A 223,149-nucleotide genomic window follows, 5' to 3' on the forward strand; every position below is an offset into this window, starting at 1 on the left:
ACGTCGGCCTCCCGGTTGGTCAAGTTGGCCAGCTCGCCGGACGTCAAGATGTCCATCTCGATGTCCGGATGCAGCCGCGCGAAATCGGCGAAGTCCGGGACGAGCAGATGTGTTGCAAGGATCGGTGTCAACGTCACCCGCAGGAGCCCGCGCACGCTCTGGTCGCGCCCCAGGACGCGCGTCTCCAACTGGTGCGATGACGCCTCCATCTGCTCCGCGAACTCGAGGACTTCCTCGCCCGCGTCCGTCAGGCGATAGCCCGAGGGCAGCTTTTCGAACATCTGCGCTCCGAGGCGCTCCTCAAGCTGGGCGATGCGGCGCAGCACGGTCGCGTGATTCACGCCGAGGCGCTTGGCGGCGGCCCGCACCGAGCCGCCGCGCGCGGCGGCTAGAAAATAACGAACGTCATCCCAGTCGATCATGGTGCATTCCCGCGCCGCAAGTCCCGCTTCCAAAGCGCCGTCTAGCACTTTGAGCCGTCGTGCGCGCCGTAATCTCAGCGTTCAATCTCCTGTCTGGATCGTTTTCGCACCACGGATGTGCGCGATTCAGCACTCACCGCCTGACTTCGGCGGACCCATTTTGAGGCTCTTGGGGGACCTCTCCCTGCTGCCAAAGACCCAAGATGGCGCAACGAAGGATGCACGATATGACGAGATTGAATGGAAAGACCGCCGTCGTCACAGGCGGCGCCACCGGCATCGGCTTCGCCGCAGCAAAGCGATTTATCGAGGAAGGCGCCTTCGTCTTCATCTTCGGCCGCCGGCAGGAATCGCTCGACACGGCTGTGGCCGAGCTTGGGCCCAGTGCCCGCGCGGTGAAGGGTTCCGTCTCGGATGAAGTCGACCTCGACCGGCTCTACGCTGCGGTGAAGGCCGAGCGCGGAAGCCTCGACATCGTCTTTGCCAATGCCGGGGCGGGAGGCCCCCTGGCGCTCGGCCAGATCACTGCCGAGCACATCGACAAAACCTTCGACACCAACGTGAAGGGTACGATCTTCACTGTCCAAAAGGCTTTGCCACTGATGGGCCCGGGCGGTTCGATCATCCTGACCGGATCGAGCGCCGGCACCACGGGCGCGCCGGGATTCACTGCCTACAGCGCCAGCAAGGCGGCAGTGCGCAATCTCGCGCGGACCTGGGCGGAGGACCTGAAGGGCACCGGCATTCGGGTCAACGTGCTGTCGCCCGGCGCGACGGCGACCGAACTCGCGAAAGAGGCGCTGGGCGCGGAAGGCCAAAAGGCCTTCGCCGCGATGACGCCGCTCCAGCGCATGGCCGATCCGGCGGAAATCGGGGCCGTGGCCGCTTTTCTCGCGTCGTCGGACAGCAGTTTTATGACCGCCAGCGAAGTCGCCGTCGACGGCGGCTTGGCACAACTCTGACCACAGCTCGGTCTCATGCCGGCCCCCACACAACGAAGGATAAACCTATGAAAAAGCTAGAAGGCAAGGTCGCCGTCATCACGGGCGGCAGCAGCGGGATCGGGTTGGCCACAGCCAAGCGCTTCGCGGAAGAAGGCGCGCACGTCGTGATCACCGGGCGGCGAGAGAAAGAGCTGAAGGACGCCGCAGCCTTCATCACGGAAAACGTCACGACGGTCGTGGGCGACGTGTCGCGCCTGGAAGATCTGGACCGGCTCTACGCCATCGTGAAAGAGAAACATGGTCACATCGACATTCTCTTCGCGAACGCGGGCGCGGGGACGATCGCACCGCTCGCGGTCGCTACCGAGGCCCATTTTGACCAGACGTTCGACGTGAACGTGAAGGGGCTGTTCTTCACGGTTCAGAAGGCTCTTCCTCTGTTCAGGGACGGCGGTTCGATCATCCTGACCTCTTCGGTCTCGAACGTGTTGGGGCTGCCAGGGTTCAGCGCCTACGCCGCGAGCAAGGCGGCTGTGCGTAACTTCGCGCGCGCTTGGACACTGGAGCTCAAAGACCGAAAAATCCGTGTGAATTCAATGAGCCCCGGACCAACCGAGACTCCAGCCTTGGAGACAACGACGGGCCTTACCCCTGAGCAAGCCAAGCAAGCGGCCGCCCAGTTTGCCTCACAAATCCCAATGGGTCGCAGAGGCAAGCCAGAGGAAATCGCGGATGCCGTCACGTTCCTCGCCTCCGATGAAAGTTCATACATCACCGGCGTGGATCTCGCCGTCGATGGAGGCATGGCGCAGGTCTGACCCCGGCAATACACAAGATCGGAGAAAATATATGAGTTACGCAATCATCGGCTTCGGCGAAGTCGGCCAGACTCTCGCCAGGGCATTCGCCCGAAGCGGCATCAACGTATCCGTTGCAACCACGCGCGACCCGGAAAGCTTCGCGTCCGAGACGGCCGCGATCGGACCCGAAGTCACCGCCAAGACGCTCGCCGACGCGATCAAGGCGGACGTCATCTTCCTGGCCGTTCGTTTCCAGTCGCACCCGGATGTCGCGAAGGCGCTCCCGTCCTGGGAGGGGAAGATCATCGTCGATGTGACCAACGCCTATGGCGTTCCCGAGCAAGAACTGGGCGGACAGCCTTCCGCCAAGGTCGTCGCGCAGGCTTTCGCCGGCGGCAGGCTGGTTAAGGGCTTCAACCATCTGGTCGCGGCAGTTCTCGACCAGGATCCGGCCGTGCATGGTGGCAGGCGAGTCGTGTTCCTGGCGAGCGACGACGCCGCCGCCGCCGAGGAGATTGCGAAGCTCGCGGGGAATCTCGGCTTCGCGCCGATCAAGCTTGGCGGGCTGTCGGAAGGCGGACTGCTTGTGCAGGCGCACGGGAATAGTTGGGGCCGCCTGATCTTCAAGGACCTGGTCGAGTTCGACTGACGAACACGCGTCTCCGCCGGCCGTGGACATAGCCCACGCGATCGGATCGAGCGCGATCCGATCGCGTCAAAATGGAGAAAATCCGATGAGCATTGAGAAGAACATCCAGACCGTGAAGGACTTCTTCGTCGCGATCGGCAGCGGCGACAGGGAGAGTCTGTTGGCGCTGGTCGCCGAGGACATGGAGTGGATCATTCCGGGCGAAGACTGGCCGCTGGCCGGAACATACCGCGGGCATGCGGGGCTGGCGGAGTTGCTTGAGACGGCATCCAAGTCGATCGAAACGTCCACCGAGCCCCGGGAGTTCGTAGCGCAGGGAGACCGGGTCCTAATCATTGGCTTTGCGAGGGGAAGGATCAAAGCCACGAACAAGACGTTCGAGGACGACTGGATCTTCGCCATCACGGTTCGAGACGGCAAGTTGACCAACATCCGGGAGTATGTCGACACCCAGGCATTGGCGCAGGCCTCCAAGACAGACACGAACCTGACGCCCTCGTCCACCGACAACGGAGCCGCACAACGGGCCTCGTAGGGCCTACGAATACGGTGAAAGCGCGGCGGATCGCCGCCTCATCGCGCGCCAGTCGAATGCCCAACCGCAACGGAGATCACGATGTACGACCAATCCAAGCAATCCGAGTTGATCCGGTTCGCACGCGTCGGTGTGGGCTCTACCGTCATCGACGTCTACCCAGGCGACGGCGACTGGACGCGTCTGTTCTCCGATGTCGTGGGACCCGAAGGTCGGGTCTACAGCTTCGTGCCGGCCGAAGTCGCCCACTTCAAGAACGATCCGGTCGGCCTCATGCGAATGCTTGCGAGGGAGCCGGGCCTGGAGAATGTCGAAGCCGTCTCCGCGGATCTCGTCGCGATGCCGGAAGCCATGCAGCCCGCGGATGTCGTGTGGCTGCACTTGTTCTACCACGATCTTCACACCGCGCTTATCCAGGCCAAGGGCGCGACCGCGGCCGACTTCAATCGAGCCGTCTACGAGCGGCTGAAGCCTGGTGGGTGCTACGTCATCGTTGACCACGCCGCCGCTGCGGGGTCGGGCACGACGAACACCCAGTCGCTGCATCGGATCGATCCCGCGTCCGTCCGCCAGGAGGTCGAGGCGGCCGGCTTCGTGCTGGACGCGGTAAGCACCATGCTCGTGGACGAGGACGATCAACACTCGATCAAGGTGTTCGATCCTTCGATCAAGGGTCAGACCGATCGCTTCGCCTATCGGTTCGTTAAGTCCTGACAGGTCCGGCTCGCATCCTTCAGTAGCCCGGCCTACCAGGCAGCGGCGCGTAACGCCCCCATCTCCTGATCAGGTTTTTGCACGGCCTGCCTCCGTTACGCCCGCGTCTCCGTACCATGGTATCGCACTGCGGGGCGCCTTGCCCATGGGTTGTCAGGTATAAAGTTTATCTTATTGAATTAGCGCCGATATTTTAAATCTCCACTCCCGCTCACGCTAGAGATATGTTACAAAAGGGGTGTAACATATCTCCCCGGTCGCCCCTCTCGATCCTTCCGCATTGCCCTTGAGCGGATCGATTTTCCTCACGCGCGAACGACACGCCGGGGATACTACACAACCGGTGTCCCATATCTCCCCCGCGCCATACTTCTCCTCCCGGCCCCGCGCCCACTCACGGCACGATTCAACCACGCTCCGGCCTCCGCTATTCATCAGCAATGGAGAAGCCGCGCGCCAACCTCAAACCCGCTGATACCCCTCCGTCGCTGCACTCTCGCCACCGCCGATCCGCGCTGCTATCGGCAAGGGAATGACCATCGATGTGACCGACACCATTCCCGACCCCTTCAACGCAATCGTCGACGCGCCCTTCGATAGCGCGCTCTCCGATCGCTATCTCGTCTATGCGCTGTCGACGATCACCGCGCGCTCCTTGCCGGATGTCCGCGACGGGCTGAAGCCGGTGCATCGCCGCCTGTTATGGGCGATGCGGCTGCTCAAGCTCGATCCGAGCCAGGGTTACAAGAAATGCGCGCGCGTCGTCGGCGACGTGATCGGCAAATATCATCCGCATGGCGACCAGTCGGTCTATGACGCGATGGTCCGCCTCGCGCAGAGTTTCGCGATGCGCTACCCGCTGGTCGACGGACAGGGCAATTTCGGCAATATCGACGGCGATAACGCCGCCGCCTATCGCTATACCGAGGCGCGGCTGACTCAGGTCGCGATCGACATGATGGACGGCCTGGACGAGGATGCCGTCGATTACCGCCCGACCTATAATGGCGAGGAGCAGGAGCCTGAGCTCTTTCCCGGCCTGTTCCCCAATCTGCTCGCCAATGGCGCCGCCGGCATCGCGGTCGGCATGGCGACGAGCATCCCGCCGCACAACGCCGCCGAACTGTTCGACGCCGCGATCCTGCTGATCGATCAGCCCGGCGCAACCGACGCGCAGGTGCTGGAACATGTGAAGGGTCCGGATTTCCCGACTGGCGGCCTGGTCGTCGACAGCGCCGCTTCGATCGCCGAATCCTATGCAACCGGGCGCGGCGGTTTCCGCGTTCGCGCGCGCTGGATAATCGAGCGCGAAAAAGGCGGCGGCTGGAACGCGATCATCACCGAGATCCCGTACGGCATCGCCAAGGGCAAGCTGATCGAACAGATCGCCGGCTTGATCAACGACAAGAAACTGCCGATCCTCGCCGATATCCGCGATGAATCCGACAGCGAGATCCGCATCGTCATCGAACCGCGCAGCCGCACGGTCGATCCCGAGATGCTGATGGAAAGCCTGTTCCGGATGAGCGATCTGGAAAATCGCGTCAGCCTCAACCTCAATGTGCTCGATTCGCGCCGCACCCCGCGCGTGATGTCGCTGCGCGAGGCGCTGCAGGGCTGGGTCGAGCATCAGTTCATCGTTCTGCAGCGCCGTACCGCGCATCGGCTGGGCAAGATCGGCGACCGGGTCGAACTGCTCGACGGCTATCTCATCGCCTATCTCAACCTCGACCGGGTGATCGAGATCATCCGCACCGAGGATGAGCCCAAGCCGGTGATGATTGCCGAATTCGGCCTGACCGATCGCCAGGCCGAGGCGATCCTCGACATGCGGCTGCGGCGCTTGCGTAAGCTGGAAGAGATGGAAATCCGCAAGGAGCGCGAGGGACTCGAGGCGGAAAAGACCGGCCTCGAACTGCTGCTCGGCAGCGACGCGCGGCAACGCACCCGGCTGAAGAAGGATATGGGCAAGCTGCGCGAGCGCTATGGCCCCGAGACGTTGCTCGGCAAGCGCCGCACCACCGTCGAAGAGGCCGGGCCGGCGCGCGATATCCCGCTCGAGGCGATGATCGAGCGCGAGCCGATCACCGTGATCATGTCGCAGCGCGGCTGGATCCGCGCGATGAAGGGCCATGCCGACGAAGCGACGATCGCTGCGCAGAAGTTCAAGGAAGGCGATGGTCCGATGTTCGCCTTCCCGGCGCAGACCACCGACAAGATCCTGCTCGCCGCCGAGACCGGGCGCTTCTACACGCTCGCGGCCGACAAGCTGCCCGGTGGGCGAGGCTTCGGCGAACCGGTGCGGCTGATGATCGACCTTGATGGCGAGACCGGCATTGTCGGCCTGTTGCCGGCGAGTGCGGCGGAAAAGCTGATTGTCGCCGCGACCGATGGCCGCGGATTCATCGTCCGCACCGCTGATACGATCGCCGAGACGCGAAAAGGAAAGACGGTTGTCACACCTCGCATCGGCGCGAAGCTGAAAGTCGTCCGGCCGGTGACGCCAGATGCCGATTATGTCGCCGCGATCGGCGACAATCGCCGCTTGCTGGTTTTCCCATTGTCCGAACTGGCCGAGCTGGCACGCGGGCAGGGGGTGCAGTTGCAGCGTTACGGCGACGGCGGCCTGTCCGATGCGATCACCTTCGTGTTCGCTAGCGGGTTGAGCTGGCCGATGGGCGGCGACACTGGTCGCACACGGACCGAGACCGATCTCGCGCCGTGGCGCGCCGCGCGTGGCGCGGCCGGCCGCATGCCGCCGACCGGGTTCCCGCGCGACAATCGCTTTTAATAGCTTTTGGGGCAAGGCGGTGGCGGCACCGCCTTGCTCGAAAGCACCAAAACGCGTGCGTAATTGAGCCAATTTTCAGCGGGCCTTAACGAAATTGGATTAGGCGCTGATCCAATGGCGCTGACAAAGCCTCTAAACCTTTTCAAATTGAAGCAGCCGGACGTCCCGGCGGCGCCGATCACTGTCACCCCCGCGCTGGACATGGCAGCAGCGGCGATAGACCTGTTGCCGATCCCGGCGGCGCTCGTCGCGCATCGCGACGGCAAGTTCCTGCTGCTGACCGTCAATCACCCGTTCCGCCTCGCCGGCCTCGGCACGCACCCGGAACAATCGCCGTTTATCGCGCAAATCGGCGCCCGCCTGCAGGCATTTATCGAAGGGGATAGCCTGCGCGAGGATTTCGCGTGGGAATTCGGCGACACGGTTGATTGCCGCTACTACCGCGTGACCTTGGCGCGCCTCGTGCGCAATGAGGACCGCCGGTGCCTCGTCACACTGGTCGATCACACTTCGGAACTGCGCACCGAACATAATCTGCGCCGTGAGATGATGACCGACAGCCTGACCGGCCTGTCGAATCGCGCGGGTTTCTCCGACCGGCTCGAAGCCCTGATGGCGGACCAGGATCAGCGCGCGCGTTATGCCGTGCTTGTGCTCGATCTCGACCGTTTCAGCCGGGTCAACGCTTGCCTGGGTTCGATGGCAGGCGACGAATTGCTGATCACCGTGGCGCGCCGGCTCAAGGGCGCGCTCAGGGCGCATGACGTGCTCGCGCGTACCGGCGGTGACGAATTTGGCATCCTGCTGACGCTCGAGGAAGGGCCGGCCGACGCCGATCAGGTCGCCCGACGCATTCAGGGCGCACTTGCCACGCCGTTTCGTCTGTCGGATTTCGAAATCCGCGTTTCCTGTTCGATCGGCATCGCGTTCGGTTCGGCCGATGTCGACGATGCCGAGGAACTGATCCGCCACGCACAGTTCGCGGTCAAACGGTCAAAGGTCAGCGGTGGTGCCGAAGCCTATCAGACTCAGGCGTTCGACCTGGCGCGTGAACAGTTCGGCATGGAAACCGCGCTGCGCCGCGCGATCGAAAACGGCCTGATGCGCCTGACGTATCAACCGATCTGCGATCTCGCAACGGGCAAGATCGTCGCCTTCGAATCGCTCGCACGCTGGACCGACGAAGACGGCGTCGAGCATTCGCCCAATGATTTCATCCCCGTCGCCGAAGAATCGGGCCTGATCGTGCCGCTCGGCCGCTGGGCGATCGAGGAAGCGGCGCGGACGCTCGCCGGCTGGGATGCGAGGTCGGGCGGCGATTGCGGCGTGAAGCTCGCGGTCAATCTGTCGGCGATCCAGTTGCAGCGCGATGCCATCGCGCCGGTGGTCGAACGCGCTTTGTCGCTTAACGGCCTGCCCGGATCACGCTTTACGCTGGAACTGACCGAAAGCGCGCTGGTCACTGATCCCGACCGTATCGCGTCGATCATGCACGCGCTCAAAAGCCTGGGCACGACAATCGCGATGGACGATTTCGGCACCGGATATTCCAACCTCGCCTATTTGCAGAAACTGCCGATCGACGTGCTCAAGATCGACCGCAGCTTCATCACCGGCATGCTCGCCGATCGTGACAAGATCGCCATTGTGCGCGCGATTCTCAGCCTGGCCCAGGCGCTCGGCATGAAGACGACCGCAGAGGGGATCGAGACCAACGAACTGGCGCAAACGCTTGCCGCGCTCGGCTGCACCTATGGCCAGGGTTATGTCTATGCCCGCGCGCTCGAGGCCGATGCGGCCTATACCTATCTGGTCGCCAACAACCATTGAGCGACGCTGTCGTCGGCGATCGCCGCCACGCGCGCCGCATCGGGGAAACCTTCCGCGATCCATTGCTCTTCGACACTGCGCAGCAATCGCGCGACATCCGGGCCTTTCCTAACCCCGCGCTCGACCAGCGCACCACCGGTCAGCCGCAGTATCGGGCTGGTCCAGTCGGTCAGTGACGCGGTCTCGGTGACGGGGCGTTCGGACAGCAGCAACCGGTCGATCGCGAGCGCTTGCCCCAATCGATAGGCGATCACCTCGGCCGGTTCGTCGCCTGCGGATTGCGCCGCGCTGATCAGGCGCCGGCGGTCGATCTTGGACAGTTTGAGCCGGGCGCCGACATCCTCCGCCGCCGCCGGATCGCGCGGCAGCAGCGCGCTCAGTCGGCGAATCGCATCGCCGGTAACGCCGGCTGCCGCTTCGCGTTCGGCAAGAACCGCCAAACGCTCGACGCCCTGCGCACCGATCTCGGGCAGGACGGGCAGGAAAATGCCGCGCTCGACAATCAGTTCCACGACCGGCACCGCATGCTGGGCAACTAGCAGCTTGAGCAGTTCCGACGCGATCCGTTCGCGCGACAATGCCATCAGGTCGTTGGCGCGCGTGGCGCATGCCTCCAGACCCGCATGGTCGATCTCGTCACCAAAACGGGCATGGAACCGGAAGAAACGCAGGATGCGTAAATGATCCTCGGCGATGCGCTGCAACGGATCGCCGATGAAGCGCACGCGTTGTGCCGCCAAGTCCTCGCGTCCGCCGAAATAATCGACGATTTCGCCGGTCAATGGGTCGGCGTAGAGCGCGTTGATCGTGAAATCGCGCCGCGCCGCATCCTCGCGCCAATCGTCGGTAAAGGCGACCGTCGCATGCCGCCCGTCGGTCGAAACGTCGCGGCGCAACGTGGTCACCTCGACTGGCGAGCCGCCCGGCAGGATCGCGGTGATCGTGCCGTGCGCCAGCCCGGTCGGCACCGCGCGGATGCCCGCCGCGCGCAAGCGATCGAGTACGTCTTCGGGCGCCAGTGGCGTGGCGAGGTCGATATCCGCGACGTCGATGCCGAGCAAAGTATCGCGCACCGCGCCGCCGACGAATCGGACATGACCCTCGGCCGCGCCGAGCACGTCGCATAGTCTCGCCAGCCCCTCGCGCTCGCGCCATGCAGCGGGTGGCAGAGTCATCCGGTCCATCGCAGCCTGCGCGACAGATTGACGATCATCGCGGCGGTCGCACCCCAGATGCGGCGGCCTTCCCAGTTGATCTCGTAATAATGCCGGTTGCGCCCCTGCCATTCGGTCGTCGCCTCGATATGGTTGGCGCTTTCGAGCAGGAAGCCGAGCGGCACCTCGAATACGTCCGCCACCTCTGCTTTGTTGGGAATGAACGACAGGTCGGGCGGCACCACGCCGATCACCGGCGTGACATCGAAACCGGTGACGGTGCGATAGCGGTCGGCGGTGCCGATTACGGTGACCTGGTCGCGCCGCAGGGCGATTTCCTCTTCCGCCTCGCGCAGCGCGGCGGCGATCGCGTCGGTATCGCCCGAATCGATTCGTCCACCGGGAAAGGCGATCTGTCCGGCATGGCGACGCATCGTGTCAGGCCGTTGAGTCAGGATGACGCCCGGATCGTCCCGGTCGGTCACCGCGACGAGCACCGCCGCCCGCGCCATCGCCGGGCTGGCGTCGAGTTCGGGATCGCGATGATCTCCGGTCAGCAACACGGTGTCGAGCGTGTGTCCGGTTTCCAGCGCAAGGCGCAGCCGTTCGGCAAGCATCATGCTACCGGCTCCAGCGCGAAGAAACTGCCATCACTCCAGATGCCTGGCGGCACATCCTCACCGGCCAGCGCGATCGATGCCAGTTCGTAATAGACTGGCCGCGCGACCAGCGCTTCGAGACCGCCGCGCACGTGCAGATAGGGGCGCGGGCCGTCCTCGCGGTCTTCGAAACGCAGCGGATGATCATGTCCTGCCGTCACCAGGTCACCGGTATTGAGTCGAAAGGCGAGGCGGGCATTGCGCCCTTCGCCCTCTGCTTTCATCTCGACCGCGACGAACGGCGCGTCCTCGACTATAATGTCGAGTTTCTCGACCGGCGTGACGAGTACATATGCGCCATCCGGCTCGCGCCGCAATATGGTCGAGAACAGCCGCACCATCGCCTGTCGTCCGATCGGCGATCCCTGATGGAACCATGTGCCATCGCGCGCGATGCGCATCTCGCTGTCGCCACAATGCGTCGGATTCCAGCGCTCGACCGGGGGCAGCTTATTCTCTTCGGCGAGCCGCGCGATGTCGGTCAGCGACAGCGAAGCGAGATCCGGGACGGGGGGCATCGGCATCAGGCTGCGGTAGGCCAGCCCCGCGCGCCGGTAAAGCGCCGCAGTTCAGTGAAGCATCAGGCATCGACGAGCAGCGGACCCAGCGACCCCGCGCCGATCGGCACATTGGCCCCACGCGCGAGCAGACGTTCGCGTTCGACCGGGCCAGGGACCCGCCAGCCGCCAGTCCGCTCGGCTGAAAATCCGAAAAACCGGCCATAATATTCCGGATCGCCGATCAGCATCAGGCGTTCCGAATCGCCGTGCGCTTCGGCGGTGTCGAGCGCGTGGTGCATCAGCATCCGGCCAATGCCGTCACGCTGCCGCACCGGCTCGACCGCAACCGGCCCGACCATGACCAGTGGCACGACGGCGCCCTCCGCGCTGGTAAAGGCGATCGGCCAGCATTGGATCGTGCCGATCAGCGCGCCATGCTCGATTGCCGCGAAACTCAGCGCGGGCAGGGCGGGCACGCCGTCGCGGATGCGATAGGCGGTTCGGCCGTGCCGGTCGGTGCCGAACGCGCGATCGAGCAATTGCTCCACCGCATCCTCGTTCACATCGGCAATCGGCACGATCTCGATCACGGTCCAGGCTCCCCTTCGCGGTCATTCCCCCGGGCAATATATAGGGGCCGCGCGCTTTAGCTGTGGCGTGGCTGAACGCAAGCGGAATGACATTGGTCGAGCCGCAGGCGGCTTTCGCGGCCCGCGCCATCTGCTATGGCGCGCGCTCAGTCAGTGAAAGGGCCGCGCTTGGACGACCGTCTCAGCCTCGAAGTACATGATCTCGACGTTCAGGTGCTGACGGGAATCTATTCCGAGGAGACGCACCTGCCGCAGCCGCTGCGCATCTCGATCACCGTGGATATCGATTGCCCGGACCGATTCGTCGCCAATTCGCCGCTGCGCGCATCGAAAAACTATATGGATATCAAACACGCCGCGACCACCGCGCTGCCGGAAGGGGTGCACTTCACCCTGATCGAGGGAGTCGCCGATCATATCGTCGACACCCTGTTCCTGCAGGACAAACGCGTGACGAAAGTCGTCGTGAAGATCGTCAAGCTGGCGATCGCCGAAGCCGGCGAATCGATCGGCATCACGCTGACCCGCCACCGACGATGACCGCCGGGCCGGCAACCGGCGATCTGCTCTCCGCTGTCGTCACTCTGCTTGGCGGTATATCCGATTCGGTGCGAATCCTGCCGGCGACCGTCCCGATCGGGGACATGATCGATCAGCTCCGGGGCGCCCGGCCGGAAATGACCCCGGAAATGACTCTTGTCCTCGCCGGGCCGGACCTGACGGCGATCGATCGCGCCATGTTGCTGGCGGCGATGGGTCCTTTGGCGATCGAATTGGCACCGGCGCGGCGAATCGGTGTGCTCGATATCGCCGATGGCGCCGCTGCCGCAGAGATCGCTGCAGCGGCCCGGTTCCTGATCGAGGCGGGATCGACCACCGGTCAGACCCTGCGAATCGAGGCCGTCTCCTAGCGGACCGGCCCCCGGTCGCAAGCGCCGAGCGATTCGATGACGACGCGATAATCCTCCCGCACGATCGCCGCATCGCTCGCCTCGAGCGATGCGAGGCCGGTGTTCGGCAACGCCGGTGGCAATGCGCAGGCCAGCCGATACCAGAGCAATGTGTCGCGCGCCGGCGGCGGGGCGGCCTGTTCGACCACGTCGCTCAACGATACCGACCAGCGCGGCGCTTCACCGGGTCGGCGCGAGATGCTCAGCGACACCGGCCGACTGTCGGCGGTGGTCAGGAATATCTGGGTCTCGCCTTCGCCGGGCAGGTTGCCGGCGGTGTGGAAGGCATTGCCGATCCCGGTGATCGTCGGCGGCGCGTCGGGGGCAATCGTCTCGGTGGTGATTCGCCGGGTCAGCTCGTCGGCGGCCGGCGTCCATGCGCGCTGCCCATCGGGCCGCACAAGCTGGACCTGGCCGGTCGCACCCGGCACGGGGCGAGCGAACAACAGCACCCGGAACTTGCGCAAGGCGGGTAATTTCCCTCGCGAATCGATCGGAACGTCGAGCACATACCCAATACGGGGCGGCAGCGGGGCAGGGCTGCGAATCAGCGCCAGCACATCGGCTTCGACATAAAGGCGCGCAAAACCCTGGGGTACAGTTGTGGCTTCCGGTCCCTTGATTCGCGTCGTGCCGCGGATCACCGCATCGACGACCGCGGGTGCCGCCAGAACGAGGTCGGCATAGGCCGCATAAGGCGGTGGAGGCGCCGGCAGGGGGGCTGCGACGGGCTTGCGCTGCGCCATGGCGGGGTGGGAGATTGCGGCGGCGGCAAGGGCCGCTCCGCAGAGAATTCCGGGAACACGAACCATGCTGTGGCGTTACGCGATCAAGGCCGCCTTATACAGAAATAATTCTGTCGTGTTCCGATTGTACGATTGTTGCGTCCGACAAAGCGTTTGCGTCGTAGTTTACCTCACGATAGAGGTTCGGCTCTGTTTGAGGATACACTAGCCCTTGGCAGGCGGATCGGCGATCGGTTAACGATCGTCCAAGCCGGACTGACCGGGATAGAGGAGTGTCGTTTCTGAATGGCCTACGTTGACCAAAGAATGAGCGGTAGCAAGGTGGTCGCGATCGTTATCGTCGCGCTCATCCATGCCGTAATCGGTTATGCTTTCGTCACCGGACTCGCGTACCAGTACGTGAAGAAGGCGGCTGAAAAGCTCAATACGTTCGACGTCGAGGAGCCACCGCCCCCGCCGCCGGACGAACCGCCGCCCCCGCCGCCTGACACGCCCCTGACGCCGCCGCCGGTCGTATCGCCGCCGCCGATCGTCAATGTGCCGCGTCCTCCTGTTGTGATGCAGACCGTGACTACACCGCCACCGGCAGCGCCGATGGTGCCGATCGCGGCGCCGCCTGCGCCACCGGCGCCACCAGCACCGCCTCGTGTTGCTGTGCCGGTCTCGCCACGCGGTAATCAGGGCGATTGGTTTCCGCAGGATTCTTATCCGCCGGCTGCTCGTCGCGCTGAAGCCGAAGGTCGCGTCAGCGTGTCCGTTACGGTGGATACGCGTGGTCGAGTGTCGTCTTGCCGCGTGACGTCGTCGAGCGGCAATTCGGATCTTGATGACGCCACCTGTCGTCTCGCCACGCGCAATGGCCGGTTCAACCCGGCCAAGGATGCGAATGGGACTCCGATCGAAGCCACGACGTCGATCCGCGCCGTGAAGTGGCAGATCGAGGACCGCTAGATTATACCGACGCCTCCGGTGATCCGGGGGCGTCGATCCAGTTTTCAGTATTTAGACTGTTTGAGAGGGAAGTACCGCAATGTTGACCACCATTTTTGCCGCAGGCGCGGCGCCCGCCGGAAACAACCCGTACGGCTTCTGGGAAGCGCTCCAGCAGGGCGGCGTGATCGCCTGGACCGTGTTCGGAATCCTGGCGTTCATGTCGATCGTCTCGTTCTACATCCTCTTCACCAAGCTGTTCGAACAGCAGAAGATCATGAACCAGGCGAAGCGCGTCCGGGCGAACTTCTGGAACTCGCACTCGCTGCGCGAAGGCGCCGCCAAGCTCGAGAAGAACTCGGCCTATCGCCAGATCGTCGACGACGGTCTCGAAGCGCAGGACCAGCACGGTCAGCTGACCGATCCGGTCGAGGCGCATGACTGGCTGCACGGTTCGCTGGCGCGCTCGGAAGCATCGATCAACTCGAAGCTGGGTGGCGGTCTCGCTTTCCTCGCGACGGTCGGCGCAACCGCACCGTTCATCGGTCTGTTCGGTACGGTTATCGGCATCTACCGCGCACTGATCAAGATTGGTGCCGCTGGTCAGGCTTCGATCGACGCCGTCGCCGGCCCGGTCGGTGAGGCACTGATCATGACCGCGCTTGGTCTGGCCGTGGCCGTCCCTGCCGTGCTCGCATACAACTGGCTGCAGCGCCGTAACAAGTCGATCGCGGAAGACCTTAGCTCCTTCTCGAACGACGTGCTTGGCTTCCTCGCCTCGAATGGCGCGGTTCGCCCGGCATCGTTGGCTCGCAAGGCCGCACCGGCAGCCAAGCCGGCCGCTGCGACGACGGCGGCTCCTGCGCGCTGATAATGATGGATCGGGGCCGCCTCGTGCGGCCCCGGACCTTTGCAGGTGCCCCGCTGGTGTCTGTTGAATGCAAGCCCTGCCGGAAATATCCGGCGGCGCGACTGAATGGATAGGGATAGCCCTCAATGGCAATGAGTGTTGGCGGCGATGGCGCCGTCGAAAAGCCGATGTCGGACATCAACACCACTCCGTTGGTGGACGTGATGCTCGTGCTGCTGATCATCTTCCTGATCGCGATTCCTGTCGCGATCCAGGCGATCAAGCTCAAGCTGCCGTCTGTGAAATATGATCCGACGACGACCAAGCCGGAAAACGTGTCTCTGTCGATCACCACCGACAAGGATGGCCGGTGCGCGGTGTATTGGAACCTCTCGCGGGTAACGCATCAGGAATTGCTCGATAAGGCGGTGACGAAGCTGAAGGCGGAAATCGAACGCCAGGGTGGCGTCGGTAATCCGGACCTCGAGCTTCCCGAGGCGCATATTCGCGGCGATATCAACGTGCCGTACCAGTGCATCGGCGGCGCCATCTATACCATGCAGATGGCCGGCTTCGCGAAGGTAGGCTTCATTTCAGAACCGCCTCCCGGCGGCAATGTCCAGCGCCTGTAACGGCCCGCGAGACTCAGGAGTAATATAGTATGTCAATGAGCGGCGGTTCCGACGACGGTGAACCGATGATGGAAATGAACACGACGCCGTTGATCGACGTCATGCTCGTGCTCCTCATCATGTTCATCATCACGATCCCGATCCAGACCCACGCGGTGAAGGTCGACCTTCCCGTCAACGATCCCAACGCTGTGAATCAGCCGATCGACCCTGAAAAGAACAAGGTCAATATCGATCCGGCTGGCGTGGTTACCTGGAATGGCGCCCCGGTCGATACGGTTACGCTCCAGCAATATCTGGAACAGACCCGCACGATCAATCCGGAGCCTGAGCTCCACTTCCAGCCCGATCCGCAGGCACGTTATGCCAAGGTCGACGAGGTTCTGGCGGTGATCAAGCGCTCCGGCGTGGCCAAGCTCGGCTTCATCGGCAACGAACAATATCGCAACGATTTCTGATCTCTGATCACATCGTTACGCGGAAAAGGGCGGCCCTCGGGTCGCCCTTTTTCGTTTCGGCGCATTCGCCCGGTCTTTTCTTGCATTTGTTTCACTAAAGTGACACAACAGTGTCACAAAAGTGAAACCTTCCGAGAATGGAAGGTCGCGAGGAGACAGAGGATGCGCATCGCTTTCCAGATGATGATCGCCGCGACGGCGTTAGCCGTCCCCGCGCTCGCTCAGGCCGCCGGCGATGACCGTAACGGGTCGGCCGAAATCATCCGTGGTGACTATGTCAGCGCGGAGCGCACGCTGGTTGATCAGCGTCGCCTGTTTCCCGACCATGCGGATCTGACGCTCAACCTGGCTGCGGTCTATCACCATGCCGGGCGCGTGAGTGAGGCGCGCGCATTGTACCGTGATGTGCTGCGGCGTCCGGACGAGGACGTCAATCTGGTGACTGACCGGACATTCTCGGCGCATCAACTGGCGACGATCGCGTTGCAGCGCCTGGAGCGCACACAGCTCAGCGTTCGCTGATTGCCCGCCACGGTCTCGTCAGCGCGACCGTGGAGTGCGCCATAGCTGTATTTGGACCGCTATAGTTTGGGCAGCGTGACCCCGCGCTGGCCCATATATTTGCCCGCACGATCGGCATAGCTCGTCTCGCATGGCTCATTGCCCTGCAGAAACAGGAACTGGCACGCGCCTTCATTGGCATAGATCTTGGCGGGCAGGGGCGTGGTGTTGGAAAACTCCAACGTGACATGTCCTTCCCAGCCGGGTTCGAGTGGCGTCACGTTCACGATGATCCCGCACCGCGCATAGGTCGACTTGCCCAGGCAGATTACGAGTATGTCGCGCGGTACGCGAAAATATTCCACCGTCCGCGCCAGCGCAAAGCTGTTGGGCGGGATGATGCAGACATCGGTCTTGCGATCGACAAAGCTGTTCGCCGCGAAATCCTTCGGATCGACGATCACACTGTCGATGTTGGTGAAGATCTTGAACTCGTCCGACACCCTGGCGTCATAGCCATAGGATGACAGGCCATAGGAGATGCATCCGTCGCGTTTCTGTCCGTCGACGAACGGTTCGATCATTCCGTTTGTAACGGCCTGTTCGCGGATCCAGCGGTCAGACAGAATCGACATGCTCTTGCTCTCCTAATCAACACGCTTTCGCGGGAATGCCGATGCTGAGCAAGGGGCGAAACGACCGGCCGGCGACTCTCTTGAACACGTCATTGTATTAGGGTAGGGGGGTATCCTATGGCTCATCTCACCAAAGATAATGAGGCGCTGACCAACCGCGTCAAACGAATCGCTGGCCAGGTCGAGGCAATCGATCGCGCGCTTGCCAGTTCGGCGAGCTGTGCCAGTATCCTGCATCTCGTCGCGGCAACGCGCGGGGCGATCAACGGTTTGATGGAGGAAATCATCGACGCCTATCTGCGCGAACATGTCGCGAGCCCGGATCTCTCCGACGCGGCACGCAGCCAGGGCGCCGACGAGCTTCTCGCGGCTATCCGACGTTATGCGAAATAAGGCCGGGACGATGGCCGATGCAAAACCGGTGACGGTTTGTCATGCGCCGATTCCACTTGCCGCCAGCCATGACAGCAATGCGCGCCGCACCATGTGGGTCGTTCTGCTCACCGCGGTAACGATGGTCGGGGAAATCGTTGCGGGTTATCTCACCGGGTCGATGGCACTGCTTGCCGACGGTTTTCATATGGCGACGCATGCAGGGGCACTGGGCGTCGCCGCAGCGGCCTATGCCTATGCCAAGCGCCATGCGGCGAGCGGGCGTTACAGCTTCGGCACGGGCAAGGTCGGCGATCTGGCCGGCTTCACTTCGGCATTGCTGCTCGGACTGGTCGCGATCGGCATCGGAGTCGAATCGGTCGTGCGCCTGGCGCATCCGACGCGGGTGGATTTCGGCGATGCCACGCTGGTCGCGGTGCTTGGTCTGCTGGTCAATATCGTCAGCGCCGTGCTGCTTTCCGGCGGGCATGGCCATTCGCATGGGGCGGCGAACGCGGCCCATGATGCCGGCGAGCATGACCACCATGATCATCATCATGCGCATGGCCATGACAATAATATGCGGTCGGCCTATGTGCATGTGCTGGCCGATGCGCTGACCTCGATCTTTGCGATCATCGCATTGCTGGCGGGGCGTTATCTCGGCTGGGTATGGCTCGATCCGGCGATGGGCGTGGTCGGTGCGCTGGTCATCGCGCGTTGGTCCTGGGGTTTGCTCCACGATACGGCAGGCATCCTGCTCGACCGCACCGACGCGCGCCTCGCCGCTCAGCTTCGTGCCGCGATCGAGGCGCCGGGTGATGTGTCGATCCTCGATCTGCATGTCTGGCCGCTCGGTGCGGCGGCGCATGCCGCGATCGTAACCGTCTCGTCCGCCGGCACTGTCCCGGTTGCGACGATCCGTGAGCGTGCTGCGATCGTCGGCGGGATCCGGCACCTCACGATCGAATGCGCGTAAAGCGCGTGCGACCGGATTTATTGCAGGTCGCGTGGCCCGAATGCATGGGGTAGCAGCTCGGACAGGAGGTAGTGTTCGACCGCGTCGCCCTCGGCGCCGCCACACCACACGACAACGTCGCGATCGCCGATTTGGGCTGCTTCGTTGATCACCTGGCGGCATCGCCCACAGGGTCGCACCGGCGTCAGGCCGCGCGCAATGCCAGTGACGTCCATCGCACCGCCGATCACGCCGATCGCCACCACATCTGCCAGCCGGCCCATGCTGCTGACCGTGGCCAAAGCGACCGTCTCGGCGCAGAGCGACAGGCCGTAGCTCGCATTTTCGAAATTCGCGCCGGTCACCACATTGCCATCGGTCAGCAGGACCGCCGCGCCGACACCGAAGCGCGAATAGGGGGCATGGGCGTTGCGCGCCGCGTCGCGTGCCGCCGCGATCAGCTTGTCGCGAGTGTCGTCGTTCAACATCATGGCGCCACCACGTTCCAATGTACCGGTCCCTCGACGCCATCGATGCGCCGCATGTCGCTTGCCTGCCACATGCGCCACGGGCGGGCGGCATAGTCGGGCGGAAAGAAATTCTGCATGCTCCAGATCGGTCGCGGCACCGACGCGGACAGTTGATACGCCGCCTCGACCGGTTGTGCGATCTTGAGCAACACCGGTTTGCGGGTGTGCGATTCGACCATCGTGATGAAGCGCTTCACTTCGCTGACCACGACGTCTCGCGCCGGCCGCGCCGCGCAGTCCTCCGCGAATTCCAGATAGATCGCGGCGGGCAGTGCATCATCGGCATAGGGCACGGTGGTATTGAAATTGTTCGCCTGGTCCGCGGCCAGTTGACAGAAGGACCAGACATGGATCGCACCACGCCTGATGCCGCTGGCATGGGTGTCGCCCCAGTTCGCCGCGAAGCGGTCGTCACGGCCGGTCGCGCCCATGGTCGCGCGCAGATATGCGAAGTCCGCGCCGCTCGCCATCACGGTCGGCCATTGAATCTTGCCCTGCGCCGCACTGACATCGACGCCCTGAAAAACATAATCGGTGTCGGACGGCCGCCAGCTCAATGCGAGCGTCCAGACGACGACACCGGTCAACGCGATGGCGATGACGATCGCACCGGTGCGGCCGATGCGTCGACCCAAAAGGCGCAAGCTCACCATCGTCAGCCCTTGATGTGCAGGACGCAGATCAGCGTGAAGAGCCGGCGGGCGGTGTCGAAATCGATCTCGATCTTGCCCTCCAGCCTTTCCTTCAGCAGCTCGGCCGCTTCATTGTGGATACCGCGCCGCGCCATATCCACGGTCTCGATCTGGGTCGGCGTCGCATTGCGGATTGCCTGATAATAGCTGTCGCAGATCGCGAAATAATCCTTGATCGGCCGGCGAAAGCGACCGAGCGCAAGGATATAGGTTTCGAGATGCGTGTCGTCCTCGGCATTGATCGCGATCGCCAGCCGGCCTTCCTCGACCGCCAGCTCGATTTTGTACGGGCCGGCATAGCCATTGTGATAATCGCGCTGTGGCGCAAAATGATTGCCCTCGATCAGGTCGAAGATTGCGATGCGGCGTTCCTGCTCGATATCCGCCGACCGCCATAATATGGTACGTTCGTCGAGGTTGACGGCGATGATGCGCGGATCGGACATTGCCATCGCCCTATCGGGGATGACGGCGTGGGACAATGCGTGGCGTTGACCCAGGCGGGGACGCCGGCTTGGAATGGGCCACCGCTATCACCGTTATCCACAGTTGCTTTGGCGCAAGTCGCTTGAGAGAAGGGGCAGGGCGTCTATGAGGTCCGATATGGCCACCATCCTTCCACTACCCACGACAACCGAATCGACCGCGCTGCCGCAGAATATCGAGGCCGAGGCGGCGATGCTTGGTGCGATGATGATCGACAACCGGCTGGCCGACGATCTGATCGACAAGCTTGAACCCGACCATTTCTTCGAACCGCTGCATGGCCGCATCTTCGCCGCGATCAAGACCGCGCGCATCAACGACATGCTCGCCACGCCAGTGACGCTGCGGCCGATGTTCGAAGCGGACGAGGGCATGAAGCAGCTGGGCGGCCCGGCCTATCTCGCGCAGCTGACCGGCAGCGGCGCCGGCCTGATCGGCGCGCGCCAGTTCGCGCAGCAGATCTACGACCTCGCCATGCTGCGCACGCTGGTCACGGTCGGACGCGGCCTGGTCGATCGCGCGCTCGACACGTCGGAAGAAGTCAATCCGCGCGGGCAAATCGAACTGGCCGAGGAGGAATTGTTCAAGGTCGCGGCGGACGGCGGCACCGAAAGCCAGATCAAGACCTTCGCCCAGGCGACCACTGCGGCGGTCAAGATGGCGCAGCGCGCGCTTAATTCGGGCGGCAATCTGTCGGGCATCACCACCGGCCTCGATTCGGTCAACGCCAAGATCGGCGGCATGCACCATTCGGATCTGATGATCCTCGCCGGCCGTCCCGGCATGGGCAAGACCGCGCTTGCCACCAATTTCGCCTTCAATGCTGCACAGCGCTACATGCGCGACCGCGCCGACGGGATGGAGCATTCCGCGTCGGTCGGGGCGAAGGTCGCCTTCTTCAGCCTGGAAATGTCGGCCGATCAGCTGGCGACGCGTATCCTGGCCGAACAATCGCGGATCAGTTCCGAAGCGTTGCGCATGGGCAAGATCAGCCGCGTCGAGTTCAACCAGCTCGCCGCCGCCGCCGCCGACCTGGAGAATCTGCCGCTGTTCATCGACGATACCGCCGGTCTGACGATCGGTTCGCTGCACACACGGATGCGGCGTCTGCAGCGGCGCCATAACAATGAGATCGGCTTGGTCGTGGTCGATTACCTCCAGCTGCTGACCGGTTCGGCGCGCGCGTCGAGCGATGGCCGCGTGCAGGAAATTTCCGAAATCAGCCGCGGGTTGAAGACACTCGCCAAGGACATGAACGTGCCGGTGCTGGCGCTCTCGCAGCTCAGCCGGCAGGTCGAGCAGCGCGAGGACAAACGCCCGCAGCTATCGGATCTGCGCGAATCGGGATCGATCGAGCAGGACGCCGACATCGTCATGTTCGTGTACCGCGAGGATTATTACGTCGCCGCGAAGGAGCCGAAACGCCCGGTCGATGGCGACAATGCCAAGATCTTCGAAGACCATGCGCAATGGGCGACCGACATGGAGCGGGTCTATGGCCTGGCCGAATTGATCATCGCCAAACAGCGCCACGGCGCGACCGGCAAGGTGGTGATGAAATTCGAGCCGAGCGTGACCAGGTTCTCGGATTTCGTGGGTGAGGGATATTAGCCTCTAAAGTTCTCAGAAAACCGGCTCTTCGCCTGGTTTTTCAGCGACGTGGATGCCGCATTCGACCTTTTCCCAGCCGCGCCAGCGCCCCGCACGCGGGTCTTCGCCCGGCTGGACCTTGCTGGTGCAGGGCGCGCAGCCGATCGACGGATACCCTTCCGCCTCGAGCGGATGATGCGGCAGCTGATGCTCGTCGAAATAGGCGTTGAGCGCGTCCTTATCCCAATCCGCTAGGGGATTGAGCTTGAGCCGGCCTTCATCCTCCTCGAAGCGCGGCATGGCGATGCGCGTGCCGGCCTGGAAACCCTTGCGCCCCGACACCCAGGCATCGAACGGCGCGAGCGCGCGGCGTAGCGGCTCGACCTTGCGCAGATCGCAACAGCCATCGGGATCGTAGGACCAGCGTAAGCCCGTCTTGTCCTTCGCGGCAAGCAGGCGTGGGTCGGGACGGAAGACGCGCAGATCGGTGAAGCCGAGCTGTTCGGACAGCGTATCGCGATAGGCGAGCGTCTCGCCGAAGATCTTCTGCGTGTTGACGAAGATTACCGGGATATCGCGGTCGATACTCGCGATCAAATGGAGCAGCACCGCGCTCTCGGCGCCGAACGATGATACCGCAGCGACGCGGCCGAGCAACTCGCCGGTGAGCAGTTCCTCGAGCATGGCGCGTGTCGACACGCCGGCGAAGCGCGCGTTCATTGCCGCCGCGTCCGCCTTGGTGAAGGGCGTCACGTCGATCAGGTCGAGTTTGCGCACGGCTTCACCCATGCCGCAGCTTCCATACCGGCACCGCGCCGTCGGCAGCGGTCTGGTAGAATTGCTTGTAACGCGCGAGCGATGCCTGGGCAGTCGCCGCGTCGATCTCCGCCTCGGGTGCGAAGCTGTCGAAGCCGCAGCGGCGCATGTAAAGCAATTGATCGACCAGCACGTCGCCTTGCGCGCGCAGCTCGCCGGTATAGCCGGCCTCGCGCAGGATGCGCGCGGCCGAATAGCCGCGCCCGTCGCGGAAAGACGGGAAGCTGATTTCGACCAGACCGATCTGGCCGAGATGCGGGATCAGCGCGCGGGCGTCATCACCGGCCTCGATGCGCACCGCGGTGGCGTTGGTCTGGCCGAGGAACGCCTCAAGCGTCACGGCGGGTTCGTCGTGTGCGGCGTCGTCGCGGAAGCGGAGGAGATTATCCATAAAGCGCCTCCTTGAACGGATCGAGGCCGACGCGGCGATAGGTGTCGAGGAAGCGTTCGCCATCCTCGCGCGACGCCAGGTAGACATTGGTCACTTTCTCGACCGCATCGACGATGCCGTCTTCGTCAAAACCGGGGCCGGTGATGCGCGCCAGGCTGGCATCCTCCGCGCCCGAGCCGCCGAGCAGCAGCTGGTAATTCTCGGTGCCTTTCTTGTCGACGCCGAGAATGCCGATGTGGCCGGCATGATGATGGCCGCAGGCATTGATGCAGCCGCTGATCTTGAGCTTCAGTTCGCCCAGTTCGCGCTGCCGCCCGAGATCGGCGAAACGCTCCGCGATCTTCTGCGCGATCGGGATCGAGCGGGCATTGGCGAGGCTGCAATAATCCAGACCGGGGCAAGCGATGATGTCGCTGATCAGGTCGAGATTGGCGGGTGCCAGGCCGGCCGCGTCGAGCGCTTGCCACACGGTGTAGAGATCGGCGGTGCGGACATGCGGCAGGACGATGTTCTGCGCATGCGTGACGCGCAGTTCATCGAACGAATAACGCTCGGCGAGATCGGCCATCAGGTCGATCTGGTCGGCGCTGGCGTCGCCCGGAATGCCAGCGGTCGGTTTCAGGCTGATATTGACGATCGCATAGCCCGGCTGCTTGTGCGGCTTGACGTTCTGGTCGAGCCACACCGCGAAGTCGGGATCGCTGCGGTCGGCAGCCACGCCGTCATCCGCAACGAAAGCGGGTGGGGCAAAGAACGCGCTGATACGGTCGAACTCGGCCTGGGGCGGATCGATGCCGAGCGCCTTGACCAGAGCGAACTCTTCCTCGACCTGGCGGCGATATTCGTCGGCGCCGAGTTCGTGGATCAGGATCTTGATCCGCGCCTTGTAGATATTGTCGCGCCGGCCATAGCGATTGTAGACGCGCAGGCACGCCTCGACATAGCTGAGTAGGTCGGCGGCGGTGATGAAGTCCTTGATCTCCGGCGCGACCATCGGCGTGCGGCCCATGCCGCCGCCGACGAACACGCGCCCGCCAAGTTGCCCGTCACGCTCGATCAATTGGATGCCGATATCGTGCAGCCGCATCGCCGCGCGATCTTCATCCGCGGCGATCACCGCGATCTTGAACTTGCGCGGCAGATAGCTGAATTCCGGATGGAACGTGCTCCACTGGCGCAGCAGCTCGGCCCAGACGCGCGGATCGGTGACTTCGTCCGCGGCGGCGCCGGCATATTGGTCGGACGAGATGTTGCGGATGCAATTGCCGCTGGTCTGGATCGCATGCATTTCGACCGTGGCGAGATCGGCGAGGATGTCGGGCGCGTCCTCCAGCTTGATCCAGTTATACTGGATGTTCTGCCGCGTGGTGAAATGGCCGTAACCGCGATCATATTTGCGCGCGATATGACCGAGCATGCGCATCTGGCGCCCGTCGAGCGTGCCATAAGGCACCGCGACGCGCAGCATATAGGCGTGCAGCTGCAGATACAGGCCGTTCATCAGCCGTAGCGGCTTGAACTGGTCCTCAGTGATCTGACCGGCGAGACGGCGCTTCACCTGGTCGCGGAATTCCTCGACGCGGGAATCGACGATCGCCTGATCGTAAGTGTCGTACTTATACATCTCAGATTACCCAGCTTCCCGCCTGCGGATCGGCGGGCTTCAATGTCAGATCGGGGCGCACGGTCGGGCCGAGCGCGCGCACACGGTCCTTGATATGCGCGGGACGGGGCCCCTCGGGCGTGGCGGTCGCGTCGATCACATAAGCGGCGTTGACGCGGCGCGCGCCTTCCTCGGCCCGAGCGATGCTCTCGCCCTGATCGGTGACGTCGGCGGCGTCCTCGACGTGACGCGACCAGCTCTCACCGGTCCACCAGATCACATCGCCGGTCGGCAGGTCGTTTCCAGTCAGCAATTTCATGCAAAGCTTCCTTCGGCGACGCGCGCCCAGCGGCCGAGCTTGTCCTCGGCATCCGAGAGATCGACGACTTCGCCGACGACGATGATCGCCGGGCTGGCGACCTTCTCCCGCTCGACCATCGAGCCGAGATCGGCGAGCAAGGTCCGGATCGCGCGGGCGCCTTTCAGCGTGCCGCGTTCGAGCACCGCGACCGGCATCTCCGGGGCAACGCCGTCGCGCATCAGCTTGTCGGCGATATCGGCGGCGGTCGCGACACCCATATAGATGACCAAAGTGCGGCCCTTGCCGGCGAGCCCCGACCAGTCCTGATCGGCCAGGCCCTTGCACTGGCCGGCAACGAAGCTGACCGCGCTGCTATGGTCGCGGTGCGTGAGCGGCAGCATCGCTTCGGCGGCGCAACCGAGCGCGGCGGAGACGCCGGGAATGACCTCGACCGGCAGGCCGGCGGCGCGAACCGCCTCGACCTCTTCGCCGCCGCGGCCGAAGATGAACGGATCGCCGCCCTTCAGCCGCACGACGATCGCGCCGGTCTTCACATGTGCGATGATCAGTGCATTGATCGCTTCCTGCGGCAAGGTATGGCGCGCGCGGCGCTTGGCGACCGAGATGCGCAGTGCCTGTGGCGGCGCGATGTCGAGCACGCGCGGATCGATCAGCCCGTCATGCACGACGATGTCGGCAGATTTCAGCGCCGCGACGGCGCGCACGGTGAGCAGCCCGGGATCGCCGGGCCCCGCACCGACCAGAATGACGCGCCCGCGCGCGGTGGGATCGAGGAGAGTGGCCATCGCTGTCAGATGGTCGCATGGCCCGCGCATGGCAACCGACGCTTGCTTTTGGCGGGGGTAGGGAAACTTTGCGCCCGCATGAGTGAAGGGGGCACGCCCACGCCTATTTCTTCTTGCGGTCGATCAGCCAGGGCTTGACCAGCCCGGTCGGCCTGGCCGGGCCATCGAGCCGCCGGGCGTTGACCACCGGAACCGATTTGAGCAGCATCTGCCCGCGCATGCCGCCGCCGGTCGCCCGGGCGAGGATGCGCTTGACCGTGTCCATGCCGCCGACGACCCGGCCGAACGCGGCATAACCGGGGAAATCACCCTTTGCGTCGAAACTGGGCAATGCGCCGACGGTGATGAAGAAATTGCCGCCGGCCGAACCGGGTTCGGTGCGCCGCGCCATCGATATGGTGCCGTCGAGGTGCTTGATCCCGGTTTGGTCGGTGCGCTCATGCTTGAACGGCGGCAGGATGCGGCGCGCATCGGTGCGGATGCCGCCCTGGATAAAGCCATATTGCTGCGCGTTGCGGCTGCGCGCCGAACGATAGATCACCGCGCCGTCGAAGCGCCCGTCATCGACATAAGCGAGGAAATTGGCACTGGTCACCGGCGCGCGGCGCGTGTCGAGCGCGAGAATGATCGGCCCCTCGGCGGTGAGCATGCGTACGCGCACGATCCCGGCGGCGGGGCGGGGCGCCTTGTTTGCGGGCTTTGCGAAGACCGATTGAAGGGGGAGCGGGCCGGTGACGAGGAGGGCGGCAAGGGCGAGGGCGATAAAACGGATAAAGCGCATTGGGGTTAGATAGGGGAAGACGCGCGCGCGCCCAAGGGGGTGCGAATTCCCGTCGTTACGGGAGCGGTTACGGGAAGTCGCTTTTTCGAACGGGCCACGGGAATTTACGGGAGTTTCTACGGGAAAATTGGCGGCGCCGCAGGGGAGTTTTGCGGCGTGCTTACGGGAATATCGGGAAAATCCGGGGGTGGAGATCATGGTCTGCTCAATTTGGCGTTTCCTTGTTCCGGTCTGCGCGATTGAACCGATCCGTCGAATGGACCGTTCGCCCGTGACGTGCAGAGCGAGCGCTTAGAGAGCGGGGATGCCAACATCCGGGAGCGATGTTAATCGATGCGTTTGGGGGCAATGCGGGAGGATTGGTGAGATATGGGACACCATAATGTTGCATACCCCAGCGCCGGATGGTTGCAATAAACCTGTTATATATCAATTGCTAAGACATATCGAATGTGATCTGCCTGTGAGTATCGTCGATGTCCGAATCGAACGCGATAAAATGTGCTGTCCGGAATTTTCATCTTGTGCCAGCGCGGAAGTCGGCATCGCGCCGTGGATTGGCCATGGTCGAGCGCGCGCGTTGCTTGACGCTGTCACGTAGTTTGTAATTTTGGAGCATCGGCATGGGGAAATACCGCATGCACAGGATAAGCCGTTCTACCGCAGCGTAGCTGTAATTGTTATGTCGGGCGCAACTTCTTTTTTTTTCGACTATTTGTCTGATCGAGGGATCATTGTCGTTTTGAGGTTGGAAGCTGATTGCATTATCTTCGCCGCTGTCATGCTCTGGGTTCTGATTGCGACTGTAATGACTAAAAGAAAGGTTGGCGATAGATCTCTCTCGGCGAGTTGGCGTCGTTGACAAAGCTTGACCTGAGACCCGCAGGTTGATTCAATGCTCTTTTTGGCGGCGGCGTTGGGTGCGCGGATCGGTGTATCGGACGAATAGTGGGGGCTGATCGGGCGCTTGCCGCTGCTATGCCTAAGAATGAGAAAAGTGGACTGTCACCGTAACTTATTTTAGCTCTACGCCAGCTTATCTCACGAATGACAGATCCGATCGCAGCGATCGAGAGGAGCGTCGGAGGAGGTTGGTGGCCGCTGAAACGAAGAGAGTTAAGGACAATGCCTACTGTGGCAATATTCGGTGGGGAACCATGAAGAGTAGTACCTTGAAAGCGCTGCCGCTTGGGGCCTTACCAGTACTTATCGACCTTGCTAACGACGGCAGACGTCGCGTTACAGCTAGAAATGTCTCTAGGGGCACGCTTACTAGGGGATTTTATGTAGCCACAGCCATTGGAATTATGATAGATCTCGCCGGAGCTACTAATAATATTGCACAATGCGGGCAAGGGCCCCTGGATTAACTGTTGACTGCCACGAGCTAAAGGGTAAGCTCCATGATTGGGAAAAGTATTTTTTCAGATATTTCAACTATAATACTTATTTTTACCATTGTTGCTGCTATTTTTATATATAAATACGGCGATCTTAAAACCAACACTCCGGCAATTAGCTCTCTCTTAATTGCAGCGATGGTTGTTTGCGTCCCGTTTTTGGGATGCCGTATTGCTCTCTGGGGTTGGCGCAAGATTCGTAAAACAGAATAGTGTGCTATTAGATAGCGAGGAAGATCGAGTTACCGCGGTGTCAATTTTGAAGTGCAACACCCCCGTTTTCGGTGGCCAGCCGATGCCGCCGAACGGCGCGCCGGAGCTCGCGCCGTTGGTCGGTTTGTTCCTGTTGACGATGCCGGCGCGGGCATTGGCCCAGAAGCGGTCGTAAAGCGCCGGGGGTGACGGTGACGTGGCGTAGCTGAATTAGCATGGGGTGAAGAAGGAGAGGCGTCAGCTTTGCCCACGGAATACTGCCAGGATATCGGCCTCACACGCCGTTCTTATTCGTCAAAAAAGCAACACGTCGTCAGCACAAGGAACAGCAGCCCGAACGCCTCGGAAGGCAGCGCTTCGATATCCCCATCAAGCGCCGCCAGCACCCGGTCGCGGTCGACAAGTTCCGGATCCAGCACGGGCGACCTCGCCAACATTGTCAGCAGATACTCACGGTTCTCGGCGATCCCCCGCACCGCAACCTCGCGGAAACTCTCCTTCACATAATCCTGCTCGAACACCGGATCGCCCAGCCGGGCGGTCAGGGTCCGGCGCAGCAGCATGCGATCGCGGCGATACTCCCAAGGGAGGCTGGCGACGAAGCGCGCCAGTATCGGGTTGATATAGGGATAGATCGGCCAGATTCCCTGGCGCAGCAGGCGTTGCGAGCGGCCGGCGGCGGAGAGCCAGCTGGTGTCGGCCACCACGCCCTGCGATCCCGGCGCGCCGCCTTTACGGGCCAGTGCGCGGCCGCGTGCGGTGAGATACGGGTGATCCTCCAGCGCGCGGTCGTCGGTGTCGGTGGTTTCGTCGCTATAGACGGCATAGAGTTCATCGCCGCCAAAGCCGCTGGTCAGCGTGTCCACCCCGGCACGGGCAAGCAGGTCGAAAAACGCCTCGAAAATCTCCGGATAGCTTTCGTCCTGCGGCCAGACGCCGAAGCGGTCGCGACGTGCGCTGCGCGGGCCAAACGGGAGGAAGCGGCCCGCTGGCAACACGACATCCTCGAACCCGCCATGTCGGCACAGACGTTCGCGCCGGCCGTGTTGCGCCGCGCCCATCGCGCCGCTGAATTCGGCACCGTAACTGAGCACGCCCGGGCCAAGCACATCGGCGGCGGCAAGCGCGATCAGCGCCGAATCCATGCCGCCGCTGAGTTCGATCGCGGTGCGCTGCGGGTCGATATCGCGCGCGGCGAGCAGTGCCTTCACCGTATCGAACAACAAGGTCTCGGCCGAGGCCTGCTCGGACAGGCTTTGCGCGCCCGGCATGCCCATCGGGGGCGCCATATGCGTGTCGATCGTGTCGCCGCGCGCGGTGAGGGTCGCGCCGGCGATCGAGCGGTACAGGCCCGCGACCATGGTGCGCGGCGTATAGGACATCAGCCCTGCGATCTGCGCCATGGTCGCCGGCCAGTCGATCGGCGCACCCGTGCCCCGCAGCAGCCGGGTGCAATCCCAGTCGATCGTCAGGCGGCCGGCATGGTTACGCAGATAGACCGGGGCCGAATGAATCAGCGAGGTTTCATAGGATACGGCGCCGCGGACGCGGTCGATGGTCAGGATCGACCAGTCGAGCAAGTGCGACCGAATGCTGTTCAGCCGATCGGCAAGCGCCTGGTCATTGCCCGGGCAGACATGGTCGATGCCGTGCGGATCGCCGCGGAACCGTTCCAGGCAGGCAATGGCAATTTTCGTGTCGGTATCGATCACCAGCGCGCGCAGCAGCCGGTGTGCGAATGGGGTAACGCGCGACCCACCCAAAACAACGCTCCCGTCGATGATCTCGACGGGAGCGCGCAAGTGCGAAAAATCGATCCCGGCCGTCAGCATATGGATCGGCCGCGTTGATTGGATCAGCCGGCGCCGCGTCCGCCGAAGACCGCATCCCAAGGCTCGAACGGAGTCTTGCGCGCCACGGTGATGCCTTCTTTCGGCACACCGTTGACGATCGCCTTGTCCAGTGATTCCAATTGATTCTGCAAGGTTTTTGAGTCGACTGCTTTCATTGTCTCTCTCCTCGTTGGATGGATGAGGCTATGGTCCGGCAGGGACTTAGGCAACGAATGTTAGCTCCACTTTGGCAGCATCGCGATGAACCGGCCATGCGGCGCGGCGAACCGGCGTTGTCGACGAAAATGCCAGGCGATGCACGAATTCAGCCACGCAATAGCCGGATCCGGACAGCGTTTGCGCTACCCGTCCCGCAACCCCACCCCAATACTCGCCCGCGCCTGATCCGCTTCGCTACTCACCACCGGATAAGCGCAATAATCCGCCGCATAATAGGCGCTGGGCCGGTGATTGCCCGACCAGCCGATGCCGCCGAACGGGGCGCCGGAACTCGCGCCGTTGGTCGGTTTGTTCCAGTTGACTATGCCGGCGCGGGCATTGGCCCAGAAGCGGTCGTAGAGCGCCGGGTTCTGGCTGATCAGCGAGGCCGACAGGCCGTAGCGCGTGTTGTTCGCCTCGGCGATCGCGTCGTCGAAGGTCTTGGCGCGGATCACCTGCAGGATCGGGCCGAACAATTCGATGTCGGGGCGGTCCTTCATCTCGGTCGTGTCGATCAGGCCGGGGGTGAGGAAGGGGCGGCCCTCGATCAGGCGTTCGGGGTGGCGGATCGGGCGGCCGCCGCGCATCATCAGTTCGAGGAAACTCTCGGTCAGCATGTCGGCGGAATCATTGTCGATCACGCAGCCCATGAACGGGGCGGGGGTCGCATGCGGTTCGCCGACGATCAGCTTGCCAGTCAGCTTGTTCACTTGCTCGACCACCGCGTCATAGACGCGATCGTCGACGATCAGGCGGCGCGCGGCGGTGCAGCGCTGGCCGGCCGTGGTGAAGGCGGACTGCACGATCAGCGCCGCGGTCGAATGAAGGTCGGGCGATTCCCATACGATGATCGGGTTGTTGCCACCCATTTCCAGCGCGAGGATCTTTTCCGGCCGGTTGGCAAAGGCGCGGTTGAGCGCGATGCCGGTGCGCGCGGAACCCGTGAATAACAGGCCGTCGATATCGGGGTGCGCGGCGAGCGCTTTTCCTTCCTCCGGCCCGCCGATCACGACGCGGATGCATCCTTCCGGAACGCCCGCGGCGTGGAAGCAATCGACCAGGAAGGCGCCGCTCGCCGGGGTCTTTTCCGACGGCTTGAACACCACCGCGTTGCCGGCGAGCAGCGCGGGCACGATATGCCCGTTGGGCAAATGCGCGGGGAAATTATACGGGCCGAGCACCGCGAGCACGCCGTGCGGTTTATGGCGCACTGCCATGCGGCTGCCCATCGGCGCATCGATACGGCGCTGCGCGGTGCGTTCGGCATAGGCGCTGATCGAGATATTGACCTTGGCGATGACCGATTCGACCTCGTTGCGCGCTTCCCAGAGCGGCTTGCCGGTCTCACGCGCGATCAGGTCGCCAAAGGCGTCGGCCCTGGCGCGCACGACATTGCCGAAGCGGCGTAGTGCCTCGATCCGGTAGGCGAGCGGCCGTGCGGCCCAGGCAGCCCAGCTGGCGCGGGCCAGCGCGACTTCGGCATCGACATCGCCGATTTCCCGCCGCCACAGGATCGCGCCGGTCGCCGGTTCGGTGGAGATGATTTCGGTGCCCGCCATTATGGGTGCTTTGCCTTAGTTTTTCGGGGGAATCCACTGGGGTGAATGTCCCTCTCCCGATGGGGGAGGGAAGGAGGAGCGAAGCGACGGGAGGGTGAGGGTGTTCTGGGCTTCCGGTCTCGGGTCGCCCTCACCCTCCCACTGCTGCGCAGCGGGCCCCTCCCTCTCCCGATGGGAGAGGGGTTATTCCAGTGCTTCGCCCATGTCCCGGATCGCTACAATTTTGGCTTCGAGCGGTGCCCAATCGTCGCGCTGGTCGATCGCGCTCCAGATCGCCTCGACCTCATCGATCAGCATCGAACAGGGCTGTCCTTGCCAATAAGGATGTGACCGGTCCGATCTTGGTTCGTAACCCGCCAGGATCGCGCGCGCGTCGTCGAACGCCGGACCATAACTCTCCGGCACTTTGCCGCCGAACGCGTCGAAGAAGAACCGGTCGATCGACGCATCCGCGCCGCGCAGGCCGCGCTCGACCGCCTGGACCACCGCGCGGTCGCTTTCCGGGTCGCGCGGGCGCAGACCGAGGCGCCACAGGATCGCGCCGGACACCGCGGGCTGATAGAGTTCGCCAAAGTCGTCGAGCACCGCGATCAGCGGTTCCGCCTCGCTCACCGCGCGGAGCGACACGGCGAGCTGCATCGCGTCCCAATGGATCGCCTCGGGCTGGCGGCCAAAGGCGTAGAGCCCGGCATGATCGAAATAGGCGGCGGTAAAGCCCGGGTCCCAGTTCGGCGCGAACCGCCACGGGCCGTAATCGAAGCTTTCCGCGGTGACGTTGATATTGTCGCTGTTAAGCACGCCGTGCACGAAGCCCGCCGCCATATAGCTCGCGGCGAGTTTCGCGGTACCGCGCACGACATGGGCGAGCAGGCGGACTGCGCCGTCTTCGCCCGGTTCCTCGTTGAAATAATGGCGCAGCACATAGGCGATCAACCGCTGCATATTCTCCGCATCACGGTGGCAAGCCAGGCGCTGAAAAGTGCCGATGCGGATATGGCCATGGCTGAGCCGGACCATCACCGCCGAGCGCGTGGGGGAGGGTTCGTCGCCGCGTTCGAGCGCTTCGCCGGTTTCGATCAGCGAGAAGGTGCGCGATGTCTCGACCCCAAGGGCCTCGAGCATTTCGGTGGCGAGAATCTCGCGCACGCCGCCTTTCAGCGTCAGACGGCCATCGCCGAAGCGGCTCCACGGCGTCTGGCCGCTGCCCTTGGTGGCAAGATCCATCAGCCGGTCGCGATCGTCGCGCAGCTGCGCGAACAGGAAACCGCGGCCGTCGCCGATGTCGGGATTGTACACGCGGAACTGATGGCCGTGATAACGCAAGGCGAGCGGCTGATCGAGGCTGCCCCGAAGCGGCTCGAACCGGCCGAAATGCGCGAGCCATTCGGCATCGTTCAGGCCGTCCAGCCCGACTTGGCGCGCCGCCCGGTCGTTGCGGAAGCGCAATCGCGTCTCCGGGAAGTCCGCCGCCATGACGGGATCGTAAAACGCCTCCCCCAGGTCGAGGATCGCGCGTTCGGGTCGATATGCTTGCGGGGATGCTGCCATGCAGCGATATGGTGGTTCCGAACCGCAGGACGCAACCATGACCGCTTATGAAAATCGATATTGGTGGTCGAATGACGGGATCAGGCTGCATTATCGCGACTACCCTGCACAAGAGGGCCCCGCGCAAGAGGGGGCGGGGCGTGAGGGCCGGCCGCCGATCCTGTGCCTGCCCGGGCTGACGCGCAACGGGCGCGATTACGCCAATCTCGCCGACCATCTGGCCGGTGAATGGCGCGTCATCACCGTCGACCTGCGCGGGCGCGGCGAGAGCGGTTATGCCAAGGATCCGATGACCTATGTCCCGCTGACGTACGTGCAGGATGTGGAGGCGTTGCTCGGCGAGCTGGGCGTCGATCGTTATGTCGCGTTCGGCACATCGCTCGGCGGGATCGTTTCGATGTTGCTCGCGGGCACCGCGCGGGCGCAAATCGCCGGTGTGCTGCTCAACGATGTCGGGCCGGAAATCGATACGGCGGGCCTGTCGCGAATCCGCAACTATGTCGGCAAGTCGCAGACCTGGCCGACCTGGATGCATGCCGCGCGCGCGGTCGCCGACGGCAATGGCGACGTCTATCCCGATTACGATATCGAGGATTGGCTGGCGATGGCCAAGCGGCTCTACCGGCTCAACAGCGCGGGGCGGATCGTACTCGATTACGACATGAAGATCGCCGAACCGTTCCGCGTGCCGGGCAATGAAGCGGGGCCGGACATGTGGCTCGCGCTGAACCAGCTGCAGGGCGTGCCGGCGCTGATCGTGCGCGGCGAACGCTCCGACGTGTTCGCGGCGAAGACCGCGACGCGCATGGCGGAGGTGCTGGCGGGTGCCGAACTGCTCACAATGCCCGGAATCGGCCATGCGCCAACGCTTGACGAGCCCGAAGTGCGGGCGGCGATCGACCGGTTGCTCGGCCGGGTGGCGATGGAACCGGCGCGAGCCTGAACGCTTGTCCTCCCGACACCTACGGGAGAATTGCATGACCGATATCACCGACGCCCATACCGCCGTCACTTCGCTGAAGGACAAGCGGATCATCATTACCGGCGGCACAACCGGGATCGGCCGCGCGATCGCCGTGCTGCTCGCATCGGAAGGCGCGCGCGTGCATATTTGCGGCCGGACGCCCGAACATCTCGATGACGCGCTGAAGCGGATCAATGAGGTCGGTGAAGGGTCGGGTACGGCGATCGACCTGGCCCAGCCCGACAATGTGACGCGTTATTTCGCCGATGCGGTGAGCTGGCTCGGCGGGCTCGATGTCGTGGTGGTCAATGCCGCCATTCCGGCAGCAGCGCTGTCGGAGACGAGCGTGCAGGATCTCCGTTACCAGATCGCGACCGACTTCACCGCCTATCTGCTCAGCGCGCATGCCGCGGTGGATCGGTTCGGCGGGGCGGGCGATATCGTCCTGATCGGATCGATGTCGGCGCATGTTCTCGGGCCGGGATCGACCATCTATGCCGGCATGAAGGCGGGCATCGCCGGGTTCGCGGAGGCATTGCGCCGCGAGCTTGGCGACAAGGATATCCGTGTCAGCCTGATCGAGCCCGGCAAGACCCAGGCCGATTTCCACTATCCCGACATCGACGCCGAGGAGCAGAAGAAGATGGTGCGCGAGGAAACCATGCTGCGCTCGGAGGATATCGCGGTCGCGGTGCATTTCGCGCTAACCCAACCGCGCCGCACCGTGGTGCAGCAGATGGTCGTGGTGCCGAAACGGAGCGAGGGCGAATGAGTTTCGCCCCTCCAATCTTTGACGGCTTGGTCTTCGATCCGCGCGACGTCGATCTGTCGCGCTCGCCGCTGGCGGGCAAGGTCGACGCCGAAACCCATGTGCTTGGCGCGTTCAACCCGGGCATGACGCGGTTGCCCAACGGTAATTTGCTACTGATGGTGCGCGTTGCGGAGGCGTTGCGCACGCCGATCCGCGGCCAGCATATCCACGCCATTCGCTGGGAGGACGAGCGCTACCTGCTCGACCAATGGCCGCTCAATTTCGTCGATACATCCGACCCGCGCAAATTCATGATGCGCGAGGCGGGGTGGAAGGTGATGGCGTTGACCTCGCTGTCCTGGCTGTTGCCGGTCGAGCTGTCGGCCGACGGCACGAAAGTCGTGGGTGTCCATTACGATCGCGCGATTGTGCCGCGCGCGCCGTACCAATGCTATGGCGTGGAGGATGCGCGGATCAGCAAGGTCGGCGACCGCTGGCTGATGACCACCTGTTCGGTCAGCCCGGAACGGCATTCGACCACGCTCTATACCTCGGACAACGCGCTCGACTGGCAACTCGAGGGCATCGTGCTTGATCATCAGAACAAGGACATGCTGATTTTCGAAGGCCTGGTCGGCGGCAAATACTGGGCGCAGACACGGCCGCTTGGCGATCTTTATTTCGCTTACCCGCCGGGTAGCGAATGGCGTGCGGGGCCGTCGATCAATCTCGCCACCTCACCTGATGCGCTACACTGGAAACCGCACGACAAACCCGGCATCCGCCCGCACGCGGCGACCCTGGCGACGGCGCGGATGGGCGGCGGGGCGCCGCCGGTTCTGACCGACAAGGGCTGGCTCAGCCTGTGGCACGGGGTCGAGCCGCTGGGCGTGGTCGGCATTTACCGCACTTATTGGTCGCTGCTCGATCGCGACGATCCCAGCCTGGTGTTGGCCACCAGCCATGGCGCGCTGATCGAACCCAAGGCGATGCTGACCGACCCGATCAAGGATCTGATGTATCTCGACAATGTCGTGTTCACCACCGGGATCGTCGATGCCGGCGATCATTATATCGTGGCGAGCGGCGAGGCTGACCTCGCGTGCCGCATCACGCATGTGGCGAAGGATGTGTTTGCGTGAACACCGGCCGTCACCCCGGACTTGTTCCGGGGTCCACGGTGCCGCGCATGATCGATGGTTGATGATGCGCGGCACGGTGGATGCCGGAACAAGTCCGGCATGACGAAGGGGGCGGGGGCTCTTAACGAACCGCCGCCACACCATTCACTCCTCGCGCTGACCCATCAGCCCCAGCAGCAGCTGGAACAGGTTGATCAGGTTCAGGTACAGCGACAGCGCGCCCATGATCGCCAGCTTGTCGGCGCGCTCACTACCGGCATGGGCGGCATATTCGCCTTTCAAGCGCTGCGTGTCCCACGCGGTCAGGCCGGTGAACACGACCACGCCGACGATCGACACGATCGTCTGCAGCATGCTCGAGCCGATGAAGATATTGACCAGGCTGACGCCGATCACGCCAATCAGGCCGATCATCAGGAAGGTCGAGAAGCGCGACAGGTCCTGCTTGGTGGTATAGCCCCACAGGCTCATGCCCGCGAAGATCGCCGCCGCGGAAAAGAATGCCTGGGCGATGCTTGTGCTGGTGAAGACCAGGAAGATGCTCGCCATCGACACGCCCATCACCGCAGCGAAAGCGAAGAAGGCGGTACGCGCGGTGGACAGGCTCATCTGTTCGATGCGGAACGAAAAGAACATGACGAATGCGAGCGGCGCGAACATCGCCACCCATTTGAGCGGCGTGCCGAAGATCAGCGCCGAAAGCGCTGGCGTCGCTGCGATGCCCAGCGCGACCAGACCGGTCAGCGCAAGGCCGATCGCCATGTTGCGATAGATGCCGAGCATGTAGCGACGCAGGCCCTCATCAAAGGCTGCGTCGTGCCGGACGCCCGCACCATAAGCGGGGAAACGGGTTTCCATGTGTGATTTCCCTTGTCGGATCAAATTGTGTGTCGGATCAGGTTGTTGAAGGCGACCGGCCACGCGCCGCATTGCTTGCCTTGGCGATCTTGGCGGCAAGCTGACGGTGCAGGCGGTCCTTGATCGCGAGGCGCCGCTTCTTGAGCGTGGCGAGCCGCAAAGCGTCGGGCACGCGGCGCGAGACTTCGCCTGCGATCTCGCGATTAAGCGCGCGGTGAGCGGCGATGAGTCGGTCGAGCATGATATTCATAAAGCCTCCATCGAAGTGAATTCGATCGAGCATGCTGCGGTGCCGGCGGGGGGGAAGGCGGGGGAAGCCAGGCCGTTCCAGCACCGAGCATGCTCGATGCGGTCCGACATCACGAGGGCTTTTGAAAGCCCTCGCCAGAGGGGCCCGGTACCGCCCGATCAATCTATGGCATATGAAGGCGCATTCAAGGGCGTCCCCGCCTTCAGCCACATTTCGTTACAAACCGGCCGTCCGTCGCGGTCCGATCGGCGACCAGCCGAGCGTCGTTGCCGCCGCGGCGAGCAGGATCGCGGCGCCGCCGACGACCTGCAGGAAATACAGATTGTGCCCAAATGCGACGACATCGACCATGATCGCGACCAGCGGATAGATGAACGACAGCGCGCCAACCAGATGAGTCGGCAGCTTCTGGATCGCGCCATAGAGCAGGATGAAGGCAAGGCCAGTGTGGATCGCCCCGAGCGAGGCGAGCATGGCCCAGGCCGATGCGCCGCTCGGCGGTGTCGCGAGATGGCTGAGCGGGGCGAGCATCACCGTGCCGACGATCACCTGGACCAGCACGATCAGCATCGGCGGCACCCCGGTCAGCTTCTTCGCGGCAATGGCGGCGAGCGCGTAGAAAAAGGCAGATGCCAGCGCCATGCCGATGCCCAGCAGATAATCGGATCCGTTCTGCGTCAACCCCGGCCTGGCTTGCACCAGCAACAGCACGCCACCAAACGCGACCGCTAGCCAGAGCAGCTTGTTCGCGGTCAGCCGCTCCCCGAACAACAACGCGCCCAAGGCCACCAGCATGAACGGCTGCGTATTATAGACGGTGGTCGCGATCGAGATCGACGAATGCCCATAGGCGCCGAACAGCAACAGCCAGTTCAACACGATCGCGGCGCCGCCGGCCATCGCGATCAGCAATTGCCGCGGCGACAGCGCGTCGCGACGCAGCAATCCGCGCGCGGCGCAAATCGCGGTAAGCGTCACCGCGCCGAACACGCAACGCCAGAACACCACGTCGATCACCGGCTGCCCCGACATGATCACGAACCAGCCGATCGTCCCGGCGATCGTCATGGCGGCGGCCATCTCGATCGTCCCGCGCGTCTGTTCGCTCACTTACGCCTCCATCATCCGTGGCGGCCTTTTTAGCAGGCGAGATGACGTATTGATATGGGTTCTAAAAGGCGTATCCTGGAATTATCCTAAGATAATAACTGATAACCGGATTTTTGCCTAAGGATCGCTTATGCTCGATGATGCGGATCGGAAGATCGTGGAATTGCTCGCGGCCAACGCGCGCATCTCGCTCAAGGATCTCGCGCAACGCGTCGATCTGTCGTCACCCAGCGTGTCGGAGCGCTTGCGCCGGCTCGAGGATCGCGGCGTGATCAGCGCCTACACGGTCGATATCGATCCTTATGCGCTGGGTTACACGCTGCAGGCGATCGTCAGGATCAAACCATTCCCGGGCAAACTCCCCGCAACGCAGCGCCTGATCGAGAAAATCCCGGAATTCATCGAATGCTACAAGGTGACGGGCGACGATTGCTACATCGCCCACGTCTACCTCCGCTCGATCGAGCAACTCGACACGATCCTCGATCGCATCGTCGATTTCGCCGAGACCAGCACCTCGATCGTCAAGGCGACCACCGTGAAACGGCGTTTGCCGCCGCTTTGATTGATGGGGTTTTACGATCCGTTTGGCTTGCGCCACGCGGTGTCGATGTTGCACTTCAAAATTGACACCGCCAAGTCGGTGCGATCGATAAGATGATAGGGGGTGAGATGAGGGCAGCGATTAGTTTATCGTCCACAGAAGCGGACATGAATACAGAGTTTATCTTGGAAATCAGAACGGAAAAGCGCTAAGATAACAAAGATATTAGCTCGCTTGCACCGGAAACCGAAGCCTGATGTAAAAAGTCCAGCAGCCTTTTATTGTCAAATGCGCTCAGAGCATGCTGATGTTTATGAAAATAATGTGAAGAATATATCACCTCATCAACCCATTCGTCAAAGAGTGAAAAATCTACAAATCGTCTAGTATAGTTTAACGATACGTCAAAGCTGACCGGACAATATTCCACCAACGCGCGAAGACAAACAACTGATAGATTTGGCTTTGGATTAAAATCCAGTAGAGTCTTTACTCTCTCTAATAGATTATCCTTACATGGGAAAACCTGAAAATATATATCAATCGCGAGGGTGAGATCGTCAACATCGTCGCTATCTAATATTACCTTTGATAATGCGAGGCGGTCGCGTTCAACGAGCGTATCGCCGGCCTGAAAACGGTCAGAAATAATTAACGACATATTCTGGTGACCGTGCAAATTTTATCTATATTTTCTAAAATCCTACTCACTTTATCCAGTGCTTTACTAGCTGTACTTAACACGTTACCTGCAGGAATTACGGTGACACGTGTAATTACGGCCCGACGCCTTAAGACGCCGGGACGGCGGTGTGGCGAGCCACCGGCCGTCGCCGCGACCAGAACTTCCTCATACCAAATGAAAGGTTCGCTCCGCATTACGGTGGAAGATACTGGTGCGCTGATCATTAGTCAGGTTCGCACCTTCGATGAAGGCGACCGCGTCGCGTGAGTTCTCATATGGGTAGTCGATTGCCCACATGACATTCTCGATTCCAGCGGTTTTGATCACCAGGTCGAGCACATCCGGGGACTCGAAACCGCTGGTGGTCACGACAAAATTGCGGCGAAAATACTCGCTCGGCGCCAGCGACAAGGGTTTCATCCGCCCGTCCTTGGCTCGGCGTGCCGCCATATGATCGAGACGCCACATCCAGAACGGCAGCGCTTCGCCCATGTGGCCGAGGACGATGCGCAGTCGAGGGTAGCGATCCAACACGCCGCTAAGGATCATCCTCACTGCATGCGTTCCGGCCTCGACCCCAAAGCCCCAAATGGAGCCACCCATGCTATAGTCGCGAAAGGGTGCTGCCATGCCGTTCGACGGCGCGCGCGGGTGCAGATAGATCGGGCGGTCCAACGCCTGCGCCGCCTCCAGGATCGGCGAAAATCGCGGGTCGTCCAGATAGAGATTGCCGGTGTGGGAATTGACGATGAACCCGTTCAGCCCCAGCGTTTTTACCGCCCGCTCCATCTCCTTTGTGGCAGACCCGGGATCGTGCGGAGCGAAACAGGCCAGTCCGGCGAAGCGCCGGGGATGGCGCGAGATCGCAGCGGCGAGATGGTCGTTGGTGGCGATCGCCAACGCGCTTGCCGGACCGGGCTCGAACATCTGCACTCCCGGGATGGTAACCGAGAGGATCTGCACATCGACGCCCGCCTGGTCCATGTCGGCGAGGCGCTCCGCATCGAGGTCGAGCAGTTGCCGGCGAAACCGGTCCTGATTGGATCCTGGGCGCGGATTGTCGAAGATCGAGAGAATGCCTGTCGGCACATCGAGGCTCGCTCCCGGGTCCGTACGCGCGATCTCCAGCCAGGCCTTGACGAGCCCCGGTGTCGCGAACGCCTCTTCGGTGGCGATTTTGCGGATCGGCACCTTATGACTCTGGCCGCTCGCCGCACTCAGGCCTGCTACCGCAATCCCTCCGGCGGCAGCGGTCAGAAATCCTCGTCGGCTCGTGCTCATGGTTTGCCTCTGCATCCGTTCTTGCACGTCACCGCTCCCCAGATACCGGGTCTCTCGATCAAGTCGACGTTCTTCCAGCGGGTCGCGTCCATTTTGTCAGGAAAGTCCGACACGCCGCGCGCGCGATCAGCGTAGCCGCTGGGGCTATGGATCGAACACGGCGACGTGGCGGGCCACGCCCGATGATGATGAGCACTACGTCTACGCCATAGCGCTACGCTAGACGGAACGAAGTGCAAATAAATGCCAATACTGCCATCCGGGACGGTGTTTCGTCGAGCGTCTGTTTCCGATGCACGAACGCTCCGGGCCAGATGCAGTTATTGCGGTTAGCGCATCTTCGTGGAAAACATCGGACCGGATGACGACGGTCAAGGAGCATCACTGTGCGCGGACTCTTACACGTCTTGTCGTTTATTGCTGCGATCCTGTCGCTGGCTCTCGCCGGTTCGGCGGCCGCCGGGACTGCGGAATATGAGATCGCTTTCGCCAGTTTCGCGCCGCTCAACGGGGATGTTTTCATCGCCGATTCAGACGGCAGCAATGCCCGCCCGTTTCTTGCGCACCCGGAGGCCGACGCCAATCCCAGCTTTTCGCCTGATGGCAGCTGGATAATCTTCAGTTCGCGTCGCGCCGGTTCGTACGATATTTATCGCGCGCGGCTCGACGGCTCCAGGCTGGAAACGCTGGTCAGGAACCGCGCCTATGACGATCAGGCGGCGCTTTCTCCAGACGGAAAAACGTTGGCATTCGTATCGAGCCGGAGCGGAAATGCCGACATCTGGTTGCTCGACATGCGGACACGGCGGGTCCGGAATCTGACCAACGCGGCGGGGGGCGACTTCCGCCCCGCGTGGTCGCCCGACGGACAATGGATTGCCTTTTCGTCCGATCGTGCGTCGCTCATGCCGCGGCTGCCTGCCCGCGACTTCACCATCCGCCACTCCACCGAAATCCACGTCGTGCGGCCTGACGGCAGCGGCCTGCGGCGGGTGTCGGTAAACGACGCGTTCGCTGGAAGCCCGTCCTGGTCACCGGACGGCACCCGGCTCGCCTTCTACACCGCACCGGTCGCGGAGGTGGCGAAAGTCACCGGGGCCAGGCGGCTCCGGGGAACGACGCAGATCGAGACGCTGGACCTCCCCACGGGACAGCGAACCGTGCTCACGGCAGGCGAGGGCGAGAAATGGTCGCCGCGATGGGTCAGCGAACAGGTGGTAGCCTATGTGTCAGGGGGCCCAGAAGGTGGCGTCGAGCGCGCCGCCGGATCACCGGGCGCGCGCGGGGCCTTCAGCAACCCGTCCTGGTCACCCGACGGCCGGACGATGGTCTTCCACCGGGACGTCGAGAGCGCCTGGCCGCCGAACCGCGCCTGGACCTCGTTAGATTCGCGATTCAGGATAGTTCGAACTGGCATCTTCCCGTCCTATGCACCCGATGGCGACCGACGGGTGAGTAACGACCAGACGGCGGGCATCCTACACAACAGCATTTTGACGATGGCGGCAGACGGCACCGGCGCGACAATTCTGTTCGGGCAGCCCGACCGAAGCGCCCTTGGCCCCGAAGTATCGCGCGACGGCAAACGCATAGCCTTCGGCCTGGGGCAGTTTTTTCAGAACCTGAATGGTCCGGCGCGCGCGGACATCGCGACGATCAACGTCCACGGCGGCGATCTCAGGGTGTTAACGGACGGCCAGGGCAATTACGGATTTCCGAGCTGGTCGCCCGACGGCCGACAAATCGTCTTTCGTAGGGCTGGCGGCGGAGAAAACGCGCTCGAAATCATCGACACTGCCTCGGGCACGCGCCGTTTGCTGCTGAACGGTCCGGCGCATTACAATTTCCCGTCATGGTCACCCACGTCGAACAGGATCGCGTTCACTGCCGATCGCGACGGCGATTACGAAATCTGGACGATCGATGCCGACGGATCGGGATTGAAGCGGCTGACGAGCTCGCCAGGAAACGATGCTCACAACAGCTGGTCGCCTGACAGCAAGTGGATCGCCTTTGCCAGCGCGAGGGGTGGGTTCAAGGACGAAGCGCTGCTGCATCCGGCAAATCCCCAGCCTTATGGCGAGATCTACGTCATGCGGGCCGATGGAAGCGACGTGCATGCCTTGACCGACGACCCGTTTGAGAAGGGGACGCCGGCTTGGCGACCGCTCGGTCGTTCGGCATCGCGCAGACCCTGACCTTCAGGCGACATCCGGGCACGAAGTCGCCGTCACATCGGAGACTGGCAAGTCCTGTCACCGCCAGCCCGCCGTATATACTACGCTTGGTTAGCCTCTGCGGCCTGTGGATAGGGCACGGCGGCATACGGCGGTGTGGCGGAGCGGGAGGGACTCGAATTACCTATTGATCTTCGAGGTGATGTGATCTGAGCACGTCCGCTTTCAGGAATAGTCTAACTTGCCTCAATGAACGACTTTGCATGCATAGCAGTCGAAGCGCACATCGGCATTACGGTGACGTCATCACGGGGATGTCACCGTCATGCCCTGGCCGCCAATCCAGCCTGTCTACTGGCGAACCTTGCAATAGCGATCGACATCCGCCGCCGTCCATTGCTCGCGCGCGGCAAAGGAACACCGTTCCGGAGAGCGCGGCTCCGGGGGAGCGACCGTAACCTTGAAATCGACGTCGGCCGTTGAACAACTCAATTGCAGATTGTTGCGCTTCGGCATTGACGACATGCCGGTCGCGACACCGGTCCCCACCTCAAGCTTCAGTGCGCCGTCCCATGCGAAGGTGAGCTTGAAGGTGACCGGTTTATCATAGGGCACGCGCCCGAGTGTTGTCTTTTCGCCATCGACGGTCAGGGAGACCAGGAAAAAATCGGGGTCCTCCGGATACCATGTCGCGACGATACCGTTGCAATGGCATTCCGAAGCGTCGAGACCGAGGTCGGTAAACGCGACCTTCGCCGTCGGACGCCATTTGCTAAGCCCATTCGCCTTGCGGATCATCATCTCGCCAGTGAACTGCGTCGCGGTCTCGGGCACGCCGATATCGTGGTGGGCGAAGGTCCCCTGCGGCGCGCGGCATTGCCACGACTGCGCATTCGCCGACGAGCAAGAGCTGGAAAGCAGCGCGCACAAAGCGATCAATGGACCGGTTCGCCAAAGCCGCCGCCGGGCGCAACCTGTCGTCAAAGCTGCACTTCCGCTCATTTTGGTTCCTTCCGACGGTATCCGGTCGCGCTACCAGCCTTGAGTAAAGCTCTCGTGAAGGCCCTTCGCGCGGTGCTCTACGACTGAGCCTCGCTGAACACCGCGACCCCGGGCTAACACCGCCTAGCCATCACCCTTTCACTCCGGTGCATTAAGCAGATCCTGCAGACACGCCGTACATCCACATCCCTGTCGCGCCGCAGTCGCCACCGCGCGTCTCTCGGCGTTAATCTTGTCGAGCCGGCGCCCGGCGGCCTCCATCTCTTCGGCCCAATCGTGGTCCGGCTCGTCATCGCCATTCGGCGCAGACCCGATCCTGCCCCAGCCGCGATTGAGCAGCAGCGCTGCGGCGGCCATCCGGGTCGTCTCGCGCGCGGTATTGCTGGCCGCGATTGCGGCGATCGCGTCGAGTGCGACCCGGGTATGCGCGCGCGCCAGATCGGTCAGCGACTGGTTGTCGGCGATGCGCGGTGCGCTGTCGTACAGGGAACTCATGCGTCATCTCCATCAGTCACTGGCCCATCCGCCACTGGCCGGACGATCGATACGCCGCCGCTCAGGCCGGAGAGAATCTCGTCGTCATAGGACCCGATCTGCACATACTCGCCCTTCGTGCTGGAATAGCGCGCGCCGACACCGTCGCGTTCGAGCGTTTCGTACAGCGCGACCTGCTCCTGCTTCTGCGCCGCCTCGGCGTGCTGCACGATCGCGGTAAATTGCCGCTGTGCCATCCGGTTGCCGCCGATCGCCGCTTCGGTCAGCGCGCGGAACACCGCGCGATGCGCCGGCATCTCGATCTCACGGTCACCATCCTTCACCACGACCGGGCGATAGGCCTCCTCCAGAATCACCGCGCGTGTCGGCTGGTCCGACCCGGGTAAGCGGTCGCCTTTGCGGCCGGTCGCGCCGCGAAAGCGCGGACGCCCTGCCGGATTGCCCGACTGCCCCTTTACGAACGGCTTTCCCCAGTGTCGTTTTGGCACAGCGCCAGCGTTCTCTGGACCGCCATTCTCTGGACCATCGCAATTGGTCGCCTGTTCATCGTCTGATTCAAGATCTCGTTTGGTCATGTCACCACTCCGGCCATGGTTGTTCCCATCGCCCCTCGAACAGATTTTTCGGCCGGTTTGAATCGGGCCGCTGCTGTTCCGCTCAAAGTCTCTGCTGTTATTGCCGCTGTTATGCGTGCTGTTCCGTGCTGTTATTCGATAACAGCTTGGCTTTGGCTCAAGCTGTTGAAAACAAGAAGTAATTCTTGCAGCGAGATCCAACTTAACAGCGGCGGAAAAGTAACGGCCGATAAACGGCACATAACAGCATGGCGGACCCCTTGCTCGGGCGAGAGCAGGGAAGGGCGGAAGCACATGACGCGGCCGGATTTCCGCGCTAGTTCGCGGCGCATGCCGGCGCCTGTCAACATCCTCCACCTCCATTCGACCTTCAATTTGGGCGGCAAGGAGGCGCGTGCCGTCCGCTTGATGAATGTGCTTGGCGACCGTGCGCGGCACACCATCGTCTCGGGCATGCCCGATCAGCTCGGTGCGCGCGACGCGATCGCGCGCGGCATAAACTATGAGATCGCACAGAACCCGCCGCCGCTCACCGGACGGCCCTCGGTCGCGCGGTTCGAGGCGATCGCGCGCTATATGCGGCGCTTCGATCTGGTGCTGACCTATAATTGGGGCGCGATCGACGGGGTGATGGCGCGGCGCGTCTTCTCGAAAGGCCTGCCGCCGCTGGTCCATCATGAGGACGGCTTCAATTCCGACGAGGCGAAGGGGCTGAAGCGCGAGCGCAACCTGTATCGCCGCATCGCGCTGCCCGCCGCCTATGCGCTGGTCGTGCCGTCCGAAACATTGCACCGCATCGCGCTCGATGTCTGGAAACAGCCGCAGCAGCGCGTCAACCGTATCGTCAACGGCATCGCCACCGCCGCCTATGCCGGCAAACCTGAGCCCAGGGCGATCCCGGGGCTCAAGCGCAAGCCCGGCGAAGTGATCGTCGGCACGCTCGCGGGGTTGCGCGAAGTGAAGGACTTGCCGGCGCTGGTGCGCGCGGTCGGCGGCTGTTCGTCGCGCATCCGGCTGGTGATCGTCGGCGAAGGGCCGGAACGAGCGACCATTCTAGAGGCGGCGGATCAGATGGGCCTGTCCGGGCAGCTGGTCATGCCCGGCTTCCTGCGCGAACCGCACCGCTATATCGGCTTGTTCGACATCCTCGCTTTGTCGTCGCGCAGCGAACAATTCCCGATCGCGGTGATCGAGGGGATGGCGGCGGGCCTGCCGATCGCAGCGCCGCAGGTCGGCGACATTCACTCAATGGTTTCGACCGAAAATGAACCCTATATCGTCGATTACACCAGCGAGGTCCGCTTGCGCGATTCGATCGAAGCGCTGGCGCGCGATGCCGGGCTGCGCGCGACGATCGGCGCGGCAAATCGCGCAAAGGCGGCCGCGGAGTATGACGAAAGCGTGATGATCTGGCGTTATGTCGGCCTTTATGAGGCCGCAATGGGTCGTCCGGGCGCACTCGCCCCGATCCCTGACTGAGTCGCAATTTTGCTCGCTAACGAGCATCCATTCCGTATATCGCGCGTATGTTAACTTGGAGGTTGTCGTGTTCAAAGGTCTGAAGCCCATCATCTATAACGGCCAGGAGGTCTGGCCGATCGTGGAAGGTGGCAAGGGCGTTGCCGCGACCAACCATGCGTCGGCCGGCGCCTGGGCCGCGGCGGGCGGTATCGGCACGGTTTCGGCGGTCAATGCCGATAGCTACGACCCCGACGGCAAGATCATTCCGCAGATATACACCGCGCTGACCCGGCGCGAGCGCCACGAGGAATTGATCGAATTCGCGATCGAGGGCGCGGTGCAGCAGGTCAAGCGCGCGTACGACATCGCTGGCGGCAAGGGTGCGATCAACATCAATGTGTTGTGGGAAATGGGCGGGGCGCAGCGTATTCTGCACGGCGTGCTCGACCGCACGCGCGGCATGGTCGCAGGCGTCACCTGCGGCGCCGGCATGCCCTACAAGCTGAGCGAGATCGCCGCCTCGTACGAGGTCAGCTATTTGCCGATCATCAGTTCGGGCCGTGCCTTCCGCGCGCTGTGGAAGCGGGCTTATTCCAAGGCATCGGAATGGCTTGCGGCAGTTGTCTATGAGGATCCATGGCTCGCTGGCGGCCATAATGGCCTGTCCAATGCCGAGGATCCGCTTAAGCCACAGGATCCCTATCCGCGCGTGAAAGAATTGCGCGACGTGATGCGCGAAGGCGGGATTTCCTACGAGGTGCCGATCGTCATGGCCGGCGGCGTCTGGTTCCTGCGCGACTGGTCCAACTGGATCGACAATCCCGAACTGGGCAGCATCGCGTTTCAGTTCGGCACGCGGCCGCTGCTGACGCAGGAAAGCCCGATTCCCGAAGGCTGGAAAGCCAAGCTGATGGATATCGAGGAAGGCGAAGTCCTGCTTCACCGTTTTTCGCCGACCGGCTTTTATTCGAGCGCGGTGAAGAACCCGTTCCTGCGCTCGCTCGAGGCGCGATCGGAGCGTCAGATCGCCTTTTCCACGCAAGAGGCGGGCGATCACACGTTCCAGCTCGATGTCGGCGTGAAGGGCAAGAATTTCTGGGTGACGCGCAACGACCTGCTGCGCGCGCGCCAATGGTTTGGCGAAGGCTTCACCGATGCGCTGAAGACCCCGGACAACACGTTGGTGTTCGTGTCGCCGGAGGAAAAGGGCGTAATCCGCAAGGATCAGGCCGATTGCATGGGCTGTCTCAGCCAGTGCGCCTTCTCGTCCTGGTCGGATACCGAGACCAACTCGACCGGCCGCCTCGCCGATCCGCGTTCCTTCTGCATCCAGAAAACGCTGCAGGATATCGCGCATGGCGGACCGATCGAGCAGAATCTGATGTTCGCGGGGCATGGCGCGTATAATTTCAAGAAAGACCCGTTCTATTCGAACGGGTTCGTGCCGACCGTGAAGCAACTCGTCGACCGCATTCTGACCGGCGACTGAGCGCGGTCGATCGCGCGGATAACGGCTATTTTGGCACGACGAGTGCCAAAATAGTGGCGGTTGGGAATGGCGCGGCCAAAGGGACGGTTTCCGGTTCGGTTCGGCATGAGTTGTTTGTGGTCTCATCATCAGGGCAAACAGGGCTCCACACCCTAATCCGTCCTTAACTCTTGCCTCCTAGATTTGCGCCGAACCCGCTTTTTGCGGGCCGGCGGGGAAGGCATTCATGAGGCATGATTCGGTTCGATCGACAGGGGGTATGGCATCAGCCGTGCCATCGATCGCCCGACTCAATCGCCTCTATGACCGCGCCACCTCGCTAGTCGCGCTTGGGGTATGGGAGTGCGATCTGGACACTTCGGCGCTGACCTGGACTAATGGTGTCTATCAGCTGTTCGGCCTGTCGCCGCTGATCGCTCCCGACCGGGCGGCAACCGTCGAGCTTTATCATGAGGAGTCGCGGCGCGAGATGGAGGCGTTGCGCGCCGAGGCGATCGCGACGGGGCGCGGCTTCGTGCTCGATGCCCGCATCCAGACCGTCTCCGGCGTCGAGCGCTGGATGCGCCTGACCGCCGATGTCGAACATGACGACGGCCGGCCACGCTGGCTGTACGGCGCCAAGCAGGACATCACCGAGGATCGTGCGCGGATCGATCGCCTCCGCGACTTGGCCGAACGCGACCCGCTGACCGGCCTCGCCAATCGTGGGATGTTCCAGGCGGCCTTCTACGACTTGTCGGAAACGCTGTTCCGCGCCCGGGGGTTGTCCGCGCTGATCCTGATCGATCTCGATGATTTCAAGCAGGTCAACGACCGGCTCGGTCATTCGGCGGGCGATGAGTGCCTGCGGCAGATCGCGGCGCGGTTGCGGCATCTGTTCGGCGACGCCTTTCTCGTATCGCGGATCGGCGGCGATGAATTCGCCATCCTGCTGAATGCGGCAGTCGACCGCGACGAATTGATGCTGCGCCTGGGTAAGGCGCTCGCGGTGCTGCGTTTTCCCGTGTTCTGGCGTGGCAAACCGGTCGATGTAGGCGCCTCCGCAGGCGCCACATTATTGGCGTGCGAGGACCCGCACGACCCGGTACTGCGTTTCGGCGAAGCGGATGCCGCATTGTATCTCGCCAAGGCCGATGGTCGGGGCACGGCGCGGATCTTTGCGCCCGACCATAGTGTGCAACCCGTTGCAACGTCGGTGGCGGCGGCGGCGGCGCTGCGCTCGCCGCGAGGTTGGGCGAGCACGCCTTCGCTAGGCCTGGTTCGGCAGGTCGGCAGTTAGCTGTTCGTTTGGTGATGATCGACGCGAAAGAGGTTGTATATCGGTTTGCGGCGTAGAATGATCACCCATCGGATCATATCGGTGAAGGTGGCTGCCGGCGTGGTTCATTGGCGCCAACGCAAGGAATGACATGAAGGCAGCTCTGTTCGCTCTGGCGCTTGCCGCGCCATTGGCCCCATTGGCGGCTGGTCAGGCCTCGGCGCCTCAGGTTCTGACACCGTCCAGTAAGTGGACCGTTGAATATGCCGATAGCCTGTGCCTGCTATCGCGAGATTTCGGGAGCGGTGACTCACAGGTAAAGATCGGAATCCGGCCTACGAAACTGGGCAGCTTTACTCAACTCGTCGTCGTGCGCCCTGAAAACGTCGGCAAAGCGGGGCGGGGCGATGCGCAAGTGGTGCTGATGCCGGCCGGTATTCCAGCCAAAGCCACATATACCACCTCTGCGCCGGTCAAGGGCATCGGCCGGGTCACGGTTATCGGCATCAAAAGCGCCGAATTGGCCAATCTCGACTCATCGACTGAAATCGCGATCACATTCGGCAAGGCCGGCACCATTCGCGTCATCCCGAACGGGATCGCAAAGGCGATGGCCGCGCTGCGGACCTGTGAGGATGATTTGCTGACATCATGGGGCGTTGATCCGAAGAAACAGGCCAGCCTGTTGAAGCGCCCCGATGCGATCGGCAGTACTGGCGATTTCTGGCCGACGGACAGCTATCCATCGGAAGCACGGCAGGCCGAGGAGCAGGGGGCCGTGCTTGTCGGATATACCGTGCTCACCAATGGTCGCGTCGCGAACTGTCGCGTCCTTGCGAGCAGCAAGAGCGCGTCGCTCGACAAGGCGACGTGCACGACGGTCATGAAGTTTGGTCGATATCGGCCGGCGATCGGTCCGGACGGAAAACCGACCGAGGCGTTCGAGACAAATCGCGTGACCTGGCTTATTGAATAGCCTCGCCGAAACAGACCGATTATCGCTCGCGCGTGACAACCGCTACAGGGTGATACTGCCGCGGAACATGGCAACGCAGCGTCCGCCAACGCTGGCGCGAACGCCGTCACCGGCGCGCCATGCACGCAGGGCGAGGTGGCTTTCGCGCCCCATTTCGACACCCTGGATCGCATCATATGCAAGGCTTTCTTCATCGCCGAGCGAAAGCCTGAGCGCGGCGAGGGTCGCGTTGGCGCTGCCCGTGGCGGCATCTTCCCAGGTTCCGGCCAGCGGCGCGAACATCCGGGCGCGGATGCCTGCGCCGGCTGGTGTATAGACGAAGATCGATAACCGGCCGTCAAGCTCAGGGAAAGCTGCGGCCAGCCGGCGATAGGCCATGATATCGGGCGCGGTTGTGGCAAGCGCATCCGGCTGTACGGCAACCACAACGAAGTCGACGCCGACACTCGCACGGAGCGGCGGATGGTCGGCGAGCGCGATCTGGTCGGGCTGGAGCGACAAACAGGCGGCGATCGCGTCGACCGGTAGTTCACCCTTTATACCGAGCGGTTGGGGGGCGTCGATCTCGGCACCGACGATCTCGCCGGCTTCCTCGATCAGCCGGATCTCGACCAGACCGGCGACTTCCTCGAAGCGCAACGTGGCTTTCGGCGCGATGCCGAGCCATGCCAGTGCGCAGGCGGTGCCGACATTGGGATGGCCGGCGAAGGGCATTTCCGACGTCCGGTTGAAGATCCGCACCCGCGCAGTGTTGGCGGGATCCTCGGGCGGCAGAACGAAAGTGGTTTCGCTGTAATTGAGCTCGGCCGCGAGCGCCTGCATCGTCGCGCTGTCGAGCCCATCGGCCGTGGGAAAGACCGCAAGCTGATTGCCGCCGAAACGCCGCGACGTGAACACGTCGACTGTCAGATAGTCATAACTGGCCATGGTCAAACTCTTGATTGGTCCGGCAGCCCCTTGGTGGCAAGTCTAGGCCCAGCCTTCCAGCACCTGGTCAGGCGGACGGTGGCCATCGGCCCACATGCGGATATTGGCGATGACCTTGTCGCCGGTCGCGAGCCGGCCTTCATAGGTGGCGGAGCCCATATGCGGCAGCATGACGACATTGGGCAGGGCGAGCAGGCGCGGGTCGATCTCGGGCTCGTGCGCCCAGACATCGAGCCCGGCGCCGGCGAGCCGTCCGGCCTCGAGCGCGTCGACCAGAGCGGCTTCATCGACGATCCCGCCGCGCGCCGCGTTGATCAGGTAAACATGCGGACGCATCAGGCCGATGCGCCGCGCGTCGATCAGGTTCTCGCTCTCCGGGTTGCGCGGGGTGTGGATCGTCAGGATGTCGATCGCGCCGAGCATTTCGTCGATGCTTTCATGCCAGGTCGCCGCCAGTTGCGCCTCGAGTACCGCGGGCAGGCGGTGGCGATTGTGGTAGTGGATCGACAGGCCAAAGGCGCGCGCGCGCGCCGCGACCGCCTGGCCGATGCGGCCCATGCCGATAATGCCGAGCGCCTTGCCGCCGATGCGGTGGCCGAGCATGCCGCCCGGGCTCCAGCCCTTCCATTGCCCCGAACGGACGAGCTTCTCGCCCTCCGCCAGGCGGCGCGGCACCGACAGGATCAGCGCCATCGTCATGTCGGCGGTATCCTCGGTCAGCACGCCGGGCGTGTTGGTGACGATGATGCCGCGCGCGCGCGCCGCCTTGAGGTCGATATGGTTCACGCCCGCGCCATAGTTCGCGATCAGCTTCAGCCGCTCGCCGGCACCGGCGATCAGACCGGCGTCGATTTCGTCCGTGACGGTCGGTACCAGCACGTCGCAATCGGCCATCGCCGCCGCGAGCTGCTCGCGGGTCAGCGCTGTCTCGGTGCGATTGTTCGTCGTGTCGAACAACTGCTCCATCCGATCCATCACGAAGTCGGAGAGTTCGCGGGTGACGACCACCCGGGGATTCGACACTTTGGCGGACGGGCGTCTCATTTCGGGCATGAATCCGGCTTGGCGAACCACTAGCCCTACGTCAACGGTGGTTGAATCGGCGCGTGCGAACAGCGTATGAATCGCAGGCACGATCATTAGGGGCGAGTTTATGCGTATCGGTGCAAGGCTAACGCTAGCGGTTGCGGCGATCGGGCTGGTGGGCGGGCTGACCGTGCCCGCATTCGCACCTGCGCTCGCGGCGCTGGTGCAGAAGAAGACGCCCTATTTCGCCTCGATTTCGGCGGGCAAGGCACGGATGCGCACCGGGCCGGCTCGCACCTATCCCGCCAGCTGGCTTTATCAGCGCGCCGATCTGCCGGTGAAGGTGCTCGATGTCTACGAACGCGGCGCATGGCTCAAGGTCGAGGACCCGTCGGGCACGCAAGGGTGGATGATGGGCACGCTGATCAGCGATACGCGCACTGGCCTGATCATGGGTGAGATCGCGGAGTTGCGCGATTCGCCGCGTTACGGCGGCAAAGTCGTGTGGCGTGCGGCGCCGGGCGTGGTCGGGCGGCTCAGCAAATGCACGCGCGGCTGGTGCCATTTCGACGTGCGCGGGCGCGCCGGCTATGTCGAAATCAGCCATTTATGGGGCGTCGACGCCGGTGAGACGCTGAACTGACGCGATGCGGATCGTCGCGGATGACCTGACCCGTCCGGAGGTCGTTGCGCTGGTCGAATTCCATCTTCGCTCGGCATTCGAGAACAGCCCGCCGGGCAGCGTGTTCGCGCCCGACCTCAGCGGGTTGCGCGATCCGTCGGTGACCCTGTGGACGGCGTGGGACGGCGACGCATTGCTGGGCATGGGCGCGCTGAAGCGCCTCGATAAGGACCATGGCGAGTTGAAGTCGATGCGCACCGCGCCCGCTCATTTGCGGCGCGGCGTGGCGGCGGCGATGCTCGATCATCTGATCGCCGAGGGGCGGGCACGAGGCTATCGGCGGCTGAGCCTGGAGACCGGCAACAATGCGCCGTTCGCGCCGGCGCGGGCGCTGTACGAGCGCGCCGGGTTCGTCGAATGCGGGCCGTTTGCGGATTACAGCGATACGAGTTTCAGCCGCTATTACACGCTGGCTTTGTCACCGGGCGCGGTGCATTCCTGAACCATGACCGACGACATCTACGCCCCCGAATTCGTCAAGGGCGTGTTCGACCGATGCTCCGAACGGTACATCACTTTCAGCTGGTTATGCTCGTTCGGTTTCACCGAGCGCTGGCGGCGGCAATGTGTCGCGGCCATGCCCGAGCCGACCGGCCCGGCCGGTTATGATCTGATGGCCGGAACCGGGGAGGTCTGGCCGCATTTGCTCAAGCGTTTTCCGCAGATCGGGCAGATCACCGCAGTGGATATCTCGTCGGGCATGCATCACCGCGCGATCGATCGCCTGCATCGCCACCGCGCACAGCGCATCGCCTTTATCGAAGACGATGTGTTCGCCAGCAATCTGCCCGATGCGAGCGCCGATTTCGTGATCGCGACATTCGGCCTGAAGACGTTCGACAGGGAACAGCTGGCGCAGTTCGCCCGGCTCGTCGCGCGCGTCCTGAAGCCCGGGGGCAGCTTCGCGATGATCGAGGCGTCCGACCCCAAGGGGTGGCTGCTGCGGCCGCTCTACCTGTTCCATCTCAAGACCGTGCTGCCGCTGATGGAGCGGTTCCTGCTGCGCGGCGCGCAGGATTTCGCGATGATCGGCCGGTACAGCACGAATTTCGGCGATGCCCGCGCCTTTGCCGAGATGCTCCGCTCGGAGCATCTCGACGTGCGCTTCGATCGTTATTTCTTCGGCTGCGCGACGGGCGTCAGCGGGCGCAAACCCGCCTAGCCCGTCGGCGATTTCAGGATCGTCAGAACCCGACGCTGACCGTGCCGAAGACCTGGCGCGGCGGCAGAGGGAAGGCGTTGTAGGTGTTGGTCGGCTGAGCGATGCTCAGGGTCGAGGCGGCGCGCTTGTTGGTGATGTTGGTCACGTTCAGGCTGAGCCCGAGCTTCCTGACCAACGCGCCGTTGCCGACCGGGATCTCCGCGCCGATCCGGCCCGCGAGCGTGAAATAGCTCGGCACCGACAGATCGTTGGTGAAGGTCGCATAGCGCTTGCCGAGATAGTCGCCGACCAGCTGTGCGTCGAACATGCCGTAATTGGCCGAGATCACCGTCTTGTTCAGCCAGTCGGGTGACCCCGGGACCTTCTTGCCGGCGGTCGGCACAACCGTCTTGGCGATGCCGATCGTGTAGTCGTCCTGATAGCGCGAATTGTTGTAGGATAGCGCGTTGTAGATCGAGAAATGGGATCCGAAGCGCAGCGTGCCGGCGATATCGACACCGTCCGTCTTCACATCGCCAACATTGGCCAGCACGGCGGCGCCGCTGGCGATTGACGTGATCACCGTGGTCGGGCTGATCGCCAGCAAACGATTGCTGAAATCGACATGATAATAGCTGATCTGGCCTTCAAAGGCGGTGATCGGACCCCAGTTCAGCGAATGATGGCTGCGCGCGCCGATTTCGTAGGTCCAGCTCGTTTCGGGTTTGATCGTCGCCTTGAAATCGTCGAACACCTGCTGGCTGCCCAGCGCGAACGGCGACAGGCCGCTGGCGGCGCTGGTCTGGAACTGGCGGATATTCTTCTGTGCGTTGACGAAGATCTGGTCGTTGTCGCTCACGTCCCAGATCGCGCCGGCCTGTGGCAGGAACCATTTGCTGGTGTTGAGCCGACCGACCGGCAGTGCGGTCGATCCGGTGAAGGAACCGGGGATCGGCTGCACCGGTACGTCCTGCCGGGCGCGCTGGAAGGTGCTCTTGAAGCCGGCGATGACCGTCACCGCGGGAACGATCTTCCAGCTGTCCTGAATGTGCGTCTGGATTTCGTCGACATGCACTTCACTGCCATATTGGGTGATCTGCGGCGCCGCCAGGTCGCGCGGACGGGTATAGGGTGAGCTGGGATTGTTCACGTCCAGCGCATACCAGCGGCGATAGGCGGACGAGCTTTGACGCTCATACCAGCCGCCCAGCTCGATCTGATGATTGCCCAGTTCGGCGCGAAGTGTGGAGATCAAACCACCGCGGCCGATATGATATTCGGTCGTACGCGTGGCGAGGCCCGAGCCGCCGAATTGTGCCTTGATCTGCGCCGGGGTCAGTGTCGGGAAATATTTCGCGAACAGGCCTGGCAGGCCGGCAACGCTGGTTGGTCCGGCAACCACGCCGACACCATCGTCGTGGTGGAAATAGATCTGGTTCGACCAGGTGATCTTGTCGCTGAGATTCCAGTCATATTTGAGATAACCGAGATAATCGGTGCGCTGCGCGTCGCTGTAGTAATTACGGTAATTATCGAGCGCGGCGGTGTAGGCGGGTGAGGCGAGATAGGCCTGCATCCCGGCGAAATCGGGATAGAAGAACGGGCGGGTATAAGGGACGGTGCCGGGCAATTCGCCCTTGGCGATGTTGATCACCGTGGCGTCCTCGTTCGGCTCGGTCTTGTCCGAATAAGCGAGGTAGATGGTCAGCTTGCCGGCGGCATCGTCATGGACGAACTTGCCATTGCCCTGATAACCGCCCTGTTTACCGTTGAAGTCCCACGCCCGGCCGTCCTGGCGCACGCCGGACAGATAGAGCGAATTGCCATCGCCAAAGGTACCGCTGTCGACGCGCACGAAGGTGCGGAAAGTCGCGTAGCTGCCGATCGTCTGATTGATCGTCGCGCCGCGTTCGGCCTTGGGGTCGCTCGAGAAGGTGTCGATCGTGCCGCCGAGGTTGCTGGTCGATGCGGTGCCGAGATCGCCGGCGCCCGAGGCGAGCGTGACGCGATCGACATTCTCGGAGATGATCGCGCGTTGCGGCGAGAGGCCGTTGTAATTGCCATAGGTCTGATCACCGAGCGGAATGCCATCGAGCGTGTAGCCGAGCTGCGATGCGCTGAATCCATGCACGAACAGCGAGATATTCTGTTCGTTGTTGCCCCAGGGATCGGCGGTCAGGAAGGTGACCCCGGGCAATGTCTGCAATGCTTTCAGCGGGCTGATGCCGGGCAGGATCTTCTGGATTTCCGCGCCGGTGACCTGAGTGATCGAACGGCTGGTGCGGCCGGTGACGATGATGTCGCCGTCAGTCTCGTCCGCCGGCGTGTCGGCTGCGGGTTCTTCGGTCGCGACTGGTTTGGCCGAGGGATCGGCTGGTTTTGCCCATGCGGGCGCCGCCGAAAAGAGCGCGAGCGATGTGGCGCCGCCGAGCAGCCGAAGAACAGATTTGCGCATCATTTTTTCCCACCCGAGTCCGACCAGCCGGACATCCCTGATGGGGCGCGGTTAGGGCCGGCGTGCGACACTCCGCTGACAATGGTGTGACAGATTTTGTTTCGGCGGAAATATTTTGGGGCGCGGGGGTGGGGTGCATTTTGCGCTGTTGTGATGTTGGTCGGTGGTGGAAAGTGATGGTGGGCGGCTCGGCCGTTTTTTGAGCGGCGATCGAAGACAGCTGACGTTCCTTCAGGTGGACAGGTCGGGTGTGGCTACTTACGCAGACATAAGGGCCGGGGGAGTTGGCGCAGCATCATGTCACTCGAGCGGCCACGCCATATCGTGAATGTCTCCGTGCCGACGCTGTTCGCCCAGATTTATTGTGGTCGCGTTCAATGCGAGAGCGAAGCCACGCTCCAGCTCACCTTGGACGCGTCATCACAACCGTGACCGATGTGGAGATCACGACGCCCCGCGAGACGTTCTCGATCGAACTGGAGAAACCGCTTGCCGATCGCGGCGGTAAGCGCGGGCGCATCGACATCTGGTTCCGGCTGACCGACGACGAGGACCGTCAATGGCGCTGCGCGATGGAGTTGAAATTCTTCAAGCGGGCGAACCAGCGCGAGCCGAATAACCGTTATGACGTGTTTAAGGACATATCGCCACTGGAGCGGTGCGGAGACGTGGCCGACCTTGGATTCATGCTCGTGGGCACGGACCACTCCCACTACATCACAAAAGGCGCCTATTCCGCCGACACGGATGAATTCGACCTGCGGCACGGCAAATCCTACACGGCAGGCACGACGACGACCTACCGCACAGTGAAGCCGCATGGCGATCCGATCACCCTTGTGGGAAGCTACGATTTCATCTGGGCCGAGACGAGGAACGCGCTACGCTACCTCCTTCTGGAGGTGAAACTCAGATGACGGAAGATATGGAACCGGACCACACGGGCAAGAAGCCAAATTGGTGGCGTCGCCGGAATTGGTGGAAGATTGGCTTCTTCTTGATGCTCGTGCTGTTCGAGTTCACGCGCGAGATCGCCGTTCTGACCAACGACCCGGAACCGAGGGTAGCCACATCAGCCTACGTCGGCTCGATCCAGGGCTACACTAGCGCCAAGGGCCGCTGGATACGTATCGACGGCGGCGGAAGTTGGTGCCCGGCGCGACGAGCATCACTTGCGACCAGAGCGAAGGGCGCTGCGTCGAGGCGACTGCAACCATGTTCAACGGTTATGTAAGTGAGCCAACGGTGGACACGTTCAACGCTACCTTCGCGCCGGATGCGGTCAGCTATGAGAACGATTATCCGCGATGCGCCCACTACAATGTGCGGATCGACCTCAAGCTGAACAAGGTCTTCGCGGTGCGCGAGCGAAAGCCGAACCTCAAAAACGAGGTGTGCCAGAAGATGGAGCAGCGCATCGAGATGACCCTGGGCGATGGCTACCAGCGGAATGACAATCCGCTGGGCGATCACTTCGTGCCGATGATCCGAGTGATAGCATGGTTTTCTCGGTAGCAATCAGCGGGCGGGAAATGGGGGTGCGACCGCTTGGCGATCCCTCCCGCGGCTCCACCGTATCTCCGTCTCCACATCATCACCACACCACCATAAAGGTAGCAAAAAATCGATAAAACAACGATATGTGTCCGATGCGTGGCCGAGAAATACGAACTCAACACTTGAGTTGGCTGCCTTGTGCTGGGCCGGAGTGTCGGCCCGGCGGTTATGAGGCGATTTAGACGACATCGACGATAACTTAGACGACATCGACGATAACGGTGCGCTGATTGTCCCGGCTGATGATGACGATGTGCCGGTTAAGGCGGTCAAGAAGATCATCCGTCCTGCCGCGAAGGCGACTGCAAGCCCAAGGCGAAGGCCGTATAGACTGGGGTTTCCGGTGGCACCTCACTTAGTTGACCTGCCAGCTCGGGCGTACGGTAGTTTAGTGGCGTGTCACCGGAACCGTTCGTCCCGATCGCCCTGCAGCGTCGGCAACTGGGTGAATATCGGCCGCTGGCCTTGGCACCATAGCACCAAGATTGATGTTGGGAGACCGCTTCGCGGCGGCGTCTCACCTTTGGCGGCCGGCCGTCCTCGTCACCTGCTCTGAACAGCCGCCGCGGCTTTCCGAATCACGTCGATCACGACAGTAGGCTGGGAAAGCATCGGCACATGGCTGCTTGCAACTTCGGTGATGTCAGCCCCCATGCGCTTCGAGACCCAACGCTGCAGATCCGGATGGACCGTGTGGTCTTGCGTGGCCAGCACATACCAGCTCGGTTTCGACTTCCACGCGATATCGTTCTCACCGAGCTTCTGTTGATGGAAGAGGTCGAAGACAGGCGCATAGTGCGTGGCCCAGACAAGCGCCTGCTCGTCCTCGGGGAGATCGCCGGCAAAGAACTCCGTTCCGTTCGGCAGCATCCATGCGCGCCCGTCTGCGACTTCGACCCGCGTGAAAATGTCCGACGGATATTTGTCTAGCTGATACTGAACGGTCTCGCCTGCATCTGGCGCTACGGCCGCGACATAGACCAGGCCGACGACGCGATCGTCTACGCCCGCGGCCGTGATGGTGGCGCCACCATAGGAGTGGCCGACGAGAATGACGCGGCCGCCGACGCGATTGAGGGTGCGCTTTACCGTCGCGACGTCTTCTTCGAACGAATCCAAGCCATATTGAACAGAGATGACTTCGTGACCGTCCGCGTGGAGCGCTGGGATCACCTTGTTGAAGCATGAACCGTCGGCCCAGATGCCGTGGCAGAACACGATGGTCAGCTTGGATGTTGTCGACATTTGCGGTCTCCTTGTTGATCAAACGAGACGTAAATCCGGCTTCCACCGGCGACAAAGACTTTGTACGTTCGACCTATGCTTCAAAAGTATAGCGGTGACCCATGGAACTCCGACATTTGCGCTATTTCGTTGCGGTCGCAGAGGAGGGTAGTCTGCTAACCGCTGCCCAGCGGCGACTGAACACATCACAGCCTTCGCTGAGCCGACAGATACGCGATTTGGAAGCCGAAATCGGTGTGACGTTGCTTGAGCGGCAGGCACGAGGCGTAGTGCTCACCCCTGCTGGACGCGTCTTCCTGGATCATGCCCGGCTCGCACTTCTGCAGGTCGAGGCCGCTGTTGAGGGTGCTCAGCGGGCGGCGCAGCCGAAAAGGCCCGTCCTTTCGATCGGGTTTCTCGTTGGGCTGGAGGTCACCTGGTTGCCCCATCTATTGCGCATCATCCGCGAAGAAGTACCGGATACGGAAGTAACGCTGTGCAGCCTCTCTTCCCCCGAACTCGCGCTAGCGCTGATGCGCGGGAAGCTGGACATGGCCTTCCTCCGCCCAGAAAAACAGAGCCTGGGTCTGACCTTCAAATTGCTTGCGAACGAGCCTTTGATCGCCGTTCTGCCGGCAGGCCATCACTTGGCATCGCGCAAAAAGGTCCGGCCGCAGGACCTTGCCAGCGAGATTTACGTTAGCTCGGCGAGGACGTCTCCCGTATTACAAACCGTGATTGAGGCCTACGCATCGACCGCCGGAATCACGCTGAAGCCACAGTATGAAGGCGAGAACATCTCTTCGGCGATGTCACTGGTCGCGTCTACGGGAGGGATCACCCTAGTTCCGCTATACGCACAGAATATGCTCACGCCGAACGTCGTTGCCAGAGCGCTCGAAGGCGTGCCGCCGACCGTTGAGCTTACGCTGGGATATGCCGACGCTAACTCTTCACCTTTGCTCCTTCGACTTTTGTCCCGCGCGGATGAGTTGATTGAAAGCGTTCAAAATCAGAGCATCATCCGGTACGCTGAAGCCCAGTATTAAATGTCGGCTCGCGAACCGCAGGTTTGCTTTTCACGCTACCAAAAGCTGCAAGTCTGCAGTCGGCCCAGCTCCTGCCGGGCAATGCCGCCTGAACGAACGGCCGGTTTCGGGACGCGCCTAAAGTGCATTGGATGACCGATTGTGGGTCGAGGCGGTCAGCGCGAAATGAAAAACCTCTGGTCGGCATTTAAGCGCCCAGACCCCATCATTCATCGTTGCTCAGCCTGAACCCGAAAGTTGCCGTTATTTGAAGTACCGGGCTGAACGTCTGCCCGTGGAGGTTAGAAAACGGGCCGCTTCCAGACTATTGTCAACCTACGCTAAGCTGGCCTGCTCGTGCGACCCTATGCGGGTCAACGGCGGCGGCGGCAGGTTCGGGGCACCTGTCTCGGGATCAAGGGGGAAGCACGATGAGTCCATTTGAGTTGGTGTTCGCGGTCTACGGCCTGTTGCTGGGTTTGGCGATCGCGGAGGTGCTGGGAGGATTTTCGCGCGCGCTGAAGCTCAAGCGAGGCACGAACGCCGTGCGGATCGGGTGGCTGACGCCGCTGCTCGGCGTACTGGTAATGCTCGATCTGACCAGTTTCTGGCTGCTTGCCTGGGATGCGCGCGAGCAGATCGGCGCGAATTATACTACCTTGGTGTGCGTGCTGGCGATGGTAGGTGTGTATTATCTCGCGGCGACGTTGATCTTTCCGGACGCGCCGGAGGAATGGCCTGATTTCGACGACTGGTACGACAAGCAGAACCGGCTGGTGATCGGCGGGCTGCTGGCGGCAAACGTCGCGAGCTGGATCGGCGTGGTCGTGCTGGACGCGATGCACCCGCTGCCGGAGGTGGCACCAGGCCCAATGAACGCCACTGCGGAGTTGCTTTACATGGTCAGCGGATTCTCGATCCTGGGGCTGTTCATCGCGCTGCTCACGGTGCGCTCGCGGCGCTGGAATGTAGCGATGCTAGTGGCCATTTGCGGTTTTCTGCTGATCTCGGGAGTAACAGAACCATATGTTGTTTGAGGCACGTGAGTCCGTGTCGAACAGGCAAATACAAGCATTCACGGGTGCAGCCTCCAGCTTCCGGCGGAGTTTTCGGTGACGCTCCACTTAATCGACCTGCCCGCCCGGGCGTACGGTAGTTTAGTGGAGTGTCACCGGAGCCCCATAAAACTCTACCGTCTGTAACAATTAATTCTATAGGTGGAATCCTATGAAGAATGATCTCGTTTTTAAGACTGGTCTGGTCAAACGAGCGTTGGGATGGCTTGTTTGTTTAGGCGCTGTGGTCGCGTTAGTGGCAATCATCTACGGTATATTCACGCATCCCGAATCGCAAACACCCTCCGAGCTTTCGTCCGGAGCTGTCATTGGTGTTTTCCTTGTTGGTCTCGCATGGGCCGGGATTGCCATTCAAAACATGCGTTGGAGCATCGAAGGCGAAAACATCATCTACCATGGGCTCTTTAAAAATAGGACGATTCCTCTCTCAAAATTGGCAGGTTTTGGGCAACTTACCGTCATCGTTATGGCGTTCCCCTTCCAACACGTGGATTTCTATGATCGCCAGCTGGCGCACGTCGCTCGCCTGCCGGTAAGTCTCAAGGATTGGCCGAAAGCGGAAGCATGGTTGGCAGCGCGGTTGCGCTACGTCGTCAACGACGGAAGCCACATATTGCCCAAACTGAGGTTCGCCGACACTCCGAAAATATAGTGCCGTTCCGACGAGGACGACATCGCGGTCTGGCCGCACACCGTCCTGCTCACGGCGGTCTGCTGTCGTAGCTTCGATCGCGGCCAGCCGGCATTCGTCGAGCAGGACGCGCGAGGCAGGGCGTTCCTCGATCTCAGCGAGCCGCCGGATAGAAGTCTCCCTCTACCGGACAGCGCAAGTTAAGCGAAATCTCCCAGGTTTTCGGCATCGTCGGGCAATTCATGCTTTTCCGGTTGATCGTTCGGCGCGCCAGTGCCGGGCTCAGTGGACATATCGCCGGGGTCAGGCTCGTTGCCGGGAATTCGTGTCGCGTTCATGGTCTTCTCCTTTACCGTTCCACGGGAACGCACGAACACGCGAAAACGGCAAACGCAAATGCTGCCGCTCTCCTGCGGCCACGAGCCCCATGCGCTAAGTGGGCGTTCCGGAAATAGGCGCGGACGGCCGATCGTGCTCGTCGAAGCGGGGCCGCCACACCATGAATGGATGTCGGAAACTTGGACGCCGAATTTAGCCGGCGTATGACCGCATGTGGGTCCTCGCCGCCGCGAAGCTGCCGCGCTGGCTCCCGCGCATCGTTTTCATTCCGGCGGCGATGGCGGCCTTCAGAGTTGGCGAGTCGCTATTTTTCGATACGATCGGCGTGTCGGGTGACAGCATGGCGGATGGCTTCGCGCTGTTGACCGGCATCGGCTATCTGATACTTGCGCTCGTGATTCACCTCGTCGCTGCCATAGTTCTCGGGGTGATCGACGTCAGGCGTTGGGCGAACGGCAGCTAACCACTTGTCCCAAGCCGTTCCCGGCCATAACGTCGTTCGCCAGAACCGGTCGTAGGAGCGAGGTGAACGGACGTCCGACCTATGGGCCTTTTTTCGGCAAAGATGAGAACAGACCGCCAGCGGCCGTCAGTTCATCAACTCCACGGCCATCGCCGTCGCTTCGCCACCTCCGATGCACAGCGAGGCCATTCCGCGCTTCTGGCCTGAGGTCTGCAGCGCCGACAACAGGGTAGCGAGGATGCGTGCGCCGCTCGCGCCGATCGGGTGGCCGAGCGCGCAAGCGCCGCCGTTCACGTTGAGCTTGTCGTGCGGCAGGCCGAGGTCGCGCATCGCGATCATCGCGACCACGGCGAACGCTTCATTGACCTCGAACAGATCGACCTGATCGGCCGACCAGCCGGCCCGCTCGAGCGCCTTGCGCATCGCGAAAACGGGCGCGGTGGTGAATTGCGATGGGGCATGGGCGTGCGCGGCCTGGCTGACAATCCGGGCGATCGGATCGAGGCCGAGGCGCTCGGCGACGCTGGCGCGGGTCAGCACCAGGGCAGCCGCACCATCGGAGATCGACGAGGCATTGGCGGCGGTGATCGTGCCGTCCTTCGAGAAAGCGGGGCGTAGCGTAGGGATCTTGGACGGGTCGCCCTTTTCCGGCTGTTCGTCGAGCGTGACGGTGACGCTGCCTTTGCGGCCCGACACTTCGACCGGCACGATCTCGCGGTCGAAGCCCCCCGAACGCTGCGCCTTTTGCGCGCGTTCGAGCGATGCGATCGCGAAGTCGTCCTGTTGCGCGCGGGTGAATTGATATTCGGCCGCTGTATCTTCGGCGAAATTGCCCATCAGCTTGCCGGGTTCGTACGCGTCCTCAAGGCCGTCGAGATACATGTGATCCATCAACCGGTCATGACCGATGCGTGCGCCGCCGCGGTGGCGCAGCGAGAGGTATGGCGCGTTGGTCATGCTCTCCATGCCGCCCGCAACGATCAGGTCGGCGGAACCGGCTGCAAGCGCATCGGCGGCGAGCATCGTCGCCATCATGCCACTGCCGCACATCTTGTTGACCGTCGTCGCCTCGATATGATTGGGCAGGCCGGCCTTGAGCGCCGCCTGACGCGCCGGCGCCTGACCGAGGCCGGCGGGCAGGACGCAGCCCATATAGATGCGCTCGATCGCTTCGCCCGACAGGCCGGCGCGCTCGACCGCGCCGCCGACCGCCGCCGCGCCGAGTTCGGTCGCGGTCGCGCCGGACAGCGCGCCCTGGAAACTGCCCATCGGGGTGCGGGCATAGGACAGGATGACGATCGGATCGGCGGACATGAGCGAGACTCCGGATGGTGGAGGTGTTGCGGGCGATCTAGTCGCGGGTGCGACGGTTTACAAATGCGCGGCGGATATTTGGGTGTGCTGGTTGCACTAAACTCCTCCACGTGCCGGGGAGGATCGAGAGGTCAAGTTCAGCGTGACGGTTGGAATGAGGGGCTCTATCGCCATACCCATGGAAGACACACTCACCACCGCGCTCAAATGGTTCGCCTCCGGCAGCGGGGTGATCGCCGCGCTGATGGTGTCGCTCGACTCCGGGCGCCGCGTGACGGGCTGGGGGTTCGTTCTGTTCGTCGCGTCGAGCATCGCCTGGATGTCGGGCGCGGCGCTGACCAATGACTGGGCGCTGGGCACCCAGAACATCGCGCTGTTCGCGATCAACCTGTTCGGTGTTTATCGTTACCTGATCCGCAAGAAGGCCGATGGCTGAGCTTTGGATATGGCCGGTCGCGCTGGGCGTGTTCGGCGCGGTGATCGGAAGCTTCATCGCGACTTTGGTCATTCGCTGGCCGCACGATCGGTCGGTCATGGTCGGGCGGTCGCATTGCGACAGCTGCGATGCGGCGCTTGGGCCGCTCGACCTGATTCCGCTGCTCAGCGCTGCGATCAGCCGGGGCAGATGCCGGCGCTGTGCGGCGCGGATCGATCCACTGCACTGGCAGATCGAGCTGATCGCGCTGGCGATCGGCGCGATTGCCGGGCTGGTGGTAAGCGGGCCGATTGCGCTGGCCGGTGCGGTGTTCGGCTGGTTGTTGCTCGCGCTTGCCGCGCTTGATGTTACCGAGTTCTGGTTGCCCGACCGGCTGACGATCACGCTTGCCTTGACCGGAATTGCCGCAGGAATGCTGGGTGTCGATCCGCCGCTGTTCGATCGACTGATCGGCGGACTTGCCGGTTTCAGTTCACTGTGGCTGATCGGTGCCGCGTATAAGCGCTTTCGTGGACGCGAGGGGCTTGGCGGGGGCGACCCGAAACTGCTCGGCGGGATCGGCTTGTGGCTTGGCTGGCAGATGTTGCCGGCGGTGTTGTTGCTCGCCAGCATGACCGGGTTGGCCATTGCCCTGACGAGTAAGCTGACGGGGCGGGGCGGGGCGCTTGACGATCGCATGCCGTTCGGTGCGCTGCTCGCGATCGCGGCTTACCCGGCATGGCTGTTCCTGCTAGGTTACACGCCATGATATCGATCGCATTGCTCGTCCTGCTTGCGGCGGAAAAGCCCAAACCGGCACCGCCGCCTCCGCCGCCGCCCGCGTCGATCGACGGATTGCCGATCGGCGGCATTCCGCGCCAGGATTTGCCCGCCACCGGATGTGCCGCCTATTTGTGGAGCGGCGGGTCGAGCCGCGCCTTTGTGGCGATGGCGCGGGCCGATGCAGCGTCGGTGCGCCTCTCGATCGACGGCCAGCAAATCGATATGCCGCGTACCGCGCAGCATGGCGATGGGGGGTTCGGCTTTGCCGCGGTGACCGAATATGAGGCGGGCGGCACCAAGGCGGTGCTCGACATGACCATCACGACGCGCGGCGACCTGAAGGACGGCGCGGCGGTGCCCGAAGCGACGCTACGGATTGAGCGGGCGGGCAAGGACAGCATCATTTTGCCCGTGATGGGCTTGATCGGTTGCGTTTAAAGACTGATAAATGGTCAGTCGCGCCGATGACGGCGGGTTGAGGGACAGGATTCCCGGGGAGAGAATGATGTCCGATTTGAAGGCGATCCTGGCTGGCCAGCGTGCGGCGTTCATGGCGGAACTTCCAGTCTCGATCGCCACCCGCAAGGATCGCCTGAAGCGCGCCGCGGCGATGATCGCCGACAATGCGACACGCTTTTGCGACGCGCTGAGCGAGGATTTCGGGCATCGCAGCCGCGAACAATCGATGCTCACCGATATCGCAAGCTCGGTTGCGCCGATCACTCATTCAATCAAGTCGCTCGAAAAATGGGCCAAGCCCGAGCGACGGCCGGTGCAATTCCCGCTCGGCCTGCTCGGCGCCAAAGCGTGGATCGAATATCAGCCCAAGGGCGTGATCGGAATCATCGCGCCGTGGAATTTCCCGGTCAATCTGGTCATGTCGCCGCTCGCCGGGGTGCTCGCGGCGGGCAACCGCGCGATGGTCAAGACGAGCGAGTTCACACCGCGCGTCGCCGCATTGTTCGAAGAGGTGGTCGGTCAGTATTTCGCTCCCGAGGAACTGGCGTTCGTGTCGGGCGGGCCGGAGGTCGGCAAGGCGTTCGCCGAGCTGCCGTTCGACCATCTGATCTTCACCGGCGCGACCGCGATCGGCAAGCATATCCTGCACGCCGCAGCCGATAATCTGGTGCCGGTGACGCTCGAACTCGGCGGCAAATCGCCGGTGATCCTCGGCGCATCGGCGGACCTGAAACAGGCCACCGAGCGGGTCGCTCTGGGCAAGATGCTCAATGCCGGACAAATCTGCCTCGCGCCCGATTATATGCTGGTCCAGGCCGACCAGGAAGCGGCGGTGGTCGAGGGATTGAAGGCGGCGGCATCGGCGATGTATCCGACCGTGCTGGCCAATCCGGACTATACCGCGATTATCAACGACCGGCATTTCCAGCGGCTCAGCGACTTGCTCGACGATGCGCGCGCCAAGGGTGCAACGGTCGAGGCAGTCAACCCGCCGGGCGAGGATTTCGGCGCATCCAACGCGCGGAAGATGCCCTTGCATATCGTCACCAATGTCACCGATGACATGGCGGTGATGCAGGAGGAAATCTTCGGCCCGGTGCTGCCGATCCGGCGGTACGACGGGATCGACGATGCGATCGAGCAGGTGAACCGGCGCGACCGGCCGCTCGGCCTGTATTATTTCGGCGGCGATGCCGGCGAGCGCCGCCGCGTGCTCGACCGGACCATTGCCGGCGGCGTGACGCTCGACGATGTGATCTTCCATATCTCAATGGAAGAACTGCCGTTCGGCGGCATCGGGCCGTCGGGCATGGGCGCGTATCATGGGCGCGACGGCTTCAAGACCTTCAGCCATGCCAAGAGCGTGTACAAACAAGCCAAGCTCGACGTCGCCAAGCTCGCCGGGCTCAAGCCGCCTTATGGCAAGGCGACGATGGCGTCGGTGAAGCGGCAGATGAAGGGATAATCCGGCTGGCCGAGTTGGTTGCCATCACCGTGCGGCGAAGGCGGATCATGCCGATTTGGTCGCGTTTGATGCGCTAACGGAACATAGTCTGCCGAGCGGGCTTTACCGCGCATGTTCGACACGATCCTTGATGCCAGTGACGTTCCCGGAGGCAAATTGGCCCAGGCGCGAATTCAGTTGACCTATTTGTGGCGACATCGCCGTCTTGCCACGCTTCAGGCACCAACGCTGTTCACTGAGCTTGTCCAGCAACGCAAATTATATGAGCGCGACCAGCGCCTGCCGGTGCTGGCGGACAAGGTCGCAGCCAAGACGATCGCCGCCCGGGTGCTGGGTACTGCGTGGGTTGTGCCTACCCTGTGGGCAGGGACGATATTACCCGCCACGCCGGACTGGCAGGGGCCATGCGTGATCAAGTCACGGCACGGCTGCAATCAAACCATCTTCGTGCGTGACGGGCGTCAGGACTGGCCGGCGATCGTCAAGCGATCCGCGGCATGGCTCGAAAAGCCCTATGGCCTGTGGCTCGACGAATGGTTGTATCGCCATATCCCGCGCGGCATTCTGGTCGAGCCGTTTATCGGGGCGGCGGGCGCCCTGCCGGTGGACTATAAATTCTACGTTTTTGGCGGACGGATGGCGTTCGTGCAGGCCCATGTCGATCGCGAGCATGCGCATCGCTGGATCGTGCATGATCGCGACTGGCGTCCGATACGCGGCGGCAGATCCGGTATCCCCAGACCATCGGCACTCGCCGCCATGATCGAGGCCGCCGAAGAGATGGGCCGGGGCTTCGATTTCGTGCGGGTCGATTTCTATCAGCCGGCCGATCAGCCGCTGTTCGGCGAGATGTGCTTCTATCCCGGTTCGGGGCTCGATCCGTTCGATCCGCCGGAACTCGACGCGATGATGGGCAGGTTATGGCTCGCGGCGCGCGACCGGCTCAGCAGCCATCGCGCTGGCGCTCCAGCCAGCGGCGTTCTGCCGATCCCGGTGCCAGCCTGAGCGCCGCGTTATATGCGCGGCGCGCAGCACTCCGGTGGCCGAGCCGGGCGAGCAGATCGGCACGCACCGCATGATAGGGCAGGAATTCGGCAAGGCCGGGCAGGGCGAGCGCATCGACCTCGTCCAGTGCCGCAGCTGCGCCCCGCACCTGCGTGAGCGCAACGGCGCGATTGAGTTGTGTGACGGGATCGTCACGCACGGCGATCAGCGCATCATATATGGTCAGGATTGCGGGCCATGGCGGTGGTAGTGAGAGCGACGCTCGGGCACACCATTCGCCATGTATCAATGAGGCGAGGACGCGCGGCGAAGCGGGAGCGATGGAGAGCGCACGCGCAAGATATGGACGGGCTTCTGCGATTAACGGCGCATCCCATTGCTTCGGATCCTGTTCGTCGAGCGGCACCATCACGCCGTTCGCATCGATGCGCGCCGGGCGCCGTGCTTCAGCAAAGCGTATCGTTGCGGCGAGCGCCAGCACATCGGCGTCGTTGGGAATAAGAGTGGCAAGCGTTGCGGTGACCTGCAGCATTTCCGCAGCATAACCGGCGTGGCGGCCATCGCCGGCGGCGTCCGCGTGAGCCCGGGCATAGGCGATTTCGATCGTGCTCAACACGGCATCGATGTGTGCCGGCCATGCTTCCGGACCCGGCACTTCGAAGCTGATCGCGGCATCGGCGATCTTGCGCTTCGCGCGCACCATCCGCTGTGCGACGGTGGTTTCGCTGGTCAGGAAAGCATGCGCGATTTCGAGCGTCGTCAGGCCGCACACCAGCTTCAACGTCAACGCCGCACGCGCCTCCGGATGGATTGCCGGGTGACAACAGACGAAGATCAGCCGCAGCCGTTCATCGGGGATGATCGCGGCATCGTCCATCAGCAATTCCTCCGCTGTCGGTTCGGGCTCGGGTGGCGGCAGTGCCGCGCCGGCGCGGATCGCGTGGCGGCGCAGCATGTCGAGCGCGACGCGATCGGCAACGCGGTAAAGCCATGCCGCAGCGTCGCGCGGCGCCTCGGCCGACCAGGCGGCGACTGCGCGCGCGCAAGCCTCGGCGAATGCTTCTTCGGCGATATCGAGATCGCGGAACCGGGCCGCGAGCGCGGCGACGATCCGCCCTTTATGGTCGCGGGCGGCCCGGTCCAGCATGTCGATCAATGCACAATCAGCGGGCGCACCTCGATCGCGCCGTCGAGGCGTAGCGGCACCTTCTTTGCGATCTCCAGCGCGGCATCGAGATCGGGCGCCTCGATCACATAATAGCCGCCCAATTGTTCGCGGGTCTCGGCAAAGGGGCCGTCATGGATCACCTGTTTGCCGCCGGTGGTGCGCACGGTCGTCGCGGTGGTCACGGGCTGCAGCCCGGCACCGTCGATCTGCTGGTCGCCGAGCTCGCCGACCAGCGCCATATGCTTGTCGATGATCGCCATCATCTCAGGCGTGTCGGCGTGGTCGCCATACCCGCTTTCATCCTCATAGATCAGCAGCATATATTGCATCGTCATTCTCCCTGGGCCGATCGCAAAGGCGATCGTAGCCTGGAGACGCACGAGGGGGAGCGTATTCGACAGCGCCTGCGAAAATTATTTCGGCAGGCTTTGGGAAAGCCGTCCAGACGGATCATTCCCGCTACCGAGCGCGGGCGTCGTCCACGGCGTCGACGCTCAAGTGCCGCCCACCTGGTCGAAGCCAAGTATTGTCGGCTGCTATTTCCACTCCGGAGACACCTTCAAGTTCTGAGGGATTCCCGAGCGGGGGCGAGGGGCGGCTTCGCAGGAAGCCGCCCCTTTTCGTTTTCAGGCCCGGTCGATCAGGCCGGCCCGGCTTGTCCGTCGCTCATCGTGGCGAACGCTGCCATGTCCATCCACATCGGTTCGAAGACATGGCCGTCGGGATCCTCGAAAGTGCGGCCATACATGAAGCCCATGTCCTGACGTTCGCGGATATCCCTCTTGCCGCCGCCAGCCACTGCGGCCTCGGTGATGGCATCCACTGCCTCACGGCTGTCGCGCGACAGGGCGATCAGCATGGCGGTCGTGCCATGGGAATCCGCGATTGGTTTCCGAGCAAACGTCGCGAAATACTCGTGCGTCAACAATTGGAACGTGATGGTATCGGACCAGACCATCGACGCCGACTTGTCGTCACTGAACTGTTCGTTCTTCGAACAACCGATCGCCTCGTAGAAGCGGGTCGATGCGGCGAGATCCTTCACCGGCAGGTTCACGAAGATCATATTCGGCATTGTAGTTTCTCCTGTGCAATTGTCGGGGTAGGATCGGATCACACGTTTTCCTGCACGATCGTGCCGTTGGCATGGATGCAGACAAGTTCCAGGCGACCGGCGCCGGCATTGACGAAGCGATGCGGAATATCGGCGGGCGCGACGACGATATCGCCCGGATAGCCGCGTACCGTGCCGTCGCCCACAGTCAGATCGGCCTCGCCATGCCTGACGATCCAGGTTTCCGAATAGGGGTGCCGGTGCAGCACCGATCCCTGACCTGGGCCGACATCGACCAGGAAAAACGAGACCGGCGTCCCGAAATCCTGGCCCTCGAACCGAACCGTGCGGCTCTGCTCGGCCTGCGGGTCGCGATGGCGAAGAATTTTGACCATATCGTCGTCCTTCCATCTAGTTGCGCAATATATCTTCCCGAGAAGATATATTGCGCAACTGTCTTCCTGTCAAGATATCTTCCCCGGTCTTGGGGTTTGAGCTATTGAGGGAGAAGGGGATCAGGAGGGTGGGAAGCGGGATGGAACGGGACGACGATCATCGGACGGGCGATCATATCGACCGGTCAAGGCAGCAATGGGCACAGGAGTTGCCCGATCTCGATACCGGGCCGATGGCGATCCTCGGCCGCGCCTATCGATTGTCGAACCTCGTCCGCGCCGGCATCGAGGCGACCTTCGCCGAATTCGGCCTTGATCGCGGCGAATTCGACGTAGTCGCGACGTTGCGCCGGTCCGGGTTGCCTTATCGGCTGACGCCGACGGCGTTATACAGATCGCTGATGATTTCCTCAGGGGGGCTCACCCATCGGCTCGATCGGCTGGAGAAAGCCGGCCTGATCCGGCGCGAGAAATCGCCAGAGGATGGGCGCAGCGTATTGGTGGCCTTGACCGAGGCCGGCATGGGACTCGCCGAAAAGGCGTTTCGAACCGACATGGCGCGAGAAGCCGCGCAGCTGCAGATCCTGGATTCAGCGGAGAGCGAAACCTTGGCGGCCCTGTTGCGCAAGCTGATCGTCGATCTGGAGGACCGCGACGGCGATCCGGTCTAGGGTGCTAGATCAGGCCCGGCTGACGCCTCGATGCGGTATTGAATCGGCTTGAACGAACCGCCGTTTGAAGCCGGGGCGGAGCAGGCGGTGAGGCCGATGATCAGGTCCATTTCAGCGCGCAGCGCGATATGGTCGCCGGCCTTGCTGATCGGCGGCAGGACGCTGAGCCGGCCGGTATTGCCATCGACCGGCACATTCATGAAGCAATTGAACGCGACGGGGATGCGGTCGGGGCCTATGTCATAGGGCGCGAGCGCCTCGGCCAGATTGCCGAAGCAGCCGCGATGCGGCTCCAGGCCCGGATAGAAATGCCTGAACGTGTCGTACGAGCAGGGCGTGAGCAGGAAGTCGTGGCGGCCGACGCTGTCTTCGACGATGTCGAGCATGACGTTCGAGCGGTTTGAATAGAGCTTGTCGCCCTGGGTCAGATAGATGCGCTCGGCGTAGTCGAGCGTGCGGCCGGAGGAGATCACCTCATCCACATCCGCCGCATTGAATGCCAGCAGATCGGCGACCTGTTCTCCGCGCGGATCGATCACGACCAGCGTGTTACCTTTTGCCAGCTTGAATGCGGTGCCACTGCGTTCGGGGATTTCGACGATATCAGCTATTTGCCTTCTCCCGAATAGCTGAACGGACATTGCCACGCATCGCTCACCGCTCGGCCGGAATATTGCCGTGCTTCGCTCGCTTCGCCATGGCGCGAGAGCATCGGGTTGCGCGTGCCGGCCAGCGCTTCGTCGCGGACCATGATCTTTTCGCGCATGCCTTCATACTTGCCCTCGGCGCGCAGGATCTCGAACTGATCGTGCAGGTTGAATACCATGGCGGGGCGCGAAAAGCGGCGCGCCGGGCGGCTGGCATTGGGGTGGAGGCCGACGATGAAGAAAGCCTCGCCGCCAAAGCTCAGCGAGAAATGCGGGTTTTCCGGGTTGGGGCTGACGCGCGGATCATAGTCCTGGCCGCGCCAGACATCCTTATCGGATAGCGATTGCGCGCGCTCCCAAAGCGCGGCCTCGAATTCGGTTTCACTCAACTGGTCAGGACCTTCGAAGACAACGGCGAAGCTGCGGAACAGCGCCGGCGCGTCACGATAAGCTCTGGCGAATTTGATCAGGCCGTCATGAATGCGCAGATCGTCCCAGGCGCTGTCGATGCGGTCGCAGGCGAGCACGTCGAGCGTGCCCTTGGCGAGCGCGGCCTTCGCGCCGACGCAGGGAAAAGCGGCGTCGGAGACATGGTCATGCATCAGCGCCTGGAGTTCTTCCTGCGCGTCGTGCTGCCAATGAAAAAGGGGTGTGGTCGGTGCGGGCATTGGCGATAAGACGCATATCGCACCGGAGTCGTTCCGGAGAATTTGGCTGATACGGATCAAGTCTATCCAGGCAGTTGCGCTTTGGGAAAGCCGGTCCAGACCTGATCATAGTCTTCGTCCAGCGTGCCGGTCTTCAATGCGAAGTCGGTCGCGTGGAAGACCCAGCGGCTTTCGATCATGAACGCCATGGTGCCGTCGATCTTGTGCGGCTTGAGTTCGGCCTCGCTCGCGCCCTTCCAGCTCGCGACATCGGGGCCGTGGCCGCTCATCTGATTATGCAGCGACAGCGCGCCGGGCACGAAGCCGTCGGCCTTGGCGTCATAGGCGCCGTGGATCAGGCCCATCGCCTCGCTCATCACGTTGCGGTGAAACCAGGGCGGACGGAACGTATCTTCGGCGACCATCCAGCGCGGCGGGAAGATGACGAAGTCTGCGTTGGCGGTGCCCGCGACGTCGCTGGGCGAGGTGAGCACGGTGAAGATCGACGGATCGGGATGGTCGAAACTGATGCTGCCGATCGTGTTGAAGCGCGCCAGATCATAGCGCCAGGGCGCGTAATTGCCGTGCCAGGCGACGACGTCGAGCGGTGAGCGGCCAAGCTCTGTGGTCCAGAGTGAGCCGAGGAATTTCTGCACCAGTTCGAATTTGCCTTCGCGATCCTCGAACCACGCGGTGGGGGTTTCGAAGTCGCGTGGGTTGGCGAGACCGTTGGAGCCGATCGGGCCGAGATCGGGCAGGCGGAAAGGTGCCCCATGGTTTTCCGCGATATAGCCGCGCGCCTTGCCGTCGGGGAGTGTCACGCGAAAGCGCACGCCGCGCGGGATCAGTGCGACTTGGCCAGGCGCCACATCGATGCGGCCGAGTTCGGTGAATAAGATGAGCGCGCCCATCTCGGGCAGGATCAGCAATTCGCCATCACCACTGACAAAGGCGCGGTCGATCATGTCCTTCGATGCGGCATAGAGGTGCAGGGCGACGCCGGCCTGAGTCGCCGGACCGTCGCCCGCGACGATCATTGTCGTCAGGCTGTCGAGCCAGTCGGCATCCTCGATCCCGGTCGGCCCCCAGCGCAGACGGTTGGGGGCGAGCGGATCCTTGCTGACACCAGGCGCGAAGCGCTTCGCCCCGGTATAACGAGTAAAGGCGGGGTGTGCGGCGGAGGGGCGCAGACGGTAGAGCCAGGAGCGGCGATTCTCATGGCGTGGTGCGGTGAAGGCGGTGCCGCTGAGTTGTTCGGCATAAAGGCCGAAAGGGGGCCTTTGCGGGGAATTGCGGCCAATGGGCAGGGCGCCGGGGACGGCCTCGGTGGCGAAGTGATTGCCGAAGCCGGTTTGGTATTCAGTCATCGCCGTTCCTTAATTCCCTCTCCCCTTGTGGGAGAGGGAGGGAGCCGCGAAGCGGCGGAAGGGTGAGGGGGAATGTCGCGGGCGTTAACGCACATCACTCCCCCTCATCCGGCCATGCGGGCCACCTTCTCCCACAAGGGGAGAAGGGTTTTAAGCGTCGACTTTCCCCGGCACGACACCGCGGCGGATCTGGTCAAGCTCGATGCTTTCGAACAATGCCTTGAAATTGCCCTCACCGAAACCGTCATTGCCTTTGCGCTGGATGATTTCGAAGAAGATCGGGCCGACCATATTCTCGGTGAAGATCTGCAGCAGCAGACCGCCGCCGGTTTCCGGGGCGCCATCGATCAGGATATCGCGCTTGCGCATTTCCTCGACGTCATGATTGTGGCCGGGCAGGCGCTTGTCGATCAGGTCGAAATAGGTTTGCGGCGCGGTCTGGAACTTGATCCCGTTGGCGCGCAATTTGTCGACCGTGGCGAAGATGTCGTCGGTCGCCAGCGCGAGATGCTGGATGCCTTCGCCCTTATAGTCCTTGATGAATTCCTCGATCTGCGAATGCTCGTCCTGGCTTTCGTTGAGCGGGATGCGGATCTTGTCGTCGGGTGCGGTCATCGCCTTGGAAAACAGGCCGGTCGCCTGACCCTCAATGTCGAAATAGCGGATCTGACGGAAGTTGAAGATCGTCTCGTAATAATTGGCCCAATAATCCATCCGGCCGCGCTGGAGATTGTGCGTCAGATGGTCGAGCGTGTGCAGGCCGACCGCATGATCGTCCGCATTCGTGCCAGGAACGGGCGTGAAATCGGTGTCGTAGATCGTCTCGCCACCATGGCGGTCGACCAGATAGAGGTTCGCGCCGCCAATGCCTTCGATCGCCGGAATGTCGAGCTCGCCAGGACCATGCTCGCCCTTTACCGGACTCGCGCCGCGCTCGATCGCAAGCTTCAGCGCCTGATCCGCATCGGCGACGCGGAACGCCATCGCGTTGGCGGAGGGGCCGTGTGCGTTGCGGAAACCGGCGACCTGGCCGGCTTCGTCCATGTTGAGCAGGAAGTTGATGTCGCCCTGCGCGTAGCGGCGGACATTCTTAGATTTGTGCGTGCCCACATGGGTGAAGCCCATTTTCACGAACAGATCGGCCAGTGCTTCCGGGTTGGGGCTGGTGAATTCGACGAACTCGAAGCCATTCAGGCCCATGGGGTTTTCGGTCGCGGTCATGACGGTATCTCCGTGGCAATCAAATACGGGCAAATGTGGTTACAGATGATACTATATCGGGGTTTGCAGCGCAGGTCCATCGCGATAAGTCATGCTGAACTTGTTTCAGCATCCATGCGCGGCCACTAGCGTCATATATGCGGCGAATTACCGCGCATGGACCCTGAAACAAGTTCAGGGTGACGGATTGGATAAGGCAATGCCGACCCTGCAACTCGACGAATTCCTGCCCTATCGCCTGTCGATCGCTTCGAACCGTGTGTCGTCGGCGATCGCCACCGCATATCAATCGCTGTTCGGGCTCAAGATCCCGGAATGGCGGCTGATCGCGGTGATTGCGGAGGGTGAAGGGATGACGCAGCAGGCGCTTGGCTTCGCCACGCGGATGGACAAGGTGACAGTAAGTCGCGCGGCGATCGCGTTATATGATCGCGGGCTGGTGCAGCGGCGGCCCAATCCGGACGATCAAAGGTCGCATCTGTTGTCGCTGACCCCCGCGGGAAAATCGCTCTACGACAGCGTCGCGCCGAAAGCGCTGGAATTGGAGAAGCAAATCTTTGCCGGGTTTTCCGCACAGGAGATCATCACCTTTCGTGCAATGCTCGACCGGCTTGAAGCCTCAGCCGAAACAGTCGATCCCCAGTAATCACCAATCAGACTTGATGCGCGACCCATCGCTGGCCTAAGCGGCAATGGCTTTCTCCCCGGGCAGTCGCATTCTTCCAAGGAGGCTCAATGCCAAAGATGCTCGATCGTGCCGGCTTGTCGGTTGCCGAACCATTGGTGCGGTTTGTCGAGGGCAGGCTGTTGCTGGGGTTGCAGATCCACGCCAGCGACTGGTGGCGCGGCGTGGCCGATATCTTCGCCGCGCTGACACCCAAGAATCGCGACCTGCTGGCGAAGCGAGAGTCGCTCCAGGCATTGATCGATGCGCGCTATATGGCGGGCGAGCCGGTCGACGAGGCGTTTCTGCGTGGGATCGGTTATCTCGTGCCGGAGCCCGCGCCTTTCACCATCGGCACGACGCATGTCGATGCCGAGGTCGCGACCATGGCGGGGCCACAGCTGGTCGTGCCGATCCTCAACGCGCGCTTCGTGCTTAACGCCGCCAATGCGCGCTGGGGCAGCCTTTATGATGCTTTATACGGCACCGACGCCCTCCCCGGTAGCGCGCGGCCAGGGGGCTATGACGCCGATCGCGGCGCTAATGTGATCGAGCGTGCCAAGGCGTTTCTCGACGAAGCGGTGCCGCTGGCGAACTGGAGTTGGGACAGCGTTGCCTCGCTCAGTGTTGTCGATGGCGTGCTGACCGGGCGGGGATTGCTCACTGGGCAGCTACCGGCGCTCGCCGATCCGTCGGCTTTTGCCGGTTATCGTGGCGATCCGGGCAATCCGACCGCGTTGCTGCTGCGCCACAACGGGCTGCATATCGAAGTGGTGATCGACCGTAATCATCCGATCGGCCGCGATGACCCGGCGGGCATTGCCGATGTCCTGCTTGAATCCGCGCTCACCTCGATCGTCGATCTGGAGGATTCGGTCGCGGCGGTCGATGCCGACGACAAGGTGCTGGCTTATGGCAATTGGCTTGGCCTGATGCGCGGCGACCTGGAGGAGAGTTTCACCAAGGGCGGCCGGAGCGTCACCCGCCGGCTGTCCGATGACCGCGACTATGCCGCTCCCGATGGCGGCAAACTCACCTTGCCGGGCCGTAGCCTGTTGTTCGTGCGCAATGTCGGTCATTTGATGACGACGCCGGCGATCCAGCTCGCCAATGGCAACGAGGCGCCCGAAGGCATTCTTGACGCGATCATGACGAGCACGATTGCGCTCTACGATCTGCGCGGCCTTGGACGATATCGCAACAGCCGCGCGGGGTCGGTCTATATCGTCAAACCGAAAATGCACGGGCCTGAGGAATGCGCCTTCACCGACGCCTTGTTCGATGCGGTCGAGGATTTGCTCAAGCTCGAGCGCTATACGCTCAAGGTCGGGGTGATGGACGAGGAACGCCGCACCTCAGCCAATCTCGCTGCGTGTATCGAGGCGGTGAAGAACCGCATCGTGTTCATCAACACCGGTTTCCTCGATCGTACCGGCGACGAGATGCACACCGCGATGCGCGCCGGGCCGATGATCCCCAAGGCGGAGATGAAGGCAAGCGACTGGATCAAGGCTTATGAGGATCGCAATGTCCGCATCGGCCTGGCGCATGGCCTGAGCGGCAAGGCGCAGATCGGCAAGGGCATGTGGGCGGCGCCCGACCGCATGGCCGACATGATGGCGCAAAAGATCGGCCATCCTTTGTCGGGCGCGAACACCGCCTGGGTGCCGAGCCCGACTGCGGCGACGCTGCATGCGATGCATTACCATCAGGTCGATGTGTTCGCGCGGCAGAAGGAGATTGCAGGCGAGGCTATTCCCGGGCTCGCGCCGTTGCTGACCGTGCCGGTTGCAGCCGGGCGGAACTGGACGCCCGACGAAATCCGCGTCGAGCTCGACAATAATGCGCAGGGGATTCTCGGTTATGTCGTACGTTGGATCGACCAGGGCGTGGGATGTTCCAAGGTGCCCGACATCCATGACATCGGCTTGATGGAGGATCGCGCGACATTGCGGATCAGCTCGCAGCATATCGCCAACTGGCTGCTCCATGGGGTCGCGACGGAAGCGGATGTCGATGCCGCGTTCGCGCGCATGGCAGCTAAGGTCGATGCGCAGAATGCGGACGACGCGCTTTATCGCACGATGTCCGGCAACGAAGCGACGAGCCTTGCCTATCAGGCAGCGCGAGCGCTGGTGTTCGAAGGCGTGAGTCAGCCGAGCGGCTATACCGAACCGCTACTCCACGCCTATCGGGCCAAGGTGAAGGCAAAAGCGGGCGGCTGAAACGGCGCTTTTTCGCAATCGCCGCAATATGTTGGAAACCAAAACGCGAAAAATGCGTTAGGGTAGCGTTGGGGGTGGGACAGCGATCCCCAAAGGGGATCGACGGGTTTTGAACTTGCTGACGTTTTCGCCGGGGTGGCTGGCTTTGAGTGCCGCGCTGTCGGCTCCGCAACAGGTGTCACCCCCTGCAGTGCCGCCGGCTGTCCAGCAGACCGACCCGCAACCGGACGAAACTATCGTCAGTGACCCCGATTTCGAAAAGGCGCTGCCACCGCTCAGCGACGATATCAACGCGCCGCTCGAGGCGATGCCGGCGGCGACGCCGCCTGCTCGGACACTTCCGGATTTGCCGGCGCAAGCACCCGTTGCCGACACCAACACACTCGCGCCGCTCTCGGCCGAGGAACCGGAATTGACCCGGGCGCTGCCGCCGCTGGGTACGTTCGATTCGACTCCGCCGGTCAATATCGCCGACACCGGCGACGACAAGACCGTGGTCATTCGGTACGATACGCAGGTCAACGGCCTCGATGCGCTTGGGCTGACCGGGCAGTTCAATGGGCTGTCGGCGCTGAAAGACGGAGGCGGGAAGGCGGCCAACGCGGCGATGGTTTCCGCGCGGGCGAGGGAAGATGAAGCACTTGCCGTTCGACTGCTGAAGTCGCGCGGTTATTACGACGGCACCGCGATCTCGACGATCGAGAGCGTGCCGAACAGCGGCAACGTCAAGGCGATCATCAGCGCGACGCCGGGCAAGCTTTATTCGCTCGGGTCGATTGCGATCGAGGCAGGGCCAGTGGTGCCGGCCGATCTGCTCACCCGCGAACTCCCCTTGCGCGTCGGCGATCCGATCGAGGCCGATCGTATCCAGGGGGCAGAAGCGAACGTCAGCCTGAAGCTGCCGCAACAGGGCTATCCCTTCGTCACGCTGGGGCAGCGCGACATATTGCTCGACGAAGCAACCTGGACCGGCGCCTACACGTTGCCAGTCGATACGGGACCGCGATCCTCGTTCGGAACTTACACGACCGAGGGCAAGCTCGCTTTCGAGGCCGAGCATGTCGGCGTACTCGCGCGGTTCAAGCCGGGCGAGCTGTATGACAATCGCAAGGTCGACGATTTGCGCGATGCGCTGGTCGCGACCGGGCTGTTCTCGACCGTGTCGGTCGAGCCGGTGCGTACCGGCAAGCCCGGCCCCGACGGCACCGAAGCGGTCGACCTGCTGGTCCGGCAAGAAGCCGGGCCGCCTCGGTCGGTGGCGGCCAGCGCGGGATATTCGACCGGGCAGGGGTTCCGGCTCGAAGGCTCCTTCACGCACCGCGACCTGTGGAAGCCGGAAGGTGCGCTGATCCTGTCGGCGATCGCCGGCACGCAGGAACAGGGATTGGGTGCGACGTTCCGTCGTTCGAACGCGGGCAAGCGCGACCGCACGGTGACGCTGACCGCGTCGGCCAATCACAGCAATTACGATGCGTTCAACGCTTTTACCGGCACGCTGGCGGGACGGATCAGTTATGATTCGACGCCGATCTGGCAAAAGAAGCTCACCTATGCTTACGGCTTCGAGCTGATCGGCACGAATGAGAGCGTGTATGATTTTGCGCGGCTCGAGAAACGGCGCGCGACCTATGGCATCCTGGCCTTGCCGGGGCAGCTGCAGTTCGACACGTCGGATAATCTGCTCAACCCGACCAAAGGGTATCGCCTCAAGCTGAGCCTCAGCCCCGAGACATCCGTGCGCGGCGGCGTGCGGCCTTATGCGCGCATATTGATCGAGGGCAGCATCTATCAGCCGGTGACCGACAGCATCGTATTGGCCGGACGGCTGCGCGCGGGAACGATCCCGGGCATCGACCGCGACGATTTGGCGCCGTCGCGCCGTTATTACGGCGGCGGTGGCGGGTCGGTGCGCGGTTATGGGTATCAACGGCTCGGGCCGTTCGATCCCAACGGCGACCCGGTCGGCGGACGCAGCCTCAACGAATTCTCGCTCGAAGCGCGCTACCGCTTCGGCAATTACGGCATCGTGCCGTTCATCGATGGCGGTAACGCCTATGAAGGCGTCATGCCCAAGGGATCGGATTTGCGGTACGGCGCGGGTATCGGTGGGCGTTTCTACACCAATTTCGGGCCGCTTCGCGTCGATGTCGCGACGCCACTCAACCCCCGTCCGGGTGACGGCAAGGTCGCACTGTATATCTCGATCGGGCAGGCATTCTGATGGCTGACGAAGCCGCAGAAACTGTCATCGTTCGCGGCTCGCTTTGGCAGCGGATCGTCAAATGGATTGCGATTACGCTCGTTGCTCTGATCGTCCTGCTGGGTCTGCTCGTGCTTGGCCTGAACACCAGCCCGGGGCGGCGCTTCATTGCTAACACGCTGGGCAATTACACGCTCGCCTCGGGTCTCAATATCAAGGTCGGTCGGATCGACGGGTCGATCTATGGCGCGATGATCCTGACCGATGTACGCGTGAGCGACGCCAAGGGCGTGTTCCTGACCAGCCCGCGACTCGATGTCGACTGGCGGCCATTTGCCTTCGCGCGCAATCATGTCGATGTGCGGTCGGCGTCGAGCAAGCTGGTCACGCTGCAGCGCAGCCCAGAGCTCAAGCCTGGTGGTGATCCCAATGCGCCATTGCTGCCTGATCTCGACGTGGATATCGGCCGATTGACGATCGACCGGCTCGTGCTGGCCAAGGCGGTCAGCGGCAATCCGCACATCGTCAGCATCGATGGTGTTGCGCATATCGCCGATGCACGGGCGCAACTCACCGCGAACGCGGTCGCGCTCACCGGGCGAGGGATTGCGGGCGGCGACCGGCTTGCGCTCAAACTCGACGCAGTGCCGGCAGAGAACAAGCTCGATCTTGATGCGAAACTGCAGGCACCGGTCGGCGGCGTGGTGGCGAGCATGGCGAAACTCACCGCACCGCTCGATTTCAGCATTGCCGGCGCGGGCAGCTGGAAAGCCTGGACCGGCAAGGCGACTGGCACGCTCGGCGGGCAATCACTCGCCGATCTGGCGCTGCAGGCCAACAACGGCACCTTCAAGATACGCGGCACAGCGCAGCCCGCGCTTTATGTCGCGGGCTCGTCGGCTGAGGCCGCGGCGCAGCCGGGCACCAATGCGAAGCCGGTGCCAACGGCCGACAATCCGATCGCACGGCTGACCGCGCCGATGCTGACCATCGCGCTCGATGCAACGCTGAACCAGCGCCGTGTCGATACGAAACTGACGCTGTCGTCGAATGCGCTTGCCGTGCGAGGGCAGGGGCTGATCGACCTTGCACAGAGCCGCTTCGGCCAGTTCAAGCTCAACGCGCGGCTGCTCACGCCGGGTGCGATCCTGCCCAATCTCAACGGGCGCGATGTGATGGCCGATCTGACGCTCGATGGCGCGTTCGCGACGCCGACGGTCGACTACGCGATCCGTGCGGCGTCGATCGGGTTTGGCGAGACCAGGGTCGATAGCCTGATTGCGACCGGGCTTGCCCGCGTCGATGCCAATCATATCCTGGTGCCGGTCAATGCGCGTGCGCGACGCATCACCGGGCTTAACGCGGCAGCCGGCGGGTTGCTGGACAACGTCGCAATCAACGGCGACCTGGCGATCTCCGGGGCCAGCATCCTGTCCGACAACCTGCGCATCCGCTCGCGCAAGATCGACGCGACCGCGATCATTGCCGCGAACATGGCGACCGGGCGCTATACCGGTGCGCTTAACGGGCGGATCAACGACTATCGCATCGAGAGCATCGGCATCGTCAACCTGACGACCAACGCGAAGCTGGTGACGGTACCGAGCGGTGGCTTCGGCATCACCGGCCGGGTGGTGGCGCGCACCTCGCAGATCTTCAATTCGGGCGCGCGTACTTTCCTCGGCGGCAATGCGGTGGTGCGTGCCGATATCGGTTATGATCCGAACGGCATCATCACCTTCCGCAATCTGCGTCTGAACGCGCCGCAATTCCGCGTGACGAGTGGATCGGGGCGCTATGACCCGTCCGGCGCCTTGCTGGTCAACGCGGACGCTTATTCGACTCAGTATGGCCCCTTGTTCGCGCGTGTCTCGGGTACCGCGACCAAGCCCGTCATGCTGCTCCGTGCGCCACGGCCTGGTGTCGGGATCGGCCTCGCCAATCTTGAGGCGCGGGTGCGCGGCAATGGCGCATCCTATGCGATCGTCGCGACCGGCGGCACGGACTACGGGCCCTTCTCCGCCGATGTGATCGTGCGGCCGGGCAATACGCTCGGCATCGATATCCGTACCGCGCGCTTTGCCGGCATGAACATCAACGGCAAGCTGCAGCAGACCGCAGCCGGCCCGTTCGCGGGTCGTGTACAGTTCGCAGGCTCGGGCATCACCGGCGCGGCGAATTTGGGCGCGGCGGGCAAATATCAGCGCGCCGATATCGCGGCGCGGGCTTATGCGGCGACGATCCCGGGCGCCACCGACTTCACCATCGGTCGCGCGATCGTTGCCGCCAATGTGATCCTGTACGACACGCCATTGGTTAAGGCGGACGTCCAACTTGCAGACCTGCGCTACGGCCCGACCGTGCTATCGTCGGCGCGTGTGAAGATCGACTATCAGAACGGCAGCGGCACGGCGCGCGCCGTCGCGACCGGATCGAACGGCGTCCCTTTCAATATAGCGATCAACTCCCGGCTCAGCCCGAGCTTGTGGCTGGTCGCCGCGCAGGGTCGCGCTAACGGCGTTGGTTTCAAGACCGGTACGCCGGCGCGGATCCAGATCGACAAGGCTGGCACCTATCGTTTGCTGCCGACCCGGATCGATTTCGACAAGGGATCGGCGCGGGTCGCGGGCACTTATGGCAAGGAGCTGACGGTTCAATCGCGGCTCGATGCGCTTGACCTGTCGGTGGTCAATGCGCTGATCCCCAATCTTGGGATCGGCGGAACCGCGACGGGCAGCCTCGATTTCATTCAACCGACATCATCGTCGTTCCCTCAGGCCGATCTGCGCGCGACGATCAAGAATTTCACTCGCTCCAGCCTCGCTGCGGTATCCGAGCCGGTCGATATCGTCATGGCGGGGCATCTGGTGCCCCAGGGCGGCGATTTCCGCGCGCTGATCAAGCGCGGGCCGTCGACGGTCGGCCGGATGGTCGCAACGCTCAATCCATTGCCGCCGGGCAGCGGCACCTGGATCACGCGGCTGCTTGCCGCGCCGCTCGGCGGAGGCATCCGCTACAATGGGCCGGCAGGGGTGCTGTTCTCGCTCGCCGCGCAGCCCGACCAGCAGCTTTCTGGCCCGATTGCGGTTGCCGCCGACTTCTCGGGTCGCGTCCAGTCGCCCAGCCTCAACGGGCTGATCCGAGCCGACAAGCTGACCTATGAGAATGAGACGTACGGCACGCGGCTGTCGAACATGAAGATCGCCGGGCGTTTCACGAACACGCGGCTCGACATCACTCAGCTTCAGGCGACCGCGGGGGACGGAACGGTGTCGGCACAGGGCAGCATCGGTTTCGCCTCCGATGAGGGCTTCCCGATCGACATCCGTGCCAAGCTCAACAATGCGCGGCTGGCACGCAGTGATGCGCTCGGCGCAATCGCGACGGGCGATATCGCGCTGACCAACAGCAAGGCCAATGGCGGCATGATTCGCGGCACGCTGGTCATTCCCGAAGCGCGCTACGAGATCATTCGCCAAGGTCAGGCCGATGTTGCCGAACTCACCGGCGTGCGTCGCAAGAGCGACCTTGTACGGCGACCGACCGATCGCCCGGCGGCGGCACGTGTCGGCTTGTTCAAGCTCGACCTGCGTATTCGTGGTGACAACCGGTTGTTCGTATCGGGCATGGGGCTGGAGTCGGAATGGCGCATGGACCTGCGCGTCGGCGGCACTTCGGCCGCACCGACCGTGTCGGGCCTGGCGAAGGTGGTGCGGGGCACTTATTCCTTTGCCGGCAAGCGCTTCGATCTCGATACCGGCACGATCACCTTTGCAGGTGGGGCGCTGGCTGACCCGCAGATCGCGATCACCGCGAGTACGACGACCAATGGTATCACCGTTTCGATCAATATCTCGGGTACCGGACAGAATCCGCGCATTGCCTTTACGTCGACGCCGTCGCTGCCGCAGGACGAGGTGCTTAGCCGGTTGCTGTTCGGCAGCTCAGTGACCAATTTGTCGGCCACCGAGGCGATCCAGCTTGCCGCGGCGCTCAATTCGCTGCGCGGGTCGGGCGGAGGCCTCAATCCGCTCGGCAAACTGCGTTCGGCGACTGGGATCGACCGTCTGCGCATTCTCGGTGCGGATGAGGCAAGCGGGCGCGGTACGGCATTGGCGGCGGGGCAATATATCTCCGACGATATCTATATCGAAATCATCACCGACGCGCGGGGCTTCACCGCGACTCAATTGCAGGTCGCGCTGACCAAGAGCTTGAGCGTGCTGTCGCAGGCCGGGTCGTTCGGTGGATCCAATGTCAGCATCAAATATTCGAAGGATTTTTGATCGGCTAACACGCGCCCGATAAACTCAGTCCTTTTCTGCAACCGAAAAATCGAATATCGGGTATCGTGGAGGATGCGATGACAGCAGAACATTTCGACGTGATCGTGGTCGGTGCCGGAATTTCGGGTATTGGCGCGGGCTATCACCTGCAGACGCTGAGTCCCGATCGCAGCTATGTGATTCTCGAAGGCCGGGCGCAACTTGGCGGGACCTGGGACCTGTTTCGCTATCCCGGCATCCGATCCGATTCCGACATGTATACGCTGGGATATTCCTTCCGGCCCTGGACCGAGGCGAAAGCGATCGCGGACGGGCCGTCGATCCTGAAATATGTCAACGACACCGCACACGACAATGGCATTGATCGGCACATCCGTTATCGCCACCACGTGAAAACGGCGGCCTGGTCGACCGAGGATGCACGCTGGACGGTTGAATCAGACGGGCCCGACGGGCCGGTCGTCATCACCTGCAATTTCCTCTTCATGTGCAGCGGCTATTATAACTATGCCAAGGGCCATACGCCCGACTTCTCCGGCGCCGAAACATTTGGCGGCCGCATCGTCCATCCGCAGCATTGGCCGCAGGATCTCGATTATTCGGGAAAGAAGGTGGTCGTGATCGGCAGTGGCGCGACCGCGGTGACACTCGTGCCCGAAATGGCCAAGCGCGCCGCGCATGTCACCATGTTGCAGCGATCGCCGACCTATGTCGTATCAAGGCCGTCTGAGGACGGGGTTGCCAACTGGTTGCGCAGCAAGCTGCCGGCCAAGACCGCCTATGGCATCACACGATGGAAGAATGTGTTGTTCGGCATGTTTTTCTTCCGGCTGGCGCGGCGTAAACCGGAAAAGGTCAAGGAACGCATCATCGGCATGGTGCGTGACCATCTTGGACCGGACTATGATGTCGCGACGCATTTCACCCCGCGCTACAATCCATGGGATCAGCGGCTTTGCCTGGTGCCCGATGCCGATTTGTTCGAATCGCTGAAGGCAGGCACTTCGTCGATCGTCACCGATCGGATCGCAGCGTTCACGCCCGGCGGGATCGCGCTGGAATCGGGCGCGGAGCTTGCCGCCGATGTCATCGTGACCGCGACGGGCCTGGAATTGCAATTGCTGAGCGACGTCGCGTTCAGCGTCGACGGCGCGCCGGTCGATTTATCAAAGACCTATAATTACAAAGGCATGATGTATAGCGACGTGCCCAATATGGCCTCGTCGTTCGGCTACACCAACGCATCATGGACGCTGAAGGCCGACCTGACCTGTGGGTATGTCTGCCGGTTGCTCAATACGATGAAAAAGCGCGGCCTGCGCCAAGCGACGCCGCGCATCGCCAGCGAGGAATTGCAACCGGAGCCGTTTCTCGATTTCAGTTCTGGTTATGTCACGCGGGCGATGGAAAAGTTTCCCAAACAAGGTCACCGCAAACCGTGGAAGCTCTACCAGAACTATGCGCTGGACATCATCACACTGCGGTACGGATCAGTCGATTCCGAAATGGAATTCTCCAATCCTGTTCCGGCAAAAGGTATCGCGGTCGACAAGCGCGAAACCGTCCCCGCCTGAGCCAACGCGCCTTGCCGGTCGGAGGGCGGCCCCCTAGGCTCAGGGCATGACTCCAGCTGAGATCAATACCGCCGCAACCGATCATCTTGCCCGGTTGATCGCGTTCGACACCACGTCACGCGATTCGAACCTGGCGCTGATCGAGTATATCGAGGGATATCTGGGCGGCCTTGGCGTCTTGTCGCGCCGCATTGCCAATCCCGAGGGTAGCAAGGCCAACCTCTATGCGACACTGGGACCGTCGGTCGCCGGGGGAGTCATCCTGTCGGGCCATACGGATGTCGTGCCGGTCGATGGTCAGCTCTGGAGCAGCGATCCATTCACACTGACGCGCCGTGGTGACCGATTATACGGGCGCGGCGCGTGCGATATGAAGGGTTTCCTGGCGCTCGCGCTGGCGACCGCGCCCGATTTCGCGAGCGCCGGCAACGCGCGGCCAGTTCATTTCGCCTTTTCCTATGACGAGGAAGTCGGTTGCCTTGGTGCGCCATCGATGATCCACGAGCTGGTGACCGAGTTGCCGTCGCCGGCTGCCGTGATCGTCGGCGAGCCGACCAATATGGAGGTGGTGAGCGGCCATAAGGGCATTTCCAGCTGGCGCATCACGGTTACCGGACATGAGGCACATTCAAGTCTGACGCATCTGGGCATCTCGGCGAACATGGTCGCGGTCGCGCTGATGAACCAGCTTGCCGGAATTGCCGCCGCGCTGGAGCATCATGCAGACCCGGCGTCGCTCTATTGTCCGGGTCACGCGACCTTGACGATCGGCCAGATCAATGGCGGTACAGCGGTTAACATTCTCGCCCGCGAATGCGTTTTCGTCTTCGATTTGCGCGTCCAGCCGGGCCAGGACACCGACGCGATCATCGCGCCGTTCCTGGCCGAATGCGCACGACAGGATGTCCTGATGCGGGCAAGGTTCGAAGGCGCGGGAGTTGAGGTTGTTCGGCGATCGACCACACCGTCTTTCGCACCCGAACCGGATGGTGAAGCCGAACGACTCACCCGGCGCCTCGCTGGCGACAACGGCCCGGCGCGAGTGGTGTCTTATGCGGCGGAAGCGGGCCAATTTCAGCAGGCAGGATACTCGGTTGTGATCTGCGGACCAGGGTCGATCGAGCAGGCGCACCAGCCGGACGAGTATCTTGAAATCGCACAATTGGAGCGTGGCGCCGCGTTCATGGCACGGCTGTGCGAGGCCATCCGCTGCTAAAATTCGTGAGTATAGATAATTAATATCAGAGCTAAACTGGATCCAGTTTGGCGCGATCAAATACGTAAATTACGTAAGTCCGAATCGGAAACACGCCTGATCGCCTGCCTGTCATACAGGCAGGAGCGAGGCGGGCCGATCATTATATCGCAATGCAAAAGTATCGATCCGACCCTTGGCTAAGCTGTTGTTAAGGCAGCTCGTTTTGCCAGGTATCGGACCGATCGACTGGTTTTACCAGGGGCGAATGTGCTCGCCGTAAACCAGCGCAAGAATGAACTTGAGCATACGCTTTCTCCCTATTTGCACTCAGTTGAGTACTTGTGATTGTTAATGGTTTTTTAACGATAAAGCAATCGGATTCCCGGGCTTTTCGGGGCTTCGACGCCCGGTTTAAGAGTTCCTTCAGCGTCGCATGCTAGGCCGGTGAAGATGGCGCGCACTCACAGAGATTCGGGAACAGGTCCGTTTGCCGCGCGCCGCGTATCGCCGCAGCTCGTGCCGACGATATTGCCGAGAGAATTGAATGGGGTGACGGAGTTGAATGGGCGAGTCACACCCAGCGCCGATATGCAAAACGGGATCGATAGCTTCCGTGCCGCGCGAGCATTGCCGACCCTGTTGGGCGATCAATTGCCCGATGGATTCGTCCCAATTCGGGTCAAGGCGTGGCAATTCCTTTGCCTGGCGAGAATTGCCAATTTTGCCGCGTTACGTCGCCATCTCGGCCGGACGCGTGCCGACCGGCTCTCGCACGACGCGTACGAAAAGATCGCTGCGATGCTGCCTTCGGCGCGGGTCGTGGTCGTCGGCCGGACGACGATCGAGTTCGGCTTCGAAGGCGAGACGATTGCGGATCTCGAAACAACGCTGGATCGTCTGCGCGAGGAGTTTTCTGCGCCGGTCGATATCGATGGTGAGTATCACGAGTTCCGCACGTTGTTCGGCGCGGCTGCCGCGCCGGTCGGCGCGACTGAGGAGGTGCGGCTTGCCGAAGAAGCCGAGAGTGCGCTCGACCAGGCGCATGTCGAGCAGCAGAGTGTGGTGCGCGACCTGTCGATGGGAACACCCGCATTCGACCGGTTGACGCTGACCCGCGAACTCGGCGCGGCGATCGCCAATGGCGAAATGTTCCTGCAATATCAACCCAAGGTCCATGTCCGCCGCCAGGAGATCGCCAGTGCAGAGGCGCTGGTACGCTGGCAGCATCCATCGCGCGGCCTGGTCCTGCCCGGCGACTTCATCTCGCTCGCCGAGGAAATCGGCGAGATCGGACCGCTGACGCTGTGGACGCTCGACAAGGTGATCGAGGATCAGCGCACGATCGCCGCGGACGGCAACGACCTGACCATTTTCATCAATATCTCGGGGCAGCTGCTCGCCGATGCCGCGTTCGTCGCGACCGCCTGTGCCAAGGTTTGCGACAATGCCGCCAGGATCGGTTTCGAGATCACCGAAACCTCGGTCATCGGCGATCCGCAAAGCGCGATAGCCAATCTCCAGAAATTCGCCGATGTCGGCATCGCCATTGCGATCGACGATTATGGCGCAGGCTTGTCGTCGCTCGCCTATCTCAAGCAATTGCCCGCACGTGAGTTGAAGATCGACAAGATGTTCGTGCTGCAATTGACCAGCAGCAACCGCGATCCGTTGATCGTGCGCTCGACCATCGACCTTGCCCATGCACTGGAGATGGAGGTCACCGCCGAAGGCGTCGAGACGCAGGCGGCGATGGCGTTGTTGACGGTGATGGGCTGCGACATGGTGCAGGGCTATCTGATCAGTCGCCCAATCTCGATCGACGCGTTCCGCCAATTCTTGCGCGATGACAAGCTTCGCCCGGAACAGGATAGCGCGCCATCGATGTTCAAACGGCCCGCAAGTTTCTGGAAGAGCGGATAAACCGAATCGGCGCTTCCTTAGCGCGGATTTAAGACATTCGGACCAGAAGCGTAACGAGATGGCAGGCACCAAACTTCACGCGTTTTTGCGGAATCTGCTAACGGCGGCGGCATTGGCCGGGGCTGTCGCGCCTTTTAATGTTGCGGCCCAGCCAGTCGCGATCGACGCAGCAGCAGCAGCAAAGGCAAATGCACTTTTCGATGTGCAGATCGCTGCGGCGAAGGCGATGATGCTCAGCGACCCGGCCAAAACGATCGGGCAGGCTAAGCAGGCCGAGGTTGCCGCGCTGCAGCTTTCGGGCGACCAAAGAGTGATAGGTTTGGCAACCGCTCGGTGGTTGCAGGGTGAGGCCTATCTCCGGCTTAACGATGTCGAGCATGCACAGCCGCTGATCGATGAAGCCTTGGCGGCGCTGAAAGCGCAGGGCAAACCGACCAAATTGATGGGCGATGTTCTGTTGTCCAGCGGCGGCCTTCATACCGCAACGGTCAAGGTGGCCGCAGCCCTTGCCGACTATCAACTAGCCTACAAGATTTTCACGAAATGCGGTGAAACGCGCAGCCGGGCGGTCGCGCTGGTCAGTATCGCAATGCTCTATCTGGACGCCAAAGACTATGAGAATGCGCTAAAATATCACGCCCAGGCGCTGGATATCTATCGCGGCGACCCCTCTTTGTTGACGTCGATCTATAATAATAATGGCGAGACGCTGAAGGAGATGAAGCGTTTCGACGAAGCTGATGTGCAGCTTCGCAAGGCGCTTGAGCTTGCTCGTGCCATGCACAGCAGCGCGCTCGAAGCACAGATACTGCGCAACCTTGCGCGCAGCCAGTTGATGGCGGGCAAATCCGAAGAGGCGGATAGAACGATCCGGCAGGGCTGGAAGCTGGTCGATCCGCGTGATGCAGCGACCAATTCCGTATTTGCCGCCGTTGCGGCACAAGCGGCGCTGCAACTGGGCCGATTGGCCGAGGCGGAATCGTTGATCAGACGTAGCTTTGCCGGTGTGGATCCAGCGACCACGACTTTGCAATACCGTGTCAGTCATCAGACCGCGTACGAGATATTCCGGCGGCTGGGCCGGACGAGCGATGCGTTGGTTCACCTCGAAGCGCTGAGACGGCTCGACGATCAGGCCACCAGCCTGGCGACATCGACCAATACCGCGCTGATGGCGGCGCGGTTCGACTTCGCCAATCAGGAACTGCATATCGCCAAGCTAAAGGCCGATGAGTTGCGGCGTAGCGTGGACTTCGAGCATGCTCGCGCGCAGACGCAGCGGTTCATCTTCATCGGTACGGCAGGCGTCACGCTGATCATCCTATCGATGCTCGCTTACGGCATCGTCACCTTGCGGCGCAGCCGTAACCAGGTGCGGGCCGCAAATATCGACCTCGCCGCGACCAACAGCGCGTTGGGCAAGGCGTTGGCCGCCAAGACCGAATTCCTGGCAACGACCAGCCATGAAATCCGCACGCCGCTGAACGGTATTCTCGGCATGACTCAGGTGATGCTCGCCGATCGTAGCCTGAACGATCCGACACGTGACAGGATCGGCGTGGTGCACAGCGCCGGCGTTACGATGCGTGCACTGGTCGACGACATTCTCGACGTCGCCAAGATGGAAACCGGCAACATGACGATCGAGCATGTGCCGTTCGACCTGAAGGCGACGATGCGCGATGTGACACGGTTGTGGGAGGAACAGGCGAAAGGCAAAGGCATAGACTTTGTCCTCGATCTCGAAAGCGCCCCCGACTGGATCGCGGGCGATGCGGCGCGCTTGCGCCAGATCGTCTTCAACCTGCTGTCGAACGCGGTCAAATTCACCGCCGCCGGTTCGGTGACCGTGCGCGCGTCGGGCGCCGGCGACGCTCTTGCGATCACCGTCAGCGACACCGGAATCGGCATTCCGGCCGACAAATATGAGCTGATCTTCGAATCCTTCCGTCAGGTCGATGCGGGTACGACGCGCAAGTTCGGTGGCACCGGTCTTGGCCTCACGATCTGCCGCAATCTCGCACGGGCGATGGACGGCGATGTGCGGGTCGAGAGCACACCCGGTGCCGGATCTTCCTTCACGATCGAATTACCGTTGGTGCTGACGGACGCGCCCGAAACGCTGGTACCGGCAGCCGATGAAAAGGGTGCATTGCTGATCCTCGACCGTAACCCGATCACACGCAGCATGTTGCGCGCGATGCTTGAGGCACGCGCGGGCATGGTGGTGTTCGCCGGTTCGGTCGAGGAGGCGGTGGAGCGGTTGGGGCTGGGTGGGGTGGATCAAGTGCTGATCGACGACGCGACGATCAAGGCAACCGGCAATATCGATGCTGCGCTCGTGGCGATCGTAGAGGCTGCGACCGAAGCACGGACCACCCTGTTATGGGCCGCGCCCGACGACGCGCGGCGCGAGGCTGTGCTGGCAACCGGCATAAACGCATTGGTCGCCAAACCGATCGCGGGTGCGGCATTGTCAGACATATTATATCCTATAGATGGCTCCAGATCGGATGCACTTGTGTCACGTGCCGCATAGGGTGATAGAGTTAGAAACGAGATGTCCCGCACCAAAATCCTGAAGGCCCTGCGGCCATGAATGTTCTTTTCATCGAGGACGATCCGATGAACCGTCGGGTGGTCAGCGATATGCTGGACGTCGCCGGTGCCACGATGACCGGTGCCGAAAGCGCCGAAATCGGCCTGAAGCTGATCGAAGAGAATGATTACGCGATCGTGCTGGTCGATCTGCGCATGCCGGGTATGGATGGTATCACTGCGATCCGCCACATCAGGTCGCGGACCGACGCCAAGGCGAGCTTGCCAATCATCGTCGTTACCGCTGACACCGCTGTCGATCTGCGTGAGCGCTGCATCGCGGAAGGTGCCGACGAAGTGTTGTTCAAGCCGGTGGCGATGGATGCGCTGTTCGACGCGATGGGCCGGCTTCTCGCCAACGGCGCCGGCGATGGAATGATCGGCTAGGGTCAGCGGCGCGTCAGTCGCGCCGCTTGAGAGCTTCGGCCAGAGAACTTGTCGCGCTGCCGCGCCGTGCCGGCTTCGGTTGCGATTCGTCGGGCGCCCAGCCGGTCAGAAAGACGATATCGAAGCGCTCATTGGTGCGTCCGTCGCTATCGGCGAGGGCGGCAAAGGCTTGGGCGGCGCGGGCCAGCGTATCGCGACGAAGGGTGGGGGTCCCAGGAAGCAGATTGGTCGCCGCCATCCCGCGCAGGTCGCGAAACAGGCTCCAAATGTCGCGATAGCGCACCGTCAGTGTCTCGACATCGGCGACGGGCAGCGCGAAGCCGGCGCGCATCAGCAGGTCGCCGGCGGAGCGCACATCGACTTGCGGATGGACCCGCGCGGCCGGGCGCTCGCCTTCGGCCTCTCGCAGCACCGCGCGTAAGGTCGAAAGGCTGGCGCCGCCGGTGAATGCCGCCATGAACAGTCCATCAGGGCGTAGCGCGCGGCGCGCCAATGCCAGCGCGCCGGGCAAGTCGCTGACCGTGTCGAGCGTGCCCGCGGAGATGATCAGGTCGAAGGATGCATTGGGGAAAGCCGGCTGGTCCTCGTCGTGCTGAATGCCGCCTGCCATCCTCGCGAAAGCAGCACCCGGATCGCTCCTGACGGTTCGCCCTCCCGGTGGTGGCCGGAAGGAGCCGTCGAAACATCCGAGATCAAGGGTATCGGAAAATGTCCGGGTCACAGATGCAAGCCGCTCCGCGATCCCGTCGAGCATAGCCGCTCTCAGAAAATCATGCGCGGGGTAATCCGGCGCAGCGCGGTCGCGGCGCAGGCGGCGGAGGTTGCGATCGAAGATGTCGGGCGGGGTCACGGATGGGCTTGTGCCGTGCTCCTGAGGCCGCGACAAGGTCCCGGTGAGATTGCTTGCGCCTTTGAAGTTTGTGGCGGGATTGGCATTGCCGCCGCGCTGTCCAGGGTGCGGGGCAGTGACGATGGAGGATCATCGCTTTTGCGTGACCTGCTGGAGCGCGCTGCGCTTTCTTGGACCGCCCTGGTGTGCCGGGTGCAATGTCCCGTTCGCTTATGACAGGGGCAAGGGCGCGTTGTGTGCCGAATGCCACCAGGCGCGACCGCGCCATGCTGGGGTGCGCGCGGCGGTCGCCTATGGCGATGTCGCGCGAACGGTCGCGCTCAAGCTGAAATATGGCGGTCGCACCGCTTATGCCGAGACCGTCGCGCAACAGATGGCGCGGCTGATGCCGCGCGATGCGGCGCTGCTTGTACCGGTTCCGCTGCATCGCTGGCGAATCTGGTCGCGCGGTTACAATCAGGCGGCGTTGATCTCGAGCGCGCTATCGGCGGTGACTCGCGTAGCAACCGACCTGACCGTTCTGCAGCGAGTTCGGGCGACACCGTCGATGCGCGGTCTGGGGCCGCGCGAGCGCGAGAAGATGGTGGCGCGTGCGTTTCGAGTCGATCCGACACATAAGGAGAGCCTGCGCGGCAAGGCGGTGGTGCTGGTCGACGATATCCATACCAGCGGCGCGACCAGCGACAGCTGCACGCGTATCCTGCTCCGCGCGGGCGCCGCCAGTGTCACTATCCTGTGCTGGGCGCGCGTACTCGATCCCGCCCATGGTGATTGACAAGCAGCCGGGCACACCACATTTCGGGCATATGGCCAAAGTCGAGATCTATACCAAAGCCTTCTGCCCCTATTGCTCGCGGGCGATGAACCTTCTGTCCGCCAAAAAGGTGGAGGTGGAGGAATTCGACATTACGATGGGTGGCCCGAAACGCGCCGAGATGCTCAGTCGCTCCAACGGACGCAGTACTGTCCCGCAGATCTTTATCGACGGAAAGCATGTCGGTGGGTCGGATGATCTTGCCATACTCGAACGCGAGGGCAAGCTGGACGCGCTGCTCGCGGCATGAGCGCCGTGATGAAGATCGCGCTGCTCCAGATGACGAGCGGGATCGACCCCCTGGTCAATGCGACCACGGTGACCGATGCCATCGCCGAAGCGAAAGCGAACGGCGCGGCAATGCTCTTCACTCCCGAAATGTCCGGCTTGCTCGATCGCGACCGGGCGCGCGGCGGCGCTAACATCACCAGCGAAGAGGCCGATCCGGTGCTCGCGTCGGTGCGCAAGAGCGCGGCGGAACACGGCGTCTGGGTCCATCTCGGCTCGCTCGCGCTGCGTCGGTTGGATGGCAAACTCGCCAATCGCGGTTTCGTGATCGACGACACGGGCGCGATCCGTGCGCGTTACGACAAGCTGCATCTGTTCGACGTCGATCTGCCGACCGGTGAGAGCTGGCGCGAATCCGCCAGCTATGCCGCCGGCGACAGCGCGTCAGTGGTCGAAACGCCAGCGGGCAGACTCGGCCTGTCGATCTGTTACGATCTGCGCTTCGCCGATCTCTATCGTTCGTTGAGCGACGCCGGCGCGACGGTGCTGGCGATCCCGGCCGCCTTTACCCGGCCGACTGGTGCGGCGCACTGGCATATCCTGATGCGCGCCCGTGCGATCGAAGCCGGCGCTTATGTCGTCGCGGCGGCGCAGACTGGCGTACACGAGGATGGCCGGGCGACTTTCGGCCATTCGCTGGTGATCGATCCATGGGGTGAGGTGGTACTCGACATGGGCGAGGAAGCCGGACTGGGTTTCGCCGAACTCGACCCTGCGCGTGTCGAGGACGTTCGCAGCCGAATTCCAGTATTGAACCATCGTCGGCCGATCCCTGTCGTCACGACGGCCTCATGATCGTCTTCGATCTCAAATGCACTGACGAGCATGTCTTCGAAGCATGGTTCGGATCAAGCGTTGCGTTCGAGGCGCAGCGGGAGCGCGGGCTGATTGCCTGCCCCTATTGCGGCGCGACCGATGTGACCAAGGCGGTGATGGCGCCAAGCATTCCGGCCAAGGGCAATACGAGGTCCATGCCGTCGAACCTGCCGACGCCCGAGGCGATGAAGGCCGCGTTCCAGGCGCTTGCCGCCGCGCAAGTCAAGGCGCTCGAGACATCCGAATGGGTCGGCCGTGCCTTTGCCGATCGTGCCCGCGCCATGCATGTCGGTGATGCGCCCGTCGCGCCGATCCACGGTCAATCGACTGCGGCGGAGGTCAAGGATCTGGTCGAGGAAGGCGTGCCGATCGCGCCGCTGATTGTGCCCGTGGTGCCACCCGAGGCGCTCAACTGAACAGGGTCGATATCCGCGGAACGCGAATATTGCCGGGGGAAGCAGGTCAATGACGCACATTATCGGCATCGCCGGCAGCCTGAGAAGGCATTCGTTCAATCTTGCCTTGTTGCGCGAGGCCGAGAATCTGATGCCCGCAGGTGTGACGCTTAATGTCCGCACCATCGCTGGCATCCCGCTTTACAACGCCGACGAGGAAGCCGCAGACGGTCTGCCACGCGCGGTGGCCGAGCTCAAAGAGGCGATCGTCGCGGCCGACGGACTATTGCTGGCGACACCCGAATATAACAACGGGATTCCCGGCGTGTTCAAGAATGCGGTCGATTGGCTCTCTCGCCCCGCAGACGATATCGGCCGGGTGTTCGGGGCAAAGCCCGTTGCAATGATCGGTGCGTCGCCCGGTGGGTTCGGCACGATATTGTCCCAGGACGCCTGGCTGAGCGTACTCCGCACGCTCGGTACCCGGCCCTGGTTCGAAGGACGTCTGCTCGCCGCGCGCGCCGGCGGTTTGTTCGACGCGGAAGGGCAGTTGACCGACGAACCCATGCGCGAACGGCTCAGAGCCTTTATCTCGGGCTTTGTTACGTTCGTCGAGGAAAGCAAAGCATGAGCGATCTGGTCAGCGTCCATGTCACTGAAACTGGCAAAAGCCCGTTTGCCGTTCGGATCGAGACCGGCGGTCACGCGATCATCGGCGATGAACCGGCCTCGATAGGTGGTGCCGATCTGGGGCCGTCACCCTATCAGTTGCTCACCGCCGCGCTTGGCGAATGCACGGCGATGACGGTGCGCTGGTTCGCGCGCCAGAAACAATGGCCGGTCGATCATGTCGCGGTGGACGTGACACATCAGAAAGGGCCGGTAGAGGGCAGGGCGGGGATGGTGGACATCTTTCACAAGACCGTTCGGATCAATGGTGCCGCGCTTACCGCGGAGCAGCACGAACGGCTGATCGACATCGCCGCAAAATGCCCGGTGCATCGTACGCTGGAGGGCGGGTCGTCGATCACCACCATTGGCATTCGCGCGACTTAACCCGGCGACACATTCAGCGCTTGTCGGCCGATATGTGAGGATCGGCGGGTGGCGGCAAATTGATCCGGATCATTTTGTTGTTCCGGTGACCGTGCGATTATCTGTCGATGGAACGAACAAACGAACATCGGCCTGAGCGATCCCACGCCGTCGCTTTCGCGATTGCGGGTTACCTCGCTTTAATTCTGGTGCTTGTCGCTGGCCTGATGGATTGGATTTAGCCCGCCACGAAGCCAATCTGTTTCCAGCGAATCTCTAAGGTATCATCTTTGTGTCGCGTCAACTTGCCTCATGGCCATCGCCCGTGTCACCTTCGATGAGCACCGTGGCGACGACTCGCCAACTGTGACGGGAGGATTCGCAATGGTTCGATTCGGACTTGTGGCCGCACTTGGCCTCGCGATGACGGGCTGTAGTGGCGGCGCCGGCACGGGCCGCAACGTCGAGAATGTGGCGACGGCCAATAATCCTGCCGCCACGGGCAATGTCGTCGCCGGCAACGTCGAGACAGTAGGCCCGCTAGATGCATGGGTCGGCAAACATCCATCGGATAAGATCGACGGCATCACTTTCCTGGCGCAGCCATCGGTCAAGGCAGCGGTTACTACCGTCGTGTCCGATACGAAAGTTCGCGATTTCGTGTTTGGCTATAACGGACCCGACGCGCCGATCGTGAAAAAGGACGGGCGAGTCCTCGCCTGGGGCTGCGAGGAGCATAATTGCGGCTACCATAATTGGTCGGTATCGATCACGCCGGATGGATCGAGCGCCGACGTCTGCTTCTATAAGGACAGCGCAAAGGCCGATGGCCCATCGACCTGGTATCTCGCCGCGGGCAAGACTGAGCAGCGACCGGGCAATTGCCCTTCCCAATAGCCGATAATTTGCCAGATGAATGCCGCGCATGCCCGGCGGTGTTGCAACGTCAAAGTCAGCCCGGGGGCACGCCCTTCTAAATCGCGACCGTCCCCGCTTTGCCGCCGATGTCCACAATGTTACCGGTATCAATGGCATTGACGGCGAGATATGTGGTCATTGCTATGTCGCGTGGCTTCGCGCGGCGAATACTGGGTCGGATTGATTGATGCGGAACCTCTTCGTTGCTGTGCTCGCACTGACGAGCCTGTCCGCCGCGCCGCCGCCAAGGCCTGAATCGGACGAAACCGGCACGCGTCTCACTGTGGAACTCGATGCGGGCTGGCGGTTCACGCGCAGCGACGTCCGGGATGCCGCTAATCCGGAACTCGATGATGGTGCATGGGACAAGGTCACTCTGCCGCACAGCTTCAACGCGGAAGATGGAGAAAGGCCGGACTATTATCGGGGCCCGACCTGGTATCGCCGTCCCTTTCGGATCGATCGCATTGAGCCTGGCCGGCGGCTATTCATTCAGGTCGACGGTGCGGCGACTTCTGCGCAGTTATTTCTCAACGGCCAACGGTTGGGGCGCCACGATGGCGGACACGCCGCGTTCCGGTTCGATCTTACCCCGGCGTTGCGCCTCGGGCGTAATCTGCTTGCGGTTCGTGTCGATAATGCCGCGGACGAGGCGATTACGCCGCTGGGTGGGGACTTTACCGTCTTTGGCGGGCTCTATCGTGGCGTGTCACTTCTCGAAACGGACGACATTCATCTCGATTTGATGGATCATGGTGGTCCGGGGGTTTACGCCCGCCTCCTACGCTTCGCTGGCAATGCGGCACATGTGGCCGTGACGGTCAGGGTGACCAACGACGGTACCGCGCGCCGTGACGTGCCGCTTCGAACGCGCGTGCTTGATGCTCGGGGGCATGTCATCGCCGAGAGCCAAGGCTTCGTCAGCGTGGAAGCTGGCGCAACCACAGCCGAAACACGCCAGGTCATAATTCCCACCGCACATCGGTGGGACGGCGTGCGCGACCCCTATCTCTATCGATTACAGGTTCGCCTGGGGAAGGATGGCGATGCGATTGTCATTCCGCTGGGCCTGCGCGAGATTGCGATCGACCCGGAAAAAGGGCTTCTGCTCAACGGCTGCCCTTATCCGGTGCGCGGCGCCAACCTGATGGCCTCCGCTCGCCCCGGCAAGGGGACGGCCGTGACGCCGAAGGAAATTGACGAGGATTTCCGGATCCTGCGCGAAATGGGATCGACCGGCGTACGCCTTGTCCATTTCCAGCACGGGCAGGAAGCATATGATATGGCCGATCGCCTTGGTCTGGTCGCGTGGACCGAAGTCGGCGTCAACAGCAAGGTCGCCGATACGCCGGCGTTCCGCGCCAATGCGGTACGGCAGGTTCGCGAGCTAATCGCACAGAATTACAATCATCCATCGGTCGCCTTATGGGGTATCGGCAACGAGGTTTACGCGGAGGATCCGGGCGTTGCGCGCACGCTCGAAGCGCTGAACGCAACGGTCAAAGCCGCTGATCCAAGCCGTCCGACAGTCTATGCCCATTGCTGCCAGGCCGACGACGCGCCCAAGGCGATGATCACCGATGTCATTGGCTTCAACCGTTATTTCGGCTGGTATCCCGATCAGGCGAACAAGACGTTGGGTGGCTGGGCTGCCGGATTCCATGCCGCACATCCGCATCGTGCCTTTGCGATCGCCGAATATGGCGCCGGGGGAAGTATTCTCCATCAGGAGGACCCGCCAAGGCCGGTCGTGCCGGCGAGCGGATGGCATCCGGAACAGTTCCAGGCCAACTATCACGAACAGAACTGGCGCGAGATTGCGGCCAAACCCTATATCTTCGCGACCTTCGTCTGGACTGCATTCGATCTGGCCTCGGGCGGACGGAATGAAGGGGATCGCCGAGGGATCAACGACAAGGGTCTGGTCAGCTATGATCGCCGTGTCCGCAAGGACGCCTGGTTCTGGTACCAGGCGAACTGGTCGGATCGCCCGATGGTTCATATTGTCGGCCGACGGTTTCGGCTTCGCCCTTCCGCAGACAATCAGGTCAAACTCTATACCAACCGTCCCACCGCCGAACTGTGGGTGAATGGTGTCTCCCAGGGGAGGCGCGCTGTGCTCGGTCGTGTGGCGAGCTGGTCGGTCAACCTCCGAACGGGCGAGAACACTCTTCTTGCCCGCGTGCCGGGAACCAAGGGAGTGTGGCTCACCGATAGCATCGGGCTAAACTATGCACCGTTGCCCCGAATGCTTTCGGCGAGCGGGCAGATCGCGGATCCGATCCCTTAGACTCGACCGCCCCCGAAATCGCCATCTACGCGGACGGTGTCGCCGATCTCGATGATCGAGCGGATCGCCGCCCGGTTCGGGAATATTCGGGTCGACAAATATCGGGTCCGCGCTTTCCGGTCGCCGTCGCAACGGATCGCAGCACCAGCTGCCGTGACAGGCACAATGAATCAGCACGAAGCGCGCCATCCACTGCCCTATCACTGCACGGCGATCACAACTTTGCCGAACAGGTCGGGCGAGGCCTGATAGCCATAAGCATCGCGCGCCTGATCGAACGCGAAGACACGGTCGATCACCGGCTTGATGCCGCACGCGTCGATCGCGTGGTTGAGGTCGATCGCCATCTGTGCCGAGCCGACAAAGATACCACGCAGGCTCGCACCCTTCATCATCAGCGCATGCGGTCCGGTTTCACCATCGCGCGTCAGCACGCCAATCAACGCGACCTCGCCGCCGAAGCCGACCGCTGCCATCGACTGGGCCAGCGTGCCCGCGCCGCCGACCTCGACGACATGATCGATACCACCGCCCGCGAGTCGCGCGGCCTCAGCACCCCATGCGGGCGTATCGCGATAATTGATCGTCGCGTCGGCGCCGAGCGCCTTGACGCGGTCAAGCTTGGTGTCGGACGAGGAGGTGACGATCACTCGCGCGCCAGCCGCTTTGGCGATCTGGAGCGCAAGCAGCGATACGCCGCCGGTGCCGAGTATCAGGACAGTCCGGCCCGGTCCGACTGTCTTTGGGCCTTCCATCAGTGCGTGCCATACCGTGACGCCGGCGCACGGCAGCGTCGCGGCTTGCTCGAACGAGAGGCTCGCTGCAATCGGCACCACGCCGTTTTCGGGCAGGGCGACATATTCGGCGAGCATCCCGTCGGCGGGCGGCGCGCCGAGCGCAGGACCGGGATTGGGATTGGGCGGTCCGCTCCGCCAGCCCTGAAAGAAGGTGCCTGCGACCCGGTCGCCGACGCGATAGCGGGTGACACCGTCGCCGACCGCGACGACTTCTCCCGCGCCGTCCGAGAGCGGCGTGATGTCGCGGTCGATCGGCCCGCCGAAATAGCGGCCCTGCACGATCAACTGATCGCGAAAGTTGAGCGAGCAGGCGCGCACCCGGATCAGCACCTCACCTGGCCCTGCGACGGGCCGGTCATGCTCGATCAGATGCAGATCATCGAGCGACGCGGCGCCCTTGGTCAGCTGCCAGACCTTCATTGCCTACCTCGTCCTTGCGATGATTCTATACTTGTCTTTGGCGAGCAAGGTGGACGGAGCACCGGGCGAAGGCAAACGACTTCGGCCCGGGCCACCACCTTCATCGTATGACGCATAACGGGACTGGCTTTTGTGCGCGGCATCGCAGAAGTGTTGATACGGACACGAACATAAGGGGTGACGATCGTCGATGAAGCAGGACCGCGACCTTGAAAGCTTGCTCGGTTACCAGATAGACATGGCGCATCTGACGATGGTGGCTGATGCCCGCAAGAAATTGGCGCCGTTCGCCGTCACGCCTGCCAAGCTGACCGCGATGCTGCTGATTCGCGCCAATCCCGGGTGCGACCAGACCGCGCTGGGACGTGCCCTGCGGATCAATCGGTCGAGCGTCATGAAGCTGGTCAATTATCTCGCCGAGCGCACGCTGGTCGAGCGTCACCCTGGTCGCGACCTCAGGACCAATGCGCTGCACCTGAGTGCTGAGGGGGAAGCCCGGCTCGTCGAGATGGTTGCCTGTCTGCGCGAATCGGATCGCCGCATGACCGCCGGGCTCACGGCCGAGGAGCGCGCGACGTTGGCAACCTTGGTCCGCAAACTCCGTCAGCCGCGTGAAACCTCCGGTACGACAACAAAGAACACGCGATCGACCAGTAGCAGGGTTGCAAAACTGTCCGCCTAGCATACAGTAATCACAAATAATGAGGTCGCGTGCGTTGGCGCACCCCGACCGAGGAGTGGTTACCGACATGACCGATATCCAGCACGCCCCCAATCCCACGATCGAATCCGGGGCGTACATGGCCACGCGCGACGCGGCGGTTCGCCTGCCGCTTGATCGGCTGCTGCGGCCGCGATCGGTGGCGATCATCGGCGCGTCGGACAAGCCCGGTGCGCTCGGTGCCTCGGTGCTGGCCAATCTCGAGCGGCAGGGGTTCCCGGGCGAGATCCATCTGGTCAATCCCAAACGCAGCGAGATTGGCGGGCGCCTATGCGTTGCCTCGGTTGATGATTTGCCGGAGGGGGTCGATGCGGCTGTGCTCGCAATCCCGCGGGCCGGTGTGCTCGATGCGATCCGTGGCCTGGCGCGGCGAAAGGTGGGCGCCGCGGTGATCTTTTCGGCGGGCTTTGCCGAGGATGGGCCACAGGGTCTTGCCGATCAGCAGGAGATCGCACGCATCGCCCAAGCCGCGGGGATGGTGGTGGAGGGGCCGAACTGCCTCGGCCTGGTCAATTTTCGCGACCGGGTGTCGCTCACTTTTATTGAACTGCCCGAGGTCCGCGCCGAGGGCGAGCGGCGCGTCGGCATCGTGTCGCAATCGGGCGCGATGGCGGCGGTGCTGGCGACGACGATGATCACGCGTGAGGTGCCGCTAAGCTGCTATGTCTCGACCGGAAACGAGGCGGCCAGCGGAGTCGAGGATTATCTCGAACATTTCGTCGCCGATCCCGATACTGCGGTGATCGCGATGATCGTCGAGCATTTCCGTAAGCCCGCGCGCTTTCTGGCGGTGGCGCGCGCGGCGCGCGCGGCAGGCAAGCGCGTCGTCCTGCTCCACCCGGGAAGCAGCGCCGCTGGTGCCGCGAGCGCCGCGACCCATACCGGCGCGATGGCCGGTGATCATGCGGTGATGCGTACTCATGTCGAGCGCGCGGGCGTCATTCTGGTCGAGTCGCTGGAAGAGCTCGGCGACGTGGTCGAGATTGCCACGCGTTGCGCGACGCTGCCGGCAGGGGGCACCGGCGTGATTGCCGAATCCGGTGCGTTCAAGGCGATGATGCTCGACCTGGCCGAAGCGATCGAGCTCGATCTGCCGCGATTGTCGGATGCCGACAGCCCGGCGTTGCGCGCGGCGCTCCCCGATTTCGTGCCGGTCAGCAACCCGCTCGACGTGACCGCACAAGGGCTTGTCGATCCCGGGCTTTATGGGCGGACACTGGCCGCGCTGGTCGAGGACGACCGGATCGGCACGATCGCCCTCACGCTGATTCAGACCGACCCGCGCACCTCGCATATCAAATTCGCCGCCGTACTTGATGCCCTGCACGCATTACGGCCGGCAAAGCCGGTGCTGGTCGCCGGCGTCGATGAGGGCGGCGGCGTGCTGGCCGACGACATCGCCGCGCTGCGTGCGCTGGGCGTACCCTATCTTCCCACCGCCGAACGTGCGCTTAGAGCGCTGGCGCGGGTGACGGCCTTTTCCGCGCGCGACGAATCGGTCGCCGCGATACACGCCGTACCGCTCGAGGGGTTGCCGGGCGTGGGCAGCACGGTCCCCGAATATCGTTCGAAGGAGTTGCTCGGCGCGCGTGGAATCGCTTTCCCACCCTTCGCGCTGGTAAAAACTGCCGACGAGGCAGTGCAGGCGGCCGAGCGGCTGGGTTATCCGGTGGTGCTAAAGGCACAGGCGGCGGCGCTGCCGCACAAGAGCGATGCCGGAGGCGTGATTGTCGGCCTGACCGATGCCGCCGGCGTGACCCGGGGCTGGACGCAATTGACCGCCAATATCGCCGCTGCTCGTCCCGACCTGACACTCGATGGCGTGCTGGTCGAGGCCATGGCCGAGCGCGGGATTGAACTGATCGTCGGCGCCCGCAACGATCCCGATTGGGGACCGGTGATCCTGGTCGGGTTCGGCGGCGTGACCGCGGAACTGCTCCATGACGTGCGGCTGTTGCCGCCAGATCTCCCGCGTGACGCGATCATCGCGGCGCTGCGTACGCTGCGCATGGCGCCGCTGCTCGACGGTTTTCGCGGTGCGCCGAGGATGGACGTCGGTGCCGTCGCCGACATCGTCGCTGCGCTCGGCGCGGTGGTGGCTGCAACGCCGGCGATCCGGGAGGTCGATCTCAACCCGGTGATCGTCTATCCCGAGGGGCAGGGCGCCATCGCGCTGGACGCGCTGATCACGCTTTAAGACCGCAGGGATTTCCGCGCTTACTTCACCTGGCTTGCCGGCTGGACGTCCTGCGTCTCGTCACGCTGGGGGTTTCGGATCGAGGGGCGCAGGCGGGCGACGCTGCACAGGCCGGCGATCAGCGCCAGGCCGGCGGCAACCAGGGGCGGTGTCATGCCGCTGCCCATCCCGGTCGCCAGCAGCGCTGCGACCAGTGTCGCGCCGGTGGTCTGGCCAACCAGCCGCACGGTCGAGACTAGGCCGCCTGCCGCCGCGGCCCGCTCGCGCGGGGCGGAACCGATGATCAGGCGGGCGTTGGGCGGCATGAAGATGCCGAAGCCCGAACCGCACAGCGCCATGCGCCAGGCAATGTCGAAATAGCTCGGATCCGCCGGCATGAAGGCAAGCAACAACAATGCGGTGATCGAGATGGTCATGCCGATCCCGCCAAGAATGCCGGCGGGAATGCGATCCGACAGCCAGCCGGATAGCGGCGCGACGATCATGTTGGTCAGCGGCCAGGGCGCGATCATTGCCCCGACCTCGGCCGCACTGAAGCCATAGGCGTGCTGGAGGCGGAACGGCGTCGACAGCAGTAAAGTCATCGATCCGATAAAGGCGGTGAAGGCGCCGATTGCTGATAGTGCGAGTACGGGGCGAGCCAGCAGGTCGATCGGCAGGATCGGACTTGCCTCGCCGCGTTCGCGACGCACGAACAGGAAACCGACCAGCGCGCCGACCAGCACGATAGCACCCGAGATCACCGGACTGTCGCCATGCACGCCGCTTTCCAGCCCGCCGATGACCAACCCGAACATCGACGCGCACATCACCGCGCCGAGCAAGTCGAACGGTTCCGCGCGAGGCTTGGGATCGGGCAGCGCGCGGCCCAGAAGCAACGACAGGATCGCGAACGGCACCGCACTGGCGAAGACCCAGGGCCAGTGCGCAACGCCAAGGATCAGACCGCCAAGCGTCGGCGCGAGTGCGGCCGAACTCGACACGATGACCGAGTTGATGCCGAGCCCACGGCCGAGCTGTTTGGACGGATAGGTGGAGCGGATCAGCGCGGAGGAAACGCTCAGCGCCGCTGCGGCGCCAAGTGCCTGACAGGCACGCACGATCAGCAGGAAGGGCAGGCTCTTGGCGAAGAAACACAGGATCGTCGCCACGGTGAAGACGAGCTGGCCGATCTGGTACATCCGTTTCAGGCCGATCCGGTCGCCCAGTCCGGCAAAGGGCAGCAACATCATGACCAGCACCAGCTGATAGATCGTCACGATCGAAACCGCGGCGGCACTGTCGATGCCCAGATCGGTGGCGATGGTCGGCAGCGCGACTGTGGCGATGCCGCCGTCGATGATGATCAGTGCGGTGCCGCAACACAAAGCGGCGATCGCGGCATAGCGGCGGGGCAGGGGCAGGCCATCGAGCATTGCCGTCGCGAATACGCCTTGTTCGGCCGATGGCAACCTCTTGCGTGTACGATTCCGCAACTCGAACGACGCTTCGGTGAGCGCTATCATTTTTGTCGAAGCCCGCTTGCTGCAATGCAGCATATTGTGCTAAGGCGATACAATGAAGTATCCGGAACATGACGGCCCCGAGGCCGCGCCGCAGGGTCCTGTGCCGACCATTTTCGAGGCGATCGTGCGCAAGCGCTGCATCGGCCTGACCTATAACCGCGTCTCCATGACGATGGCGCCGCACGTCATCTACACCAAGCATGACGACCTGTTCGTCGACGGCGTGGTGGTCGATCGCGACGGCAAGCCGCCCAAGGAGCTCAAGATCGGCACCTTCAAGCTGGCGGGTCTGAGCGACCTCAAGCTGACCGCGCGGGCGTTTGAGAAGAGCGGCTTGTTCGACGCCGGATCGTTCAAATACGCCGAAGCGCTGATGGCGGTCGAGCCGGCCTGAGCCTGGCCGATCGCGCGCGAGCGGGGCTTATTGCAGCCCGCCGCCCAGCGATCGATACAGTTCCACTAGATTAGCGCCGCGGTTGAGTCGCGTCGTGACCAGTTGCTGTTGTGCCGCATAAGCGGTGCGCTGCGCATCGAGCGACACCAGGAAGGAATCGATCCCCGCTTTGTAACGAGCGTCGGACAGCCGTGCGGCGACTCGTGCCGCCTCGGCCCGCGCGGTCTGCGCCGCAACCTGCTCATCGATCGTGCCGCGTTGCGCCAGCGCATCGGCGACTTCGCGGAACGCGGTCTGGATGGTCTTTTCATAGGTCGCGACGGCGCCCTGCTGCGCCGCTTCGGCGGAACGTAGATTGCTTTTGTTTCGTCCGCCGTCGAACAGCGGCAGCGAGATCGCCGGTCCCGCGTTATAGGTGCCGGTGCCGCCGCCGAACAGGCCGGAAAGCGCGGGGCTGATTGTGCCCAGGGTCGCGGTGAGCGAGATGCTGGGGAAGAAGGCGGCGCGCGCGGCACCGATATTAGCGTTCTGAGCGATCAACTGATGCTCGGCCTGGAGTACGTCGGGGCGACGCAACAACAGATCGGACGACAGATTGCCCGGCAACGCCTGAACCATCGCATTGCCATCGCCGAGTCCATTGGGCAGCAATGCCGCATCGACAGTCGTTCCGGCGAGCAGGTTGAGCGCATTCTGGTCCTGCGCGATTCGAGTGGTCAGCGTCGCGATGTCGTTGCGGGCCGCCTGATAATTAGTCTCCGCCTGGCGCGCTTCCAGTTCCGACGCGACGCCGATACGGAACTGGGCGCGAGTGAGTTCCAGCGTCTGTTCGAATGCTTTCAGTGTTTCGCGCGACAGGCGCAGCTGGTCCTGGTCCGACGCCATGGTCAGCCAGGCCGAGGCGATCTCCGCGATCAAGCTGATCCGCGTCGAGCGTTGCGCTTCTTCGCTGGCGAAATATTGTTCCTGCGCCGCTCTGGTTTGGTTGCGGATGCGCCCGAAAAGATCGAGTTCGAAGGCCGAGAAACCGACATTGGCCGAATAGGTGGAGATGTCGCTCGACGACGCGCCGCCGACTCCGCCAAAGCCGGCTGCCTGCGCTGCCGTGTTCGTGTAGGTCGCCTGTCCGCTCGCATTGATGCTCGGCAGCAAATCGGCGCGCTGCACGCCATATTGCGCGCGCGCCTGAAGTACATTGGCGGCAGCCAGCCGCAAGTCGCGATTATTATCGAGGCCGAGCGCGATGACCTGGCGCAGCCGGTCTTCGACGAAGAAATCGCGCCAGCCGATCCGGGTCAGATCCGGCGCATCGGTCGTGGCGGCTGGATAGACTCCGCCCTGCGGCAGGGCAGCGGGCACCGCGCCAACCGGGCGAACATATTTCGGCGCCAGATTGCAGCCGGCCAGTGCGACGCTTGCGGCAAGCGCTGCGATGGTAAGGGGACGAGGTATCACGGATCAGGCTCCCTGCGGGGCGGGGGTTGGGGCCGGCTCAGGACCATCGGATTGGGAGCCATCGAATGAGGTTGCCTTGCTGGTCTCCCCGCCGCCATGGCCGAACAGGCGCAGGACGACGACGAAGAACATCGGCACGAAGAAGATGCCGAGCACGGTGGCCGAGAGCATCCCGCCGACCACGGCCCGGCCGATCGCATTCTGCCCGCCAGCGCCGGCGCCAGTCGAGATCGCCAGTGGCATCACGCCGAAGATGAAGGCGAGGCTGGTCATCAGAATTGGCCGCAAGCGAAGCTTGGCCGCGGCGACAGCCGCGTCGAACGCGTTCATCCCTTCTCGCATTCGTTCCTCGGCGAACTCAACGATCAGGATCGCATTCTTCGCCGAGACGCCGATCGTCGTGATCAGGCCGACCTGAAGATAGATGTCGTTGTTGAGCCCGGTCATCGCGGCGGCCAGCAAGGCGCCGAGAATGCCTAGTGGCACGACCAGCATGACCGAGACGGGCACCGACCAACTTTCATAGAGCGCGGCGAGGCACAAGAAGACGATCAGCAGCGACAAGCCATAGAGTGCGGGCGCCTGGCCGCCGGAAAGTTGTTCTTCATAGGACAATCCGGTCCATTCATAGCTTGTCCCGGGCGGCAACTTGGCGTGGATTTCCTCCATCGCCTTGATCGCATCGCCGGACGAATAGCCGGGCGCCGCGGTGCCGAGCAGTTCCATCGCGGCCTGGCCGTTATAACGGGTGAGCTGCGCCGGCGCCTGGACCCAGTTCAGCGTCGAAAAGGCCGAAAAGGGCGCCATCGTACCGCTCGTGCCGCGCACAAAGAACTTGTCGATATCTTCGGGCGCCATGCGATAGGGTTGGTCGGCCTGGATATAGACACGCTTGACCCGTCCGCGATCGATGAAGTCGTTGATATAGGAACCGCCCCACGCGGTCGCGATGGTGGTGTTGATTTCGGCCAGATCGAGTCCGAGCGCACGCGCCTTGTTCTGATCGACATCGATCTTGAGCTGCGGCGCGTCCTCCAGCGAATTGGGGCGCACGCCGACCAGACGCTTGTCCTGCATCGCCATGCCCATCATCATATTGCGTGCGGCGAGCAGCTTTTCATGGCCGATCCCGCCGGTATCGATCAACTGCATGTCGAAACCCGTCGCGTTACCCAATTCCGACACCGCCGGCGGCACGAGCGCGAAGATCATAGCATCCTTGAACTGAGAGAAGGGCCCCATGGCACGCTCGGCAATCGCCTGCGCCTTGTTTGCCGCGCCCGGGCGCTCATCCCAGGGCTTCAACTTGACAAACACCAAGCCGCTATTCTGGCCGGATCCGGCAAAGCTGAAGCCGTTGACTGTGAAGACGCCATCCACATTGGCTTTTTCCGCGGTCAGGAAATGCTCGCGCACGGCATCCAGACCCTTTTCGGTCCGGCTGCTGGTCGATCCCGACGGACCCTGGACGAGAGCCAGCAGCATGCCCTGATCCTCGTCGGGCAGGAAGCTCGACGGCAAGCGCATGAATAGCACCGACATGCCGATCGCGATCAGCAAATAGACCAGCATCGAACGCTTCCAGCCGCGCGCCATGCCCTTCACGCCGCCCTCATATTTGTTCTGGCCGCGCTCGAACTTGTCGTTGAACCAGCGGAAGAAGCGCGCGAGCAAGCCATTACCCTGGCCCTTTTCGGGGTCGTGCGGTTTCAGGATCGTCGCGCACAGCGCCGGCGTCAGAATCAAGGCGACCATGATCGACAGGACCATTGCGGCAACGATGGTGATCGAGAACTGGCGATAGATCACGCCCGTCGATCCGCCGAAGAACGCCATCGGCAGGAACACCGCCGATAGCACAAGCGCGATGCCGACCAGCGCGCCGGTGATCTCGTCCATCGACTTGCGTGCGGCTTCCTTGGGCGACAGATGCTCGGTGGTGATCAGGCGTTCGACATTCTCGACCACGACGATCGCATCATCGACCAGCAGACCGATCGCCAGCACCATGCCGAACAGGGTCAGTGTGTTGATCGAATAGCCGGCGATCGCCATCACTGCGAAGGTGCCGAGCAGCACCACCGGTACCGCGATCGTCGGGATCAGCGTCGCGCGCCAGTTCTGCAGGAACAGGAACATCACCAGGAAGACGAGCACCACCGCCTCGATCAGCGTCTCCACCACCTGCTTGACCGACAGCCGGACAAACGGCGTCGTGTCATAGGGATAGATGACCTTCACATCAGGTGGGAACTGCTTGGCGACCTCGGCAACGCGCGCCTGCACGGCAGTGACCGTCGCCAGGGCGTTGGCGCCTGGCGCGAGCTTGATGCCGATGCCCGCCGCGGCCTTGCCGTTATATTTGGCCGAGGCGGCATAGTTTTCCGCACCGATTTCGACCCGGGCGACATCGCCCAGCCGCACGGACGACCCATCGGTGTTGCTCTTCAGTGTAATCGCGGCGAACTGTTCCGGCGTCGTCAGCCGCGACTGGACGGACACCGTCGCGTTGAGCATCTGCTCCTTGGGCGCTGGTTGCGCGCCGATCTGGCCGGCCGATACCTGCGCGTTTTGCGCCCGCACCGCGGTCGTCACGTCGCTCATCGTCAGCGAATAGGAATTGAGCTTCAGCGGATCGACCCAGATACGCATGGCATATTGCGCGCCGAATATCTGCGTATCGCCGACGCCATTCACGCGGCTCATCGGGTCCTGCAGTTGGGAAACGGCATAGTCGGCAAGATCGATGTCGCTGTGTGATCCGTCCTCGGAATACAGACCGATGAAAAGCAGGAAATTGGCGCTCGCCTTGGCCACCTGGATGCCCTGTTGCTGGACTTCCTGCGGGAGCAAGGGCGTTGCCGCTTGCAGTTTGTTCTGGACTTGCACCTGCGCGATGTCGGGATCGGTGCCTTGTTCGAACGTCAGCGTGATCGTCACCATACCGGCCGAGCTCGACGACGATGAGAAGTAGCGAAGGTTATCGATTCCCTTCATCTGCTGCTCAATGATCTGAGTCGTCGTGTTCTCGAGCGTCTGGGCATCGGCGCCCGGATAGGTGGCGGTGATCGAGACGGCAGGCGGCGCAATCGTCGGGAACTGCGCGACAGGCAATGTGTTGATCGCCAGCACGCCGGCGAGCATGATGATGATCGCGATCACCCAGGCGAAGATCGGGCGATCGATGAAAAAGCGGGCCATGGTTCTTTACTTCGCCTGAGCTGCGGGCGCGCCGGCAGGCTTTGCCGCCGAGGCATTGGGGTTCCAGGCCGACGGCTTGACCGGCATGCCGGGGCGCAGCATCTGCCCACCTTCGACGATCACCCGGTCACCCGCTTTCAAGCCGGAAGAGACCAGCCAGCTGTCGCCGATCGTGCGCGAGGTTTTCAGCGCGCGTATCTCGACCTTGTCGCCGGCGCCGACCACCATGACGGTCGGATTGCCTTTTTCGTCGCGGCTGACGGCGCGTTGCGGCACCAGCATTGCCTGTGCCTGAGTGCCCTCGGCCAGTTCGGCGCGGACGAACATGCCGGGGAGCAACAGCCCGCGTGGATTGGGAAACACCGCGCGAATGGTCTGCGATCCTGTGGTCGGATCGACCGAGACATCGGCGAACTTCAGCGTGCCTTCGATCGGATAGACCGTGCCATCCTCCAGCTTGAGCCGGACGCGCGCATTGCCGCCAGTCGAAACCTGGCCGGCCAGCACCTGCTGACGCAGCCTGAGCAGGTCCGCGCTGGCCTGCGTCACGTCGACATAGATTGGATCGAGTCGCTGGATCGTGGTCAGCGCGTCCGCCTGTGCGGCTGTGACCAGGGCGCCGGTGGTATAGACCGAGCGCCCGATCCGGCCCGAGATCGGCGCGCTTACCGTCGTCCGGCGCAAATCAATCTGTGCACTGCGCAGCGCCGCTTGTTGCGCCGCGACGTCCGCGCGCGCCTGTTGCGCCGCAGTGATGGCGTTCTCGTAATCCTGACGCGCGATGGCGTTGATCGCGACCAGTTCGCCATAGCGCCGCGCCAAAGCGGCGCTCGATGCGATCGACGCTTGCGCACGGCCAAGTGCAGCGCGCGCACTGGCAACCTGCGCTGCATAGGGCGCCGAATCGATGCGGTAGAGCGGCTGGCCGGCGCGAACCTGATCACCTTCCTGGAACAGGCGCGCCTGGATCAGCCCGTTGACCTGCGGGCGCACGTCCGACGTCTCATAGGCGGCGGTCCGACCGGGCAGCTCCGATTTCAGCATGACCGACTGTTCGCGCACGGTGACCACACTCACTGGCGAGGGCCCGGGGGGCGGTTGTTGCGGTGCTTTTCCGCAGCCAACCAGGGCAAGCGCGATCAACGGGGTCGCGTAGTGAAAAAAAGCCATGCCATTTCCGCCAGAATCGATTAATGTGAGTGACCGTTCACTCTCATTTTTATGCTGCTACTGCGAAGGCTCTAGTAGCGTCAAGGCTTTTAGAGCAGGAAATAGGCATGATTCCGCCACTCAACTTTGCGATCGATAATCCGACTCGTGCTGAGCTGCGACGCAGGAAAATCCTGGATTGCGCCAGCAAGTTGTTCGTAGATCACGGTTTTCATGCGACCGGCGTCGCGCAGATTTCCGCACTTTCGGGGGTCGCCGTGGGGCAAATTTATCGCGATTTCGCCAGCAAGGAAGATATCGTCGTGGCGATCGTCCAGGACGATTGCGCAGAATTCATGGCGCATGACGTGCTGAAAGAAGCGATTGATCGGGGTGATCGTGTAGCGGTCCGCGACTGGCTCCATCAGTTCGTCAGCCCAAAGCCTGAGCGTGACGATGACGGTGGGCGCCTATTTGCCGAAATCATTGCCGAATCCTCACGCAATGAGCGCATCGCGGGTATCTTTTCCGGGATCCTGGCCGATAGCCACACGATGATGCTCGAGGCCCTTGAGATGCTTTCGGAGGGGAAGGGCTCACCGAAAGAAAAAGAAGATCTGGCTGACATGATTCCGACTCTGTCACTTGGGCTGATGCATCACCACCTGATGCGCCCCGATCTGGACGTGGACACGCTCGCGGCGTCATTCGCACGGATTATCGACCGGGAACTCGACGCCCTGAGGGCGGGAGCCGCTGGATCGGAACCCGCTATAGAAAGCCGCTGATGAAGACGCTTGCCGATCCGAACAGTGCACTCGCGCTCGGTCTGGCCGCGATCCGAACCCAATTCCAGGTGCCCGAGTCATTTCCTGCCGAGGTGCTGGCCGCTGCCGGTGTTGCGGCAAAGCGAGCACCGACCCAGCATATCGACCGCACCGACCGCCCCTTCGTCACGCTCGACCCCGCCACGTCGACCGATCTCGATCAAGCATTCGCGATCGAGCGCAGCGGCGGCGATATCGTGCTGCACTATGCGATCGCGGATGTCGCCTGGTTCGTCGATGACGGCGATGCGATCGATCTGGAAGCCTGGCGGCGCGGCGCGACACAGTATCTCCCCGATGGCAAGGCGGGGCTCTATCCTTCGGTGCTGAGCGAAGGCGCGGCCAGCCTGTTGCCGGGTGGGCCGCGCCCGGCCGTGATCTTCACTGTCAGGGTGGCGGACGATGGCGCTGTAAAGCTCGACGGTTCCGAGCGCGCAATCATCCGCAGCACCGCCAAGCTCGCCTATGACAGCGTACGCGACACGGACCTGCCGGCGGACTTCATCGAACTGTCGAACCGTATCCAGGGCGCCGAGGACCGGCGCGGCGCGGCGCGGGTCGATCCGCCCGAACAAGAGGTCGAGCGCGCTGACGATGGCACATACGACCTGCGCTTCCGCCCGAGTCTGGTGTCCGAAGCGCGCAACGCCGCGCTGTCGCTGGCCACCAATCTCGCCATCGCCGATATGCTGCAAGCGCATCACACCGGGCTGTTCCGCGTGATGGCGGCACCCGATGACCGCGCGGTAAAGCGGCTAAGGCTGACCGCTGTCGCATATGGCCTGACCTGGCCGGCCGGCGTGACGCTGGCCGAGTTCCAGCGCACGCTGAATCCCGCCGATGCCAAACATGCGGCATTCATGCTCGCGATCCGGCGCGCGGGTGAAGGGGCGTCTTATGTGCCGTATCGTGACGGCGTAGTGCCCTGGCATGCGGCGATGGCCGCGACCTATGCCCATGCGACCGCGCCGCTGCGCCGGCTTGCCGATCGTTATGTCGTGCGCGCCACACTGGCGATCGCCAATGGTCAGCCGGTGCCTGAGGTCGTGACGGCGGCATTCCCCCGGCTGCCGAAGGTCATGGCGCGGGCCGACGCGCTGAGCGGACAGATCGACCGGGCGGTGATCGACCTGGCGGAGACGGTGATGCTGCGCGACCGGATCGGCGAGACTTTTCCGGCGATCGTGACCGATGTCGACGATCGCGGTGCACGCATCCAGTTGCGCGACCTGCCGGTGGTCGCGCGGGTCGCGACGAAGGGACTGGAGCCGGGTGATGCGATAACCGTCAGGCTCAGCGCTGTGGATCTCGAACGGCGGACCATTGGGTTCGAAACGGCGGGTTAGAGCATTGAATGTTTGCGCGAGGCCGTTGCGCCCATGGCCTCTTTGCTATCCTGTTTTCGACAATGAGAAAGAATGCGCGGGGAGAAAGAATGCGCGGGGAGAAAGAATGCGCGGGGAGAAAGAATGCGCGGGAAGTCCGACAAGGGATGACATGTCGGATATTATGCGATGGTTGAATCGCTCAGTGCCCTGGCTGCGGGAACGAGTGGACAGGACTGCAAGGGCAGGGAGATATGGGACACCCTATGTCGCACATCGTTCCGGCCGCCGTCTCGGCTGAGATCTTGTATTTGTCATTATATATCAAGTACTAAAGTGAATATGTGGCTTACCTTGGCGCCCATCCGGCCGGCGCCAGTTCGAACCCGGAAAACTCGAAGGCCGGTGTCACCACGCAACTGACCAGCGCCCAACCGGTCTGCGCCTCGGCGGATTGCCAGGCGCCCGCCGGGACGACGGCCTGCGGCGTCTGGCCCGCCAGCACATTATTGCCGAGCAAATGCTCATGGTGTTGGCCATCGTCGATCAGCAGGGTGAGCGGCGCACCGGCGTGCCACAGCCATAGCTCGACCGCATCGACGCGGTGCCAGTGCGAGCGTTCGCCCTTTTCGAGCAGATACAGGATCGCAGTGGCCAGGCCCCGGCCGCCGCCCGGGGCAGCTTCGCGCATCGTTTCGCGATACCAGCCGCCCTCGGGATGGGGGGCAAGTGCCAGGCGCTCGATCAGGGCGGCCGGATCGCTCATGTCGTGCTCAGCCCTTGATGAAGGCAAGCAGGTCGGGATTGATCACGTCGGCATGTGTCGTGCACATGCCGTGCGGGAAGCCCGGATAGATTTTCAGCGTCGGCTTCTGCACCAGCTTTGCCGAGAGCAGGGCAGCATCCTGATAAGGCACGATCTGGTCGTCGTCGCCGTGCAGGATCAGGCAGGGGGCATCGATCTTCTTGAGATCTTCTGTGAAGTCCGTCTCGGAAAACGCTTTGATGCATTCATAATGTGCCAGCATCGATCCGGCCATGCCCTGCAGCCACCAATGATCCATGATCCCCTGGCTGATCGTCGCACCATCGCGATTATAGCCATAAAAGGGGACGGGTACTTCCTTGTACATCTGCGCGCGATTGGCGGCGAGCGCGGTGCGGAAACCGTCGAACACCTCTATCGGCAGGCCACCGGGATTGGCATCGGACTTGACCATGATTGGCGGCACCGCACCGATCAGCACCGCCTTGGCGACGCGCGCAGTGCCGTGGCGACCGAGATAGCGCGCGACTTCGCCTCCGCCGGTCGAATGGCCGATCATCACCGCGTCCTTCAGGTCGAGATGCTCGAACAGGGTGGCCAGATCGTCGGCATAGGTGTCCATCTCATTGCCGGTGGCGGTCTGGCTCGACCGGCCATGGCCACGCCGGTCGTGCGCGATCACGCGATAACCTTGCTGCAGAAAGAACAGCATCTGGCCGTCCCAATCGTCGGCGCTCAGCGGCCAGCCATGGCTGAACACGATCGGCTGGCCCTTGCCCCAGTCCTTGTAATAGATTTCGGTGCCGTCGGTGGTGGTGATGGTGCTCATCGTTGCGTCTCCCGGGACTGACCAAAGGCGCTCGCGGGAGCACGGTGCGGCGACACCGGACCAGCCACGCGAACCCATGATCGTTACACCGGCAGAACGGTGCTTGTCATCGGTCGCACAACGAAAAGGGGAGCGGCTTGCCGCTCCCCAGCGTCCGCTCAGCGGCAAACGCGTACCGGGCGATCCCAGTCCCATTCGGTCCAGCACCGTGATCGATATGGGCGATACCAGCCATGGCGCCGGTGCCAGCCATAGGGACGGTCCCAGCCATAACGGCGGCCGCCGTTCCAACCTCGACCGCCCCAGCGCCGGTCATTCCAGTTCCGGCCCTGCCAGCCCCGACCATAACGGCCGCGGTCGTTCCAGCCGCGATTGTCGTGCCGATCCCAGCCGCGATCGTGCTGGCCGTATCCGCCGCGGCCGTGACGAGATTGCGCGTCGGCGTCGGCCGACACGCCGATGCCGGCAACGAGGAGGCCGGCGGCGATGATATGAGTGATTTTCATGGAGTTGCTTCCTCTCTGCCCAACCAGGTCTGTCTCGGGCGGGCGACTCAGGAAACTACGCGCGGGTTTTGAAATCGTTGCTGAATATGGCTGTATTCCGCCGTTCAGGTCGCTCACACTGCCTCAATGGACGCTATCACCGAAGATAAGGGAGAGCCGATATGACACTGACCGGACGCTGCCACTGCCATCGCAACGCCTTCGAGATCGATGGCGAATTGCCCGAGGCGCTGACGCGCTGCACTTGCTCGCTCTGTTCGAAGCGAGGGCATCTCTACACCTATTACAAACCCGAACAGGTCAAGGTGACGCAGGCCGATAGCGATGCGGTCTATCGCTGGAATTCGAAGACCATCGCCAATCATTTCTGCAGTGCCTGTGGGTGCGACCTTTATGCCGACAGTCCGGCATTCGAAATGGATGGAAGCTGGGACGGCAAGACGCGGCGCATCGCGGTGAACGCGCGGCTGCTCGACGATTTCGAGCCGGCGGACTGGCCAGTCACGGTTATCGACGGCAAGCATTTATGGTGACAGGGGCCCAACTCATTCTCTCCGGATAAGGGGCGGCGAGATGACGCCGCCCCTCATGCTTCAGCGGCAAATGCGCACCTTGCGGTGGTGGCGCCATTCGGTGCGGCAATGCTGACGATTGTGGTTGTTCCAGCCATAATGATTGCCGCGGTTGTTGCGGCCATAACGGCGGTAGTCGCGGCGATCGCCCCGACGATCAACACGCCGATCGGCACGACGATCATCGCGACGGTCGTAGCGGCGATCATCCGAACGGGCATCGCGGCGGTCGCCGTCGCGATATTGCTCGGTCTGGCGTGATTGGTCACGACTCTGTGCGCTGGCGGAGGTGGATGCGCCGAGCATCGCCAGCGCCAGGCCGGCTGCATACAGGAATTTCATGATGATCCTCTCGGGCCCGGGTTGGGCCTGTAACGATCATACGATCCGCTGACCGCATCGTTCCTGAACCGGTTCGTCAGCCCCTGTATTGGTTGGGGCGGCGGGCCAATGCCCCCCAATGATATATTATTGATGCAAATCAATGGTCCGCGCTAACGACTCGCAACAGGGGAGATGGTGGAACGAAGCGGATGGCTTGAAGTTAAACCGGCAGAATAGGGAGATTTCACATGCCGGATTCAAACAACCAGGACGCAATCGCTCTTCTCAAGGCAGACCACCGCACGGTGGAGGAACTGTTCGAACAGTTTGAAGGCGCAACCAGCGCCTCGAAGAAGCAAAAGATCGCGATGCAAGTGTGCATGGAACTGACGGTTCACGCCACAATCGAGGAGGAGATCTTCTATCCAGCCTGTGAGGGGCATGTGGAGGAAGATTTGCTCAAGGAAGCCTATGTCGAGCATGACGGCGCCAAGGTATTGATCGCCGAGATCGAGGCGGGCAGCCCCGACGACGATTATTACGACGCCAAGGTGAAGGTGCTGTCCGAACAGATCGAGCACCATGTCAGAGAAGAAGAGGCGCGGATGGAGGGCATGTTCAGCCAGGCGCGCAAGGCTGGCCTCGATATGGATGCGCTGGGCGAGCAATTGCGCGCGCGCAAGGAGGAACTGGTCGCCACTTATAAGGCGAGCGGCTTGCCCAAGCCGGAACTGGCGACTTTTACCGAGACAACCGTCTGACGCTTTGAGACGGTTCGCGGGGCGCTAGCCGCTACTGGATCGACTGGTAAAGCGCGCCAGCGACGCATAGCGGCGTCGCTGGCGCGTCAACCCCATCCGTCCCGGCGAACCGGCTCCCACATCGCGATGTCCCTGTCGCGCGTGAGCAGGGTCGGCAGCGCGGCGTGCCATGCCGTGCGATACGGGCGCTGCAGTTGGACGTCGAGCACGTCCTGATGGCTGTCCCAGGTTTCGTACAGCATATAGCGATACGGAGACGACGGGTCGCGATGAAGCGCAGCCTGGCGGAACATTGGTTCCGCGCGCATCGCGTCGAGTACGCCGTTCAGCAATGACAGAAAGCGATCATGCTCGGCCGGCAGGACATCGAAGATGATCGTGTAGGTGATGGCCATGCGCTTCGCTCCATTGCGTTGAATTCGCAGTGCAGATGCGATGGCCGCGCGGAGACGTCGATTACCCGGCAGGTTATGGCGTGCACCGCGCAGCCGCTGCCGCGCGAAACCGGCGACGATCGGATAAGGCCATGATAGGGTGCGGATATGAGCCGGGCCAGCGCCGTTCCTGCACCGACCGCCAGCGCGCTCGCGCCGCTTTATCCCGGCGCGCACCTGCTCGATGCCTATGCGATCGTGCTGTCAGCCGATGCGACCGACGATATCGATGCACTGACCCGCACCGTGCTGGCACAGCCGGCGGGGTGGATACGCGCGCTGATGCGAGTGCGCGATGCGGTGATGCGCCTGGTCGGGGTCAAGTCGTCGCGCGAGATCGCCGCCGCCGATCGCGCTCGCGGCGGGGAGCAGATCGGCTTCTTCCCGGTGCGGTCACGTGCCGCCGGCGAACTGGTCGTCGGTGAGGACGACCGGCATCTCGATTTTCGCAGCTCGATCATGGTGCGCGCCGATGCTGCCGGTGAGGGGCGTGTGTTGATCGCGACGACAGTGGTGCATTGCCACGGCCGGCTTGGCCGCGTTTATCTGGCCGTCATCGCACCGTTCCACCGTGCGATCGTGCGCGCCAATCTGGATCGCGCCGCCCGGCGCGGCTGGCCACGGAAAGACGGGAGGCACCATCCATGAGCTTCGTACAGTTTCTCAAATCGCTCGACGATTTCCTGTACGAGGTGATGACCTGGTTGATCTTTTACCCGATCACCATGTGGCGAACATTGCGGCGTCCGCTGGCGATGATGAATTATGCCGACACCGAACTCGGCGACAACGTGGAGCAGCAATATACCGATACGCTGAGCCCGCCGCTGTTCCTGCTGCTGACTCTGCTCCTGTCGCATGTGATCGAACTCGCGCTGGTCGGCGAGAACCCGATCGTGAAGGACAATCAGGGCGTATCGATGCTGATCTCCGACGATACCAGCCTGTTGGTGATGCGGCTGGTGATGTTCAGCATCTTCCCGCTGATCATGGCCGCGGGATTGTTACGTCGCCAGCGTACGCCGTTCACCCGCGATACGCTTAAACAACCCTTTTACAGCCAGTGCTATGTCGCCGCGCCGTTCGCTTTCTTGGTCGGTTTCGCGGCGACCATCGCGCAATGCCATTGGACCTGGTCGGGCCTGGCCGCGCTGGCGATCATTGCGGTCGCGTTCATCTGGTACGGCACGCTGCAGTCGCGCTGGTTCGCGATCCATCTCAAGACAAGCGCATTGCACGGTTTCGGCATCGCTTCGATCGGAATGCTGGAATGCGTCCTGCTCTCCGCGCTGTTGGTGCCGATCTTTTCCTGAACGGTCAGGCGCGGGTCAGTACCGGCTCCACGCCATAGCCGCGCGACAGGCGTTGCTGCTCGTAACGCGTCGCGCCCAGCCCGCCGGCTAGCGTGGCCAGCGCCGCGTCGAGATCATGGCTGCGTCCGCACAGGAAGATGTCGGCCGCGGCATAATCGCGTTCCGGCCAGGTGTGGATCGAGATGTGCGATTCCGCGAGCATCGCCACACCGGTCACGCCCTGACCGACGCCGAAGCTGTGCAGGCGCAATGCGAGCAAGGTCGCCCCCGCCGCCGCGACCGTATCGCGCAAGGTCGCCTCGACCCGGTCGATGTCGTCGAGTCCGGTACAGCCGAACAGATCGATCAGGAGATGAGTGCCGGTGAAATCCACGCGTTCGTCCTAGAGTCTTTGCGACTTACGTCGGTTCGGTGCCAGCCCGCTCCCTCCCGGCCACCCATTCAGGATACGCTGTGGGTGGCCGGGAGGGGGAGCGGGCTGGCACCCTCTATCTAGATCAACAAGTCACTATGCGGAATGCCGAGATACGCCATCGCATCCTGCGCGGCGAGCGTGCCGCGATAATGCGCTTCCTCGAACAGCGACAGGCCGCTCAGGTCGGAATGCGCGAAGAACAAGGGCGGCTGTGGCGCCGCGGCTTTCTCGCGCGCGCCGCTCCAGAAGAAACCCGGCGTCGGGCGGATCATCGCATGGCCCCAGCGCCACACGTCGATGCGCCGGATTGCGCCCTTGAGATCGGGATTGGTCTCGATCAGGTCGGCGCGCACCATGTCCTGCCAATGCTCGAGCGGCCGGTCGAGCAGTTCGCGCCGCGCGGCGGCCGGCGTCGTGTCGGACATTGCCATGTACCAAGTGAGTACGGTCGGACCCGGCGTTGAAGCGAGCGATTGATGCGTGGCGACGACATAACCGAGCGACTTACTGGTCCAGGACACATTGTCCCAGGCAAGATCGAACCCCGCGCTGGCGGGCGCGCGGTCGACCGTGACATTGGCGACGATCCACGGCGCATAGCCGAACCCGGCCGCATCGGCGGTCCCGGCCGGCAGAACGCGCGCGGTGACGAAGTGCGGCATCGCCAGGATTACCGCGCGCGCCGTGATGCGTGTTCCGGTTCCGCTGGCGACATCGAAACTGTCGATCTCCACTCCTGTTTTACCGGGCCGCACGCGGTGGATGATCTGGCCGCAAGTGAGATGGTCCTTGAGTCGCGCGGCCATGCGCCCGGCAAGATGAGCATTGCCCTCCGGCCAGGTGAGTACCGTATCCGCGCCGGCATTGGCCGAATGCTCGCGACGTCCCGCAAAATAATGGATCCCGGCCCAGGCCGATGTCTGGTCGGGTTCGGTGCCGTAATCGTCGCGACAGGCGTAACGGACATGACCGCGCAGCACCGGCGAGCGCCAGCCTTGCGCGTCGAGCCAGGCGGTGACGCTGAGCCGGTCGAGCGCCAGCAAGTCGGGATCGCGCGAACTCAGCTCCATCGGGATCGCGAAGGCCGGACGACCCGTCGCATCGCGGCGATCGCGAAATGACGCCATGGCGGCGAAGAATGCGTCGAGGTCGTGCTTGTCGGCCGGGGTCAGGCCGATCGTCGGCACCAGCCCCTCCTGCCATTTGCCGAGATGGAGCAAACGCTCATCGGGATCGGAGACGAGTTGGTACGGATCGTAGAGCGGCTTGCTATCCTGCCAGCCGGTGACGATGCCGAGCCGTTCGAGCAGTCGCACCACGCCCTTGGTCTCTTCATTGGGGATCGGCAGATAATGCGCGCCGAGTGGATAAGCCGATACGGCATTCTTGCCGCCGCGCGCATTACCGCCGGTGCGGTCCTCCAACTCGAACAGACGGAAATCGGTCACGCCCGCATCGGCCAGCGCCCAGGCCGCCGACAGGCCAGCGACCCCGCCGCCGAGGATCGCGATATCCGTCCGGATCTCCGAGGTCGGAGCAGGGAAGGCGGCACCGTCACGTAAACGATGTCCGCGCGCGAAATCCGCGCCGGCCAATGTCCCGGGCATGATCGCCTCGTGCCCCTGCCACACCATAGCGCCCGTGCCGATCGCGGCGGCGCCGGCGACCGATCCGGCAATCAGCGTGCGGCGGGAAACGCTCACCCTTCGTACACGGACCATTCCGCCTCGAATTCACGCACCAGTGCCTGATTGTCGAGCCGGTTCACCGGCACCGCACGCCGCGCCATATCGGGTGGGAAGACAAAGGCGAGCCGGTCGGTCTGTGGAGTCAGGAAACGCAGGCCCGCGGGCAACGGCCCGGGCGTGCCGATCGGTCGATTGGACGCAAGCACGAAACCCCATTCGCCGAAGCTCGGCACGTAAACATGATAACCGCGCGTGATAAGCCCGGCCGCCTCAAGCGTCGTCGCGACGGTCCAGTAAGCGCGGGGTGCAACCAGCGGTGAGGTGCTTTGCACACTGGCGACCGCGCCGGGAGCGAGCGCACGCGTCAGTTCCTTGTAGAAGCTGACGGTATAGAGTTTGCCGACCGCGAAATTGGTCGGATCGGGGAAATCGACCAGTACCGCATCGAAGGTCCGCGTGTTGGTGCGCAGCCAGCGAAACGCATCGGCGTTGATCACATGTACCTTGGTCGAGCGAAAGGCATAGTGATTGAGTGTGGCGAGCATGTCGCTGCGCGTGAACAAGGTGGTCATTTCGGGATCGAGATCGACCAGTGTGACCGATCGCACGCTTGGATATTTCAGCACTTCGCGCACCGCCAGGCCATCGCCGCCGCCGAGTATCAGCACATCGCGTGGGGACTTGCTGCGCGACATCACCGGATGAACCAGCGCCTCATGATACCGATATTCGTCGCGCGAGGAGAATTGCAGATTGCCGTTGAGATAGAGCCGCAGGTCGGTACCGCGTTTGGTCAGCACGACGCGCTGATAGGGGGTCGATGCCGCATACAGGATCGGCTCGCCATAAGCCGCGACTTCGGCGGTGCGCTGCAGCTTTTCCGAACCCGCGAACCCGGCGGCGAGCGCCACCGCGACGAGGATCGCCGCGACCAGTTCGGTGCGCAGGCGGCGCCTGTCCGGCAGCATCATGATCAGCACGATGGCGATGCCGACATTGGCGAGGCCGAACAGGAAGCCGGTGCGCATCAGCCCGAGATGCGGCACGAGCAGCAATGGAAAGAGCAGGGACGCAGCGAGCGCGCCGACATAATCGAAGGTCAGCACCTTCGACACCAGGTCGCCGAATTCGAGCCGATCCTTCAGGATGCGCATCAGCAGCGGAATTTCCAGCCCGACCAGTGCGCCGATCACCAGCACCAGGCCATAAAGCGGAATGCGGAAGTCGGCGACGCGGTCGAACAGCAGGAACAGCACCGCCGCCGACGCCCCGCCGATCGCCGCGATCAGGATTTCCACGCGCACGAACACCGCGAGTTCATTGTCGCGGACATAGCGCGAGCACCATGATCCGATGCCCATTGCGAACAGATAGGTGCCGATGACGATCGAGAATTGCGTGACGCTGTCGCCGAGCAGGTAACTGGCCAGCGTGCCGGCGAGCAGTTCGTAGATCAGCCCGCAGGTGGCGACGACGAATGCCGAAACGAGCAATGCGCCGCCGAGGCGCGTGGTCATGGGGGCGGGTGAGGAAGCGCCGGGTGCTCCCTCATCCATGGCAAACGTCACCCATGGATTGCCGCCGCGATGATGATCGAGATGGCGATGGCAATGCCCGCGGCCATGTTGCCGAGCGCGACATTCTGGTTCTTGCAGATCTCACCCCATAGATCGACCGGGGTCAGTCGGTCCCACAGCCAGAAGCCGGCAACGAAAACGACCAGACCGAGTCCGGCATAGAGCAGGGTGGCGAGAAGGACGGTGCTGGACAGCATGAGCTATTCCTTTGCGCTGACGTGAAGGGGCTTTGGGAGAGTGTCATTTGTGCGTCGGGCCGATGATCGTGGAGCGGCCGCCGATACCGCCGATACCGCGCGCGCCGCCATCGGCGAAGGGCGAGAAACCGTCGCGTGACGCCACAACGAACAGCGCGACGACGCCAAGGCTGAACATGGCGTAGAGGATCGACATCCGGCTCATTCATCGTCCTCCGATCCGGTGACCGGCGCCATGCGCCGACGCTCGAAATTCCAGTGTTTGAACGTCGCGATGACCGGCCAGATCAGCAGCAGGAAAAGCGCCAGCGCGACATTGCCGCCGAACACGCCACCGCGCTCGACCGTGATACGCACCGGGATGGTCTCCGACTGCGCGAAGATCGGCGTCGCGCCAAACACGCTGTTCGCTTGCCAGCGATGCCCGGTCGCCTCGACCACAAGATCATAGGAACCGCGCGGGATACTCGACAGTCGTGTGTCGGGTCTGCTGTTGCCCTCGCTCCACGGGCCGTCGCTGTCGCGACCATGATAACTCTCCGCCGTCGCGTAGACGTCGAAGCTTTGCTGCGTGCGCCGGTCGACCAGCGAATAATCCAGCTCGATCCAGCTATTGTCGAGTTGCGGCACGTCCGCATGGATGCCGACTGCGCTGCTCTTCGCGGGCAGTTCGACCGGGCCGATCACTCTGGTCGTGGCCGCGCCGTCGAGCTGTACCGCGATTTCCGCGCTGGTCACCCGGCTGTGTCCGCTCGCGCCGATCGCAATGACGAACAAAGTGACGATCGCGACCAGGCCGATGATCAGCGCCTCGATCATTCGGCCGCGATACGGTGAAGGCTCATGTGGTGCCGGCGTACCGCCATTGTCGACCGGACGGCGCGGCAGGCCGAACGCCGCTTCCGCTGCCCCACGGTCGAGCAGATCCGAACGGGTCCAGGTTCGCTCGCCGTCATTCTCCTCGCACGACAGCATCGTGCCGGGGCGGACGAAATCGGTCACCAGCACATGTTCGTCGACCGCGACGCGCCAGTAGAATTCGCCGACCACGAAATGAACCCAGGTGCCATAGGTCGAGCCGAAGCGACTATAGGCTTGCTCATCGACGGTGATCGCGCCGCCGGTATGATTGGGCAGCCGGTCCATCAGTAGGCCGAGGCTGAAGCGCCGCCCGTCATCGATCAGGAAAGCATAACCGCGATAGGGGTTGAACAGCAGATATTCCGCCCAGCCGGCCTCGCCGTCGCTACGCTCCATATAGCCGACCACCTCCCACGTCGTCCCGCGCAGATCGCCGCGCGTGCCGAGCGGAATCTCCGGCCGTTTCATCGCTTCGCTGGCCTGGGCGATGATGCGCAGCGCCGGGTCGGTCGCATCGAGCGTCGTGCCGCAATGTTCGCACACTAGCGATACGGTAATGCCCGCCGCACGCAATGCGATGGTTCCGCCGCAATTGGTGCAGGACAGCGCGCGGACGGTGGTGGCGGTCACCTCGGGAGATTTGGCCCAGGGAGATATGGGAGGAGCGCTGCTCATGCGGCGAATTGCGGCATTGGCCAGCCATCGAACGCGCGCAGATTGGTCGGCCGCAGATCGCCCAGGGTGACATAGCGTCCGGCATAAACGCTCACCTCGCCACCCTCCTTCTGCAAGCTCGCGCTCTGTCCGTCGCGCGCCATCAGGTCGACGCTGATGATCGTCAGCCCGTCCGGTGCGCTGAACGGCAATTCGCCCTCGCTGGCGACGCAGGTCACCTGCTTGATATCGGTCACGCGATACTCGATTCCGTCGATCGTCGCGTCGGTGCCCAGTTCGATCGGCTGGTCGTCGCGCAACCTCTTGACCGCCTCGGTCCGGCCGGCGCCATGTTCGACCGCGCGCAACAGCATATAGCGGCCCATCGCTTCGCCCAGCCACGCCGATGACCCGTCATCGAACAGCGCGAGCCACTCGTTCCAGGCCCCATCGCTCCAGCGCCAGCGGACGCGTCCGATCAGTTCGAAGCCCATCCCGCCATCGCTGCCGCGCGTGCCGATCTGCAACGGGCTGACATCCTCCGGCACCTCGGCGACCTGCCCGATCACTTCGAGCTGGTCGCCGTTGCGCATCACCAGGCTGCGGCAATAGTCGCACACCTTGGCGGGCAGGTCGGCGGATCGAAAATGGATCGCCGCGCCGCAATTGGGACAGGTCGCGTCGAGCACGCCTCAGCCGATCTTGGCCAGCAGCGCCGCCTTTTTGCCGTCGAACTCCTCCTGCGTGATCGCACCGGCGACGAGCAGGCCGTGAAGCTTCTGGATCATCGCGTACGGATCCTCGCCCGTGCCACCCGATCCACCGCCACCCTGGCCCAAACCACTGGGGCCCAAACCACCGGCCATGCTCTGGCCGATCGCCAGGCCAGCCGCCGCGCCCGCGCCAATTCCGGCCACGCCGCCCGATTGCGCGGCGGCGGTGCCGATCGCATCGGCGGTCTGGAACTTCACATAACGGTCGAGATCGCCGACCACGCGCATCGAGCTCGCCTTGTCGAGATACTCCTGCACGTTATCCGGTAGCGACAGGCTCTCAACGAAGAAGGTGCAGCAGGTCAGGCCCCAGGCCTCGAACGCCGGCGCGACGGCCGTTTTGAGCCGTTCCGATAGCGCCGCCTGATCAGCCGCAAGATCGACGAACGCCGTACTCCCGCCGCCCAGGCCCGACGCGAGCGCAGTGGCGATCGCGCCGCGCAGCTGCGATTCGACATCGGCGACGGTCAGTTTTTCGAGCGTGCCCATCAGCTTCGCCGCGAATACCGCGATATTGTCGAGGCGGAAAGAATAGCTGCCGAATGCGCGGATGCGCAGCGGCCCGAATTCCGCGTCGCGCACCGTGATTGGCTGTGGCGTACCCCATTTCAGCCCGGCCTGTTCCTTCGTGGTGAAGAAATACAGGTCCGACTTGAATGGCGAGGCGAACCCCTTGTCCCAGTTGAGCAGGGCGGTGAGGATCGGCAGATTGGACGTATCGAGCGTGTGCAGCCCGGGTTCGAACACGTCGGCGATCTTGCCTTCGTTATAGAAGAACGCCTTTTGTCCTTCGCGCACCGTCAGCTGCGCGCCGTTCTGAATTTCCTTATCCTGCGCCGGATAACGGATCGCCAGATCGCCCGGCTGCTCGGTCCAGTCGATGACGTCGATGAATTGCTTCGACAGAAAATCAAGAATGCCCATGTCGTCCTCCTGCCGGTCATTCTAGAATGTTTCGGGGGCGGGAGAAGCGTAAAGCGACAGGCGGGCCTTCGGCCATGTCGCTTTTTGCGCGAGACGCTTTTTGCGTGAGATGGGGGGTGATGTCCGGCCGGTCGTGCGCCACCCGCCCGTCCTATCCTGCATCCGGCCTTGGCGGTGTCCGCTTAGCTCCGGATCGGATGTAAAATCTTAACCGATGCCGGCTTACGCCGATTCTCCACGTTCGAAAAGGGCGATCACCCGTGGCGCGCAATTCTACATCGGAACGCCGGACCGGCGATCGTCGTGTCCGGCAAGTCTATCACGATCTCGACCGGCGCAAAGGCTCGGATCGTCGCGTCGTCGAGCGCGAAATCGTCACGCGCGAGAGTGGCGAGGGGCTGGGCGTGTTCGCCTGGATTCTCATCGGCCTGGTCGTGTTGTTCCTGGTCGATGTGTATTTGTGGGAAGGGTATTACCGCCACGCCTTCTGGCTTGCCCTCAACGCCGACGCGGACGCGATGCGTGGTTGGAGCGACAGCCTCTGGCACTAATCCCGGGTCAGGCGGCCTGGTGGGCGACGTCTGTATGGCGCAACAGCCATTCGCGCGCATGGGCGGCCTCGGCGCGCGAATAGACCTCATAATCGACGCCGGGGATCAGCTTCGATTCGATCTTCGCCGCAGTGCGGATCCAGCTTTCATCGGCGATCACCGCGACCCGCCCAAGCGCGCGGACGATACGGAAAATCTCCGGTAGATGCTTCATCTCTTCGGCGAAGATGCCGAACGAATAATGCAGCGGCCCGCGCACATCGGCAAGCAGGTCGAGCCGGTCGGTCGTCCCCAGCATCAACGCGATATCGGCGAGCACGCGCGTGACGTCGTCGCGGGTCAGATCGCCCTCGGCGACGATCTCGACGGCGGTGGGGTTGAGCGGGATGGTGGTCAGCATAACGGCTTCCGATCAAGGGTGTCGGTGATGAAACGCATGAGCCGCGCCCTTGGTTCGCCGTCGATCGAGGGGAGATTCCAATCGGATCGATACTGCTCTAGGATTGTGCGCATGCGGGCATCACGGGCGATACGGATCGGGGGCACGGCGGCAGGCGTTCTGATGCTGTCGGCCTGTGGTGGCGGTAATTTCCGGCCGGTGAGCGACTTGCCGGTCCGGATCGGCCAGCCTTATCAGATCCGCGGCACCACCTATGTGCCGGCCGCCGACCCCGGATATGACGTGCTCGGTTATGCCAGCTGGTACGGCAATGAATCCGGCAACCGCACCGCGAACGGCGAACGCTTCCGCCCCGGCTGGGTTACCGCCGCGCACACGACGCTGCCGTTGCCGAGCTATGTCGAGGTGACCGCGCTCGATAGCGGGCGGCGCATCGTGGTGCGGGTCAACGATCGCGGGCCGTTCGTGAAGGGAGCGCGCATCATCGACCTGTCGCGTGGTGCGGCGGAATTGCTCGGCATGAAGACGCAAGGCCAGGCGCCGGTCCGGGTGCGCCGCATCGAACCATCGGAAAAGGACCGCGAACGCCTGCGCAAGGGCGAGCCCGCGCGTGAGCTGTCGCCCGTATCGGGGCGCGTGCTGCAGAATTTGCGGACGCAGCTATCGCGGGCGGGATTTTAGCGTGATGATGCGCTGACCGGACTTGTCCCCTCAAGCCGCGGTGATGGCGTCGCCCAGGTTGAGTAATTCGCCGCGCGTGACGATCACCTTGTCGCCAAGCTTGACCACGCCGAACAGCTTCTTCGCGAACGCGGTGGGGATCCCGACACAGCCATGGGTGACAAAGCCGTCGCCGACCTTGCTGCCATGGATCGAGATGCCGTCATTGGTCAGGCGCAACATGTACGGCATCGGCGCGTCGTACAGGTTGGAGACGTGATCGGCGTCCTTCTGCGTGATCGGAAAGATGCCGAGCGGCGTCGGCTTTTCATCGGCGCCATAGATGATGACGGCGGTGCCGATCTCATAACCGGCGCGGAACACCGACAGGGTTTGCGCGGCAAGGTCGATGGTGACGACAATCGGTCCAGCCGGGGCGCCGCTTTCGTCCCAGTAGGAATCGCCCTGCCGCATCGGGCCTTCGACCGCCAGTATGCGCTTCACGACAAAGCGCGTATCGACCGGGACAGGCGCTGGCGTAGCGGCAGCCTTGGGGACCGGCGTCGGCGTTACGGGCTGGGCGGGCGCAGGCTTTGGCGCGGCGGTCGTGGCCGGTGACGGCGCGGCGATCAGGCCGATCGTGCCGACGAACAACGCGGCGCCGAACAGCAATGGCGTGATTAGCTGAACGCCAAGGGTCTTGCGGCCAGCCGCGAAGGGGAGTCGCCAACTCATACGAGGCTATCTCCGGCAAAGCGGTGCCGCTTGCCAGCCCCTGTTTTGGAGCGTGCCGGGGCGGGACGGATTAAGGTGTTGTTTACCTTGATCGGCCGGGTGCAGCGAAAGAACAGGCAATGCCGGTCGGTTACCAGGCTGTCTGGATAATCGTCATGTCAAAGAGCGGGCAGGGCACCAGGTGGCGGTCCTCGCCGCCGCTGATTGGCTTGGGCGGTGACGGAAGTGAATCGATCCGCTCGACGGCGTGGCATTCGTCAATCGCCGGGGCGTCGCTATCACGCGGCCTTTCGGCCTCCCGTTGCGATCAGGTTCTTCAGCACGACGATGCGCTGGCGTTCCGTCGTCGCGTCGCGCGATGGTTGCGCCTGGATCTGATCGAGCAGCGCGCGCAGTTCCTTTTCCCACGGTGCTGTGTTGAGTTCGGACATGATGCCTCCTTGCGTCAGGTCTGGTCAATAAACGGGTGCGGAACGGGCCGGTTCCAAAGCGAGCGGATGAATCGGGGTCAGGTCGACCTCGTTATCCGCCGGCCCGACAAGTCGCGCTCAGGGGCGACGCAGCAAAGCGATCGTGCCGTGCCCGCCATCGGCACACGCTGACCACGTCGAGCGACCCGGACGGCATCGCGCAAAGCTCCTTGGTCGCCTGGTTAAGATCGCGCGCCGGCTGATTGTTCGACGCTCACGGAAAAGTCTGCATCGCGAAGCGCGGGGGCGGCTGAGGGGTGAAGGAAGCCGTCCCCATATCCCCGACCGCTATCAGCTTCCCAGGCATGATAGCGGCCATTCGGGACATCTCTCTCAATAGGCGGCGGTGAATCGTGCCCGGCTATGGTTCTTCTGTTCCAGTTCATCGACCATGGCGATGGCGTAGTCCGCGAAGCTGATCTTGCTGTCCCCGGCATCATCCGTAACGAGCTGGTCGCCGCCTGATCGGTATTGGCCGAGGCGCGGGCCTTCGAAGATGAGCGCGGCGGGCGAGAAGAAGGTCCAGTCGATGGCTGTCTCCTTGCGAAGGTCGTCCAGGAAAGCGATCCCGCCCATCGCGGCACCCTTCCATTCCTCCGGGAAGTCGGGTGAATCGATCAGGCGCTGGCCGGGCGCGACCTCAAGACTGGCCGCGCCGCCGGTGATCAGCAGCCGCCCCACGCCCGCCTGCCGTAACGCAGAGAGCAGCGTGTCGGGCGGCACGTCGAAATGCAGCGCGCTGATCACGGCGTCGCTGCCGCGGATCAGCTCGGCAAGCTCAGCCGGATTTGATGCATCGCCCGCGATCGCCGTGACATCCGGCGCGTCGACAATCGCATCGGGCTTGCGGGCGATGGCAACGACCTGATGCCCACGACCCGCGAGTTCCTTGGTGATCTCCGACCCGGCGCGACCGCTCGCGCCCAGAACTGCAACTTTCATCAATGATCTCCGGTGGTTTCCAACAGAGACCTAGTTGGCTATAGAAACTCCCCATGCAAGACGGCACTTTCTCCACATCAGGTTACCTTCACGAAACCGGCGCTTCACGCGGCAACGTCTATGCCGGCAATTGCCCGACACGGCAGTTGCTCGATCGGATCGGAGATAAATGGAGCGTTCTGATCCTGCTGTTGCTCGGCGCGGAGGATATGCGTTTCAACAGACTGAAACGACAAATCGACGGCATTTCGCAGAAGATGCTCAGCCAGACACTGCGGTCGCTCGAGCGCGACGGACTCGTCACGCGCGCGGTCGAATCGACGATGCCCGTGACGGTCACCTATGGCATCACGCCACTCGGTCGCGAACTTCTCGCGGCGCTGCGCTTCATGATCGATTGGGCCGAAACGCGGATCGAAGATGTGGCCGCAGCGCAAGTCGATTACGAGCGGCGCAACGGATGCGCCAATGGCTGTCAGGTGAGGGATGGGTGACAATCCGCTATTGTCATGCCTTGCGGTGAAGAGTTAGAAAAGTGGACTGTCACGGTAATTCATGACGACGCCGGAGAACCATGCGGATCGCCCGGCTGAAACGACGCCCGGAGACATCGAGCGCGGGCTGCGGCTATGGTCGCCGTTGCTGACCGGGCGATTCCGATCGCCGTCATCCACCCAGGACCGTAAATAATGGATCATGACCCCGGCGCACCGCAACTGACCATCGAGGATCTGCGCCATATCGCCCGCTGGGCCGCCGACTGTGCGGAACGGACACTGCCCATATTCGAGGCGAAGGCGCTGGACGATACGCGTCCGCGCGATGCGATCGCGGAAAGCCGTGTCTTTGCCGATGGTGGCACACGGACCGCAACGCTGCGTAAAATCGCCTGGGCGGCCCACGCCGTCGCACGCGAGGTCGGCGACCCCGCCGCCGCCGCGGCAGCGCGCGCGGCTTCTACCGCCGCCGCCTCCGCCTATACCCATCCGATTGCGACGCCGCATCAGGTCAATCACATCCTCGGCCCGGCGGCCTATGCCGCGCACGCAACCATCCTCGCGGCGGCCGGTGACGATGGCGTCGGGGAGGCGGAAATCCGCTGGGCGATCGAACGGGCGTCGCTTGCGGTTCGGCAAGCCGTGCGGAGGATGCCGGCCCGCGCGCCGGGCAAGGGGCCATTGGGGCTGCTATTCTATCGGCTTGATACCGGGTTGCGTTATTGAGTGGCAGCTTGCGCAAGCTAGCCTATTTTCTTCATGGAAGAAGTAACCTCAAGGCCGCATTAGGAGAGGTAAGTGTTACGGTAATGACGCGTCCCTACCAAAGGGTAGCAGTCTAAGGGGGGGGGCTCTATAATTGTCGTAATTCATAATTGAATGCGCGGCAATTATCCAGGAGACTGCCGATCAGACCAATTCCGTTCGATCTCAACTCGACTCCGGCTCGCGTCAATCGTAAACCTATGTTCACCAAGTCGGGGGATATGGTAATGAACATAATACGGTTTGCATTGGTCTTTATAGTCGGTGTTTCACTGGCGGGTTGCGGCACGATCGGCAGCAAAGCCCGGATAAATCCCAGTTCGATGGCAGTCTATAAGAGCGCGGACGGGACATGCCCATATGTACGAGGGTTGGGCGATGTTTCACGCGTCGAAGCAATCGATTTGAGTTGCTTTGCCTTTCAAGGCAGCTCCGACAAGGCCTACACGCTGGCCAGCAGGAGCAATGTTGATCGCAACCGATTGGAAGCTGCCCTTCTGAAGCATGCCGATGACATCTGCGTCCTAGAAAAGGGGCGCATGGTTGCCAACCAGGCGATGACCAATACCAGCCTGAGCTTCGCGACTACCGCGCTCTCGACTGTTTCGACGATCGTTGGCGGAGAGCAGGCCAAGTCTATTCTGTCGGGTGCCGCAGCTATCACGAGTGGAACGCAGGATCATGTCAACGCCAATTTCTACAAGAACCAGATTATTCAGGCGATTACGAAGGCCATAGATGGAGAGCGATCGGCGGCATTGACGGCCCTCATTTCAAAGCGACAAACAGATTTCATAATATACACGGTCGATGAGATGATTCGTATGGTCAACGTCTATCATCAGACTTGCTCATTCGAGCATGGAATGCAGGTTCTTCTGGATGCAACTATCAATCGCGAGGGGCTGAACGCTATCGTGCAAGAGCGAAACCTCCGTTCTACGGCCACCGACCTGATAGCGGCGATCAATGCGGCGAATAATCGAGGAAATCCCGGCAAAGCTACTGCAACTCGCCTGGAAGAAGCCTTACGCGAAGTCCAACTTCGTCGTGCAGCGTTGAGCCAGACAGTTCAAGGCACCAACCTGACGAGCGATTGAATCTATCGGGAGTTCCATAGTGTGCTGAAGAAGAGCCATAGTAGAACAGGCCCGTAATTCTGGTTACCAACCCGTGCTATCTGGAATTTAGGCAATCCTAGTGGTGGCGAACGACCTTGATGATCTCGGGCCGCTGGGCATCCATGAACATATAGGCGCGGCCGAGCAGGGCCTGTTTGCCAAGATCGTCGAACTTGTTTGGTCCGAGCGGCGTAATGAGAACTTCGTCCGGCGTCAGGCCATCCAGGTGGCGCCTTTCGATCTCCTGCCAATGCGCCTTTGCGATGTCACTGAGCACCACATTCGCGGCGGGATGATTGTATCGAACGAGGATATTGCCGTCGTCCATTCCTGTCGGGTTCATGTCTGGGTGGAAGGCGAAAATATCAGCCAGCACCTTGAGCGAGAAAGCATTGGCATTCGCGTCGGATAACCCATCAGCCAAAATCACGCAGGTCCCGTTACGGAGAACCGCGAAGTCGGCTTTGCCGTCGTTATAATAGGATATGCGATCGACGATCCTATCGACCGGTTGCGAGAACGAGGGTTGCCAGACCGGCACGGGCGGGAGGTTCTTCGTCGGGGGCATTTCAGCTCGACCACGGCCGGCGCCGAGCGTGGCGAGGAGGCCCGCAATGAAAGATCGTCTCACCACATCGCTTCTCCTACTCGTGCCATGCCTGACACAGGAGATCGTCGCGATCCACTGCCGACTCCGATTTTTCGGTCAGCGCTGCGTGGATCTACGGCTTGGGGAGCTGGCAAACTGCCCTCGTAATTTTATCTAATTGCGGTGACAGTCCGCCAATTGTGACCATGCCTCGAAACCACACGTGAGAAAAAGTGGACTGTCACCGTAATTGCCACCGTAATTGCGCTCTGCGCTTCATGATCGATTGGGCCGAAACGCGCATTGACGATGTGGCGGCGGCACAAGTCGATTACGAGCGGCGCTACGGCGGCACCGATGACGGGCTAGGGTAAGAATGAGGTGCAACGATCGGCTTCGCTATGAAATAGCAGCCGTTGCCCTGGTTCGATATCTAGACGCTATTATCCGGGTAACTGCGCTGGCCGAAGTAAGCATAAGTGGCAATCCGAGGAGTAGTTGCGAAACCCAATGGGAGGAAGAGTAACTACAGTCAGATTCCGCATCAAAACCAAATGATGTTATGCGCGTTTCAATATCAAAGGACGGGCAAATAAATTCAAGATATGATCCGGGATTATTTACCGTTAAATATATTATGACAGCTGATAAATATATCAATCCGGCGGAAATCAGAAAAGTATTACCGATCAAAGTTCTTCTAACCGGACCCCGGCCAAAAATGGCTGCGATAAGCCAATGCACAGCCAGAATAATGGCCACAATAACGAATTGCTCTACCGCGAGAATCCGATAAAGCGATATATATCCGTTGATTTCTTGCAACGAATCTCGCCACGAATCTCGCCACCATACTAACTCAATGATCTGTCGCATGAAGATCAATTGTACGAGAAACATCGAAAAGATAGGCACCAAGGTAAACCCAAAACCTTGCAATGCGCTGATGTACTTATCACGCCTCATCGCCATGATCGCTGGAATCCCTCTCACAATTACAGTGTGGACTTATTCACCCACCGTAACAAAACTATCCATCACCCGCTTCCGACCCGCAGCCTCGAAGTCGATCTCCAGCTTGTTCCCCTCAATCTCGGCAATCTCACCATAACCAAACTTCTGGTGGAACACCCGCATTCCCACAGCCACATCGGATCTACCCTTATTCCCGATGCTCACCGCGCTCGCTCGGCTCTCCACCACGCGTGACGGCTCGCGCGTAAAGGTGCGGCTGGTGAAGCTGCCGCCCGGGTTCACGCCCGCTGCGCGCTGCCAGCCCGGCCCGCGCCCAGTCCCGCGTGCGACGTCCGCGAACGGGTCGGCACGTTCGGACCAGTTGGCGCGCCACAGGCTTTCGCCGCCGGACATGCTGCTTTCGCTCTCGATATGCGCGTCGGGCAGTTCGCCGACGAAGCGCGACGGGATGCTGCTGGTCCATTGGCCATAGATGCGGCGATTGGCGGCGTGGATGATGACCGCGCGGCGCCGTGCGCGCGTGATCGCGACATAGGCGAGGCGGCGTTCCTCCTCCAGGCTAGCCAGGCCGCCTTCGTCGAGTGAGCGCTGCGACGGGAACAGCCCTTCTTCCCAGCCGACCAGAAAGACGGTGTCGTACTCCAGGCCCTTGGCGGCGTGGATCGTCATGATCGTCACCTTGGCCTCTTCCGCCGCCGCTTCGTTATCCATCACCAGGCTGACATGTTCGAGGAACGCGGTCAGGCTCTCATATTCCTCCATCGCGCGGACCAGTTCGGTCAGGTTCTCCAACCGGCCGGCGGCCTCGGCGGATTTTTCCGCCTGCCACATCGCGGTATAGCCGCTTTCGTCGAGGATCTGGCGCGCCAGTTCGGGGTGCGGCGTGTCATTGGCGAGCGAACGCCAGCGCGCCATGTCGCCGACCAGATTGCCGAACGCGCGGCGCGCCTGCGGGGTCAGCTCATCGGTGTCGAGGATGCGCGCAGCGGCGGTGGCAAGCGGAATGCCTTCCGCGCGGGCAAGCTGATGCACTTTCTGCACCGCCTTGTCGCCGAGCCCACGCTTGGGCACGTTGACGATGCGTTCGAAGGCAAGGTCATCGGCCGGCTGTGCGACGACGCGCAGATAGGCCAGCGCATCGCGGATCTCGGCGCGTTCGTAGAAGCGGAAACCGCCGACGATGCGATACGGCATGCCGATCGAGATGAAGCGGTCCTCGAACTCGCGCGTCTGGTGCTGCGCGCGGACCAGGATGGCGATGTCGTCGATCGACTTGCCGGCACGCTGGCAGCTTTCGATCTCCTCACCGACGCGGCGGGCCTCTTCCGGGCCGTCCCACACGCCGATGACCTTGACCTTCTCGCCGTCCTGTTCGTCGGTCCACAGCGTCTTGCCGAGGCGGCCGCTATTGTTGGCGATCACGCCAGATGCGGCGGCGAGGATGTGCGGGGTGGAGCGGTAATTCTGTTCGAGCCGGATGATCGTCGCGCCGGGAAAATCCTTTTCGAACTTCAGGATGTTTTCCACCTGCGCGCCGCGCCAGCTATAGATCGACTGGTCGTCGTCGCCGACGCAGCAGATATTCTTGCGTTCCTGCGCGAGCAGGCGGAGCCAGAGATACTGGACGCTGTTGGTGTCCTGATACTCGTCGACCATGATATATTTGAAGCGCTCCTGATACATTTTCAGCACCTCGCGGTCGCGCTTCAAGATGACCAGCATGTGCAGCAGCAGATCGCCGAAATCGCACGCGTTGAGCGCGATCAGCCGCGCCTGATAGGCGGCATACATCTCCTTGCCGCGGCCATTGGCGTAAAGCTCGCTCTCGCCTGCATCGAGGTCGGCGGGCGTCCATCCCTTGTTCTTCCATCCGTCGATCAGCCCGGCGAGCGCGCGCGCGGGCCAGCGTTTCTCGTCGAGATCGGCGGCGGTGATCAATTGCTTGAGCAGGCGCAGCTGGTCATCGGTGTCGAGGATGGTGAAGTTGGATTGCAGCCCGACCAGTTCGGCGTGACGACGCAGCATCTTCGAACAGATCGAATGGAAGGTGCCGAGCCACGGCATGCCCTCGACCACATCGCCGACCAGCCGCCCGACACGGTGGCGCATCTCGCGCGCCGCCTTGTTGGTGAAGGTGACGCTGAGGATCTGCGACGGGAACGCCTTTTGAGTGAACAGCAGATGTGCAAGCCGCGCGGTCAGCGCCGCGGTCTTGCCGGTGCCAGCGCCGGCCAGGACCAGGACGGGACCTTCGGTGGTCAGCACCGCCTCACGCTGCGGCGCATTGAGCCCGCTGATATAGGGCGGATCGTCAGGGGAGGGCGCGGGCAGAGTCATCGGTGAACAGGTAGGGAACGTGAGGGAAGAGGGCAAGCGTGAGAACCGCGCTTCGCTATTGCGAGCCGCCCTATCCCCGTTCGCTCTGAGCCTCAAACCCAACCCCGTTTTTGCGAACCAACCTTTCCCCGTTCGTGCTGAGCTTGTCGAAGCACCGCTCTTTCTTTCCTGTGTCGTGGGAGAAGAGCGGCCCTTCGACAAGCTCAGGGCGAACGGGGTGGAGGGGTGCGGTGACTCGCTCGCTCCGGAGCGCTATCTCATCCCCAACAGGAGAGACCATATGGACGTCATCGCGCGCTGGCACGACTATGTCGCCACCAACGACCCGGCGAAGCTCGACGCGCTGATCGCCGACGACGCGGTATTCCTGTCGCCAGCGGTGCACCGGCCACAGGCCGGCAAAACGCTGGTGGTGCAATATCTCAGCGCCGCGATGGTCGTGCTCAACAATGACAGCTTCCGCTACACCGGGCACTGGGACGCGGATCGCTCGGCGGTGCTGGCCTTCGCGCTCGAGCTTGACGGGGTCGAGGTCGAGGGTGTCGACATGATCCGCTGGAACGAAGCGGGCTTGATAACCGAATTCAAGGTGATGATCCGCCCGCTCAAGGCGCTGAACACGGTGGTCGCGCGCATGGCCGCGGTGTTGCAGGGCGGCACCGGCTGAGGCTCGCGACAATCGACACGACTCCGCTTGCCGTGATGCTCCAGATGTGGAACAAAACGGGAAAAGGAGAGACGGTCATGCCAAGCGGGAAATGTCATTGCGGGGCGATCAGCTATGTCGCCAGCGGAGATCCGGTCTATCACGCGCTGTGCCATTGCGACGATTGCCGCCGTTCGGCCGGCGCGCCGATGGTCGGGTGGATGGCGTACAAGGCCGAACAGGTGGAAATCCTGGGCGATCCGGTGACCTACGAATCGTCGGAAAATGGCCGGCGGCAATTCTGCGGCACGTGCGGGACGGGCTTGTTCTACACCAATGCGGTGGTGCTGCCGGGGATCATCGACCTGCAATCCGCGACGCTCGACGATGCGGGCGATCATGCGCCGGCGATCCATGTGCAGGCGGCGGAGAAACTCGGCTGGATCGACCGGATCAAGGATTTGCCGGCGTTCGAGCGCTATCCGGGGCCGTAGTATTTTAGATCGGCATCCGCTGTACCCACCCCCGTTAGGGGCGGAGTGGATCGCCGAAAGAAACCCGCCCGAATGAAAAATGGCCCGACACACAGGTGTCGGGCCAAGGCTATGTCCAGGGAGCTAACCTGACGCCGTTGATAGTAATTCCTATCGATCGGCTGGGATATAAACTCTTGCTTCGCGGCCTGCTAGTTCAGCTTCGGCGATGCCGGAGTTTTCCGGGCTCCCCGAGTTTTCCCGCTCAATGTGCGTTGGCGACGGTGTCGTTCAGCGCCACGGTGTCGGTCGCGTTATCGACGATCACATTGTCACCGCTGTTGCCCAGTGCGGTTTCGTCAACGGTCAGGTTGCTGTCGAGGATCTCGCCCTCGGAATTCAGCACCGTCTCGTTCTCGATCGTCACATTGTCGGCTGGCTTAGCGCCGCCACAGGCAGCGAGACCGAGCGAGGCGGCGGCAATCAGGGCGAAGGTCGAAAGCTTTTTCATCAAATAGTCTCCGTGACGGTTCAGGCATTTTCGAGCGATCCCCATTGCCGCCCCTACGTCCGCTCAGAACATTGTCGCGGCCATTATGTCCAAAACCCCTCTTGATTGATAGGAAAAAGAACTATCAGCGGCTGAAAACTGAGCTTTGCGGGGTGTCGGGATATGCGACAAGGCGGTGTCCGATATCTCCGCGCCCGTACTCCTGAAGATATGCAACAATCCGGTGTTCCATATTTCCCCACGCCCCGCGCCGAAGATATGCGTCAACCGGTGTCCTATATCTCTCCCGCTCTTCATCGCGCGGCTCGATTCAAGCGCCTTCCAGCCGCAGCTACGGACTTCGACAAGCTCAGGGCGGACGCTATGGAGAGTTTATGACTATCGCCGCCAGCCCATCACCCAGCCCCCCATCACCCAGCCCCCCATCACTCGGCCCGATGTCCGCGCATCGCCGCGTGTTGCTCGCCAGCCTGATCGGCACATCGGTCGAGTTCTACGATTTCTATATCTATGCGACCGCCGCTGCGCTGGTGTTCGGGCCGTTGTTCTTTCCGTCGGAAAGCGCATCGGCGCAGATCCTGTTATCCTATGCCAGTTTCGGCCTGGCCTTTTTCGCGCGGCCGCTGGGCGCGGCGGTGTTCGGTCATTTCGGCGACCGGCTGGGGCGCAAATCGACGTTGGTCGCCTCGCTGATGCTGATGGGCGGGTCGACCGTGCTGATCGCCTTTCTGCCGGGATATGCGCAGATCGGCTGGCTCGCGCCGCTGATCCTGTGTGTGCTGCGCTTCGGGCAGGGGCTCGGACTTGGCGGCGAATGGGGCGGGGCGAGCCTGCTCGCGGTGGAGAATGCGCCAAAGGGTTGGGAGAATCGCTATGGCATGTTCCCGCCACTTGGCGCGCCGATCGGGTTCATCGCGGCGAACGGGTTCTTCCTGATCCTCGGCGCGTTGCTCACTGATCAGCAATTCCGCGACTGGGGCTGGCGGCTGCCGTTCCTGGCCAGTGCGGTCCTGGTCGGGCTCGGGTTGTGGGTGCGACTGAAGCTGACCGAGACGCCGGCGTTCAAGGACGCCGCGGCGCATGGCGAATTGTCGAAAGTGCCGATCGCTGAACTGTTCCGCACGCATTTGCGCCCGGCGATTGCCGGTACGGTCGGCGTAATCGCCTGTTTCGCGCTGTTCTATCTGACCACCGCCTTCGCGCTCAGTTACGGCACGACGACGCTCGGTCATGGGCGGCAGGCGTTTCTCGGGCTGGAGATCGGCGCGGTCCTGTTCCTCGCGCTTGGCGTGATCGTGTCGTGCAGTTGGGCTGACCGAAAAGGCGCGACCGCGATGCTCCGACTTGGTTTTGCCGGCTGCGTGATCGCGGGCCTGTTGATGGGGCCGATGCTCGGTGCAACGTCGCTGCTGGTCGTGTTCGCCTGGCTCGCCTTCGCGCTGTTCGCGATGGGTTTTGCCTATGGCCCGCTTGGTGGCTGGTTGCCGTCGCTGTTCGAACCCGGCGTGCGCTATACCGGCGTGTCGGTGACCTTCAATCTCGGCGGGATCATCGGCGGCGCGCTGGCGCCGATCTTCGCGCAGATGCTGGCCGACAAGGGCGGGCTCGACCTGGTCGGCGCCTATCTGGTGGTGGCCGGCGTGCTGAGTCTGGGCGGGTTGATGCTGCTGAAACGGACTCCCGCTTGATTCCCCTTCCGCTTGCGGGAGGGGTTAGGGGAGGGCATGTCCGCAAACGCTGCCGCCCCCTAATCTGACAGGCCCTCCCCCAACCCCTCCCGTAAACGGGAGGGGAGCTTCAGGATGCGCGCAGGATGGTCAGCTTGGCCTTGCCATGCACACGCTCGACATCGATCGCGAACCCGTCAACTACCACCGTCTCGTCTTTCGCGGTTTCGATGCTGATCCAGGTCGCCGGGCCGGTCCAGCCGAGCCGCGACAATTTGTCGAGCGCGACCGCGCCCGCGCCGGTGCCATAGGGCGGGTCCATCAGGATCAGGTCGAGCGGCGCACTGACTCGGGCGAGCGCGAGCACCGATTGCGCGCGGACATCGGCCTTGGCTTCGAGCTTCGCCAGGTTCAGGCGCAACGCGTCGAGCGCGGGTTTGTCCTGCTCGACGAACACGCAACTCCCCGCACCGCGCGACAATGCCTCCAGGCCGAGCGCGCCCGATCCCGCGAACAGGTCGGCGACGGCCAGATCCTCGAAGCTGCCGAGACGGCTGGTCAGCATCGAGAACAAAGCCTCGCGCGTGCGATCGGCGGTCGGGCGAGTCGCGTCACCCTTGGGCGCGATGATCTGGCGGCCGCGCCAGGTGCCGGCAATGATACGCATGCTTTACTTTCTGGTCCGCGGCGCTTGCGTGCCGCCGCCGGGCTTGCGGCCGGTGCCGGGTTTGGTCGGGCGCGAAGAGGGGCGCGGTGGCTTGCCGTCGGGCGCGCGATCAGGGCGTGGCGGGCGGGCGCCTTTGGCGTCGGCCTTGGATCGGACATTGCGGCCGAGCTCGGCATTGAACACGCGCTTGGGGCGCTCGCCGGGAGCCGGCGCCGCGCCCTGTTTGGGCTTGGCGTCGTAGAAGCGCTTCGGCTTGATCGCGCCGCCGGTCGGGCGCGGGGCAGGGCGTTCGCTTTGCGGATAGGTCGTATCGGGCGTCCAGCCCGCCGGCTTCTGTCCGCCCGGTTTTTGAGCTCGCGGCGCGCGTGGCGGACGCGCGTCGGTAAATGACTCGCGGTCGGCGCGCGAGGCAGCGGCGCGGTCGATGCGAGGCGCCGGCGCCTTGGGCCGGGCGGGACGCTTGTCGCCGAGCGCGACCGGCTCGGGCCGAGGCGCCCTTGGCCCTGCGGAAGGCGTGCGACGATCGCCGGCCGGCTCGGGACGGCGCGGCGCGGACGATGGCGGGCGTCGCGCACCCGGCACGACCGGCGTCGGTTTGGGCCGGGCGCTATACTTCTCGTCCTGCTTCAGCCGCTCGGGCGGCGGGTTGCGAGTCGGGTTCTTGCGGAATGCGGCGACATCGTGCGCGCGCACCTCGCCGACCTCGCCCGGCGGCAAGTCGCCGAGCACGAATGGGCCGTAACGCGTGCGGATCAGGCGCGAGACCTTCAATCCGAGATATTCGAGCACGCGGCGCACTTCGCGGTTTTTGCCCTCGGTCAGGATCATCTCGATCCACACATTGGCGCCGGTGCGGCGTTCGAGATTGGCGTTGATCGACCCGTAACGCACGCCCTCGATCTCGACGCCGTGGATCAACTCCTCAAGCTGCGCCTGAGTGACATTGCCGTAAGCGCGGGCGCGATAGGCGCGCTCGACCCCGGTCGCGGGCAGCTCTAGCTGGCGCTTCAACTCGCCATCGGTGGTGAGCAGCAACAGCCCCTCGGTATTGAGATCGAGCCGCCCGACCGGCACGAGCCGCGGCAAATCCCTGGGCAGCTTGTCATAGATCGTCGGCCGGCCGGCCGGATCGCGCTCGGTGACGAGCAGCCCCGACGGCTTGTGATAGAGATAGAGCCGCGCAGGCGCCGCCGCCTGGACCGGATTGCCATCGACCGTCACCCCGGCAAGCGAGGTAAGGATCGTCGCGGGCGTATCGATCACGACATCGTTCAGCGCGACGCGCCCGTCGGCGATCATGCGTTCGACCTCCCGACGGGAAGCGATGCCGGCGCGCGCGAGCATCTTGGCGATGCGCTGCTCTTCTTTGGGTGCGTTGGTTTGTGCCACGTTTCGGCTGATACAGGCAAAATGCGGGGTGACCCGAAAAAAATGTTGCGGCGGATCGTGTTGCGGCGCGTTAAGGGACGCAGGCGTAACGAGGTTGGGGGATTTTCCCGTGACCCAATGTGTAAAGGCGGACCCCCGGACGATGTTGTTCGGCAAGAAAAAACGGCGAATTTGCAAGCTGTTGATCGTGGAAGACGAACCATTGGTTGCGTTCGACACGGAACATTTCCTGCGCGAGGCCGAATTCGAGATCGTTGCCACGGTCGACCGCGTCGCCGATGCGATCGGCGTGATTCGCGACGGGCATGAAATTGACCTGGTGCTGGTCGATATCAGCCTGACCGATGGCAGTGGCCTCGACGTCGCGCGCGAGGCGCACAAGCAGGGCATTCCGGTGCTGTTCGTGACCGGCGATTGCCCGATGGGCGGGCAGGACGTCGCGGTCGGATGCCTGTCCAAACCCTATGCGCAACGCGACCTGATCGCCGCGATCGACATTATCGAGGCGGTGCTTGAGGGCAAGAAGACCAAGCGGTTGCCGCCCGGATTGAGGATTTTCGAAAAGGCGGCGTGACGCGCCGTCCCTAAAGCCGGCTTTCCACCTCATTGTGGAAATGTCGCATGCCCGTTTCCAGTGTACCCAGGGTCAGCCGGTCGATCGCGCCCGACGCCAGCCCCTCCTGGCCGAGCGCAGCGGCGCGAAAGTCTTCCGATGCGAAGACGCCGCCATCGAGCAGGTTCCAGCTTTTCTCCCAATGCGCCAGCGCCTTCTCGGTTGTCGGCGCTTCCGGGATGAGCATGAAATCCTCGACCAGCACGCGACCTTCGGACTGCGGCATCAGGGTCATCAGGTTCATATAATCCGGGCTGACGATCAGGACGGTGCCGGGGAACATTTGATAGGTATAGGTCATCGCCGCGCGCAGCGTCGGCCAGTCGTCCGACTGCGCCGCGGCCAGCGCCGCCTCGCGTCCGACCACCGATCTCTGGTGCGGGCCGATATGGTCGCCGGTCGACACGCCATCCTTGAAGAACGGGCCGATCGTCGAGGCATGCAGCCGCTGGACATGATAGCTTTCGAGGAACGCATCCATGATCAGCTTCCAGTTCGCCGCGACATCATGCGTGCGGCGGCGGAACAGGTACTGACCGGACAGATCGAACGCGTCGAAATCATGCCCCAACGCGTCGGCCTCGGCGAAATCGGCATGTTCATCGAACGCGAACCAGATCAGCCCGCCCGCTTCGCGCGTCGGCAGACGCTTCAACCCGAACTCGGCCTTGTCGAGGCCCGGGAAAGCGTCCGGTCGGGGGAGTCCGGCAAGCGCGCCATCCAGCGTGTAGCTCCAGGCATGATAGGGGCAGATCAGGCGCGGCGCGCAGACCGCCTCCTTGCCCTCGACCAGGCGCGTGCCGCGATGCTGGCAGACATTGAGGAAGACATGGGCCGCGCCCTGCTTGTCGCGCGCGACCAGCAATGGCTTGCCGAAGCCGTCATGCGGCACGGCCATGTTCGGTTGCGGCAGCAGCGCGGACGGTGCGATGACCAACGGCAAGCGCGAGAATATCCGTTCCTGCTCGACTTGATGGCGGACGGGATCGGTATAGGCGCGCGCATCGATATGCGTGATGCCCGCGTTCGGCCGCGTACCTCCGTCCGCCAATATGGCGGCGAGCGCGAGTTGGCCCTCGGTCGGTCGCATGATCTTCACGGGTGCGTTCATCGACGCTTCCTCTCCCAGTATTTCCCGCTAGTCTCTGCGTCTTGAGCGCGGGGAGCAAGAGTTTGATGGACGGTACGACGCCTAGCGGCACGGGAAGCTGGCTGGACGGGCTGCGCCCCTATGTCGAGAAAGGGCCGATCGCGGCCTTCACGCTGGGCATCTCATCGGGATTCCCGATCGCGATGATCGGCGCGACGCTGACCAGCCGGCTCGCGCAGGACGGGCTCGACAAGAAAACGATCACCGCGTTCACGCTCGGCTTCCTCGTCTACAATCTGAAGCCGCTCTGGGCGTGGATGGTCGATGGTGTTCGCCTGCCGATCCTCGGTCGACTCGGGCAGCGCGCGTCCTGGCTGATCTTCGCCGGGCTGCTGGTCGTCGCGGCGGTCGCCAACCTCGCCTTTGTCGATCCGACGACTAATTTGTCGGGCACGATCATCGCCGCGTTGCTGGTCGGTTTCACCGGCGCGACCTTCGATATCGTGATCGACGCCTATCGCATCGAACAGCTCAAACCATACCAGCTCGGCGTCGGCTCCGGCATGGCGCAATATGGCTATCGCATCGGCAATGTCGCCGCCGCCTCGCTCGCATTGTTCCTCGCGGCGCGGTTCGGCTGGTCGGTCGCCTATCTGTCTTGCGCGGCCTTTGTGATCCCCGCGATCCTGACCGGCCTGTGGCTCGGTGAACCGGAGCGGCATCGCGATCCGGCGGCGCGGCGCGGCCTGCCCGAGATCATCGCGTCGATCGTCGGCCCGTTCGCCGAATTTTTCAAACGTCAGGGTGCGGTGATCATCCTGATCTTCATCCTGATCCACAAGATCGGCGACACGCTGGCCAATATCGTGCTGCGCCTGATGCTCAACGATCTCGGCTTCAGCAATGACGAGATCGCGATCTACGATGTCGGGGTCGGTTTCTGGACCTATCTCATCGGCGTATTCATCGGGGGCGTGCTTTACGCGCGGCTCGGGTTGAAGCGGGCTGTGCTGATCAGCCTCGCGCTGATGGCGATTTCTAACGCCAGCTTCGCGCTGCTCGCCGCGACCGGGCACAGCAATCTCGGGCTGGCCGGCACGATCGGCTTCGAGAATCTGGCGAGCGGCATCGGCAGCGTCAGCGTGATCGCCTATTTCTCGGCGCTGTGCGACCTGCGCTACACCGCGGCGCAATTCGCGTTGATCTCGGCCGCGTCGAGCGTCGTCGGGCGTTTGCTGACCGCGACGACCGCGGGGGCGCTGGTCGAACAACTCGGCTATGTTCAGTTCTACTGGATGACCACCGCGATCGCCTTTCCCGGTGTGTTCCTGTTCTGGTGGATGAGCCGATCGGGAATCATCGACCGCTCGATCGGCGATGCTGGTACGGCGGGCGAAGGAGATGCGACGGCCGGTCCCGCCGCATGATCATCTATCTCGCGATCCTCGCCATTCAGGTGATGCTGATCATCGACGTGATCCGCAACGGGCGGAACCAGTTGTGGATCATGGCGCTGATGTTCCTGCCCGGGCCGAGCACGATCGCGTACCTCGTGATCGAGGTCTATCCGCGGCTGCAGGGCAATCGTCATGTTCGCACCGCGCGGGCGAATGTCGTCGCGAAGCTCGATCCCGAGCGCGACATCCGCGCGGCGCGTGACGCGCTCGATCTGGCCGATACGGCGGCCAATCGCATCCGCCTTGCCGATGCGCTGGTCGAACTGAAGCGGTATGACGAGGCGCTGTTGCTTTACCGCGAGGCAACGGCGCGTGCGCCGATCGACATGCGCACTGCCGAAAAGCTCGCCCGCGCCGAATTCGAGACCGGCGCCGCGGCGGAGGCGCTGGCGACGCTCGACGACAATCCCGCGCCGACCACGCAAAGCGACCGGGATCGCCATGGCTTGCTCCGCGCGCGCATCCTCGAAACGCTCGGGCGCAAGGAGGAGGCGTTGGCGCTCTATGCCGATCTCGTCACGCGTCTCCCCGGCGAAGAAGGGCGCTGCCGCTATGCCGCGCTGCTGCTCGAACAGGGCTGGGATAAGAAGGCGCGCGCCGTGCTGGAAGAAGTCGAGGGCCGGATGAAACGCCTCGACCGGCAACAGCGCGCGGCGGAAGCTGATATGTACCGCTGGGCGACTGAAAAGCTCGCGGCGCTTCGGGTTAAGGAGTGACCTCTGCGCGCCGTACCAATTTAACTTAGCTCGCTAAGGATTTTCGCCCTCGGGTCGGCACTTCCGCCAACTTGCGCATGCTGTTCCCTGACGCGCTTGGGGGTCTGCCCGGTTGCCTTTTTGAGCACTCGGGACATATGTGCCTGGTCCGCGAAACCAGCAGTCAACGCCACTTGTGCGAGCGCCTTATCCTCCCCGAGAGCCAGGATCGCACGCTGCGCCCGAACACTGACGCGGAAACTGGCCGGACTGATCTCGAATTCCTGGCGAAAACCGCGGCTAACGCTTCCGGGATGCAGGCCATGATCCGAAGCCCAGGCCCCGATCGACATGTTGGGGTCAGCGAGGATCGCCTGGGCGAGCATATCCGGCCAGTCCTCAATCACCGTAGCACGCGACTGGACCTGATCGAGGAGCGCCCCCGTCGCTTGCGCCAGGTCACGTTCGGCAAGACGCACGATCGTGTCGGGATCAGCGATCCGGCCATGGATGGCCATGGCGCGGGGCATTCTCAGCGGCAGCACGAAGACCTCAGCACCGGTGCGAGGCACACGATTCAGATGAGCTTCGTAGGCATGGTGGAAGAGCACATCCCCGGCGACCACGCGATGTCGACCTGTATCCCCCGCCTCCACATACCCGCCGGCAAGGACAATGGCCGCGAAGGCACCCGCATGGCTGTGGCGGGCCAGCAAGTCTCCGGCCGGATGAAGGAGACGGCCACCAGCCGGCGACACCCGCTGCAGTGAATTACATTCAATATCGCACATTCGAAGTGAGTATAACGGCGGGTGCACCAACATCAAAGGCAAGTCATGTCGCCATTATCGGTCAAAAGCAGCGGTCTGACGGCCCCGGGCCATGCAGATTCCGCGGATCAGAGTTTGTTGGGCCGGCGCTTCTTCCTCGGAGGCGCGGCGGTCGCCATCACCATCGGCCTGACGAGTGGATGGGCGCTTGGCGCAGCGCCGGTCGCCGCAACAGATGGCGAAGCGCTGCTGGATAAAGCTCAGGAGGCGTTCGGCCGCTACGATCTGGCCCTTTCGCGCCGCCACCTGGAAGCCGTTGGCTCGCTGCCCGGACTCGATCCTGCGACGGCCGCGCGCGCGCTTCGAACGCTGGCGGATTACGATTGGCGTTTCGACAGGAATTCAAGCCGCGCAAATAAGCGACTGGCGCAGGCATTGGCGATGGAGCCAAATTCGCCAACGACCTTGATTCAGCGCGCGCGTCTGTTCCGGGAGTCCGGTCAGCCGACAATGGCCCTTGAGAATGTGCTGGCGGCGGTCAAGGTGGCAGCGGATGGGGTCGATCGGTCGAACGCCCTTGTCCTTCACGCGCAGCTCGAGACAGATCTCGTCCGGCGGCACCCCAATGCGGCCATCATGCAGGCGAGAGCGGCTCTTGTCATCGCCAATCTGGGCGAAGTGCTGGGTCGACAACCCGGCCGGTCTGACGCTGCCGAAGCGTTGGTCGGTATCGGCGTGGCCGCGGGCAATGGCAGCGCGATCTTGAACGGGGTTCTGGCCTATCACTTCATCGCCAACGCGGCGGCCACGACGGGGATTATGGCGGCGCCGGTTGCCGCGCTCGCTTCCCTGGCGCGCGACTGGCGAGCGGAGTCCCTGACCATTGAGGAACGTCGGCGACTTGCCCTGGCGCTGGGTGGAGCAAGATTCTACAAACTGGCCGCTCAGGTGGCAGAACAGGTCGCGGATATCGATCCCGAACTCCACGCGCTGCTCGCCTACCGCGATTACCTTCTCGCGGTGGCGAGCGTAAACGCCAGCTTCTATCCACGCATCGCCAATGGTCTGCGGAGTTATGAGGCGGCTTATGACTCGGCTATGGCGAAGCCCGCCGAGACTCTTCTTCTCGCGCTTGGTAGCAAGGCGCCAAGCGACGATCGAAGTTCGAAGGCGATCCTGGCCGACCTTCTTCCCGTCATCGCAGACCGCTTCGGCGCCGAGGGCTATTTTGATGCGACGGTCGATTTCTACGGGATGCTCGCCGGCCACACCGTCGTCGATGAGCGCCGGCGCGTGCAGCAATATGGCCATTCGGCGGAGTTCAGGTTCATCTCGCTGGACCAGATGATCTCCAGGGATTTCACGTCATGGTACGGCACCACGAACGTGGGCGGATGGGGCACGGAATCGACCATGATCCAGGTCAGGCAGGCTTATCTGACCGCCCCTTACGACCAACTGGCCTGGATCACCGATCCCAAGGCACTTGCTGTGCTGGAACGGCGTATATCAACACTGGAACTGACCGATCTGAAACGCTGCGGAGCGGACCCCTATGCCGAGCCGGACGCGGCGCCGCTTCGCATCCGGCTTGAGGCCAGTCGCCGCATCGCGAATAGCCAGAAGCACAACGGGCCCCTGGGTGGGCCGGCTGCAGTCGGTTTCATCGCGGAAGTCCTCCGGCTGACGACCGAGGCCACGGTCTTCGCCCATGAAGGCCGGCACTCGCTGGACCAGGCCTATCGCGCCGAGGCGTTCAAGACGATGCCTGACGATGAACGAGAACTCAGGGCCAAATATTCGGAAATCACATTCTCGCTGGATCCGCGATATGCGCTCACCGGCAGTATCATCGGTGGTCACCTCGACGAGAGCAGCGGGCACGGTCGGGCCAACCGGCGCTTCCGCGAGTTGCTCGTACGATGGATGGACGCGCATCGCGCCGAAATCGAGCACTTGATCGCCGATCGTCCACTCATCATGCAGATCGACCTTCTGAGCGACGCACAATTACGCTCGTTCGTGGCGGGGGTCGATCGGTTTTAGGATTCGGCGAGGTCGAGCGATCGGTCGCCATGGCCTGCTGCTCGCGCGCATCGGCGAAACGCTGGGGTGCGAGGAAGAAGCGCTGGCGCTTTACCCCGACCTCGTCACGCGCCGGCCCGACGAAGAAGGACGGTGCTGCTATGCCGCACCGTTGGAGCAGGGCCGGGACAAGAAAGCGCGCGTCGTGCTGGAAGAAGTCGCGGGTCGAACGAAACGCCTCGACCGGCAGCAGCGCGTGGTGGAGGCCATATCTACCGTTGGGCGACCGAGAAGCTCACGGCGTTTGCGCGCCAAGGATTGACGTCGAGACTTTTCTAAAAAGCGCTACGACCGGAATCGACCCAGTTGAGGCCGTTTGGAGGTAGCTGCCTAAGCTTTAAAACCCGCCGATGAGTTGGCGCGGAAGGTAGCCACTTTTCCCATGCTGACCATTGAGGCAACGATCAAACCCGTGCGATACGAATTGTGAGGCGAATGGCCTCGCCGGATACTAAGGGTTGAACATGTTGCCGATGCTCGCACTGATTTTTGCGCCCGCGGCCGAAATGCAGGCTTCCTGCCCACTGGGGACGGCATGGGGAGGGAAGCCATCATCCGCTGAAATCCGTAATGTTCTCAGAGAAGCAAACGGATCACTAACGTGGAATAATGTGCCGGTCTCAGATGAGGTTCTGCTTCAATTCCTTCAACGAGCCGCGCGCATATCGCCCGTTCCCGAAATGGTGATCGACACGACCGGGTTGAGTTGTAGTGAGCAGCGTCGCATCGCCGCAAAGGTAGAGACTGCGTACCCTTGCTCACCGGAAGTCTGTCGGGCTTACGATGTGGTTCGGCAGCCCTTGGCGCCTGCGCCGCCTCGCCGCCCCTAATCCCAAACTGCAGCGTCCGTTAGCTCGGCAACGGCCTCCAAAAGCGGCCAGTCCGCTTCCCACCAACGACAGACATCCGGGGTTTGCTAAACCAGGGCTGGGATTCACGCCGCGATCGGTCGCCCGGCATCGGCGAAGGCCTGGGCAACTGCAGTCGCACTGGCAAGCACACCATCGGCATGACGTAGGCCGAGCAGGTCGGCGAGCAGCAGATGCGCGCTGTCCGACGATGTTTCGGCGCGCGCCAGGATGACGAGCAGCGTATTTTCGGCAGAGGTCATCCGGCCACAACAACAGGGCGCGATCGAGATCGGATTCTGCGCCGCGCTGGCCAGATCGGCCATGAACGCGCGCATCAGCACGAGCGGACGGCGGAAGCTTTCGCCAAAGCCATTGATCATCGCATTGGTGGCAGGCGCGTCGGTCAGGCCGCTCGCGCCCATTCGACGCATCGCGAACAGTGCGAGTCGGGCATTGTGACAGGGCGGTACGCCATGCGGCAGCAGTGCGGCATGAGTCATGGTCGTGGGGGTCGGTGGAGACATCGGGGCGGCGGTCATGGCGGGACTCCGTTGGGAACCCGCTGATCGTCGCGCCTTCGTTATTGCAAGTCAATAGCAATAAGAATTCAGTCCGGTGGCTCGCCGTTTGCCGCGAGCACTTCTCCTGCCAGGTAGAGCGAACCGAGGATCAGGACGACGGGTGGTGTGCCTCGTGGATCACAGCGACGGGCAATGGATCGGAGTGCGTCCGGGACATTCTGATCGGTTGCAGTCGCACTTATGCCGAGTCGCCTCGCATGTTGCGCCAGATCAGCGGGGGAATGATGTTCGTGATCGGGCACCGGTACTGCCGTCAGGCTTTCGGCCATCTCCGCGATAGGCTGCAACAGGCCCTCGGGATCCTTGTTGGAGAGCATGCCCAGGATGATCTGGATCGGACGACGGACACCGTTCGGGGTTAAGGAAACCTCCGCCAGTGCAGCCGCGATGGCTGATCCCGCTGCCGGATTATGCCCGCCATCAAGCCACACCTCGCTGCCTTGGGGCAGCAGCGCGACAAGCGGCCCGTCGCCGAGTCGCTGCATCCGCGCCGGCCAGCGCGCGTTCGTTGCGGCGGCGCCATAGGCGCCCGGCGGAATCGCCAGGCGATCCTGGTGACGCAGCAGCGCGATGGCGAGCGCGAGATTCTCCGGTTGATGCGGGCCGGCGAGGCGAGGGCGCGGAGTCTCGACCCGTCCTTGCGCGTCTTCATAAGTCAGCCGCTCCGCATCGGCACTGAACGACCAGGCCTGCCCTGCGGCCAAGACGGTCGCGTTGGCCGCGCCGGCGACATTGGCCACGCGCTGCGCGACGGTGGGCGGATATTTCATGGTGACGAGTGGCACGCCCGCTTTGGCGATGCCCGCTTTCTCACCGGCGATCTCCTCCGCCGTATCGCCAAGGAAGAATTGGTGATCGACCCCGAGCTGAGCAATGCCGGTAACGATCGGCCGGGCAATGACATTGGTCGCGTCAAGCCGGCCGCCCAAGCCGACCTCGATGATGCAAGTGTCGGCCGGTTCGCGCGAGAAAGCGAGGAACGCGGCAGCGGTGGTCACCTCGAAGAAACTCGCGCCGATCCCATCCGCCTGGTCGAGCACTTCGGCGAGCAAGGTAGCGAGGACGTCATCCTCGATCAGGCGCCCCGCGATGCGGATCCGTTCGTTGAAACGGACGAGATGGGGACTGGTATAAACGTGCGCGGTCAGCCCCGCGGCCTCGACGCCCGCACGCAGGAACGCGCAGGTCGAACCTTTGCCGTTAGTGCCAGCGACGTGGATGACAGGCGGGAGGTTGTGATGCGGATTCCCGATCCGCGCGAGCAACGCGGTGATGCGTTCCAGGCCAAGGATATCGGCACCAGGAGAGAGCGACCAGAGCCGGTCGAGTTGTGCCTGTACGGCGGGCGATGAGGATGAGGCGTGGTCAGGCATGACTTACTCAAGCCCCTCCCTTTTAAGAGTTCGGCGGCAGCCCTGTCTCCCAGACAGGGCCAAGAGCCGCCGAACTGGGTTGGGGTGGGTGCGCGCGTCTGCGCGCCTAGAAAAACATTCGGCACCTGAACCGGAGCGCCGAACGAGGCATCGAGCCTCGTCCGCCGCTGCCCCACCCCTAACCCCTCCCCTGAAGGGGAGGGGATTAATGATTGCTAAGCCGCCTTTTTCGCGCACAGATATCCGATCACGTTCGCCACCGTTTCGCGCAATGCTTTGCGGTGCGTGACCATATCGAGCATGCCATGTTCGAGCAGGTATTCCGCGCGCTGGAATCCTTCGGGCAATTTCTCGCGGATCGTCTGTTCGATCACGCGTTGGCCCGCGAAACCGATCAGCGCGCCCGGTTCGGCGATCTGCACGTCGCCGAGCATCGCATAGCTGGCGGTGACGCCGCCGGTGGTCGGGTCGGTCAGCACCACGATATAGGGCAGGCCGGCATCGTGCAGCATCGCGATCGCCACGGTCGCGCGCGGCATCTGCATCAGGCTGAGAATGCCTTCCTGCATGCGCGCACCGCCCGCCGCGGTGAAGATGATATATGGGCAATTGTCCTCGATCGCGTTCTCGACGCCGCGCACGAAGGCTTCGCCGACCGCGAGACCCATCGACCCGCCCATGAAAGCGAAATCCTGTACGCCGACGACTGCCTTATGGCCCTCGATCGTGCCGCGCGCGTTGATCAGCGCATCGCCTTCATTGGTCGCGGCGCGCGCTGCCTTGATGCGGTCGGCATAACGCTTGGTATCGCGGAACTTCAACGGATCGTCCGGCACCTTGGGCAGCGGGATGATCGTGTAGCTGCCCTGGTCGAAGGTATAGCTGAAGCGCGTGATCGGTCCGATGCGCTCATGATGTTCGCAATGCGGGCAGACATGGAGATTCTCCTCCAGTTCCTTGACGAACACCATCTGCCCGCAACCCTTGCACTTGTGCCAGAGATTGTCGGGCGTATCCTTTTTGACCGGAACGACGAACGAGAGCGCGTTCCGGACGCTGGTCAGCCAGCTCATGCCAATTCCTTCTGTCGTGCGGCGCGGATCGCCGTCGAGAGGCTTTCAATATAGGCGCGAACCGGTCCGGGCGCAGCCTCGCCATGTTCGGCGATCAGGTCGACGATTGCAGAGCCGACCACTACGCCGTCCGCGACCCTGGCGATGGCGGCGGCCTGTTCGGGCGTGCGGATGCCGAAGCCGACCGCGACGGGCAGGTCGGTCGATGCCTTGAGGCGCGCGACCGCTTCGTCGATCGACACCTGTGCCGCTTGTTGCAGCCCGGTGATGCCGGCGACTGAGACATAATAGAGGAAGCCGCTCGCGCCATCGAGCACGGTCGGCAGGCGCGCCGCATCGGTGGTCGGGGTGGACAGGCGGATCGGGTCGATTCCTGCGGCACGCAGCGCGGGGCCGAGTTCCTCATCCTCCTCGGGCGGAATATCGACGCAGATCACGCCGTCGACGCCGGCGTCCTTCGCCGCGGCGGCGAACCAGTCGGCGCCGCGGATCGTCATCGGATTGGCATAACCCATCAGCACCAAAGGCGTATCGGGATGGCGCGCGCGGAACGCCTTGGCGATGTTCAGGATATCGGCGGTCTTCGTGCCCGCCGCGAAGCTGCGCAGGTTTGCGGCCTGGATCGCCGGGCCATCGGCCATCGGGTCGGTGAACGGCATGCCGAGTTCGATCACGTCGGCACCTCCTGCGACCAGCGCGTCGAGGATCGCGGCGGTGGCCGCTGGCGTGGGATCGCCGGCGGTGACGAAGGTCACGAGCGCGGGGTGGCCCTTGGCGAAGGCGGCGGAAAGGCGGGTCATATCGCGGCCTCCACCCCGGTCGTCACCCCAGCGAAGGCTGGGGTCTCTGTGGGGTGCGCGTCACGCTCGCCAACCGGGAGATCCCAGCCTTCGCTGGGATGACGGTTGAGGTTGGGGTGGCAGAGTGCTCTCACATCGACACTCCCAGCGCTTCAGCCACCGTGAAGATATCCTTGTCGCCACGCCCGCACAGATTGGCGAGAATGATCTGGTCGCGATCCATTTCGCGCGCGCGCTTCGCGACGGCAGCAATGGCGTGGGACGGTTCGAGCGCGGGGATGATACCCTCGGTGCGACATAGCAGTTGGAAGGCATCAAGCGCCTCGACATCGGTCGCCGAAGTATATTCGACACGGCCGATCGAATGCAGCCAGCTATGCTCAGGGCCGATGCCGGGATAATCGAGCCCGGCGGAGATCGAATGCGCCTCGGTGATCTGGCCGTCCTCGTCCTGCAGCAGATAGGTCTTGTTGCCATGCAGGATGCCGGGTGATCCGCCGGCGAGCGACGCGGCATGTTCCTTGTCGAGGCCATGTCCCGCCGCTTCGACGCCGAGCATCGCGACGTCCGCATCGTCGAGGAATGGATGGAACAGGCCGATCGCGTTCGACCCGCCGCCGATCGCCGCGACCAGCAGGTCGGGCAGGCGGTTGATGCGCTTCAGCATCTGCTCGCGCGCTTCGCGCCCGATCACGCTCTGGAAATCACGGACCAGTTCCGGATAGGGATGCGGGCCGGCGGCGGTGCCGATGATGTAGAATGTGTCGTGGACGTTGGCGACCCAGTCGCGCATCGCCTCGTTCATCGCATCCTTCAGCGTATGCGCGCCGCTCTTGACCGGGCGCACTTCGGCGCCGAGCAGCTTCATGCGGAACACGTTCGGCGCCTGACGCTCGACATCCTTGGCGCCCATATAGATCACGCAAGGGAGTCCGAAGCGCGCGCAAACGGTCGCGGTGGCGACGCCATGCTGGCCCGCGCCGGTCTCGGCGATGATCCGCGTCTTGCCCATGCGCATGGCGAGCAAAATCTGCCCGACGCAATTGTTGATCTTATGCGCGCCGGTGTGGTTGAGCTCGTCGCGCTTGAACCAGACTTCCGCGCCTTTTCCGTGCGGAGCGGATTCGCGCAACGCGTCGGTCAGGCGCTCGGCATAATAAAGCGGGCTGGGGCGGCCGACATAATGTTCGAGCAAATCCTCGAATTGCGCAGTGAACGCCGGGTCGGCCTTTGCCGCGCGGTACGCCTTGTCGAGATCGAGCACGAGCGGCATCAGCGTCTCGGCGACATAGCGCCCACCAAAATCGCCGAAATGCCCGCGATCGTCGGGCTGGGCTCGAAAGGAATTGGGCGGGAAGGGGTTCGCGGCGTTCATGTCGCGCGCTTTACCATCCTCTTCGTTGGTGTCGAGCATAGCCTGTTATCGCGGGGAGGGGTTAGCGGGACGCCACCGCGCGAAGGAACGCGGCGATCTTCGTCTCGTCCTTTACGCCCGGCGCGCTTTCCACGCCCGACGACACGTCCACCAGTGTCGCGCCGGTGCGCCGGATCGCCTCAACCACATTGTCCGGATCGAGCCCGCCGGATAGCGCCCAGGGCAGCGGGTGGCGAAAGCCTTCGAGCAATGCCCAGTCGAACCGGATGCCCATGCCACCGGGGAGCGCGGCGCTGTCCGGCGTCTTCGCGTCGTAAAGGATGCGATCCGCCGCGCCGGAATAGGTCAACGCCGCGTTGAGGTCGGCACGAGCCTTGACCGCCACCGCAGCCCAGATTTCGAGACCGGTGCGCGCCTTGATCGCGGCCAGCCGGGTCGGGGTGGTCTTATGCAATTGCAGCACGTCGAGCCGCCCGGCATCGATCGCGGATTCGATCGTCGCGTCGTCGGGATCGACGAACACACCGGCCCTGGCGACATGACGCGGCACCCGTGCGGCAAGCATCGCGGCGCGCTCACGTGACAGATCGCGCGGAGAGGGCGGGAAGAACACGAACCCGACATGGCTCGCGCCACCCATGATGGCGGCGTCGAGCGTTTCGGCCGTCGACAGGCCGCAAATCTTGGCGGTGATGGGCATTGCGTCTTTCCGGTATAGACGGTGCCAGCCCGCTCCCCCTCCCGGCCACCCATTCAGGATACGCTGTGGGTGGCCGGGAGGGGGAGCGGGCTGGCACCGTATCGACGTAAGTCGCAAAAGCTCTAGCGTCATTCCCGCGAAACGGGAATCCCGCCCGAGCCGGGGCTTATAGGGTCGCGCTGATCTCTCGCGCAGCCTGGTCCGGGTCTTCCGCCTGAGTGATCGGCCGACCGATCACGAGGATCGAGGCACCGGCGTCGATCGCTTCGCGTGGGGTGACGACGCGCTTCTGGTCGCCGACGCTGCCATTGGCCGGGCGAACGCCGGGCACGACGAAAAACCCCTTGGGCCATAACGACTTGGCCGCGGCGACTTCAGCGCCGGAGCAGACCACGCCGTCCACGCCCGCCGACATGGCCAGTTCGGTCAGGCGCATCACCTGCTCGTGCGGATCGCCGGCATAACCGATCGAGACAAGGTCGTTATCATCGAGGCTGGTCAAGGTGGTCACCGCGACGACCTTGGTACCGGTCGGTGCGGCAGCCTTGGCATCCTCGAGCATCGCGCGGCCGCCGGCCGCGTGAACCGTCAAGATCGCCGGTTCGAGCGGACGCAGCGCCTGGATCGCCTTGGCGACGGTGTTGGGAATGTCGTGGAATTTCAGGTCGAGGAAGATCGGCAGGTCGAGATCGGCCATCTCGCGCACGCCGGCGCGGCCATTCGCCATGAAGAATTCCAGGCCCAGCTTGATCCCACCGACATGGTGGCGGACCTTCTCGGCGATGGCGTGCGCTTTCACCATATCGGGCGTGTCGAGCGCGACAAAGATGCGGTTGGTGCTCATGCGACACCCGGCGGGACGGCGGTCGGCACCGAAGCGGGGGGCACCGAAGCGGGCGGCATCGATGGGGCGGGCAATTCGAGCTCCGGGTCGGGCCGCAATGCGGGCGGTGGTGGCGCCGCGGTCGCATCGCGCAGGTCGTTCATCGCGCGCTGCGAGGTGGAGAGCCGGTTGCGCAACCGCCAGAGGATCGTGCGATAATAGGCCATTGCCGGTACGAAGCCGATCAGGAAGGTGACGAACAGCAGCAGCGGCAGGTTCACCTCCGCGATCAACCCGCCCCACAGCTTGAGCGGCACCGTCGTCCAGTTACCGATGGTGAAGATCGCCGCGAGAAAGGCGAGCAGGCACCAGAAAAGGATTTTCAGGAATTGCATGGCGCCCACGCTAACGCGCGTGGCGACGATTGGCCAGCCCATGCGGATCGTTACGGTGGTGATGCTCCCCTCCCTGCAAGGGAGGGGCTGGGGGTGGGGCAGCGCCGAGCGGGGCTCGAAGCCCCGTTCGGCGCTATGCGCCGAGCGATGCGCTCCGCGATCGCACCCACCCCCTGCCCCCTCCCTTGCAGGGAGGGGAATGAATATGGCTACCCGATCTCCTTCCGCAAACTCGCGATCAGTGCGGGGATCGCGGTCAGCTTCGGCGCTTCCTCGTCGAGGATCGCGTGGAAGGCGGCGCGCTTGATCGCGGCGACGCGACCGGGTTTCAGCCCGGCATTGGCGGGCAGCGTCGACACGACGATGTCGATCATCCGCTCCGCGCCGTGCAGCCGGCCCCACAGATAGTCGTTCTCGCGATACGCGCGGCTGAAGAATGCGCCGAACGCGTTGAACTGAATGCCCTTCAACGTCGCCTCGGCACCGCCGCCGCGGATCGACTTGGCGTCGTCGGGCGCGATGCGGTCGACCTTGATCGGATCGAATTCGTCCAGGCCCTCGCCCTGCAACAGCGGCAAGGTCGCGACGTCGAAATACGGGAAGCCGAGATAGGTCAGCAGCATCGGCCGCTTCACTTCGCGTTCCAGGCCGGCAAAGGCATCGGCGAGCTGCTGTTCGGTGCGTTCGTCGAGCGTTTTCAGGTCAAGCGATGCGGCGAGTCTGTCGAGCAACGGCCCGGCGTCGCCACGCAATTGGCGCACGTCGCGGCGCAGGGCCAGATGGCGTTCGGTACGCTTGACGTCGAGATAGGCGGACAAAGCGAGATAGATCGCTTCGCGCAGCTGCCCGATCTCCGCATCGCTATTCTCTTCCTCGATCCGGGTCAGTCGGCGGCCCATCAGGCGTAGCCGACGGATGCGGAAGCCGAGATCGTAAGTGCGCAGGAAATCGATCGTCGTGGCGCTCGCGCCGTCGCTGAACGATGGCGTCATGTCATCGAAGCCGCGGTCGCGCACGGCGGTCGCGATAAAGCCGCGGATCGCGTTCCAGCGGTTCGGGCCGGGTTCGCCGCCGGCATGATAAAGCAGGTCAGTGATCGATTCGATCACGCCGGTGACCTTGAGATGACCATAGGCGACATAGCCATAGCCCGCCTTGTTGGCCGCCGCCGCCTGCGCGCGACGCCGCCAGCTGCCGAGCCGCGCGGGCGTCGGGGAATCGAGGAACAGGGTGAAGCCGAACAGCGATTCGACTTGCGCCTCGACCTCCGGGCGGATCGCCTCGACGATCATGCGCATGCGTTCGATGCGGTGCGAGCGGGCCTCGATCGCCTCGAGATTGTCGCGGATCGGCTGCTGGCGCGGCAGTTCGGAAACCGCGCCGAGGATGGTTTGAAAGAAGCTCGGCGTGGTCATCGCCTTGGCGCCAAGGTTGAGTTTCATGCCGGGCGAGGGATCGATATAAACGAAGCGCCGGTCGATCTGACGCTTCGCAGGACGTTCGCGCAGCGCATCGATCGCGGGTTTGAACGGCGCGTTGGCGAGCACCGATCCGTCGATCAGCACTGCCTGCTCCTCCGCGCCGACCGCTGCCTGGCGCGGCAGAATTCGCGTGAGGAATTCCTTGCGGCCCGGCCAGGTCATGTCGCGCTGTTTGAGCACACGGTCCATTTCCTTGACCGTGAAGGGCGGGAAGGCGCCGGGAAAGCTCGACGTCGCGCGCCCTGCGAAAGCGAGTTCAGCCGGATGCGCCAGCGTTTCGCCGGCCACGCCATGATCGGTGAAATTGACCACGAGGCGGTGCTCGGTCTCCATCACCTCGGCCGGCGAATTCAGGCTGAGCCGCTCGGGATGGCCGCGGAAATCGGTGACGGTGACAAACAGGTCGAGCGGCTGGCCGATCGGCAGCAGCCGTTCGCCCTTCGGACCCTTTTCCATCGCGTCGAGCGCGTCGAGGATCAAATTGCTGAACCGCTCGCCACCAAAGGGCGGGGCAAACCAGCGCGAGCGGATGAAGTGCGACAGTTTCGCGCGGACCTCGTCGCGCGCGCCGGCCTCGACCGTTTCGTCGATCTTGTCGCCGCTGCGCCGTCCCGCCATCCAGGCGATCGGCAGCGCCCAGATCTTGGTCAGTTTGGACGCGGGCGCCGCTTCATCGGCGATCAGCGCCTCGACATCGGCGGAATCGAGCCACAGCTTGGTCAGTGGTTCGAGGCTCTGCCCCGTAGTGATCGCCTGGGCGAGGAACACGCCGTTGAGCCCGCCCGCGCTGGCGCCTGCGATGATGTCGACCAGCACGCGCATGCGGATGCCGGTCTCGTCCTCGATCTCCTGCAGCAGCGCGCGATAGACGCCCTGGCTGCCGCCGGCCGGTTCCTTGCCGGCGAGGAACGCCTGGCTGGCGCGGGCAAGGCGCCAGATCTCCTTGGAGATGCCATGCATGTAGACCGCGAGGCTGATGCCGCCATAGCAGACCAGCGCGAGGCGAAGTTCCTTTTCGCGCATCAGGCGGCTTCGATCCCCGGTTCGACGGCTGGTTCGATCAGGGCCCAAACGGGCAGATGATCCGAAGCCTTGCGCGCCGCGGCGCTATGATGGACGCCGCAATCGGTGATGCGAAATTCCTTCGACACCATGATCTTGTCGAGGCGGCCGACCGGACGCCGGGCATGGAAACTGGGGCCGGTCGCGGCGAAGCTGAAATGATGCGCGAAGTCACGCAGGCAACCCGATCCGGCGCTCCAGTCGTTGAGGTCGCCCATCATCACCGTCGGGTAAGGGGTTACGCAGGATTCGACATGAGTCAGGATCGCATGCGCTTGTCGCCGACGCCACAGGCCGGACAGGTCGAGATGCATGCCGACGATTCGGATTGGTGCGCCATCAACTCGCACATCGGCCATTACCGCGCCGCGCGGCTCGAGCGTGGGCAGGTGGATTTGTTCGCAATCCATCACCACCGATTCCTTGCGCACGAGCAGCCCGTTGCCGTGCCAGCCCATGCTCGCCGAGCGAATGCCGAACGGCACGGCCTTCCATGGACTGTGTTCGTCAAGCAGATGGGTGGAGATCACCGCCGCCCTGCCGCCGAAGCGCCGGTCGCATTCCTGCAGCGCGATGACATCGGCGTCGATCTCGCGCAGCACTTCCAGGATACGCTCGGGGCTGCGGCGGCGGTCAGTGCCCACCCCTTTGCGCATATTATAGCTGGCGACTTTTATGGGGCGGGTCGGAATCATGCGGGTAGGTAACGCCGCCCTTCGAAAATGGTGCCCATGTCGGACGAAACCGCGAACGATGCGCCAAGCCGCCCTCTTTTCCTTGGTTGGCGGTCTAAATCAAGCGGTCGCGCATATTCCGGTCGATTGCGGGCCATCTGCTTCGACATGCGATTTGCTTTCGACGATAAGAAAGAGCGCGCGCGGTAAGCCGGCAAGGGATGAAGTGCCCGATCCTGTGCCATGTTTGAATCGCCACTCATGACCGCGCTGCGCGACACAAATGAGGGCGGACGGCGGGAGATATGGGACACCCTATGTTGTATATCTTTTTCTGCCGCCGCCTCGCCGAGGCGTTGACGTAATTCGTTATATATCAATTGATTAGATCAACATACTGACATCGAATGTCAGCGGCGCGGACTCGGGGATTTTTGGAGCATCGAGCGATCACCAAGCACACAGGGGATCGCTGGCAAATGGTCTTACAAGCTTTCGATATGGCGCCGACCACCGGTAGCCCCGGCAGGTGATTTTGACGGGGAATGGTGCCGGTTGCAGGAATCGAACCCGCGACATCCAGTTTACAAAACTGGCGCTCTACCAACTGAGCTAAACCGGCGTACCCCGGAGGCTTGGCCCCCGACTTGTCGTGTTCGGCGCTAAATGCGTCAGCCGACGCCGAAGGTCCAGCCCTCTGTGCGTGCAATTTCGCGTGTCATCGCAATTGGTCGCCATAGTTCGTCTCGATGCACATTGGCGCGGAGCCAGGCGGCGGTGAGAATCGCATCGGTTGCGTGATCGGTATAGCGGGCGAGCGGGACATGCGGTCGCGATCCGACCGCCGCCAGCGCCACATCGAGCGACGCCGCATCGCGCAGCTTGCTCAGGCCCTTGCGCATGCCCGACGCACGGGCGGCGATCGCGGTATAGATTTCGACGATGCACGCGCCCTTTGCCGGGATCGGATCGAGCGGCCAGACCGGGATCGCGGTGCCCAGATGATGCAGCAATCGCATGCCGGCAAAGCTCGCCTTGGCGACCTGCGCCGCGCCGATCGCATCATAGACGGTGGTCGGTTTGCCGCCGCCATTGGCTTTGTGATGCGCCTCGACACGGCGCAGATGCATGAAGTCGGCCTTGGTTCCGTCGGCTGCCCCGAGATAGAAGTGCGTGCCGCGCCGCGTCTCGAGGAATGACGCCGCACCGAGATCCACGTCGGGGCTGTGTGCATCGACATAAGCCCAGAAATCGCGCGGGTTGGTGGTGACGGATTCGCCGGGCAGATAAGCGCCGCGTTCGAGAAATGGCGGCGAGAAGCTGAAGTCGAACCCGACCAGCAAGGGCTCGTCGGCGCGGGCGCGAAGCCAGTCGAGGATTTCGGTTCGCGACCAGGCCTTCCCCGGCGGATCGATAATCACTGGCGCAACATCACCCGCCTCGCACAGCGCCAGCGCAATGCCGGGATGGCTGCTGCCCTTGGCGCCGGACCAGTCAATCGCCGCGAATCTGGTGAAATGATCAGGGACGATCGCCACCACGCGCCGCTCGCTGCGCCTTTGTCGCGCGGTCCCACCAGGCGCGTTCGATCAAGACCTTCAGCCGGTCCGGGTCGGCGGTTTCGGTGCGGACCAGCACCGTCGGCCAGCCTTCATATTGCGGCGTCTGCCAGAAACAGGCCGGGTCGGTTTCCTTGAGGATTTCGATTTCCTCGCGCGTCGCGCGCAACACGAATGTGCCGGAATCGCGCCCTTGCGACACGATCTGTTGCCCGCGAATTTGCGGCGACGTCGTTCCTTTCGCGCCGGCGCCGATCGTCACGCCGGGCAGGGTCAGCGCGAAGGCAACCGCTTCGTCCCATCCGAAACTCATTTCTTCTTGCGCGGCTTTGAACGCGGCCGTGCGGCGGACCAGTCGCGTGAGCGTTCGATCGTCGCAAACACCCGATCGGGATCGTCGCTGTCATAGCGCACGAGCACGCCCGGCCAGCCTTCGTAATGCGGGGTCTGCCAGAAGGTGCCGGGATCGGTCTCCATCAGCATTTCCTTGGTATCGCGATCGATCGCCAGCACGAACGATCCCGCATCGCGGCTCGGGTGGAGGAAAACGCGGCCGTTCGACACGGTCTTGATCGCCGGACTGCCATAGCTGGTTGAAAGCTCGGTGTCGGTCAGCTTCAAGGCGAAAGCGGTCACGCCGTCCCAGTCCAGGCTCATTTGCCGCTCTCCTTCATCTCCCGCCACCAAGCCATGCGCTCGGCGATGCGCTTTTCCATGCCGCGATCGGTCGGCTCGTAAAAGGTCTGCGGGCTCATCTCCTCGGGCCAGTAATTGGACCCCGAAAAACCGCTGTCGGTGTCGTGGTCATAGGCATAGCCTTTGCCATAACCGATATCCTTCATCAGCTTGGTCGGCGCATTGAGGATGTTCTGCGGCGGCATCAGTGAGCCGGTTTCCTTCGCACTGCGCCACGCTGCCTTTTGCGCCACATAAGCCGCATTGGATTTGGGCGCGGTGGCACAATAAAGGCACGCTTGCGCGATCGCGAGTTCACCTTCCGGGCTGCCGAGGAAATCATAGGCCTCCTTGGCGGCAAGACACTGCACCAGCGCATTTGGGTCGGCGAGGCCGATATCCTCGCTGGCGAAGCGGACCAGGCGGCGCAGGACATAAAGTGGCTCTTCGCCCGCGGTGAGCATGCGCGCGAGATAATAGAGCGAGGCTTGCGGATCCGACCCGCGCAGCGATTTATGCAGCGCGGAGATCAGGTTGTAGTGCCCCTCCCGGTCCTTGTCGTAGACCGCGACGCGGCGTTGCAGGAACGCCGACAGCCCCGCCGGGTCGAGCGGTTCGGGCAGGTCGACCGAGAACAAGGTTTCGGCCTGGTTGAGCAGGAAACGGCCATCGCCATCGGCCTGTGCGATCATCGCGTCGCGCGCTTCCGGGGTCAGCGGCAGGGGGCGACCCTCGACCTCTTCCGCGCGGTCGAGCAGCTTGCGCAACGCGACGGCATCGAGCCGATGCAGGATCAGCACTTGCGCGCGGCTCAGCACGGCGGCGTTGAGTTCGAATGACGGGTTCTCGGTGGTTGCGCCGACCAGCGTAACGGTGCCGTCCTCGACATAGGGCAGGAAGCCGTCCTGCTGCGCGCGGTTGAAACGGTGAATCTCATCCACGAACAACAAGGTGCGCTTGCCGATCCTGGCATGTTCGCGCGCCTCTGCGAACGCCTTTTTGAGATCGGCGACGCCCGAAAACACTGCCGAGATGGCAACGAAACGCAAATCGACCGCATCGGCAAGCAGCCGCGCGATCGTCGTCTTGCCGGTGCCGGGCGGCCCCCACAGGATCATCGACGAGAGTCGGCCGGCAGCCACCATCCGGCCGATCGCGCCTTCCGGCCCGGTGATATGTTCCTGCCCGACGACATCGCCCAGCGTTTGCGGGCGCAGCCGGTCGGCAAGCGGCGCATTTTCCGCGAGCGCCGCACGGGCAGGGGGATCGAACGTCGCAAACAGGTCGGCCATGACGGAAAGATAGGGCAGTTGTTGCCGAATTGCATCCGTTGCTCCGCCGGTAAACTGATGAACCAGCGCACCCCCAAACCACCGCCACCCTGAACTTGTTTCAGCGTCCAAGGCGCGGACACCCGCCAAACGGACACTGTCACTGGATTACCTGACCGCGCCTGGATGCTGAAACAAGTTCAGCATGACGGCATTTTTTTCATCGGTGCCCTATTGTCAAAACCATTCTAAGATATATCTTAGCGCCATCATGACATATGAAAGGTATATGATGTTCAACATGCATAGAGGCGGCCGTCATGGCTGCCATGACGGTTCCCACGCCGGTCCACGCGGCGGTTCGCGCCGCTGGGGTCCGTTCGAGGTTCGTTGGGAAATGAGCGATGCCGATAGTTTTGGGGGTCGTGGATCCGGTCGCGGTCGTGGTCGCGGACGGATGTTCGATGGCGGCGAATTGCGGCTCGTGCTGCTCAAGTTGATCGCCGACCAGGCGCGCCATGGCTATGACCTGATCCGCGAAATCGAGGAGCTGACCGGTGGCGCCTATGCGCCGAGCCCGGGCGTGGTCTATCCGACCATCACCTTGCTCGCCGATATGGGCCTGATCGAGGAACAAGTCGCCGAGGGTGCGAAGAAGCTGTTCGCGGTGACCACCGCCGGCACCGCGCATCTCGAGGAGAATAAAGAACAGGTCGAGGCTCTGTTCGCGCGGCTTGCCGAAGTCGGCGCTCAGCGTGAACGCTCCGATGTCGCACCGGTTCGCCGGGCAATGCACAATCTTCGCTCGGTGCTTCAGCATCGGTTGATGCGTGAAGATGTCGGCGACACGCAGCACGAGATTGCCGCGTTGCTCGACGAGGTCGCGCAGAAGATCGAGCGTCTGAAATGAGTCCCGTGGCTTCTAGCTATATCACGGCTTCTGTCGCGGCGGTGCCGACCGTCAATGGGAGCCGCTACCTTCAGCAATTGTGCAAGCATTGGCAGCACAATCTGGAGGTCGCGTTCACCCCGGAACACGGCACTGTCGTGTTTCCCCGGGATGCGCGGGGGAGCAACCATCCAGGCGACGGGCTGGTGACCTTCGATGCCGGCGCGGATGCGTTGCAGGTGCGGATCGACGCCACTTCGGACGAACAGCTCGAAGGGCTGAAGGGCGCGGTCGCGCGGCACCTCGATCGCTTTGCTTTTCGCGAAGCGCCGCTGACGTTCGACTGGCAGACTCCCGCCTCATAACCCTCTCCCGCCGGGCGACGGGTGAGGGTCGAGCCGCGCAGCGGCGAGGGGTGAGGGTGATGGATTGTCGCCTTCACCCTTCCGGCGCTGCGCGCCTCCCTCCCTCTCCCGATGGGAGAGGGATTATTCGTGGCGCTTCATCACCTCGAGATAGGTGTCGATCATCGTCTGATTGATCGCATCCCATTGATAGGCGGCCGCCCGGGCATGGCCCGCCGCGCCCGCAGCGCGGCGGGCTTCGTCGTTCTGGACCAGTCGCGCGATCGCGTCGGCATAGGCGCTGACATCGCGCGGCGGCACGAGATAACCCGTCACCCCGTCCTCGATCAGGTCGACCGCGCCGGTGGCACGCGCCGCGACCACCGGTACCGCAGCCGCCATCGCCTCCAGTGTGACATTGCCGAACGTTTCGGTGACTGAGGGGTTGAACAGCACATCCATCGACGCGACCGCGCGACCGAGATCATCGCCGCGCTGGAACCCGGCAAAGGCAGCGTCGGGCACGCGTTCGGCGAACCAGCCGCGTGCCGGCCCGTCGCCGATCACCAGGACGCGATGCTTCACGCCGCGCGCCTGTAGCGCTGCAACGACATCGGCGAAGATATCCAGCCCCTTTTCGAGCACCAGCCGGCCGAGAAAACCGATCGCGACCTCGTCATCGGCAATGCCGAGCGAGCGGCGCCAGTCGAGATCGCGCGCAGCCGGCCGGAAGCGCTGATGGTCCACGCCGCGCGACCAGATCGACACCGGTGTGGTCACGCCCCATTGCTGGATCATCGAGGCCATCGACTGGCCCGGTGTCACCACCTGGTCGAAGCGATTGTAGAACCGCGTGAGCAGCCTGATCAGCACCGGTTCGATGAATTTCAGGCCGTAATAGCTTGGATAGGTCTCGAATCGCGTGTGCAGCGATGCGACCGCGGGGATGCCGTGGCGGCGCGCATAGGTCACCGCGCGGTGGCCAAGAAATTCCGGCGCCGAAACATGGATCAGGTTGGGCGCGAACGCCGCGATATCGCGGCGGATGCTGGCGGGCAGTCCGCGCGCTATCTTGTATTCGTCGCGCCCCGGCAGTTTGAGTGAGGGGACGCTGACCAGATCACCGGTCGGCGCAAATGCTGGGCGGCGGCTGGTCGGCGAATAGACACGCACTTTCACGCCCTGTGCGAGCAAATGCCCGACAAGCAGATTGAGCGCCTGGTTCGCGCCGTCCCTTGTATAATTGTAATTGCCGCTGAAGAGCGCGACGCGGAGCTCGGTGGCGTGCATTCGAGCGCATCCACCACTTTTCTCTCGTCCCCGCAAGGGATGGGGTGGAACAGGCCCGGCCCGTGCCTAGATAAGGGCGAACCAAGGAGATGCGCTCATGACCGACCTGTCCGGCTTTCCGATCACCGCGCGCTGGCCCGCGCAGCATCCCGAGCGGATCCAGCTTTATTCGCTGCCGACGCCGAACGGCGTTAAGGCGTCGATCATGCTGGAGGAAACCGGGCTGGCTTACGAGCCGCATCTGGTCGATTTCGGCAGCGACGATCAGAAGTCGCCGGCATTCGTGTCGCTCAACCCGAATGGCAAGATTCCCGCGATGATCGATCCCGACGGGCCCGGCGGCAAGCCGCTCGGCCTGTTCGAATCCGGGGCAATCCTGCTTTATCTCGCTGACAAGACGGGCAAGTTCATTCCCGCCGACCCGGCCGGGCGCTGGCACGCGATCCAATGGGTGATGTTCCAGATGGGCGGCGTCGGGCCAATGTTCGGGCAACTCGGCTTCTTCAACAAATTCGCCGGCAAGGCGTGGGAGGATAAGCGGCCGCTTGGGCGCTATGTCGATGAGGCGAAGCGGCTGCTCGGCGTGATGGATGCGGCGCTGGCGGGCAAGGACTGGTTCCTTGGCGACGAATATTCGATCGCCGATATCTCGATGCTCGGCTGGGTGCGGAATCTGATCACTTTTTACGAGGCGCGGGAATTGGTCGGTTTCGATGATTTCAAGAATGTCGGCGCCTGGCTGGAGCGCGGGCTGGCGCGGCCGGCGGTGCAGCGCGGGTTGGCGATACCGGCGCGGGGGTAGTTGTTCGATCGCTCGATACGGTCCGCGCGGCTTGCATAAAACGGCTCGCTGCGCTCGCCAACCCACCCCCAACCCCTCCCTTGCAGGGAGGGGAGTAAGAAGGGCAGATCGAAGCGGAAGGCATTATTTGTAGCGCGGCGCTCGTTTTCTCCCCTCCCTGGAAGGGAGGGGCTGGGGGTGGGTGCCGCCGAGGCACTCGGCGGTTTTGTCAAGGATCAGCGTCGCGGCGCCTTCCGGGTTCGAAATGACATCGCTGTTCCACAGCCTGATGACCGTCCAACCTTCGGCTTCGAGATAGGCAGTTCGTTCGGCATCATAGTTGGCTTGATCGTGATGCTGGCTGCCGTCGAGTTCGACCGCCAGCTTAGCCGTCCGGTTGGCCAAATCGATGATGTACCGATCATCGATCGACAGTTGCCGTGTGAATGCCGGTCGATAGCGTGACAGCAGATTCCACAACACTCGCTCAGCTTCGCTAGGCTCGCGGCGCATCGCTCTGGCACGGGCGGTCATATGCTTCGGCACGCGGCGCATGCGGCTAGCCTAGAACGGCTCGCTACGCTCGCCAACCCACCCCTAGCCCCTCCCTTTCAGGGAGGGGAATAAGTTATCTGTTCCCCTCTCGTTCTATTTTCGCTACACCGTGTTCCCATGGCAAAACCTCAGAAACGCTATGTCTGCCAAGCCTGTGGCTCAGTCTCCCACCGCTGGGCGGGCCAGTGCGCCGATTGCGCGGAATGGAACACACTGGTCGAGGAGTCCGGTGGCACTGTCACGCCGTTCCAGGCCAAGCATAATCTGCAATCCGGTGGTCGTGCGTTTCAGCTCGTCGGGCTCGATGCCGAGATCGCGCTGCCCGAACGCATGCCGAGCGGCATCGCCGAGCTCGATCGCGCATTGGGCGGCGGGTTCGTCGAAGGCTCCGCGACGCTGATCGGCGGCGATCCGGGGATCGGCAAATCGACGCTGTTGCTGCAGGCGGCGGCGAAGATGGCGCTGGCCGGGCTGCCGGTCGTTTATGTCTCGGGTGAGGAAGCGGCGGATCAGGTGCGGTTGCGCGCGCGGCGGCTGGGGCTCGGCAATGCGCCGCTGCAACTCGCGGCGGCGACTTCGACGCGCGATATCCTGACCACGCTGGGGCAGGGCAAGGCGCCCGCTCTGCTGGTGATCGATTCGATCCAGACGATGCATTCGGACCTGATCGAAGGCGCGCCGGGCACGGTCAGCCAGGTGCGCGCATCGGCGCAGGAACTGATTCGCTTCGCCAAGGAACGCGGCACGGCGGTGGTGCTGGTCGGGCACGTCACCAAGGACGGCAGTATCGCCGGACCGCGCGTGCTCGAACATATGGTCGACACGGTACTCAGCTTCGAAGGCGAGCGCAGTCACCAATATCGCATCCTGCGCGCGATCAAGAACCGCTTCGGCGGCACCGATGAGATCGGCGTGTTCGCAATGGTCGCGGAAGGACTGGCCGAAATCGCCAACCCGTCGGCGCTGTTCCTGACGCAGCGCGACGAGGGTGTGACGGGGACGACGGTATTTCCCGCGCTGGAGGGCACGCGCCCAGTGCTGGTCGAAATCCAGGCGCTGGTCGTGCGGCTCGCCTCGGGCGCGACGCCGCGGCGGGCGGTGGTCGGCTGGGATTCGGGGCGGCTGGCGATGATCCTCGCGGTGCTGGAGGCGCGGTGCGGGCTGAGCTTTTCGACCTCGGAAGTCTATCTCAACATCGCGGGCGGTTACCGCGTGACCGATCCGGCGGCGGATATGGCGGTGGCGGCTGCCCTGATCTCCGCGTTGAGCGAGCGGCCGGTGCCGGTCGATGCGGTGGCGTTCGGCGAGATCGCCTTGTCGGGCGAGATTCGGCCTGTCGCGCACGGTGCGTTGCGGTTGAAGGAAGCGAGCAAGCTGGGCTTCGAACGCGCGCTGGTGCCGGCAGCGGTGACCGACGACAAGAGCGGGTTGAAGCTTGCCGGTTTCAAGACACTCGGCGCTTTCGTTGACCATATGCTCGGGCGTGGGTAGCGCGACCCTGACCGGCCCTCTATCTTGATGGCTTAGGGAGCCACCCCCAGCCGTTCGTATCGAACGAAGCCGAGAATAGCGCCAACGGCCTGTTTCTCGACCTCGCTTTGAAACGAGCAATGCGGGTTGGGTCCGGCACCAAGGGGCATAAGATACGCGATGGGACTGACTGCACTCGACATCCTCGTCCTGATCGCCGTGCTCGGTTCGGCCGGGCTCGGGCTGATGCGTGGTTTCGTGACCGAGATATTATCGCTGTTCGCCTGGGTCGCGATCATCTTCGCGCTGAAGATGCTGCATTCGCCGGTCGCGTCGATGCTGACCGGGATCGTCGGCACCGTGTCGGGCGCCGCGGTGCTCGCCTTCGCGGTCATCACCGGGGTGACCTATTTCGCCGGACGGATGGTGGCCAGTTCGCTCGGCAACCGCACGCGGACATCGGTGCTCGGACCGGTCGATCGTGCGCTCGGCTTCGGTTTCGGGGCGATCAAGGGCCTGATCCTGGCGAGCCTCGTCTTTCTGCTCGTCGTTCTGGTCACCGATACGATGAGCGGCGGCCCGTCCAGCCGGCCATCATGGCTGACCGATTCGCGCACCTACCCGTTGCTCAATACGACCAGCTCGAGCATCGCCGATTTCGTCGACCGGCGGCGCAAGGGGCAGCCGGTGTTCGGCGTGGGCGATAACGGGACCGCCGCGAATAATGTGACCGGAGATACACGGCCATGAACGCGCCGCTCTACAATACAGATATCCTCCGCCTTGCCGCGACGATCCCTTACCAGGACCGGCTCACCGATCCGATGGGGTCGTCGGAAAAGCGTTCGCCGGTGTGCGGCAGCCGGGTGACGGTCGATATCAATCTCGATGCTGATGGACGCGTCGGGGAAGTCGGCATGCTGGTCCGCGCCTGTGCGCTGGGGCAGGCATCTTCGTCGCTTTTGGCCGCGGATGTGATCGGCAAGACGCCGCAGCAACTGGCCGAGGCGCGCGACGCGTTGACCGCATGGCTGGCGGGCGAGGGGCCGTTACCGGGCTGGACCGGCTTCGACCTGTTCGTGCCCGCCTTGCCGCACAGCGCGCGTCACGCGTCGATTCGCCTTGCGTTCGAGGCCGCCGCCGACGCCGCGGCGCAGGCCGCAACAGCAAATCCGGCACACTGATGGCGCACGCAACCACTTCACTGCTGCGCGATGGCGTGGTCATGCTCGGCTTCGGCCTGGTCTTCGTGCTGATCTTCCGCCGGCTCGGCCTGGGGGCGACGCTGGGGTATCTCGTCGCCGGCGCAGTAGTCGGCCCGCAACTGCTCGGGCTGGTCGGCGGTGCCGAAACGAAGCTCGGCATCGCTGAGCTTGGCATCACCCTCCTGCTGTTCATCGTCGGGCTCGAACTCAATCCGACCCGCCTGTGGAAGATGAAACAGGAGATATTCGGCCTCGGCGCATTGCAGGTCGTGCTGTGCGGGATCGCCATTTCGGCGGTGGTGTGGATCGCAACGCGATCCTCGCTCGCCGCGGTGCTGGCGCTCGGACTTCCGCTGGCCCTGTCGTCGACGGCGCAGGTGCTGCCGATGCTGCAATCGGCCGGGCGCATGCGCGAGCCGTTCGGCGAGCGGGCCTTTTCCATTCTGCTGTTCCAGGATCTGTCGATCGTCCCGCTGATCACGATCGTCGCGGTCATGTCGCGCAACCCGGCCGATGCCAATGGCCCGCCGGGCTGGTTGATGTTCATCTACACGCTGATTGCGATCGTCGGGCTGATCCTCGCCGGTCGTTTCCTGCTGCGGCCGTTATTCCGCATCATCGGCAATATGGGCGAGCGCGAGATGTTCGTCTTTGCCGGCCTGTTCACGGTGATCGCCAGTGCGGCGGTGATGGAATCGCTTGGCCTGTCGACCGCACTTGGCGCGTTCGTTGCCGGCGTGATGCTCGCGGATTCGCCTTATCGCCATGAACTTGAGGCCGATGTCGAACCGTTCCGCTCGATCCTGCTCGGCCTGTTCTTCCTCACCATCGGCATGTTGCTCGATCTGCACGCGATCGCCGAACGGCCCTTGTTCGTCGCTGCCATGGCGCTCGCGCTGATCGCGACCAAGGCGACGATCATCATGGGCATCGGGCTTGCGTTCAAGATGCGCTGGCGCGAGGCGCTCGCGCTCGGCCTGTTGCTCAGCCAGGGCGGCGAATTCGGATTCGTGCTGTTCGCGCAGGCGCAGAACGCCATGCTGATCGCCCCCGAAGCGGCGAGCCTGTTCGGCGCGATCATCACCCTGTCGATGGCGAGTACGCCGTTCCTGATGACCATCACGCAGCGCATTCGCACGGAGCCGACCAGCACGGAAAAGCGTGAGGGGCCGACCTCGGACGGGGCCAATGCGCTGATCGTCGGTTATGGGCGGTTCGGCCAGACCGTCGGCCAGATGCTCGTCGCGCAGGGCATTCCCGTCACGCTGATCGACAGCGATATCGAAATGATCGACGTTGCGGCGAACTTCGGCGCCAAGGTCTATTATGGCGACGGCACGCGGATGGACTTGTTGCGTCAGGCCGGCGCGGCCGAAGCGGAGCTGATCATGTTCTGCATCGACGATGACCAGATCAGCCCCGAACTGGTCGAGGCGGTGCACGAAGCGTTCCCCAAGGCAGAGATTTTCGTGCGTGCCTATGATCGCCGCGCGCTGCTCAAGCTCAAGGACGCGCCGACCTCCGGCGTGGTGCGCGAAGTGATGGAATCGGCGGTCAAGATGGCTCGGTTGGCGTTGCGCAGCCTCGACATTGGCGAGGAGGAGATCATGCGCACCGAGGAGCATTATCGTGCACGCGACAAGGAACGGCTCAAGGCGCAATATGAAAGCGGCGATCTTCGCGCCGCGCGCGACCGCATCATCACTCAGGATGCCCGGCCGGGGGTGACCGAGACCGGCGCGACGTGAAAAACCGGTCGCTCGGCGAGCGGATCGGCTTTGCGCTCGCCGGGTGGCGCGCGGCATGGCGACGCGAGCGAAGTTTCCGGACTCAGGCGATTGCGGCGCTTCTGGCGCTGGTCGCGCTTCTCATACTGTGGCCCGCGCCGATCTGGTGGGCGATCGTCGCGCTGACTTGTGCGCTGGTCTTGGCGCTCGAATTGATCAACTCGGCGCTCGAGGCGGTGATCGACATGATTCACCCGGGCCTTCATCCCGAGATCAAGGCGGCCAAGGATATGCTGGCTGGCGCCGTGCTGGCGATCAGCGTCGCGGCCTTGGTCGTTGCTGCGGCGATGATCATTCAGCGAGCACCGGAGTTGTTGGAAGGACTGATATGAACTGGATCATGATCTTCGCCGCGCTGTCGGGCGCGCTGGCGGTCGCGGCCGGCGCTTTCGGGGCGCATGGCGCGACCGGGCCTGCAGTCGAGTGGCTCAAGACCGGGGGGCAATATCAGCTGATCCATGCCGTCGCCGCGCTGGTTGCGCTACGGTTCGAGGCAAAGGGACCGGCGGTGATGTTCCTGGCGGGTGGAGCGATCTTTGCCGGATCGCTGTATTTGATGGCGCTGGGTTTGCCTAGATGGCTCGGCGCGGTCACGCCGGTCGGCGGGACGATGCTGATTGTCGGCTGGTTATGGCTGGCCTGGAGCGGTCGGGCTTAGCTCGTACCGCCCAACCGGAAAGGTGGTTCTGAACGCGCGCGCGATCAGCGCGGCTGAGCATCGAGAAACACGCTGACCGCGGCCAGATCCACGGACTTATCCAGATAAGTCTGCCCGATTCCGCGCGCGAGCAGGAAGGGCAGCGTGCCTGCCGCCATCTTCTTGTCGTGCATCATATGCCCGACCAATGTCGCGCCATCGGCCTTCAGCCCCGTGGCGGCGATCCCATCGGGCAATCCGATCGCGCCGAGGTGCGCCGTGACACGATTCGCATCCTGACCGGGGCAAATCCCGCGATCGGCGGAATAACCGAACGCGAGCGCCATGCCCGCCGCCACGCCTTCGCCATGGAGCAGCCGGTCGGAAAATCCCGCCTCGGCCTCAAGCGCATGGCCGAACGTATGGCCGAGATTGAGCAGCGCCCGTTTGCCGGTCGTCTCATATTCGTCCTCGGCGACGATTCGCGCCTTGGCGGCGATGCTATGGGCGATCGCATAAGCGCGCGCGTCGGAATCGCCGGCGAGCAAGGCCGCAGCATTGATCTCGCACCATTCGAAGAAGTCGAAATCGTCGATCAGCCCATATTTGACCACTTCGGCATAACCTGCGCGCACCTGGCGCAGCGGCAGCGTGTCGAGCGTGGTCGGGTCGACCAGCACCAGCGCCGGCTGATGAAAGGCGCCGATCAGATTCTTGCCGACGCGCGAATTGATGGCGGTCTTGCCGCCGACCGACGAATCGACCTGTGCGAGCAGGGTCGTGGGGATCTGCACGAAACCGCAGCCGCGTTTCAGGATGCTGCACGCGAAGCCGACCAGATCGCCGATCACTCCGCCACCCAGCGCAACGACGTGATCGCCGCGCTCCACACCGAGATCGAGCAGGCGGTCGGTCAGCATTTCCAGCATCGCCCAGCTCTTGCTGCCTTCGCCGGGGGGCAGGATGATCGCCTCGCTCGCAACGCCCGCCGCGCTCAACGACGCCTGTAGCGTGGTGAGATGCGGCCGAACATTCTCGTCGGTGACGATCGCCATGGTTCGTCCGCGCGCGAGCGGCGCAAGATGCTCGCCGGCCTTCGCCAGCAAGCCGTTCTCGACGATCACGGGATAGCTGCGCGCGCCGAGTTCGACAGTGATGATGGTCATGGACGGAGCGCTTTCAGGATCGCATTGACGGTGACTTCATGGGGTGCGTGATGGCTCTGCACGCGGATTTGCGCCATCGCGTAGAACGGGTTGCGCACCTTGGCGAGGTCGGTCAGCACCTGATGCGGATCGCGTCCGCGAAGCAGCGGCCGGGTGTCGCGGCGCCCCACCCGATCGGCCAGCACATCGGCATTGGCATCGAGCCAGATCGCGATCGCCTGGTCGAGGATCAGCGCGCGCGTATCCTCGTTGATGAAGGCACCGCCGCCGGTCGCGATGACCTTTGGCATGCCGTCGATCAGCCGCGCGATCACGCGCCGTTCACCGTCGCGGAAATGCGCTTCACCGAATTTTTCAAAGATATCGGCGACCGACATGCCCGCCGCGGTTTCGATCTCGGTATCGGCATCGACGAAGGGCAGGTGCATGCGCGCGGCGAGCCGCCGGCCCACGGTCGATTTGCCGGCGCCCATCAGGCCGACGAGAACGATAGGCTGGCCGGTCCAGCGAGTATGGGGCGTCTGGCTTTGCAACATTGCGCCGGGGCTATACAGCGGCCCCGCGTCTGCGGCAAAAGGTCGCTCGCGCTGTATCGTTTTTCGTTTTCACAGGGTTTTTTTCATGTCCCGCATGATGGTTGCGCTTATCGTCGTCCTGGTCGTCCTGGTCGTGCTGGTCGGCGGACTATTCCTGCTCGCCGGTAGCGCCCGTGAAAAGGCGCCAGTCCGCGTCGAGAAGGTGGTTCCGCTTGCGAATCTCTCGAACTAACGCGTCGCTCGGCGCGCTTGCGATAGCGTTGCTCGGCGCGGGGATTCCCGCGCTGGGTCAGGACAAGCCCGAATCGCTGTTGCCGCCCGGCTTCGACGAGCCGGTCGTCGCGCCCGCGCCGACACCACCCGTTCGCCCGCGCCCCGCGGCGACCGCGCTGCCGCGTCCCGGCGCCACGGCGACACCGGCTCTGCCGGCTGGCGCCGTGCCCGTTCCGTTGCCCATACCCACATCGACCCCGACGCCAGTCGATCCGACCCTGCCGCAGGTGACGACATCGGTGCGTTACGAGATGCCGGACTATGCGCGGCGCTCGCTCGCGCGTGTCGGCGCGGCGGGTCCGGCGGAGGGCGCGCTGGCGCCGACCGCGTTCCATGGCGCGGACGGCATCTATCTCGAAACATTGATGCACCGGCTCAACGCGCCGATCGCGTCGCGCTGGCTGTCGATCGGCCTGCGCCGGGCGATCATGGCGCGAATCGACACGCCGGCACGGGTCAACGGCGCCGATTTCGCCGCCGAGCGCGCTTGGCTGCTGGTTCGCATGGGCGAATCGGTTGCCGCGCGCGCTGTCGTACAGGGCGTCGATTCGGACAATTACACGCCCAAACTCTATCAGGCGGCGATGCAGGCCGCGCTTGCGACTGGTGATCCCGGCGCATTGTGCTCGCTCGCCGATCAGGGCGCGAAGGTTGCCGGCGAACGCGCCTGGTTGCTGGCGCCCGGGATTTGCGCGGGGCTTGCCGGCTTGCCGGCCAAGGCAACACCGGCACTGAATGCAGCCGAGCGCGCTGGTGTGGCTCGGGGCATCGACATGCTGCTTGCCAAGAAGGTGGCCGGTACCGGATCGCGCGGCCGCCAGGCGGTCACGATCGAATGGGATAGCGTCACGCAATTGACCGCATTCCGCTATGGCATGGCGACCGCGACCGGCACCGAAATTCCCGATAATCTGCTCAAAACCGTCGCGCCGCGCGTGCAATCGTGGCGAGCGCAGTCGCCGTTCCTCGATACGCGCAGCCGGATCGCGCCGGCGGAATATGCCGCTGCGCGCGGTGTGTTGTCGAACGCGGCGCTGGTCGATCTTTACAGTGCGCTCGATGCTGAGGACGACCAGTCGTTGGCTGAAGTTGGCGTCGCTCGTGACCTGCGCACCGCCTATGCCGGGGCGACACGAGCCGAACGCATGACCGCGCTGCGCGGCTTGTGGGACGAACCGAAGACCGCCGACGGGCGCTTCGCCCGGTTGGTCCTGACCGCCCGAGCGGTCGCGCGCTTGCCGATCGACACGGTCGATGCGGATATCGACCGGATCGTCGCGTCGATGCTGACAGCGGGTCTCGACAGCTTTGCGCAACGCTGGAGCAGCCGCGCTGCGAAGGGAAGCGATGCCTGGGCGATGCTGGCATTGTCGGACGCCGATTCGCGCGGCCAGTATAGTTTGGGCGATGTCAGGGGTTATTCGGGCAAGGGCGACAGCAGCGACCTGAAACAACGCATGTTCTTCGCCGGTATGGCCGGACTGGGCAGGATTCCCGCCGGCGATATCGAAAGTGGCGCAAGCTCGCTCGACGTGCCGATCGGTGTGCAGAATGGCTGGACCCGGGCGATCGACCGCGCCGCGCGGCAGAATCAGCCCGGCCTGGTGCTGCTGCTCGCCGCGATCGGGATGCAGACCAGCGACTGGCACGGCGTTCCACCGGAGGTGCTATACCGCACGGTGGCGTCGCTACGCGCGGTCGGGCTGACGGGTGAAGCGCGGATGATCGCCGCCGAGGCGATCGCGCGACTTTGACCGGTCTCGCGAATCGCTCTGTGCCGGATCGCGATCTGGTCGAGCGGTTCCTGGAGATGATGGCGGCGGAGGCGGGCGCGGCAAAGAACACGATTGCGGCCTATCGCAGCGACCTGATGCTCGCGTCGGACCATCTCGACCATCGGCTGGCGGGGGCGTCGACCGCCGACCTGACCCGGCTGGGCGAGCATTGGCTGACTCTGTCGCGCTCCAGTGTGGCGCGTAAATCGGCGGCGCTGCGCCGTTTTTATGCCTTTCTCGCCGATGAAGGGCACCGGAGCGACGATCCCGGTGCGGCGCTGCCGCGGCCCGGGGCGCAACGCGCTTTGCCAAAAACATTGGATCATGGCGATGTCGACCGGCTGTTCGCCGCGATCGCCGCACGGATCGTGCGCGATCCGCCCGACCCCAACGACCTGCGCCTGCTCGCATTGGTCGAATTGCTCTACGGGTCGGGCCTGCGCGCGACCGAATTGGTATCGCTGCCGCGCAACGCGATCGCGCCCGACCGGCCCTATCTCATCCTGCGCGGCAAGGGCGGGCGCGAACGGCTCGTGCCGATCTCCGATCGCGCGCGCGCGGCGGTGGCGGCCTGGCGCGATCATGTTGCCGCCGACCGGCTCTGGCTGTTCCCCTCGGGCAAGACCTATTTGTCGCGCGTGCGCCTGTATCAGTTGTTGAAGGCGCTGGCGGCGGACGCGGGCATTCCGCCCGAGCGGGTCAGCCCGCACGTTTTGCGTCATGCCTTCGCGACTCACTTGCTGGAAGGCGGCGCGGATTTGCGCGCGCTACAGTCGATGCTCGGTCATGCCGATATCGCGACGACCGAGATCTACACCCATATCGACAGTGCCCGGCTGGTCGAACTGGTCAACGCGCGCCATCCGCTCGCCGACGCACAGCGCCGGGCCGGCGCGAAGCCGCGCGTTGACGTGAAGGGGCAGGGGGCTTAACCGACGCGGCCTGATGGCAAGCTTCCTCGATTTCGAACGACCGATCGCCGACCTGCAGGGGCGAATCGACGAATTGCGCGAAACCGCCGCCGACGGCACGGTCGATATCGACGCCGAGGTCGCGCGACTTCAGGTGAAATCCGACAAGGCGTTGCGCGACACCTATGCGCGATTGACGCCCTGGCAGAAGACGCAGGTCGCCCGGCACGGTGAACGCCCGCATTTCCTGACCTATGTGGCGGGTCTGTTCGATGGTTTCATGCCGCTCGCCGGCGATCGCGCCTTTGGCGACGATCAGGCGATCCTCGGCGGTTTTGCACGTTTTCGTGGCCAGCGCGTGATGGTCATTGGCCATGAAAAGGGCGACGATACCGCCAGTCGCCTTCGCCATAATTTCGGGATGGGCAAGCCGGAGGGCTATCGCAAGGCGATCCGCCTGATGCAGCTCGCCGATCGCTTCGGGCTCCCGGTGGTGACGTTGGTCGATACGTCCGGCGCTTTTCCCGGCGTGCAGGCCGAGGAACGCGGCCAGGCCGAGGCGATCGCTCGATCGACCGAGCAATGCCTTGCGCTTGGTGTGCCGATGGTCGCGGCGATCGTCGGTGAAGGTGGCTCGGGCGGCGCGATCGCGCTGGCGGCGGGCAATCGCGTGCTGATGTTCGAACATGCCGTCTATGCGGTGATTTCGCCCGAGGGTTGCGCATCGATCCTGTGGCGCACCGCGGACAAGGCGGCCGACGCGGCCGAGGCGATGAAAGTTACGGCGCAGGACCTGAAGGGGCTCGGGGTAATCGACACGATCGTTCCCGAGCCGCTGGGTGGCGCGCATCGCGATCCGGCTCAGGCGATCGCATCGCTAGGTGAGGCGATTGGTATAGCGCTGGGCGAGTTGACCGGGCAGGATGCCAAGCAGCTTCGTCAGGCGAGGCGCGAGAAGTTCCTGGCAATGGGTCGACTCTGACTTGAATCGGCCCTTGGCCGGAATTGTCAGGTCGCTTTCATGTTCGACGAGACGTTGGTGAAGGTCGTCTTCAGCTTGTTGCCAAGACCTTGCATCGCGGCGATCGCGGCTACGGCAATTAAAGCCGCAATCAATCCATATTCGATCGCAGTCGCGCCACGCGTATCGCGCAACGCAGTTAACAGAGATTTAAGCATACAAAGGTCCCCGTATCAAAAAAGGCGGCGAAACCGAAGTCTCGCCGCCCCTGTTTGTGTAAGCCTTTAAAGCTTACGTAGCCTTCATGTTCGACGACACGTTGGTGAACGTGGTCTTCAGCTGGTTGCCCAGGCCCTGCATTGCTGCAATGGCGGCGACGGCGATCAGTGCAGCAATCAGGCCGTACTCGATGGCGGTTGCACCCTTGGTATTCTTGAAGAATTTGCGAATCTTCTGCATTTCCGGTCTCCAATTGTCAGACTTCAGTACCCGGCTGAACCGGAGAACCGGACCAGCAACACCTGTGTAGGTGCGCTAGGTTGATGAAAGTTTAAGCCGGGACGAAAAAAGTGATGGAACCATTTGGCGAGCGGCTATTGGCCGGAGCGAGCGCGTTCCATTTTGGTGTTCACATTGCCCCACATGGAGGTCGTCGTGTTCGCGACCTCGACAAAAGCGGCGATCATGGTGATGACGACAAGCGCCGCGATCAGGCCGTATTCGATGGCGGTGCCACCCTTACGATCACGCGCCAGTCTTTTAATCACGGTGATCATGTGGGTTCGCCCGGGTCCCAATTGGACGTTCGATCTAACCCAGGAGAGTTAATCAATGGCGAACGTTCGGAGTGACCAGGCGGAAATGGTCCTATTTCCCGTGGTGGCTGCCGCCCTGATCGACCGCAGAGGGCGGGTGCTGGTTCAGCAGCGCCCGCCGGGCAAGATGATGGCAGGTCTGTGGGAGTTCCCCGGCGGCAAGCTCGAGCGTGGTGAAACGCCAGAGGCGGCGTTGATTCGTGAGCTTGATGAGGAGCTTGGCATCACGGTCAGCGCCGCTGCGCTCTCCCCGGCGGCGTTCGCGAGCGAACCGCTCGGCGGCCGGCACTTGCTGTTGTTGCTCTATATTTGTCGCGACTGGGCAGGAGAGGCGCAGGCGCTCGATGCCGTGGCGCTCGACTGGGTCGATATTGCCGGCTTGCGCGCCCTGGCGATGCCGCCCGCCGATCGGCCGCTGATCGATCTGCTCGAGGCGCTCCTCTGACATGGTGGCTTTTTGCACCGTCCGATGGGATATGATCCGGGGGCATTGCAGGGAAGAGCGCGGATGAAACGGGGACTGGTCGGCAATTTGCTGCGCGATCTCGAGGCGCCGATCGAGGCGAGGGGGTTCGGGACCGGCTGGTTTGCGGGTTTCTTCTCGCTGGTTTTCGCGGTCGCCGGGCTTTGTTTCGTCGCGGCGCTGCGCTGGCCGGAATGGTTCGCGATGCCGCAACTCGAACTGGTTCGCGGCCAGGCCGGCTTTCGCGCCTTCGTCCACATCACCCTGCTTGCGGCTTATGGTCTGGCATTGCTCAGCCTGTTGTTGCGGCCGCGCAAGGCGCTCGGGGCGACCGCGCTGATCGTCGCGCTGCTTGCGACGCTGCTGGGCGGCGCGGCGGTGCAGCCATCGGAGACGCATGACTGGGGCATCTTTTTCGGAATCGATTTCTTCGCGCTGAACATGATCGCGACGGGCCTGATGTTCGCGCCGATCGAGCGCATCCTGCCGCATCGGCGTGACCAACGATTGTTCCGTACCGAATGGCGCGAGGATCTGTTCTATTATCTGGTCAGCTCGATGATGGTGCAGCTGATCACTTTCCTCGCGCTGGCGCCATCGACCTTCATCATGGCGTCGACCAGCAACTTCGGTCAGTTTCGCGCCTGGGTCGGGGCGCTGCCTTGGCTGGTCCAGTTCGCCGCGGCGATGCTGTTGACCGATCTGGTGCAATATTGGTTCCATCGCGCCTTTCACCGCTGGCCCTTTCTCTGGGGTTTTCATGCAGTTCATCATTCGGCCAAATCGATGGACTGGCTCGCCGGATCGCGCATGCATTTCGTCGAGATCATCCTGTTGCGCGGGGTGACGTCGCTGCCTTTGCTGACCTTCGGTTTCGCGCCGTCGGTGATGCAGGCCTATATCGCGATGGTCTATATCTATGCATCGCTGGTCCACGCCAATCTGCGCGGCGATTTCGACCGGCTGGGGCGGTTTCTCGTCACGCCACGCTTCCACCATTGGCATCATGGGATCGAGGACGTCGCGATCGACAAGAATTTCGCGATCCACTTCCCCTGGCTCGACCGCCTGTTCGGCACGCATCATTTTCCGAAAGGGGAATGGCCGAGCGGCTATGGCGTGGTGGAGGACGTGCCGCGCGGTTATCGCGCGCAGTTCGCTTACCCGTTCCGCAACCTGTTCAGCCGGAAATCCTAGCTGTTGCCTTGAGCGACATGAGGAATCGACGAATCTCGCCCTGCCGGTAGTGGTTTATCCGATGCTTCGGCCCGTACCGAAACAAGCCGTCGCGGCGGTCGCTAGACCGCACCCGTTGCCACCAACAACGGAGAGAAACAGCGTGTCGAGATCACTCATTGGCGGCGTCTTGGCCGTAACCCTGCTCGCGAGCGCCAATCCGGCCGGTGCCGAAAATGTGGCATCGCTCGAAGGTCGCACCGGCGAACCGACGCTCCTGGTCAGGCACGAGCCGGGGCCGGGACCAAGCGTGCTTTACGTGCACGGTGCGACCTTTCCGTCCGGGCTCTCGGTCGCTTATCGCATCGATGGCCGCTCCTGGATGGACGATCTGCGTGCGCGCGGTTTCGATGTCTGGGCGTTCGACTTTGCCGGTTTCGGCGGATCGGACAGACGATCGGGCGTGAAACAGCAGGATGCGGCGAGGCAGATCGAGCGCGTGGCCAAGCATGTGTTGAAGGTATCGGGACGCCAGCGACTCTCGATCCTCGCGCACTCCTGGGGGACGATACCGGCCGGTGTTTTTGCCTCCCGGCGGCCCGATCTGGTCGAGCGTCTGGTCTTGTTCGGCCCGGTGGGGCGCCGCAACGGGCCGGCACAGCAAGAGTCGGCCGCAAATCTCGTCCCGGTCAGCATCGAAGACCAGTGGAACAGCTTCCAGTCGGGCCTGCCGGCCGGCCAGGCATCGCTGATCGCGCGTCCATTGTTCGAGATATGGGCGCGAGCCTATCTTGCCTCCGATCCGGAAAGCGGCGCGCGGACGCCGCCAGTAGTGATCGTTCCGGCCGGACCGCAACGCGATATCGCCGCCGCCTGGTCTGGTCATTTCCCTTATGATCCGGCGGGCGTCCGCGCGCCGACATTGTTGGTGCATGGCGAATGGGACGCGATCACCCGCCCGGCGGATGCGGCGTGGCTTGGCGAGGCGCTGATTGGCGTGCCCGGCGGTGCGCGCGATGTAACGCTGCCGCGCGGCGGGCATCGCATGCATCTGGAAGAAAACCGGCAATCGCTGTTCGATACGGTCAGCGCATTTCTGCTGGAGTCTGCAAAGCGCTGATCGGCAAAGCGCGGACCCTTCACCTGTTCTAAGGACCGGTCGTGAAGATCGTCGCTGGAGGCCCGACCGGGAATCGAACCCGGGTGCGAGGATTTGCAGTCCTCTACGTCACCACTCCGCCATCGGGCCCCGATGCGAGGGGCGCGAAATGCACAGGGGGTGGGGCGCCTGTCAACCGCCCCTGTGCATAAGGTGCACGAAATTCACCTCATTCGGCTGCAACGCTCGCTTGGCGTGAGCGCAGTCGCACGATACAAGCCGGCCTGGGAAACAAGTGTATTGCGCGACTAAAACAGTTGTGCGACAAGGTGGCACAATGAAACTGACGGCAATTAATCCAGACCGCTACGAAGTCATGCGCCATGCGATGGTGGCGAGCCAGCTGCGTACCAACGCGGTCAGCGACCCGCGCGTGGTTGCGGCGATGGCGCGTGTTCCGCGCGAAACCTTCCTGCCTGTCGAAGCTCAGGCGATCGCCTATCGCGACACCGCGTTGCCGCTGGGTGGTGGCCGCTTTCAAAACGTGCCGATCGCCACTGGCCGCCTGCTGACCGAGGCGTATCTGCTGCCCTCCGACAAGGTGTTGTTGATTGGCGCGGCCGGCGGCTACACCGCTGCGGTGCTGGCCGAATTGACCATGTCGGTGGTCGCGGTCGAAAGCGACGCCGCGCTTGCCGCATTGGCGCGCGAAGCACTGGCCGATCATGCCGCCGATCATGCCAGGGTGACGCTGATCGAAGGCGCGCTCGAGGCGGGCCATCCCGATGGCGCCCCCTATGACGTGCTGATGATCGACGGTTCGGTCGAACAGGTTCCCGATTCGCTGATCGCGCAGTTGCGCGATGGCGGACGAGTCGTCTCCGGCATCGCTGACCGGGGCATCACGCGCCTCGCCGCGGGCCGCAAGACCGAGGGCGGCTTCGCGCTGCTCGACTTCGCCGATATCGATTGTGTGCCGCTGCCCGGTTTCGCCCGGGCCAAGACCTTCACCTTCTGAAAGATGCCGCTGACCATGCGCCGGAATTATCTGTTTGTCGGAACCGCCCTGGCGCTGATCGCTACGCCCGCGGTGGCGGAAACGCTGCGTGAAGCGATGGTCAAGGCATATAACACCAACCCGAACCTGTCGGGCGAGCGCGCCAATGTCCGCGCGATCGACGAGAATGTGCCGATCGCGAAAGCCGCCGGGCGGCCCGGGCTGAACGCGACTGGCGGGTTCAGCCAGAATGTCATCAACGGTCCCGGCGCGACTAGCCTCAATTCTCCTGAGCGCAGTCTCAACGCCCAGACCCAGTTCACTGTGCCCTTGTATACCGGCGGTGCGGTGAAGAATTCGGTGCGCGGGGCGGAAACGCGTGTCGAGGCGGCACGGCTTGGCCTGCGCGGCACCGAATCCGAACTCTTCACCGCCGTTGTCGGCGCGTATATGGACGTCATCCGCGACGAGGCGATCGTCGGGCTCAACCAGCAGAATGTGAAGGTCCTCGACGTCAATCTGCAGGCGAGCCGTGATCGCTTCCAGGTCGGTGACCTAACGCGCACCGACGTCGCTCAGTCTGAGGCGCGTCTCGCGCTGGCACGGAGCCAGTTGCAGACTGCGGAAGCGCGCCTGATTTCGAGCCGTGAGAATTATGTCCGGCTGGTCGGCGACGTGCCCGGCTCGCTCGACACGCCGCCTGCCATTCCCGGGTCGCCGACCAGCGCCGACCAGGCGGTCGGCGTTGCGCTCGACAATAACCCCACGCTGCTCGCCGCGCAGAAATCGCGCGATGCGACCGAGTTCGACATCAAAACGGCCAGGGCCGGACGCCTGCCGCGTATCGGCGCCGTTGCGAACGGCAATTATTTCAACTATCTCGGCACGCTCGGCTCCGGCGTGAACATACCCGGTGGGGTCGGGTCGCAGAATGGTACATCGGCCACCGCCGGCTTGTCGTTGACTCTGCCGCTGTTCCAGGGCGGCCTTCCCGGCGCGCAAGTGCGTCAGGCGCAGGCGCGGCGCGGCCAGGCGATCGAGCAGGTCACCGAAACCGAGCGCGGCGTGATCGCCAACACGCGATCGGCTTATGCGGTGTGGAAGTCATCCGAAGAGGTGATCGCCTCGTCCGAAGTCGCGGTCAACGCCAACAAATTGTCGCTCGAAGGCGTTCGTGCCGAGAATAGCGTCGGCAACCGCACGATCCTCGACATCCTCAATGCCGAACAGGAATTGCTCAACTCGCAGGTGACATTGGTGACCGCGCGCCGCGACGCTTATGTCGCGCGCTTCGCGCTGCAGGCGGCGATGGGCCGTGCCGAGGCACGCGACCTGGGCCTTGACGGCGGTGCGCTTTACGATCCGGTGACCAATTACGACCGTGTAAGCGGCAAATGGAACGACTGGAGCGGCGATCCGGCGCCGCAGCCGATCGCCACGACTACCCGTCAGACCCCGGCGCAAGGCTCGGAAGTCACCCGCCCGCTCGACCCGATCCTCGACGCACCGGTTGACAGGGGCGTCGAAAATCCCGCAGGTGAGCCGAAGTAGGGTCGCTCTGGGCGCGGCCGCTCGGGTTTTTAAGGGTTGCCGATGGGTGATGTCAGCGCCGAGCCGTCGATGGAGGACATCCTCTCGTCGATCAAACGCATTATCGCCGAAGAGGGCGATGCGGCCGTGTCCGCGCGTGGCGCGCGCAAGCCGGTTCGACCTGCCGCGCCGGCACCGCGCGCCGATATCGACGATTTCGGCTATGACGAGATTCTCGAATTGAGCGACCCGGTGCGTGCGGCGGAACATGCCGCGACGGAGGCGCCCGCCGCGGAATCCCAGGTTCAGCAGCAACCGCAACCGGTCGCAAACGAATCGATTCTCTCGGCCCATGCCACACAGGCCAGCCGTGGTCCGCTCGAGGCGCTGTCACGCATGGTGGTGAAGCCCGAAGTGACCGGTTCCGACACGCTCGAAGGCATGGTGCGCGAGATGATCCGCCCGATGCTGCGCGACTGGCTCGACTCGCATTTGCCGGCGATGGTCGAGACGATGGTCGCACGGGAGATCGCGCGGATTACGGGACAATCGCGCTAAGCGATCGATACGAACATTTCGGCGGTAGGGACGTTGCTCACGCGGCGCGATCTGCTCTATCGTCGCGCCATGAAGATCATCCTGTCCGCGAGCGTGATCGCGCTCGCCGCCGCCGCTGTTCCCGCAGCCGCCCGTCAACTGACCATCGACGATGTAACGATGCTGTCGCGCGTCTCGTCGCCCGATGTGTCAAGCGACGGCCGCTGGCTGGTCTGGCAGCAGCGTGAGACCGATCTGGCGGCCGATCGCGGTCGATTCGACCTGTGGCGGCTCGACCTGAACAAGAAGAACGCGAAACCCGAGAAACTCGCTGCCGAAGCCGACGTCAACGAAACCGCGCCGCAATTCTCCGCCGATGGCACGACGATCTATTTCCAGTCCGACAAGGGCGGCGACGACGCGATCTGGTCGATCGCGGTCGGCGGCGGCGAACCGCGCAAGCTGACCGGTTTTCAGGGTGGTTTCGGCGGCTTCAAGGTCGCACCGACCGGGGACAAGATCCTGGTCTGGGCCGATCGTCGCCCCGGCGCGCCGAGCCTTGCCCCGGCGATGGTCAAGAAGGACCCCAATGCCGGCGCGGCGCGGACCTATGACCAGATGTTCGTGCGGCATTGGGATACATGGGCGGACGGCACCCGCTCGCAATTGTTCGTCCTCCCGCTGACCGCCGATGGCGCGCCCGGCGACGGCACTGCGATCGAAGGCACGCTGGTCGGCGACACACCGTCCAAACCCTATGGCGGCGGCGAGGAAGTGGCGTGGAGCCCCGACGGCAAGACCGTCTATTTCGCGTTGCGCGAGGCCGGTCGCACCGAACCGCTCTCGACCAATCTCGATATCTTCGCCGCGCCCGCCGACGGATCGACCGCGCCGGTCAATCTGACCGACGCCAATGACGGCATGGACAATCTGCCCAATGTCTCGCCCGATGGCCGCAGTCTCGCCTATTTCGCGATGAAGCGTCCGAAATACGAAGCCGACCGGCAAGTGCTGATGCTGCGCGATCTCGCCACCGGGCAGACGCGCGCGCTGACCGAAAGCTGGGACCGTTCGGTCGGCTCGATCGCCTGGGCGGCGAACGGCAAAACCCTCTATGTCACGGCCGACGATACGCAGGAAACGCCGGCCTTTGCAGTCGACGCGGCGACCGGCAAGGTCACGCGCCTGACGCAGCTGGGGCATGTGTCGGGTGTCGTGCCGACCGCCAAGGGTATTGTCTTCGCGCTGAACAGCCTGACCGCACCGGACGATTTCTGGCTGCTCTCGGGCAGGAAGACCACGCGCCTGACCTCGGTCAATGCCGGCAAGCTCGCCGGGATCGACATGCCGGCAGTGACGCGCTTCAGCTTCACTGGGGCGAACAACGACACGGTATGGGGTTATGCGGTGAAGCCCGCCGGCCTCGCGGCCGACGCCAAGGTGCCGGTCGCCTTCATGGTCCATGGCGGACCGCAGGGGTCGAGCAACAATAGCTGGTCGTACCGCTGGAACCCGGCGGTGTTTGCTGGCGCTGGCTATGGCTTGGTCGCGGTCGATTTCCACGGCTCGACCGGTTACGGTCAGGGTTTCACCGATGCAATCCGCAACAATTGGGGCGGCTGGCCGCTTGAGGATCTGCAAAAGGGCCTGGCCGCCGCGACGACCAAATTCGGCTGGCTGGATGGTGACAATGCCTGCGCGCTCGGCGCCTCTTATGGCGGCTACATGATGAACTGGATCGAAGGGCAATGGCCCGATCGCTTCAAGTGCATCGTCCAGCATGACGGCGTGTTCGACGCCCGCGCCATGGCCTATGAGACCGAGGAATTGTGGTTCGACGAATGGGAACATGGCGGCAAAGCCTATTTCGAGGACCCGGCCGCGTACGAAAAGTGGAACCCGGTCAATTACGTCGACAAATGGAAGACCCCGATGCTGGTGATCACCGGCGAAAAGGATTTCCGCATTCCCTATACGCAAGGCCTGGCCGCCTTCACCGCGCTGCAACGGCGTGAGATTCCATCGCGGCTGGTGGTCAATCCGAACGAGAATCACTGGGTGCTGAAACCGAAGAACAGCCGCCAATGGTATGGCGAGGTACTCGGCTGGATGGATAAATACACCGCGAAGTGACTGTTTCTCCCCTCCCGCAAGCGGGAGGGGAATGGCTTGTGTCGGACGGTTTCCCCCCGCTAAAGCCGCCACACCATGACCGAACTTCCCAAAACCTTCGACCCCGCCGAAATCGAATCCCGCTGGTACGCCCATTGGGAGGATAAAGGCCTGTTCCGCCCCGATCGCCCCGGCGCGGAGCCCTGGACGATCGTCAACCCGCCGCCCAATGTGACGGGCAATCTGCATATCGGCCATGCGCTCGACAACACGCTGCAGGATATCCTCGCGCGTCACGCGCGGCTGAAGGGCAAGGATGCGCTCTGGGTGGTCGGCACCGACCATGCCGGCATTGCAACGCAGATGGTGGTGGAGCGCAACATGGCGCTGCATCAGCAGAAGCGCACCGACTTCACGCGCGAACAATTCGTCGAGAAAGTGTGGGAGTGGAAGGCGGAAAGCGGCGGGATCATCACCCAGCAATTGCGCCGCCTCGGTTGCTCGATGGACTGGAAGAACGAGCGTTTCACCATGGATCCGGGCTTTTCCAAGGCCGTGCTCAAGGTGTTCGTCGATCTTCATAACGAAGGCTTGCTCTACCGCGACAAGCGCCTGGTGAACTGGGACCCGGGTCTCGGCACAGCGATCAGCGACCTTGAGGTCGAAACGCGCGAGATCAATGGCCAGTTCTGGCATCTGCGCTATCCACTGGAAGACGGTTCGGGTTTCATCTCGGTTGCGACGACGCGCCCGGAAACGATGCTCGCCGATATGGCCGTCGCGGTGAACCCGACCGACGAACGCTATATCGCGCTGATCGGCAAGAATGTGAAGCTGCCGATCACCGGCCGGCTGATCCCGATCGTTGCCGACGAGCATGCCGATCCCGAACTCGGCTCGGGCGCGGTGAAGATCACGCCGGGTCATGACTTCAACGATTTCGAAGTGGGCAAGCGCGCCGGGTTCAAGGCCGGCGACATGCTCAACATGCTCGATGCCAAGGCACAGGTGCAGCAGACCAGCGACGGGTTGATCCCCGCCGATCTGATCGGCCTGACCACGGCGGAAGCGCGCAAGCAAGTTGTCGCGCGGCTGAAGGCGGGCGGATTCCTCGTTCCGCACATCGACAAGGAAGGCGTGGAGCACGAGTCCGAACCGCGCACGATCCAGACACCTTATGGCGACCGCTCGGGCGTGGTGATCGAGCCCTGGCTGACCGACCAATGGTATGTCGATGCGGCGACGCTCGCGAAACCGGCGATCGAGGCGGTCAAGTCCGGCGCGATCAAGATCGTGCCCAAGACCTGGGAGAAGACCTTCTTCAACTGGATGGAGAATATCCAGCCCTGGTGCGTGTCGCGTCAGCTGTGGTGGGGGCACCGTATCCCGGCATGGTTCGCCGAGGATGGCCGCATCTTCGTCGCCGAGGACGAAGCCGGCGCACAGGCGCTGGCGGGTGAGGGCGTTGCGCTCACTCAGGATAGCGACGTTCTCGACACATGGTTCTCTTCCGCGCTGTGGCCCTTCGCGACGATGGGCTGGCCTGACGAAACGAACCCGACCTTGCACGGCCGCTATCCCAATGATGTGCTGATCTCCGGCTTCGACATCCTGTTCTTCTGGGATGCTCGGATGATGATGCAGGGGCTGCACTTCATGAAGGATGTGCCGTTCCGGACGCTGTATCTACATGGCCTAGTTCGTGCCGCGGACGGGCAGAAGATGTCCAAGTCGAAGGGCAATACGGTCGATCCGCTCGGCCTGATCGACCAGTACGGCGCCGATGCGCTGCGCTTTTTCATGGCGGCGATGGAAAGCCAGGGCCGCGACATCAAGATGGATGAGAAGCGGGTCGAGGGCTATCGCAACTTCGCGACCAAGCTGTGGAACGCCGCGCGTTTCTGCCAGTCGAACGGCATTGCCGCGAGTACCACGCTCGAAGCGCCCAAAGCTGAACTGGCGGTCAATCGCTGGATCATCGCCGAGACGATCCAGACCGTGCAGGCGGTCGATCTCGCATTGGTCGATTACCGTTTCGATGGCGCTGCCAATGCGATCTATCAGTTCGGCTGGAGCCGCTTCTGCGATTGGTACATCGAACTGATCAAGCCGGTGCTCGGCCAGATGGACGCGCCCGCGTCCGGTCCCGAAGCGGACGAGACGCGCGCCGTGGCCGGCTGGGTGCTCGACCAACTGCTCGTGCTGCTCCATCCCTTCATGCCCTTCATCACAGAAGAGCTGTGGTCGAAGATGGGCCCACGCAACACCGACCTGATCGTCGCGAAATGGCCGATGGCCGATGCGCGCTCGATCGATCCGGCAGCGAGCAAGGAAATCGACTGGCTGATCCGTCTGGTCAGCGAAGTCCGCGCCGCACGCAACGAACTCAACATCGCGCCCGGCGCGCGGATGAAGCTGCATGTCCGTGACGGCTCCGCCGCGACCTTCGATCGCCTCGCGCGGCAGACCGCCGTGCTCGGTCGTCTCGCCCGGGTCGATTATGTCGCGGGTGAGCCGGCGCCGGGCGGCGCGATCCAGATCGTGGTCGATGAAGCGACCTATATCCTGCCGCTCGAAGGCGTAATCGACCTCGACGCCGAACGCGCCCGCCTGACCAAGGGCATCGCGGCGGCGGAGAAGGAACGCGATGCGCTCGCCGGCCGGCTCGGCAATGCGAGCTTTGTCGAACGGGCGAAACCCGAGGCGGTCGAAAAGGCCAAGGCGGACCATGCCGACAAGGCAGCGGAAGCCGAGCGGCTGGCGGCGGCATTGGGACGACTGGGTTAGTGGCGACACGCCCCGGCCAGCGTGACCTGACGACGGGGCCGATCCGCCGGACGCTGCTGCTGTTCGCGCTGCCGACGCTCGCCTCGAACATTCTGCAGACGCTCAACGGCGCGATCAATTCGGTCTGGGTCGGCCGCTTCCTGGGTGAAGGTGCGCTGGCGGCGACTTCCAACGCCAACATCATCATGTTCCTGACCTTCGGCGCAGTGTTCGGCTTCGGCATGGCGGCGACGATCCTGGTTGGGCAGAGCGTCGGCCGGCGCGATATCGAAGGTGCGCGACGCGCGTTCGGGTCGGCGGTCGGCCTGGTCGTTGGTGGCGCCGTCGTCATCTCGGCGCTGGGCTGGATTTTCGCGCCCGAAATCCTGCATCTGCTCGCCACACCGGGCGATGCGATGCAATTGGCGCTCGATTATCTGCGCGTCATCTTCCTCGGTCTGCCCGCCTCGATGCTGCTCGTCCTGCTGACCATGGGGCTGCGTGGAACGGGCGATTCGATGACGCCCTTATGGTTCATGGGGCTGACCGCGCTGCTCGACACCGTGCTCAACCCGCTGCTGATCATCGGCGTGGGCCCGTTCCCGGCGCTTGGCATCGCGGGCTCTGCGCTGGCGACGCTGATCGCCAATCTGATCTCGGTCATCGCCTTGCTCTTCTATATCTACCGTCGCGACTTGCCGATCCGGCTGCGTGGTCAAGAGCTTCGTTACTTGCTGCCGGAGGCGGCACTGGTGCGTACGATCGTCGCCAAGGGCCTGCCGATGGGCGCGCAGATGCTCGTCATGTCGACCGCCGGCCTGACCATGGTCGGGCTGGTCAACCGGCTCGGCGTGGATACCGCCGCGGCCTATGGCGTCTCGCAACAGCTTTGGGGCTTCATCCAGATGCCGGCAATGGCGATCGGCGCGGCGGTCAGCGCGATGGCGGCGCAGAATATCGGCGCGGGCCGCTGGGACCGCGTGGCGAGCATCACCAATGCCGGGCTGCTGACCAATTTCGTTCTGACCGGCGCAATGGTCGTCGCGGTGATCCTGTTCGACCGGCCGGTGATGGGGCTGTTCCTCGGCGATCACAGCCCCGCCTTGCCGATTGGGCGGCATATCCAGCTGATCGCGAGCTGGAACTTCGTGCTGTTCGGCATGACCATGGTGTTCTTCTCGACCGTGCGCGCCAATGGCGCGGTATGGGCGCCGTTGCTGTCGCTGATCATCGCGCTTTATCCGGTGCGCATCGGTTTCGCGATCTTCGCCCAACCCTATCTTGGTGCGGACGCGCTGTGGTGGAGCTTCCCGATCGGCTCGAGCGTCACGCTGATGCTGGCCTTTCTCTATTACCGCTATGGCGGCTGGAAGCGCGGTATCCTCGCGGTGCCGCCCGATCGCGAAGAAACGGGTGAGGCGGCACACGCCACGACCGAACCCGCGGGCCGGCAACACCCGACGGGTTGAGCTTTATTTGTCGAGCGCGAAGGTGACGGTCAGCCGGGCGTTCGTCACCACCGGGGTCGGCGTGATATCGACAATGATTGGGGGTGCCAGAGCCTGGGCTGCATACCCGTCACTCGACCCTATGTCAGACATGGTCATGGAATCCCGGCCGGCGCTGTCCTCCACCGAAATGATCGGGCCAAGGTTCGCGCCCGACGCCGATGCAATGGCTTCCGCCTGAGCCTGGGCACGGCGCATCGCGTCTGCGACCGCCCGGCGCGACGCGCTGGCTTCATCGCGCAGGGCGAATGTCTCGACCGTCGCTTGGTTCGCACCAAGTCGCCCGGCAAGTCCAACCGCCGTGCCCGCATCCTTCACTGACGCGAGCAATACCGTCGCTTCGATCTGGGCAATGCGGCCAATCACCTTGCATGGCCCTTTTGTCGGCGCCGTGTTTCCCTGCGACGCAACCGCGTTGGCCTCGGCTTCGAGCTGATCGGCCGCGGCCTCAAGCTGATCGGCGATCATCTCTGGGTCGGTCGTGTCGAAGAACATTCCGTTGCCGCAATCGCCCGAACGGACTTCCCTGATCGCGATCGAACCGGTGCGGACATCCATCTTTGGATCGAGCGAGCGCAATCCGCTGAATACTGCTTTCTGCTTTTCAGCGAGCGCGCTGACGGCGGCATCGGGCGTTTTCCCTTCGCCGTGAAGGCTGAGTCTCAATGTCGCGACATCGGGCGGCGTCTCGACTTTCCCCACGGCTGAGACGATGATTGATGCCGCTGGCCGCGTTTGCGCCAGCGCGGGCGCTGATAGCATCGTTGCGATAATGAATGCAGATTTGATCGTCATCACGTCCCCCCTTATTAGTTCAATCATGTTATAACATAACTTAATACGACCGACTGTAAAGGCTGGCAACTATGACGGTGCAAAGATGGGACGCCATCATATCGCAACTAAATTCGATCCCGCCTCAAACCGGCACCATCACCTCGATAATGCCGGCGGCGACCTTCGCCGTCACCGGCGTCTTCGCCAGCAACTCGCCGTCGATCGAAATCGGCAGCGGTGGCTCGGTATGCAGTTTCAGCGATGTGCCGCTGATTTCGACTGTTGTTTCGTGCCGTACGTCGAGCCGCAGCACGCTCGCCGCCCAGTTCTTGATCAACCGGCGCTTCACATGGCCGGTCACCGCCTGGACGACGATCACGCCGTTATCGACCGCCGCCTGATCGTTCAGCTCGGTGCCGCCATGATAGGGGCCGTTGGAAATACGCACTTCGACCGCCGCGATCCGCCGTTCGTCCCGACCTTCGCCGACGATCAGTGTGAACGGCTTGAAATGGAGAAACTCCCACGCCGCCCAACCGAGATAACCGACCCGTCCGAGATATTTCTTCAACCCGTGCGGCACGCTGCGCGCGATCTGCGGCGCAATGCCGATCGCCGCGCAATTGGCGAAATAATCGCCGTCGATCATGCCAAGATCGATCCGCTTGAGCCGGCCGCCTGCGATGACCTTCACCGCGCCTTCGATATCGAGCGGGATGCCGAGCGTGCGCGCAAAGCTGTTGGCGGTCCCGAACGGCAATACCGCGAGCGCGGTGCCGGTCCCGACAAGCTTGTCGACGAGGCCGCTGATCGTGCCGTCCCCGCCACCCAGGATCATCAGATCGGGCTTTTTCGCCAGCGCACGATCGATCGTCGCGTCCAGTTCGTCCGGATCCTCGACGGCATGCGCATCGACTGGAAAGGGCAAATCCTTCATCGCCGTACAGGCGCGTTCGAACAGCGCCCGGCCCTTGCGCGATCTGGCATTGACGATCATCGCGGCGGAACGGATTCGGGACATAGAGGAGGCTGACTTTCGCAGTGATTGTCGGCCCTAACGCACCGCATGCGGTTTCGACCCCGTAACGCTTGCGCGGTCGGGCGCGATCAACCACAAGCGCGGCATGTCCGCTCAATACCCCGCACTCCGCTTGCGTCGCACCCGCGCTTCCGCCTGGAGCCGCCGGCTTCATGCCGAAACCGTGCTGACGCCCGCCGATCTGATCTGGCCGTTGTTCATCGCCGAAGGGCAGGGGGTCGAGGAACCGATCGCGTCGCTGCCCGGCGTGTCGCGCTGGTCGGTCGACGCGATCGTCGCGCGTGCCCACGAAGCGCGCGATCTCGGCATTGCCTGCCTTGCCTTGTTTCCCAATACGCCGCCGGGCTTGCGCACCGACGACGGCCGCGAAGCACTCAATCCGGACAATCTGATGTGCCGCGCGATCCGTGCGATCAAGGATGCGGTGCCCGATATCGGCGTGCTGACCGATGTCGCGCTCGATCCCTATACCGCGCATGGCCATGACGGGCTGGTCGATGAGGCGGGTTATGTGATCAACGACGCGACTGCCGAGGTGCTGGTCGGCCAGTCGCTCAATCAAGCCGCGGCCGGCGCCGACATCATCGCACCGTCCGACATGATGGACGGCCGCATCGGCCTGATCCGCGAAGCGCTCGAAAGCGCCAATCACCACAACGTCCAGATCATGTCCTACGCCGCCAAATATGCGAGCGCCTTTTACGGGCCGTTCCGCGACGCGGTCGGCTCGCGCGGACTGCTCAAAGGCGACAAGAAGACGTATCAGATGGACTCGGCCAATGCCGAGGAAGCACTGCGTGAGGTCGCGCTCGATCTTGCCGAGGGCGCCGACAGCGTGATGGTCAAGCCGGGCCTGCCCTATCTCGACATCATCCTGCGCGTGAAGGCGGAGTTTCAGGTACCGGTCTTCGCGTATCAGGTGTCCGGTGAATATGCGATGATCGAGGCGGCGGTCGCGGCCGGTGCGGGCGAACGCGACGCGCTGGTGCTGGAAACGCTGATGGCGTTCAAACGCGCGGGCTGTTCGGGCGTGCTGACCTATCACGCGGCGCACGCGGCGCGCCTGCTGCGCGCATGATCGAGACCGAACGCCTGATCCTGCGCTGGCCCTTGCCCGCCGATCATGCCGCGCTGCATGCGATGTGGGCCGACCCGGCGGTGATGATCGACCTCGGCCCGCTCAAATCGCCGGTCGACAGCGACGCGGCGCTTGCGCGTCATGCCGGATATCGGGACAGCCATGGTCTCGGTTTCTGGACCGTCGAACTGCGAGAGGATGGCAGCGTGATCGGATTTTGCGGATTGAAGCCCGGTGCCGAGAACACGCCGGCCGAAGGCGAGGTTGAGATCGGCTGGATGCTTGCCCGGCCCTGGTGGGGCAAGGGCTATGCGGGGGAAGCGGCGATGGCGAGCCTCGATTGGGCCTGGGCCAGGCTGGCCGTACCGCGCGTGGTCGCGATCACGGCGGCACGCAACCTGTCCAGCCAGCGGCTGATGCAACGCCTCGGCATGACCAGGCGCGTCGAGAATTTCGAGCATCCGGCCTTTCCCGAAAGCGATCCGCTGCGTGATAGCGTGATCTTCACGATCGACCGCCCGGTAGCGCCGTGATCACGACCGAACGCCTGATCCTGCGGCCCTATGCGGCGCGCGATCGTGCCGCGTTGCGTGAGCAATGCGACGATCCGGAGGTCATGCGCTTCTTGCTCGCGGTGCCGGATGATGACGCGCTCGACACGATGATCGACCGAATGGCCGGTTATCTGCTCGATTACGGCTTCACTTTCTGGACCGTCGAGCGGCGCAGCGATGGTGCGGTCATCGGTGTGTGCCGGCTGAAGCCCGGTGCGCCCGGCACGCCGATCGCGGACGAGGTCGAGATCGGCTGGCGCCTGTCGCGCGACTATTGGGGGCAGGGCTATGCGCGCGAAGCGGCGCAGGCAAGTCTCGACTGGGCTTGGGCGAATACCGACGCGCGCACCGTCGCCGCGATCACCGTGCCCGATAATCAGGCCAGTTGGCGCCTGATGGAACGACTGGGCATGCATCGTATCGCCGATGGTGATTTCGATCATCCGCTGGTCGAAGACGGCAGTCCGCTCAAGCGCCACATCCTCTATCGAATCGAACGCCCCAATCATGGCTGATTTCAACGCGCCGGCGCGCCGTGCGAGGCTTTTGTTCGTCGTTGCGATCCTGTCGGGCTCGTTTCTGCTGTTCCTGGTCCAGCCGATGGTTGCGCGCATGGCCTTGCCGCGGCTCGGCGGCGCGCCCGCCGTGTGGAACTCGGCGATGCTGGTCTATCAGGCGCTGCTGCTCGGCGGATATGCCTATGCCCATTGGCTCGGGCGCGTCAGCCCGCGTCGCCAGGCCGCGATCCATCTGGCCGTGCTACTCGTCGCTGGCTTGTGGTTGCCGATCGGCCTGATGTCGATGCAATTACCCGCCAATGCACAGCCGGCGGTCTGGGTGCCATGGCTGCTCGGCGCTTCGATCGGACCGTTGTTCTTCGCCATCTCGGCTCAAGCGCCGCTGCTGCAGCGGTGGTTCAGCATTTCGAGCAAGGGCGGGGATCCGTATGCGCTCTACGCCGCCTCGAATTTCGGCAGCTTTGGCGGGCTGATCGCCTATCCGCTGCTGGTCGAACCGGAACTCGCTTTGCATGGACAAAGCATAATGTGGAGCGCGGGCTATGGGCTGGTCGTGATCCTGGTCGCGGCGTGTGCACTGACATTGCCGAAGGGCGCGGCGACGATCGCAGAGGGGCCCGTCGCGGCAAGCGAACCGCCGGCACGACGCCGGATTGCGCTGTGGATCGCGCTGGCGCTGGTGCCGTCGGGCCTGATGCTCGCCACCACGACCTATATCACCACCGATGTCGTCGCCATGCCGTTGCTCTGGGTCATGCCGCTCGGCCTTTATCTGCTGAGTTTCACGATCGCCTTTGCCGCCAATCGTACCTTTGCGGATATCCTGACCCGCATTGCGCCGGTCACGATCCTGCTATTTGGTGGCATATTGGCCGGCGGATACCAGGAGCGCCCCTATCTCAACGCCGGCATCGCGCTGATGCTGTTGTTCATGACCTCGGTTGCGCTGCACACCGCGATGTACCGGTTACGGCCGGCACCCGACCGGCTCACCGGCTTCTATCTCGCAATGTCGGTCGGCGGCGTGCTTGGCGGTGTGTTCGCCGCGCTGATCGCGCCTTTGGTGTTCGACTGGACTTATGAATATCCGCTGCTGATCCTGGCAGCGGGTGTGCTGGTGCCGCAATCTTTCCTGATCGATCCGGTGCGGCGCATCTGGCACGGGACTGTGCAACGCCAACGTATCATCACACTGGCTATCGCGCTGGTGGTGGCAATGCTGCTGCTCGGCGTGATCAGCATGTCACTTGCTGCCGGCGCCGATGGCAAGCCGACGCCGCCGTTCGTATTCCTGATCATCGTCCTGCTCGGCCTTATCGCCACCGGCGTACGCCGCGCGTTCGTTATCGTGCTGGCCGGGGCGCTGGTCGTCTTTGGCGGCTATCGCTCGATCATGATCTCGTTGGAGCCAGATGCTCGGGTGCGGAGTTATTTCGGCGTCTATACGGTGCGTGGCAACCCGACGATGCGTCAGCTCTCGCATGGCACCACAGTTCACGGCACGCAGCTGATCGGCAGTGAAACACGCGAGCGTACGCCGACGGCTTATTATGTCCGCAATTCGGGCGTAGGACAGGCGATGATGGCGTTGCCGACGCTGTACGGCGACCACGCCCGTGTCGGGGTGGTCGGGCTCGGTGCGGGGACGCTCGCTTGTTATGCCCGGCCCGGGCAGGATTGGCGCTTCTACGAAATCGACCCCGTCGTCGTGCGCATCGCGCGAGACACCGGCCAGTTTACCTTCCTGTCGCGCTGCCTGCCTGATCCGAAGGTCGTGATCGGTGACGCCCGGCTCAACCTGCTCGCCGAACCGACCGGAGGACTGGATATCCTCGCGCTCGATGCGTTTTCGTCCGATTCGGTGCCGATGCATTTGATGACGCGCGAGGCGTTCGACACCTATGGCCGCGTGCTCGCACATGATGGCGTGCTGCTCGTCCACATTTCCAACCGATTCCTCAATCTCGAACCGGTCGTGTCGTCGGGCGCGGTCGCTGGCGGCTGGAGTGCGGCGAAACTGGTCTATTATCCGGGCAAGAACGGCGGCCCGGCGGAAACCGGTTCGGCGTGGATCGCGCTGTCGCGTGATCCCGCGACCATCACGACATTGAAGGCGCGCGATGCGGCCTGGGCGCCGGTGCCGCGTTATCCGCATTTCACGCCCTGGACCGACGATTATTCGACGATCCTGCCGCTGGTGAAAGGTCTCCGGTAGATCAGGCTGCGGGCATCGAGGCCTGAATTGTCCCGATCCTCGCCGTTTCCATGTCCAGCTCGGCCTGCGCCGCCGCGCGCGCGGTTTCGAGCGCGGGGTAGGGCGGCTTGCCCTCCGCGGCGCGCGCTATCGTCGCATCTTCGAGTTCGGTCAGCGCTGCGGATGCAGTGGCGCGGAACACATCCAGTTCGGCCAGCGCGCTCTGCGCGTTGAGCCAGCGATCGCTGCCCACCGGCTGGCCCTGCGCTGCCTTGGCCAGCGCCTCGGCCTTGGTCGCGCCGATCGCGAAGTCCTTCTTCGCGCCATCGAGGCTGGCGACCGTAACGGCAATGCGCTTGTCCAGCGCCGGATCGGGTTCCGCCGTCGCGACCGGCGCGACAGGCGGTTCGGCATCGCTGCGCGATTCGATCGGTCGCGGCAGCAGCGACGGGTAATGCATCGCTCGCTGTTGGGCGCAGCCCGAAGCGGTCAGGGCGAAGCCGGCAAATGCGGCAAGGCGAAGCGTCGTTTTGGGGTGCATCATCACTTATTGCTCTATGCGTCGCATTCGTCGTGCGCAACGCACTTGCGCCGCGCGGATCATGCCTCTATCAGCCCCCTTCCAGTGCGCACCCGTAGCTCAGCTGGATAGAGCATCAGACTACGAATCTGAGGGTCGGGCGTTCGAATCGCTCCGGGTGCGCCAATTTTTCCTTGGCGAAAATAGACGGTCAATTGTCCGCCAGATACTGGTGGATCTGGGCTACGACGGTCGCGCCTTCGCCGATCGCGCCGCCGACGCGCTTGACCGATCCCGCCCGCACGTCACCGATCGCGAAGACGCCCGGCACGCTGGTCTGCAGCGTCAGGACGTTCTGCCCCGTCGCGACGAAGCCCTTTTCGTCGGGCAGCACCGCGCACTCGCCAAGCCACTCGGTTGCCGGATCGGCGCCGATGAACAGGAACAGGTTGCGGATCGGCGCTTCGGTGGTTTCGCCCGAATCGCGGTTGCGCCATGACACGCGTTCCAGTCCCACCGCGCTGCCTTCGAGCGCGACGACTTCGGTCCGGCTCATCAATTCGATTCGCGGATTGGCCGCGATGCGGTCGATCAGATAACGCGACATTGTCGCGGCGAGCCCGTCGCCGCGCACCATCATGCGCACCTTGGCGGCGTGGCCCGCCAGATAGACCGCTGCCTGACCCGCCGAATTGCCGCCGCCGACCAGGATCACTTCCTGCTGGCTGCAGAATTGTGCTTCGACCGGCGACGCCCAATACCAGATGCCGCGCCCTTCGAACTCTGCCAGGCGATCGAGATTGGGCTGGCGATACCGCGCGCCCGAAGCAATCACGACACTGCGCGAGCGATAGATCCGGCCGTCATCGATATGCAGACGGTGAATCCCGTCCGCATCGCTGCATTCGAGCGTCTTGACCTGCGCGGGAATGGCGATCTCGGCGCCGAATTTCTGCGCCTGGACGAAGCCGCGCGCGGTCAGTGCCAGACCGGTGATGCCGGTCGGGAAACCGAAATAATTCTCGATCCGCGCACTCGCGCCCGCCTGGCCGCCAAAGCCGCGCGCATCGAGCACGATCACCGACAGGCCTTCGGACGCGGCATAGACCGCGCTGGCCAAGCCTGCCGGACCGGCGCCGACGATCGCGACGTCATAGACGCACCCACAGTCGGGCGTGCCGATCATGCCCGTCGCCCTGGCGATATCGGTGTCGGTCGGGTTTCGCAGGACCTGGCCGTCGGGCAGGATCGCCAGCGGCCAATCCGTCGCCGCGGGATGAAGATGCGCGACGATGTCCGCCGCCTCGTCATCGCTCGCCGGATCGAGCGACCGGAAGGGCAAGCCGTTGCGGCGCAGGAAACCCGCAAGGCGGATGCGCCCCGGGTCGTCGCCCGGCGCGATCAATATAGGCCCGCCCGCGGCGGTGTCGATCAGGCTGGTTCGGCGCAGGATCAGCGCGCGCATGATCCGCTCGCCGAGATCGGCCTCCGCGACGATCAGCGCACGTAAATCGGCCGGTTTGAGGATCAGTGCCTCAACAGGCTCGGCCGCGTCCGCGTCGACCAGGGCGGGACGACCGGACAGGCTGGAGATTTCGCCGATCAGCGATCCAGCGCCATGGTCTACGATGGGGCTGACATGGCCCGCGCCGTCGTGCTGGACGATCGATACGCGCCCCGACAGCACGACCATCAGCCCAACGCCGCGATCGCCCGTCGCGAAGAGTCGCTCGCCCGCTTGAAACGCGCGCCGCCCGCCAAAACGGGCGACACGGGCAATGTCGTCTGCCGAAAGAATGGGGAACATCTGCTCGCGGCGCTGTACCGAAACGGGGGCCGGCGTCGCGTCGCCAGGATCGTCGGGCGTTACAGCCATTTCACGCGCCGGAACTGGGCATAAAGGGCGGTGCAGAGCGTCAGGATCACCCCGACGGTGATGAAATAGCCATATCGGGTCTTGAGTTCGGGCATATATTCGAAATTCATGCCGTAAATGCCGGCGATCGCGGTCGGCACGGCAAGGATCGCCGCCCAGGCCGCGAGCTGGCGGGTGATCGCACTCTGGCGCTGCTGTTCGAGCAATGTGCTCACTTCGAACACCGATGTCAGGACGTCACGCAAGCCGCCGGTCATATTCTCGACCCGCCGGACATGATCGAGCACGTCCTTGAAATACGGCTTGGTCTCGACATCGATGCACGGCACGTCGAGATTGAACAGCTTGCTCATGACCTCGCCCATCGGGCCGATGATGCGCTGGAACCGGATCACCTCGCGGCGCAAGGTGAACAATCGTTTCGTATCGTCATGCGAGAGTGACGCGTCGAGCGTCTGCGTTTCGATCTCGAGCACCTCTTCCTCGATCGTTTCGACGATCGGCAGGTAACCATCGACGATGAAATCGAGAATGGCGTGGAGCACATAATCGACGCCGTGACGGAGCAAATTGGGTGCGGCCTCGAGATGCGCGCGCAGCTCGCTATGCGCGCGGGCGGAGCCGTGACGGACGGAAATGATGTGGTTGGGGCCGACGAAGATCGAGGTCTCGCCATAATCGATCTTGTCGCCGGTCAGATGCGCGGTGCGCGCGACGACGAACAGCTGGTCGCCATAGATATCGATCTTGGGCAGTTGGTGCTTGTTCTGCGCGTCCTCGACCGCGAGCGGATGCAGGCCGAACTTTTCCTGCAGCGTCTCGAGTTCGGCATCGGTCGGTTCGTAGAGACCGATCCACACAAACTCCTTCTTGTCGCCATTGCATGGCGTCGGCTCGTCGATGGAGATCGGCTGGATGCGCTTGCCATCGCGGTAGAGAAAGGCGGCGACTACGCTCACTTGCACCTCGTTCGACGTGGGTTGGCGTGGAAGTAGCAAAGCCTGCGCAAAACGTCTCGCTCCGAAATGCGCTCAGGCGATGGCTGAAACCGGTTCGCCTCAGTCCAGATCGGCCTCCCGGATCGCCGTGAGAACGCTTTCGGCGAGCTCCGCGCGGCAGATCAGCAGATCGGGGAGCAGTGGGTTGAGGCAATTGTAGACCAGTGCGCTGCCGTCGATCCGCGAGGCATGCAGCCCGGCGGCCAAGGCAACGGCCACGGGCGCGCAATTGTCCCATTCATACTGGCCGCCGGCATGGAGGTAGATGTCGGCGCGGCCCTCGACCACCGCCATCGCCTTGGCGCCGGCTGAACCCATCGGGATCATCTCGGCATCGAGCGCGGCGGCAACCGCCACCGCGACCGCCGGCGGGCGCGATCGGCTGACCACCATGCGCGGGCGGCCCGAGAGCGCCGGGTAAGCCGGTGGCGCATCGTCGGTGACGAAGACTTTATGCGAGGCGGGCAGCGCGACAGCGCCCGTCACCGGCGCGCCATCGATCGCTAGGCCGATATGCACCGCCCAATCATCGCGTTCCTCGGAAAATTCGCGTGTCCCGTCGAGCGGATCGACCACCCAGACGCGCCGCGCCGAACATCGCGCCGAATTGTCGGCGGCTTCTTCGGACAGGATGAAGTCGTCGGGGCGCGCGGCCTTCAGATGCGCGATGATCGCGGCATTGGCCTGCACGTCGCCGCGCTTGCCCAGCGTCGCGCCCGAACAATCGCCGGTGGCGCAGAGCTTGCGGAGCAATGCTCCCGCTTCGAGCGCAACGGCGCGGGCGAGTTCGGCATCGGTCTGGACAGGCAGGGTCACAGATCGGGACTCCATACGCCCATGATATGCTCGACGATGCGTTCCGCCGCCGCTTCTGGGCTCTCGCGCACCGTATCGATGCGAATGTCGGGATTGACCGGCGCCTCATAGGGGCTGGAGATGCCGGTGAAATTGGCGATCGCGCCGCTGCGGGCCTTGGCATAAAGCCCCTTCACGTCGCGCGCTTCGGCCAGCTCCAGCGGGGTATCGACGAACACCTCGACGAATTCGCCATAGGGCATCATGCCGCGCACCAGGTCGCGCTCGGCACGGAACGGCGAGATGAACGCGGTGAGTACGATCAGCCCGGCATCGGTCATCAGCTTGGCGACCTCTCCGACGCGGCGGATATTCTCAATCCGGTCGGCATCGGTGAAGCCGAGATCCTTGTTGAGGCCGTGGCGGATATTATCGCCGTCGAGCAGGAAGCTGTGGCGGCCAAGCGCATGCAGTTTCTTCTCGACCAGATTGGCGATGGTCGATTTGCCCGACCCGGACAGGCCGGTGAACCAGAGCAATTTGGCGGTCTGGCCCTTTTGCGCGGCATGCGCGGCGCGGGTGATGTCGATCGCTTGCCAATGCACATCCTGCGACCGGCGCAGCGCAAAACTAAGTGTGCCCGCCGCGACGGTCGCATTGGTCAGCTTGTCGATCAGGATGAACCCGCCGAGATCGGTCGAGTCCGCATAGGGTTCGAACACGATCGGCCGGTCGGTATAGACCTCGGTCACGCCAATATCGTTGAGGCCGAGCGTCTTGACCGATAATTCGGCGAGCGTGTTGACGTCGATCGCGTGGCGCGGCTGCTGGATCGTCGCGCTGACCGTCTGCGTCGCGAGCTTGAGCCAATAGGCGCGGCCGGGCAGCAACGGCTCTTCCGCCATCCATACCAAAGTCGCCTGGAACTGGTCGGCCACTTGCGGTGGCGCATCGGCGGTGACGATGACATCGCCGCGCGAGCAATCGATCTCGTCGGTGAGCGTCAGGGTCACCGACTGACCGGCCATCGCTTCTGAAAGGTCGCCATCCATCGTGACGATGCGCGCGATGCTGCTGGTGCGGCCCGAGGGCAGCACGCGTATCTTGTCGCCCGGCTTGATCGACCCGCTCGCAACCAGCCCGGCGAAACCGCGAAAGTCGAGATCGGGACGATTGACCCATTGCACCGGCATGCGGAACGGGCGCGCCCGCGCCGCATCTCCTTCAAGATCGATCGTCTCGAGATGTTCGATCAGCGCCGGGCCGGTGTACCAGGGCATCGCGGTCGAGCGGCTGGCGATATTGTCACCGGCAAGACCCGAAAGCGGGATCGCCGCGAAAGCTTCGATGCCGATCGAGGAGGCGAATTCGCGATAATCGGCGACGATCTCATCGAACACGACCTGGCGGTAATCGACCAGATCCATCTTGTTCACCGCCAGTACAATGTGCCGGATACCAATGAGATGCGCGAGGAAGCTGTGGCGCCGTGTCTGGGTCAGCACGCCCTTGCGCGCGTCGATCAGGATCACCGCACAATCGGCGGTCGATGCGCCGGTGACCATGTTGCGGGTATATTGTTCGTGACCCGGCGTGTCGGCGACGATGAACTTGCGTTTCTCGGTTGCGAAGAAGCGGTAGGCGACATCGATCGTGATGCCCTGTTCGCGCTCGGCGGCGAGGCCGTCGACCAGCAGCGCGAAATCGATATTCTGCCCCTGCGTCCCCACGCGCTTGCTATCGGCCTCGAGCGCGGCAAGCTGGTCCTCGAAGATCATCTTCGAATCGTAGAGCAAGCGCCCGATCAGCGTGGATTTTCCGTCATCGACCGAGCCGCAGGTGATGAAGCGCAGCAGCGACTTGCGCTGATGCAGCGCGAGATATTCGGTGATGTCCGATGCGATGAGATCGTCGGGCCGGAAGGAGGAAACGGTCGCCATCAGAAATACCCCTCCGCCTTCTTTTTCTCCATGCTCGCGCTCTGATCATGGTCGATCGCGCGGCCCTGACGCTCGCTTGTAGTGGTCAGGAGCATTTCTTGAATCACTTCGGGCAATGTCGCCGCGCTACTCTCGACCGCGCCGGTCAGCGGGTAGCAGCCAAGCGTGCGGAAACGGATCGAACGCTCGACCGGCACTTCGCCGGGGCGCAACCGGAAGCGGTCGTCATCGACCATCAGCAGCAGCCCGTCGCGCTCGACCGTCGGGCGTGGCGCGGCGAGATAGAGCGGGACGATCTCAATGCCCTCGGCAAGGATGTACTGCCAGATATCGAGTTCGGTCCAGTTGGACAGCGGGAAGACGCGGAAGCTTTCGCCCTTCGCCTTGCGCGTATTGTACAGCCGCCAGAGTTCGGGGCGCTGGTTCTTCGGGTCCCAGCGTTGATGCGCGGAACGGAAGCTGAAGATGCGCTCCTTGGCGCGGCTCTTCTCCTCGTCGCGTCGCGCGCCGCCGAATGCCGCGTCATAGCCGCCGGCTTCGAGCGCCTGTTTCAGCCCCTCGGTCTTCCACAGATCGGTGTGCAGGCTGCCATGATCGAACGGGTTGATCCCGCGCGCCTCGGCGTCGGGATTCTTATGCACGATCAGCTTCATGCCGGCATCGGCTGCGGCACGATCGCGCAGCGCGTACATGTCGCGGAATTTCCACGTCGTATCGACATGGAGCAAAGCGAAGGGCGGGGGGGCCGGGAAGAACGCCTTCTTGGCCAGATGCAGCATCACCGCCGAATCCTTGCCGACCGAATAAAGCATCACCGGGCGCTCGGCCTCGGCGACCACTTCGCGCATGATGTGGATGCTCTCGGCTTCGAGGCGCTGAAGATGGGTGAGGGACGAGTTCATTGACGCCGCAGATAGTGGCGAATTGCTGCCGTGCGATCAACTTATGCTGTTGGGCCTTAAAGCTGAGGGTCAGTCGGCCTGTTGCCGCTCGATCGAATCGAGGACTCGCGCCCCCGCCATGAACACCGCGATCGGGCAGACCGAGAAGAGCAGCCAGCCCCCGAAGCCGGGATATTGGTGCAGATAATGCTCCCCGCGTTCGACCGCGCCCATGCCCAGGCCGTAGATGACCAGAAAGGCCTCGAACTTGGTCTTGATGACGAACAGCTTGGCGAATTTGGTCCACATGCCAATCGTCAAGCAAGCTGCGGACCAATGGCGGAAATGCGCGGTTTCGTTTTAACAAATATGGTTACCTGTTAATTAATCCGACAGTCCAAGCGCCTCGAGCAGTGCCTCGCGCGCGCGCTCGATCGTGGCGATCAGCGCCGGATCGGCGATCATGGCGGAATCGATCCGCTCGGGCCAATGTGCCTCGACCACCGCGGCGATGCGGTCGAGCCTGGCATTGTCGACGAGGAAGCGGGGGTCGACCCTGGCCGGGTCGCACACGACGCGCAGGCGCAGACAGGCCGGGCCGCCGCCATTGGCCATCGACTGGCGCACATCGACCACTTCGAGATGGCGGATGGGGCCATTGCCCGCGACCATTTCCTGCAGCCAGGACCACACCGCGGCGTTCTCGCGCGCTTCCTCGGGAAGGATCAGCGCCATGCCGCCCGAGGGCAAGGTGACGAGCTGGGCATTGAACAGATAGGATGAGACCGCGTCGGCTAGGCTAACTCGTGCGGCCGGGACCTCGACGATCTCGACCTCGGGCAGGCGCTCGCGCAATTCCTGGTAGAAGCTTTCCTTATCCTCGAATGCCAGTTCATGGGCGAACAGGACGCGCTCGTTCGCGACCGCCACCACGTCGTTATGGAACGCACCGGCGGCGATCGCGGCTTCGGATTGCGCGACGAACAGGGTGCGCGCCGGATCGAGCCGGTGGCGGCGCGCGACGCTCGCGCTGGCTTCGCGGTGCTGGCGCGCGGGGAAGGGGCCGCCCGAGACGCCATAGACGAACACTTCGACGCCGGGCGCGCCATGCTCGGCGCAGAGCCGCATATGGTTGGCCGCGCCTTCGTCGCCGAACGGCGCGGGAACCGGGCCGTGAACCACGAAAGCGGGATCGGCGAATGCCACGCGCAACTGGGCGAGCGTGCCCGCCCATTCATGGCTGCGATGCGGCATGGTCACGAGATTGGCGACGCTGAGATGGCAAAGGCCATCGACGGTGTCGGGCGCCGGGGAGACGGTGGCGGCATTGGCCGCCCACATCGCCGAAGCGGACAGCGCCTGCGCCTGCAGATGCGGTGCGGCCTCGGCATAGTTGGTCGCGAGGCTGTCCAGCCAGTCATGATCGGGGCGTACCAGCGGCAGCAATATGCCCTGAGTCAGGCCAAGCGCGATATTGGCGCGCATCTTGGCGATGCCCTCCAGCGCCGCAGCGCGCGGTTGCGATACCTTGCCCGCATTATTGGTCGCGGCGAGATTGCCCGGGCTGAGGCCGGCATAATTATGGCTTGGACCGATCAGGCCATCGAAATTGATTTCGGTCAGCATCACACCCGCCCCGCATAGCTGACCGACGCGTCCGGCCCGATATCGAGCGCCTTTGCACAGGCCGGGTCGATCGCGATGCCGTCGCCGCTGGCACGAATACGGGCATGCGAGCAGCGGAAATCGGCGAGACGGCCGGTCGCGACCAGCGCCTGATCGCCGCCGTCCTCGTCGACCGCGGTGACCTTCGCCGTCACCGCCTCGCGGATCGTGCGGACATTGTCGGTCTTGGTGGTCATGGTCGGGCCGCCGTCGAAAATGTCGACATAACGCTCATAGGCGAAGCCTTCATTCTCCAGCATGCGCATCGCGGCACGGCCGGAGGGGTGCGGCAAGCCGATCGCGGCGCGCGCGCTTTCCGACAGCATCGCGGTGTAGATCGGATGCTGCGGGAACAGGTCGGCGATGAATTGGTGGCCGTGGATCGCGTTGAACTGATCCGCGTCCTGGAAATTCATGCCGAAGAAACGCCCGGCCAGCCCGTCCCAAAAGGGCGAGCCGCCGGCTTCGTCGATGATGCCGCGCAATTCCGCCAGGATGCGGTCGGCGAAACGCGCGCGATGCTGGGCGATGAACAGATAGCGGCTGCGCGCGAGCAGCATGCCGAGCCCGCCAGCGCGCTCGCCGGGGTGGAGGAACAGGCCGCCAACCTCGCTCGCGCCTTCGAGATCGGTGGTCAGCGCGAGATTTTCCGCATGGAAGGTCCGGTTGAGTTCCTTGCTGTGTTGCGACAGCGTGCTCAATCGATAGCTGTAGAAAGGGAAGCGCTGACCGACCTGGCTGAACAACTGGCAGGTGCCGCGCACTTCACCGGTCTCGACATTTTCGAGCACCAGCACGAACAGATCGTCGCCGAGCTTGTCATCGTCACGCGCAAAGGCCTGATTGCTGCGATCGAGCTTGGTCTGCAGCGAGGTGCGGTCGGGCGGCAGATTGGTGAAGCCGCCGCCGGTCAGCTTGGCCATTTCGTACAGGGCCTGAAGGTCGCCATCGCCGGCGGCGCGGATGCGAAAGCTCATGATAGTCCCCGTTCGGCAATGCGCATGATGGTCAGCGCGGACAGCGCGGCGCGCTCGGTCAGGCTGTCGATGATAAGGAATTCGTCCGCCGAGTGAATCGCGCCGCCGCGCGCGCCCATCGTGTCGACCACCGGCACGCCGCAGGCGGCGATGTTGTTGCCATCGCACACGCCGCCCGAATGTTTCCAGGCGATGTCGAGGCCGAGATCGGCGCCGCTGCTTTTCACCAGCTCGAACAATTTGGCCGCGCCGGCGTCGATCGGTTTGGGCGGACGGTTGAAGCCGCCATGGACCTCGATCTGCACGTCATGCTCGGCCGCGACCATCGCCACCGCGCTGTCGATATGCGCGCGCGCTCGCGTAATTTCGTCGAGCGTGGCGGGGCGGAAATTGACTCGCAGGATGGCGAGGTCGGGCACGACATTGTTCGGCCCGCCGCCCTCGATCCGTGCCGGATTGACCGCGAGACGCGGGCCGCGCGCGGCGGCCAGGCGCAAGGCGATATCGGCGGCGGCGACGATCGCGTTGCGGCCCTCCTCCGGATTGCGCCCGGCATGGGCGCTGCGGCCGCGCACGACGATCGAGAAATTGCCCGTACCGCCGCGTGCACCGGCCAGCGTGCCGTCGGGCAAGGCGGGTTCATAGGTCAGCGCGGCCAGCTTGCCGCGCGCCGAACGCGCCAGCAGATTGGCGGACGAGAATGACCCGGTCTCCTCGTCGGAATTGATCACCACCTCATAACCGATCCGCTCGCGGAGCGGCGATGCCTCGACCGCTTTCAATGCGGCGAGCATCAGCGAAAGGCCGCCCTTCATATCGGCGACGCCGGGGCCATTGACCGTGCCGTCGTCGCGAAAGGTCAGCTTCTGGAACGGGTGATCGATCGGATAGACCGTGTCCATATGACCGGTGAACAGCATCTGCACCGGCGCATCGGGGCGCACGGTGAGGTGGAGATGGCGGCCATGGTCGAGCGGCGAGACGATCCCGTCGCTGCCCACGCTTTCGGCCGGTTCGGCCTCGACCATGTCGATTTGCCCGGGCAGTGCCGAAAACGCATCGGCGAGGTTCGCCGCGATCGCCGCCATCCCCGCGAGATTGCGTGTGCCGCTGTTGATCGCGGCCCAATCCTCGACCTGGGCGAGCATCGGCTGTTGGTGGATCAGGTCGATCGCGGCGGTTTCGGCGGGGGACAGTCGGTTCATCGACAGCGTGTTAGCCGCCTGATGCCCGATTTGAAACCGGGGCGGGCGACGATGCGATCAGAAGCTGTAGACGAGCGAGGCGCGGCTGGTCGTGTCGGTGCCGACGCGCCCGACCGGCGGCATGCTTTCATATTGCACGCTGTACGACAATTTGGCGGCAAGCGGGCCGATCAGCCTGGCGTTGAGCGCGGTCGTGCCGGTCACGCTGCTGTTGTAATGCTGGACATAGGCGGAGGCGTCCTGGCTGAGCGTCAGGCCCTTTGACAGCTTCCAGTCGAAGTCGAGCGAGCCGCGCGCGGCCACGCTGCTCTCGACCGTTGCGTCGGTGAAATTGGTGTGGCGAAAGGCCGGGCCAAGCTCGACGTCGAGCGTCATGGCCGGACCCTTGATCGCGCTGTAGCCGGCGCCGAGCGATGCGGAATAGCGGTCGGTATAACCGAGGAACCGGTCGCTTTCATATTGCGCCGCGCCATAGACATAACCGCGTTCGGAGAATTTGAAATTGGGTTCATAGGCGGCGAGATAATGTTCGCGGCTGACCAGTCCCAGGCTCTCCTGATAATCGGCGGCGAGGCGGACCTTGTGGCGCCAGCGCACGGTTTCGCGCTGCAGGTCGAGCGCGCCGCTGATGCCGATATTCTCGGTGTTGCCGGTGGTCAGATAACCGCCGATCTCGGCGCGGCCCTTCCACAGATCGAACGGCCCCGCCTCGCGCAGCATCTCCACCGCCTTGGCGCGGCGTTCGTTGCGCCAGCCATCGGCGACCGCGGCGATCGCATCGGCGCTATCGGGGGCGGCGGCGCGGGCATATTTGACGATCGTCGCGACTTCGCCTTCGTTGCCGGACGCGATCGCTGCATCGAGCATCGCCTTTACCTGGGGCGGGATCGACGCCGGATCGGCATTGCCGAGCAGCAGTGGGGCGCCGAGCAGGAGCGGGACGGCGAGCAGGGTGGGGAGGATGCGCACCGATTGTACATAGCGTCGAAAGCGTCTTTGCGGAACTGGTTGCGCTAACATAATATCGTCGGTCCGGGTCATTTGGTCGCGGGAATGATCATTCATGCCGTCCTTATATGGCTTTAATAAGAATGGGACGCGGGCGCGCGGAGTCCTCGTCGGACGGCTCACTTAACTCCTCCCCCTGCGGGGGAGGAATTTAGGTTTGCCCGTCATCTCTGAGATCCTTGTACAGGCGTTCGCATTCCTCTTCCTCGGTGAGGGGGCGCTGACGCGGTTGGGGGTCGTTGGGCCAGTAGAGCGTGTCGCGGGGCATGACCGGGGCGGCGAAGGTGAGGGCGAGGGCGTCGGCGTCATCGGGCGAGGCGAGGCCACGCGCCTTCATATGTTCCTTCTTCTCAAGCAGGATCTCGGCGTCGTTGGCATAACCATATTCGACGCCGGTCAGGTCGGTCGCCAGTGCATCGTCGTCGGGGATCGCCCCGTTTTCCAGCCAGCCGCGCATATTGATCCACATTTCGGCGCGCTTGTTGGCGGTCTGGACCCGCATAGCGCCCGACCAGGTGGCGTCCGCGCCTTTGCTGCCGAACCAGACTTCATGGACATTCTCCACACCGAGCTGGCGCAGGCGATCGACCACGGCTGCGCCGACACTGCCGGCATCGACGAAGATCGCATCGGGGCGATGGATCTGAGCCTGCAACGCGACATCGCCGGCCAGCGTCATCGCATCGGTCTTGAACCAGCGCTTCCACGGCCGGCTGCGCGCGTCGCGGCCGCAGCGGATCGCGAGCGTCGAATGATCGTCGCCGAAGCGCGCGCAATCGAGCCCGAAGATGAGTGGTTCGGTCGGCAGGTTATGGAAGTCGCGCACCCGGGCGGCATCGACCAGGTCGCTGGCGATGAACTGCATCGAGGACGCGGATGGGAACTGGCCGCGGACACGGACCTTCACGATGTCGCTGTCGACGCCATAAGTCTCGATCAGTTCGTCGAGATAGGCTTTGTTGGTGCCCTCCACCGTGCGGCTGTCGATTTGCGCGGTGTTCCACAGATGGCGATGCGCGCCGAAGCATTCGCGGAACGGGCCGGAATTGCTGGTCGGATTGCCGAAAGCGAGGAAGATGATCTCGGTCTGCTCATCGGTCAGCGCACCGAGTGCGACCTCCCACACTTTGGCCGGGATGCCGCTGGCTTCGTCGAACACGAGGATCAGGCGTTTGCCCTGATTGTGGAGGCCGGCAAACGCCTCGGTATTGGTCAGGCTCCAGGTGACGAGGTCGGCGCGCCAGCTTTTGTCATGACCGGGACTGGTCGAGACGAGCGCGGTCGCGCCGACCCGAAACCAGTCGCGGGTGAGCGAGAGGTTGGACCATTTGGCGAGCTCGGGCGCGGTCTTGGTGAGCAGCTGGTTCTCGGTATTGGCGGTGACCACGATGCGCGTGTCGACGCCGGTATCCAGACCCCATTTGATCAGCATCGCAATCAGTGCGGACTTGCCGATGCCGTGACCCGAGGCGCGGGCGATGCGGCAGGGGGTGAACTGGGTGGCGGGGTTTTGAAGGTGTTCCCCGATCGCTTCCATCACCTCGCACTGCCATTCGCGTGGGCCAGTGACGCCTTTGAGCACGCCTTCGCCCCAGGGGTAGGCGAAGGCGGCATGGCCGAGCGGGTTATGCCTGAAGTCGGGCATCTGCGCGGCGAACGAGTCCGTGGAAGAGGTGTCCATCGCGCGGCTATTCCCGCGCTTGATGGTGCGGTGCTTGACGAAGTCGCGACCCTGCGATTCTGTCGACCCGCTCCATTGCCTTGCGGATTTCCTCGGCGATATTTTTCTCCTCCTCAGGCGGCGGCATGGGGCGAGCCCAGATGCCGGGGCGGCGGGCGCGCAGCCATTGCAGCGCGGCGGTGGTATCGGCACGCACTTCGCGCTTGTAGCGGACGATCACCGGCTCCTCGGCGCCGGTCGGGTGATAGACGCGCACCGCCTCTTCTTCGTAGCCGATCGCGCGCTCGTACAGTGCACGCTCGACACGATCGTCGGCAACGTCTTTGCCCAGCTTGGTCGCCTCGGCGAACTCAGGGTAAGCGGCACGCCAGCGGAAGATGGTGCTGCGTGAGACGCCGAACACAGCGGCGAGTTCGCGATCGGTCAGGCCCTGGGCGTAAAGCTCTTTCGCCTGGCGGACATAAGCGGGTTTGAAGGTTGAAGGACGTGTTTCCATGCTTGCTGGATAGCGGGGGATGCATGGGGTTTGAATCGAGGCGCTGGGTGAAGTGCGGTGGGAGATATGGGACACCGGTTGTCGCGTATTCTTGGTGCGACCAATCTTTCATATATCGTTATATATCAAACAGTTAATTGTGTGCGGCGAGCCTATGAGAAGGCGGCGCGTTTTACGAGTTTAGGGGTTAAGTAAACTGTCACCGAAACTTTGCTCACCTCGTCGCGCCAGCCGTTATCTGCCGTATCTTCGGCGACAATGATCGCTTTGAAGGGCGGGAGCGAAAGCCTGGGAAGGGGCTCGCCGCTCATCAAATGGACATAGCTCGCAGCGCTCATCGTGAGATCATAGCGCACGCTTTCGTGCTGTCACCCTGCGGCTGCGGCCAATTTGGCGGCAATGCACTCATCCCGCCGGTATCGTTGACTCGTAGCGGGCGTCGTTCCGCTAATTAGCGCAAGTCACCATCACAGCAGGAGGCGCTCGGCTTTTTACTTGGCGCCCTTACGTTCGGCGCTGAAGCAGCGCCAGAACGACGGTGGATGCGGCAAGGATGGCGGTGAGGGTCAGTGGCGCGATGGCGCCATAGGTGTCGACGGCATAACCTCCGACCACCGCGCCGATCGTGATCGCAACCTGGAACGAGACGACCATCAAGCTGCCCGTCGCCTCCAGTGCGTCGGGCGCGGCGCGGGACAGGTTGGTCGGCAGCACCACCGGCGCCATGCCGAACGCGAAGCCCCACAGCGTCACGAAAATGAAGGCGATCGCGATATGCGCGCCCGCGAGCACCAGGGCGAGCGCCGCCAGCCCCATCAGCGCGCTGGTGGTCACCAGGGCCATGCGGATATTCGCGTCGGCCAGGCGGCCACCGGCGACGTTACCGACCACGGCGGCGATGCCGAACCCGAGCAGCGCGAGGGCGATCGGAACCGTCGGCAGCAGCGTCACCTGTTCGAGGAAAGGACGCACATAGACCGAGCCCGCGAAATGCCCGGTCATCAGCAAGACGATGGCGAGCATGCCGAGTTGAATGCCGCGCCGCCGCGTCAGGCGCAGGACATCGGCGAGGCTGTTGCTGGTGGTCGCGGGCAGAGTCGGGAGGCTCAACGCCTGCAGCAGCATGGCGAGCGCGGCGAGCCCCGCGGTCATCGCCATGGCGACGCGCCAACCCAGCCAGTCGCTGATCAACGCGCCCAGCGCGGGCGCGGCGATGGTGGCAAGCGAGACGCCGAGCGTGACGATCGCCATGCCCCGGCCGATCGAATTGACGCCGGCCACCCGCGCCACGACCGCGACCGACAGCGCCCAGAAGCCGCTGAGCGCGATGCCCAGCCCGGCGCGGCCGAGCAGCAAGATCCAGAAATCGGTCGCCAGGGCGGCAAGTATGTTGGAGGCGATCGCCAAGGCGCTGAGACCGACCAGCACGGTCTTGCGGTTCAGCCGGCCAATCAGCACATTGCTGAACAATGCGGTTACCGCGCCGACCGACGCGGTGGCGGTGACGACTTGTCCGGCCACGCCCTGACTGACGCCGAGATCGCGCGCCATCGGGGTCAACAGGCCGGCGGGGAGGAATTCGGCCGAGACCAAAGCGAAGCTGGCGGCGGCCATCGACAGGACCGCGAACCAGGTCGCCATGTCCCATGTCTCGGCGGCTGCGGGGGTATCGCCGTCTGCTACTGCGCCATCGAGTTGCAGGGCTATCGTGTCCGACATGAAGAACCTCCTGAATGGGGGCCCTACATAGGTGTGCGCCTTCGGATTATCTGTATCCTATAATCCGAATTCCATGTCAGTTCGTCCGGAATTTGTGCGCCGCACAACGCCCGGCGAGACGCGGGTGATGCGTTTGAAGGCACGGGCGAACGACGCCTCGGACTGATAGCCCAGGCGGCCGGCAACCTCGGCGACCGACAGCGCGCCCTGGCCGAGCCATTCGCGGGCAAGCTGCATGCGCAGGCCAGCGAGATAGCGCGCCGCGCCCTCGCCGAGCACCGTGCTGAAGCGTTCGGCGAAGACCGAGCGCGACTGGCCGGCCAGCGCGGCGAGGGTTTCGAGCGTCCAGCCATGGCCGGGGTCGCGGTGCATCGCCGCGAGGGCGCGGCCGAGATGCGGGTCGCGGATAGCGGCGAGCCAGCCGGTGGTCGAGCTGCCGGTGCAATCGACCCAGCAGCGGATCAGCCGCGCGGTGAGCAGATCGGCCATGCGCGACAGGATCGTGGCGCTGCCCATGCGCGGTTGCGACGCCTCCGCAGTCATCGCCTCCAGCAAGGGGCCGATGATCGGGTCGCTGGCGGCGACGTCGCAGCCCTTGATCAGCGGCGGCATCAGGTTGATCAGGGGGTGAAGCGCATAGGCGTCCAGCGCCATCGAGCCGCAGAAAAGCGTGCTGGTCGCGCCGGTTCCTTCGCGCACGACCTCACAGACATTGCCGCCCAGCCCGACCACCTGGCATTCCTTGAGGCAGTCGTTGACGACATGGGGCGAACTGGCCAGCCGGTGCGCGATGCCTTGCGGCAACAACACCAGATCGCCGTCATTCAGTTGCTGCCAGCCCTGTGCCTCGGTGTGGATGAAGCATGGCCCCCTGCTGACGAAGTGAAAGCGCAGCAGGTCCTGACGCGGGAAGCCGATGCTCCAGGGGTGCCGGAGTTCGCAGCGGCCATAATTGACGCCGCTCAGGCGGAAGTCCTGCAGGACCTGGCTGAGTGGGTCCATTGCGACTGGGGGTGGGGAGGGGCTGGACGATGGGGTGGGCATTTGGGTGATTTATGTGCCGGGCGTCCGGATGGCAACTGGGCAGACTGTGTTTAGGGGATAAGTAAGCAGCCACCGTAATGCTGCTGTCGTAATCTGAGTGGCTAGCGGGGTCCGATGTATCGGAACAATAGCCGGTCAGCATAGCCGGTCTGAGGGTGCGGCACTACGACAACTTCGACGTTCTTGCTGCCGAATGCGGCATCGAGTACCTCAGTTTCGGTCATCTTCAATTCGCCGGAGATCCTGAGAAGCGATCGCTGCCCGCGATCATAGCCAGCAAGTTCATCCTTCAGATACTTGTTGAGGGCCCATCTGCGCCGCCAAACCCGCCAGACAAATATCACCCATAGCCACATTGCTACGACTGCAGTCGCCACCGAAGCGATGTGATCTAAAAAATCGAGCATATCTTCCCCCATACAGGTCGAGATTTTTCACTCAGAATGTTAACGACCCTATCGGGTTGCTCGCTCGAGAGCGTTCGGTGCCGTCTATCCTTGGCGTCGTTCACTCGTCGGATGAATTCTGAGCCCGTTTACGACGTTTTTGCTGTATCGTCGCGTCGCATTAAACCTGTCTTAGACGACGCCGACGTTCACGCCAGCCCTACTAAGAGACAACTTGGAACTGAACGTACTTTCGCGTTTGCCTAGATTGCGCGGAAACTGCCGGTCGGGTTCTGCCCCTTTCGTTGCTCGGCCTTTAACGCGGAAGCATTCCCTTCTGCGTCAGTCCAATATATTAGGCCTCCAATGCGCTTGGGGGAACGGCGCGACTTTAGGGGGTTAACATGGCATCACACCCGTACATTTCCGGTCCCGGGAATATTGCGCAGATGATTGGATATTTACGGAAGAATTTTCCGGCTACCGTCACTTCTGATACGGTCAAGAAGTATTCGATTGCTCCGAACAACGAGAGTTACGTTATCAATTCACTTCGTTTTATTAATATTATTGACGAAGAAGGCAAGAGAACATCCAAAGGACACGATGTATTCCTGCTCGGAGACGAGGAGTTCTCAAAAGCATTCGAAGTATTAGTGCGCGAAAGTTACGCAGATTTGTTTGAATTGCGGGCTGATGATGCTTGGACAATGACCAAGAGTGAGCTCACGTCGTATTTTCGTGCTACCGACAAGACTAGCGAGCTAATCGGCAGCCGGCAGGCGTCTGTGTTTATCATATTCCGCGGGCTGGCGGGTCACGAGCAACCTGCAGAGAAGTCTGTGATGAAGACGATTACAAAATCTAAATCGGTCAAGCCTAAAGCCTCGCCGACTAAGGTTGCCAAGACTCCCGATATAATGGTGAATGGCGGTAGCGCAGCGGAGACCATCGGCGGGAAGTCTGCGCGAGATATGGCACTGACGGTCCGGATTGAAATAAACTTGCCAGCGAACGGATCACAAGAGACCTACGATAACATTTTTAAAAGTATCCGGGCCAACTTGATCAATGAGTAAAGCACTGAGGGCCTTCGAGAAGATCGCCCGATTAGCCGGCGATTTAAGTACGGAGCGCTGCGATCGAGAGGAGCAGTCGCATCCATTCGATGAACGGAATATCCACCCTGATATCAGTCACGTAAGCCTCAAGCTGTTCGACAACGGTCATTATTCCCAGGCAACGTTCGAGGCGTTCAAGCTTGTCGATATCAACGTGAAGAAGTTGTCTGGAATTAATGAGAGCGGCTTCAAATTAATGATGGCTGCCTTCGCTGAGGCCAACCCGAAGATCAAACTTACCGCGCTCGCGACGCAGAGTGAGATTGATGAGCAGTCCGGCTACAAGTTTATCTTCGCTGGTGCTATGTCTGCGATCCGTAATCCCCGCGGTCACGACATAAACATCGATCCAATTGATCGTTGCCTTGATCATCTCTCTTTCGCCTCTGTTTTGCTGAGGAGGCTTGAGGATAGGGATTCCGAAACTCTATCTTGATGGATTTTCGAATGGCTACAGAGCCCACGTCCGACGACATCATGGCTACCGTTAAGGAGTCGGGCTATCTTATGGAGCAAGAGGTTGCCACGTTACCCTAGCAACGCGGGCTGCATGTGCGAACCAGCGTAGCATTTGGGGATCGGGCGAAGGGAAATCACGCGAGATCGATGTTACGGCCGTTAAGTGCGTAGGTCAGCATTACGGTACATTACGGTGATACGTACAACAACTCCCTTACTTCGGGTGCAGCGTGAAAGGCGGTTTGCAAGTGTCACCGAAATTCAATTACGGAGGCTCTCGATTAACAACCGCCGCGGGTTATAAGTAGGCTGCGGCAGCTTTCCAAGGGATTATCGCGAGCGACTGCGCGATATAGACCGCCATAAATATCCATGGGACGACCCGTTCCACTTGGTGAAAGGGTCGATGACGCTGGCCGTCCAAATCGGGATCAAGTTGGCCCCATTCATCGTGAAATGGTTGCTCGACGAGTCTCTGTTCAAGGTCGTTTATAACCTTAAACTTGGCTTGATTAAGCGTCTTGTAGCTCAGGATATTGATGATCCATACTGCGCAAATCGCGATACCCGCGACGGAAATGACGATGACATTTAACGCGCGGGGCTGGAGGGTGCCGAGGTAAGCGGAGCCGCCGACCAAGAGGGTGTTTACAGACAGGTAGAAGTTATTAGCGGACTGCCGACGTTGGCTGACTCGATCGGACATCTCGACCAGAAGCTTATAGATTTCGAGCCGCTCCGTCTTGGCGCGATCTGTTTCAGGTGGAGGAGAGGTTTTTAATGTCAAATGCGATTCAGAAACGCTGAGATATTGGGCCAGGTCCAATCGTACACCGCGACTCCCTGCAACTCTACGGGTAGCGAGTAAGGGCGGTTGTCCTGTGTCGCGTACATACCGATTAACGGAATCCCTTCCTCCCGGGCAGTTCTGATCTCGAAGAGTTGACCAGTCGCCTGTGCAGTATTCCGCGTTACAAACGCTATCATGCCATCGCAGCCCTTGATTCGGGCGCGACAACGATTGCGCCAGTCCGTCTCCCACGGCTGCTTCACAGACATATCAGTCCATTCAAATGGCGTGCGTTGATTTGCCGCTTGCCCGACGAGCCGATCCCGGGCCCATTTATCCTCAACCGCAAATGCGATGAAAACACGATGATGCTTTGCCATTTCTCAATCCACCGAAATGTTGCCGATAGAAAAACCGTCAACTCTCGAAATTCTGCCTCGCCAGAGCATGCCGGGCTTGACCGGAAATACACTTTGGCCGGGATTCAGATAATATGCCTCCCGAAGGTGCAGATAGCTGGCGAGCGGTTCAACCCAATCATCGCTCGCGTCTTCCGGTTTTTCATACAAAGCTGCGTTTTTAGGCCAATCCTCTCCTAGCGTGTCATAGATGTCCCCTTCTTTCTTGGAAGCGCCAGCGATAAGTTGGCCAAGCTCCTTGAAATAAGTCTTGCCGCCGATCAGCATTCCGGAAACAACCTGGCCGGAAATCGTCAGAGTGACTCCAATTTCAACGCCTTGGTTGATAATGTTTTCAATTATATGTGTCAGGAACCAATCTTGATTCCCAACTATATCTGCCACTTGAACGTCAGTACTGTTATCGTCCTCGCCAACTTCGTTTGCCATATTATCACCCTCCCCGTATGCTTGGGAGCATAATATGATTGAGCCCCGCCGCAAGAGCCGTCTGGCCAGTTGCGGTGGACAGGTGCAACAACTCTTAATTTGGAAGTGAAGCGTGAAATAATTACGGTGGCACGTGCAACAACGCCTTACTTCGGAGATGTGGCGAAAAAGGGGGTTGTCGAGGGCTGGCCCCCAGCCCGACGGTTCGCCAGCAGCGTTCCCACCAGGTGATCGACGGCCGTTTCCGCCGCCGCGATCGATGCGCTTAATCGATCGTCGCCGAACTCGTCATATTCGATCGCAACGGTATCGCTGTCGTTGAGCCCGATATAGGCCAGCGGCACCTTCAGGCCCGCTTCGACGAGGTTCATCGCGGCAAGCCGGCCGCCTTCGCCATAGCCGAAATCACCGCGCGCGGTGAGGATGACCAGCCGCTTGCCGGGCGGCAGCATCGGCCAATAGGGTTCGCCGGCGCGTGCCCGATCGAAGCCGAAGGTCATACCGACGCGCACGATATTGTCGATCCACGCCTTGAGCTGCGCCGGCAGCCCGAAATTATACATCGGCGCGCCGATGACGACGAGATCGGCGGCAATGAGTTCCGCCGTCAGCCGGTCGCTCTGCGCCAGCACCGCCCTTTGGCCTGCGTCGCGCCGGGCCGGCGGACAGAAGGCGGCGGCGATCCAGTCTCCGCTGACCGGATCGGGCGGTGCGCCGCCGACATCGCGATAGGTGACGACATCCAGCGGCCGGGATTCGGACCAGCGGCGGATGAAGCGCCGGCTCAGCCGCCGTGTGTGCGAGCCATGGCGGTCCTGCCCGGACAGGCCGGGCCGCGCGCTGGCGTCGATATGGAGAAGGCGGAATGGATTGGGTGTCTCGGGATTCATGACGTAATTCGATTCATCTGTTATGGATGTCGCTCATTGGATTACCGGCACCGGGAGGCGCGTGACGAACGCGAATTGCTCAGCTGATGAATGAACTGACCTCATCCATGTTGCGTCATCGGCGGTTGCCGCCGCTCGCGGCGCTGCGCGCCTTCGAGGCGGCTGCGCGGCATCTCAGCTTCCGCAAGGCGGCCGAGGAGCTGGCGGTGACGCCGACGGCGATCAGCCACCAGATCCGCCTTTTGGAGGAGGTGCTGGGCATGGCGCTGTTCGTGCGTCAGGTGCGGCGCGTCGGGCTGACCGAGGCCGGGCGCCGGCTCTATCCGACCTTGCGCGACGGCTTCGATGCCTTTGCGCAGGCGATCGCGGACCTGTCGCCGCAGCGCCGGCGCAAGGCGGTGACGCTGACCGCGACGACATTGTTCACCGCGCGCCGCCTGCTGCCGGCGCTCGATTCATTTCGGTCGGATCATCCGCAATTCGATTTGCGCCTGCACGCGTCGGACGAACTGGTCGATCTGGCTTCGGGGGTTGCCGATATTGCCGTTCGTTATGGAGCGGGGCCGTTCAACGGGCTGGTGGCGGAGCCGCTGCTGTCCGAATGTTTCGGGATCCTGTGCAGTCCGGGCCTACAGCTCTCCAGCCCGGAGGATTTGAAACGCGCCACGCTGTTGCATGTGGAATGGAGCCGGCCGGATCTGGCGCCCGACTGGCGGCGCTGGGCGAAATTGGCCGGTATGGCGGACCTCGCGGTCGAGAAAGGGCCTCGCTTCAACCATGACGGGCATGTGCTGCAGGCGGCGGTCGCCGGGCATGGGGTGGCTATCTCCAGCCTGGTGCTCGCGGCGCCGGAGATCGATGCCGGCCTGCTGGTCCATCCCTTCGGGCCGGTGATCGAAGGCGAGACCTATCATGTCGTGGCCACGCCGGAGAATATCGCCTGCGCGGATGTACAGGCGGTGCGCGACTGGTTGAAGGCGACGGTTGAAGTGCGGTGAGCGGGGGACAAATGCGATCGGCCTTGTCGTTCACCCGGACGACGATCAGGTTGTGGACGTCATGACTTTCTGAACGATCCGCCACGTTCCATCAGCCTTCAGGCATGACAGGATGTCGGTGAAATGACGTGAATGTATCCGCAATCTCAGTTTCAGGAATGCGAGATCGCTTTCGACATCGATCAATATGATCCGGTCGTCGCGCTCCATACCCGATTGCTTTGGCGCGGTCAGCGTACGGACGGTCGCCAGCCATGCCGCGATAGGTGTCACGCTCACCTTGCCATCGTCGCCGACCTTTGTGACGGCGCTCGATGGATGGAATACCGACGCGAATTTGTCGGCGTCCATTTCGTAGGCGGCATCGAAATAGGTTTGCGCCAGCGCGCGCAGGGCATGATCGTCGGTATTCATTGTGCCAGTCTCCGCTGCTCGGCCTGCGCGACCTCGCTTCTCGCGGACCCTAGCGAGGCGGGATTTATGAGACTAGGCACGTAACCTGGCAAAGGATGATGAGTCGAATTCATAGATCATGAAAAACGACCTGAGCGATCTCGCGACGTTTGCCGTGGTGGCCAGCGAACGAAGCTTTACCCGGGCGGCGGCAAAGCTGGGTGTGTCGCAGTCCGCGCTGAGTCATACGATCAGGAAGCTTGAGCAGCGGCTCGGGTTGCAGCTTCTGGCGCGGACGACCAGGAGCGTCGCGCCGACCGCCGCGGGGGCCGCCCTGCTGCAGGATTTGTCGCCGGGGCTGGAGCAAATCGCGCATGCGCTGGACAAGGCCCGAAGCATTCGGCGGCAGCCCGCGGGACGCCTTCGGATCGTCATGTCACGATCGGCCGCGGTGATGGTCCTGCTGCCGAAGCTTGCGGCATTCGCCGAGGCCTATCCAGACATCATTCTCGACGTGGTGACCGTAACCGGCCCGGTCGACCTTGTCGCAGGCGAGTTCGATGCCGGGATTCAGCTTGGCGAGTATATCCAGAAGGACATGATCGCGATGCCGGTCACGCGGGATTTGCGATTGACGGTGGTGGGATCGCCGCATTATTTCGTGTCACGACGCATCCCGCAAAAACCAAGGGACCTGAGCGACCATCGCTGCATAACGCTGCGCCTGCCCAGCGGTCCCTATCGATGGGAGTTCGAGCAGGGGCGAAAGTCGGTCACGGTCAATGTGAATGGCCCGCTGATCATCGACGACACTCATCTGGTGATTCAGGCGGCACTCGCCGGAGCCGGTCTCGGGCTCGCTTATGAAGACCAGGTCGCGGACTATATTGCGAAGGGTCAGCTCGTTCGCGTGCTTGAGGACTGGACGCCGCCGATCGCGGGTTTCTTCATCTATTATCCCAGCCGCCGGCATCAGCCCGCCGCGCTGTCCGCGCTGGTGAATTCGCTGCGGCTTTCCTGACCGGGGCCGATCGTGCCGCCGCGGCGAGAGCGACAATGGCGGCCGTCGCTTGGCCGTCGCTCGCGTGGTTCGGCGATCCATTCCGCATCAGCGATCTGTCGAACGCGGATGAGGTTCAGGGGGCAAGTATCGCCGAAACTTCCCCCGTTACCGGAAGAGAAAGAGGATCAGCTTACGTCCCGCCAGGATGGGATATATTGCAGAGCAAGGACCGGCACTTTCACGGGCGAATGAAAATTGAACGCGTTCGCGACGGCTGGGGTCGGGATCAGATGTTTCGCGTTCATCGATACCAGATACTGCGCCGGTGATCCGCCGCTGATCCCGATGAACGACAAATCCGACAATGCCGTACCCATCGGTATTGAGTTCGTGAGGTAATCGCTTGTCACAATCCCGTTCCAATCCCGGAAAACACTGTTAAATGTTCCGGGATCGGGGATCCAGTGCAGCTGGCCCCACATAACCAGGTAAATGGATGAGGCGGTACTCTTCACTATTCGCATGCCGTCATATTGTTTCCAGTCCACCGCGTCGGTCAACGTCGCCTGCGCCACCTTTGCGCTGACTTTCTTGATATCGCTACTCATATCCAAACCTTTCGGTAAGTTTCCGGATCAAGCCAACTCATGGACGTTCTCATAATGGCTAACGCACAACTATGATGGTGCATTGCCAATTATTGATCGATAGACTTATTTCGTCGGATCAGTGACAAGTTTTCGAACCATTTTGAACTTTGTTATCGGAGGTAAGTAATCGTCGGATAGTCAGCGGACATCATGTTTGTGGTAATTTGCGGAACGTCATCGAACCACCGGGCGGGGTTTCGCGAATGTCGGTCTTGTATGACATGGCGACAAGCGCGAAGAAGCGCCGGAGACTGGCCCGTCGGGCGGCAGCGAACAGGAGATATCCGATGTGGTCGGGAAAACTGGTTGTCATTCTGGGGGCGTCCGTTCTGGGGGCATCCGTTCTGGGGGCGTCATCGCCGCTCGCGGCTGCCGATACGGTCGCGACGTCCGACGGTGGCCCGAGCCACGGACAATATCGCCTTCCCTATGAGGACGGCACGACGGTGAAGGTGTTCGACGATTTCGTGACACACCGGCCGGTCGGCCGGGTCGATCTCTTCGCTGTCGCGGGCGCGAAGCCGTATAAGGTGCTGGCCGCCGCGGACGGCGTGGTGAAGGCGATCCAGGACGGATTTTCCGAACAATTGTCCGGCCGCGCCGCGAAGGATTGCCACAATAATTATGTGTGGATCGCTCATGCCGATGGCGAATGGTCCAATTATTCGCATGTCGCGCATGGTTCGGTGGCCGCTGCCGGCTTGCGCGTCGGCGATCGGGTCAAGGCCGGGCAGGTCATCGGGGTCGAGGGAGCGGTGGGATGCGCGATGCTCGACCATGTTCATTTCGAGATCGCGGTTCCGTCATCGGTCGATCCGATCGACGCCAATGGCTTCCTGACCGACAATGACGGCGGCAAGCGGGAACGCAATCCGCGTTTTTGCGGGCTCGGCGATCATCCCGCGGTCAAGGACCAGACCTATACCGCCCGTCCGTGTGATTGACCTGCGCGAGTCGCGAATGGTCGATAAGGGCAATCAAGCAACGGTGCGAACGGCGGCATGTGGCACAAGCCGTTGCTTCACAGGCGCGGCGTATGTGGTTCACCGCGCCGAGCCACGAATGACGTACTCCCAAATCGCGGCCCGCCTATTCCGGCGCGTGGCAGACCGCCTCGACATTGATGCCGTCGGGATCGAGCACGAAAGCGCCATAATAGGTCGGATGATAATGCGCGCGGATCCCGGGCGGACCGTTGTCGCGTCCGCCGGCAGCCAGGGCCGCCTGATAGAATGCGTCGACCTCGGCACGCGAGGCGGCGGAGAGGGCGATGTGCAGGCCTTCGCCAAGCGGGCCGTCATTGCCCAGCCAGAATGATGGTTTGCCGTTCCGGCCATAGCCGATGCCATGATATCCGCCCGATTGCTCCGGCGTGACTTCCATGACCGGGACTATGCCCAACGCCGACAATGCTGCGTCGTAGAAACGCCTGGATGCTTCGAAATCCGCGGCTCTGATCCCCAAATGGTCAATCACGGCGCATGCTCCCTCACATAAATGGCTCTTTCGCATTCCCGGGTTGGCTTTCGCGACTACGGGGCGTCGCCGAAAACCAATGCGTGCCCCGGATCAGGGCTGCTGCCCGACGCGCAAGCGGTAGCTTCCAGTGCTGTGATCGCTGGTCGAGCCCGTCGCACGCACGATATAGTCGGCGCTT

Annotated in this window: 231 protein-coding genes and 3 tRNA genes (2 of these 234 cut by a window edge); 112 read left to right on the plus strand and 122 right to left on the minus strand. The window is 63.1% G+C overall.

The features are described from left to right. Positions 1 to 422, minus strand: the start of a protein-coding gene (locus G4G27_RS05120; RefSeq protein WP_183112344.1) for a LysR family transcriptional regulator. Its footprint begins 475 nt before the window's first position; only the first 422 of its 897 coding nucleotides appear in the window; it begins with the start codon at positions 420 to 422; its stop codon lies off the left edge, out of view. A 227-nt stretch (positions 423 to 649) separates the two neighbouring features. Between G4G27_RS05120 and G4G27_RS05125 the strand changes: the two genes are divergently transcribed. The 7 genes from G4G27_RS05125 to G4G27_RS05155 all read left to right on the plus strand — a co-directional run bounded on the left by G4G27_RS05125 (position 650) and on the right by G4G27_RS05155 (position 8,685). Continuing rightward, positions 650 to 1,384: an SDR family oxidoreductase gene (locus tag G4G27_RS05125; RefSeq protein ID WP_183112345.1), complete on the plus strand. Its 735-nt coding sequence runs from the start codon at positions 650 to 652 to the stop codon at positions 1,382 to 1,384. A 47-nt stretch (positions 1,385 to 1,431) separates the two neighbouring features. Next, the gene (locus G4G27_RS05130) at positions 1,432 to 2,184 is read left to right on the plus strand and encodes a glucose 1-dehydrogenase (protein ID WP_183112346.1); all 753 of its coding nucleotides are present in this window, start codon (positions 1,432 to 1,434) and stop codon (positions 2,182 to 2,184) included. A 31-nt stretch (positions 2,185 to 2,215) separates the two neighbouring features. Continuing rightward, positions 2,216 to 2,815, plus strand: coding sequence for an NAD(P)-binding domain-containing protein (locus G4G27_RS05135; RefSeq protein WP_183112347.1), 600 nt, complete (start codon positions 2,216 to 2,218; stop codon positions 2,813 to 2,815). 85 nt (positions 2,816 to 2,900) lie between these two features. Next, positions 2,901 to 3,350 (plus strand): nuclear transport factor 2 family protein, encoded by a 450-nt coding sequence (locus tag G4G27_RS05140; RefSeq protein WP_183112348.1) that lies wholly within the window; start codon positions 2,901 to 2,903, stop codon positions 3,348 to 3,350. An 81-nt stretch (positions 3,351 to 3,431) separates the two neighbouring features. Then, a complete protein-coding gene (locus G4G27_RS05145) occupies positions 3,432 to 4,064 on the plus strand; it encodes a class I SAM-dependent methyltransferase (protein ID WP_183112349.1) in 633 nt (210 codons plus the stop codon). A 532-nt stretch (positions 4,065 to 4,596) separates the two neighbouring features. After that, positions 4,597 to 6,855, plus strand: coding sequence for a DNA topoisomerase IV subunit A (gene parC, locus G4G27_RS05150; protein WP_183112350.1), 2,259 nt, complete (start codon positions 4,597 to 4,599; stop codon positions 6,853 to 6,855). 201 nt (positions 6,856 to 7,056) lie between these two features. Beyond that, the gene (locus G4G27_RS05155) at positions 7,057 to 8,685 is read left to right on the plus strand and encodes a bifunctional diguanylate cyclase/phosphodiesterase (protein WP_244624678.1); all 1,629 of its coding nucleotides are present in this window, start codon (positions 7,057 to 7,059) and stop codon (positions 8,683 to 8,685) included. Here the strand turns inward: G4G27_RS05155 and G4G27_RS05160 are convergent. Genes G4G27_RS05160 through G4G27_RS05175 form a run of 4 tightly spaced genes read right to left on the minus strand, consistent with a single transcriptional unit; the run spans position 8,661 to position 11,588 of the window. Further along, complete coding sequence (locus G4G27_RS05160) at positions 8,661 to 9,869, minus strand: CCA tRNA nucleotidyltransferase (protein ID WP_183112352.1); 1,209 nt, start codon at positions 9,867 to 9,869, stop codon at positions 8,661 to 8,663. The two genes, G4G27_RS05155 and G4G27_RS05160, sit on opposite strands and share 25 nt — an antisense overlap. After that, on the minus strand, positions 9,857 to 10,459 hold the full coding sequence (locus G4G27_RS05165; RefSeq protein ID WP_183112353.1) for a CoA pyrophosphatase: 603 nt from the start codon (positions 10,457 to 10,459) through the stop codon (positions 9,857 to 9,859). The genes G4G27_RS05160 and G4G27_RS05165 overlap by 13 nt, the downstream gene beginning before the upstream one ends. Then, positions 10,456 to 11,022, minus strand: coding sequence for a DUF1285 domain-containing protein (locus tag G4G27_RS05170; protein WP_183112354.1), 567 nt, complete (start codon positions 11,020 to 11,022; stop codon positions 10,456 to 10,458). Before G4G27_RS05170 ends, G4G27_RS05165 begins: the two co-directional genes overlap by 4 nt. A gap of 56 nt (positions 11,023 to 11,078) precedes the next feature. Further along, on the minus strand, positions 11,079 to 11,588 hold the full coding sequence (locus G4G27_RS05175; protein ID WP_183112355.1) for an N-acetyltransferase: 510 nt from the start codon (positions 11,586 to 11,588) through the stop codon (positions 11,079 to 11,081). Positions 11,589 to 11,756: 168 nt separating this feature from the next. Here G4G27_RS05175 and G4G27_RS05180 point away from each other — a divergent pair, with 168 nt between their 5' ends. Both G4G27_RS05180 and G4G27_RS05185 read left to right on the plus strand, forming a co-directional pair. After that, entirely contained in the window at positions 11,757 to 12,128 is a 372-nt protein-coding gene (locus tag G4G27_RS05180; protein ID WP_244624562.1) for a dihydroneopterin aldolase, read from the plus strand. Continuing rightward, positions 12,125 to 12,499 (plus strand): Rossmann fold domain-containing protein, encoded by a 375-nt coding sequence (locus tag G4G27_RS05185; RefSeq protein WP_183112357.1) that lies wholly within the window; start codon positions 12,125 to 12,127, stop codon positions 12,497 to 12,499. Before G4G27_RS05180 ends, G4G27_RS05185 begins: the two co-directional genes overlap by 4 nt. Here G4G27_RS05185 and G4G27_RS05190 read toward each other — a convergent pair. Continuing rightward, positions 12,496 to 13,350, minus strand: coding sequence for a hypothetical protein (locus G4G27_RS05190; RefSeq protein ID WP_244624563.1), 855 nt, complete (start codon positions 13,348 to 13,350; stop codon positions 12,496 to 12,498). The two genes, G4G27_RS05185 and G4G27_RS05190, sit on opposite strands and share 4 nt — an antisense overlap. Positions 13,351 to 13,569: 219 nt before the next feature. Between G4G27_RS05190 and G4G27_RS05195 the strand changes: the two genes are divergently transcribed. From G4G27_RS05195 to G4G27_RS05215, 5 genes are all read left to right on the plus strand, one after another. After that, positions 13,570 to 14,235 (plus strand): energy transducer TonB, encoded by a 666-nt coding sequence (locus tag G4G27_RS05195; protein WP_183112358.1) that lies wholly within the window; start codon positions 13,570 to 13,572, stop codon positions 14,233 to 14,235. Positions 14,236 to 14,314: 79 nt separating this feature from the next. Beyond that, entirely contained in the window at positions 14,315 to 15,085 is a 771-nt protein-coding gene (locus G4G27_RS05200) for a MotA/TolQ/ExbB proton channel family protein (RefSeq protein WP_183112359.1), read from the plus strand. Positions 15,086 to 15,210: 125 nt separating this feature from the next. Next, the gene (locus G4G27_RS05205) at positions 15,211 to 15,696 is read left to right on the plus strand and encodes a biopolymer transporter ExbD (RefSeq protein ID WP_183112360.1); all 486 of its coding nucleotides are present in this window, start codon (positions 15,211 to 15,213) and stop codon (positions 15,694 to 15,696) included. A gap of 29 nt (positions 15,697 to 15,725) precedes the next feature. Then, complete coding sequence (locus tag G4G27_RS05210) at positions 15,726 to 16,154, plus strand: biopolymer transporter ExbD (RefSeq protein ID WP_183112361.1); 429 nt, start codon at positions 15,726 to 15,728, stop codon at positions 16,152 to 16,154. A gap of 162 nt (positions 16,155 to 16,316) precedes the next feature. Beyond that, a complete protein-coding gene (locus G4G27_RS05215; RefSeq protein WP_183112362.1) occupies positions 16,317 to 16,676 on the plus strand; it encodes a tetratricopeptide repeat protein in 360 nt (119 codons plus the stop codon). A gap of 59 nt (positions 16,677 to 16,735) precedes the next feature. Here the strand turns inward: G4G27_RS05215 and dcd are convergent, their stop codons facing one another. Continuing rightward, positions 16,736 to 17,290 (minus strand): dCTP deaminase, encoded by a 555-nt coding sequence (gene dcd, locus G4G27_RS05220; protein ID WP_183112363.1) that lies wholly within the window; start codon positions 17,288 to 17,290, stop codon positions 16,736 to 16,738. Between the two features lie 117 nt (positions 17,291 to 17,407). Between dcd and G4G27_RS05225 the strand changes: the two genes are divergently transcribed. Beyond that, entirely contained in the window at positions 17,408 to 17,683 is a 276-nt protein-coding gene (locus G4G27_RS05225; protein ID WP_183112364.1) for a metal/formaldehyde-sensitive transcriptional repressor, read from the plus strand. A 10-nt stretch (positions 17,684 to 17,693) separates the two neighbouring features. Further along, positions 17,694 to 18,641 (plus strand): CDF family Co(II)/Ni(II) efflux transporter DmeF, encoded by a 948-nt coding sequence (gene dmeF, locus G4G27_RS05230; RefSeq protein WP_183112365.1) that lies wholly within the window; start codon positions 17,694 to 17,696, stop codon positions 18,639 to 18,641. 17 nt (positions 18,642 to 18,658) lie between these two features. Here dmeF and G4G27_RS05235 read toward each other — a convergent pair whose 3' ends face one another. The 3 genes from G4G27_RS05235 to G4G27_RS05245 are packed head-to-tail and all read right to left on the minus strand — an operon-like array spanning position 18,659 to position 20,288. Beyond that, the gene (locus G4G27_RS05235; RefSeq protein WP_183113627.1) at positions 18,659 to 19,108 is read right to left on the minus strand and encodes a cytidine deaminase; all 450 of its coding nucleotides are present in this window, start codon (positions 19,106 to 19,108) and stop codon (positions 18,659 to 18,661) included. Beyond that, the gene (locus G4G27_RS05240) at positions 19,108 to 19,803 is read right to left on the minus strand and encodes a GH25 family lysozyme (RefSeq protein ID WP_183112366.1); all 696 of its coding nucleotides are present in this window, start codon (positions 19,801 to 19,803) and stop codon (positions 19,108 to 19,110) included. Before G4G27_RS05240 ends, G4G27_RS05235 begins: the two co-directional genes overlap by 1 nt. A 2-nt stretch (positions 19,804 to 19,805) precedes the next feature. Beyond that, on the minus strand, positions 19,806 to 20,288 hold the full coding sequence (locus G4G27_RS05245) for a UPF0262 family protein (protein ID WP_183112367.1): 483 nt from the start codon (positions 20,286 to 20,288) through the stop codon (positions 19,806 to 19,808). A gap of 157 nt (positions 20,289 to 20,445) precedes the next feature. Between G4G27_RS05245 and G4G27_RS05250 the strand changes: the two genes are divergently transcribed. Next, positions 20,446 to 21,939: a replicative DNA helicase gene (locus G4G27_RS05250; RefSeq protein WP_183112368.1), complete on the plus strand. Its 1,494-nt coding sequence runs from the start codon at positions 20,446 to 20,448 to the stop codon at positions 21,937 to 21,939. A 12-nt stretch (positions 21,940 to 21,951) separates the two neighbouring features. On the opposite strand, the gene G4G27_RS05255 is transcribed toward G4G27_RS05250, so the two are convergent. The 6 genes from G4G27_RS05255 to G4G27_RS05280 all read right to left on the minus strand — a co-directional run bounded on the left by G4G27_RS05255 (position 21,952) and on the right by G4G27_RS05280 (position 26,616). Continuing rightward, the gene (locus G4G27_RS05255; RefSeq protein WP_183112369.1) at positions 21,952 to 22,707 is read right to left on the minus strand and encodes a phosphoadenylyl-sulfate reductase; all 756 of its coding nucleotides are present in this window, start codon (positions 22,705 to 22,707) and stop codon (positions 21,952 to 21,954) included. Then, the gene (locus G4G27_RS05260; protein WP_183112370.1) at positions 22,700 to 23,125 is read right to left on the minus strand and encodes a DUF934 domain-containing protein; all 426 of its coding nucleotides are present in this window, start codon (positions 23,123 to 23,125) and stop codon (positions 22,700 to 22,702) included. The genes G4G27_RS05255 and G4G27_RS05260 overlap by 8 nt, the downstream gene beginning before the upstream one ends. Beyond that, positions 23,118 to 24,749, minus strand: a complete 1,632-nt coding sequence (locus G4G27_RS05265; RefSeq protein ID WP_183112371.1) for a nitrite/sulfite reductase — start codon at positions 24,747 to 24,749, stop codon at positions 23,118 to 23,120. Before G4G27_RS05265 ends, G4G27_RS05260 begins: the two co-directional genes overlap by 8 nt. Position 24,750: 1 nt before the next feature. Continuing rightward, positions 24,751 to 25,047, minus strand: coding sequence for a DUF2849 domain-containing protein (locus G4G27_RS05270; protein WP_183112372.1), 297 nt, complete (start codon positions 25,045 to 25,047; stop codon positions 24,751 to 24,753). Next, the gene (gene cobA, locus G4G27_RS05275) at positions 25,044 to 25,835 is read right to left on the minus strand and encodes a uroporphyrinogen-III C-methyltransferase (RefSeq protein ID WP_183112373.1); all 792 of its coding nucleotides are present in this window, start codon (positions 25,833 to 25,835) and stop codon (positions 25,044 to 25,046) included. Before cobA ends, G4G27_RS05270 begins: the two co-directional genes overlap by 4 nt. 103 nt (positions 25,836 to 25,938) lie before the next feature. Further along, positions 25,939 to 26,616: a peptidylprolyl isomerase gene (locus G4G27_RS05280; RefSeq protein ID WP_183112374.1), complete on the minus strand. Its 678-nt coding sequence runs from the start codon at positions 26,614 to 26,616 to the stop codon at positions 25,939 to 25,941. A 1,403-nt stretch (positions 26,617 to 28,019) separates the two neighbouring features. On the opposite strand from G4G27_RS05280, the gene G4G27_RS05285 reads away from it, so the two are divergent. Beyond that, complete coding sequence (locus G4G27_RS05285) at positions 28,020 to 28,229, plus strand: hypothetical protein (RefSeq protein ID WP_183112375.1); 210 nt, start codon at positions 28,020 to 28,022, stop codon at positions 28,227 to 28,229. Between the two features lie 287 nt (positions 28,230 to 28,516). Here the strand turns inward: G4G27_RS05285 and G4G27_RS05290 are convergent, their stop codons facing one another. From G4G27_RS05290 to G4G27_RS05305, 4 genes are all read right to left on the minus strand, one after another. Beyond that, positions 28,517 to 29,992 (minus strand): asparagine synthase, encoded by a 1,476-nt coding sequence (locus tag G4G27_RS05290; protein WP_183112376.1) that lies wholly within the window; start codon positions 29,990 to 29,992, stop codon positions 28,517 to 28,519. Between the two features lie 92 nt (positions 29,993 to 30,084). Then, positions 30,085 to 30,237: a hypothetical protein gene (locus G4G27_RS05295; protein ID WP_183112377.1), complete on the minus strand. Its 153-nt coding sequence runs from the start codon at positions 30,235 to 30,237 to the stop codon at positions 30,085 to 30,087. Positions 30,238 to 30,423: 186 nt separating this feature from the next. Continuing rightward, positions 30,424 to 31,839 (minus strand): succinylglutamate-semialdehyde dehydrogenase, encoded by a 1,416-nt coding sequence (astD, locus tag G4G27_RS05300; RefSeq protein WP_183112378.1) that lies wholly within the window; start codon positions 31,837 to 31,839, stop codon positions 30,424 to 30,426. Between the two features lie 183 nt (positions 31,840 to 32,022). Then, complete coding sequence (locus G4G27_RS05305) at positions 32,023 to 33,387, minus strand: protein adenylyltransferase SelO family protein (protein ID WP_183112379.1); 1,365 nt, start codon at positions 33,385 to 33,387, stop codon at positions 32,023 to 32,025. 37 nt (positions 33,388 to 33,424) lie between these two features. Here G4G27_RS05305 and G4G27_RS05310 point away from each other — a divergent pair, with 37 nt between their 5' ends. From G4G27_RS05310 to G4G27_RS05320, 3 genes are read left to right on the plus strand one after another with little or no spacing between them, the layout of a single operon-like run. Then, positions 33,425 to 34,330, plus strand: a complete 906-nt coding sequence (locus tag G4G27_RS05310; RefSeq protein ID WP_183112380.1) for an alpha/beta hydrolase — start codon at positions 33,425 to 33,427, stop codon at positions 34,328 to 34,330. Between the two features lie 34 nt (positions 34,331 to 34,364). Then, complete coding sequence (locus G4G27_RS05315) at positions 34,365 to 35,123, plus strand: SDR family oxidoreductase (protein WP_183112381.1); 759 nt, start codon at positions 34,365 to 34,367, stop codon at positions 35,121 to 35,123. Continuing rightward, the gene (locus tag G4G27_RS05320; protein ID WP_183112382.1) at positions 35,120 to 36,244 is read left to right on the plus strand and encodes a glycosidase; all 1,125 of its coding nucleotides are present in this window, start codon (positions 35,120 to 35,122) and stop codon (positions 36,242 to 36,244) included. The genes G4G27_RS05315 and G4G27_RS05320 overlap by 4 nt, the downstream gene beginning before the upstream one ends. Positions 36,245 to 36,388: 144 nt before the next feature. Here the strand turns inward: G4G27_RS05320 and G4G27_RS05325 are convergent, their stop codons facing one another. From G4G27_RS05325 to G4G27_RS05335, 3 genes are all read right to left on the minus strand, one after another. Beyond that, on the minus strand, positions 36,389 to 37,102 hold the full coding sequence (locus G4G27_RS05325) for a Bax inhibitor-1/YccA family protein (RefSeq protein WP_183112383.1): 714 nt from the start codon (positions 37,100 to 37,102) through the stop codon (positions 36,389 to 36,391). 37 nt (positions 37,103 to 37,139) lie between these two features. Continuing rightward, positions 37,140 to 37,352, minus strand: a complete 213-nt coding sequence (locus G4G27_RS05330) for a YdcH family protein (RefSeq protein WP_183112384.1) — start codon at positions 37,350 to 37,352, stop codon at positions 37,140 to 37,142. A gap of 216 nt (positions 37,353 to 37,568) precedes the next feature. Beyond that, entirely contained in the window at positions 37,569 to 38,462 is an 894-nt protein-coding gene (locus G4G27_RS05335) for a DMT family transporter (protein ID WP_183112385.1), read from the minus strand. Positions 38,463 to 38,592: 130 nt separating this feature from the next. Here G4G27_RS05335 and G4G27_RS05340 point away from each other — a divergent pair, with 130 nt between their 5' ends. Continuing rightward, positions 38,593 to 39,027, plus strand: a complete 435-nt coding sequence (locus tag G4G27_RS05340; RefSeq protein WP_183112386.1) for an Lrp/AsnC family transcriptional regulator — start codon at positions 38,593 to 38,595, stop codon at positions 39,025 to 39,027. Positions 39,028 to 39,214: 187 nt separating this feature from the next. Here the strand turns inward: G4G27_RS05340 and G4G27_RS05345 are convergent, their stop codons facing one another. Then, positions 39,215 to 39,667: a hypothetical protein gene (locus G4G27_RS05345; protein ID WP_183112387.1), complete on the minus strand. Its 453-nt coding sequence runs from the start codon at positions 39,665 to 39,667 to the stop codon at positions 39,215 to 39,217. Positions 39,668 to 39,856: 189 nt separating this feature from the next. Continuing rightward, positions 39,857 to 40,999, minus strand: coding sequence for an amidohydrolase family protein (locus tag G4G27_RS05350; RefSeq protein ID WP_183112388.1), 1,143 nt, complete (start codon positions 40,997 to 40,999; stop codon positions 39,857 to 39,859). 758 nt (positions 41,000 to 41,757) lie between these two features. On the opposite strand from G4G27_RS05350, the gene G4G27_RS05355 reads away from it, so the two are divergent. After that, positions 41,758 to 43,170, plus strand: a complete 1,413-nt coding sequence (locus tag G4G27_RS05355) for a hypothetical protein (RefSeq protein WP_244624564.1) — start codon at positions 41,758 to 41,760, stop codon at positions 43,168 to 43,170. A 330-nt stretch (positions 43,171 to 43,500) separates the two neighbouring features. Here the strand turns inward: G4G27_RS05355 and G4G27_RS05360 are convergent, their stop codons facing one another. From G4G27_RS05360 to G4G27_RS05370, 3 genes are all read right to left on the minus strand, one after another. Then, positions 43,501 to 43,983, minus strand: coding sequence for a hypothetical protein (locus G4G27_RS05360; RefSeq protein WP_183112390.1), 483 nt, complete (start codon positions 43,981 to 43,983; stop codon positions 43,501 to 43,503). 306 nt (positions 43,984 to 44,289) lie between these two features. Beyond that, positions 44,290 to 44,646, minus strand: a complete 357-nt coding sequence (locus G4G27_RS05365) for a hypothetical protein (RefSeq protein WP_183112391.1) — start codon at positions 44,644 to 44,646, stop codon at positions 44,290 to 44,292. Continuing rightward, on the minus strand, positions 44,643 to 45,221 hold the full coding sequence (locus tag G4G27_RS05370; protein ID WP_183112392.1) for a DUF5681 domain-containing protein: 579 nt from the start codon (positions 45,219 to 45,221) through the stop codon (positions 44,643 to 44,645). Before G4G27_RS05370 ends, G4G27_RS05365 begins: the two co-directional genes overlap by 4 nt. A gap of 330 nt (positions 45,222 to 45,551) precedes the next feature. Here G4G27_RS05370 and G4G27_RS05375 point away from each other — a divergent pair, with 330 nt between their 5' ends. From G4G27_RS05375 to G4G27_RS05390, 4 genes are all read left to right on the plus strand, one after another. Then, positions 45,552 to 46,700, plus strand: a complete 1,149-nt coding sequence (locus G4G27_RS05375; RefSeq protein WP_183112393.1) for a glycosyltransferase family 4 protein — start codon at positions 45,552 to 45,554, stop codon at positions 46,698 to 46,700. Between the two features lie 67 nt (positions 46,701 to 46,767). Continuing rightward, complete coding sequence (locus tag G4G27_RS05380; protein ID WP_183112394.1) at positions 46,768 to 48,171, plus strand: nitronate monooxygenase; 1,404 nt, start codon at positions 46,768 to 46,770, stop codon at positions 48,169 to 48,171. Between the two features lie 259 nt (positions 48,172 to 48,430). Beyond that, a complete protein-coding gene (locus G4G27_RS05385) occupies positions 48,431 to 49,450 on the plus strand; it encodes a diguanylate cyclase (RefSeq protein ID WP_183112395.1) in 1,020 nt (339 codons plus the stop codon). A 130-nt stretch (positions 49,451 to 49,580) separates the two neighbouring features. Beyond that, positions 49,581 to 50,405 carry an energy transducer TonB gene (locus tag G4G27_RS05390; RefSeq protein WP_183112396.1) on the plus strand — a complete coding sequence of 275 codons (825 nt, stop codon included), beginning with the start codon at positions 49,581 to 49,583 and terminating at the stop codon, positions 50,403 to 50,405. A gap of 42 nt (positions 50,406 to 50,447) precedes the next feature. Here the strand turns inward: G4G27_RS05390 and G4G27_RS05395 are convergent, their stop codons facing one another. Together G4G27_RS05395 and G4G27_RS05400 are read right to left on the minus strand one after the other, a co-directional pair. After that, complete coding sequence (locus G4G27_RS05395; protein ID WP_183112397.1) at positions 50,448 to 51,332, minus strand: PhzF family phenazine biosynthesis protein; 885 nt, start codon at positions 51,330 to 51,332, stop codon at positions 50,448 to 50,450. A gap of 42 nt (positions 51,333 to 51,374) precedes the next feature. Continuing rightward, positions 51,375 to 52,385 carry a D-glycerate dehydrogenase gene (locus G4G27_RS05400; protein WP_183112398.1) on the minus strand — a complete coding sequence of 337 codons (1,011 nt, stop codon included), beginning with the start codon at positions 52,383 to 52,385 and terminating at the stop codon, positions 51,375 to 51,377. Between the two features lie 100 nt (positions 52,386 to 52,485). Between G4G27_RS05400 and G4G27_RS05405 the strand changes: the two genes are divergently transcribed. From G4G27_RS05405 to G4G27_RS05415, 3 genes are read left to right on the plus strand one after another with little or no spacing between them, the layout of a single operon-like run. Then, the gene (locus G4G27_RS05405) at positions 52,486 to 53,001 is read left to right on the plus strand and encodes an SH3 domain-containing protein (protein WP_183112399.1); all 516 of its coding nucleotides are present in this window, start codon (positions 52,486 to 52,488) and stop codon (positions 52,999 to 53,001) included. Between the two features lie 4 nt (positions 53,002 to 53,005). Further along, entirely contained in the window at positions 53,006 to 53,482 is a 477-nt protein-coding gene (locus G4G27_RS05410; RefSeq protein ID WP_183112400.1) for a GNAT family N-acetyltransferase, read from the plus strand. Between the two features lie 3 nt (positions 53,483 to 53,485). Continuing rightward, on the plus strand, positions 53,486 to 54,202 hold the full coding sequence (locus G4G27_RS05415) for a class I SAM-dependent methyltransferase (RefSeq protein WP_183112401.1): 717 nt from the start codon (positions 53,486 to 53,488) through the stop codon (positions 54,200 to 54,202). A gap of 22 nt (positions 54,203 to 54,224) precedes the next feature. Here the strand turns inward: G4G27_RS05415 and G4G27_RS05420 are convergent, their stop codons facing one another. Then, positions 54,225 to 56,636, minus strand: a complete 2,412-nt coding sequence (locus tag G4G27_RS05420) for a TonB-dependent receptor (RefSeq protein WP_345940668.1) — start codon at positions 56,634 to 56,636, stop codon at positions 54,225 to 54,227. Between the two features lie 428 nt (positions 56,637 to 57,064). Here G4G27_RS05420 and G4G27_RS05425 point away from each other — a divergent pair, with 428 nt between their 5' ends. Next, on the plus strand, positions 57,065 to 57,553 hold the full coding sequence (locus G4G27_RS05425) for a hypothetical protein (protein WP_244624565.1): 489 nt from the start codon (positions 57,065 to 57,067) through the stop codon (positions 57,551 to 57,553). 232 nt (positions 57,554 to 57,785) lie between these two features. After that, entirely contained in the window at positions 57,786 to 58,151 is a 366-nt protein-coding gene (locus G4G27_RS05430; RefSeq protein ID WP_183112403.1) for a hypothetical protein, read from the plus strand. A gap of 585 nt (positions 58,152 to 58,736) precedes the next feature. Here the strand turns inward: G4G27_RS05430 and G4G27_RS05435 are convergent. Continuing rightward, positions 58,737 to 59,438, minus strand: a complete 702-nt coding sequence (locus G4G27_RS05435) for an alpha/beta hydrolase (RefSeq protein ID WP_183112404.1) — start codon at positions 59,436 to 59,438, stop codon at positions 58,737 to 58,739. Positions 59,439 to 59,539: 101 nt separating this feature from the next. Here G4G27_RS05435 and G4G27_RS05440 point away from each other — a divergent pair, with 101 nt between their 5' ends. From G4G27_RS05440 to G4G27_RS05450, 3 genes are all read left to right on the plus strand, one after another. Continuing rightward, the gene (locus tag G4G27_RS05440) at positions 59,540 to 60,466 is read left to right on the plus strand and encodes a LysR family transcriptional regulator (protein ID WP_183112405.1); all 927 of its coding nucleotides are present in this window, start codon (positions 59,540 to 59,542) and stop codon (positions 60,464 to 60,466) included. A 410-nt stretch (positions 60,467 to 60,876) separates the two neighbouring features. Then, entirely contained in the window at positions 60,877 to 61,482 is a 606-nt protein-coding gene (locus tag G4G27_RS05445; RefSeq protein ID WP_183112406.1) for a hypothetical protein, read from the plus strand. A gap of 190 nt (positions 61,483 to 61,672) precedes the next feature. Next, positions 61,673 to 62,173 carry a hypothetical protein gene (locus tag G4G27_RS05450; RefSeq protein WP_183112407.1) on the plus strand — a complete coding sequence of 167 codons (501 nt, stop codon included), beginning with the start codon at positions 61,673 to 61,675 and terminating at the stop codon, positions 62,171 to 62,173. Positions 62,174 to 62,352: 179 nt separating this feature from the next. On the opposite strand, the gene G4G27_RS05455 is transcribed toward G4G27_RS05450, so the two are convergent. Continuing rightward, the gene (locus G4G27_RS05455) at positions 62,353 to 62,490 is read right to left on the minus strand and encodes a hypothetical protein (RefSeq protein ID WP_183112408.1); all 138 of its coding nucleotides are present in this window, start codon (positions 62,488 to 62,490) and stop codon (positions 62,353 to 62,355) included. Between the two features lie 212 nt (positions 62,491 to 62,702). On the opposite strand from G4G27_RS05455, the gene G4G27_RS05460 reads away from it, so the two are divergent. Next, entirely contained in the window at positions 62,703 to 62,954 is a 252-nt protein-coding gene (locus G4G27_RS05460; RefSeq protein WP_183112409.1) for a hypothetical protein, read from the plus strand. A gap of 126 nt (positions 62,955 to 63,080) precedes the next feature. Here G4G27_RS05460 and G4G27_RS05465 read toward each other — a convergent pair whose 3' ends face one another. Next, positions 63,081 to 64,268: an acetyl-CoA C-acyltransferase gene (locus G4G27_RS05465; protein WP_183112410.1), complete on the minus strand. Its 1,188-nt coding sequence runs from the start codon at positions 64,266 to 64,268 to the stop codon at positions 63,081 to 63,083. A 178-nt stretch (positions 64,269 to 64,446) separates the two neighbouring features. Between G4G27_RS05465 and G4G27_RS05470 the strand changes: the two genes are divergently transcribed. From G4G27_RS05470 to G4G27_RS05490, 5 genes are all read left to right on the plus strand, one after another. Further along, entirely contained in the window at positions 64,447 to 64,704 is a 258-nt protein-coding gene (locus G4G27_RS05470; RefSeq protein WP_183112411.1) for a hypothetical protein, read from the plus strand. Then, positions 64,697 to 65,452, plus strand: a complete 756-nt coding sequence (locus G4G27_RS05475; RefSeq protein ID WP_183112412.1) for an A24 family peptidase — start codon at positions 64,697 to 64,699, stop codon at positions 65,450 to 65,452. Before G4G27_RS05470 ends, G4G27_RS05475 begins: the two co-directional genes overlap by 8 nt. Beyond that, positions 65,449 to 65,904, plus strand: coding sequence for a hypothetical protein (locus G4G27_RS05480; RefSeq protein ID WP_244624566.1), 456 nt, complete (start codon positions 65,449 to 65,451; stop codon positions 65,902 to 65,904). The genes G4G27_RS05475 and G4G27_RS05480 overlap by 4 nt, the downstream gene beginning before the upstream one ends. Before the next feature lie 67 nt (positions 65,905 to 65,971). Beyond that, positions 65,972 to 67,390: a coniferyl aldehyde dehydrogenase gene (locus G4G27_RS05485; protein ID WP_183112414.1), complete on the plus strand. Its 1,419-nt coding sequence runs from the start codon at positions 65,972 to 65,974 to the stop codon at positions 67,388 to 67,390. Between the two features lie 111 nt (positions 67,391 to 67,501). After that, a complete protein-coding gene (locus tag G4G27_RS05490) occupies positions 67,502 to 68,395 on the plus strand; it encodes an ATP-grasp fold amidoligase family protein (RefSeq protein ID WP_183112415.1) in 894 nt (297 codons plus the stop codon). Here G4G27_RS05490 and G4G27_RS05495 read toward each other — a convergent pair. The 4 genes from G4G27_RS05495 to G4G27_RS05510 all read right to left on the minus strand — a co-directional run bounded on the left by G4G27_RS05495 (position 68,334) and on the right by G4G27_RS05510 (position 71,012). Next, positions 68,334 to 69,542 carry a DUF6596 domain-containing protein gene (locus G4G27_RS05495; RefSeq protein WP_244624679.1) on the minus strand — a complete coding sequence of 403 codons (1,209 nt, stop codon included), beginning with the start codon at positions 69,540 to 69,542 and terminating at the stop codon, positions 68,334 to 68,336. The genes G4G27_RS05490 and G4G27_RS05495 overlap by 62 nt on opposite strands. A 5-nt stretch (positions 69,543 to 69,547) precedes the next feature. Next, positions 69,548 to 69,892, minus strand: coding sequence for a YciI family protein (locus G4G27_RS05500; protein ID WP_183112416.1), 345 nt, complete (start codon positions 69,890 to 69,892; stop codon positions 69,548 to 69,550). Between the two features lie 311 nt (positions 69,893 to 70,203). Next, a complete protein-coding gene (locus tag G4G27_RS05505; RefSeq protein ID WP_183112417.1) occupies positions 70,204 to 70,638 on the minus strand; it encodes a VOC family protein in 435 nt (144 codons plus the stop codon). Between the two features lie 38 nt (positions 70,639 to 70,676). Further along, complete coding sequence (locus tag G4G27_RS05510) at positions 70,677 to 71,012, minus strand: cupin domain-containing protein (protein WP_183112418.1); 336 nt, start codon at positions 71,010 to 71,012, stop codon at positions 70,677 to 70,679. A gap of 140 nt (positions 71,013 to 71,152) precedes the next feature. Here G4G27_RS05510 and G4G27_RS05515 point away from each other — a divergent pair, with 140 nt between their 5' ends. Next, positions 71,153 to 71,683 (plus strand): MarR family transcriptional regulator, encoded by a 531-nt coding sequence (locus tag G4G27_RS05515; protein ID WP_183112419.1) that lies wholly within the window; start codon positions 71,153 to 71,155, stop codon positions 71,681 to 71,683. Here the strand turns inward: G4G27_RS05515 and G4G27_RS05520 are convergent. The 4 genes from G4G27_RS05520 to hppD form a co-directional block, all read right to left on the minus strand. After that, positions 71,680 to 72,324, minus strand: a complete 645-nt coding sequence (locus G4G27_RS05520) for an urea carboxylase-associated family protein (protein ID WP_183112420.1) — start codon at positions 72,322 to 72,324, stop codon at positions 71,680 to 71,682. The two genes, G4G27_RS05515 and G4G27_RS05520, sit on opposite strands and share 4 nt — an antisense overlap. Further along, positions 72,291 to 72,998 carry a guanitoxin biosynthesis heme-dependent pre-guanitoxin N-hydroxylase GntA gene (gntA, locus tag G4G27_RS05525; protein WP_183112421.1) on the minus strand — a complete coding sequence of 236 codons (708 nt, stop codon included), beginning with the start codon at positions 72,996 to 72,998 and terminating at the stop codon, positions 72,291 to 72,293. Before gntA ends, G4G27_RS05520 begins: the two co-directional genes overlap by 34 nt. Before the next feature lie 62 nt (positions 72,999 to 73,060). Continuing rightward, positions 73,061 to 74,344 (minus strand): homogentisate 1,2-dioxygenase, encoded by a 1,284-nt coding sequence (gene hmgA / locus G4G27_RS05530; protein WP_183112422.1) that lies wholly within the window; start codon positions 74,342 to 74,344, stop codon positions 73,061 to 73,063. A 150-nt stretch (positions 74,345 to 74,494) separates the two neighbouring features. Continuing rightward, positions 74,495 to 75,565 carry a 4-hydroxyphenylpyruvate dioxygenase gene (gene hppD / locus G4G27_RS05535; protein WP_183112423.1) on the minus strand — a complete coding sequence of 357 codons (1,071 nt, stop codon included), beginning with the start codon at positions 75,563 to 75,565 and terminating at the stop codon, positions 74,495 to 74,497. Between the two features lie 199 nt (positions 75,566 to 75,764). Between hppD and G4G27_RS05540 the strand changes: the two genes are divergently transcribed. The 9 genes from G4G27_RS05540 to G4G27_RS05580 all read left to right on the plus strand — a co-directional run bounded on the left by G4G27_RS05540 (position 75,765) and on the right by G4G27_RS05580 (position 92,617). Next, the gene (locus G4G27_RS05540) at positions 75,765 to 76,211 is read left to right on the plus strand and encodes a MarR family winged helix-turn-helix transcriptional regulator (RefSeq protein WP_183112424.1); all 447 of its coding nucleotides are present in this window, start codon (positions 75,765 to 75,767) and stop codon (positions 76,209 to 76,211) included. An 89-nt stretch (positions 76,212 to 76,300) separates the two neighbouring features. Beyond that, positions 76,301 to 78,454, plus strand: coding sequence for a malate synthase G (locus G4G27_RS05545; RefSeq protein WP_244624567.1), 2,154 nt, complete (start codon positions 76,301 to 76,303; stop codon positions 78,452 to 78,454). 118 nt (positions 78,455 to 78,572) lie between these two features. Next, positions 78,573 to 80,675, plus strand: coding sequence for a BamA/TamA family outer membrane protein (locus G4G27_RS05550; protein WP_183113630.1), 2,103 nt, complete (start codon positions 78,573 to 78,575; stop codon positions 80,673 to 80,675). Beyond that, a complete protein-coding gene (locus G4G27_RS05555; RefSeq protein WP_183112425.1) occupies positions 80,675 to 84,940 on the plus strand; it encodes a translocation/assembly module TamB domain-containing protein in 4,266 nt (1,421 codons plus the stop codon). The genes G4G27_RS05550 and G4G27_RS05555 overlap by 1 nt, the downstream gene beginning before the upstream one ends. A 77-nt stretch (positions 84,941 to 85,017) precedes the next feature. Beyond that, complete coding sequence (locus G4G27_RS05560; RefSeq protein ID WP_183112426.1) at positions 85,018 to 86,514, plus strand: NAD(P)/FAD-dependent oxidoreductase; 1,497 nt, start codon at positions 85,018 to 85,020, stop codon at positions 86,512 to 86,514. A 46-nt stretch (positions 86,515 to 86,560) separates the two neighbouring features. After that, positions 86,561 to 87,730, plus strand: coding sequence for an acetylornithine deacetylase (gene argE / locus G4G27_RS05565; protein ID WP_183112427.1), 1,170 nt, complete (start codon positions 86,561 to 86,563; stop codon positions 87,728 to 87,730). A 531-nt stretch (positions 87,731 to 88,261) separates the two neighbouring features. Continuing rightward, on the plus strand, positions 88,262 to 89,632 hold the full coding sequence (locus G4G27_RS05570; protein ID WP_244624568.1) for an EAL domain-containing protein: 1,371 nt from the start codon (positions 88,262 to 88,264) through the stop codon (positions 89,630 to 89,632). Positions 89,633 to 89,690: 58 nt separating this feature from the next. Then, positions 89,691 to 92,171: an ATP-binding protein gene (locus tag G4G27_RS05575; RefSeq protein ID WP_244624569.1), complete on the plus strand. Its 2,481-nt coding sequence runs from the start codon at positions 89,691 to 89,693 to the stop codon at positions 92,169 to 92,171. 56 nt (positions 92,172 to 92,227) lie between these two features. Continuing rightward, positions 92,228 to 92,617: a response regulator gene (locus G4G27_RS05580; protein ID WP_183112428.1), complete on the plus strand. Its 390-nt coding sequence runs from the start codon at positions 92,228 to 92,230 to the stop codon at positions 92,615 to 92,617. A gap of 13 nt (positions 92,618 to 92,630) precedes the next feature. On the opposite strand, the gene G4G27_RS05585 is transcribed toward G4G27_RS05580, so the two are convergent. Further along, positions 92,631 to 93,467, minus strand: a complete 837-nt coding sequence (locus G4G27_RS05585; RefSeq protein ID WP_183112429.1) for a methyltransferase domain-containing protein — start codon at positions 93,465 to 93,467, stop codon at positions 92,631 to 92,633. A 43-nt stretch (positions 93,468 to 93,510) separates the two neighbouring features. On the opposite strand from G4G27_RS05585, the gene G4G27_RS05590 reads away from it, so the two are divergent. The 8 genes from G4G27_RS05590 to G4G27_RS05625 all read left to right on the plus strand — a co-directional run bounded on the left by G4G27_RS05590 (position 93,511) and on the right by G4G27_RS05625 (position 100,023). Continuing rightward, positions 93,511 to 94,242: a ComF family protein gene (locus G4G27_RS05590; protein ID WP_183112430.1), complete on the plus strand. Its 732-nt coding sequence runs from the start codon at positions 93,511 to 93,513 to the stop codon at positions 94,240 to 94,242. A gap of 31 nt (positions 94,243 to 94,273) precedes the next feature. Further along, the gene (gene grxC / locus G4G27_RS05595) at positions 94,274 to 94,531 is read left to right on the plus strand and encodes a glutaredoxin 3 (protein ID WP_183113633.1); all 258 of its coding nucleotides are present in this window, start codon (positions 94,274 to 94,276) and stop codon (positions 94,529 to 94,531) included. A gap of 8 nt (positions 94,532 to 94,539) precedes the next feature. Further along, positions 94,540 to 95,364 carry a carbon-nitrogen hydrolase family protein gene (locus G4G27_RS05600; protein ID WP_183112431.1) on the plus strand — a complete coding sequence of 275 codons (825 nt, stop codon included), beginning with the start codon at positions 94,540 to 94,542 and terminating at the stop codon, positions 95,362 to 95,364. After that, complete coding sequence (locus tag G4G27_RS05605) at positions 95,361 to 95,801, plus strand: DUF1178 family protein (protein WP_183112432.1); 441 nt, start codon at positions 95,361 to 95,363, stop codon at positions 95,799 to 95,801. The genes G4G27_RS05600 and G4G27_RS05605 overlap by 4 nt, the downstream gene beginning before the upstream one ends. Before the next feature lie 49 nt (positions 95,802 to 95,850). Next, on the plus strand, positions 95,851 to 96,411 hold the full coding sequence (locus G4G27_RS05610) for an NADPH-dependent FMN reductase (protein ID WP_183112433.1): 561 nt from the start codon (positions 95,851 to 95,853) through the stop codon (positions 96,409 to 96,411). Beyond that, complete coding sequence (locus G4G27_RS05615) at positions 96,408 to 96,836, plus strand: OsmC family protein (RefSeq protein ID WP_183112434.1); 429 nt, start codon at positions 96,408 to 96,410, stop codon at positions 96,834 to 96,836. Before G4G27_RS05610 ends, G4G27_RS05615 begins: the two co-directional genes overlap by 4 nt. Positions 96,837 to 97,199: 363 nt before the next feature. Next, entirely contained in the window at positions 97,200 to 97,712 is a 513-nt protein-coding gene (locus tag G4G27_RS05620) for a hypothetical protein (protein ID WP_183112435.1), read from the plus strand. A gap of 208 nt (positions 97,713 to 97,920) precedes the next feature. After that, complete coding sequence (locus G4G27_RS05625; protein WP_183112436.1) at positions 97,921 to 100,023, plus strand: glycoside hydrolase family 2 TIM barrel-domain containing protein; 2,103 nt, start codon at positions 97,921 to 97,923, stop codon at positions 100,021 to 100,023. 200 nt (positions 100,024 to 100,223) lie between these two features. On the opposite strand, the gene G4G27_RS05630 is transcribed toward G4G27_RS05625, so the two are convergent. Next, positions 100,224 to 101,240, minus strand: a complete 1,017-nt coding sequence (locus G4G27_RS05630) for an NAD(P)-dependent alcohol dehydrogenase (RefSeq protein ID WP_183112437.1) — start codon at positions 101,238 to 101,240, stop codon at positions 100,224 to 100,226. Between the two features lie 190 nt (positions 101,241 to 101,430). Between G4G27_RS05630 and G4G27_RS05635 the strand changes: the two genes are divergently transcribed. Continuing rightward, positions 101,431 to 101,922 carry a MarR family transcriptional regulator gene (locus tag G4G27_RS05635; RefSeq protein ID WP_183112438.1) on the plus strand — a complete coding sequence of 164 codons (492 nt, stop codon included), beginning with the start codon at positions 101,431 to 101,433 and terminating at the stop codon, positions 101,920 to 101,922. Between the two features lie 118 nt (positions 101,923 to 102,040). Beyond that, positions 102,041 to 104,158: an acetate--CoA ligase family protein gene (locus G4G27_RS05640; RefSeq protein WP_183113634.1), complete on the plus strand. Its 2,118-nt coding sequence runs from the start codon at positions 102,041 to 102,043 to the stop codon at positions 104,156 to 104,158. A 20-nt stretch (positions 104,159 to 104,178) separates the two neighbouring features. On the opposite strand, the gene G4G27_RS05645 is transcribed toward G4G27_RS05640, so the two are convergent. Further along, positions 104,179 to 105,573 carry an MFS transporter gene (locus G4G27_RS05645; protein ID WP_183113635.1) on the minus strand — a complete coding sequence of 465 codons (1,395 nt, stop codon included), beginning with the start codon at positions 105,571 to 105,573 and terminating at the stop codon, positions 104,179 to 104,181. Positions 105,574 to 105,715: 142 nt separating this feature from the next. On the opposite strand from G4G27_RS05645, the gene G4G27_RS05650 reads away from it, so the two are divergent. Beyond that, entirely contained in the window at positions 105,716 to 106,057 is a 342-nt protein-coding gene (locus G4G27_RS05650) for a hypothetical protein (protein ID WP_183112439.1), read from the plus strand. Between the two features lie 27 nt (positions 106,058 to 106,084). Here the strand turns inward: G4G27_RS05650 and G4G27_RS05655 are convergent, their stop codons facing one another. From G4G27_RS05655 to G4G27_RS05665, 3 genes are read right to left on the minus strand one after another with little or no spacing between them, the layout of a single operon-like run. After that, positions 106,085 to 107,509, minus strand: a complete 1,425-nt coding sequence (locus G4G27_RS05655) for an efflux transporter outer membrane subunit (protein WP_183113636.1) — start codon at positions 107,507 to 107,509, stop codon at positions 106,085 to 106,087. Positions 107,510 to 107,515: 6 nt separating this feature from the next. Beyond that, positions 107,516 to 110,713 carry an efflux RND transporter permease subunit gene (locus G4G27_RS05660; RefSeq protein WP_183112440.1) on the minus strand — a complete coding sequence of 1,066 codons (3,198 nt, stop codon included), beginning with the start codon at positions 110,711 to 110,713 and terminating at the stop codon, positions 107,516 to 107,518. A gap of 6 nt (positions 110,714 to 110,719) precedes the next feature. Next, positions 110,720 to 111,883: an efflux RND transporter periplasmic adaptor subunit gene (locus G4G27_RS05665; RefSeq protein WP_183112441.1), complete on the minus strand. Its 1,164-nt coding sequence runs from the start codon at positions 111,881 to 111,883 to the stop codon at positions 110,720 to 110,722. Positions 111,884 to 111,990: 107 nt separating this feature from the next. On the opposite strand from G4G27_RS05665, the gene G4G27_RS05670 reads away from it, so the two are divergent. Continuing rightward, positions 111,991 to 112,650, plus strand: a complete 660-nt coding sequence (locus G4G27_RS05670; protein WP_244624570.1) for a TetR/AcrR family transcriptional regulator — start codon at positions 111,991 to 111,993, stop codon at positions 112,648 to 112,650. Further along, positions 112,650 to 114,035 (plus strand): RNB domain-containing ribonuclease, encoded by a 1,386-nt coding sequence (locus tag G4G27_RS05675; RefSeq protein ID WP_183112442.1) that lies wholly within the window; start codon positions 112,650 to 112,652, stop codon positions 114,033 to 114,035. Before G4G27_RS05670 ends, G4G27_RS05675 begins: the two co-directional genes overlap by 1 nt. Positions 114,036 to 114,363: 328 nt before the next feature. Here G4G27_RS05675 and G4G27_RS05680 read toward each other — a convergent pair whose 3' ends face one another. The 3 genes from G4G27_RS05680 to G4G27_RS05690 all read right to left on the minus strand — a co-directional run bounded on the left by G4G27_RS05680 (position 114,364) and on the right by G4G27_RS05690 (position 116,115). Then, complete coding sequence (locus G4G27_RS05680) at positions 114,364 to 114,780, minus strand: cupin domain-containing protein (protein ID WP_183112443.1); 417 nt, start codon at positions 114,778 to 114,780, stop codon at positions 114,364 to 114,366. Between the two features lie 7 nt (positions 114,781 to 114,787). Continuing rightward, positions 114,788 to 115,609 carry an alpha/beta hydrolase gene (locus G4G27_RS05685; RefSeq protein ID WP_183112444.1) on the minus strand — a complete coding sequence of 274 codons (822 nt, stop codon included), beginning with the start codon at positions 115,607 to 115,609 and terminating at the stop codon, positions 114,788 to 114,790. 158 nt (positions 115,610 to 115,767) lie between these two features. Then, positions 115,768 to 116,115 carry a hypothetical protein gene (locus tag G4G27_RS05690; protein ID WP_183112445.1) on the minus strand — a complete coding sequence of 116 codons (348 nt, stop codon included), beginning with the start codon at positions 116,113 to 116,115 and terminating at the stop codon, positions 115,768 to 115,770. A gap of 161 nt (positions 116,116 to 116,276) precedes the next feature. On the opposite strand from G4G27_RS05690, the gene G4G27_RS05695 reads away from it, so the two are divergent. Continuing rightward, complete coding sequence (locus tag G4G27_RS05695) at positions 116,277 to 116,648, plus strand: GFA family protein (protein WP_183112446.1); 372 nt, start codon at positions 116,277 to 116,279, stop codon at positions 116,646 to 116,648. Between the two features lie 60 nt (positions 116,649 to 116,708). Here the strand turns inward: G4G27_RS05695 and G4G27_RS05700 are convergent, their stop codons facing one another. Continuing rightward, entirely contained in the window at positions 116,709 to 117,029 is a 321-nt protein-coding gene (locus tag G4G27_RS05700) for a hypothetical protein (RefSeq protein WP_183112447.1), read from the minus strand. Between the two features lie 230 nt (positions 117,030 to 117,259). Between G4G27_RS05700 and G4G27_RS05705 the strand changes: the two genes are divergently transcribed. After that, complete coding sequence (locus G4G27_RS05705; protein ID WP_183112448.1) at positions 117,260 to 117,772, plus strand: hemerythrin domain-containing protein; 513 nt, start codon at positions 117,260 to 117,262, stop codon at positions 117,770 to 117,772. Between the two features lie 86 nt (positions 117,773 to 117,858). Here the strand turns inward: G4G27_RS05705 and G4G27_RS05710 are convergent, their stop codons facing one another. Next, entirely contained in the window at positions 117,859 to 118,167 is a 309-nt protein-coding gene (locus tag G4G27_RS05710; protein WP_183112449.1) for a putative quinol monooxygenase, read from the minus strand. 147 nt (positions 118,168 to 118,314) lie between these two features. Here G4G27_RS05710 and G4G27_RS05715 point away from each other — a divergent pair, with 147 nt between their 5' ends. Next, entirely contained in the window at positions 118,315 to 118,854 is a 540-nt protein-coding gene (locus G4G27_RS05715; RefSeq protein ID WP_183112450.1) for a DUF2867 domain-containing protein, read from the plus strand. Then, positions 118,851 to 119,519, plus strand: a complete 669-nt coding sequence (locus tag G4G27_RS05720; protein ID WP_183112451.1) for a hypothetical protein — start codon at positions 118,851 to 118,853, stop codon at positions 119,517 to 119,519. The genes G4G27_RS05715 and G4G27_RS05720 overlap by 4 nt, the downstream gene beginning before the upstream one ends. Before the next feature lie 4 nt (positions 119,520 to 119,523). Here the strand turns inward: G4G27_RS05720 and speD are convergent, their stop codons facing one another. The 8 genes from speD to G4G27_RS05760 form a co-directional block, all read right to left on the minus strand. Then, on the minus strand, positions 119,524 to 119,892 hold the full coding sequence (speD, locus tag G4G27_RS05725; protein WP_183112452.1) for an adenosylmethionine decarboxylase: 369 nt from the start codon (positions 119,890 to 119,892) through the stop codon (positions 119,524 to 119,526). A gap of 119 nt (positions 119,893 to 120,011) precedes the next feature. Continuing rightward, positions 120,012 to 121,637, minus strand: a complete 1,626-nt coding sequence (locus G4G27_RS05730; RefSeq protein ID WP_345940669.1) for an FAD-dependent oxidoreductase — start codon at positions 121,635 to 121,637, stop codon at positions 120,012 to 120,014. Beyond that, positions 121,634 to 123,139 (minus strand): polyamine aminopropyltransferase, encoded by a 1,506-nt coding sequence (locus G4G27_RS05735; protein WP_202049667.1) that lies wholly within the window; start codon positions 123,137 to 123,139, stop codon positions 121,634 to 121,636. The genes G4G27_RS05730 and G4G27_RS05735 overlap by 4 nt, the downstream gene beginning before the upstream one ends. A 47-nt stretch (positions 123,140 to 123,186) precedes the next feature. Next, on the minus strand, positions 123,187 to 123,396 hold the full coding sequence (locus G4G27_RS05740; RefSeq protein WP_183112455.1) for a DUF350 domain-containing protein: 210 nt from the start codon (positions 123,394 to 123,396) through the stop codon (positions 123,187 to 123,189). Positions 123,397 to 123,439: 43 nt separating this feature from the next. Then, positions 123,440 to 123,601, minus strand: a complete 162-nt coding sequence (locus G4G27_RS05745; RefSeq protein WP_183112456.1) for a hypothetical protein — start codon at positions 123,599 to 123,601, stop codon at positions 123,440 to 123,442. Then, entirely contained in the window at positions 123,598 to 124,887 is a 1,290-nt protein-coding gene (locus tag G4G27_RS05750) for a DUF4178 domain-containing protein (RefSeq protein WP_183112457.1), read from the minus strand. The genes G4G27_RS05745 and G4G27_RS05750 overlap by 4 nt, the downstream gene beginning before the upstream one ends. Before the next feature lie 41 nt (positions 124,888 to 124,928). After that, positions 124,929 to 125,600 (minus strand): DUF4178 domain-containing protein, encoded by a 672-nt coding sequence (locus tag G4G27_RS05755; RefSeq protein ID WP_183112458.1) that lies wholly within the window; start codon positions 125,598 to 125,600, stop codon positions 124,929 to 124,931. A 3-nt stretch (positions 125,601 to 125,603) separates the two neighbouring features. Beyond that, positions 125,604 to 126,608, minus strand: coding sequence for an SPFH domain-containing protein (locus G4G27_RS05760; protein ID WP_183112459.1), 1,005 nt, complete (start codon positions 126,606 to 126,608; stop codon positions 125,604 to 125,606). A 260-nt stretch (positions 126,609 to 126,868) separates the two neighbouring features. Here G4G27_RS05760 and G4G27_RS05765 point away from each other — a divergent pair, with 260 nt between their 5' ends. Next, positions 126,869 to 127,159 carry a hypothetical protein gene (locus G4G27_RS05765; protein ID WP_183112460.1) on the plus strand — a complete coding sequence of 97 codons (291 nt, stop codon included), beginning with the start codon at positions 126,869 to 126,871 and terminating at the stop codon, positions 127,157 to 127,159. A 7-nt stretch (positions 127,160 to 127,166) separates the two neighbouring features. On the opposite strand, the gene G4G27_RS05770 is transcribed toward G4G27_RS05765, so the two are convergent. Next, entirely contained in the window at positions 127,167 to 127,559 is a 393-nt protein-coding gene (locus G4G27_RS05770; RefSeq protein ID WP_183112461.1) for an STAS/SEC14 domain-containing protein, read from the minus strand. 111 nt (positions 127,560 to 127,670) lie between these two features. On the opposite strand from G4G27_RS05770, the gene G4G27_RS05775 reads away from it, so the two are divergent. Continuing rightward, positions 127,671 to 128,240, plus strand: coding sequence for a septal ring lytic transglycosylase RlpA family protein (locus G4G27_RS05775; RefSeq protein ID WP_183112462.1), 570 nt, complete (start codon positions 127,671 to 127,673; stop codon positions 128,238 to 128,240). A 30-nt stretch (positions 128,241 to 128,270) separates the two neighbouring features. On the opposite strand, the gene G4G27_RS24135 is transcribed toward G4G27_RS05775, so the two are convergent. From G4G27_RS24135 to G4G27_RS05790, 3 genes are all read right to left on the minus strand, one after another. Then, positions 128,271 to 128,954 carry a L,D-transpeptidase family protein gene (locus tag G4G27_RS24135; protein WP_183112463.1) on the minus strand — a complete coding sequence of 228 codons (684 nt, stop codon included), beginning with the start codon at positions 128,952 to 128,954 and terminating at the stop codon, positions 128,271 to 128,273. A 278-nt stretch (positions 128,955 to 129,232) separates the two neighbouring features. Next, on the minus strand, positions 129,233 to 129,385 hold the full coding sequence (locus G4G27_RS05785; protein ID WP_183112464.1) for a hypothetical protein: 153 nt from the start codon (positions 129,383 to 129,385) through the stop codon (positions 129,233 to 129,235). Positions 129,386 to 129,757: 372 nt separating this feature from the next. Continuing rightward, positions 129,758 to 130,366: an NAD(P)-dependent oxidoreductase gene (locus G4G27_RS05790; protein ID WP_183112465.1), complete on the minus strand. Its 609-nt coding sequence runs from the start codon at positions 130,364 to 130,366 to the stop codon at positions 129,758 to 129,760. A 53-nt stretch (positions 130,367 to 130,419) separates the two neighbouring features. On the opposite strand from G4G27_RS05790, the gene G4G27_RS05795 reads away from it, so the two are divergent. From G4G27_RS05795 to G4G27_RS05805, 3 genes are all read left to right on the plus strand, one after another. Continuing rightward, positions 130,420 to 130,860 (plus strand): helix-turn-helix domain-containing protein, encoded by a 441-nt coding sequence (locus G4G27_RS05795; protein WP_183112466.1) that lies wholly within the window; start codon positions 130,420 to 130,422, stop codon positions 130,858 to 130,860. A gap of 195 nt (positions 130,861 to 131,055) precedes the next feature. Then, entirely contained in the window at positions 131,056 to 131,589 is a 534-nt protein-coding gene (locus tag G4G27_RS05800) for a putative immunity protein (protein WP_183112467.1), read from the plus strand. Positions 131,590 to 131,855: 266 nt separating this feature from the next. Beyond that, positions 131,856 to 132,728 (plus strand): hypothetical protein, encoded by an 873-nt coding sequence (locus G4G27_RS05805; protein WP_183112468.1) that lies wholly within the window; start codon positions 131,856 to 131,858, stop codon positions 132,726 to 132,728. Positions 132,729 to 132,825: 97 nt separating this feature from the next. On the opposite strand, the gene G4G27_RS05810 is transcribed toward G4G27_RS05805, so the two are convergent. Beyond that, positions 132,826 to 133,380 carry a hypothetical protein gene (locus G4G27_RS05810; protein ID WP_183112469.1) on the minus strand — a complete coding sequence of 185 codons (555 nt, stop codon included), beginning with the start codon at positions 133,378 to 133,380 and terminating at the stop codon, positions 132,826 to 132,828. 966 nt (positions 133,381 to 134,346) lie between these two features. Further along, positions 134,347 to 136,650: a UvrD-helicase domain-containing protein gene (locus tag G4G27_RS05815; RefSeq protein ID WP_183112470.1), complete on the minus strand. Its 2,304-nt coding sequence runs from the start codon at positions 136,648 to 136,650 to the stop codon at positions 134,347 to 134,349. Between the two features lie 280 nt (positions 136,651 to 136,930). Between G4G27_RS05815 and G4G27_RS05820 the strand changes: the two genes are divergently transcribed. Both G4G27_RS05820 and G4G27_RS05825 read left to right on the plus strand, forming a co-directional pair. Then, entirely contained in the window at positions 136,931 to 137,317 is a 387-nt protein-coding gene (locus tag G4G27_RS05820) for a nuclear transport factor 2 family protein (RefSeq protein WP_183112471.1), read from the plus strand. 77 nt (positions 137,318 to 137,394) lie between these two features. Further along, positions 137,395 to 137,790 (plus strand): GFA family protein, encoded by a 396-nt coding sequence (locus tag G4G27_RS05825; protein WP_183112472.1) that lies wholly within the window; start codon positions 137,395 to 137,397, stop codon positions 137,788 to 137,790. A gap of 244 nt (positions 137,791 to 138,034) precedes the next feature. On the opposite strand, the gene G4G27_RS05830 is transcribed toward G4G27_RS05825, so the two are convergent. Further along, complete coding sequence (locus G4G27_RS05830; protein WP_183112473.1) at positions 138,035 to 138,280, minus strand: hypothetical protein; 246 nt, start codon at positions 138,278 to 138,280, stop codon at positions 138,035 to 138,037. A 437-nt stretch (positions 138,281 to 138,717) separates the two neighbouring features. Between G4G27_RS05830 and G4G27_RS05835 the strand changes: the two genes are divergently transcribed. Continuing rightward, on the plus strand, positions 138,718 to 139,968 hold the full coding sequence (locus tag G4G27_RS05835) for an MFS transporter (protein WP_183112474.1): 1,251 nt from the start codon (positions 138,718 to 138,720) through the stop codon (positions 139,966 to 139,968). A gap of 109 nt (positions 139,969 to 140,077) precedes the next feature. Here the strand turns inward: G4G27_RS05835 and rsmD are convergent, their stop codons facing one another. Together rsmD and G4G27_RS05845 are read right to left on the minus strand one after the other, a co-directional pair. Further along, positions 140,078 to 140,614, minus strand: a complete 537-nt coding sequence (gene rsmD / locus G4G27_RS05840; RefSeq protein ID WP_183112475.1) for a 16S rRNA (guanine(966)-N(2))-methyltransferase RsmD — start codon at positions 140,612 to 140,614, stop codon at positions 140,078 to 140,080. A gap of 3 nt (positions 140,615 to 140,617) precedes the next feature. Then, a complete protein-coding gene (locus G4G27_RS05845; protein ID WP_244624680.1) occupies positions 140,618 to 141,913 on the minus strand; it encodes a pseudouridine synthase in 1,296 nt (431 codons plus the stop codon). A gap of 232 nt (positions 141,914 to 142,145) precedes the next feature. Here G4G27_RS05845 and G4G27_RS05850 point away from each other — a divergent pair, with 232 nt between their 5' ends. Then, positions 142,146 to 142,577 (plus strand): response regulator, encoded by a 432-nt coding sequence (locus tag G4G27_RS05850; RefSeq protein WP_183113639.1) that lies wholly within the window; start codon positions 142,146 to 142,148, stop codon positions 142,575 to 142,577. A gap of 10 nt (positions 142,578 to 142,587) precedes the next feature. Here G4G27_RS05850 and G4G27_RS05855 read toward each other — a convergent pair whose 3' ends face one another. Continuing rightward, complete coding sequence (locus G4G27_RS05855; RefSeq protein ID WP_244624571.1) at positions 142,588 to 143,727, minus strand: SRPBCC family protein; 1,140 nt, start codon at positions 143,725 to 143,727, stop codon at positions 142,588 to 142,590. Between the two features lie 65 nt (positions 143,728 to 143,792). Between G4G27_RS05855 and G4G27_RS05860 the strand changes: the two genes are divergently transcribed. Next, positions 143,793 to 145,133: an MFS transporter gene (locus G4G27_RS05860; RefSeq protein ID WP_183112476.1), complete on the plus strand. Its 1,341-nt coding sequence runs from the start codon at positions 143,793 to 143,795 to the stop codon at positions 145,131 to 145,133. After that, positions 145,130 to 145,879 carry a hypothetical protein gene (locus tag G4G27_RS05865; RefSeq protein ID WP_183112477.1) on the plus strand — a complete coding sequence of 250 codons (750 nt, stop codon included), beginning with the start codon at positions 145,130 to 145,132 and terminating at the stop codon, positions 145,877 to 145,879. Before G4G27_RS05860 ends, G4G27_RS05865 begins: the two co-directional genes overlap by 4 nt. 20 nt (positions 145,880 to 145,899) lie before the next feature. Here the strand turns inward: G4G27_RS05865 and G4G27_RS05870 are convergent, their stop codons facing one another. Continuing rightward, entirely contained in the window at positions 145,900 to 146,574 is a 675-nt protein-coding gene (locus tag G4G27_RS05870; RefSeq protein ID WP_183112478.1) for an AraC family transcriptional regulator, read from the minus strand. Positions 146,575 to 146,694: 120 nt separating this feature from the next. On the opposite strand from G4G27_RS05870, the gene G4G27_RS05875 reads away from it, so the two are divergent. Beyond that, on the plus strand, positions 146,695 to 148,674 hold the full coding sequence (locus tag G4G27_RS05875) for a hypothetical protein (RefSeq protein WP_183112479.1): 1,980 nt from the start codon (positions 146,695 to 146,697) through the stop codon (positions 148,672 to 148,674). A 973-nt stretch (positions 148,675 to 149,647) separates the two neighbouring features. On the opposite strand, the gene G4G27_RS05880 is transcribed toward G4G27_RS05875, so the two are convergent. From G4G27_RS05880 to G4G27_RS05950, 15 genes are all read right to left on the minus strand, one after another. Further along, positions 149,648 to 150,103: a DUF6628 family protein gene (locus tag G4G27_RS05880; RefSeq protein WP_244624572.1), complete on the minus strand. Its 456-nt coding sequence runs from the start codon at positions 150,101 to 150,103 to the stop codon at positions 149,648 to 149,650. A gap of 68 nt (positions 150,104 to 150,171) precedes the next feature. Continuing rightward, entirely contained in the window at positions 150,172 to 151,518 is a 1,347-nt protein-coding gene (locus G4G27_RS05885) for a folylpolyglutamate synthase/dihydrofolate synthase family protein (RefSeq protein ID WP_183112480.1), read from the minus strand. A 215-nt stretch (positions 151,519 to 151,733) separates the two neighbouring features. Continuing rightward, positions 151,734 to 152,591 carry an acetyl-CoA carboxylase, carboxyltransferase subunit beta gene (accD, locus tag G4G27_RS05890; RefSeq protein ID WP_183112481.1) on the minus strand — a complete coding sequence of 286 codons (858 nt, stop codon included), beginning with the start codon at positions 152,589 to 152,591 and terminating at the stop codon, positions 151,734 to 151,736. Continuing rightward, a complete protein-coding gene (gene trpA / locus G4G27_RS05895) occupies positions 152,588 to 153,391 on the minus strand; it encodes a tryptophan synthase subunit alpha (protein ID WP_183112482.1) in 804 nt (267 codons plus the stop codon). Before trpA ends, accD begins: the two co-directional genes overlap by 4 nt. A 130-nt stretch (positions 153,392 to 153,521) precedes the next feature. Further along, on the minus strand, positions 153,522 to 154,766 hold the full coding sequence (trpB, locus tag G4G27_RS05900) for a tryptophan synthase subunit beta (RefSeq protein WP_183113642.1): 1,245 nt from the start codon (positions 154,764 to 154,766) through the stop codon (positions 153,522 to 153,524). A gap of 61 nt (positions 154,767 to 154,827) precedes the next feature. Further along, positions 154,828 to 155,466 (minus strand): phosphoribosylanthranilate isomerase, encoded by a 639-nt coding sequence (locus tag G4G27_RS05905; RefSeq protein WP_183112483.1) that lies wholly within the window; start codon positions 155,464 to 155,466, stop codon positions 154,828 to 154,830. A gap of 166 nt (positions 155,467 to 155,632) precedes the next feature. Further along, a complete protein-coding gene (gene pyrF, locus G4G27_RS05910; RefSeq protein WP_183112484.1) occupies positions 155,633 to 156,310 on the minus strand; it encodes an orotidine-5'-phosphate decarboxylase in 678 nt (225 codons plus the stop codon). Further along, positions 156,307 to 156,684, minus strand: a complete 378-nt coding sequence (locus tag G4G27_RS05915) for a lipopolysaccharide assembly protein LapA domain-containing protein (protein ID WP_183112485.1) — start codon at positions 156,682 to 156,684, stop codon at positions 156,307 to 156,309. Before G4G27_RS05915 ends, pyrF begins: the two co-directional genes overlap by 4 nt. Before the next feature lie 209 nt (positions 156,685 to 156,893). Beyond that, positions 156,894 to 159,188 (minus strand): patatin-like protein, encoded by a 2,295-nt coding sequence (locus G4G27_RS05920; RefSeq protein ID WP_183112486.1) that lies wholly within the window; start codon positions 159,186 to 159,188, stop codon positions 156,894 to 156,896. Beyond that, positions 159,188 to 159,922: an endonuclease/exonuclease/phosphatase family protein gene (locus G4G27_RS05925; protein WP_183112487.1), complete on the minus strand. Its 735-nt coding sequence runs from the start codon at positions 159,920 to 159,922 to the stop codon at positions 159,188 to 159,190. Before G4G27_RS05925 ends, G4G27_RS05920 begins: the two co-directional genes overlap by 1 nt. Before the next feature lie 525 nt (positions 159,923 to 160,447). Beyond that, positions 160,448 to 160,523 (minus strand) — tRNA-Thr (locus G4G27_RS05930). A gap of 49 nt (positions 160,524 to 160,572) precedes the next feature. Further along, complete coding sequence (locus G4G27_RS05935) at positions 160,573 to 161,433, minus strand: hypothetical protein (RefSeq protein ID WP_183113643.1); 861 nt, start codon at positions 161,431 to 161,433, stop codon at positions 160,573 to 160,575. Next, positions 161,423 to 161,773, minus strand: a complete 351-nt coding sequence (locus tag G4G27_RS05940; RefSeq protein ID WP_183112488.1) for a hypothetical protein — start codon at positions 161,771 to 161,773, stop codon at positions 161,423 to 161,425. Before G4G27_RS05940 ends, G4G27_RS05935 begins: the two co-directional genes overlap by 11 nt. Then, the gene (locus tag G4G27_RS05945) at positions 161,770 to 162,117 is read right to left on the minus strand and encodes a hypothetical protein (protein WP_183112489.1); all 348 of its coding nucleotides are present in this window, start codon (positions 162,115 to 162,117) and stop codon (positions 161,770 to 161,772) included. Before G4G27_RS05945 ends, G4G27_RS05940 begins: the two co-directional genes overlap by 4 nt. After that, positions 162,114 to 163,427, minus strand: a complete 1,314-nt coding sequence (locus G4G27_RS05950) for a replication-associated recombination protein A (protein WP_183112490.1) — start codon at positions 163,425 to 163,427, stop codon at positions 162,114 to 162,116. Before G4G27_RS05950 ends, G4G27_RS05945 begins: the two co-directional genes overlap by 4 nt. A 271-nt stretch (positions 163,428 to 163,698) precedes the next feature. On the opposite strand from G4G27_RS05950, the gene G4G27_RS05955 reads away from it, so the two are divergent. Together G4G27_RS05955 and G4G27_RS05960 are read left to right on the plus strand one after the other, a co-directional pair. Continuing rightward, positions 163,699 to 164,316 (plus strand): PadR family transcriptional regulator, encoded by a 618-nt coding sequence (locus G4G27_RS05955; RefSeq protein WP_183113644.1) that lies wholly within the window; start codon positions 163,699 to 163,701, stop codon positions 164,314 to 164,316. Positions 164,317 to 164,321: 5 nt separating this feature from the next. After that, positions 164,322 to 164,660, plus strand: a complete 339-nt coding sequence (locus G4G27_RS05960) for a DUF2218 domain-containing protein (protein ID WP_244624573.1) — start codon at positions 164,322 to 164,324, stop codon at positions 164,658 to 164,660. A 123-nt stretch (positions 164,661 to 164,783) separates the two neighbouring features. Here G4G27_RS05960 and G4G27_RS05965 read toward each other — a convergent pair whose 3' ends face one another. Beyond that, the gene (locus G4G27_RS05965) at positions 164,784 to 165,929 is read right to left on the minus strand and encodes a glycosyltransferase family 1 protein (protein ID WP_183112492.1); all 1,146 of its coding nucleotides are present in this window, start codon (positions 165,927 to 165,929) and stop codon (positions 164,784 to 164,786) included. 97 nt (positions 165,930 to 166,026) lie between these two features. On the opposite strand from G4G27_RS05965, the gene G4G27_RS05970 reads away from it, so the two are divergent. Continuing rightward, positions 166,027 to 166,731: a glutathione binding-like protein gene (locus tag G4G27_RS05970; protein ID WP_183112493.1), complete on the plus strand. Its 705-nt coding sequence runs from the start codon at positions 166,027 to 166,029 to the stop codon at positions 166,729 to 166,731. A gap of 123 nt (positions 166,732 to 166,854) precedes the next feature. Here G4G27_RS05970 and G4G27_RS05975 read toward each other — a convergent pair whose 3' ends face one another. Beyond that, positions 166,855 to 167,265 (minus strand): DUF559 domain-containing protein, encoded by a 411-nt coding sequence (locus G4G27_RS05975; protein WP_183112494.1) that lies wholly within the window; start codon positions 167,263 to 167,265, stop codon positions 166,855 to 166,857. 117 nt (positions 167,266 to 167,382) lie between these two features. On the opposite strand from G4G27_RS05975, the gene radA reads away from it, so the two are divergent. From radA to G4G27_RS06005, 6 genes are all read left to right on the plus strand, one after another. Further along, positions 167,383 to 168,756, plus strand: a complete 1,374-nt coding sequence (radA, locus tag G4G27_RS05980; RefSeq protein ID WP_183112495.1) for a DNA repair protein RadA — start codon at positions 167,383 to 167,385, stop codon at positions 168,754 to 168,756. Between the two features lie 159 nt (positions 168,757 to 168,915). Then, positions 168,916 to 169,485 (plus strand): CvpA family protein, encoded by a 570-nt coding sequence (locus G4G27_RS05985; RefSeq protein ID WP_183112496.1) that lies wholly within the window; start codon positions 168,916 to 168,918, stop codon positions 169,483 to 169,485. After that, positions 169,482 to 169,919, plus strand: coding sequence for an iron-sulfur cluster assembly scaffold protein (locus tag G4G27_RS05990; RefSeq protein WP_183112497.1), 438 nt, complete (start codon positions 169,482 to 169,484; stop codon positions 169,917 to 169,919). Before G4G27_RS05985 ends, G4G27_RS05990 begins: the two co-directional genes overlap by 4 nt. Further along, complete coding sequence (locus G4G27_RS05995) at positions 169,919 to 171,688, plus strand: cation:proton antiporter (RefSeq protein WP_183112498.1); 1,770 nt, start codon at positions 169,919 to 169,921, stop codon at positions 171,686 to 171,688. Before G4G27_RS05990 ends, G4G27_RS05995 begins: the two co-directional genes overlap by 1 nt. Then, positions 171,685 to 172,059, plus strand: a complete 375-nt coding sequence (locus tag G4G27_RS06000; protein ID WP_183112499.1) for a diacylglycerol kinase — start codon at positions 171,685 to 171,687, stop codon at positions 172,057 to 172,059. Before G4G27_RS05995 ends, G4G27_RS06000 begins: the two co-directional genes overlap by 4 nt. Then, the gene (locus tag G4G27_RS06005; RefSeq protein WP_183112500.1) at positions 172,056 to 172,385 is read left to right on the plus strand and encodes a DUF423 domain-containing protein; all 330 of its coding nucleotides are present in this window, start codon (positions 172,056 to 172,058) and stop codon (positions 172,383 to 172,385) included. The genes G4G27_RS06000 and G4G27_RS06005 overlap by 4 nt, the downstream gene beginning before the upstream one ends. A 44-nt stretch (positions 172,386 to 172,429) precedes the next feature. On the opposite strand, the gene aroB is transcribed toward G4G27_RS06005, so the two are convergent. Both aroB and G4G27_RS06015 read right to left on the minus strand, forming a co-directional pair. Next, entirely contained in the window at positions 172,430 to 173,530 is a 1,101-nt protein-coding gene (gene aroB, locus G4G27_RS06010) for a 3-dehydroquinate synthase (protein WP_183112501.1), read from the minus strand. Then, positions 173,527 to 174,066, minus strand: coding sequence for a shikimate kinase (locus tag G4G27_RS06015; protein WP_183112502.1), 540 nt, complete (start codon positions 174,064 to 174,066; stop codon positions 173,527 to 173,529). Before G4G27_RS06015 ends, aroB begins: the two co-directional genes overlap by 4 nt. 85 nt (positions 174,067 to 174,151) lie before the next feature. Between G4G27_RS06015 and G4G27_RS06020 the strand changes: the two genes are divergently transcribed. From G4G27_RS06020 to G4G27_RS06035, 4 genes are read left to right on the plus strand one after another with little or no spacing between them, the layout of a single operon-like run. Beyond that, entirely contained in the window at positions 174,152 to 174,298 is a 147-nt protein-coding gene (locus G4G27_RS06020) for a hypothetical protein (RefSeq protein ID WP_183112503.1), read from the plus strand. Next, a complete protein-coding gene (locus G4G27_RS06025) occupies positions 174,279 to 176,093 on the plus strand; it encodes a hypothetical protein (protein ID WP_183112504.1) in 1,815 nt (604 codons plus the stop codon). The genes G4G27_RS06020 and G4G27_RS06025 overlap by 20 nt, the downstream gene beginning before the upstream one ends. Positions 176,094 to 176,149: 56 nt before the next feature. After that, a complete protein-coding gene (locus G4G27_RS06030) occupies positions 176,150 to 177,046 on the plus strand; it encodes a tyrosine-type recombinase/integrase (protein ID WP_244624681.1) in 897 nt (298 codons plus the stop codon). A 13-nt stretch (positions 177,047 to 177,059) separates the two neighbouring features. Then, positions 177,060 to 178,007, plus strand: coding sequence for an acetyl-CoA carboxylase carboxyltransferase subunit alpha (locus G4G27_RS06035; protein WP_183112506.1), 948 nt, complete (start codon positions 177,060 to 177,062; stop codon positions 178,005 to 178,007). A 26-nt stretch (positions 178,008 to 178,033) separates the two neighbouring features. Here the strand turns inward: G4G27_RS06035 and G4G27_RS06040 are convergent, their stop codons facing one another. The 3 genes from G4G27_RS06040 to G4G27_RS06050 all read right to left on the minus strand — a co-directional run bounded on the left by G4G27_RS06040 (position 178,034) and on the right by G4G27_RS06050 (position 178,762). Next, positions 178,034 to 178,204 carry a Flp family type IVb pilin gene (locus tag G4G27_RS06040; RefSeq protein WP_183112507.1) on the minus strand — a complete coding sequence of 57 codons (171 nt, stop codon included), beginning with the start codon at positions 178,202 to 178,204 and terminating at the stop codon, positions 178,034 to 178,036. Positions 178,205 to 178,277: 73 nt separating this feature from the next. Further along, positions 178,278 to 178,445, minus strand: a complete 168-nt coding sequence (locus tag G4G27_RS06045; RefSeq protein ID WP_183112508.1) for a Flp family type IVb pilin — start codon at positions 178,443 to 178,445, stop codon at positions 178,278 to 178,280. 134 nt (positions 178,446 to 178,579) lie between these two features. Beyond that, entirely contained in the window at positions 178,580 to 178,762 is a 183-nt protein-coding gene (locus G4G27_RS06050) for a Flp family type IVb pilin (protein ID WP_183112509.1), read from the minus strand. 55 nt (positions 178,763 to 178,817) lie between these two features. Between G4G27_RS06050 and G4G27_RS06055 the strand changes: the two genes are divergently transcribed. The 3 genes from G4G27_RS06055 to G4G27_RS06065 all read left to right on the plus strand — a co-directional run bounded on the left by G4G27_RS06055 (position 178,818) and on the right by G4G27_RS06065 (position 181,560). Then, entirely contained in the window at positions 178,818 to 179,246 is a 429-nt protein-coding gene (locus G4G27_RS06055) for a (deoxy)nucleoside triphosphate pyrophosphohydrolase (protein ID WP_183112510.1), read from the plus strand. 63 nt (positions 179,247 to 179,309) lie between these two features. After that, entirely contained in the window at positions 179,310 to 180,461 is a 1,152-nt protein-coding gene (locus tag G4G27_RS06060; RefSeq protein ID WP_183112511.1) for a sterol desaturase family protein, read from the plus strand. A 142-nt stretch (positions 180,462 to 180,603) separates the two neighbouring features. Next, positions 180,604 to 181,560, plus strand: a complete 957-nt coding sequence (locus G4G27_RS06065; RefSeq protein ID WP_183112512.1) for an alpha/beta hydrolase — start codon at positions 180,604 to 180,606, stop codon at positions 181,558 to 181,560. A gap of 55 nt (positions 181,561 to 181,615) precedes the next feature. Here the strand turns inward: G4G27_RS06065 and G4G27_RS06070 are convergent. Further along, a tRNA-Cys gene (locus G4G27_RS06070) sits at positions 181,616 to 181,689 on the minus strand. Positions 181,690 to 181,876: 187 nt separating this feature from the next. On the opposite strand from G4G27_RS06070, the gene G4G27_RS06075 reads away from it, so the two are divergent. From G4G27_RS06075 to G4G27_RS06100, 6 genes are all read left to right on the plus strand, one after another. Beyond that, positions 181,877 to 182,557 carry an rRNA adenine N-6-methyltransferase family protein gene (locus G4G27_RS06075; RefSeq protein ID WP_183112513.1) on the plus strand — a complete coding sequence of 227 codons (681 nt, stop codon included), beginning with the start codon at positions 181,877 to 181,879 and terminating at the stop codon, positions 182,555 to 182,557. A 15-nt stretch (positions 182,558 to 182,572) separates the two neighbouring features. Further along, a complete protein-coding gene (locus G4G27_RS06080) occupies positions 182,573 to 184,087 on the plus strand; it encodes a TolC family outer membrane protein (protein WP_183112514.1) in 1,515 nt (504 codons plus the stop codon). Positions 184,088 to 184,129: 42 nt separating this feature from the next. Further along, positions 184,130 to 184,624, plus strand: a complete 495-nt coding sequence (locus tag G4G27_RS06085; RefSeq protein ID WP_183112515.1) for a DUF2497 domain-containing protein — start codon at positions 184,130 to 184,132, stop codon at positions 184,622 to 184,624. 69 nt (positions 184,625 to 184,693) lie between these two features. Further along, the gene (locus tag G4G27_RS06090; protein ID WP_183113645.1) at positions 184,694 to 186,736 is read left to right on the plus strand and encodes a S9 family peptidase; all 2,043 of its coding nucleotides are present in this window, start codon (positions 184,694 to 184,696) and stop codon (positions 186,734 to 186,736) included. A gap of 75 nt (positions 186,737 to 186,811) precedes the next feature. Further along, positions 186,812 to 189,502 carry a valine--tRNA ligase gene (locus tag G4G27_RS06095; protein WP_183112516.1) on the plus strand — a complete coding sequence of 897 codons (2,691 nt, stop codon included), beginning with the start codon at positions 186,812 to 186,814 and terminating at the stop codon, positions 189,500 to 189,502. Continuing rightward, positions 189,502 to 190,950, plus strand: a complete 1,449-nt coding sequence (locus G4G27_RS06100) for an MATE family efflux transporter (protein ID WP_244624574.1) — start codon at positions 189,502 to 189,504, stop codon at positions 190,948 to 190,950. The genes G4G27_RS06095 and G4G27_RS06100 overlap by 1 nt, the downstream gene beginning before the upstream one ends. Before the next feature lie 3 nt (positions 190,951 to 190,953). Here G4G27_RS06100 and G4G27_RS06105 read toward each other — a convergent pair whose 3' ends face one another. After that, complete coding sequence (locus G4G27_RS06105) at positions 190,954 to 191,784, minus strand: SIMPL domain-containing protein (RefSeq protein WP_183112517.1); 831 nt, start codon at positions 191,782 to 191,784, stop codon at positions 190,954 to 190,956. 124 nt (positions 191,785 to 191,908) lie between these two features. Further along, complete coding sequence (locus G4G27_RS06110; protein WP_183112518.1) at positions 191,909 to 192,787, minus strand: diacylglycerol kinase family protein; 879 nt, start codon at positions 192,785 to 192,787, stop codon at positions 191,909 to 191,911. Between the two features lie 103 nt (positions 192,788 to 192,890). On the opposite strand from G4G27_RS06110, the gene hemB reads away from it, so the two are divergent. Genes hemB through G4G27_RS06130 form a run of 4 tightly spaced genes read left to right on the plus strand, consistent with a single transcriptional unit; the run spans position 192,891 to position 197,170 of the window. Continuing rightward, the gene (gene hemB, locus G4G27_RS06115; protein WP_183112519.1) at positions 192,891 to 193,883 is read left to right on the plus strand and encodes a porphobilinogen synthase; all 993 of its coding nucleotides are present in this window, start codon (positions 192,891 to 192,893) and stop codon (positions 193,881 to 193,883) included. Continuing rightward, on the plus strand, positions 193,880 to 194,416 hold the full coding sequence (locus tag G4G27_RS06120; protein ID WP_183112520.1) for a GNAT family N-acetyltransferase: 537 nt from the start codon (positions 193,880 to 193,882) through the stop codon (positions 194,414 to 194,416). Before hemB ends, G4G27_RS06120 begins: the two co-directional genes overlap by 4 nt. Continuing rightward, complete coding sequence (locus tag G4G27_RS06125) at positions 194,413 to 194,952, plus strand: GNAT family N-acetyltransferase (protein ID WP_183112521.1); 540 nt, start codon at positions 194,413 to 194,415, stop codon at positions 194,950 to 194,952. Before G4G27_RS06120 ends, G4G27_RS06125 begins: the two co-directional genes overlap by 4 nt. Continuing rightward, on the plus strand, positions 194,945 to 197,170 hold the full coding sequence (locus tag G4G27_RS06130) for a fused MFS/spermidine synthase (protein ID WP_183112522.1): 2,226 nt from the start codon (positions 194,945 to 194,947) through the stop codon (positions 197,168 to 197,170). The genes G4G27_RS06125 and G4G27_RS06130 overlap by 8 nt, the downstream gene beginning before the upstream one ends. Before the next feature lies 1 nt (position 197,171). Here the strand turns inward: G4G27_RS06130 and G4G27_RS06135 are convergent, their stop codons facing one another. Continuing rightward, entirely contained in the window at positions 197,172 to 197,693 is a 522-nt protein-coding gene (locus G4G27_RS06135; RefSeq protein ID WP_244624575.1) for a hypothetical protein, read from the minus strand. An 85-nt stretch (positions 197,694 to 197,778) separates the two neighbouring features. Between G4G27_RS06135 and G4G27_RS06140 the strand changes: the two genes are divergently transcribed. Then, positions 197,779 to 197,855 (plus strand) — tRNA-Arg (locus G4G27_RS06140). Between the two features lie 25 nt (positions 197,856 to 197,880). Here the strand turns inward: G4G27_RS06140 and G4G27_RS06145 are convergent. The 16 genes from G4G27_RS06145 to G4G27_RS06220 form a co-directional block, all read right to left on the minus strand. Beyond that, entirely contained in the window at positions 197,881 to 199,545 is a 1,665-nt protein-coding gene (locus tag G4G27_RS06145) for a cyclic nucleotide-binding domain-containing thioredoxin-disulfide reductase (protein WP_183112523.1), read from the minus strand. Further along, the gene (gene corA, locus G4G27_RS06150) at positions 199,536 to 200,504 is read right to left on the minus strand and encodes a magnesium/cobalt transporter CorA (RefSeq protein WP_183112524.1); all 969 of its coding nucleotides are present in this window, start codon (positions 200,502 to 200,504) and stop codon (positions 199,536 to 199,538) included. Before corA ends, G4G27_RS06145 begins: the two co-directional genes overlap by 10 nt. A gap of 99 nt (positions 200,505 to 200,603) precedes the next feature. Then, the gene (locus G4G27_RS06155) at positions 200,604 to 201,353 is read right to left on the minus strand and encodes a 3'(2'),5'-bisphosphate nucleotidase CysQ (RefSeq protein WP_244624682.1); all 750 of its coding nucleotides are present in this window, start codon (positions 201,351 to 201,353) and stop codon (positions 200,604 to 200,606) included. 2 nt (positions 201,354 to 201,355) lie between these two features. Continuing rightward, positions 201,356 to 203,278, minus strand: coding sequence for a sulfate adenylyltransferase subunit CysN (gene cysN / locus G4G27_RS06160; RefSeq protein ID WP_183112526.1), 1,923 nt, complete (start codon positions 203,276 to 203,278; stop codon positions 201,356 to 201,358). After that, positions 203,278 to 204,180, minus strand: a complete 903-nt coding sequence (cysD, locus tag G4G27_RS06165) for a sulfate adenylyltransferase subunit CysD (RefSeq protein ID WP_183112527.1) — start codon at positions 204,178 to 204,180, stop codon at positions 203,278 to 203,280. The genes cysN and cysD overlap by 1 nt, the downstream gene beginning before the upstream one ends. A gap of 69 nt (positions 204,181 to 204,249) precedes the next feature. Further along, positions 204,250 to 204,468 carry a hypothetical protein gene (locus G4G27_RS06170; RefSeq protein ID WP_183112528.1) on the minus strand — a complete coding sequence of 73 codons (219 nt, stop codon included), beginning with the start codon at positions 204,466 to 204,468 and terminating at the stop codon, positions 204,250 to 204,252. A gap of 75 nt (positions 204,469 to 204,543) precedes the next feature. Continuing rightward, complete coding sequence (locus G4G27_RS06175; RefSeq protein WP_183112529.1) at positions 204,544 to 205,785, minus strand: N-succinylarginine dihydrolase; 1,242 nt, start codon at positions 205,783 to 205,785, stop codon at positions 204,544 to 204,546. After that, positions 205,785 to 206,801, minus strand: coding sequence for an arginine N-succinyltransferase (locus G4G27_RS06180; RefSeq protein ID WP_183112530.1), 1,017 nt, complete (start codon positions 206,799 to 206,801; stop codon positions 205,785 to 205,787). The genes G4G27_RS06175 and G4G27_RS06180 overlap by 1 nt, the downstream gene beginning before the upstream one ends. Continuing rightward, positions 206,798 to 208,006: a hydrolase gene (locus G4G27_RS06185; protein WP_183112531.1), complete on the minus strand. Its 1,209-nt coding sequence runs from the start codon at positions 208,004 to 208,006 to the stop codon at positions 206,798 to 206,800. The genes G4G27_RS06180 and G4G27_RS06185 overlap by 4 nt, the downstream gene beginning before the upstream one ends. Positions 208,007 to 208,063: 57 nt before the next feature. Further along, the gene (locus G4G27_RS06190; RefSeq protein WP_244624576.1) at positions 208,064 to 208,975 is read right to left on the minus strand and encodes a DUF481 domain-containing protein; all 912 of its coding nucleotides are present in this window, start codon (positions 208,973 to 208,975) and stop codon (positions 208,064 to 208,066) included. A gap of 190 nt (positions 208,976 to 209,165) precedes the next feature. Continuing rightward, complete coding sequence (locus G4G27_RS06195) at positions 209,166 to 210,695, minus strand: terminase (protein WP_183112533.1); 1,530 nt, start codon at positions 210,693 to 210,695, stop codon at positions 209,166 to 209,168. 7 nt (positions 210,696 to 210,702) lie between these two features. Next, positions 210,703 to 211,191, minus strand: coding sequence for a helix-turn-helix domain-containing protein (locus G4G27_RS06200; RefSeq protein WP_183112534.1), 489 nt, complete (start codon positions 211,189 to 211,191; stop codon positions 210,703 to 210,705). 152 nt (positions 211,192 to 211,343) lie between these two features. Further along, a complete protein-coding gene (locus G4G27_RS06205) occupies positions 211,344 to 211,547 on the minus strand; it encodes a hypothetical protein (RefSeq protein ID WP_183112535.1) in 204 nt (67 codons plus the stop codon). Between the two features lie 148 nt (positions 211,548 to 211,695). After that, positions 211,696 to 212,910 (minus strand): MFS transporter, encoded by a 1,215-nt coding sequence (locus G4G27_RS06210; protein WP_183112536.1) that lies wholly within the window; start codon positions 212,908 to 212,910, stop codon positions 211,696 to 211,698. A 57-nt stretch (positions 212,911 to 212,967) separates the two neighbouring features. Next, positions 212,968 to 213,912, minus strand: a complete 945-nt coding sequence (locus tag G4G27_RS06215) for an AraC family transcriptional regulator (protein ID WP_202049668.1) — start codon at positions 213,910 to 213,912, stop codon at positions 212,968 to 212,970. A gap of 143 nt (positions 213,913 to 214,055) precedes the next feature. Then, positions 214,056 to 214,361, minus strand: a complete 306-nt coding sequence (locus G4G27_RS06220; protein ID WP_183112538.1) for a hypothetical protein — start codon at positions 214,359 to 214,361, stop codon at positions 214,056 to 214,058. A gap of 383 nt (positions 214,362 to 214,744) precedes the next feature. Between G4G27_RS06220 and G4G27_RS06225 the strand changes: the two genes are divergently transcribed. Together G4G27_RS06225 and G4G27_RS06230 are read left to right on the plus strand one after the other, a co-directional pair. Next, positions 214,745 to 215,419, plus strand: coding sequence for a DUF5343 domain-containing protein (locus G4G27_RS06225; protein WP_183112539.1), 675 nt, complete (start codon positions 214,745 to 214,747; stop codon positions 215,417 to 215,419). Further along, positions 215,412 to 215,897: a TIGR02391 family protein gene (locus G4G27_RS06230; RefSeq protein ID WP_183112540.1), complete on the plus strand. Its 486-nt coding sequence runs from the start codon at positions 215,412 to 215,414 to the stop codon at positions 215,895 to 215,897. Before G4G27_RS06225 ends, G4G27_RS06230 begins: the two co-directional genes overlap by 8 nt. Positions 215,898 to 216,218: 321 nt before the next feature. Here the strand turns inward: G4G27_RS06230 and G4G27_RS06235 are convergent, their stop codons facing one another. From G4G27_RS06235 to G4G27_RS06250, 4 genes are all read right to left on the minus strand, one after another. Further along, entirely contained in the window at positions 216,219 to 216,746 is a 528-nt protein-coding gene (locus G4G27_RS06235) for a hypothetical protein (RefSeq protein ID WP_183112541.1), read from the minus strand. After that, positions 216,704 to 217,090, minus strand: a complete 387-nt coding sequence (locus G4G27_RS06240; protein ID WP_183112542.1) for a hypothetical protein — start codon at positions 217,088 to 217,090, stop codon at positions 216,704 to 216,706. The genes G4G27_RS06235 and G4G27_RS06240 overlap by 43 nt, the downstream gene beginning before the upstream one ends. A gap of 3 nt (positions 217,091 to 217,093) precedes the next feature. Continuing rightward, positions 217,094 to 217,558 carry a hypothetical protein gene (locus tag G4G27_RS06245; RefSeq protein ID WP_183112543.1) on the minus strand — a complete coding sequence of 155 codons (465 nt, stop codon included), beginning with the start codon at positions 217,556 to 217,558 and terminating at the stop codon, positions 217,094 to 217,096. A 146-nt stretch (positions 217,559 to 217,704) separates the two neighbouring features. Continuing rightward, the gene (locus G4G27_RS06250) at positions 217,705 to 218,448 is read right to left on the minus strand and encodes an NAD(P)H-dependent oxidoreductase (protein WP_183112544.1); all 744 of its coding nucleotides are present in this window, start codon (positions 218,446 to 218,448) and stop codon (positions 217,705 to 217,707) included. Between the two features lie 86 nt (positions 218,449 to 218,534). Between G4G27_RS06250 and gcvA the strand changes: the two genes are divergently transcribed. Further along, positions 218,535 to 219,446, plus strand: coding sequence for a transcriptional regulator GcvA (gcvA, locus tag G4G27_RS06255; protein WP_183112545.1), 912 nt, complete (start codon positions 218,535 to 218,537; stop codon positions 219,444 to 219,446). Positions 219,447 to 219,491: 45 nt separating this feature from the next. Here gcvA and G4G27_RS06260 read toward each other — a convergent pair whose 3' ends face one another. Beyond that, positions 219,492 to 219,860: a nuclear transport factor 2 family protein gene (locus G4G27_RS06260; RefSeq protein ID WP_183112546.1), complete on the minus strand. Its 369-nt coding sequence runs from the start codon at positions 219,858 to 219,860 to the stop codon at positions 219,492 to 219,494. 118 nt (positions 219,861 to 219,978) lie between these two features. Between G4G27_RS06260 and G4G27_RS06265 the strand changes: the two genes are divergently transcribed. Continuing rightward, positions 219,979 to 220,860: a LysR substrate-binding domain-containing protein gene (locus G4G27_RS06265; RefSeq protein WP_183112547.1), complete on the plus strand. Its 882-nt coding sequence runs from the start codon at positions 219,979 to 219,981 to the stop codon at positions 220,858 to 220,860. Between the two features lie 167 nt (positions 220,861 to 221,027). Here the strand turns inward: G4G27_RS06265 and G4G27_RS06270 are convergent, their stop codons facing one another. Beyond that, complete coding sequence (locus G4G27_RS06270) at positions 221,028 to 221,450, minus strand: hypothetical protein (RefSeq protein ID WP_183112548.1); 423 nt, start codon at positions 221,448 to 221,450, stop codon at positions 221,028 to 221,030. Positions 221,451 to 221,779: 329 nt separating this feature from the next. Between G4G27_RS06270 and G4G27_RS06275 the strand changes: the two genes are divergently transcribed. Further along, positions 221,780 to 222,436, plus strand: a complete 657-nt coding sequence (locus tag G4G27_RS06275) for a M23 family metallopeptidase (protein ID WP_183112549.1) — start codon at positions 221,780 to 221,782, stop codon at positions 222,434 to 222,436. Positions 222,437 to 222,581: 145 nt separating this feature from the next. On the opposite strand, the gene G4G27_RS06280 is transcribed toward G4G27_RS06275, so the two are convergent. After that, positions 222,582 to 222,968: a VOC family protein gene (locus tag G4G27_RS06280; protein ID WP_183112550.1), complete on the minus strand. Its 387-nt coding sequence runs from the start codon at positions 222,966 to 222,968 to the stop codon at positions 222,582 to 222,584. A 93-nt stretch (positions 222,969 to 223,061) separates the two neighbouring features. After that, on the minus strand, positions 223,062 to 223,149 hold the end of the coding sequence (locus tag G4G27_RS06285; RefSeq protein ID WP_183112551.1) for a PPC domain-containing protein. Its footprint extends 668 nt past the window's final position; the window shows 88 of its 756 coding nt (coding positions 669–756); the start codon falls outside the window, past its right edge — the gene reads right to left on this strand; the stop codon is at positions 223,062 to 223,064.

Source organism: Sphingomonas sp. So64.6b (assembly GCF_014171475.1).
GTDB lineage: Bacteria > Pseudomonadota > Alphaproteobacteria > Sphingomonadales > Sphingomonadaceae > Sphingomonas > Sphingomonas alpina_A.

Coding starts and splice junctions, on each gene's coding strand:
- astD (WP_183112378.1), bottom strand. CDS start 31,839: ATGGCGGGCACCGAAATCATCTCCACCGAACCGGCGACCGGCGCGATC.
- G4G27_RS05475 (WP_183112412.1), top strand. CDS start 64,697: ATGGCTGAGCTTTGGATATGGCCGGTCGCGCTGGGCGTGTTCGGCGCG.
- hmgA (WP_183112422.1), bottom strand. CDS start 74,344: ATGACTGAATACCAAACCGGCTTCGGCAATCACTTCGCCACCGAGGCC.
- G4G27_RS05415 (WP_183112401.1), top strand. CDS start 53,486: ATGACCGACGACATCTACGCCCCCGAATTCGTCAAGGGCGTGTTCGAC.
- G4G27_RS05795 (WP_183112466.1), top strand. CDS start 130,420: ATGCAAGACGGCACTTTCTCCACATCAGGTTACCTTCACGAAACCGGC.
- G4G27_RS06245 (WP_183112543.1), bottom strand. CDS start 217,558: ATGGCAAACGAAGTTGGCGAGGACGATAACAGTACTGACGTTCAAGTG.
- gntA (WP_183112421.1), bottom strand. CDS start 72,998: ATGCCCGCACCGACCACACCCCTTTTTCATTGGCAGCACGACGCGCAG.
- G4G27_RS06035 (WP_183112506.1), top strand. CDS start 177,060: ATGGCAAGCTTCCTCGATTTCGAACGACCGATCGCCGACCTGCAGGGG.
- G4G27_RS06105 (WP_183112517.1), bottom strand. CDS start 191,784: ATGACGATCAAATCTGCATTCATTATCGCAACGATGCTATCAGCGCCC.
- G4G27_RS05410 (WP_183112400.1), top strand. CDS start 53,006: ATGCGGATCGTCGCGGATGACCTGACCCGTCCGGAGGTCGTTGCGCTG.
- G4G27_RS05975 (WP_183112494.1), bottom strand. CDS start 167,265: ATGCGCCGCGTGCCGAAGCATATGACCGCCCGTGCCAGAGCGATGCGC.
- G4G27_RS06230 (WP_183112540.1), top strand. CDS start 215,412: ATGAGTAAAGCACTGAGGGCCTTCGAGAAGATCGCCCGATTAGCCGGC.
- G4G27_RS05445 (WP_183112406.1), top strand. CDS start 60,877: ATGAGTCCATTTGAGTTGGTGTTCGCGGTCTACGGCCTGTTGCTGGGT.
- dmeF (WP_183112365.1), top strand. CDS start 17,694: ATGGCCGATGCAAAACCGGTGACGGTTTGTCATGCGCCGATTCCACTT.
- G4G27_RS05695 (WP_183112446.1), top strand. CDS start 116,277: ATGACACTGACCGGACGCTGCCACTGCCATCGCAACGCCTTCGAGATC.
- G4G27_RS05825 (WP_183112472.1), top strand. CDS start 137,395: ATGCCAAGCGGGAAATGTCATTGCGGGGCGATCAGCTATGTCGCCAGC.
- radA (WP_183112495.1), top strand. CDS start 167,383: ATGGCAAAACCTCAGAAACGCTATGTCTGCCAAGCCTGTGGCTCAGTC.
- G4G27_RS05630 (WP_183112437.1), bottom strand. CDS start 101,240: ATGAAGGTCTGGCAGCTGACCAAGGGCGCCGCGTCGCTCGATGATCTG.
- G4G27_RS05735 (WP_202049667.1), bottom strand. CDS start 123,139: ATGACCACGCGCCTCGGCGGCGCATTGCTCGTTTCGGCATTCGTCGTC.
- G4G27_RS05920 (WP_183112486.1), bottom strand. CDS start 159,188: ATGCGCGAAAAGGAACTTCGCCTCGCGCTGGTCTGCTATGGCGGCATC.
- G4G27_RS05880 (WP_244624572.1), bottom strand. CDS start 150,103: ATGACCGCCGCCCCGATGTCTCCACCGACCCCCACGACCATGACTCAT.
- dcd (WP_183112363.1), bottom strand. CDS start 17,290: ATGTCGATTCTGTCTGACCGCTGGATCCGCGAACAGGCCGTTACAAAC.
- G4G27_RS05285 (WP_183112375.1), top strand. CDS start 28,020: ATGATTGGGAAAAGTATTTTTTCAGATATTTCAACTATAATACTTATT.
- G4G27_RS05990 (WP_183112497.1), top strand. CDS start 169,482: ATGAACGCGCCGCTCTACAATACAGATATCCTCCGCCTTGCCGCGACG.
- G4G27_RS06275 (WP_183112549.1), top strand. CDS start 221,780: ATGTGGTCGGGAAAACTGGTTGTCATTCTGGGGGCGTCCGTTCTGGGG.
- G4G27_RS05235 (WP_183113627.1), bottom strand. CDS start 19,108: ATGTTGAACGACGACACTCGCGACAAGCTGATCGCGGCGGCACGCGAC.
- G4G27_RS05950 (WP_183112490.1), bottom strand. CDS start 163,427: ATGGCCGACCTGTTTGCGACGTTCGATCCCCCTGCCCGTGCGGCGCTC.
- G4G27_RS05615 (WP_183112434.1), top strand. CDS start 96,408: ATGAGCGATCTGGTCAGCGTCCATGTCACTGAAACTGGCAAAAGCCCG.
- G4G27_RS05800 (WP_183112467.1), top strand. CDS start 131,056: ATGGATCATGACCCCGGCGCACCGCAACTGACCATCGAGGATCTGCGC.
- G4G27_RS05330 (WP_183112384.1), bottom strand. CDS start 37,352: ATGAATATCATGCTCGACCGACTCATCGCCGCTCACCGCGCGCTTAAT.
- G4G27_RS05340 (WP_183112386.1), top strand. CDS start 38,593: ATGCTCGATGATGCGGATCGGAAGATCGTGGAATTGCTCGCGGCCAAC.
- G4G27_RS06015 (WP_183112502.1), bottom strand. CDS start 174,066: ATGTTGCAAAGCCAGACGCCCCATACTCGCTGGACCGGCCAGCCTATC.
- G4G27_RS06260 (WP_183112546.1), bottom strand. CDS start 219,860: ATGAATACCGACGATCATGCCCTGCGCGCGCTGGCGCAAACCTATTTC.
- G4G27_RS05705 (WP_183112448.1), top strand. CDS start 117,260: ATGCCGGATTCAAACAACCAGGACGCAATCGCTCTTCTCAAGGCAGAC.
- argE (WP_183112427.1), top strand. CDS start 86,561: ATGACTCCAGCTGAGATCAATACCGCCGCAACCGATCATCTTGCCCGG.
- G4G27_RS06130 (WP_183112522.1), top strand. CDS start 194,945: ATGGCTGATTTCAACGCGCCGGCGCGCCGTGCGAGGCTTTTGTTCGTC.
- G4G27_RS05255 (WP_183112369.1), bottom strand. CDS start 22,707: ATGGGTGAAGCCGTGCGCAAACTCGACCTGATCGACGTGACGCCCTTC.
- G4G27_RS05440 (WP_183112405.1), top strand. CDS start 59,540: ATGGAACTCCGACATTTGCGCTATTTCGTTGCGGTCGCAGAGGAGGGT.
- G4G27_RS06020 (WP_183112503.1), top strand. CDS start 174,152: ATGTCCCGCATGATGGTTGCGCTTATCGTCGTCCTGGTCGTCCTGGTC.
- G4G27_RS05260 (WP_183112370.1), bottom strand. CDS start 23,125: ATGGATAATCTCCTCCGCTTCCGCGACGACGCCGCACACGACGAACCC.
- G4G27_RS05830 (WP_183112473.1), bottom strand. CDS start 138,280: ATGAAAAAGCTTTCGACCTTCGCCCTGATTGCCGCCGCCTCGCTCGGT.
- G4G27_RS05610 (WP_183112433.1), top strand. CDS start 95,851: ATGACGCACATTATCGGCATCGCCGGCAGCCTGAGAAGGCATTCGTTC.
- G4G27_RS05985 (WP_183112496.1), top strand. CDS start 168,916: ATGGGACTGACTGCACTCGACATCCTCGTCCTGATCGCCGTGCTCGGT.
- pyrF (WP_183112484.1), bottom strand. CDS start 156,310: ATGAGCACCAACCGCATCTTTGTCGCGCTCGACACGCCCGATATGGTG.
- cysD (WP_183112527.1), bottom strand. CDS start 204,180: ATGAACTCGTCCCTCACCCATCTTCAGCGCCTCGAAGCCGAGAGCATC.
- G4G27_RS05400 (WP_183112398.1), bottom strand. CDS start 52,385: ATGCCCGAAATGAGACGCCCGTCCGCCAAAGTGTCGAATCCCCGGGTG.
- G4G27_RS06170 (WP_183112528.1), bottom strand. CDS start 204,468: ATGTGGACCAAATTCGCCAAGCTGTTCGTCATCAAGACCAAGTTCGAG.
- G4G27_RS05760 (WP_183112459.1), bottom strand. CDS start 126,608: ATGGGCATTCTTGATTTTCTGTCGAAGCAATTCATCGACGTCATCGAC.
- G4G27_RS05675 (WP_183112442.1), top strand. CDS start 112,650: ATGAAGACGCTTGCCGATCCGAACAGTGCACTCGCGCTCGGTCTGGCC.
- G4G27_RS06030 (WP_244624681.1), top strand. CDS start 176,150: ATGATGGCGGCGGAGGCGGGCGCGGCAAAGAACACGATTGCGGCCTAT.
- G4G27_RS05945 (WP_183112489.1), bottom strand. CDS start 162,117: ATGAGCCTGGACTGGGACGGCGTGACCGCTTTCGCCTTGAAGCTGACC.
- G4G27_RS05715 (WP_183112450.1), top strand. CDS start 118,315: ATGAGCCGGGCCAGCGCCGTTCCTGCACCGACCGCCAGCGCGCTCGCG.
- G4G27_RS05325 (WP_183112383.1), bottom strand. CDS start 37,102: ATGGAAACCCGTTTCCCCGCTTATGGTGCGGGCGTCCGGCACGACGCA.
- G4G27_RS06080 (WP_183112514.1), top strand. CDS start 182,573: ATGCGCCGGAATTATCTGTTTGTCGGAACCGCCCTGGCGCTGATCGCT.
- G4G27_RS05495 (WP_244624679.1), bottom strand. CDS start 69,542: ATGCTGGACCGGGCCGCCCGCGACCATAAAGGGCGGATCGTCGCCGCG.
- G4G27_RS06185 (WP_183112531.1), bottom strand. CDS start 208,006: ATGAACCGACTGTCCCCCGCCGAAACCGCCGCGATCGACCTGATCCAC.
- G4G27_RS05225 (WP_183112364.1), top strand. CDS start 17,408: ATGGCTCATCTCACCAAAGATAATGAGGCGCTGACCAACCGCGTCAAA.
- G4G27_RS05790 (WP_183112465.1), bottom strand. CDS start 130,366: ATGAAAGTTGCAGTTCTGGGCGCGAGCGGTCGCGCCGGGTCGGAGATC.
- G4G27_RS06090 (WP_183113645.1), top strand. CDS start 184,694: ATGAAGATCATCCTGTCCGCGAGCGTGATCGCGCTCGCCGCCGCCGCT.
- G4G27_RS06055 (WP_183112510.1), top strand. CDS start 178,818: ATGGCGAACGTTCGGAGTGACCAGGCGGAAATGGTCCTATTTCCCGTG.
- G4G27_RS05135 (WP_183112347.1), top strand. CDS start 2,216: ATGAGTTACGCAATCATCGGCTTCGGCGAAGTCGGCCAGACTCTCGCC.
- G4G27_RS05640 (WP_183113634.1), top strand. CDS start 102,041: ATGGCCACGCGCGACGCGGCGGTTCGCCTGCCGCTTGATCGGCTGCTG.
- G4G27_RS05710 (WP_183112449.1), bottom strand. CDS start 118,167: ATGGCCATCACCTACACGATCATCTTCGATGTCCTGCCGGCCGAGCAT.
- G4G27_RS05205 (WP_183112360.1), top strand. CDS start 15,211: ATGGCAATGAGTGTTGGCGGCGATGGCGCCGTCGAAAAGCCGATGTCG.
- G4G27_RS05310 (WP_183112380.1), top strand. CDS start 33,425: ATGACCGCTTATGAAAATCGATATTGGTGGTCGAATGACGGGATCAGG.
- G4G27_RS05820 (WP_183112471.1), top strand. CDS start 136,931: ATGGACGTCATCGCGCGCTGGCACGACTATGTCGCCACCAACGACCCG.
- G4G27_RS05660 (WP_183112440.1), bottom strand. CDS start 110,713: ATGGCCCGCTTTTTCATCGATCGCCCGATCTTCGCCTGGGTGATCGCG.
- G4G27_RS05190 (WP_244624563.1), bottom strand. CDS start 13,350: ATGGTTCGTGTTCCCGGAATTCTCTGCGGAGCGGCCCTTGCCGCCGCC.
- G4G27_RS06005 (WP_183112500.1), top strand. CDS start 172,056: ATGAACTGGATCATGATCTTCGCCGCGCTGTCGGGCGCGCTGGCGGTC.
- G4G27_RS05835 (WP_183112474.1), top strand. CDS start 138,718: ATGTCCGCGCATCGCCGCGTGTTGCTCGCCAGCCTGATCGGCACATCG.
- G4G27_RS05955 (WP_183113644.1), top strand. CDS start 163,699: ATGTTCAACATGCATAGAGGCGGCCGTCATGGCTGCCATGACGGTTCC.
- G4G27_RS24135 (WP_183112463.1), bottom strand. CDS start 128,954: ATGAGTTGGCGACTCCCCTTCGCGGCTGGCCGCAAGACCCTTGGCGTT.
- G4G27_RS05270 (WP_183112372.1), bottom strand. CDS start 25,047: ATGAAATTGCTGACTGGAAACGACCTGCCGACCGGCGATGTGATCTGG.
- G4G27_RS05555 (WP_183112425.1), top strand. CDS start 80,675: ATGGCTGACGAAGCCGCAGAAACTGTCATCGTTCGCGGCTCGCTTTGG.
- parC (WP_183112350.1), top strand. CDS start 4,597: ATGACCATCGATGTGACCGACACCATTCCCGACCCCTTCAACGCAATC.
- G4G27_RS06110 (WP_183112518.1), bottom strand. CDS start 192,787: ATGTCCCGAATCCGTTCCGCCGCGATGATCGTCAATGCCAGATCGCGC.
- G4G27_RS05195 (WP_183112358.1), top strand. CDS start 13,570: ATGGCCTACGTTGACCAAAGAATGAGCGGTAGCAAGGTGGTCGCGATC.
- G4G27_RS05390 (WP_183112396.1), top strand. CDS start 49,581: ATGAAGGCAGCTCTGTTCGCTCTGGCGCTTGCCGCGCCATTGGCCCCA.
- G4G27_RS05420 (WP_345940668.1), bottom strand. CDS start 56,636: ATGCGCAAATCTGTTCTTCGGCTGCTCGGCGGCGCCACATCGCTCGCG.
- G4G27_RS05170 (WP_183112354.1), bottom strand. CDS start 11,022: ATGCCGATGCCCCCCGTCCCGGATCTCGCTTCGCTGTCGCTGACCGAC.
- G4G27_RS05245 (WP_183112367.1), bottom strand. CDS start 20,288: ATGTCCGATCCGCGCATCATCGCCGTCAACCTCGACGAACGTACCATA.
- G4G27_RS05480 (WP_244624566.1), top strand. CDS start 65,449: ATGATATCGATCGCATTGCTCGTCCTGCTTGCGGCGGAAAAGCCCAAA.
- G4G27_RS05855 (WP_244624571.1), bottom strand. CDS start 143,727: ATGAACGCACCCGTGAAGATCATGCGACCGACCGAGGGCCAACTCGCG.
- G4G27_RS05815 (WP_183112470.1), bottom strand. CDS start 136,650: ATGACTCTGCCCGCGCCCTCCCCTGACGATCCGCCCTATATCAGCGGG.
- hemB (WP_183112519.1), top strand. CDS start 192,891: ATGTCCGCTCAATACCCCGCACTCCGCTTGCGTCGCACCCGCGCTTCC.
- G4G27_RS06250 (WP_183112544.1), bottom strand. CDS start 218,448: ATGAATCCCGAGACACCCAATCCATTCCGCCTTCTCCATATCGACGCC.
- G4G27_RS05700 (WP_183112447.1), bottom strand. CDS start 117,029: ATGAAATTCCTGTATGCAGCCGGCCTGGCGCTGGCGATGCTCGGCGCA.
- G4G27_RS06200 (WP_183112534.1), bottom strand. CDS start 211,191: ATGGAAACACGTCCTTCAACCTTCAAACCCGCTTATGTCCGCCAGGCG.
- G4G27_RS05785 (WP_183112464.1), bottom strand. CDS start 129,385: ATGTCCGAACTCAACACAGCACCGTGGGAAAAGGAACTGCGCGCGCTG.
- G4G27_RS06135 (WP_244624575.1), bottom strand. CDS start 197,693: ATGATGCACCCCAAAACGACGCTTCGCCTTGCCGCATTTGCCGGCTTC.
- G4G27_RS06075 (WP_183112513.1), top strand. CDS start 181,877: ATGAAACTGACGGCAATTAATCCAGACCGCTACGAAGTCATGCGCCAT.
- G4G27_RS06050 (WP_183112509.1), bottom strand. CDS start 178,762: ATGATCACCGTGATTAAAAGACTGGCGCGTGATCGTAAGGGTGGCACC.
- G4G27_RS05345 (WP_183112387.1), bottom strand. CDS start 39,667: ATGTCGTTAATTATTTCTGACCGTTTTCAGGCCGGCGATACGCTCGTT.
- G4G27_RS05515 (WP_183112419.1), top strand. CDS start 71,153: ATGGAACGGGACGACGATCATCGGACGGGCGATCATATCGACCGGTCA.
- G4G27_RS05240 (WP_183112366.1), bottom strand. CDS start 19,803: ATGGTGAGCTTGCGCCTTTTGGGTCGACGCATCGGCCGCACCGGTGCG.
- G4G27_RS05435 (WP_183112404.1), bottom strand. CDS start 59,438: ATGTCGACAACATCCAAGCTGACCATCGTGTTCTGCCACGGCATCTGG.
- G4G27_RS05500 (WP_183112416.1), bottom strand. CDS start 69,892: ATGCAATATATGCTGCTGATCTATGAGGATGAAAGCGGGTATGGCGAC.
- G4G27_RS06240 (WP_183112542.1), bottom strand. CDS start 217,090: ATGGCAAAGCATCATCGTGTTTTCATCGCATTTGCGGTTGAGGATAAA.
- G4G27_RS05365 (WP_183112391.1), bottom strand. CDS start 44,646: ATGAGTTCCCTGTACGACAGCGCACCGCGCATCGCCGACAACCAGTCG.
- G4G27_RS05965 (WP_183112492.1), bottom strand. CDS start 165,929: ATGCACGCCACCGAGCTCCGCGTCGCGCTCTTCAGCGGCAATTACAAT.
- G4G27_RS05155 (WP_244624678.1), top strand. CDS start 7,057: ATGGCAGCAGCGGCGATAGACCTGTTGCCGATCCCGGCGGCGCTCGTC.
- cysN (WP_183112526.1), bottom strand. CDS start 203,278: ATGGCGACCGTTTCCTCCTTCCGGCCCGACGATCTCATCGCATCGGAC.
- G4G27_RS05720 (WP_183112451.1), top strand. CDS start 118,851: ATGAGCTTCGTACAGTTTCTCAAATCGCTCGACGATTTCCTGTACGAG.
- G4G27_RS05160 (WP_183112352.1), bottom strand. CDS start 9,869: ATGGACCGGATGACTCTGCCACCCGCTGCATGGCGCGAGCGCGAGGGG.
- G4G27_RS05465 (WP_183112410.1), bottom strand. CDS start 64,268: ATGTCCGCCGATCCGATCGTCATCCTGTCCTATGCCCGCACCCCGATG.
- G4G27_RS06045 (WP_183112508.1), bottom strand. CDS start 178,445: ATGCAGAAGATTCGCAAATTCTTCAAGAATACCAAGGGTGCAACCGCC.
- G4G27_RS06195 (WP_183112533.1), bottom strand. CDS start 210,695: ATGGACACCTCTTCCACGGACTCGTTCGCCGCGCAGATGCCCGACTTC.
- G4G27_RS05130 (WP_183112346.1), top strand. CDS start 1,432: ATGAAAAAGCTAGAAGGCAAGGTCGCCGTCATCACGGGCGGCAGCAGC.
- G4G27_RS05215 (WP_183112362.1), top strand. CDS start 16,317: ATGCGCATCGCTTTCCAGATGATGATCGCCGCGACGGCGTTAGCCGTC.
- G4G27_RS05520 (WP_183112420.1), bottom strand. CDS start 72,324: ATGTCCGTTCAGCTATTCGGGAGAAGGCAAATAGCTGATATCGTCGAA.
- G4G27_RS05925 (WP_183112487.1), bottom strand. CDS start 159,922: ATGATTCCGACCCGCCCCATAAAAGTCGCCAGCTATAATATGCGCAAA.
- G4G27_RS05455 (WP_183112408.1), bottom strand. CDS start 62,490: ATGAACGCGACACGAATTCCCGGCAACGAGCCTGACCCCGGCGATATG.
- G4G27_RS05850 (WP_183113639.1), top strand. CDS start 142,146: ATGTTGTTCGGCAAGAAAAAACGGCGAATTTGCAAGCTGTTGATCGTG.
- G4G27_RS05485 (WP_183112414.1), top strand. CDS start 65,972: ATGTCCGATTTGAAGGCGATCCTGGCTGGCCAGCGTGCGGCGTTCATG.
- G4G27_RS05865 (WP_183112477.1), top strand. CDS start 145,130: ATGATCATCTATCTCGCGATCCTCGCCATTCAGGTGATGCTGATCATC.
- G4G27_RS05545 (WP_244624567.1), top strand. CDS start 76,301: ATGCCAAAGATGCTCGATCGTGCCGGCTTGTCGGTTGCCGAACCATTG.
- accD (WP_183112481.1), bottom strand. CDS start 152,591: ATGAGCTGGCTGACCAGCGTCCGGAACGCGCTCTCGTTCGTCGTTCCG.
- G4G27_RS05915 (WP_183112485.1), bottom strand. CDS start 156,684: ATGCAATTCCTGAAAATCCTTTTCTGGTGCCTGCTCGCCTTTCTCGCG.
- G4G27_RS05210 (WP_183112361.1), top strand. CDS start 15,726: ATGTCAATGAGCGGCGGTTCCGACGACGGTGAACCGATGATGGAAATG.
- G4G27_RS05875 (WP_183112479.1), top strand. CDS start 146,695: ATGTCGCCATTATCGGTCAAAAGCAGCGGTCTGACGGCCCCGGGCCAT.
- G4G27_RS05745 (WP_183112456.1), bottom strand. CDS start 123,601: ATGAGCCGGATGTCGATCCTCTACGCCATGTTCAGCCTTGGCGTCGTC.
- gcvA (WP_183112545.1), top strand. CDS start 218,535: ATGAATGAACTGACCTCATCCATGTTGCGTCATCGGCGGTTGCCGCCG.
- G4G27_RS06180 (WP_183112530.1), bottom strand. CDS start 206,801: ATGAGCTTTCGCATCCGCGCCGCCGGCGATGGCGACCTTCAGGCCCTG.
- G4G27_RS06040 (WP_183112507.1), bottom strand. CDS start 178,204: ATGCTTAAATCTCTGTTAACTGCGTTGCGCGATACGCGTGGCGCGACT.
- G4G27_RS06120 (WP_183112520.1), top strand. CDS start 193,880: ATGATCGAGACCGAACGCCTGATCCTGCGCTGGCCCTTGCCCGCCGAT.
- trpA (WP_183112482.1), bottom strand. CDS start 153,391: ATGACCCGCCTTTCCGCCGCCTTCGCCAAGGGCCACCCCGCGCTCGTG.
- G4G27_RS05635 (WP_183112438.1), top strand. CDS start 101,431: ATGAAGCAGGACCGCGACCTTGAAAGCTTGCTCGGTTACCAGATAGAC.
- G4G27_RS06210 (WP_183112536.1), bottom strand. CDS start 212,910: ATGTCGGACACGATAGCCCTGCAACTCGATGGCGCAGTAGCAGACGGC.
- G4G27_RS05860 (WP_183112476.1), top strand. CDS start 143,793: ATGGACGGTACGACGCCTAGCGGCACGGGAAGCTGGCTGGACGGGCTG.
- G4G27_RS05670 (WP_244624570.1), top strand. CDS start 111,991: ATGATTCCGCCACTCAACTTTGCGATCGATAATCCGACTCGTGCTGAG.
- G4G27_RS05620 (WP_183112435.1), top strand. CDS start 97,200: ATGGTTCGATTCGGACTTGTGGCCGCACTTGGCCTCGCGATGACGGGC.
- G4G27_RS05375 (WP_183112393.1), top strand. CDS start 45,552: ATGCCGGCGCCTGTCAACATCCTCCACCTCCATTCGACCTTCAATTTG.
- G4G27_RS06220 (WP_183112538.1), bottom strand. CDS start 214,361: ATGCTCGATTTTTTAGATCACATCGCTTCGGTGGCGACTGCAGTCGTA.
- G4G27_RS05885 (WP_183112480.1), bottom strand. CDS start 151,518: ATGCCTGACCACGCCTCATCCTCATCGCCCGCCGTACAGGCACAACTC.
- G4G27_RS05905 (WP_183112483.1), bottom strand. CDS start 155,466: ATGCCCATCACCGCCAAGATTTGCGGCCTGTCGACGGCCGAAACGCTC.
- G4G27_RS05265 (WP_183112371.1), bottom strand. CDS start 24,749: ATGTATAAGTACGACACTTACGATCAGGCGATCGTCGATTCCCGCGTC.
- G4G27_RS05940 (WP_183112488.1), bottom strand. CDS start 161,773: ATGAGTTTCGGATGGGACGAAGCGGTTGCCTTCGCGCTGACCCTGCCC.
- G4G27_RS05775 (WP_183112462.1), top strand. CDS start 127,671: ATGCGGGCATCACGGGCGATACGGATCGGGGGCACGGCGGCAGGCGTT.
- G4G27_RS05395 (WP_183112397.1), bottom strand. CDS start 51,332: ATGGCCAGTTATGACTATCTGACAGTCGACGTGTTCACGTCGCGGCGT.
- G4G27_RS05145 (WP_183112349.1), top strand. CDS start 3,432: ATGTACGACCAATCCAAGCAATCCGAGTTGATCCGGTTCGCACGCGTC.
- G4G27_RS06060 (WP_183112511.1), top strand. CDS start 179,310: ATGAAACGGGGACTGGTCGGCAATTTGCTGCGCGATCTCGAGGCGCCG.
- cobA (WP_183112373.1), bottom strand. CDS start 25,835: ATGGCCACTCTCCTCGATCCCACCGCGCGCGGGCGCGTCATTCTGGTC.
- G4G27_RS05460 (WP_183112409.1), top strand. CDS start 62,703: ATGTGGGTCCTCGCCGCCGCGAAGCTGCCGCGCTGGCTCCCGCGCATC.
- G4G27_RS05770 (WP_183112461.1), bottom strand. CDS start 127,559: ATGCTGACCACCATCCCGCTCAACCCCACCGCCGTCGAGATCGTCGCC.
- G4G27_RS05600 (WP_183112431.1), top strand. CDS start 94,540: ATGAAGATCGCGCTGCTCCAGATGACGAGCGGGATCGACCCCCTGGTC.
- grxC (WP_183113633.1), top strand. CDS start 94,274: ATGGCCAAAGTCGAGATCTATACCAAAGCCTTCTGCCCCTATTGCTCG.
- G4G27_RS05665 (WP_183112441.1), bottom strand. CDS start 111,883: ATGGCTTTTTTTCACTACGCGACCCCGTTGATCGCGCTTGCCCTGGTT.
- G4G27_RS05645 (WP_183113635.1), bottom strand. CDS start 105,573: ATGCTCGATGGCCTGCCCCTGCCCCGCCGCTATGCCGCGATCGCCGCT.
- G4G27_RS05540 (WP_183112424.1), top strand. CDS start 75,765: ATGCCGACCCTGCAACTCGACGAATTCCTGCCCTATCGCCTGTCGATC.
- G4G27_RS05845 (WP_244624680.1), bottom strand. CDS start 141,913: ATGATCGCCGACGGGCGCGTCGCGCTGAACGATGTCGTGATCGATACG.
- G4G27_RS05740 (WP_183112455.1), bottom strand. CDS start 123,396: ATGCTGTCCAGCACCGTCCTTCTCGCCACCCTGCTCTATGCCGGACTC.
- G4G27_RS05575 (WP_244624569.1), top strand. CDS start 89,691: ATGGCAGGCACCAAACTTCACGCGTTTTTGCGGAATCTGCTAACGGCG.
- G4G27_RS05250 (WP_183112368.1), top strand. CDS start 20,446: ATGGCCACCATCCTTCCACTACCCACGACAACCGAATCGACCGCGCTG.
- G4G27_RS05370 (WP_183112392.1), bottom strand. CDS start 45,221: ATGACCAAACGAGATCTTGAATCAGACGATGAACAGGCGACCAATTGC.
- G4G27_RS05185 (WP_183112357.1), top strand. CDS start 12,125: ATGACCGCCGGGCCGGCAACCGGCGATCTGCTCTCCGCTGTCGTCACT.
- G4G27_RS05315 (WP_183112381.1), top strand. CDS start 34,365: ATGACCGATATCACCGACGCCCATACCGCCGTCACTTCGCTGAAGGAC.
- G4G27_RS06095 (WP_183112516.1), top strand. CDS start 186,812: ATGACCGAACTTCCCAAAACCTTCGACCCCGCCGAAATCGAATCCCGC.
- trpB (WP_183113642.1), bottom strand. CDS start 154,766: ATGAACGCCGCGAACCCCTTCCCGCCCAATTCCTTTCGAGCCCAGCCC.
- G4G27_RS05995 (WP_183112498.1), top strand. CDS start 169,919: ATGGCGCACGCAACCACTTCACTGCTGCGCGATGGCGTGGTCATGCTC.
- hppD (WP_183112423.1), bottom strand. CDS start 75,565: ATGACCGCGACCGAAAACCCCATGGGCCTGAATGGCTTCGAGTTCGTC.
- G4G27_RS05385 (WP_183112395.1), top strand. CDS start 48,431: ATGGCATCAGCCGTGCCATCGATCGCCCGACTCAATCGCCTCTATGAC.
- G4G27_RS05685 (WP_183112444.1), bottom strand. CDS start 115,609: ATGAGCACCATCACCACCACCGACGGCACCGAAATCTATTACAAGGAC.
- G4G27_RS05605 (WP_183112432.1), top strand. CDS start 95,361: ATGATCGTCTTCGATCTCAAATGCACTGACGAGCATGTCTTCGAAGCA.
- G4G27_RS05165 (WP_183112353.1), bottom strand. CDS start 10,459: ATGATGCTTGCCGAACGGCTGCGCCTTGCGCTGGAAACCGGACACACG.
- G4G27_RS05200 (WP_183112359.1), top strand. CDS start 14,315: ATGTTGACCACCATTTTTGCCGCAGGCGCGGCGCCCGCCGGAAACAAC.
- G4G27_RS05320 (WP_183112382.1), top strand. CDS start 35,120: ATGAGTTTCGCCCCTCCAATCTTTGACGGCTTGGTCTTCGATCCGCGC.
- G4G27_RS06145 (WP_183112523.1), bottom strand. CDS start 199,545: ATGGCTGTAACGCCCGACGATCCTGGCGACGCGACGCCGGCCCCCGTT.
- G4G27_RS05650 (WP_183112439.1), top strand. CDS start 105,716: ATGAAGTATCCGGAACATGACGGCCCCGAGGCCGCGCCGCAGGGTCCT.
- G4G27_RS05680 (WP_183112443.1), bottom strand. CDS start 114,780: ATGAGCGATCCGGCCGCCCTGATCGAGCGCCTGGCACTTGCCCCCCAT.
- G4G27_RS06270 (WP_183112548.1), bottom strand. CDS start 221,450: ATGAGTAGCGATATCAAGAAAGTCAGCGCAAAGGTGGCGCAGGCGACG.
- G4G27_RS05805 (WP_183112468.1), top strand. CDS start 131,856: ATGAACATAATACGGTTTGCATTGGTCTTTATAGTCGGTGTTTCACTG.
- G4G27_RS06085 (WP_183112515.1), top strand. CDS start 184,130: ATGGGTGATGTCAGCGCCGAGCCGTCGATGGAGGACATCCTCTCGTCG.
- G4G27_RS06265 (WP_183112547.1), top strand. CDS start 219,979: ATGAAAAACGACCTGAGCGATCTCGCGACGTTTGCCGTGGTGGCCAGC.
- rsmD (WP_183112475.1), bottom strand. CDS start 140,614: ATGCGTATCATTGCCGGCACCTGGCGCGGCCGCCAGATCATCGCGCCC.
- G4G27_RS05510 (WP_183112418.1), bottom strand. CDS start 71,012: ATGGTCAAAATTCTTCGCCATCGCGACCCGCAGGCCGAGCAGAGCCGC.
- G4G27_RS05490 (WP_183112415.1), top strand. CDS start 67,502: ATGTTCGACACGATCCTTGATGCCAGTGACGTTCCCGGAGGCAAATTG.
- G4G27_RS05450 (WP_183112407.1), top strand. CDS start 61,673: ATGAAGAATGATCTCGTTTTTAAGACTGGTCTGGTCAAACGAGCGTTG.
- G4G27_RS05690 (WP_183112445.1), bottom strand. CDS start 116,115: ATGAAAATCACTCATATCATCGCCGCCGGCCTCCTCGTTGCCGGCATC.
- G4G27_RS05505 (WP_183112417.1), bottom strand. CDS start 70,638: ATGCCGAATATGATCTTCGTGAACCTGCCGGTGAAGGATCTCGCCGCA.
- G4G27_RS05970 (WP_183112493.1), top strand. CDS start 166,027: ATGACCGACCTGTCCGGCTTTCCGATCACCGCGCGCTGGCCCGCGCAG.
- G4G27_RS05125 (WP_183112345.1), top strand. CDS start 650: ATGACGAGATTGAATGGAAAGACCGCCGTCGTCACAGGCGGCGCCACC.
- G4G27_RS06225 (WP_183112539.1), top strand. CDS start 214,745: ATGGCATCACACCCGTACATTTCCGGTCCCGGGAATATTGCGCAGATG.
- G4G27_RS05305 (WP_183112379.1), bottom strand. CDS start 33,387: ATGGCAGCATCCCCGCAAGCATATCGACCCGAACGCGCGATCCTCGAC.
- G4G27_RS05280 (WP_183112374.1), bottom strand. CDS start 26,616: ATGCGCTTTATCCGTTTTATCGCCCTCGCCCTTGCCGCCCTCCTCGTC.
- aroB (WP_183112501.1), bottom strand. CDS start 173,530: ATGACCATCATCACTGTCGAACTCGGCGCGCGCAGCTATCCCGTGATC.
- G4G27_RS05405 (WP_183112399.1), top strand. CDS start 52,486: ATGCGTATCGGTGCAAGGCTAACGCTAGCGGTTGCGGCGATCGGGCTG.
- G4G27_RS05560 (WP_183112426.1), top strand. CDS start 85,018: ATGACAGCAGAACATTTCGACGTGATCGTGGTCGGTGCCGGAATTTCG.
- G4G27_RS06215 (WP_202049668.1), bottom strand. CDS start 213,912: ATGGACCCACTCAGCCAGGTCCTGCAGGACTTCCGCCTGAGCGGCGTC.
- G4G27_RS05580 (WP_183112428.1), top strand. CDS start 92,228: ATGAATGTTCTTTTCATCGAGGACGATCCGATGAACCGTCGGGTGGTC.
- G4G27_RS05295 (WP_183112377.1), bottom strand. CDS start 30,237: ATGAAAGCAGTCGACTCAAAAACCTTGCAGAATCAATTGGAATCACTG.
- G4G27_RS05625 (WP_183112436.1), top strand. CDS start 97,921: ATGCGGAACCTCTTCGTTGCTGTGCTCGCACTGACGAGCCTGTCCGCC.
- G4G27_RS05470 (WP_183112411.1), top strand. CDS start 64,447: ATGGAAGACACACTCACCACCGCGCTCAAATGGTTCGCCTCCGGCAGC.
- G4G27_RS05140 (WP_183112348.1), top strand. CDS start 2,901: ATGAGCATTGAGAAGAACATCCAGACCGTGAAGGACTTCTTCGTCGCG.
- G4G27_RS06175 (WP_183112529.1), bottom strand. CDS start 205,785: ATGCTGACCGAAATCAATTTCGATGGCCTGATCGGTCCAAGCCATAAT.